We start from the raw sequence: 230,686 nt of genomic DNA on the forward strand, positions 1-230,686 counted from the left end.
CAAAGAGCAAACTGGAAATTCACAAGGCGTTCGCCAGTTCCCTCGGGAACTGGTAATTCAGTCAAAACTGCCTTCAAAAAATACTATACGAGGAGGGTTTAGTATGAAAGAGTATATGCAATATCCGATGTGGGACGCAGCATTACCATTGGAAGAACGATTGAATGACTTGATTGCGCGTCTGACAACGGAGGAGAAAATCGGATTAATTCCTACACGTGAAGCAGCAGTACCCCGATTGGGAATACCCGGTTACAATGTAGGAGGCGAAGCGGCTCACGGGGTTGCCTGGATCGGTGAGGCTACTGTTTTTCCGCAGCCGCTCGGTCTGTCGAGTACCTGGAATACGAAGCTCATGCGCGAAATTGGTTCCGTTATCGGAGATGAAGCCAGAGCATACCACCATCGTGCACCCGAGCGTCACGGCTTGACCTTATGGGCGCCAACCGTCGATCTGGAACGAGATCCGCGTTGGGGCAGAACGGAAGAAGGCTATGGTGAAGATCCCGTACTGACAGGTGAAATGTCGGCTGCTCTTGTGAAGGGCATGCAGGGTAACCACCCGTTCTATTTGAAAATGGTAGCGACGCTGAAGCACTTTTTTGCCAACAATAATGAGAAGGATCGGTTGAATTGTTCATCCAGCATCGATCCGCGTAACTTGCGTGAATATTATTTAAAAGCATTCGAGACGCCTTTCATAGAAGGTGGGGCCTTGTCCATGATGACAGCCTACAATTCGATCAACGGCACACCCGCTATTGAAAGTCCATACGTGAATAATGTGGTCAAGGGTGAGTGGGCTATGCCTGGATTTATCGTGTGTGACGGGGGAGATTTGTCCCAGACGGTCAATGATCACGGTTATCATGCCACGCATGCGGAATCGGCAGCAGGGGCTATAAAGGCAGGTGTGGACTGTCTGACGGACGAGGTTGATTTAGTCGTATCTGCCTTGGAAGAGGCGCTTGAGCGTAACTTGCTGGAGGTCGAGGATCTTGACCGGGCCATTCGTAATATTTTTGGCGTGCGGATGCGGCTTGGACAACTGGATCAGACGGGACTTAACCCGTATGCTTCAATATCGGAATCTGTATTGTGTGCGCCTGAACATGCCAAATTAAGTTATAGAGCAGCAGCCGAGTCTATCGTTTTACTCCAAAATGACGGACTGCTTCCTCTCCAATCGGAAAGATTGCAGAAGGTTAGCGTAATCGGTCCCCTCGCGGATGTGGTCTATACCGATTGGTATAGCGGCACACTGCCTTATCGAGTTACCGTTTTGGAAGGACTGCGCAAGCAGCTTGGCGGAGCAGAAGTATCATTTGCAGATGGCAATGATCGCATCAGTCTGAAGACAGCCGATGGAAAGGTGATCACGCTTGGTGTGGAAGGAAAGCTTGTTGCCGTGCCGGAAGGCAGTGCGGAGGCCGCCGAGTTCATCCATCAGGACTGGGGCTGGGGAAGCCACACACTTCGCAGTGTGAAAAACAATCGCTATGTTTCGTTAACCGAACAGGGCATCTATCAGGCGAATGCGCCGGAGATTGGTGGCTGGTTCGTCAAGGAAGTGGTACAGATTGATTCACAAGCGGATGGAACCAGCACGTTGCGTACGTGGAACGGACTGCCACTGAGGCTGGATGAACATCAGAGGCAACTGGTGCTGTCCCCAACGCCGGAACAAAAAGACGAGGACTTGAGTTCATCTGGTAATCCGGATGCCGTAGAAGGGAAGCAGAAACCTCCTGTGTTCAAGCTGGACATTGTTGCTAACGGAATAGAGCAGGCGAAAAAAGCTGCTCAGAATAGTGACGTTTCTATCGTTGTTGTAGGTAATAGTCCATATATTAACGGCAAAGAGGAGATCGATCGCCCAAGTCTGCAGCTTCCGCCTGAGCAGGCCCGACTGGTAAGAGAAGTCTGCCAAGTGAATCCGAATACGGTCGTTGTCATCGTTGGCAGTTATCCCTTTGCACTGCAGGAGTTAAAAGACGTGGCTCCGGCAATCGTATACCTGACGCATGCAGGTCAAGAACTGGGGAATGCGGTTGCGGATGTTCTGCTCGGAAATTATGCTCCTGCTGGTAGACTGAATATGACATGGTATGAGGATGAATCCCAGCTGCCTGACATCATGGATTACGACATTATTCATAACGGTACAACCTATATGTATCATGAAGGTCCAGTCCTGTATCCCTTTGGTCATGGGTTAACCTATTCGGAATTTGAGTATAGAGCAATCCGAGTAGAGCATGCACAGGGATCTTCTGGAGATGATGTGCTGAAGATTGAAGTGCAGATCGAGAACAAAGGGGAGCGTGCCAGCGATGAAGTGGTACAATTGTATGGACACGCCCAATCCTCAAGGGTGAAACGCCCACAACGTCAGTTGATCGGTTTCCGGCGTATTCATCTTGCTTCAGGCGCCGTGGAAAATCTTTCTTTCGAAATTCCTGTTCAGAAACTGTCCTTCTGGGATGTCACTCGTGACAGATATTGTATTGAAACAGCAACCTGGTCAATCATGGCTGGGCGTTCCTCGGCAGATATTCGTCAGACCGCAGAAATTCACATCGAGGGTGAAACCATTCCTGCACGAGCGCTGAACGTACCTACGTTTGCGGAAAATTACGATGCGTATGCAGACGTTCTGTTGGATGAGTGTCAAGAAGGTCGTTCAGCCGTCCGTGCCATTGCTCCAGGCGAATCGTTGTATCGTGAAGGGCGTTCTTCCTGGATCTCATTCCACGACAATGCTTTCCGGCAAGCTAGTGAGTTTGAGGGTCGGGTGGCAGCCTTCGGAGAAGATGGCGAATTGGAGATTCGGGCGGAAGGTCCGGAAGGTCCACTGCTCGGCACTTGTGTCGTTCCCGGTTCCGCTGGGACCGTCAACGGGAAGAATCTTCAGTGGAACACAGCTCGCTGTTCCCTGAAGGCAGAGCGTGAGATCAACCAGCTCTGTATTGTTTTCAAGGGCGGTGCAGCCCTCCAGCAATTTGTGTTGAAATAAGTTGATTTGTTGATCTTCATGATGCATGGCGAAAAGGCTGTCCTGACACTGAATTTAGTGCGGCAGCCTTTTTGCGCTGTCATTCCAAGTGACCTTTTTTACATAGCCCGTATATTCAACTGCAGATCAACCCACAATAACGTTGTTGTTTCTGATTCTGTAAAGGTGGTTGAGGTATGAAAGATAAAAAGTGGGACCTCGTCGCACTCGCTTCCATCCCGGTTATTATGACACTGGGTAACTCAATGCTGATCCCCATCCTTCCGCAGATCGAGCGTGAATTGAAAGTGTCCTCATTCAAGGTCAGCATGTTAATTACGGTTTATGCGGTCGTCGCAATCCTGCTCATTCCACTTGCAGGATATCTGTCGGATCGTTTCGGCAGGAAAGCCGTTATTATCCCCAGTCTCATCATTGCAGCCGCAGGAGGCGCGGTTGCAGGAGGAGCAGCCTGGATGCTGAATGGAAATGCGGCATACTGGACCATTCTCGGTGGCAGACTTTTGCAAGGGATAGGAGCGGCAGGGGCTTTTCCGATTGTCATTCCATTGGTTGGCGACATGTTCGATGATGAAAACGAAGTGAGTAAAAGCCTTGGCATTATTGAAACCTCAAATACCTTCGGCAAGGTACTAAGTCCGATTTTGGGTGCAGCTTTGGCTGTCTGGATTTGGTATTTGCCTTTTATGGCTATTCCAGTACTCTGTGTGCTTTCATTGGTCCTGGTTATTTTCCTGGTGAAAACACCCAAGAGGAAGGAAGAACCAAAGAGCTTTCCCGAATTTGTTGCTTCCATCCGCAGTGTACTGAAAGAAAAGGGCCGCTGGCTGTATGCAATTTTTGCGATCGGCGGTATTTGCATGTTTGTTCTCTTTGGTGTGCTCTTCTATCTGTCGGAGACGTTGGAATCGGAGTTCAAATTAAAGGGTGTACTTAAAGGTCTTGTGCTTGCTATACCGCTGGCAGCCTTGTGTCTGGCATCTTTCTTTGCTGGAAAATGGATAGGAAAAAACAAGACACGGATGAAATGGCTTGGGTTTATCGGACTTGCTGTTTTAACTGTTTCTCTTGGCGTTATCGGGCTTTTTGACAACATATATGTTGTGGTCGGTTTGTTCACCCTTGGCGGAGCAGGAATAGGTGCTACACTGCCATGTCTGGATGCTATGGTTACTGAAGGGGTGGACAAGGAACAACGCGGCACCATCACGGCGTTATTCAGCAGCATGCGTTTTATCGGTGTATCTCTCGGTCCTCCTGTCGTGTCATTGTTGATCTCTTCTCACCATTTCCTTCTGTTTGGTATTCTCGCTGCGTCCGGGGCAGTGGGAGGGATACTCACATTATTGGCAGTTAAGCCGGATAAGGGAAATCAACCCACATCAGGCAGTGGTCAAAATCATCGTGAACGTGAGTATGATGAATTGAAACAACCCAGTGGTTATCTGCCAGGGCGGAGAAAGAAAAGTCCACTCTAATTTAAATATAAAAAAACGCGTTTACTCAGATGGGTTTATATTTCCCTCACAGAGTAAACGCGTTTTAATGAATGAAAGTATAGCAGCTTATTGGCATTAATTATCTTTTCGGGGAGTAGGTGTGTCATTTTCAGTTGCAGTTTCACTATGCTCATGCCGATCGGAATCCTGCGCAGCGATATGTGTATGAGTCAATAGTGGATGCACAGGCACTGCAAAACCTCCATTTCGTTTCCCTTGAATCAGGTATATGAGGAGAAATAGGACCATGAACACAATGGAATAACGATACATATCGGTATAACTGGTTATGGAAGCAATAGCGCCCAGCAGAAGTGCTCCAAGAGCAATCCCCAGATCCAGCGTATTCAGAAACATGCCGTTAGCCATACCCCGCTGTGAAGGGGAGACAATCTGAATCATCCAGGTCTGCATGGAAGACTGTATCGAACCATAACCGATTCCGTATAAAAATGCAGCGACAAACAAGACGGACATCGACGAAGCGTAGGAGAGCGTGATCAGTCCAGCAGCAATGAATATTGCTCCGGGAATCAGTAACGCTTTTGGACCTTTGCTGTCATAGATTCGTCCTGCAAACGGTCTGACTAATAGTACAGCGAGAGCATTGAACAAAAAGAACAGTGCAGGGTTAGCCAGGTTGGCTTCCTTTCCATATAAAACGATAAATCCGACCAGACCGCCATACGTGATGGACAGCAAACAATTCAGTACACTTGGCAAAATCAGTTTACGGTTGAAAGGTGTCTTGACCTTGGTGCCTGATATCGCAGCTGTTTCAAATGGTGGCGTCGGCACTACTTCATCATTGACCCTGCGAGCTTTTTTACGTGTCAGTGAATAGCTGAGTGGATAGATGACCGCGATAACACCTGCCGTACATAACATGAGTGTCACGAACCCGGCGCCCTGGAGCACGGTGACCCCAATAATAGGACCCATGGACATGGCCAGACTTGTGGACAGGCCGAAATAACCCATACCTTCACCCATCCGTTTGACAGGCACAATATCCGATGCCATAGTCGGGAAAGCCGTGCTACTCATGCCGAATCCGATACCAAACACCATACGCAGCAATAACAGGACCGCAATCCCGGCAGCAAAGTAATATCCAAGTGTAGCGAGTAAGGCAACCGTCAGGCCAATATAGATCATGGCATTACGAAGACCCTTCTCCAATGCTTTGGCTGAAAAGAGCCGGGCAGTAATGGCGCTAAGGGCAAAAAGACAGGTGAAGAGGCTGACTTCAAAGGCATTGGCGTGAAAACGGTCCTGCACATAAGAAGGCAGTGGGGAGACGATCATGTGAAGTTGCAGAAAGAGTAGAAAGTTACATAACATGAGCAGGATAAAATCGGTGGTCCATAGTTTGACTTGCGATGATTGTGATTTCATTAGTTGTTCATTCCCCCTGGTGTAAAATTCGTTACAGGTTGCTGTTCATGAGGGAAAGAGTATGTCTAAATGCTTTCATCTGTTCTTCGGGAATACCTTCAGTCAGATTTTTATTCATTTCTCTTTCGAGCGGAACAAGCTGGTCAAGCAATTTTTTTCCTTCATCGGTCAAGTAGAGCAGGTAGGCTCTGCGATCCTGTTCGCTGGTCCGGCGTTCGACCCAGCCTTTCTTCTCCAACAGATCAATAATCCGGGCAGTTGTGGGCTGGTCCTTATACACGCGAGTGGCGACTTCCTTCTGATTCACGCCTTCACCTCTACCGATATTGAACAGAACGGAAAATTGCTCTGTTGTAATATCATAGGGTTTGAAACGAATGGCCAGTAAAGCCGACGCCTTGCGGTGTGTCAAGCCTAGCATGAATCCAATGGATTGATCGAGTGAATAGTCGTTCCCCATAACATCCTCTTTTCTTTAAGCAAGATAGTCTCCATTCATTTACTTGTTATAACAACTATATGCTAAACAATTAATTTTGTCAAAATGGATTTATGAATATCTTATGTGAACATTGAAATATGCAAACGTTGGAAAATACTGATAAAATAGAAGTGCCGCTATTTAGGAAATTAGGCAACATGATGGCGAGGTTAAGAAGATGAATCTGCTCCAGCTGATTCTGGAGCTGACTGAGGAGAGCTGAGTATGTTAAAGAACATTCCCGCAATAATACCTCCGGAACTGCTGAAGATCATGTCTGAGATGGGTCATGGAGACGAGCTGGTACTGGCTGATGGCAACTTTCCTGCAGCCAGTCATGCCCAGCGGCTGATTCGCTGTGATGCGCTGGGTACCGTGGAGTTACTGGATGCCATTTTAAGTATGTATCCACTGGATACATATGCTGAGCGGCCGGCAGCCGTTATGCAGGTCGTCAAGGGAGATCAAGTGGTCCCGATCATCTGGGAAGATTACCGCAGGCTGATCCTTGACCATGAGGGCATCACGGATGCTTTTGATCATGAAGAGCGTTTCGCGTTTTATGAGAGGGCTTCTCGCGCCTATGTCATTGTTGCAACCGGTGAACGTGCGCAGTATGCCAATTTGATTTTGAAAAAAGGGGTCATTTTCCCAGATACAGATCCTTATCCAAAGGCGAAAAAGGTTGAATTGAACTGAATTCAAAGTTAAGGCGACGAGGCGGCAGAAGCCTCGCTCGCCTTTTTGCTTTTCCCGAAACGGAGCCAGTAAACAACAACATACAATATAGGCATACACTCGATAAGCGATAAGGTCCGACTTGAAGTGGCTGATAGATCATGTCGGCAACGCCTAGCAAGAGTGCTTTAACCTGATCATAGATATTGTCTTTTTCCATTTCAGTTTCACTTCCCTATGCTGTAATGCCGAGCCTGTAATTTGACTATAGTGTGCGACGCTTCCAATGAAATATACTTTTAAGTTTAGATTATCGATATATATTACAAACTTTGATGCAGATGATGAATGGGGGGATTGTCAGATGTGCCTTACAATGAGAGGGTGGAAGGAAGCGGGTAGACATTTTATATAAGGAGATTAGGGAAGATGGCGTATCGGATCAGACGTGCTGAGCTTAGCGATGTTAACGGAGTGGCACAGTTGTTCAATGAGTATAGGATATTTTACGATCAGCTTACAGATCTAAACGGAGCGAGAGCATATATCAGAGAACGTATGGAACGCAGTGAATCTGTTATTTTGATTGCCGAATCGGAATTGGAGACAGAAAAGGAAGAGGAGTGCAGTTTGACGAATAAACCCTTAGCGGGTGAGTTTAGTGGATTTATACAGCTGTATCCTAGCTTTAGTTCAGTGTCCATGAGGCCCATCTGGGTGCTTAATGATCTCTACGTACATGCGGATCATCGCCAGCGAGGAATTGCGCGTAAGCTGCTGCAAGCTGCACGACTATTGGGAAATGAGAGTGGAGCGGTGCGAATAGCGCTCTCTACGGCGATAAGCAACAAGAAGGCTCAGGCATTATATGAGTCGGAAGGCTATACGTTGGACACCAAATTCATGTATTATGAACTTCATACATGATAAAGACTGGGAGAGCTTGAAGTTCAGGATAAGCAGGAGGGATTAGCACAAAATGATGCAATGGATAGCCATGATCACGATGTTGATCGATCATATCGGAGCCGTCTTTTATCCACAGGTGGGTGAGCTGCGAATCATTGGTCGGATTGCTTTTCCAATCTATGCTTTTGCTGTGTATATCGGTTATAAACATACTCGCAACGTACAAAAATACATATGGCGTTTGTTCTGGATTGCCGTAATCTCTCAATTGCCGTTTATGGCGGCTTTTAATCATTTTTCGCTGAATGTGGTTTGGACATTGTGGTCTGCCCTGCTTGTATTGCTCGTGCTTGATAAACTTCCGGTCCGTATGCTGGGAATTCCGATTGTCGTCGTTTCAGGCTTGATTATGGAAATGACCCATATGGATTACGGTATGTATGGCTTACTGCTTGTATTGCTGTTCCGTTACTTCCAGGGACCCGTACTGGTAATGGCTCATTTGCTCTTAAATGTGTTATATATTTTTCTGCACAGCAGTTCTATTCAGATGTACAGCGTGATTGCTACCGCAGGCATTGCTATTGCCCAGTATTATAACGCAGGGTTCCGTCTGAAAGGTCCACGTTGGATTTGGCGTTATTTTTATCCTGCACATTTGGCTGTCATTGCCTTGATCCGCTGGATTTAAGAAGTTTTTATAAAAAAAGCCACCTTTTCCGTCATCACTGACGTTGAGGTGGCTTATATTTTCATCAGTGGATGCGATATAAGCATTCACTTTATTGAATTTATTCCATCGCTGGAAAAGTGCCAAACTGCGTTCGGACGGCCTTAGGGAAATAACCAATCTCGATGGCATGTTCGAGCATTTTTGAGATGAAACGATCATCGGTTTTGGCGCATATAATGCCGGCTGGTTCCACATAAGCGGTTGTTACAGGAGAAGCATAAACGTATGCAGAATCCTTGGCACCGTCTCCTTCAAGCTGGGCAATAGCCAGTTGAAGTGCCTCAGGGTCCTTGCTGACACTGCCATCGAACAACCAGTTGGTGTACTCTGCAAAAGGAAGAGTTTGCACTTCATAACCGGCCCGGTTCACAGAACGGATCAGATCATCGTAGCTGATTGGCTCCGGATTACAGATATGGAATACACGGCCTGCTGTGTCCTGGCGTAATGCCAGATGTACAATTGCCTGGCTTGCATAATCAATAGGTGTAAAATCAACCATCCAGTCGGCTGCCGGAGCTTTGCCCAGCAATAACATCGCTTTAATCATACGATAAAAGGCGTTGCTATCGATATTCGACTGGAAACGTCCCGTCTCAGAATGACAGGTCAGATTACCTGCACGATAGATGCTCACAGGCACACCCTCTTCGGCAGCAATCATAAGCACTTTCTCGGCTTCAAGCTTGCTGTCAGAGTATAGGTTGTCCACGTGCAGATCCGCGGGGAAGCGATCATATTGCAATGAGGATTCCCACTGTCCACTGAGTGCAAGATCTTCCGGTATGCCCATCGTGGATACATGGTGGAAGGAGGCACCCGGTTTGCTGCGAACGAGTTTAAGCAATGCGATGGTTCCATCGACATTGGTTTTGGCGAATTGTGCTGCATCTCCGAAATGTCGTACATCCGCGGCACAATGAATGACACGGTCAATTCGTTCTTGCACATAAGTCGTCTGTTCGTCTGAAAGACCGAGATTCGGTTGCTCCAGATCACCTTCGATAATCTCGACGCGGGATGCGAGGAGAGGTAGCAGTTCTGATCCAAAGTAGCCTTTCATGACACTGCTCAGTCGTTCCATTGCAGAGTTTCCGTCTGCGGGGCGGCGAACCAGAGTATAGATACGTGTATTCGAAGTTAGAATTAACTGCTGCAACACATGTGATCCAAGATATCCGGTAGCTCCGGTCAGGAGCACATGCTCAGGATTCAGAATTTCCGGATATCCAATCTGGGATCTCAGCTCTACAGGATGTTCTGACAATTGGGTGATTACACCGTCATTCACTGAGGAATGCACAGCTTCATCTGTAGATTGTGCAAGCGTTTCCACGCGTTGTGCCAGGGCACGAATCGTCTTCTCCGCAAAAAAGTCGGCAATCTTCAGCTGCGGATAATGCGGCTTCAGAATGACCAGCACATGGATGACCCGAAGAGAATCACCGCCAATGGCGAAGAAGCTGTCTTCCACACCAAAGTCATCATGCTGAAGAATTTCTTTCCATGCTTCTAGAATAATCGCTTCGGTTTCCGTCTCTGGCAGTACCCGATCAGGTCGATCTTCATGACGTTCTACGTGAGGCAGGGATACCATCGCTTTACGATTGATTTTGCCTGTCGGTGCGATCGGCATTTCATCGAGCTGACAAATCCACTTCGGTACAAAATAGGAAGGAAGCTTAGCCGTTAGCTCGGCTTTAATGTCTGCAACGGAAAGTGTACTGCCATCTTTGGATGTAAAGTACCCTACGAGCATGTTTTGACCATCTGATTCCTTCTTGGGAATCACGGCAACATCCTGAACCTGATCCAGGCGGGCAAAATGATCCTCGATCTCCCCAATCTCAATCCGGTGGCCCCGAATCTTTAACTGCGAGTCGCTGCGTCCGACATATTCCAGCAATCCATTATCGAGCAGTTTGGCAATATCGCCAGACTTATAGATTTTCTCATCGATCGCAAATGGATTATCAATGAATGCCTGCGCGGTACGCTCCGGTTGGTTCAGATAACCTTTGGCCAAAGCGGGTGTTGCTATATATACCTCTCCGGGAACACCTACCGGGCATAACTGCTGTTCTTCATTGACAATATACACTTTATAGTTATGAATTGGTCTGCCGATTGGAATGTTAACGACACTATCCGGAACTTGCTCACTAATTCGGTGGGTTGCTGTCGCTACCGTACATTCCGTAGGTCCGTATACATTGACGATATCAATCTGGTTGCCGAATTTGCGCTGGAAGGCACGAACCTGTTCACCATAGAGAGCTTCTCCGGCTACGGTAATAATTTTAACTTTGGCCAGCTTGTGGAAGCCTTCCTCAGACAGGAAGGAGGCAAGCTGATTGAAAAATATAGTAGGCAATATCGTAATAATGGTGGTGCCTGTACGTTCGATTGCAGTGGCAAACTCTTCCACGGAGACACGTTCCTCCGCCGACAACAGGTATAGCTCTGCCCCGTAGAACAAGGCGCCAATCGTATCCCACACTGATGCATCGAAGCTGTATGTAGCAAACTGGGTTAATACGTCACCTGGTTGAATATCGCAATCTTGCTGCACCACACTACCGAGATTGGCAACACCCCGATGGGCAATAAGTGCACCTTTGGGCTTGCCGGTAGATCCAGAGGTATAGATGATATATGCCAGGTCATCTGGCTGAATATGCAGGTTGGGATTGCTTGCTGCAAATCCGGCAAGGCGCCCGTCTACGGCCAGAATTTGGCGAACGGTAGTAATCCCTGAGAATAATCGTGAGGCTTCAGGTAAAGAGGACTCTTTGGTGAGGACAAAGGATGAAGCTGTATCTTCGACAATATAACTGTTGCGTTCTTGCGGATGCTCAGGGTCGACAGGAACGTATACTCCGCCAGCTTTGAGAATACCGAGCAAGGAAATAATTGTTTCCAGACTCCGTTCCATAAAGATGCTGACGAATTCTCCTTTTTGCAATCCGTTGGATAACAACACACGGGCAACCTGATTGGCGCGTTCGTTTAATTCCCTATAGGTGTACCGACCAGTTGATGAAGTAATTGCTGGCGATTCCGGATACTCGGCTGCTGTTGCTTCGAACCAGCCATGAATCGTCTGATGCTCCGGTTCGAGAACGGCGGTATCATTCATTTCTCGATAAAGCAACCGGTCTGATGCGGACAAAATATCCACCGTACCAATGGCTTTGTCTTGGTCACGCAGCATAGCCAGAAGAAGAGTCTGATAATACTCTGCATATCTTGTGATCGTAGCTTCATTCAGAAGTGAACTGTCATAGAACAGATCCAGCGTAAGCATATCCTGATCATCACGAATATTCCAATTTAACAATTGAGGAGCTTTAGGCAGCTGTACACTGTTAAACATAAACAGCGTTTCCGGATTGCCACCAGATTGGAGCGTGTAATGCTGCTGGAATTGATCTGAAATCTGATGAATCAGCTCGTTAAAAGTTAACTTGCCTTGAATCTGCAATAACACATGGGAAGCTGTCCGATCGGGAGCCAGTGTGCCGATGGCAAGTTCCTGCTCAGCTGATAAACGGAACAACAATGCTGCGTAGGCAGACAATAATGCTGGATATACGCTCTCTGAGCCGAATTTTTGTTTCAGTTCTCGACCGAGGGACGATTGCAGTGAAATATGAGCAGACTCATAAGCGAAAGATTGTTGACGGCGCCCAAAATCCAGTGGAATCTGAAGAACCGGTAGGCCAGATTCCGCTGTTTGGGGAGATGATGATTGATTTTCGACCACTTCAGTTGTTCCTCCTTGGTTCAAACCGTTCAGGTTGTGGGTTGAATTATAGTTTGCTTACATTAAAATGCGATATCAATTCTTGCAGCTCTTCAGACATAGTGTTTAAACGGGTAGAGGAATCAACAAGTGTAATCAGAGATGCCTTTTGCTCATCAACGGATGCAGAAATCCGCTCACTGTTATCAGCTGTCTTGCTCACACTGGCAGACAAATCATCCGCAGTTGCGGTCATTTCTTCTGTACCTGCAGAGATTTCTTCTGTAGCGCTGGATACTTCCTGAATCTGATTCGATACTTTCTTGGCTGCTTCCAGAATTTCCTCGAACAATTGACCGGTTTGATCAGCTACACTGAGTCCGGTATCCACTTCAGCTGTTCCTTGTTCCATCGCACGAACGGCTTGTCTGATTTCAGCCTGAATCTCCTGGATCAGCACAGCAACCTGGCTCGTGGATTGTTCGGACTGCTCAGCAAGCTTACGTACTTCACCTGCTACGACTGCGAATCCTCGGCCTTCTTCACCAACACGTGCTGCTTCAATGGATGCGTTAAGCGCAAGCAAGTTTGTCTGGCTGGAAATACCTGAGATGATATTCAGAATATCGCCGATTTCCTGCGAGCGGCTCTCGAGAACCTGAATGGCAGAAGCGGTGTTTTTAACAGATTCCGTAATCAGATTCATCTGCTCAGATACCTGGCGAACCACACTGTTTCCTTGTTGGGATCGACGTTCCATCTCATAGGCTTCGTCAGCTACACTTGCTGAACTGCTGGCAATAGTCTGAATGACGATAGCCATCTCGGACATCGCACGGGCACTGTCCCGGGTTGCCTGTTCCTGTGCACGAATGTTGGATGTAATCTGAGTAACGTTGTTATTGATTGAATCAGCATTCTCGCTGTTTCTCTCGGAGACTTCATACAGTTCCTTGGCAGACTCGTTAACTTCTTGCGAAGTGATTTGCACTTTAACGATAGTATCGTTGATCTTGCGTACCATGATATTAAACTTTTCATTTACAATACCCAGATCGTCTTTGCCTGTCGGAATTTTGACATTCAAATTACCCCGGCTTACGTCATCAATCCCTTTGATCAGGTGACGAATAGGGGAAAGCGTGTTTTTGACAACAAGATATTGGATGATCAAGAACAACAGCAGGAACGCTACCAGGATGATAATTCCGTTCTTGAGCAATTTGTTCAGTCCGGCAGGTACTGCTGAAGCGTCTGCATCGACTGCAAAGTAAGAGTAAATCTTGCCGTTACTATCCTTGATCGGATAAGCAATGGTTGTCCAGGTTCCGAAATCATCGGAATAAAATGTGGTGAACGTTGGGCGATCCGTATTCACCATTTCTTTCAATGCATTTGCCACAACGACAGGCTGTTCATACATGTCGCCGATATTAACATTTTCACTCTGGAAGGCTTCCTTCAGATTGGTTGGCATGGCAACAAGGGAAGTTAATCGTTTGTTATCTCCACCGAGCTCGACACCAAAGATGTAGGCTTGTGCAATGTTGGGATAATATTGCTGCATTTCATCGAAATAGGCACGCAATTTGGTTTGTGCTTTTCCATCATAATTGGCTTCTGTAATCGCAGCCTGCACTTCGGTGGAATCAATACCCTCTGCCCATTTTTTAGTGATTTGTTCTACTTGACCATGTAGTTGGTCTACGAGGATCGTTTTTTGAAAGTAATAGCTGCTGGCAATAAGTGCCACCCCAATGATAATAATGTTTGTAAATGAGAGCAACAGATTTTTGGAGAAAAAAGACATGCTTTTCCAACTTAATGATTTCACTAAAGTCCACTCCTGATCTTCTTTGAATTGATAATATGTTGGTGTCTTCATGAAGCAAATTAAGTCATTCCCTTATCCCCTCCAAAGGCAAAATGTGCGACCATGGTCTTGGGTTCCTGGTCGCTATGTAGAGATATTTTTACCTAGATACCCATAGGTGTCTAATTATTAAAACACATCTATACTTAATATGTCGTATAAAATGTCGTCAAATTGAATAGTTTTGTTAAAACTTTTTTAATATTTTACGTATTTATGGACATATGGAAGTAAGATGTAGGTACTTAGAACTGTTTATTTAAAATAATTCCCATTTTTTAGTTTCATTCTGTATTCTATAACATGGTGGGTTAAAAAACATCCTTAAACATTGAAAAAATAGTGAAAACAACAGAAAACGGACTTTCTTCTGCCACACCAATAAGATATCAGGGAGGAGAATCTAACCAAGAATGTACATAAGCAAGATCAATGATACATGTGAAGTAGAGAAACAGGCCAAGTTTCCCAGTTGAACACGTCATCCACAGATATACATCGGAAGCGGTTTTATCTATAATAACTACAGTATGCATTTCTCAAATCATGAGCAGGCGGGGGTTTATAGATGAATCTTAAACAGATAGCAGCTGAGCGCGCGGCAGAATATGTTCAAGATGGAATGAAGGTTGGATTGGGTACAGGGTCAACGGCGTATTACGCTATTTGTCGAATTGGTGAGCGGGTACGCGAGGGGTTAAACATTCAGGCAGTAGCTACTTCGGAAGCATCGGACAAGCTCGCCAAGGAATGGGGAATTCCGATCGTTCCATTTGATCAGATTGGACGTCTGGATCTGACCATTGACGGTGCAGATGAAGTTGACCCCGAGTTTAACCTGATCAAAGGCGGTGGCGGTGCGCTTTTGCGTGAAAAAATTGTAGCTGCAAACAGTGACAAACTGATTATTGTGGCGGATGGCAGCAAAGCCGTACAAAAGCTGGGGAAATTTCCGTTGCCGGTTGAAGTGGTCCCTTTTGCGTCAGAGTGGACCTTCCAGGCGCTGGAGAAACTCGGATGTCACCCGGAATGGCGCATGAATGGGGATCAACGTTATCTTACGGATAATGGAAACCTCATTGCGGATTGCCGCATGGAAGCCATAGAAAAGGCTGCGGAGCTTAACGTGCAGTTAAATATGCTACCAGGTGTTGTCGATAATGGACTGTTTATTAACATGGCGGACACCGTCATTCTTGCGAAGGATGATGGCAGCATCGATGAGCGTCATCGTTCGTGAGCGGAAAGGTGGTCAATGCATAGATAATGGAAACCCCGTTAGTGCATGGTGAAATTATTCTTCGATGTGTTGAGAAAGAGGATCTGACTGAACTCTATGAATTGATCTACAGTGAAGACGTACCGGAATGGAAACAATGGGATGCACCATATTATGCCCTTGAACATGAGAGCTACGAAGACTTCGAGCGGAGCATGTTAAGAAGACTTGAAGCAACTCAGAGCAATGATGATCCGGACTCCATTCGAATTATTGAGTGGAATGGCCGAATCGTCGGTACAATCAGCTATTATTGGGAACATCGTCCATCCATGTGGCTAGAAATGGGAATCGTGCTATATCAATCAGCCCAATGGGGGCGGGGGATCGGCACGCGAGTACTTCAGATGTGGTCCAGTCACTTATTCGAGCATTTGCCACTGGCCCGGGTTGGTTTGACAACCTGGTCTGGCAATGAACGAATGATGCGTTCAGCTTCGAAGGCGGGGCTGCAGGTGGAAGGACGCATGCGCAAATGCCGCATCGTGGATGGCAAGCATTATGATTCGATTCGTATGGGAATGCTGCGCGAAGAGTGGGAGCAGATACGATCTTCAGGCGCAGGTCGAAATGTAAACAACTGATGGAGGATTATAGAAATGCCGAACAAGGAGGACAATCGGGAACTGTCTTTACAATTATTTGTGGTTCTCGCTCGCGCATACAATTCCGTTACATCCAGATCCAACCGGGATATCCAGAGTCATGGACTGAATACGACAGAATTTGGCGTGCTTGATTTGTTATACCATAAAGGGCCGCAGGCGTTGCAAAAGATCGGTGAGAAAGTGTTAATGTCCAGCGGCAATATTACGTATGTTGTGGACAAACTTCAGAACAAAAATCTGCTGATTCGTCGAGCATCCAAGGAAGATCGGCGTGTCATATACGCTGAATTGACGGAGGAAGGTAGACATTTGTTTACACAAATCTTTCCTCAGCACCACCAGGTGATCATTGATGCGGTCGATGGACTGGAACCTTCGGAAAAGGCAGATGCAATTCGTTTATTAAAAAAGCTTGGACTCGCTGCAGAGGGGAAAACTGACTTGCGTTAATAACGCAGGTCAGTTTTTTTATATGAATGTATGCCATTCGTCGTTCATGTATAATGAATAGATGGGCTGTATTTGAACGCGGATGATCGAGGCTGATGAAGCTGCTGCAAAAAATTGAGTGAAGCCTTCGTATAAGCAATATGGCATAATTCACGATTAGGAGAGTGATCATGTGATGTCTAAAGAACATGGCGAAATGAAGTCATCGCGCAGAATGATTGAATCGTTACCCAATCAGAGGATTCACGGCAAGGAGAACCAGGAGCAGCTTCGTACATCTCTTCCGATATCCATCTTGCTGGCAGACGATAACGTCATCAATCGGCAGGTTGTGCAGATGCAACTCCAAAAGCTGGGCATGACCCAGGTGGATACTGTCTCTAATGGGGAAGAGGCTAGTGAAGCTTTTCTCAGCAATAAATATAGTATGATCCTGATGGATAACATGATGCCTGTAATGGACGGACTGGAGGCGACACGTAATATCAGAGCCATAGAGCTGGATAAGATGTGGCAGCCCATTCCGATCATTGCGATGACAGGAAAAGTTATGGATGAAGAGAAAGAAGAATGTTTTGAAGCCGGGATGAATGATTTTATCGGCAAACCCTTCACACTTGAAGCTCTAAACAACGTGATTCAGAGGTGGCAACAACGATCCTTGTCCGAAGAAGTGGCAAAACGTTAGATAATTTACATACATGTTTCACGTGGAAGATCGACTGAAAGAGAGGGAAATGTTCATGTTATTATACGGCCTTGCTGTTCTGGTGATAATCGTTCTTGCCTTACTATGGTTAGGTGGACTTTACTTCTTCAAAACCGCCATTCGGCGTGCTCCAAAATCATTTCTGGTTGATAATCCGAACCTGATGTCCGAGCCGGATAACGAAAATATCAGCAGTGCTTCTGACTTGGCGTGGCTTAATACGCAGCCAACCGAAGATATATATATCCAATCACATGATGGATTAAAGCTGCATGGAACATGGCTTCCTTCTCCCAGTGGATCGCAGCAGCCAACGGTTATCCTGGCTCATGGCTATTCGGGAAAAGGTAGGGAGATGGCGGGTTTTGCCCGCTTTTATGCTGAAAAACGGGGTTATAATATACTGATGCCGGATGATCGTGGTCATGGACAAAGCGAAGGTAACATCATCGGATTCGGCTGGCTGGACCGTAAAGATTATGTTCAATGGATTCATTGGGTTCAGGGCAAGATCGGCACAGAGACAGAGATCATTTTGCATGGAATCTCGATGGGAGGCGCTACGGTATTGATGACAGGTGGCGAAGCTCTCCCTGATCAGGTGAAGGCCATCGTATCGGATTGTGCTTATACCTCCGTGAAGGAGGAGCTGACCTTCCAGCTTAAGCAACTATACAAGTTGCCCGCATTTCCGTTTATTCCCGTTACCAGTCTCATTTCCAAATGGAAGGCGGGCTACTTCTTTGGGGAGGCATCGGCACTAAATCAACTCTCCAAAGTTCAAGTTCCGGTTCTTTTTATTCATGGTGAGGCAGATACGTTTGTTCCGACAGAAATGGTCTATAGACTATATGAAGCATGTCCGACAGAAAAGGAACTGTTGACTATTCCCCGTGCGGGTCATGGAACAGCATTTCAAGTGGATCGTACCCGATACGAGCAGGTACTTGAATCCTTTTTGACCAAGAACCAGCAGCATTCATCTGATTCCAATTAAGCATCCTGGGTATTAAGTAGAAGATGCATGATTGAAAATGATGAATTGATATTGGATCGATATTCAATTGTGTTGCTTGTTCTGATGACACTGTTTCTTGCTCCGGTAGCCATGACCGTTGGCGGCGTGATGTTATTTAATGACAATACGTATAAGCAGGATACAGGTAAATTGCTCGTCACCGGGGCATTTTGTAGTGATGCTTATTCTCACCATTATTCTGTTTGCAGGTTCGGGGACATTGACGATTAACATCTAAGCTATGGAGGTGCTTGTATGGGGAATGAACAATTTAAGGCTGCACGGAAAGCAGAGGCAGGTTACCATTCCAACTTCTATCAGAATAATGAATTATTCGCGTCCGGTACCTGGATGGCGAGGCCCATGCCTATGGTTATGGATATGCTTGAGCGTTTACTTACACGTAGTAAGGTCCCGGCAGTTCGTATTACTCGGTAGCTTAATAGGAACATCACGAGAAGTATCATGGGGCAGGGGACATCATCACACCAGAACATGGGGGATCAGAATGAGTACATATGTGATTGGAATGGATGGCGGGGGAAGCCATACACGGGTGGCATTGGCCGATGAGAACGGAAAGGTTTTGTCATATGTGCAAAAGGGTGGTTGCAACCGCTATCATGATGCCAATGCAGAGCAGCATGTATTGGAGGGCATCGCTCAAGCCATTCGCGGAGCCGGGTTAGAAGTGGAGCAGATTGCATCCATTCAGGCAGGAATGGCAGGCCTGGATCAGCCAGAAGATACGGTCTGGGCTGAAGCTCTACTTGCCCAAACCGGTATATTGGGCAGAATCAGCGCAGTAAATGACACGCATATTGCCCATACAGCAGCCTTTGGCGGTGAGCCGGGCATTGTAGCTATTGGAGGCACAGGCTCTCTGATTCTGGGTAAAACGGAACAAGGGACCTGGCTCCGCAATGACCAGTTCGGCCACTATGCGCCAACAGCAGCTCGTTTTTTGGCTTATGACGTGGTGCATTCCATCCTGGCGGGACGTTATGGTCCGCAGGACCAATCCTGGATCGAGCAGATCTTAGCTTATTGGAATGTAACTTCGATTCCGGAACTTGCTGCACTGGGCGTATCAGGTTTTGCTGAAAATAGACAGGCCCTCAATCGGATCTTTGGTCAAATGGCTCCTTTGGTTACCGAAGCAGCCGCCGAAAATATTCCTCTTGCGGTCAGAGTATGTGACTCAGCAGCGGATACGGCTGTTGTAGGTATTCTCATGCTTGCATCGTGTTTTAAAGACCAGCAGGTGTCCATGACGCTTACAGGAAGCTGTCTGAGTACACCTTATATGGTGGAGGCCGTTCGAAGGGGACTGGATGCAGCTTATAAACCGGGTGGACAACAGATTCATTACATGACCAGCCATGTGCCAGCAGTCGGAGGTGCGCTGCTGGATGCGTATCAATTGGCAGGAATCCAGGTGCCTGAAAGTATCACGTCTGAACTCCAATCGGAGCTGAAACGGCACACGACTTGAACTTTTAAAGGCTAACGACTACAATACGATAACGGAATCAAGCAAGTTATAGGAGGAATCAGGGTGTTAATTCAATTGAAATCACGCATACAGGAGCCGGAAGTGCAGGAGCTGTTGTCCTACTCGGTCTTCCCCGACCCGGATCACCTGAATCGTGCGTTACAACAGTATGTTAATAAGGACGAGCTGCATTTGGACGGTTATGAAGACGAAGGCCAGCTGATCGGTCTGATTGGATATGAAAGTACAGGAACGAGTGAGATCACTATTCATCACATCGCTGTCCTGCCTGAGAACCGTTTTAAAAATTATGGTCGTGGCATGATTTCACAGGTGCTGGCCAAATATAATCCGGACAGACTGATCGCAGAGACCGATGTGGAAGCTGTAGAGTTTTATCGAAATACGGGATTCGTAGTGTACAGCCTGGGTGAGCTGTATCCGGGTGTGGAGCGATTCCGCTGTGTATTAGAGAAGGACGAGGAGCAAGACGAAGACTAGTATCTGCTACTACTGTGTAACGTAAAGAGAGCATAATCATAACAGGATGTTGGATTCGGCGAAGCAGCTGAATCAGACGTCCTGTTTTTTTGTCGTTTGTTTAATAAAAATAGGAAAAACGTATTGCTTTGCAATATAGTTTCATTATAGAATAGTTTCATTGAAGAATAGTTCTATGAGTGAACTATATTTTGGGGGAAGGAGAATGAAGAATGAACACACCAGATGCTAGAAGTTTGGTTAACCGCTATTTGGATGCTTCTTTCCTGGTAACCAAACGTTTTGATACCCAGATACGTGAACGCCTGGGCCAAACGATTACCACGGATCAGTTCTGTGCACTTCGTATGATCAAGGAGAAGCCGTTATGCACGCCGTCTGATCTGGCAGAACTTCTGTGTGTGGGCAAGAGCAGCATCACTGCTCTGGTCAACAAGCTGGTGGATCGGGATCTGGTCCATCGGGCCGGGGATGAGCGCGACCGCAGAGTTGTTTATTTGACCCTGACGGACAATGGACGTGAAGTATACAGGGAAACGGAACAGGAAATACAGCAGCTGCTGGAACCGTATTTGGTCCATTTCAAACCGGAAGAGGTTCAGAATTTCATTGAATCTTTTGAGAAGCTCGCAGCTTTGCTAACGCATGAAGGAGGACAGGAGAACGAATGAGAACGATTTTGAAAGCGCGATGGTGGTTGATGGGGCTATGGGTCGTTGTGGCCGCCGTATTAATGTTCACCGCCCCTAACATGAGTGAATTGATTCGGGAAAAGGGACAGTTCTCGGTTCCTGAAGGGCACTCCTCCACCAAGGCAGCGGCGATTCTTGACGAAGCCGCAGCACAAAAGGGAGAGCAGCAGGGCAGTCAGTTGGCCCTTGTATTTTATAATCCGGATGGTTTGGGTGCCGACGGTAAAGCAGAGGCAGAACAGGCCGTTAAGAAACTGGAGGCCGAAAAAGAGAAACTGGGCATTCTGTCCATACTGGAACCATTCTCTCAACCAGAATTATCTGACAAAATGATCTCTGCCGATGGCAAGACGATCTTAACGTCGCTTTCCATTGATCAGGCAGACCGTACAGTCAAGGAAATGCGCGAAGACCTTAATGAGGCTTTGTCATCGGTCAATGTGGAGCATTACATAACCGGCAAAGGCTTGATTGATGAGGATACGGTGGAAAGCTCCCAAGAAGGACTCAAAAAATCGGAGTACATTACCGTTGTATTTATTTTGCTCATCCTGTTCCTTGTATTCCGCTCTTTTGTTGCTCCATTTGTTCCACTGCTTACGGTGGGGATCAGCTACATTGTTTCACAGCAGATTGTCGCGTTCCTTGTGGACGGCCTAGACTTCCCTATATCGACATTTACGCAGATCTTTATGGTGGCGGTCATGTTCGGGATTGGTACGGATTATTGCATCCTGTTAATTAGCCGGTTCAAGGAAGAATTGGCTCATCATGAAAATACGTGGGATGCCATCATTGCTACCTACCGCACTGCAGGCAAAACGGTATTCTTCTCCGCACTCGCCGTGCTGGTTGGATTTATTGCCATCGGTTTTGCACAATTTATGCTGTATCGTTCTGCGGTAGCGGTTGCTGTCGGTATTGCCGTGATGATGCTGGCATTAGTCACGATTGTTCCATTTTTCATGGCAGTGCTGGGCAAAAGGCTGTTCTGGCCATCCAAAGGTTCACTGGAACATGCCGAGAGTAAGATTTATGGTGCAGCCGGTCGTTTTTCCTTAAAACGTCCATGGGCAGCCCTGCTCATTGTTGCAGCGGTATGTGTCCCATTATTGGCGACTTACGACGGCAAACTGTCGTTTAACAGTCTCGATGAGATTGGTGAGAAATATGATTCGGTCAAAGCATTCAATATCATTTCGGACAGCTTCGGTCCGGGTGAATCCTTACCGGGTCAGGTTGTTATCCAGAATGATGAAGCCATGGATAACGCCAAGTATATGGCGCTTTCGGAAAAGATCAGCCGGGAAGTGGAGAAGGTGCCAGGGATCTCTGGTGTCCGCAGCATGACACGTCCAACCGGTGATGAGATCAAGGATTTTGAAGTGACACAGCAAGTAGGGACATTGTCTGATGGTTTGGGCGAAGGTAAAACGGGTCTGGATAAAATCCGTGATGGCCTGAGCGAAACCAGCAGTCAGTTAAGCAAAAATGAACCACAACTTAAGGAAGCTGCGGATGGGGCTGGAGAACTGACCAAAGGTACATCCCAACTGCAATCAGGCATTACACAGTTGTCGGAAGGACTTCAGCAGATTGAAAAAGGCATTCGTGACGGCTCCTCGGGCGCCGGTGATCTAAAAGCAGGTCTGCAGAAAGCCAAAACGAGTGCAGATCAACTTGCACAGGCCAACAATCAGCTGCTTCAAGCCTATCGTCAGGCAGGCGCAGGTGTAGCTGCACTGGGTGATGGTGTAGGTGGACTACAGCAACAACTCAAAGGTGTATCTACAGCGTTGACCAGCTTGAATGAATCGTTCACAGCGCTTGAGGAGCGCTATCCTGACTTGCTGCAAGACGCCGATTATCAGCGGGTCAAAGGCACCCTTGGTGAAACAGGTACCGGCACGGCACAGCTCGCTCAAGGCTTGGGTCAAATTCAAACCAAGCTGGGCGAAGCCGCGGCGGGAATCAATCAGGCGAACGAAGGCTTTGCCTCCGCAGCATCCGGACAGAAGGCACTTGCCGATGGTCTGGGTCAGATTGTGACGGGAATCAGTCAATTGCAATCCGGTCTTAAACAGGCCGCTGACGGTCAAGGTAAAGTGATTAGTGAAATTCCTTCAATTCAGAAAGGACTTGGTCAGCTTCAGGGTGGTCAAGAGAAAATTCAGCAAGGCTTCTCGGATCTGAGTGGTCAACTGACTCAATTGACAGATGGTCTTAATCAGAGTGTAGATGGAATCGAACAGGTTTCAGGTGGACTCGATTCAGCACAGGACTACCTGACACAATTGCAAAACTCTCCTGATTCCGATCTGGCAGGCTGGTATGTTCCTGAAGAAGCACTGAATAGTAAAGACTTCACACAGGTATTTGATACGTATCTGTCCAAGGATCGGAAAACGATGACAATTGACGTTATTTTTGCCGAGAATCCATATGGAACTGAAGCGATTGATCGTGTTCCAGATATCGAAGCTGCTGTACATCGTGCCGTACAGGGAAGTGCACTTGAAAAAGCGGATATTGCCATAGGCGGGGTAACCAGTACATTTGCAGATCTGCAGGAAGTCTCCAACAACGACTACACACGCACGGTTATGCTGATGCTTGCAGGCACGTTTATCATTCTGGTCCTGCTGCTCCGTTCGGTTATTATGCCGCTGTATCTGATCGTTTCGTTGTTGCTGGCTTATTTCACTTCCATGGCCCTGACTGAAGCGATCTTTGTAAATATACTTGGATTCTCGGGTATCAGTTGGGTTACGCCGTTCTTCGGCTTTGTCATGCTGATTGCACTGGGAGTGGATTACAGCATCTTCCTGATGGACCGTTTCAATGAAAATAAAGGCATGAGAGTACAGGATGCCATGCTGTATGCCATGAAAAACATGGGTACGGTCATCCTGTCTGCAGCCGTCATTCTGAGTGGAACCTTTGCCGCAATGTATCCTTCGGGAGTTCTTTCGATGATGCAGATTGCGACGGTTGTACTCAGCGGCCTAATCTTGTATTCGCTGCTATTCCTGCCATTCTTCGTTCCTGTAATGGTGAAAATGTTTGGCCGTGCCAACTGGTGGCCATTCCCGAACAAAGAACAGGCAGATTCCGTTGATTCGGATCGTAACATAGGCATGTAATCATATGATTTATGAACAGCCCCGCTGGATTCCCGGCGGGGCTTTCTGTATTATGTTGTGCGAACCATTCGTGAAACGGAAATAAATGTGTATGCCTACGGACACCATCCCGCGCCTTGTCTCCGTTCCTCTCATACGATATATAGGAATTGGATATGGAGTAGTTTATAACACAGCAGAGAGGGGCGGCGGGATGGTATATCGATATGTGGCAATAGGAGATTCATTAACGGTAGGTACAGGAGCGCTGCTGGGCACCGGCTTTGTTCCTTTATATCGGAGAATGGCAGAAACGAATGTGCGTACGTTTGTATCCATGGATAATTTGGGAGTGAATGGACTTACGTCAGGGGAAATGCTGCAGATGATATCCAACAACCCAAGAGTGCGGCAATCGCTGCGTGAGGCGGATATTATTACGTTGTCGATTGGTGGGAACGATCTGATCCGTACATTCAAAGCGAGTGGCGGGATCCCGAATGCAAGTAAGATGACACAGGTGCTTGGGGATACTCGCAGTAACGTGTCCCAGATTATGAGGCACATCCGGCAGTTGAAAGGAAACAGTGTATATATGGTCCGTACGATTGGGTTGTACAACCCGTATCCGCAAGCGGCGGAAGCTTCATATTGGGTGCGGCAGTATAATTCATTTTTGAATGGTGCGGGATCGGGGAACTATGCCTGTGCTCAGGTCTATGACCGATTTGAAGGGCGTGAACGTGAACTGTTATTTTGGGACAGGGTTCATCCAAATGCAAAAGGCTATCGTGTGATTGCAGAACAGTTGAATCGCACAGGATACTATCCATTTGCCTGATCAGCTGGCAGTGTAGCTTAGCATGACTATTACCTCGGAGCTGACTAGACCGAAAGAAATACTTCCGTTAAGATGAGGACATACAGAGGTTGTATTATGTGAAATAAAGGAGTTATTTTTGGTGCACATTATCGATTCATGTTCCCTAAATGATTCAGAACTACAGCTCATATCCACCGTTTTATCCTCATATGGATTCACGTCCAACTGGAAAGCCCACCGTGGACAGGGAGGCATGAACAACTCTACCTTCATGGTAGAGATGGGCCAAGAATGTTACGTGTTGAGGCAGTACGAAACGCATAATGATCAAATGAAAATTGCTTTTGAACACGAGGTGCTGTCTGCCTTGTCACGTTCAGAGTTTGAGCTTGATGTGCCTGCCCCCGTTAGCCTTCCTGATGAGAAGCATGCAACATTTCTTGCTGTGCAGGATCGTTCCTCGGGCCGGAGCAAAATCGTGACGTTGTTCCATTATCGTGAGGGCCATAATCCCGTGTGGAATACACCCGATCAGCTGAGTGGGCTGGGCAGGGCGGCTGGCATGCTGTCTTCCGTTATGGCGCGCCTTCCCATATCCCTGGCTCCCGTTTATCCGCCCTATTATCAGATTCAGGAGGCTTACCCGCTCTGTTCCCCGGAGAAACTGTTACAACTATGCACCTCACCCCCGGATAAGCTAATGGCATGTGCGGATGACCTACAGAAGCTGAAGGTTGTACTACCAGGCTTATTCAACACGCTGCGAGGTATGGAGGATTTGCCGCATCAACTGGTACATGGGGATTTAAATGCATCCAATGTATTGGCAGACTCTCAGGATATCATATGTGCCATATTAGATTTTGAATTCGCCACATGGGATCTGCGGGTAATGGAGCTGGCTGTGCCCATGTCTGACCTTCTGACGATGGACAAGGAGCAGGCATGGATGTGGGAGGCTTTGGAGGGATTAATTCAGGGATTCAGGCAACAGGTCAGTCTGGAGCCAGAGGAGCTGAGTGTGATTCCAGCGCTTATTTTGCTTCGAAGTCTGGATGTGGTGATGCATTTTATCAGTCGATTGTTCGAAGGTACCGATGAGCCTGAAGTGGCTGTGCAGCAAATCAGGAAGCTGAGAGAACGGGTAGACTGGATGAAAGGTAATGAGGAACGGCTGCGTAAGCTGCTGATTTAACTCTGCCCCATGTGGATGTATAACAAAAGTGCACTGATTTCTGCCTTGAGGCAATTATCAGTGCACTTTTTATTTGGTGAAATTTTTTATCACGAATGAATGGAATGGATGCGTACATTTCAAATTCATGACGTCGAATCCAATGCTCAATCTAACGTAATCAAACAGCTTTACAGTCCACGCTTGCGGAACCAGCTGCGAACAGCCCAGCGACGTTCCTGGCGCTTCTTATATTTTGGCAGAGAGCGATACACGTTCAGTGATTGCTCGTAGGCTTGTTTTGCATCTGCAGTACGTCCAAGGGAGCGGTACACCGAGCCGAGCAAATAATACGCTTCACTGGATGAGGAATGAATCTCCTGGAATTGTTGAACGTATGCCAGCGCTTTGTCCCGGTGAGTATCCTTGAATGCACCTGCAAGTGTCAGATAAGGACGTCCATATTTCACTCTTGGATTAATATCCAATGCCTGCAAAATATGACGCTCGCCTTCTTCCGTTTGGCCCAGATGAAGTTCAGTTGTGCCCAGCGCCTCCCAGTATTCGGCTGATTGCTCGTAAGGACGTTCCAGTTCCAGCAGCAAGGCATGAGCTTCGCTATAACGTTTGCGTTCAATTAACAGACGGGCCAGATCCAGCTTGGAAGAGACTTCATTCGGACTCATGGCAAGCTGCTGCCGGAGCCGTGAGATGTTACGCATACGCTTAAGTGGCTTCATGAAGCTTGGCATCACCCCAACATAGCGACGATCCAGGAAATACAGAATGATGAGGAAAATAATAACCGCCAAGAACGGATTGCCTACAATCCGCCACAGGAGGCCAAAGATTAGAAATTTAATCAGCACGACAAAGTCAACTCCAATTATGATGTAATCGCATTTCGAACACTTAAAATATATTTGGATTGGTCCAGCGGGTTAACTCCTCTGCGTTTCCGCGTATGGGTCTGATCCGAAGGACAATCCTGGTACCCGGCAAATGAAGTCGTGAGCACCCCGCGTCCGCTCGTCTCTGAGCGGAGCTTCACCGGATAATCCATGGAGCTTGCCAGAGGCATACGTCCTTCAACGATGCATCGACCGCCTCCGATGATTGGCGCTTCAAAGGTTGCTCGCATATGTACCAGATCGCTGAGCGCTTTGCCACCGTACTCCTCCGGAACCGTTAACCGGAAATTCAGAATGGGTTCCAGCAGGGTTGTACCCGTGCTTGCCAACCCATCCATGATCCCCATCGGCGTGGCTACCACAAAATCCAGTGGATGGGTATGCCAGACATGGTGCTCACCTTCGATTAGCGTAATGCGCAGGTCGGTAACCTCCCACCCCAACAACCCCTGAGATAGCGCTTCAGGAATGCGGCGCTCCACTTCATTCTGATAACGAAGCAGGAGATGATCTGTGCGGACGGTAGATGAGTAGATCAGACCGCTGCCCCGTGGCAAAGGCTCAATGCTGAATCGAAGAATGGCCCAGCAGGGCTTGGGCATCGTATACGCGATGAAGCCTTCCCCGGAAGAACGAGGGGTTTCCTTATAGATGACGGACGGCGGGTCGAATACGACATCCAGTCCGAAACGACTCATCAGCAGGCTGGACAGAATTTCAAGCTGAATGGTTCCCATCACTTTAAGATGCAGTTCCCGTTCTTCAGGCAACCATTGCAAATCGAGCAGAGGATCTTCATCCGTCAGCTCTTGCAATGCGGCTACAAGGTCAGGATAACGAGCCGTGTCTTTACCATGGACCTGCACGGTCAACAAGGGAACAGCCAGCTGGGGTACAGGAGGCACCCCTTCGGGGCTGCCAATAATATCACCAACATGGGTTTCGCTTAGTCCGTACAGTGCAGCGATCTGTCCGGCATGAACAGCACCTGTATCCGCCCATTTCCGACCATCCATTCGGCGAATCTGTGTCACTTTCTCTTCCAGCTCCCGAGTGGAGTTATAGATCGTATCCCGATTATGCACGCTGCCACCATACATGCGAACATAAGCTGTACGGCCCATCGTTTTATCCCGTTCAATTTTGAATACAACCCCGGATACTGAAGGCTCTTGAGGCTGTGCAGGTGGAGGAAGAAATTCGACGATGGCATCCAGAAGCTCCGTTACGCCGATCCCTTTGCCAGAAGCACCATAACAAATGGGGAACACTTCGCCCTGATGCACTTGTGTGTGAAATGCTTCATCTAGCAGGTCAGCAGGCAGCGTTTCACCATTAATGTAGGCTTCCATCAGATCTTCATCGAGTTCGGCCAATAGTTCAAAAAGGCCGGGGATTGATGAAGGGGAACCCTTCAATTGCGTTTGGTCCTCATTCCATAAGGAGTCAATGCCCTCGAACACCTCTTCGTTCATACGAAAGGATTGGATCTCGCATACGAACGGAGAGAGACTGGACCGGATCTGATCGATAACCGTCTCAGCAGAGGCGCCAACCCGATCCATTTTGTTAATATAAAGCAGGGTAGGAATTCCAAGCGAACGGAGAGCATGCCAGATGGTCTCGCTTTGGGATTGAACCCCTTCCACGGCGGACACAATCAGTACGGCTCCGTCCATAACACGCAGGGATCGCTCTACCTCAGAGCTGAAATCGATATGTCCTGGCGTATCCATCAGATCAATAATCGTATCTTTCCAGATCAGAGAGGTCATAGCCGCCTGCACGGAAATGCCTCGTTCCTTTTCAATATCCAGAGAGTCTGTTGCTGTTGTTCCGTCATCCACGCGACCTGGACTACGTACGACACCGCTATGAAATAACATATGCTCTGTCGTTGTTGTTTTCCCTGCATCGACGTGTGCGAAGATGCCGATATTTCTGCGATTCAATTCGTTTAACATGGGATGTAAGGCTCCTCTGGCAGCAGAAACACATCGTTTCCGACATTGTAATTCAGTATTATAACATACCACACGAGTAGTATGGAAGAATATGTTACACACAGACCAATCTCTACATTTCAGGATGTTGTGACCATCACGTTTGGTCCTGATCTTTTATGGTTTTACGGTAGGCAGCAGGTGTGGTGCCCGTCAGTTTCTTGAATTGTCGATAAAAATGGGGCAGGCTCTCAAAGCCGCAGGCATCGGCAACAACGGCCATCGTCTCATTACTTCGCAGCAGATGCTCTTTCGCCATAATAACCCGGCGGGCCAATGCATAGTCAGTTAGCGTCATGCCGGTATACCTTTTGAATGCACGGCTGAAGTGAGCCGGGGATACGGCTGCCTTCCGTGCCAGTTCCGGCAAGGAAAGGCCATTCTGCAGCTCTTCATCCATATGAGTCAGCGTAGAGGAGAGCCAGTCGGGTCCAGGAACACTTCTGGCAGGGCTTGCAGGACCGACTGCCTCCAATCGCTCCAGATCAATGAGTAAGAGCTGCAACCGCAGCAGAGCGGCGTGGGCACTCAGGTGATGTTCTAACTGGAATTCTGCATGAATGTCGTCAATTAATGCAGTCACCTGTGCTTGCTCCTTGGCTTCTAGATGCCTCTTGTACACCCTGCGTTTGCGGCAGCGTTCAAATAGAGAGAGCATAGCTGACGCATTGCCTCCCGCTGTGGAGGCCAGTAATCCTGGACTGAAGAACAAGGCCGATGAAGTCACCGGATTTCCGGCATCCGGCAATGCACGATGTACCGTGCTGCCAGGAATGATAAACAAATCACCCTCCTGCATGTCTTCAAGACCGGTATCAATGAAAATGGTGCCCTGACCCCGATATACATAAATAATTTCATGCCAGTCATGAAGATGATCCGGCAACTCGTTCTGGGGGGACTTGGTATCTGCATACACCAGACGAAAGGGAATCCCCGATTCCGCCTGAATGGTTGTACGAACGGGCGAACGTTCCATTCGATCTCCTTTCCAAACAGTGCTTACAAAAAAAGTGGTTATATCTGATCATGAAAGAGTACATTTACCGCAATATAAGCAATTAAATTTCCTTTTATTGATGATACAATGAATTTAAAGCGTTTTCAATGGAAGTTAAGCGGCTGTGTGCCGTGCAGCGGGACATCTGATGTTGACAAATAAAACGATGAGGTGAGTGTTCATGTCGGCGAGCACGAAAAGACCAAGGCTAAAGCTGAATCTGCTCGGAAGTGATAGCCAGCGCAAGTGCAGAGAAGTGATGGAACGTCCCGTAAAGGTACTACAGATTGGGGAAGGCAATTTTTTGCGTGGGTTTGCAGACTGGATGCTTCATGAGAGTGCCAGACAAGGCAAATTCCATGGCAGTGTTGCGGTGACCCAGCCTCGGCCTGGGGGAAAGGCAAAGCTGGAACAAATTCGTGATCAGGACGGATTGTATACGATGATTACCCGGGGGCTGTCACAGGGAAACGTGGTGGAACGTACAGAAATGATCTCGATTTTTTCACAGTGTATTAATCCGTACGAAGAATGGCAGGATTTTCTGAAACTAGCGGAATTGCCTTCCCTGGAGTTTGTCATCTCCAATACAACCGAATCGGGATTGAAATATACCTATGCAGAATACACACAGGGTGAACCGGTACAATCATTTCCAGGTAAACTGACGGTCTTCTTGCATCAACGTTATCTGCGCTTTGATGGGGACCCATCCAGAGGGTTGATTCACCTGCCGTGTGAGTTGCTTGAGGGCAATGGGGATGTACTGCGCAGTTGTGTGCTGCAGCATAGTGAAGATTTCGGTTATTCTGAAGGCTTCCGTTCATGGATTGAGAACCATAATCTGTTCCTGAACAATCTGGTTGACCGGATTGTCACAGGTGCACCGACTCAGGAAGAAGCCGATTCCCTGACCAATCGCTGGGGATACGAGGATCAACTGGTCAATACGGCTGAGCCATATCATTTCTGGGCCATTCAGGCAGATGAAGCACTGGACAAGAAACTCCCCCTGAAACAGGCGGGACTCAACGTACATTGGGTGAAGGATTTGAAACCTTTTCAGCTGCGCAAGGTTCGTATTTTGAATGGTGCTCATACCCTCATGTCTTCGCTCGGCATTCTGCAAGGCAAGGAACATGTGAGAGAGACGATGGAAGACCCAGAGTTTGGCTCTTGGGTCAGAGAAGCGGTACATCAGGAGATCGTGCCTGCACTGGATATGCCGGATCATCATCTGGATCAGTACGCAGGGGAAGTGTTTGAACGTTTCCTCAATCCGTATATTAATCACAAGCTGCATGATATTGCATTAAATACAGTAGGAAAGTTCAAAGTCCGTGTGCTGCCTACACTTTTGGCCTATGAGCAAAATCAGGGAACCTGGCCGGCTCGGCTCGTGAAAGGATTTGCGGGATTATTGTGTCTGTATCGTCCAGTGAACACGCCAGACGGTTACATGGGACAGCGACTGAACGGTGAGTCCGTCCTGCTTCGGGATGATGTGGATGTATTGTCTTCACTCGCGAAGCATTGGGAGAGTTATGATCCTCTGAATAGGGATAAGCAGCAATTAGAGCTGAGTGTAGCTGCTGTATTGTCTGATGTATCGATCTGGGGAGAAAATCTGGATGATCGACAGGGGCTTCGCGAAGCAATCGTTCACGAAATTGGTTTGCTGGAAGGTGAGAGTTGATGAACACAACACGTACAGTTAATGACTGGATTGCGATTCAACCACAGGATGATGTCATTATAGCTCTTCGGGATTATGTAAAAGGGGAAAGCATTACCCTTCCAGACAGTACTACTTTTACATTAAGGGACGACGTGCCCAAAGGCCATAAAATTGCTGTGCATACCCTCGCACCAGGCGAGGATGTGATGAAATATGGTTTTTCCATTGGGATAGCCAAGGAACAGATTGAGCAGGGGAGCTGGATTCACAGTCACAATCTGAAAACAGGACTTCACGGATTACTTGAATACCAATATCATCCAGGACCATCTGTCCAGACGGACATGCCTCCGGAACATCTACGTTCATTTGATGGGTATCTGCGTCCTAACGGTGAAGCAGGCATCCGTAATGAAATCTGGATTGTAAATACGGTCGGCTGCATTAATAAAGTATGTGAGGCATTAGCTCGGATGGGCCAGTCGCAGTTCGGCAGCAGGGTGGATGGCGTATATCATTTTCCGCACCCGTTCGGATGCTCGCAGCTGGGAGATGACCTTAAATATACGCAGCAGGTATTGGCTTCCCTGGTGGAACACCCGAATGCCGGCGGCGTGCTGGTCATTGGTCTGGGTTGCGAAAATAATCAGGTAGACCAGTTCCGCGAATGTATCGCACCGGAATATCAGGGGAAAGTCCGTTTTCTCAAAGCGCAGGAAACAGATGACGAGCTTGAGGAAGGACTGCGTCTGATGGAAGAGCTCGTGGAGCTCGTCGAACATGAACAGCGTCAGCCGCTGCCCCTGAGCAAGCTCAAAATTGGATTGAAGTGCGGCGGTTCGGACGGTCTGTCCGGGATTACAGCGAACCCGCTCGTTGGCTCCGTTGCCGATATGCTGGTTGCTGCCGGAGGTACGGCTATATTGACCGAAGTTCCCGAGATGTTTGGTGCAGAGACCATTCTGATGAATCGGGCGGCCAATGAGCAGGTGTTTGATGATTTGGTGGACCTGGTGAACGGCTTCAAGCAATACTTTGTGAACCACGGTCAGAATATATATGAAAATCCTTCACCAGGGAACAAAGCGGGTGGAATTACCACGCTGGAAGAAAAATCTTTGGGATGTACGCAAAAGGGAGGGCGTTCTTCCGTAATTGATGTGCTTCGTTACGGCAAACGTGTTACTCAAATCGGCCTGAACATCGTGGAAGCTCCGGGGAATGATCTCGTGTCTGTTACGGCACTGTCTGCTGCGGGTGCGCACATTGTTCTTTTTACGACAGGTCGCGGAACGCCGTTTGGAGGCCCGGTACCTACCGTCAAGATTGCAACCCAATCCGACCTCGCAAATCGGAAAAAGCACTGGATCGATTTTAACGCAGGTCAACTGCTGGAAGGTAAGACGATGGAGGACGTGAAAGTGCAGCTGTTCAGCCAACTGCTCGATATAGCTTCAGGGCGGGCGCATACGCTCAGCGAGCAGCATGGATTTCGGGAAATTGCGATATTCAAGGATGGGGTCATCCTGTAATCTTACTCGTTCACTGTTTTATGCCTATTGCATAAATGATAAACGTATATACAGCAAATCCCGGCAGCCCTCTTCGGCTTCCGGGATTTGTCGTGTACGAATATTTTAATCATTTTATCGCAAAGGCTTTTTTGATTTTGGCCAGTGCGGCAGCAGAAGTGTGTTTCTCCAAATGTTGTAACAGGAGTTCGCTCGCGTCTGCAACGCTGCCCTCAAACGGCTGAATACCTTGACGCTTCATCCAGTACCCTGAGGTCTCATAAGCAGAACTGTTCCAAGCGACCTTGCCTTCAGCGAGGCCTTCTTTTTCTTTGGTACCGCAGATAACAATGGCGCTAATACTTTGAAGGTCCAGCAGCCCTTGGTCAAATGCCTTTTTGTCCTCTTTGGCTCCAAAACCTGCCTGTGAACGCAGCGTCCGTCCATCGATCCCCTCTTGCTTTTCAATTATTTCATACAGCTTGAATGCTTCTGGAGAGAGCAATCCCGCGTCATATTGTTCCTCCATGACTCTGGCGTCCGCTAGCAGACGGTGCACCCATGGAAAATATTCGCGTGAGACGAGAATCGCTTTCTTTTTGACAAATTTGCCATAGGCAGCGATCCCTTCCTCAGCCAGACGTGAACGCCATAACCAGGGATCAAGCGCGTTATCCTCATGCCAGTTTTCTTTAGGGGTTATGGAGGAAAGTGAAGGGTATTCAGGGAATAAAGGTGCGAGTGGGAGAAGTCCCACAGCCTCTATTCGTTGAACAGCTTCTTCGTAAGTTACAATCGATTCATGCTCATTCATCATGATTTTGGCAAGCTCCTTTTTAGCGTGTGCCATAACGGTTATTGTTGGAAGTAAGATACATCTGGCATACTTCCTCGGCATGTTTGCGAATCTCGCAGCGAAGGTCCTCAGGTTCGAGTACTTCTGCCTCACGTCCTAGTCGATAAAAGAATCGCACGGCCCAAGCCCACTCACCAGGAGGGCAGAGAAAGGACAGTTCCCAGACATCCGGAGCGATCTCGGTCATCCGCTCGCCAATATGCTTGTCCTGTTCTGCTTCGATCATTCCGCTGTAACTCAGACGTGCGGTAACGCGCGTTGGAGAACGCTCAGGAGATTGCGGTCTGCTGCGCTGTTGTTCAGCCTGTTCAGACAGCTTTTTTGATTCGAGCAGATCAACCGGCGTAACGTCCAAAATGCGGTCCGCCCTGAACAGGCGCTGCTCACCATGCTCCTCCGAATACGCTTCACAATACCAGAAACCGGCCGAAGCATAGATTCGAATGGGGCAGATCGTGAGCCAGCGTTGACGGGAAGCAGAGCGGTACAGCATACGCAGCCACCCTTGTTCCGGGATACAAGCCAGAAGCGGTTCCAGATGACGAAGGATGTAGTTCCGCTCGGGAACATCATGCTTCAGTTGTTTGAGCATGGGATCCATCCTTGCCTTGAGATCTTCCGGAATAATGCTTTTGATCTTGTCCATTAATGTCCAGCGTTTCTCTTGAAAAGGGGTATCTGCATAATGGCTTAGTCCTTCGAGAGCAAAGATGAGAGTAGCTGCTTCAACCGGGTCCAATTGCAGTGGGGGAAGTACATACCCCTCCATAAGTCTGAAGCCGCCTCCGGGACCGGAGATGGCAATGATCGGGACATTCATCTCTGAAAGTGATTGGATATCCCGCAGGATGGTACGGCGGGAAACTTCAAACTTTTCTGCAAGTGAATGTGCCGTTTCGTGACCGTGCTGCAATGCCATAACGATGGCGGCAAGCCGATTTGTTCTATTCATGTCAGCCACTCCGTTTCGAGGGTTGCGCCGCCGGAAAGGATGCTGGAGTGTTTCTCCCATTGTAGCAGTATATAAGTGACATCATGGCTGTCACCAATATTTGCAGCATTATATTATTTATTTAATATAGCGCTGTCCCTGTATACTACAGAGGGCCGCTTCCTGTTCCCGGCGGGGCGTCGTTAATTGTGTGTCTCGTCCAATTCGCTTCGCTTCTCGGTATTTCCTTCTAACCGATAGCCTCACAAATAATGACAAAAACCCGTATCCGGTCTAAACGGATACGGGAAGTAGCAGATTGAAACAAGTTCAATCATATAATACTTTAAATTTTAACAATTGACACGCTTTTAAGCTGCAAATATAGATCAATGCGATTTCCATGTAACATGTTGTATCATCGATTTTTGAATATTATTTCATTTCAAGCAGCTGCACACCACGGCCTTCAATCTCGATCGTACCTGAAAGAGACCGATCTGTGAGCAAATCATGAGCCTCAGCTTTGCCCAAATCATAGGATTGAGCGGTAGCATTGTGATTCATGACAAACAGGTACTGTTGTCCATCCTTGGTACGAGAAGTCACTTCGACACCTTCCGGAGTATCCAGAAGAGAAGCAATATGTTTGGCTGCAGCCAGTTGTCCCAGCAAGCCGTCCAGGAATCGATCTTCCGGATCGGAAGCTACGTACCAGGCTTCACCTTGACCAAATGTGTTACGGGTTACCACAGGCATGCCTTTGTAGAAGTCGTCTCCATACTCGGCAATGATGTCTGCACCTTCACTGTGCAGCAAGTCACACAACATGCCGCAACCATAGTCTCCTTTAAGATCGCCATAAGCTTCTTTCATGACCATACGGTTTTTTTGCTCAGGCAGCAGGGCATCAATTTCTTCGACCCAGATACCGAGCAGTTTGCGAAGTTCGCCAGGATAACCGCCGGTTGTTACGATGTCACTCTCATTGACGATCCCACTGAAGAAGGTTGTCAGGAATGTACCGCCTGCTTCAACGAACTTCTCCAGTTTGGCCGCAAAGCCTGGTTTAACCATATAGAGTACCGGAGCGAGCACGATGTCGTATTTGCTGATATCCGTATCCACACTAACGATGTCCACCTGAATGTTGCGGCGGAAGAAGGCAGCGTAGTATTTGTGAATTTGATCTACATAGTTCAGAGCAACGGTAGGTCCGCTGGATTTCTCGATCGCCCACCAGTTTTCCCAGTCAAACACAATAGCCACTTTGGCGTCCACGGCAGCATCCAGCGTTTTGTCGCCCAGCAACTGTAATTCCTTGCCCAGCTCCGCGACTTCCCGGAATACACGGGTATGTTCATGACCGACATGTTCAATGACTGCACCGTGATATTTCTCGCAAGCGCCGACAGAACGGCGGAGCTGGAAGAACATGATCGTATCCGCGCCATGGGCAACGGACTGGTAGCTCCACAGGCGCATTACGCCGGGGCGTTTCAATGAGTTATAAGGCTGCCAGTTCTGCTGGCTTGGTGTCTGCTCCATGAGCATGAACGGCTGTCCGTCCTTCAATCCACGCATCAGATCATGAGCCATAGCTGTGAAACTCACCGGAGTCGCAAGACCCGGGTAGCTGTCCCAGGAGACGATATCCATATATTTGGCCCATTTGAAATAGTCCAGCTGTTTGAAAAATCCCATCAGATTGGTCGTAACGACCGAATCCGGGATATGTTTTTTGATCGCATCATATTCCAGACGGTAACAATCGAGCATACTGTCGGAGTTGAAGCGGGAGTAATCAAGCGAGATGCCCTGGAAGGTGGAATTGTTGTTTCCCCAGTGCTCGCTCAGATTACTCGGCAGTACAATCTCATCCCAATCGTAGAATGTATGCCCCCAGAAATTGGTGTTCCATGCTTTGTTGAGCTGCTCCAGGGTCTGATAACGTTCTTTGAGATACACACGGAACGCTTTCTCGCAGTTATCACAATAACAGTCGCCACCATATTCATTGGAGATATGCCATACAAGCACAGCCGGGTGATCCTTGTAACGTTCCGCCAGCTTGTCTGCAATTTTCTCGGAGTATTTGCGGTAAGTAGGGCTGTTCGGACAGGAATTATGCCGTCCACCGAATTTGCGTTTACGTCCATCGGCATCCACACGCAGAACATCCGGGTATTTCTTCGCCATCCACGCTGGATGGGCAGCAGTGCTTGTCGCGAGGCAAATGTAAACGCCGCTTTCATAGAGACTGTTAATTAACTGGTCGAGTCCTTCAAAATGATAAGTGACTTCATCAGGCTGAATCAGTGCCCATGAAAATACGTTGATGGTCGCAATATCAATACCTGCCAATTGGAACATGCGCAGATCTTCAAGATGAGTCTCATGATCCCATTGTTCAGGGTTATAGTCGCCGCCGTAGAACATTTTGGGTAACTTGCTGTTAATCAAATGTGTTCACCTCTTGTATAAGAATAAATCTATACTATATGATGGATATGACTTTTAAAATATAAGAAAAGTATTGAGACATATAAGAATATGGAACTGCAAATTTTTTTCTGTTCAAAGGAGAGAATCCCTATGCTCATCACATCTGATCATCGGCGCTACTTTATGACCCCACGGGATCAACCGCTTCCGCTCTACATTGAGAGTATAGGATATAACGGCAATCAGGAGAATGTGTACAGACCAGCCGGATATCCTTGTTATCACTGGCTTCAGACGGTGAAGGGAGCTGGAGAGTTCAGATTTGCAGGTTCAACTCTACTGCTGGAGGAGACATCCGGCATTTTGCTGCCGCCGAATGAGCCGCACGAGTATGTTCGCTCGCAAGGAGAGTGGGAGACTCTTTACATTACATTTGGAGGCTCCCAGTGCCCGGCCATTACAGAGTCGCTTGGTTTGGGGGAGGCAGCCCTACACCAGTGGGACGCAGAGAGCCCGCTTGAATATTATGGCAGGGAAGTGCTGGATTCCATCAGCAGCGACCAGGATTTATCCGGCTTGGAAGCGTCAGCGGACATGTACCGATTTCTGATTTTGCTCAAAAAACATGGCATGACAGGCAGTCGCTCTTCGATCTCCCATGCCGTGGAACGGCTGGCTCCGTTAATTTCATTCATGAATGAACATTATGCCGATCCCGAAATCGGCCTAGAACAGATGGCTGCCATACCAGGCATTACGCCTAGGCATATGAATACCCTTTTCAAACAATCCTTTGGCATGACCGCCTACAGTTATTTCATCCTCCTCCGTATTCGCAAATCAAAAGAATGGATGACAGGGGACAGCAAACTAACTGTCAAGGAAACGGCAGCGAAGGTGGGTTTTCGGGATGCAAGTCATTTTGTGGCTACTTTTCGGCGGATTGAGGGCGTAACTCCGGAGCAGTATCGAACGTTATATTAATCATTCAGAGTTAAAAATGTGCTATAAAACACTGTTCAAGCACGAGGATTCCGTGTAACTTGTTACAAATTGAACAAAAAGTGATGCCAGGAAGGTATTGATGCGCAAGGGTGCTACCCGTTATGATGATATCGAATTCCTTAGATTGGAAATGGACTATACGGATCAACGTATCCGTTCAACTTAGAGAGGATGATAGAAGTGACAACAACTATACCATTATGGGACCATGCAGCGCCTTATGCGGCCAAGGGTCATGAAGATGAAATGCCCCATCTGATTCCATTTATTCAGCCCGGTTCCGAGAGCGCTGTCATTATCTGTCCGGGTGGGGGCTATGGATTTTTGGCCGATCATGAAGGAGCTCCAATCGCTGAATTGTTGAACCGTGCTGGAATTAGCGCATTTGTGCTGAAATACCGTGTGGCGCCTCACCAGCATCCGGCACCCATGACAGATGGTCAGCGTGCGATTCGTTATGTACGGGCTCATGCTGAGCAATATGGCATTCAGCCTTCCAAAATTGCCGTGCTTGGTTTCTCGGCAGGTGGTCATCTTACAGCCACGTTGGGAACCTTGTATGACGAGGGTCAAACTGATCATGATGACCCTATCGAACGGGAGAGTTCACGCCCGGATCGGGTAATTCTCTGTTATCCGGTGATTACGATGGAGTCCTATGGACATGCCGGTTCTCGTGAAAATCTGCTTGGGCCAGATGTGTCTGCTGAACAGATCAAGGCCTTTAGTGCGGAGCAGCAGGTGAAAGCGGACGCTCCTGAAGCGTTCATCTGGCATACGAGTGATGATCAGGCTGTCCCTGTGGAGAACAGTTTGCGTTACGCGCTCGCCCTGGGTGCACACGGCATTCCCTATGATTTGCATGTATTTGAAAAAGGTTCACATGGTTTGGGATTGGCAGAGGATGACCATGCCGTTCGGGCGTGGTCTGACCTTTGCCTGACCTGGCTTAAGAATCAAGGGTGGTAACACGGCACCTTGCTGATCTATTTCTTTCCTGAATATGAAATATGAATACGAGTGATCTCACATATTTTAACGCTGATGAGAGCGAAGGAGAAAACGACAATGAAATTGCAAAAGAATGATAAGCTGCTTTTTATCGGAGATTCAATCACAGATTGTGGACGTGAACATCCTGTCGGTGAAGGAAGTGCTGGACTGGGACATGGCTATGTGGCGCAAGTGTATGCCTTGCTGCGTTCCATCTACCCAGAATTGATGCTGCGGATTCAGAATGTGGGTAACAGTGGAAATACAATCCGTGATTTGAAGCAGCGCTGGGACCGGGATGTGCTTGATCTCAAACCGGACTGGTTAACGATTATGATCGGGATTAATGATGTATGGCGGCAATTTGACAATCCGTTATCTACGGACTCGCAAGTTTTCCTGGAGGAGTATGAATCCACACTTCGTGATCTGGTTGCTTCTGTTCGTCCGGGGTTGAAGGGACTTGTTCTGATGTCTCCTTATTATTTGGAAGCCAATCCGGAAGATCCGATGCGGGCTACGATGGATATATACGGTGAAGCTGTTCGCAGAGTAGCCGCAGAATATAATGCCATTTTCGTGGATACACAGGCTGCATTTACTCCATTCTGGGATCATTTCTATACGTCTGTGCTGACTTATGACCGTGTTCATCCCGATGCAACAGGCCATATGGTGCTTTCCAAAGCATTCCTGGATGCCATTGGTTTCGAATGGTCAGGCGGCGTCAAATCTTAAAAAGGACGTGATGGCATGAGCGACTTGAACATTGCAGTACATACCCCGGCGCTGCTGGGCGAAGGTCCAAGCTGGGATGCTGAGCACAATCGATTATTATGGGTGGACATTGAAAGCTACAAGATTCATGTATACATTCCGGCTACAGGCGAGGATCGGACTTATGATGTTGGTCAGCATGTAGGTGCGGTTGTGCCATACCACGGTGATGAGGTTGTTGTTGCTTTGCGCAATGGCTTCCATACCTATCACTTGCTCACAGGAGAGTTGCAGCCGATTGAAGATCCGGAGAAAGGCAAGGACAACAACCGTTTTAATGACGGGAAGTGTGACGCGCTCGGCCGGTTCTGGGCAGGGACGATGAGCATCAACAATGAAAGTAAGGCGGGGGCATTTTATTGCCTGGAGGAAGGACAGCCTGTTCGAACGTTGTTCAGGGATGTATCTACATCCAACGGCTTGGGCTGGAGCCCGGATCAACAGAAGATGTATTACATTGATACGCCGACACGATCCATTGACCGTTTTGATTTTGATCTGGCTGCTGGAGAAATATCGAGCCGCACAAGTGTAATTGCTATACCGGAGGAATATGGCTTTCCGGATGGAATGACTGTAGACAGTGAGGGGATGCTGTGGGTTGCCCACTGGGGCGGAGGAAGAGTCACTCGCTGGAATCCGCATACAGCTGAACTGCTGCAACAGATTGAGGTACCCGCAGATCAGGTGACCTCCTGCTGTTTCGGAGGACCTGATTTGGAGGACTTATACATTACGACTGCCCGAATTGGTATTGGGGAAGAGCGGCTGACGGAGACGCCGAATGCTGGATCACTATTTGTGATCAGACCGGGTGTGAAAGGGCAGAAAACCTACGCGTTTGGCGGGGGAGCACAGTTGGATACAAAATAATGAAGGACCGTGTTACTGGAACTGTGTTCTTCATTTATTAAAATATTTATCAATGGAGAAGGGTGCTGGTTTAAACAGCATCCTTTTTTGTGTTTTCAGATGCGAGATGCAGAAAAAAATTACAAAAAATAGAATTTGGGCAGGAGGGGTTTTTGTATTGCCATCGAATGTTATTTATTGAAAGTTTAGTCCAATCCTTGGCAAACGAAATCGATTTATGAAAGCGTTTTATAAATTGGAGAGGAGGTGGGGCTGGTTGCCTGTTCCATTGCATTAAATGTTTGATACTGCACTCATCAACATGATGACACAGCGGAGTTTGCCGGATGCGATGAACATATTGAAGAGGAGGCTAAGTCATTATGAAAACGTTTTTTCGAAACCTGCGGGTGATGAGTTTGACGGTTGCCGTTGCAGCAGTTTCACTGGGGGTGCTCGCTGGCACAACGGATGCGGCACCGAGTGATTCATACCAGTGGAAAAATGTCGTGACCGGGGCGGGTGGCGGTTTTGTGCCGGGGATTATTTTCAATGAGTCAGAGAAGGATTTGATCTATGCCCGGACGGATATTGGGGGAGCCTATCGCTGGAATCCTGCAAATGAGAGTTGGATTCCGCTCACCGATTTTGTCGGCTGGGATGACTGGAACAAAAACGGTGTCGATGCGCTGGCAACAGACCCGGTTGATCCGAATCGAGTGTATATGGCTGTCGGCACGTACACGAATTCATGGGACAAAAACAACGGCTCCATCCTGCGTTCTACGGACCGAGGTGACACTTGGCAGACAACCACTCTTCCGTTCAAAGTCGGCGGTAACATGCCGGGACGATCCATGGGGGAACGCCTGACCGTTGATCCGAATAAAAATAGCATTTTGTATTTTGGTGCACGCAGTGGCAACGGACTCTGGAAAAGTACGGATTACGGCGTAACCTGGAACAAAGTAACGAGCTTCCCGAATCCGGGCACGTATGTGGAGGACCCGTCTTATGAGTATACCAGTGACATCGTAGGTCTTTCCTGGATCACGTTTGACAAATCAACAGGTTCTGCTGGACAGGCAACACAGACCATCTATGTCGGGGTAGCCGACAAAAATCAAAGCATATACCGCAGTACGAATGGAGGCACAACGTGGAGCGCTGTTGCTGGACAGCCTACAGGTTATTTACCTCATCACGGGGAACTGGACGCCAATGGAAATCTCTATATCTCTTACAGCGATGGTGCAGGTCCTTATGATGGGGAAAAGGGAGACCTTTGGAAATTCAATACGACTACAGGGGTATGGACGAACATTAGTCCGGTACCAAGCAGCAGCTCGGACAATTATTTTGGATACGGTGGATTGGCTGTAGATGCCCAGCATCCCGGTACATTGATGGTAGCAACCCTCAACTCCTGGTGGCCTGACGCGAATCTGTTCCGCAGTACGGACAGTGGAGCTACGTGGACCCGCATCTGGGAATTTGAAGGATACCCTAACCGTAAAATGCGCTATACACAGGATATTTCGGTCGCTCCTTGGTTGACGTTTGGGACGAATCCTGCACCGCCTGAAGTTTCTCCAAAGCTGGGCTGGATGATTGGCGATCTGGAGATAGATCCGTTTGACTCTGACCGTATGATGTATGGGACAGGTGCAACCATCTACGGCACGAAAAATCTGACAGACTGGGATGACGGCAACAAAATCAATATTTCAGTGATGGCCAAAGGGGTCGAGGAGATCGCGGTTCTGGATCTGATCAGCCCGCCAAGCGGGGCACATTTGTTAAGTGGAGTAGGGGATGTCACGGGATTCCGTCATAACGATCTGGATCAGGCCCCAGCTACGATGTTTACCAGCCCCAACTACGCTTCTACGGAAAGTCTGGATTTTGCAGAGTTAAGTCCGAATACCATGGTTCGTGTAGGGAAAGCAGACTACAGTGCTGATCCGAATGCAAAATCCATTGGTTTATCCAGCGACGGTGGGACCACATGGTATAAGGCGAACGCAGAGCCTGCCGGTACAACCGGAGGAGGGACTGTAGCTATCTCTGCAAATGGCAACCGACTTGTATGGAGCACGTCAGACAAGGGTGTGCATTATTCCACTGGCGGCAACTCATGGACAGCGAGTGCAGGTATACCTGCACAGGCAAAAGTGATCTCTGATCGTGTGAATCCGAACAAATTCTATGGATTTGCTGCCGGTAAAGTCTATGTAAGCACCAATGGGGGTGCCTCCTTTACTGCATCTGCGGCTACTGGGCTTCCGGTAGAAGGAAATGCGGATCTGGACGCAGTTCCAGGTACGGAAGGCGAACTTTGGTTTGCAGGCGGCAGTGAAGAGGACGGGCCATATGGTCTGTGGCATTCCACCGATTCAGGAGCGACCTTTACCAAACTTGCGAATGTGGAGGAAGCGGACAGCATCGGTTTTGGTAAAGCGGCACCTGGGCAGAATGTGGTCGCGCTGTACACGATTGCAAAGATCGACGGAACACGTGGATTTTTCCGTTCCGATGACGGCGGGGCGAACTGGGTACGGATTAACGATAATCAGCATCAATATGCACGTGTGACCACGATTACAGGTGATCCACGTCTGTATGGAAGAGTGTATCTGGGTACGAATGGACGGGGCATTTTATATGCTGACCGTATTGGTGGGAACAATGGCGGTGGAGAAGGTGGAGGCGAGACTCCGGTGACCAGTTCGTCCATCACACCAGTGAATGCGGAATTTGACAAGAATACAGGCAATCAGGCAGATATTCCTGTAACGTTGACACTGAACGGAAACACGCTTAGTGCAATACGGAATGGCAGTACAACGCTGGTTTCAGGTACGGATTACACAGTATCGGCCAATCAGGTTGTGTTGAGTAAAACCTATCTGGCTTCGTTGTCCAAGGGAAGCGCAGCGTTAACCTTCCATTTCAGTGCAGGCAATGATGCAATCCTGAATCTGACGCTCAAAGACACAACGGCTGTACCCGCTGGAGCTATTCGAATTGAGATGTATAATGGAACGACTTCAGCAACGGGGAACTCCATTAATCCCAAGATCAAATTAACGAATACAGGTACTTCGGCCATCAATCTTTCCGATGTCAAAATTCGTTACTATTATACGATCAATGGCGCTCAAGCCCAAAACTTTTTCTGTGACTGGGCAACAGCTGGAAACGACAATGTTACAGGCACGTTTAGTACGCTGCCCACTCCAGTGACCGGAGCAGATTCCATGCTGGAGATTGGCTTCAAAGCTTCTGCGGGTTCACTGGCAGCGGGGCAAAGTACTGAAATTCAGGCCCGTTTCTCCAAAACCGACTGGACCAACTACACTCAGACGGATGATTATTCGTTTGCTCCAAGTCAAACAGCCTATGCCGACTGGACCAAAGTAACGGGATATATTGCCGGAAGTCTTCAATGGGGTATTGAACCTTAGACTTAAACTTGAAATGAAAGTTTGAGTTAATCTAAACGTACATCGATAAGAAGTCCTGGCTCGCCGAAAATGATTCATGGCGGGCTGAGGCTTCTTATTTTGTCGAAATATAGTGTACACTAAAGAGAGTTTCCATTGCTTAAACGTTCGTTTTGAGATATAAAAAGAAGTACAAAACTTTTAAAATAATGTAACCGTTAACACGGGGAGGCCATTCTATCCGATATATGATGGTGTAACCTGTACAGACATAGATGAAAGATTAGACAAGGGGGTCAAGGGTCATGAACCGGTTGTGTAAGGTGCTGATTGTTGACGATGAGTTTCTTGTAAGGCAAGGCATTAAGCACCATATGAACTGGGAAGCTGAAGGTTTTCAGATTGTAGGTGAAGCTTCCAATGGGGAAGAGGGGCTTGAGCAGGTACAGTTATTACAGCCGGATATTGTCATTACGGACATTGTGATGCCTGTAATGGATGGGGAAACATTTGTCCGGACGTTAAAAGCCAGCCATCCGCAGATTGAGGTTATCGTACTTAGCAGCTTCAGTGAATTTGAATATGTACGTTCAACGCTTCAGAATGGAGCAGCAGACTATATATTGAAACCGAAACTGGATACCAATGAATTATTACAAGTACTTCAGCGTACAGCTGGCAAAATTCCCGAATTGCAGTTTGAGCCTTCACATGATGGGTGGAGGCTCGGACAACTGATGGAAAAGATGCTGTCCGGATTTACGTTGGATGCGGAAAATGAGATGCATATCATAAGGGAGACGTTTCCCCACCAATGCTTCCGCTTACTCGTATATAAGCCGCAGGATACACACACACATGTGCACAAGCTGGATAAAGAGCACCTGGAGTCCAGGTTACGGGATCAGCTCCCCGACATGGAGTGGGCAATCGTTCCGGCCGAAGGCACCTCGCCAGTGGTTCTCCTTAATGTCGAGCCTGCCAAGGATGAATGGATGTTGCAGCGGATCAAGGAGTTGGCCAGCGAGAAGAAGGATGGACAGGACGGAACTTGCTGGGTACTGAGCGATAGTTTCTCTTCATTTGAAGAGATGGGAAACGTATATCGAACACGTCTGATCAAGCTCATGGAGTATCGCTTTTATTATGAGGACCGATCTATTCTGGTGTATGGCGAACTTCCTCCTCTTCATCCTGCGGGGTATCAGTTCAATGTGAACATGTTTTTGCAGCATGTGAAGCGAAATCGAACTGAAGCGGCAAGAGAATATTTGCAGGAGCATGCCCTTACGTTGGGACGGGATTACATTGCTGATGTGTTTGAAATCAAGTCCTTTCTGGGCAATCTGATCTTTAACGTGACCATTACCCTGGCAGATATGGATGTGCAGTCTGTTGCGCTGGAAGAGAGTAAGTATGCTTATTTCAAACATGTGGATGGCGCTTCCAGTCTGACAGAAGCGATGAAGGTACTGGATCAGTTCATGGCTGAGGTACAGGAGTGCACGAGTGGAGAAGGTGGACGACGTAGTGATCCGAATATGAAAATGCTGCTGGACTATATGCATGAGCACTTTGATCAGCCACTCGGACTTGCCGAAGTCGCGAAGCATTTTCATTTTAATCCATCGTACTTGTCCAGTTATTTCTCTTCACACAAAAAAGAAGGCTTTAACGAATATTTAAATAAAATTCGAATTGAAAAGGCAGAGGAACTTCTGCGATCAGATCATGTTACAATCTCTGAAATCAGCAGCATGGTGGGTTATTCAGACCATAGCTATTTCTGCAAGGTGTTCAAAAAATTTACCGGACTGTCTCCAAGCCGATACCGGCGCAAGTTCTGGGCATGAAGTTAGAAGGGCAAAACGATGAAGAAATGGATGAATGCGTTATCCCGTCTTGGATTGTTTCCAAAATTGTTTCTGGTTATGGTGATCAGCATTGTTCTCGTGTCGGTACTTATCCTGTGGACGACCATTCACATGTCGACCCGACTGTTTACCGAGACGTTCAGCATTACCAATTCCAAAGTGCTGAACCAGATCAAAACGAATTTTGAATCATTTAATGATGCGATCGCAGCGGTAGCCAACAATGTGAGCCAGAGCGGCTCGATCCGCGGCTTTTTGTCCGAAGGTGAGGGCGATTCACTTACAATGGCGAAGTCCTACTATCATATGCGCGAGGCGATGGATCGAATTCAGACCATCACCGAATCGTATGAGGTAGGCATCACGATCAGTGGCATCAACGGACGCACGTATTCAACCGATCGTTCTCACTTGAGCATGTCGGTCGACGATCTGAAACAGATGCCTATTACGATGGAGGCGACCAAGCTGCCCAGCCGATTGATTTTCGATGATTATCGTCTCGACGAGGGCTCGGGTTCAGAACAGATGATATCCGCGACCAAAGCGCTGACCAATCGAAGCCAGGGCAGCATGTATGGCATGTTATACGTCACGATGAGAGAGCGTATGTTCCGTCAGTTCTACAGCAGCTTTACGAGCAGGGGCAATGATGTGGTCATCCTGAACGAAAACGGGGAGATTGTTTCCTCCAATCGGGAAGATTGGATCGGGACTCGGCAATTGGAACTGCTATCGTATGCGAGACAAATGGGCAATGATAACAGTAAAGGGGTTAACGCACATGTAATGGAGCAAGATAGCGTTGTTCTGTCGGAATACTTACCCATTTATCGCTTCTATATCGTCAATGTGGTCGATAAGAAGCAGGCGATGGGACAACTGCTGGATATGAAGACCATTGCCCTCATCTGTACGGCTATCGTTGCAGGGGCCCTTGTGCTGGTGTTTCTTATTACGAATCAGATTACCAAATCGCTCCGCAGGCTGGTGAAACAGATGTCCAATATTACGAAAAGTGATCTGGATAATTATATTCCGGTCAGTGGCAGCTATGAGAGCCGACAACTGAGTCATGCGTACAATTACATGCTGGACGAACTGCATGATTATGTGGATCAACTGGTGTTGACTCAACGTGAGCAACGAAATGCGGAGCTTGCTGCTTTACAGAGCCAGATTAATCCGCATTTTCTGTACAATACACTTGCTTCGGTTAAGGTGCTGGTACAGCAAGGCAATAAGGATCGTGCAGCCGAGACCATCAACGCATTGATCTCGCTCCTGCAAAATACGATTAGCGACGTAAGTGAGACGGTCACGGTGGAGCAGGAAGTGGAGAATTTAAAAAATTATGTGTTCATTAATCACGTCAGGTACGGTGGACGGATCAAGGCAGCTTTTTATATATCTCCGGATTGTACCCAATATCATGTGCCCAAGCTGGTGATTCAGCCCTTTATCGAGAATGCGTTCTTCCATGCCTTTATCAAGAAGGATACAGGAACGATTCATGTGCTGGTGTCCAGAGCAGGTGAATCACTGATCTGTGAGATTATGGACAATGGCGATGGGATTGAGGGATTCTCCATGGGAGAGTCGCTGCCCAATCCGAAGAACAATCGACAGCTGTTTAGTGGAATCGGTATACGTAATGTTCACGACCGGATTCAACTGCTCTATGGTACGCCATACGGAGTTACGATCATGAGCACGCCTGGCGAGGGAACCAGAGTGACGGTGACGCTCCCTTTAATCACTCAATAATGTCACAACGAGCTGCAAATCTTGATAGACCGCTCCGAAAGAGTCTTCCGAACGCTGCATTGTAGCAGAATAGGAGGGCTCTTTTTAATGCAAAATAATATCTATCCGATGAAGCAAAAAGGATCATTGGTAAACATTTTAGATGGAGAAAGTACAAATTCAAAAGAAATTACCATAATCCAAAATTAATGCAAGCGGTTTCTGTAAAGGTTTTCATTGTGGCAATAAGATGACAAATCAGCACAAAATTATTACTAACGAATGACGATTTGGGAATGATAAGATGATTACATCGAAAGCAACCGCTTTCAGAAAACGCAAACAAATTACACACAAAGAGGTTGAAGGGGAGTTGAATGATTTGAAAAAAATGTGGGTATTGATGCTCGCTACTGTCCTGTTGTTGTCCGCATGTTCATCCGGCGGTGGAGGCAAAACGGCTAGCGGTGGTGACGAAAAAACAAACGAGATCACAATTTGGGCTTGGGACAAAGCATTTAACGTTGCTGCACTTGAAACAGCAAAAGAAGCATATCAGAAACAAAATCCCGATCTGAAAATCAACATCATTGAGAATGCTCAAGATGCTATTATTCAGAAGCTGAATACAGGCCTGAACTCTGGAACAAGCAGCGGTCTTCCTAACATCGTTCTGATTGAGGACTATCGTTCACAAAGCTTCCTGAGTGCATATCCTGATGCATTCAAAGATTTGTCTTCTACAATCAAAGCTTCCGATTTTGCAGATTACAAAATTGGACCAACTTCGTATGAAGGCAAACAATACGGCGTACCGTTTGACTCTGGCGTAGCAGGTTTGTACTACAGAACGGATTTGCTGGAACAAGCGGGCTACAAGGCTGCTGACTTGCAAGACATCACTTGGGATGATTACATCCAAATCGGTAAAGACGTAAAAGCAAAAACAGGTAAAGAGCTGCTGTCTCTTGACCCGAATGATCTTGGAATCATTCGCATGATGATCCAAACAGCGGGCAAATGGTACACTGCGGAAGATGGCAAGACACCTGACATTAGCAGTAACCCTGCATTGAAAGAAGCTTTCGAAACGTACAAAAAAATGATGGATGCCAACATTGTTAAATTGCACTCTGACTGGAGTCAATTCGTTGCCAACGCCAATAACGGTAGCATAGCAACAATTCCTACAGGTAACTGGTTCTCACCATCTGTACGTCAAGAAGCTTCCCAATCCGGTAAATGGGCTGTAGCTCCAATGCCAAAAATGGCTGGCCAACCAAACTCTGTACACGCATCCAACCTGGGTGGTAGCTCCTGGTATGTTATGAATAACGTTCCTGGTGCAGATCAAGCAGCTGACTTCCTGGCAAAAACATTTGGTTCTGACAAACAACTGTATCAAGACTTGTTGACGAACATTGGTGCCATCGGTACGTACAAACCGGCTGTAGATGGTGATGCATACAACAAGGCAGACGAGTTCTTCGGTGGTCAAAAAATCTTTAGTGATTTTGCAGCATGGACTAAAGAAATCCCGAATGTAAACTACGGCAGTAACACATATGCAATTGAAGACATTCTGGTTGTTGAAATGCAAGCGTACCTGAACGGTAAATCAATTGATGACGTTCTAGCCGATGCACAAAAACAAGCTGAAGCACAATTAAACTAAGATACCCAAGGTAACTTATAGAACCCAAGGTAACATCGGAGCCGTCTCCCTTGTCTGGCGCAAGCTGAACCGGACAAGGCGAGAGGCTCTGTAGGTTCTACCCATGTTCCATGGAGAGAGAGGAGCCATACTGTGAAAGCCATAAATACAGGAGACAGTCTCCAAAAGAAAAATAATTTGACTGGATGGGCTTTTGTTTTGCTGGCTGTTGTCGGAATTGTAGCCTTTTACTTCTATCCGATGATTCAAGCGCTGCTCTTATCATTCAAGTCTGGCAAAGGTGCCAACCTTGAATTTTCGGGCCTTGCGAACTACAAGAGATTGTTGGTTGACACAACGTTCCGTACAGCATTATCAAATACGTTCATTTACTTGATCATTCAAGTACCTGTAATGATTATTCTCGGTTTGTTCATTTCCGTATTGCTAAATGACAGCACACTGCGTTTCCGCAGCTTTTTCCGTACAGCCATTTTCTTGCCTTGTGTTACTTCACTCGTAGCTTACTCGGTTGTATTCAAATATTTGTTTGCACCGGATGGTATGGTGAACCAGGCGTTGTTGAGCTTGCACATCATCGGCACTCCAATTCAATGGATCACGGACCCGTTCTGGGCTAAAATTACGATCATAATCGCCGTTACTTGGCGTTGGACCGGATATAACATGATTTTCTATCTGTCATCTCTGCAAAATATCGATCAATCGATCTATGAAGCAGCCAGAATTGACGGAGCAAATGCATTCACCCAATTTTTCAAAATTACCGTACCTTTGCTCAAACCGATCATCCTCTTCACATCGATTACATCGACCATCGGTACCTTGCAGATCTTTGATGAGATTATGAACATTACCAAAGGTGGTCCGGGTAACGCGACCATGTCCATTTCGCAATATATCTACAACCTTTCGTTCAAATATTCACCGGACTTCGGATATGCGGCAACCGTTTCTTATTCCATCGTAATTTTGATCATAATATTGTCCATCATCCAGTTTAAAGTGGCAGGTGATAATAAAAATGGCTAAAGCTAAAGCAAAACGGATTTTCACTTACGTCTTCCTATCCATCGTCGCCTTTGTATCCATTTTTCCATTTTTCTGGATGCTGGTCAGCTCTACAAATGCATCTGTCGATGTTACCAAAGGCAGATTGCTGCCAGGTTCGGCTTTCCTTGATAACTTCAACAAACTGATTGACTCGACCAATCTGGTGCAGGCTCTGGGGAACTCGGCTATTATCTCCGTTGTCTCAACGGTTCTGGCTCTGCTGATTGGTTCGATGGCAGGTTATGGCTTTGAGGTATATCGTACGAAATCGCGTGATGTTGTGTTCAACATCTTGTTGTTATCCATGATGATTCCGTTCGCAGCGATTATGGTGCCTCTGTACCGTATGTTTGCAACGATCTCAAGTGTTACACCGGTCATCGGGATCAACACCATGGCATCCGTCATTTTGCCAACCATTACGACAGCGTTTCTGATCTTCTTCTTCCGTCAGAACACCAAAATGTTCCCGAAAGATCTGCTTGAAGCTGGACGTATTGATGGACTGAGCGAGCTGGGGATCTTCTTGAAGATTTACATGCCAACGATGAAAACAACTTACGCAGCAGCAGCGATTATCACATTCATGAGCAGCTGGAACAACTATCTGTGGCCGCTGATTGTGTTGCAAACGCCTGACCAACAAACGATTCCGCTGCTGATTTCCAATCTCGGTTCGGGATACGCTCCAGATTATGGCGTAATTATGACAGCGATCGTTATTGCCACGATGCCGACAGCAATCGTATTCTTCATTATGCAGAAACATTTTGTCGCCGGAATGGTTGGTTCTGTGAAATAATGGAATAACGTTCAGTCCCGCATGAGAGTGGAGGCCGCCGCAGGCGTGCCTCTGCCTTTCTGTTTGTCAAGGATTGTTTGTGGTTTTTGGAAAAGGAAAACAAGAGTCTGTACTGAATAAATAATCAATATATTTGTTTCAAGAGGGAGAGAGAGCCGAATGAAAGCAACACATGCAGATATCAACTGGCTGGGCGATGTAAGCGTTTTTGAAGTAAACCGCCTTAACGCATACTCGGATCATCGCTATTACCGTACTATGGAAGAAGCCAAAGCATCCGGTGCAATGGCTATGCGCTACGATCTCAATGGAACGTGGAAATTTAATTATGCGATCCGTCCGGATTGCCGCCCCGAAGCATTCTATAAGCAGGAATTCTCCAGTGCAGGTTGGGATGATATCGAAGTGCCGGGGCATATTCAGCTCCAAGGGTACGGTCAAATTCAATACGTTAATACGCAATACCCTTGGGATGGGTTAAACGATCTGCGTCCGCCTGCATTACCGCAGGACCAAAACCCGGTAGGCAGTTATATTCGCACCTTCCATTTGCCAACAGGCTGGCAGAACAGTCCGGTATATATTTCGTTTCAGGGTGTAGAATCGGCATTCTATGTATGGCTTAACGGACAGTTCGTCGGATACGGGGAAGACAGCTTTACGCCATCCGATTTTGATCTGACTCCATTCCTGCAGGACGGAGAGAATAAACTGGCTGTGGAAGTGTATCAACGCAGCACAGGCAGTTGGTTGGAGGATCAGGATTTCTGGCGGTTCTCCGGCATTTTCAGAGATGTGTATCTGTATACTGTGCCGGCTGCGCATATTCGCGATGTGCGGGTTGTGACGGATCTGGACAAGTCTTATAACCATGGTACGTTAAACGTGGATCTCAAGCTTGAAGGGAAAGCCGCTGATGGAGCCAAAGTGAAGGCTGAACTGCGTGATGCTGAAGGCAACACGGTGAAAACATTTGGCGGGATTGAAGTTACCAATGGTCTGGTGAGTCTTCGTGAAGAGATTGGCCAAGTAAACTTGTGGAGCGCAGAGATTCCTTACCTGTATCGTCTATACATTCAAGTATATGATGCAGCAGGCGAGCTGTTGGAGGTTGTACCTCAGGCCGTTGGCTTCCGTACATTTGAAATGATCGACAAAGTGATACACATCAACGGTAAACGTATTGTTTTCAAAGGGGTAAACCGTCACGAATTCAATCCGCGTCGCGGACGTGCTGTAACCAAGGAAGACATGCTTTGGGATGTGAGGACGATTAAACAAAACAATATGAACGCTGTGCGTACATCGCACTATCCAAACCAAAGCCTATGGTATGAACTGTGTGATGAATATGGATTGTATGTGATTGATGAAATGAACCTGGAGACGCACGGATCATGGCAGAAACTGGGTGCAGTTGAGCCTTCATGGGTTATTCCTGGCGATCGTCCAGAGTGGCATGATATTGTTATGGATCGTGCAGTGTCAATGGTAGAGCGGGACAAAAACCATCCGTCCATCCTGATCTGGTCTTGTGGTAACGAGTCTCATGGTGGTGAAGTGATCTATAAAGTGTCGCAATATTTCAAATCGGCTGATCCTACACGTCTTGTTCATTATGAAGGTGTGTTCCACGATCGTCGCTTCAACGAGACGAGTGATATGGAATCACGCATGTATGCCAAACCGGCGGACATTGAGGAATTCTTGAATGCGAATCCGGAAAAACCATATATCAGCTGTGAGTACATGCATGCCATGGGTAACTCCATTGGCGGTATGCATAAATATACGGAGCTGGAAGACAAGTATCCGATGTACCAGGGCGGCTTCATTTGGGATTACATTGATCAAGCCATCTACAAAAAAGATCGTTACGGCAAAGAGTTCCTTGCTTATGGCGGAGATTTCGGTGATCGTCCTTCGGACTATTCGTTCTGTGGAGACGGCATTGTGCACGCAGACCGCAAAGTGTCTGCCAAGATGCAGGAAGTCAAATTCCTTTACCAAAACATCAAGCTGTTCCCGGATCGGGAAGGTGTGAAAATCGTTAACGATAATCTATTTGCGGACACGTCTGAGTTCGAACTGGTATACAGTCTGGATCGTGAAGGTCACGAAGTGCTGCGTGAAACGCTGGAGGTAAATGTGGGTCCGCAAAGCGAGACCATTGTGAAGCTTCCACTTGATGTGCAATCTCTTGCTGGTGGGGAATACGCAGTGAATACCGCGTTTGTATTAAAAGCAGCAACATTATGGGCAGAAAAAGGCGAGGAAGTTGCCTTTGGACAGTTTATATTCACTCATGACAAGTCGGAAACTGCGGTGTCGGATCTGAACCTGACCAATGAAATTCAGGTCGTTGAAGGGGATGTTAATATCGGGGTAAGGGTAGGCCAAACCCATGTCCTGTTCTCCAAGGCTTTCGGAACTTTGGTATCTCTTAAACTGTCAGGGCAGGAGACGATTGCACAGCCTCCAATGCCGTTGTTCTGGCGTGCGACCACCGATAATGATAAGGGTACTGCCATGGGCTTCGAGCTTGGGGCTTGGTATGCTGCCAGTCTGCTGCCTAGATGTGTGAACTGGAAAGCAGAACAAAATTCGGATCAATATCGAATCGAATTCACGTACAAACTTAATATTTCGGCAGATGTACAAGTGAAAGTGGCTTATACCGTGCGTGCAGATGGTAGTGTGCATGTGCATAATACGTATAAAGGAGCGGCAGGTCTGCCAGATCTTCCGATTCATGCGCTTTCCTTCAAAACTTCGCCGGAGTTTGAAAATGTGGAATGGCTGGCGAAGGGACCGGAAGAAAACTATGCGGACCGTGCATTTGGTGCTCGTCTGGGTATTCATGACAGCAAGGTAGCGGATACCGTTGCTCCATATCTTGTACCGCAAGAGTCTGGCAACCGTACCGGTGTACGTTGGGCTAAATTGACCGACAACGCGGGACGTGGCTTCAAAATTGAATCGGCTGGAGTTCCGGTCGAGCTGAATGTATCTCCATATACGGCATTTGAGCTGGAGAATGCACAACATGCATATGAGCTGCCTCAGGTGCATTATACGGTTGTAACGGTAGCCGGCAAACAAATGGGCGTAGGTGGTGACGATAGCTGGGGCGCACCGGTTCATCCGGAATACCGCATCACCTCGGACAGCGAACTGCAATTTGAATTTGTCATTCGTGCGCTGTAATAGCGCTATATAAGATGTAGCTAAAGGATAGAGGTCTCCGCAAGTGGGGGCCTCTGTTTGTTGTTATCAGATGGTGAGCTATGAAACCGCTACCGTATCTGTCTCGTACTGTACTGGACATGGATAAAGGAGGGGCTTATTTTGAGCAGAAAAGCAAAGACGGGTGTATGGGTAACAGTACTCGTTATACTAGGCATCATTGTGGGATGCTTCATCTGGTATTTTAATACGGCTTCAGGTGAACGTGCGCTGAAAACGATGCGATCCAACAACTCCGGGGGTCTGGAGCGTGTGGTTAACGTATACAGTAATTCGGGAGAATTGATTCATACGTATGAGGGGAAGATTGATTTGCAAGATACGGAGTATGGAAATAAGGTGCTTTTTGATCTGAATGGCAAACGGATTGTGATCTATAACGCGACAGTGATTAGTGAAGAGAAGTAAATGAGGGGCGGTGTGGAGTTCAGGCAGGAGCATTCCGATGACACTCTTTCGCTCATATGGTAAAATTAAGGTAATGAAGTGGAGAGGTGATGAGAGGCATGTTCATGGAGATGTTGTTGGCCCTGATTGCCATACTCGGAATGGTCGCATTCTATTGCTTAATCGCTTATTTCCTAATTCGTCTTATTTCCAGAAAAGCATTCAAGCGCACGTTAACCAAGTATGAAACAATTGAAATATTGGTATGGGCAGCAATGGTGTTCTTTGCTATTGTGATGATTAAGAATCAGTCATGGAATATGTTGCTGCCTGTAGTTCTCCTTATGGTTTCAATGATTAACCTGCACCGTTCAAATCGGAAATACAGAGAGATGAGCAAAGAGATGAACAAAGAGGGACTTTAATATGATACTGGATAAGTCGACAGACACCTCAGGGTTAACACAGGTTGCCGCACTTTCGGATGAATTGCAGCCTGTGTTTGATAAAGCAGAACGTAAATATCAAGCGTGTGGCATTGAGCTGTTCTTTGTTTTCAGATGTCTGCCTGAAGAATATGAAAGAAAATCGACGGTCAGGTATGCGAAGAAGGACAATACGATTTACTTTGATATGACGGCCAGTGAGGATCAGTATAAAACGTTTAGCAAAAGCAGACAGCGTTATGAGTTGAGTCATTATTTCTATGTTTTTCTGAGTGACAAACTGAAGAAGTATAAGATCAAACACTTGGATCATACGGAATTTATGAATGACATGGAAGAATGGCTTAAAGATATTGGATGGTTACAATCCGAATTCGAGGTCAGTATGGATGAATATCGGGAATAAGGTTTTCTGAGGGGAACGGTTTTATAATTGGTCAATGCGGTCATGGTACATAATAATGGATAACAAAAATAGGCCCTCTTTCGAGGGCCTATTTTTCATGGGAGAGGAGAAACCGGACGAAGAGCTTATGGGGAAACGTAAGTCTTCTCCGCGGTTGTCTACGACACTTGTGATGTCGATAATTATATAATGGCCGGAAAGTTTCCTTTTTATACATTTGCGTCAACAATTCGTCAACAATATTTCGGCGAGAAAGAAGACGGACTATTTTTCAAACTGAACCCGATTGTGGTACGATAGCTTTATCAATAAACTTACATAGAGAGAAAAGGTGACTCATCAGTGAGAGTGGTATCTGGGAGTGCGAAAGGCAGACCGCTGAAGGCTGTTCCTGGCACAGGGACGCGGCCAACCACCGACAAGGTGAAGGAAGCGTTGTTTAGTATGATTGGCCCGTATTTTGAGGGCGGCACAGCATTGGATCTGTTTGCAGGCAGTGGAGGTCTCGGTATTGAGGCGCTGAGCCGCGGCATGGACAAGGCTGTTTTTGTTGACTTGGAATCGAAAAGTATTGAAGTGATCCGTGCAAATCTGAAAGCAACCAAGCTGGAAGATCAGGCGGCCATATACCGGAATGATGCCAGTCGTGCATTGAAGGCGCTCGCCAAGCGAAGCACACAATTTGATCTCGTATTTCTTGATCCACCCTACCGTATGAAAAATGGGGACGAGTTAATGCTTACGATGCACGAACTGGATCTGCTTGAACCGGAAGCGACCATTGTGCTTGAATATGAATCCAAATATCATTACCCTGAGCAATTCGGCCCGTTTGAACAAACGCGCAAGGCATTGTATGGGGAGACCGCTGTATCCATCTATTATTATGCACCTGCTGCAACAACAGAAGATGGAGAACCTAGCGCAGCGGAAGAGGAGGCTCCTCATGAGTGAAATGATACATCGTCAGGAACGAATTGCCGTATATCCAGGCAGTTTTGATCCCGTAACTATGGGCCATCTGGACATTATTGCCCGGGCGTCGAAGCAGTTCGATCGCGTCATCGTGGCTGTGTTGAATAATATGAGCAAAAATCCATTATTTACGGTGGAAGAACGCAAGAGTCTTATTACGGAAGTCACGAGTCATCTGCCTAATGTGGAGGTGGATAGCTTCCGTGATCTGACGGCAAATTATGTACGGCAAAAAGATGCTCAGGTCATTGTCCGAGGTATCCGCTCGGTGACGGATTTTGAATATGAGCTTCAGCTGGCTTCGACGAACAGCAAGTTAAATCCGGATGCGGAGACCATTTTTATGATGACCAATCCGAAGTATTCTTATCTGAGCTCCAGCATCGTCAAGGAAATTGCCCACTACCACGGAGATGTCACCGATCTGGTCTCACCTGAAGTGGAAGCTGCGCTGCGTCAGAAAATTAGCGAGAAAACCGGCGGTTAAACCAGAAGGTCAGCCCGGACAGGCAGATCATGACGGTGAGCAGCAATGCCAGACCGATACAGGCAGCAGGGAAACCAATCCAGACGGCATTGATGATGTCGGAGGTGTTCATGCCTACCAGGGATTGCTTCGTTAGGAAAGGTGTCAAACCATTCCCCGGATTGTTCTGAAACGTGGCCCAGACTTCAGAACTGTAACGGCTGAATGGCAGCCACAGCATCAAGCTGATGAAAAATGCAACCAATGCATGAAGCAGGCGGATTCCGGCAAAATACAACATGGACGTTGTGGCAAGTCCCGCAGCTTTCAGCACGGCGGAGACTTGCAGATGAGAGCACAGACCTCCCCAGCCGAGGATGGCCGCAAGCAAAGACATTAGCAGAACGGGTGTCAGTGGGCTCTGACTCAGGTGATAAGTTCCGAGATGCAGTTCCAGCAGTGAGGGCCAAAAAGCAACTGAAGTACCGGGGGTGATATAGAGAGTGAGCAGCCGAACAAACACGGCAAACACAATCATATATCCTCCGGTCATCATTAAAGTTTGTACAGCTTGGGAGACCGTGTCACCAAGCAATTTGCCGAACCCGCGTCCGTCACGTTCCTGGGCTTCGCGGGCTGCAAGCATCATTTGCGACCATAGGCTCCGTCGTTTGGACGAAGAAGGGTTTGCGGTTGATTGTTTTTCTCCTTTTGATTCCTTGGGTAGGAGTCGTACTCCGATCATGGTGGCCATCCAGCCACTAACCCAATGAACGATCAGAAGGAAATATCCGGCCACAGGCTGGTGAAGAAAAGCTGCACCAATGACAAGTATAATCATCAAAGGATTGGCGAAATGAGCTGCTGCTGCGACAATACCCGCCTGTTTGGCGGTAATTTGTTGATCCTGCACTAAGCGGGAGGCGGTATCAGCTCCAGCAGGAAAGCCGCCGCACATGCCGACAGCAATAGCCAGTCCGGCTTTGCCCGGCAGACGGAACCAGCGCTGCATCAATGGCCCAAGTAAGACGCCAAGCGCGTGGGTAAAGCCGAACGCAGTCAGCATTTGGGATAACATCAGGAATGGAAGCATGGCCGGAAAGATGATTTTCCACCAAATGTCCAAACCTTGAATAGAGGCATCGAATGCATCTTTTGGAGATACAACTACTGCAATTACCAGCAATAAAGCGCCGGTACTCATAAGTACCGTTCGTAACGGTCCAGAGCCCGTAACTTCGCTCTGCATTGTCATTGTTTCACCTCATATGGATCGTGCCGCATACACTCGGCCAGGATTAGTTGTGGACGGCCGAATGACGTCCGTGGACGCTTCGGCCTTGACCGGGTAAGCTACTGTAAACAGCGGCCTATCCGGCCTGTACCATTGTATGCAAAAGCATGAGAGTGTTAGACTTATAATTATTGAAAGATACGCAAAGAACGGGGGCTCATGCAATGAATCGGATTCGGAAATCTGGCGGATTCAGAGCTTCGATCTTTGTGATCGTGGTGGCTCTAGTCGTCTATGTTGCGGTATATATGCCAACGCCATATATCATTTATATGCCTGGCAGTGCCGACGAAGTAAAACCCATGGTTACCGTGAAAGAGGGGGATAAGGAAGAACGCGGTGTGTTTATGATGACGACAGTGTCGGCAACATACGCCAATGTGTTTTTACTAGGAACCTCCTTGTTTAATCGAAATGCCCAAGTGGATAAAAAAGAAGATCGGCTGCGTGGCAAAAGCGAAGCGGAATATTCTGCCGAACAGGTCTGGTTCATGAGTGATTCACAATCCTCGGCCATGGAGGCAGCTTATGAGCACGCGGGAGTGAAATACTCCATTGTTCCTGAGCATATTTTTGTATTTGGGCTGTCCGAAGATCCAAAGCCTAAGGGAGATATTGAGCCCGGAGATATTATTTTGGGTGTGGACGGAACGGCAACTCCAGACAATACGGTGCTGTCTGAGCAGTTAAAGAACAAAAAGGTCGGAGATACGGTTGAGATGCAATTGGAGCGAGGCGGAGAGACCATCAGCCGCGACGTTCAATTGATTGAAGTGAAAGACAGTAAAACCGGTGAAGGTCGCCCGGCATTGGGTGTCATGATCGGAGCGGTTCAGAAGGTGAAAGCAGAAGACCCGGATAAACAGATATCCTTCACGGATACTCAGGTAGGTGGTCCATCTGCCGGACTGATGTTCACCCTGGAGATTTACAATCAGTTGACCCCTGGAGATTTGACGAAAGGTCACCGGATTGCTGGCACTGGCACCATTAACAAAGAAGGTGTAGTTGGCGCAATTGGTGGAGTTGTGCACAAAATTGTTGCGGCGGACCGGAAAGAAGCAGAATTTTTCTTTGTACCGAAGGACAATTATAAAGAAGCCGAAGCCAAGGCTGAACAGATCGGCACCAAAATGAAACTCATTCCTGTCAGCACGGTGGATGATGCGCTGGCTTATCTGAAAACCTTGTCTGTTAAATCCTAAAACAATTATTATTAGTCAGCAGTATGCCTTGAATAAAGAATGGTAGGATAATTTCAAATCCCCCTATTGCAACGATGCCGAATCGGTTGCAATAGGGGGATTTTGTTTGAGTAATCGATATTAAATAACGGATTATTAAAGGGAGTCTGATCTAGCTTATACCAATAGTTCAGGATTGCATCAATCCCGGTACAAGCTTGGGCACCCGGCAAAAAAACGTATGAGTTGATCCCATTGAGTAGTGTTGAGGACTTCAAAATCGTTTATGTTGAGCCAGCTATGGAAAGGACTGAACGTAGAGTTAGAGTCTCACAGGTGGTTCAAAGTAGTCACTGTACATCATACGTGTATTGGTGTGTTCGCAGGCGAGGGCATATGCTGCCTGAGCTTGTACATCCAGCTCCAACTGGTTATGGACAAAGGTTGATGGTTTCAGCAGAACGGGCAGGGAAGCCGTCTTTTTCATCTGTTTCAAGAGGCCCTGTCCTTGTGCATTAAACCCAAGCACTCGAAGATATGCTGGCCCTTCAGCCAGCTTCTTGGGCGAACATTCGGCCTTGGTATGATTGAGCAGGATATGGGCCAGCATGCGCTGCAGCTTTGTGCGGGTGTAGCGTTTCGTCTTGAGTGCGTTCAGCAACGCCTCGACTGAAGGCTCCGGGAGCTGAGCGAGCGTACGGCTCAACCGGTGTTCGAGTCCTTCCGTGACCTCGGCAATCTGCTCCAGCTCGTGGGCACGGCGTGTGGCCGCGATGTGCAGCAGCGGCTGTGCAAAGCGCTCCCAGTGCACGGGAGCGCGCCCTTCCTGCCATTCGCGTCGCAGAATGGCAAGGGTTGCCGCCGGCACGTATGGCGCGGCGGCTTCGGGCCCGTCCGCCATCAGCAGGCGGCGGACGGCGGTTGCACTGGCGATCGCCCCCGGTCCGGGCGTCGCCTCATGATACGCGGCACCGGTACGCGCCGCCGTAAAGGGCTTGATCGCGCTGCTCAGCCGTTGCAGCGCGATCAGGTAGTGCAGCCCAAGCGAATTGTTGGGCTGCCCCAGCAGTGCAGCGGCGTCGTCCGCATCGACGCCGCCAGGCGCCAGCGCTGCCGCCGCACCTGCGTACGCGGCGGGATAGCTGGCGCCTTCCCGCAGGCGGCGCGCGATATCCTCGCGCAGCCCTGCGGGCTCCACAGCCAGCACGCGCGCAATGCGCTGCAGGCTGTCCAGGTCGCCGGACTCGCTGCCAAAGCAGAGCGAGTCCACCACGCCTGTGCGGTGCAGCAGGGACACCGCACCAAAGGCGAACCACTCAGCCGGTTGTACAGCATACGCAACCGGCAGTTCAATCACCAGATCGGCGCCAGCATGCAGCGCCATCTCCGTGCGCGCCCTTTTGCCCACGATGGCGGGTTCGCCGCGCTGGAGGAAAGGGCCGCTCATCACAGCCACAACAACGTCTGCTCCACTGAGCCGTCTGGCTTCACTCAGATGGTAGACATGTCCGTTATGTAAAGGGTTATATTCAACAATGACGCCAACGGCTTTCATATGAGAACGCGCTCCTTTCGGTAAATATTCAATTGGGGACAAATCGTTCGCTTCCTAGCCCGATAATATACGAGCTCATCTTGTTCCATAATAGGACATGGATATACCTTTGTTCAAATCCTATCGCAGTGTATACAACGAAAAAGAAAAGAATCCTTCTCGTCGATATAGCCCGAACCCACCCTCAAAATGCATGACTTGTAGTTTAACTCACAGTAAGCCTATAATGGTTCAGAGATCGAATGCGGATTAGGCTCGTCATTTTCAAAAAGGGTGTAAAGTTAAAAGTGTTGACAAACGTCTTGAAAAATCGGTATAATGATTTTTGTTTGTTAAGTCAATTTCATAATACTTTTAACGATGAATCGTCAGAATACATACAGTCAGGAATATGATGTGTTGCAAGAGTCAGGCTTGACCTGTATAACTGTCGTAAGGCGTTTAACTTACATTATGAGATTGGTTTCGTTTGGAGTGATGGGAAATGTTAATGCCATTTCGCAAAGTGGCTACCAGTGACCGACCCCTGCAGTTCAATGAACAGTGGGATATCAAGGAACTGGTTTCTAACCGACAGGATATCACAGCCGTTACCCCGCTGACTGCGGATTTATCTGCAGAATACAGAGAGGGCGACGTTGTGGATGTTCATGGCAAACTGACAGCAGGAGTGGACATGTTATGCTCCCGATGTCTTAAGCCGATTAATGAACATTTTCATATTGATTTTCATGAGCAATTCAAGCAGGGGAAACAGCCAGAGGAATTGCCCGAAGACGACGATACTTTCTACGTGGATGGAGAGAGCGTTGATTTGAAAGGTTATGCCGAGGAAGCTTTTCTGCTGGATCTTCCGTTTATACCGCTATGCAGCGATACATGCAAAGGGTTATGCCCCAAGTGTGGCCATGAGCTGAACGAAGGTGACTGCGGTTGTGATAACCAAGTTATCGATCCGCGGCTTGCAGGGCTCAAGGATTTTTTTAAATGAGCATGAGTGAAAATCGAACATTGTAACAACTACCTGCAAAGGTTGATTTTGATAAGGAGGTGGGAATAATGGCAGTACCTCAACGGAGAACGTCCAAGACGCGTCGCGACAAACGTCGCACTCACTTTAAATTGGCTGTACCGGGCATGGTGAAATGTGAACAATGTGGCGAACTTAAACTTAGTCACCACGTGTGCAAAGTGTGCGGAACGTACAAAGCAAGAGAGATCATCTCTCAATAATAGCTAGACATCAAGTAGCACTTCATTTCGATGAGGTGCTACTTTTTTTAGATCTACAGCATCGCAAGAATGACTACCTCTATCTGTATTCTATCTTCTTGAATATAGTTCAATATATGTTTTTGATATTTTAGTAAGGCTCGTTACGGGTTGTGTTTGGGGCTGTGAAGCCAGGCTCTGCAAGGCAGGATTGTTTTTGCTCAGCCAGCCTTTCTTTTTGACACGGGATGAGATATACTATAGTTTAGTACCAGGTTCTAAGATTTGACGTTACATAAACATGGACCATGATTCGTGTGAGAACGACCCTGCTGAACAGGGATGCAACTATAGAAGCAATGTGAAAGAATATATTGAACTGACCGGATTAGGCGGTTCCTTAAACGATACAGCGGGGGGTGTCAGGCATCGAACGTGTACCGAAGAGACAGAGGCAGCAGCAGTTAACCAAAATGATCGAAGACAACCCGTTTGTGACGGATCAGGAACTTACACGCCAATTGAAGGTGAGTATTCAGACGATTCGTCTCGACAGACTGGAGCTTGGGATTCCCGAGCTTCGGGAGCGAATGAAACTGATGGCGGAGCGTTCCTATGATCAGGTGCGCTCCTTGCCCCTGCATGAGATTATCGGTGATATTGTGGACTTGCAACTGGACAAGAGCGGGATTTCCTTGTTTGAGATTAAGGAAGAACACGTATTTTCGAGAACGGGCATTGCTCGGGGACACTATGTTTTTGCACAGGCCAACTCGTTGGCTGTAGCCGTTATTAATGACGAGATTGCTTTGACGGCGTCCGCAGACATTCGTTTTGTTCGTTCGGTTCATTTGGCCGAGAAATGTATTGCGAAGGCCTATGTGAGATCGATTCCGGGTCAAAAGGGCAAAGCCAAAGTAGAAGTGTTCACCTATGTAGGTGAAGAAATGGTGTTTCAAGGCAACTTTGTAATCTACCATTCAGGTGGAGAAGACAGCGTAGAAGGAGGTCATTTGGGATGAAAATCGTCATTGATGCCATGGGAGGCGATAACGCACCTGCGGCAACAGTAGAAGGTGCGATCGCCGCGGCTACGGAATGGGCGGATACACAGATCGTCCTGGTCGGCGATGAAGCCAAGCTGGAACCTCTTCTGAGTCAGTCAGGTGCCAAACCTGCTAATCTGACGATTCGGCATGCTTCCGAAGTGATCGGTTCGGATGATGAACCAGTAAAGGCAGTCCGTCGTAAGAAGGATGCCTCCATGGTGGTTGCAGGTCGTATGCTTAAGGAAGGCGAAGCAGACGCCATGATCTCTGCGGGCAATACCGGAGCACTGATGACTGCCGGCTTGCTTGTAGTAGGCCGTATGGAAGGGATTGAGCGCCCGGCGCTTGCGCCCATGATTCCAACGATCGATGATGTGGGTGTACTAGCACTTGATCTCGGTGCGAATATGGATGCCAAACCGGAGCACCTCGCACAGTATGGTCTGATGGGAAGCTTGTATCGGCAAAAAGTTCAGGGAATCGCGTCGCCAAGAGTTGGCCTGCTCAATGTGGGAACGGAGCCGGGTAAGGGGAATGAGTTGACCAAACATGCCTATCCGTTGCTGGAGCAACTTCCGATTCGTTTTGTTGGTAACGTAGAGGCTCGTGACGTTCTTACAGGCGCATGTGATGTGCTTGTATGTGATGGATTTGCCGGAAATATATTGCTGAAATCGCTCGAAGGCACAGCAGGTGCCATTTTCGCTCTGCTTAAGGAACAATTCTCATCATCGCTCAAAAGCAAACTGGCTGCTGCTGTGCTTATGCCTGAGCTGCGCGGTTTGAAACGGAAACTGGATTATACCGAGCATGGTGGTGCACCACTCCTCGGTTTGAGCAGACTTGTGGTGAAAAGTCATGGATCGGCTGATGGCAATGCCATCAAAAATGCTGTGCGCCAAGCACGGATTGCAGTACAGAACCAATTGGTGGAGAGCATATCTAAGGAAATTAGCGGGAAGTGAGTGATGACATGAATAATTTGCGCCCGGTAGGGGTTATCGGTACAGGTAAATATGTACCTGAGAAAATTTTGACAAACAGCGATTTGGAGAAAATGGTCGATACGAATGATGAGTGGATCGTCAGTCGTACAGGAATCAAGGAGCGTCACATCGCTGCACCAGATCAGGCGACTTCGGATCTGGCATACGAGGCAGCTATCAAAGCACTTGAGTCTGCTGGCATGACTGGCAGTGATCTGGATCTGATTATTGTGGCAACTATTACACCGGATTCTTCATTCCCTTCTACTGCTTGCATTTTGCAAGATAAGCTGGGTGCCAAGTGCGCTGCGGCATTTGACTTGTCTGCTGCCTGCTCCGGATTTGTATACGGTCTGGCAACAGCAACGAGCTTCATCCAAAGCGGCATGTATAACAATGCACTTGTGATTGGTGCAGATTGCTTGTCTCGCATTACTGACTATACCGACCGTAATACCTGTGTGCTGTTTGGCGATGGCGCAGGTGCGGTTATCGTTGGTGAAGTGCCGGAAGGCCGTGGATTTAAATCATTCGATCTCGGAGCTGAAGGTGCGGGCGGAAGCCTGCTGCAAATGGAGGGCGGAGGTTCCCGTCTGCCTGCATCCGTAGAAACGGTTGAGAACAAAAAACATTACATTTACATGAATGGCCGTGAAGTGTTTAAATTTGCAGTACGGGTGATGGGTACAGCGACAATCGAAGTTCTGCGCAAGGCTGGCCTGGAACGTACGGACGTGGATCTGTTTGTTCCTCACCAAGCCAATATCCGGATTATCCAATCTGCAATGCAGCGGCTTGAGCTTCCTGAAGAGAAAGTTGTAGTCAACGTGGATAAATACGCCAACACATCTGCGGCTTCCATTCCGCTTGCTCTGGTAGAAGCTGCTGAAGAAGGCCGCATGAAAGCCGGAGATACCGTGCTTATGGTTGGTTTCGGCGGCGGATTGACGTGGGGCGCATCGGTACTCGTTTGGTAAACTAGACAGCTGGGAGAGATGAATTGGATGGGTAAAATAGCATTTGTATTTCCCGGACAGGGATCGCAGGCTGTGGGCATGGCCAAGGACGCATATGAGTCTGTGCCTGCGGCAACAGAGATTTTTCGTACAGCTGATGAAACGCTAGGTTTCTCGCTGAGCAATCTTATTTTTGAGGGACCAGAGACCGAGCTGAAACAGACATCGAATACACAACCGGCTCTGTTGACAGCAAGTATTGCCTTGCTTGAGGCTTTTAAAGAAAAAGGAATTCAGCCTGATTATACGGCCGGACACAGTCTGGGTGAATACAGTGCACTGGTCGCTGCGGGCGTTCTTTCGTTCGCAGATGCGGTAAGCATTGTGCGGGCACGCGGTCAATATATGGAACAGGCTGTTCCTGGTGGACAGGGTGCAATGGCTGCGGTATTGGGTGCGGATCGGGAAGCGCTGGGGGTGCTTTGCCGGGACGTATCCGAAAGTGGTCATGCCGTTGAACTTGCCAACATCAACTGCCCGGGACAAATCGTGATTTCCGGTGTGAAGGAAGGGGTAGCTGCTGTCGCTGAACGGGTCAAGGAAGCCGGCGGCAAACGTGCCATCACACTTGAAGTAAGCGGTCCGTTCCATTCTTCCTTAATGAAGGATGCAGCAGAGAAGCTGGCTGAGAAACTGAAAACTGTTTCGTTCTCACCTGGGTCGATCCCTGTAGTCGCGAATGTGACTGCAAGACCTGTTGAAGACGGTAAGGTTCAGGATTTGTTGACAGCTCAGGTCTATTCTCCGGTTTTATGGGAAGACAGTGTGACATGGCTTATTGAGCAAGGTGTGGATACCTTTATAGAGATTGGTTCTGGCAGTGTGTTAACAGGCTTGATTAAAAAAACAGATAAAACCGTTAAAATGTACAATGTGAACAGTCTTGAGACGCTCGAAGCAACGGCAGCTGCACTAATTTGATTAACCATGATTAGATTTGGGGAAAGGAGGAATGATTATGTCTAAACCATTACAAGGCAAAAATGCGCTCGTTACTGGTGCATCCCGTGGTATTGGGCGCAGTATTGCACTCGCTTTGGCTGAGGCTGGCGCCAACGTCGCCGTGAATTATGCGGGCAGTCAGGCTGCAGCTGAGGAAGTAGCGGAAGCGATTCGAGCCAAAGGTGCCCAGGCCATTACGATTCAAGCGAATGTGGGCCAGATGGACGAAGCCGAACAGATGGTCAAAGCTACGATTGAGGCGTGGGGCAACGTTGATATTCTAGTCAACAATGCTGGAATTACCCGTGATAATCTGATCATGCGTATGAAAGAAGAGGAATTTGATCAGGTGATCGAAACCAACCTCAAAGGGGTGTTTAACTGTCTTAAGGCGGTTACACGTCCAATGATGAAGCAACGGTCTGGTAGAATTATCAATATCTCCTCTGTTGTGGGTGTGCTTGGAAATGCTGGACAAGCAAACTATGTTGCTGCCAAGGCAGGGGTCATCGGTTTGACGAAGGCATCTGCTCGTGAGCTTGCCTCCCGTGGCATCACAGTTAACTGCGTTGCACCAGGATTTATTGAGACCGATATGACGAAGGAATTGTCCCAGGAGATCGTGGACAACATGTTGAACGGTATTCCGTTGTCCCGTCTGGGCCAACCGGATGAAATCGCCGGTGTTGTCACGTTCCTGGCTTCAGAAGCTTCATCTTATATGACAGGGCAGACACTGCATGTTGATGGTGGCATGTACATGTAATTCTTCCCGGACTTGAACAATAGTCGGGGAACAGGCGCTGGACGATCCGAAATGCCGGAAAAAGGCCGGGTTCCCCGGCCGGGAGCCGCATATGTCTTCTATGGCATTTTGCCTGCGATTCTCGTATAATACCAAGGAGGAGGTGAACCGGATGTCCGATGTATTGGAGCGTGTAAAACGCATCGTCGTCGACCGCTTGGGCGCAGACGAAGCTGAAGTTACACTTGAAGCATCTTTCAAAGAAGATTTGGGTGCTGATTCTTTGGATGTAGTGGAATTGGTCATGGAATTGGAAGATGAATTCGATTTGGAAATCTCTGATGAAGATGCAGAAAAAATCACGACCGTAGGTGAAGTTGTAAACTACATACAATCTCATACCTAAAGTCAATTCAGTCCCGCACCTGTTTTCGAACAGGCGGGACTTCTCATCATTCATTGGTTTTTCTCATTCCGCAAGCGGCTCTGGTCCAACGGATCTTTGGATCATGCTTGGCTAGACGTCTGCTTGCGGATTTTCCCACAAAATAATTGCGTAATGCAGTCGATATAGAGGTGAGTCGGTTTGAAACAAAGAGTTGTAATTACCGGAATGGGCGTAATGACATCGCTCGGAAAAGATTTGGAAACGTTCTGGGGCAGTTTAATGGCAGGCAAGTCCGGAATCTCTCAGATTGAGGCGTTTGATGTAAGTGAATACACCACTCAAATTGCAGCCGAGATCAAGGATTTCAACCCGGAAGAATACATGGATCGCAAAGATGCACGCAAAATGGACCGTTTTGTTCAGTTCGCTGTAGCAGCTGGCTTCAAAGCCGTTGAAGACAGTGGTCTGAAAATTGACGAGAACATTGATGCAGAGCGTTTTGGTGTATCCATCGGATCGGGTATTGGTGGATTGGGCACTTGGGAGGACCAACATAATGCATTGCTGCAAAAGGGTCCTAAACGCGTAAGCCCATTTTTCATTCCGATGATGATCTCCAACATGGCTTCTGGCCAAATGTCGATCTCTCTCGGGGCGAAAGGTCCTAACATCAACGTGGTAACGGCATGTGCTACAGGAACGCACTCCATTGGAGATTCCTTCAAGCTGATTGCAAACGGTGATGCGGATGCCATGATTTGTGGCGGTGCGGAAGCAACCATTAGACCAACCGGTCTGGCCGGGTTCTGCGCGATGCGTGCCATGTCTACACGTAATGATGATCCGGCGAAGTCGAGCCGTCCTTTTGATACAGAACGTGACGGGTTTGTTATGGGTGAGGGCGCGGGAGTTCTGATCCTTGAATCCCTTGAACATGCTCAAAAACGTGGTGCTCGTATTTATGGCGAAATAATTGGTTACGGTCTCACTGGCGATGCACATCACATGACGGAGCCTGATCCGGACGGAGCAGCTCGTTGCATGAAGATGGCTCTGCGTAATGCGGGTATCGAACCAGAAGAAGTGGACTATATCAATGCACATGGTACATCAACACCTGTAGGTGACAGATCCGAAACGCTTGCGATCAAAAAAGCGTTTGGCGATCATGCGTACAAGCTTGCAGTGAGTTCAACCAAATCGATGACAGGTCATATGCTTGGTGCTGCTGGTGGCGTGGAAGCCGTAATCTGCGGATTGTCGCTGACACATCAGACGCTTGCTCCAACAATCAACCTGGAAAATCAGGACCCGGAATGTGATCTGGACTATGTTCCAAACGTTCCACGTCAAACTAAAGTCAACATTGCCATGTCCAATTCATTTGGGTTCGGCGGTCACAATGCCACCATTATTCTCAAAAAATTTGAAGCATAAGGGGCTAGTTCGTTTGAGTGAAGATCTGAAGCAGTTACAACACAAACTTCAAATCAAATTTGACAACAGGCAGCTTTTAAAACAAGCGTTTACCCATGCTTCTTATGTAAACGAACACCGGTTCAGTCAGCATCAGGATAACGAGCGTCTGGAGTTTCTAGGCGATGCGGTACTGGAACTGACTGTGTCGGAATACTTGTATCACTTGTTTCCTAACCGGCCGGAAGGTGAATTAACTAAGCTGCGGGCATCCATTGTCTGCGAGCCTTCCCTCGTCAAATTTGCTGAAGCGTTGGGTTTTGGGCAGTATGTACTTCTTGGTAAAGGTGAGGAACTGACGGGAGGACGAACTAGACCGGCTTTGTTAGCGGATGTGTTTGAATCTTTCATCGGTGCATTATATCTGGATCAGGGATTGGCGCCTGTCCGGACATTTCTGGATCAGCATGTATTTCCGTTAATTGTTCTGGGCAGCAAGCTGCAAATGAGCGATTACAAAACGGAATTGCAGGAACTCACTCAGCATCACAATATGGGAGCGCTGGAATACCGTATTGTTGAGGAACGGGGCCCTGCCCATGAACGGGAGTTTGTCTCCGAGGTCCATATGGGTCAAGAACGGCTTGGCAGAGGTACAGGACGTTCCAAAAAGGAAGCCGAACAGCAGGCTGCATCTGCAGCACTGGATCGACTGAAGCTTCCGGAAGCCTGAGCTTTACCGTAAGCGCATAGACAAACGAAGAGCAAAGAGCAGCCCGCGGGTCCGCCTGGCGGAATTTATCGGCCGGACTGCTTTTTGCTCTTTTTTTTGTAAGGAGGATCAGGATTTTCTTTTCCTGTTCGATAACTAGGCGCTGAATGCAACATTTGAAATTTGCAAGAGGAGGTGACGGGAAACCCTATGTTTTTGAAACGGATTGAACTGGGTGGATTCAAGTCATTCGCCGACAAAACGGAAATGGAATTCGTTCGTGGCATAACCGCTGTTGTGGGCCCGAACGGAAGTGGAAAAAGTAACATTTCAGACGGCATACGCTGGGTTCTTGGGGAACAAAGCGCCAAATCACTGCGTGGTGGCAAGATGGAAGATATCATTTTTGCCGGCAGTGATGCACGGAAGGCTGTTAATTATGGTGAAGTTTCGTTGACGCTGGATAACGAAGATCATGCGCTTGCTTTGGATTTTGGTGAAGTGACGGTAACGCGTCGTGTACATCGCAGCGGAGACAGTGAATATTTTATCAACAAACAGTCGTGTCGGTTGAAGGATATTACCGAATTGTTTATGGATACCGGGATCGGCAAGGAAGCTTACTCGATTATTGGACAGGGACGAATTGAAGAGATTCTGAGTACCCGTTCAGAGGATCGCAGGGGGATCTTTGAAGAGGCATCAGGTATTGTTAAATATAAATCTCGCAAACGGGATGCTACTCGCAAACTGGATGAGACGGAACAGAATTTATTGCGTATTCATGACCTTGTCACCGAGTTGGAAGACCAGATTGGTCCGTTAAAGGAACAATCGGAGAAAGCAATCCACTACAAGGAATTACGGGGGCAGCTGAAATCACAGGAAATCTCCATGTATGTGTATCAGATCGAACAAATTCACGCTTCCTGGAGCAAAGCAAACCAACGACTTGAATCATTGAAGCAGGAAGAAGTCGGATTGGCGGCTATTGTATCTACTCATGATGCCAAGCTGGAAAGTGACCGAAATGCACTGCGTACGCTGGAAACGGAGACGGAACAGCTGCAATCGGCCTTATTGCAATTCAGTGAAGCAACGGAGAAAAGTGAAGGTCTCGGGGAACTGCTCAAGGAGCGTTCGCGTCATCTGCAGACGAACCAGGAACAGCTTAAAGTAACGCTTGCAGCGAGTGAAGAGAGACATCGAGAGCGTGAAGCCGAGTTACTTGCATTACGCGAGAAGTTTACCAAGCTTGAACTGGAACTGAGTGACGTGAGAAACCGCCTGTCCGAAGAAGAGGCCAAACTCATCGGTGTCACTGGCGGCATTAGCCAACAGCAGGAGGAAAGCCTTAAGGGCAACTTGCTGGAACTGATGAATCAGATGGCTCAGACACGAAACGAAATTCGTTACGCGGACCAACAGAAAGAAACGCTGGAACGGCGAATGAATCGCGCGACTGAGGAATCCGGCAAGTGGGAAGGCCAGAAGGAAACGCTGGAAGCCCGCAAAACGGAGATTGAGAAAAAAGTTGTTCGTTTGGGCAAGGAAATCAGTGATCTGCGCAGTGGTTATATTACGGAAAGTGAACGTCTCCAATCGTTGCAGAAGCTGCTCGAAGAAAGCAGGGGAACGGTCCGTAAGTGGGAGCAGAAGCGTGAAGCCCAGGTCTCCCGTCGCGATACAATGAAAGAAATGCAGGATGATTTTGACGGTTTCATGCTGGGTGTTAAAGAAGTGCTTAAGGCATCACGCAAAGGTACACTGAACGGGGTTCATGGAGCCGTTGCAGAGCTCGTTAAAGTGCCTGAGAAGATCGAGCTTGCGGTAGAGACAGCGATGGGCGCTTCCCTGCAGCATGTTGTCATGGAGAATGAGTCGGTTTCCAGACAGGCAATTGCTTTTCTGAAACAACGTCAATTGGGCAGAGCTACCTTCCTCCCGCTGGATGTTATTCGTGCACGTACCATTGGTGCGGGTGAACGCTCGATGATCGAAGGCATGGATGGTTTTGTGGGAATTGGTGCGGATCTCGTACAATATGAAGAACGTTATGCTGCGATCATTGGAAGCCTGCTCGGGAATGTCATTATTGCGGAGAAGCTGGAGGATGCCAATAAGATCGCGGCTCGCTGCCAATATCGTTTCCGGGTCGTAACCCTGGAAGGCGATGTGGTTAACGCAGGTGGTTCGATGACTGGTGGTAGCCAGCACAAGAAAAATGGTAGTCTGCTCAGCCGCAAACGGCAGCTGGACCAGCTGGACCAGGATATTTTGGATACCGAAAATCAGATCGTAAAACTTCATCGCAGTGTGGATGATGTAAAAACTCAACTGGAGCAGTGCCAAGACAAGCTGGACGAGCTGCGTCAGTCTGGAGATGACACCCGGAATGCTGAACAGCAGGCTTCAATGGAAATGAAGCAGGTTGAGCATGAGCTGCGTCACGTACTGGAACAGGTTGCTGTAGCCGGTCAGGAAAAGAGCGGGTTTACTGAAGAAATCAAAGAGATGGATACAGCCCGCGATGTCGCTGTGAAGAAGCTGGAGCAGCTTGAGGAAGAAGAGAAGGCAACTCATAGGGCCATTCATGCCGCAGAGTTTGCGCGTAAAGCGAATGAATCGGCGAAGGAGGAATTGCAGACCCAACTCACTGATCTGAAAGTCCGAGAGGGGAAACTGGATCAGGAACGATTCTCCAACGAGGAGCAATTACGGCGTCTGGAGCGCGAAGTGGATTCACTGGTGAAGGATCTTCGTCAAAACCGCACGTTGCTGGCCTCTATGGAAGCCGATCTGAAGAAAACAGAGACTGAGAGTGTTAAACAGATTGAAGATCTTAACCAATACAAGCTGAAAAAAGCGGAATCCGCACAGGAGCTGGACTTCAAGCGTGCTGCCCGAAGCGAGCTGTCGAAGAAGCTTGAGCTTGCCGAGAGTGAAACGAAGGAACAACGCACACAGCTGAAAGCTGTGGAGGAACAGATGCGACAAACGGAAATTTCCGTGAACAGACTTGATGTTGAGTTGGAAAATATTTTGCGCAAACTGATGGATGAATATGAGCTCGGCTATGAACTTGCCAAAGAGCGTTATCCCGTACCTGAAGATGTGGAGAGCACACAAGCTGAGGTGCAGAAACTGAAGCGCAGCATTGCAGCTCTTGGCGACGTCAATCTGGGAGCCATCGAGGAATTCCAGCGGGTTAACGAACGGTATGAGTTCCTCAGCACGCAGAAGAATGACCTGGTTGAAGCCAAAACAACGTTGTATCAGGTTATTCGAGAGATGGAAGACGAGATGGCCAAACGATTCAAGGCAACATTTGATGCGATTCGCCGGGAGTTTGGCGCTGTCTTCACCAAGCTGTTTGGCGGCGGGCGCGCGGATCTTGTATTGATGGACCCCGAGCGTTTGCTTGATACGGGTATTGATATCGTCGCCCAGCCACCAGGCAAAAAGCTGCAAAACCTGCAGCTATTATCCGGTGGGGAACGAGCGTTGACCGCGATGGCACTCTTATTCGCTATTCTGCATGTTAAGCCGGTACCGTTCTGCGTACTGGATGAAGTGGAAGCGGCACTGGATGAAGCCAACGTGGTGCGTTTTGCCCAGTATTTGCGTGAGTTCTCGGAACAAACACAATTCATCGTTGTTACACATCGCAAAGGCACAATGGAAGAAGCGGATGTGCTGTATGGTGTCACGATGGAAGAGGGCGGAGTATCCAAGCTCGTTTCGGTTAAACTGGAAGATGAGGAAGCTGTCATTGCCTAATCTTTGAGTTGGTTGTCACGCATGAACTCATCTAATATCATTTAAACTAAGAAATGTACACGATGGAGGGGCTTTATGAGTTTTTTTAAAAAGCTGAGAGACAGCATTGCAAGCAAAACGGAGTCGGTGACCAAACAGTTCAAGGACGGGTTGGAAAAGACGCGTAAAGGCCTTGTAGAAAAAGTGTCGGATCTCGTTATCCGTCGCAAAAAAATCGACGAGGAATTCTATGAAGAATTGGAAGAGATTCTGATTGGAGCCGACGTAGGTGTCAATACGGTCATGAAACTGATTGAAGATCTGCGTGATGAGGTCAAAAAACGCAAAATTGAGGATGCGGCTGAACTACAGCCTGTATTGTCCGAAAAACTGACGGATTTGCTTCGTGGCGAGCAGAATAATGAACTGAAAATGAATCCGGATGGAATCACGGTCATTTTATTTGTCGGTGTTAATGGTGTTGGTAAAACAACAACGATTGGTAAGCTGGCCCATCGCTTCAAACAGCAGGGTAAAAAGGTCATCATGGCAGCAGGTGATACGTTCCGTGCCGGAGCGATCGAACAACTTGAAGTATGGGGACAACGTGCTGGTGTGGAAGTCATCAAGCAACAATCAGGTTCTGACCCTGCAGCTGTAATGTATGATGCTGTACAGGCTGCGAAGCAGCGGGGTGCTGATGTATTGCTCTGTGATACAGCAGGCCGTCTGCAAAATAAATCCAATCTGATGGACGAACTCAACAAAATCTATCGTGTCATTCAACGTGAAATTCCGGAAGCACCTCATGAAGTATTAATGGTGCTGGATGCAACTACAGGTCAGAATGCACTGAATCAGGCCAAACTCTTTGGAGAGAAGAGCGGGGTAACTGGACTTGTACTGACGAAGCTGGATGGTACCGCCAAAGGTGGTATTGTTGTTGCAATTCGTCAGGAGTTGGATCTGCCTGTGAAGCTGGTCGGACTGGGTGAGAAAATTGATGATCTGCAGCCATTCGACTCGGAGCAATTCGTACATGCGTTGTTTGCCGGATTGATTCAAGAACAGCCAGCTGAAAGTGCTGAAGAAGAGGAAGCTAATTCCTAGAATCATTAATAAATAGGATAGCGTTAACCGTATTGCCAGTGATATACGTGATAAGTGTCACGTGTAATGTCACTGGCAATACGTGTATAATGGGAATAAAGCAGGCAATGCTAAAGGGTTAGAAAGGACGGTTGAAAATGGCCAATACTCATACCTATTCTCGCCGTGAAGAAGTCGCCAATGCGGTGACACATGGAATCGGCGCTGCACTCAGTGTAGCTGCACTGGTGATATTGATTGTATTTGCAAGTATGAAAGGCACGGCTTGGCATGTGGTCAGTTTCACGATCTACGGGATCACCATGCTGCTGCTCTATACGAGCTCTACACTCGTGCATGCATGGAAAGATGGAAAAGTGAAAGACTTATTTGAGATTTTCGACCATTCTTCCATATATTTGTTTATTGCGGGATCGTACACTCCGCTTTTGTTTATTGCTGTTCGCGGCACACTAGGATGGACCCTGTTCGGTATAATCTGGGGAGTCGCATTATTCGGCGTAATCTTTAAGGCGTTTTTTACGAAAAGGTTTCTGTTCATGTCCACGATTTTCTATATTGCGATGGGCTGGCTCATCGTTATTGCCTGGCAACCGCTTATGACTGCCATCCCTACAGGCGGAATTGTGCTGCTGGTTGCTGGAGGTCTGATGTATACACTGGGGACGCTGTTTTATGTGTGGCGTGGATTTCCGTACCACCATGCGATTTGGCATCTGTTTGTGCTCGCAGGCAGTATTCTTCATTTCTTTATGGTACTGCTGTACCTGACACCACTTCGCTAGAACACGGTAGATAGCGTAAAACGAATCGGCTCCATCTGTGGAGACCCATTCGTTTTTTTTGTTCTATATAAAGGACACAGCAGGCTGAATTCTACTGTAGATGAATGGCTAAGATCAACCTTGTAGGCACGAAAAATGAGTGTAAAATGAACGTTTTTATTGTGACAAGTATTTTTGCTTGACAACCTGATTTGTTTTAGGTATTATTAGGAACGTTGCAAGAGTGTAAAGTGTTTTTCCTTGACGAAGGGAGTGCCCCGTTATGAGTCAAGAAAACCGGCTTGAGAAGACAAACCGGATCAACTTGCTGTTTGCTTTCTATGAACGGTTGCTTACCGAGAAACAGCAGACTTTTCTAAAGTATTACTTTCATGATGATTTCTCGCTGGGCGAGATTGCAGCCGAGTTCGAGATCAGCCGCCAGGCGGTATACGAGCATATCAAGCGTGCCGAACAAGTGCTGGAAAATTACGAAAGCAAGCTTGGCTTGCTGGAGAAGCACGAACGGCGCAACCGTAATCTTGAAGATTTGCAAAATGCATTGGAGCGCGCAGGTGTTTCCATTGATAACAACCAACAAATAAACCATATTATTCATCAGCTCAGAGAGTAGTTCGTAAGAGTTGAACGAAACGTATCGGTCCTGAAAACAGTATTACAGCTTAAGGAGGTGGGATCATGGCATTTGAAGGATTAACGACCCGATTGCAGAATGTGTTCAGCAAGCTGCGCGGCAAAGGCAAGGTGTCTGATGAAGATGTTGCCGAAGCGATGCGCGAGGTACGTCTGGCATTGCTCGAAGCGGATGTAAACTTCAAAGTGGTCAAGGAATTCATCGCCAAGGTGAAAGAGAAGGCTGTTGGCAAAGAAGTGATGGAGAGCTTCACGCCAGGAATGGTCATTATCGACATTGTAAACAAGGAACTGACGGATTTGATGGGTGGAAGCCAGTCGAAGCTGGCTAAAGCGAACAAACCACCTACGGTACTGATGATGGTTGGTTTGCAGGGTGCAGGTAAAACGACCACATCCGGTAAACTGGCTAAGATGCTGCAAAAGCAGAATAGCAGACCATTGCTTGTTGCAGGAGATATTTATCGTCCGGCAGCGATCAAGCAATTACAAGTGCTCGGCGAGCAGATCAAAGCGCCGGTATTCACACTGGGAGATCAGACAAGCCCTGTAGAAATTGCACGTCAGGGTCTGCAGCATGCCAAGGACAACGGCAATGACTATGTCATTATCGATACAGCTGGACGCCTGCATGTCGATGAAGAACTGATGGAAGAGCTTCGTCAGATTCACAGCGTAGTAAATCCCGATGAAGTATTGCTTGTCGTAGACAGCATGACAGGTCAGGATGCAGTTAATGTGGCAGAACACTTTAACCAGCAGCTTAATCTGACGGGTGTCGTTCTGACCAAGCTTGACGGAGATACTCGTGGTGGTGCCGCGCTTTCTGTTAAAGCAGTCACCGGTTGCCCAATCAAGTTTGCTTCCCTTGGTGAGAAACTTGATGCACTGGAACCTTTCCATCCGGAGCGTATGGCTTCACGTATTCTTGGTATGGGTGATATGCTCTCTCTGATTGAGAAAGCACAGTCCAACATTGATACCGATAAAGCCAAGGAAATGGAACGGAAGATGCGTAATGCAGAATTCACGTTTGAAGATTTCCTTGAGCAAATGGATCAAGTGAAAAAGCTGGGGCCAATCGATCAGATCATGGATATGATTCCTGGTATGGGCAAGATGAAACAAGCCAAGGACCTGAAAGTTGATGATAAACAGATGGGACGAATCGAAGCGATCGTGTACTCCATGACGACCGAAGAGAAACGTAACCCGGATATGATCAACCATAGCCGACGGAAGCGGATTGCTACAGGTAGTGGAACGTCCCTGGCCGAAGTAAACCGTTTGATCAAGCAGTTTGATGAGATGCGCCGCATGATGAAACAGTTCTCGGATATGATGGGGCCTAAAGGCGGCAAGAATAAAGCGATGAAGCAGCTTAAGGGTCTGGGCAAAGGAATGAAGTTTCCTTTCCGTTGATTCTGGGAGCAGCTGAACGATATACAGATTTCATTGAAGGAGGTGAATTTTCAAATGGCAGTTCGTATTCGTCTGAAACGTATGGGTGCTCACAAAGCTCCTTTCTACCGCGTAGTGGTATCGGATTCCCGTTCCCCACGTGACGGTCGTTTTATCGAGGAGATCGGTTACTACAACCCGGTTGAACAACCGGCTGTTGTTAAGATCGATGAAGATAAAGCATTGGCATGGCTTCAAAACGGTGCACAAGCATCTGACACTGTCCGCAACTTGCTGAGCAAAGCGGGCGTGATGAAGAAGTTCCACGAGTCTAAATTGACTAAATAAGGTGCTGATTCGGAGGGTCCTCTATGGAAGAATTAGTAAGCATAATTGCTAAGGCTTTGGTCGATCATCCGGAAGATGTGGCGGTTCGGACGGTTGAGAAAGACCGGCTTGTCGTTTATGAGTTAACCGTTCATCCTGACGATGTTGGGAAAGTAATTGGTAAACAGGGGCGAATCGCAAAGTCTCTTCGTACAGTCGTCACATCAGCAGCAGTTAAGATGGATAAACGGGTAACCGTCGATATCATATCTTAAAGATATACGAAAGGGGGTTAGGATGCATGTCCTAGCCCCTTTTCGTGCATGCTGAAACTTAAATCACAGTGATCCGAAGAACGATCCGTAACCAGAACGGCTGCGGGAGATCATCACATATAAGTACCAATATGAATGGATTGTAGGAGGAAAGTATGGCAGAGTTTATGAATGTAGGTAAAATCGTCAATACGCATGGCATTCGCGGAGAGGTGAGAATCATGCCTTTAACTGATTTCCCGGAAGTACGTTTTGCGAAAAATGCAGAGTTGTTTTTCTTTACACCAGATAATCATCCAGTCATGGTTAACGTGGAATCTGCACGTTTGCATAAGAATATGTATATTCTTCGTCTGAAAGAGTATGGCAACATTAATGAAGTAGAGAAATTTAAAGGCGGCATGGCCAAAGTGCTAAAAGAGAATCTGGCAGAGCTGGAGGAAGGTGAATACTACTTCCATCAAATCGTTGGGTGTTCTGTCATCACCGAAGAGGGTGAAACACTTGGAACCATCTCTGAAATTTTGACTCCTGGAGCGAATGATGTATGGGTTGTCAAAACGCCTGCAGGCAAAGAAATTCTGCTTCCGGTTATTGATGATGTTGTTCTTGATGTGGACGTTACAGAGAAGCAAGTCAAGGTTCACCTGATGGAAGGGCTGCTGTAACATGAAAGTGGATGTATTAACCCTATTCCCGGAAATGTTTGACGGTGTGTTCGGAACCAGCATTCTGGGCAAAGCCCAAACCAAAGGGCTTGTATCTCTGGGAGCAACAAACTTCCGAAATTTTGCGACCAACAAACATAATACAGTTGACGATGCACCTTACGGCGGTGGTGGAGGTATGGTATTAAAGCCAGATCCCATCTTTGCTGCTGTCGAGGATGTATTAGAGCAGCGAGGCGAAGCTGCGGCAACGATGAAACCGCCACGTATCATTCTCATGTGCCCGCAAGGTGAGACGTTCACACAGAAAAAAGCAGAGGAGCTTGTACAAGAAGACCATCTGATTTTTATTTGCGGACATTATGAAGGCTATGATGAGCGTATCCGTGAGTTTCTCGTGACGGACGAATTGTCGATTGGTGATTACGTGCTGACGGGCGGCGAGCTGCCTGCGATGGTGGCAATTGACAGTATTGTACGCCTTATTCCGGGTGTACTGGGTAATGAGACAAGTGCTGTAACGGATTCATTCAGTACCGGATTGCTTGAATACCCGCATTACACACGTCCTCCAGAATTCAGAGGTATGAAGGTGCCTGATATGTTGTTATCCGGACATCATCTGAATATTGAGGCATGGCGCAGGGAGCAGTCCTTGCTTCGCACGCTGGAACGTAGACCGGATATGTTGGAGACGGCGGATTTGACGGACAAAGAACGGATTTGGCTAAAGAAGATTCGTTCCGATCGTGAAAAGAATGCAGAGTAATTTGATATTATCTCGTTTGAGCTCGTAAAATAATCTCATTCGAAATCTTGAAAGACCAGCCTTGTGAGATATAGGTTGGTCTTTTTCTGTATTGAATAATTTGAAAAAACTGGATTTCCATTGGCAGATACTATAAAATATAAGTGTATTATGAAACTTAGTTTCATCAAATGAAACGAAAGGCGGCGTATATATGTCTTATCACTTTTATGGTCTTGACCATGTACAACTTGCTGCACCAGAAGAGTGTGAAACGGATGCACGTGATTTTTTTTATAAAGTGTTAGGTTGGAACGAGATTCGCAAACCTGAAATGTTGAGAAAACGTGGTGGTGTTTGGTTTCAATGTGGCATGCATCAAGTACATATTGGAGTGCAAAAAGATTTTGTTCCCGCTATAAAAGCACATCCGGCATTTCACGTACAGAATTTAGATGCGTTGCGTGACGATCTGAATCGTAACCATATTCAAGTCATTGATGATGAAGCACGGACTGACGAAGGTGTAAAAAGGTTCTATATCAATGATCCCTTTGGAAATCGACTTGAATTTCTGGAATGGATTAAGCCATAGGCCAACAAGCTTACTCCTACTATTGAACACTTTTGCCGTTTTGAACATTTTTCCATGTTCCGAAATGGGGTTGTATAAACTGAAAGATTTCTTTATGGTGATTTCAGCTTTATAAATTGAACTAAACTAAACATTTACACGAGAAACGGAGAGGACAGAAATAACCTGAAGAAGCGGAGCGTTCGCCTTTATCACCGGATTTTCCCATTTGAAAAAGAGAATTTAAAAAATCTGGGGATAACAGCGATCGGAAGGTTGTTCTGTCATCGGAGTGGTAAGTGTAAATATTCTTTAGTTTAATTTATATAGAAGCGTATGAAGACGACATGCTGAGGAGGAAGAGTATGAATCATCAGCCTTATGAAGTGGGCAGAGTGGATATTTGTGAAGCTGGAGAGCGCTGCAAGATGCTTCTGGGGGATCTGAATGGAGATGGCAGGCTGGAGATGCTGTTGGTGCAGGCAGATGGGGGCATAGACGATCGTTACGTTCCGCATCAGGTATGCTGTTTGTCGGCATATGATCTGGATGGAACATTAATGTGGCAGGTCGGAACACCGGATCCGGATGCAGGCGGTCCAGGATCAGACTATCCCGCTCAGATTGCAGATTGGGATGGGGACGGAAATAATGAAGTGCTGTGTGTGATGAACAAACAATTTCTTATTCTGGACGGAAGTACCGGTGAGATAAAGAAACGTCATGATTTGCCTGGAGAGCAAGCGCATGACTGTCTTATTCTTGCAAACCTGACTGGTGACCAACACACAATGGATATCCTGCTGAAGGATCGGTATAAGACGTTATGGGCATTAGATCACGATTTCAATTTGTTGTGGAAGCATGAAGGCAATATAGGTCATTTTCCGTGGGTCTACGATATTGATGGGGATGGCAAGGATGAAGTGATGGCCGGGTATGACATGCTGGATCATGATGGGACATTATTATGGTCCTGTCAGAATCTTGAGGATCACGCAGACTGTATATGGTTTGGCGATGTGGATGAGGACGGGGAAGTTGAAATTGTTATCGGTGGCAGTGTCACGGTGATGATGGATCGGCACGGTAATGAAAAATGGCGTTATGAGGATTCGATTGAATCACAGCATATTGCTTTGGGGAAATTTTATAGTGAAAGACAAGGATTACAGATTGCAGGCTTGGATCGGATTATTCGTGGAGATGAGAATGGTAAGGATGGAATGTTTATGCTGGATAGCGACGGAAAGGAACTTTGGAAAGAAGATCGTAAAACTCGTGGCTGGTTAACCATTATTGAGCCTGTACGCAACTGGGATGACAGCGGGCTTGACTATATCCTGGCTTATCGCCGAGGTGGGGGCGTCCTGCCAGGTTTGATTAATGGTAATATGAAAACGGTTGCAGTGTTTGGGAAAGAGGGCTACGCTGTACATGCCGACTTGTGTCAGAGCGGAAGGGAACAGATCATCATCTATGATGCACATGAAGCCGTGATCTATTCCAGCTCAGTGATGGATGTAACCACGCCAACCTCTTTGGACATAAAAAGAGCCCAGCTTCAGCCAAAAAGGCTGTATAGCTCGACTCTTTATCCAGGCGGGGAAGTTTCAATCTAGCTTAATGACTGATCTCTACGACAGGAAGGATGTCCTGTTGGTCTGATTGAGGATGGAGCAATGCAGCCAAATCGGTTCCTGTCGTAACCGTTAATCGTGGGAGCTTCATGGGATTATCCCCAGGTCGAACAAAGCCTGAACGTACGGAAAAGGCCATGCGATACCCATTTTGCTGCAGCTGATAGATCATCTGTGTGCTGGTATAACCGAAAGGGTAGGCAAGATACGGCGTATCAATACCCGTTTCTTTCATCAGCTTGACGTCATCATTCAGCAGGCTTGTGTCGAGTCCGACGGGCACGTTGTCGCCGCAACGCATATATCCCTTGTGATGCAGATTATAGGTATGGCTGTTGAACTCAAAGACGTCTTTAGCGGCCAACATCTCCTGTTTGGAGATGAACGTTTTTTTGGCTGGATCAAAAGCCGAAGGCTGATCCTGAATTTTGCTGCCGATCACAAACAGGGAAGCATGGAAATTATATTTTTTAAGCACAGGGTAGGCTAAAGTATAATTGTTCTGATACCCATCATCAAAGGTGATGACAATGGACTTTTTGGGCAGGGAGATCTGTCCATTCACGTATTGCTCTAGCTGCTCCAGTGTGATTGTGTTGTACCCTTCTTCATGCAAATATTTCATGTTTTCTTCGAAGTCTTCCAGATTAATGATCGATTTGTTGTTTGTTTCATGATTGTTGATTTTGGGCTGTATGTAATGATACATCAGTACAGGTACTTCAGTAGCCGAACCTTGTGCGATGTGAAAGGTAGCCAGATCAAGTGCAGGTTTGCTGGAATAATCGGAGTGAGACATTAGAAATGCCTTACGTTTGACCATATCCCAGGACGTGCAAGCTTTGTGAGACATTGCATTGGTAGGATGAGTTACCGCGTAAGCATACATTGTAATGGTACAAGTGAGTAATGCGAGTGCAGCAAGAGCAATTTTTTTGAAGTATTTCATAGTTCGTTTGGTTCTCCTTTTGCCATTTCATTTCTTCGTGGAATTACATTTAGATGCATCAGCACGTAATCCAACAAGCTATATCATAGACGATCTTTCTTGACAGAAAGTTACAGTATTTTTTCCGTCTAATCCTTGACTTATTCAAGAATACTAATTATGACAATCCATAGGGTGAAGCTTCGATGTGCACAAAGGAATTGTGCAGAAAAACGGATGGACAGGTGTAGTTTAATGGAATTGTAATGTGACTATAATAGAATTCAGGACGTATTTTAGATGATTGTTATAGCGGATAACGACTAATTGGAGTAAAGGGAACTAAAGAGGATTAAAGGCGATTGAAGAACCAAAGAGTTCCGTCAGCAATTTGTTTAATTTTCCTTGTGTTTTGTTATGGTGCGTGATACAATAAGTCTGTTATGTGGAATACGGCGGTCCTCTATGGATAATGAAGGAGACAAGGTGTTCTCTGGAAGAAGTATGAACGCCTGTACGGAAGGAGGGAGTCATAGATGAATATCGTTCAAGCGATTACACAAGAACAACTTCGTAAAGATATTCCGAGTTTTCGTCCTGGTGACACTTTGAAAGTGCACGTTAAGGTAATCGAGGGAACTCGTGAGCGTATCCAATTGTTCGAAGGTGTTGTGATTAAACGCCGTGGTGGTGGAATCAGTGAGACTTTTACAGTTCGTAAAATTTCTTACGGTGTAGGTGTGGAAAGAGCTTTCCCGCTTCATTCCCCTAAAATCGATAGAATCGAAGTGGCTCGCCGTGGTAAAGTGCGTCGTGCGAAGCTTTATTATCTTCGTGAACTACGCGGTAAAGCAGCGAGAATTAAAGAAATTCGTTAATATAACGGATACCGGGGAGGGCTTGGAGACAAGCCCTTTTCGTTTTTGTCCGGGAAAAGTTGAACCGGAGGTGCACTTCCGAGTAAAATGGTATGGCGGCACACGCGCGAATAGTCCGGGAGGCTTGTGGAATCAGTTATTGAAGGACATTTGAATTGTGGATTAAATGTACTGGTAATGCTTGCGTGTAAGATTACATAACTGATGATGTGTAAAAACTGCTATAACATGTACTGTGAAGAGAGGAAGATCATTAATGGAACAGGAAGTTCAACAGGACCAGGGCAATACTGTCGAAGAGAAAGGCAGTCGATCCAAAAAAGCCAAAAATGAAATTTTCGAATGGCTCAAAGCCATCGTGATCGCACTAGTACTTGTCATTTTGATTCGGTGGTTGCTGTTCAAACCGTTTGTTGTGGACGGGCCTTCCATGCAACCGAATTTTCATACAGGTGAACGTGTGATTGTCAATGAAATTTTATATGATATCAGAGAGCCACAGCGCGGAGAAGTTATCGTATTCCACGTTCCATCTGAGGGCCGTGATTTCATTAAACGTGTCATTGCTGTCGCTGGTGATACCGTTGAGGTCCAGGACGATACGGTGCTGGTCAATGGTAAAAAAGTCGATGAGACTTACATTCAGGGAGCAATCGATGCTGCTGAAGCGAACGGTGGAACCTATAACGTGAAGGACTTCCCTAATGAGCAATTCCCGGATGGGAAAGTACCTGAAGGTCATGTTTTTGTAATGGGGGATAACCGTCCAAACAGTACGGATAGCCGGATGATCGGTTATGTGTCACTGACGGATATTGTAGGTCGTGCAGATGTAATTTTCTGGCCGATCGGCGATATCAAATGGATTAACCATTAATATGAATGCAGGATATATAAGCAAAATATAAAGTGTACACCAAAACGTAGAGGGCAGAACTAATCTGGGGATAATAGAAATCTAAGATTGTTTTGCCAGCGAAATGATGCGGTGTGCATGTCGTAGAAAAAGCTTGTATATCAACAAATAATGAGGTGAAGACAAGGTGACGATTCAATGGTTTCCAGGTCATATGACCCGAGCCAGACGCCAGATTCAGGATAAGTTAAAGCTGATTGACGTGGTCATCGAACTGCTGGATGCCCGTCTGCCTGTCTCCAGCCGCAACCCGATGATTGACGAGATTTTACAGGGCAAACCCCGGATGATTTTGTTGAATAAGTCCGACTTGGCGGATGCGAAAGTGACGCAAGAATGGATTGAATATTTCAAAAAAGAGGGAATCACTGCTTTCCCTGTAGATGCTTCAACAGGTACCAACGTGAAAGACATCCCAACGCAAGCGAAGCTTCTCCTTAAAGAAAAAATTGATCGTCAAATAGCTAAAGGGATTAACCCGAGAGCGGTTCGTGGACTGATTGTTGGTATTCCAAACGTGGGTAAATCCACGCTAATTAACCGACTAGCTGGACGGAACATTGCGGCAACGGGAGATCGTCCTGGTGTGACGAAGGGACAACAGTGGATCAAAGTTGGTAAAGAAATGGAACTGCTGGATACCCCGGGTATTCTTTGGCCGAAATTTGAAGATCAAAACGTGGGTTATCGTCTTGCGGTAACAGGTGCAATTAAGGAAGAGATTCTGAATGCAGAAGACATCGCCTTTTTTGGCATCAGTTATCTAATGCGTTATTACTGGGATTCTCTTGAGGAACGATATGGGCTTCAGGAGTTCTCCAAGGATGCGGATGATTCGGACAGCGTTGTTGCGATTATGGAACAGGTTGGTCGTATACGTGGTTGTGTTGTAAGTGGTGGGCGTATCGATTTGGAAAAGGCATCGCGAGCATTTCTGCGTGAACTGCGTGCGGGCAAAATGGGACGTTTCTCTATGGAAGCTCCTTATTAAATAAGAGACAACTGCCGAAAGAAGCGGCCGTTACCGGATCACCGGGAGCGGTCGCTTTTTGTCATACTGGAATTTAAAATAGAGGAACCTTGATTGATCTGGAAGGTGATTCTAGAAAATTGCACTTTATGGGATTGTATTGTACGTATATCTGGGTCTCTTAAATCATGCTATGATGAGTGGTGAAGATTTAGCCTGCTCAATCCTGAATATCTTCAATTTAAGCCATCAGATACCGATAAAAGAATAACTCACCATCGTATGATTATATATGCTCCACAGAAGTTTATTTCTTATTCAATAGGATCTGATAGAACAAAAATTGGGAATCTACGTCTATATACCAAAATGATATAAAAGTGATGTGTTGAAGCAAGAGTGGGCAGAGGAGATGACACCGTAATGAAGGAAATGAATGAGTTAACTGAATTGACGCAACTGGATGCCCTGGTTGAACCGAAAAAGAAGAAAAAAGAATTGGTGGAGCCCAAAGATTTGCTGATCTATGAGCGTGAATATTGGGAAAGCGGATTTGAACGTATTGCCGGCATTGATGAAGTGGGACGTGGTTGTTTATTTGGAGATGTAGTAGCGGCAGCCGTTATTTTACCTCGTGATCTGATTCTGGAAGGGGTTAATGATTCCAAGAAATTAACGGAGAAAAAGCGTGACGCATTATATGACATTATTATGGAAAAGGCGTTGTCAGTGGGGATCGGTTATGCAGATGCGGAAACGATTGATCAACTGAATATTAAGCAGGCTGCAAGGCTTGCCATGAAACGTGCGGTAGGAGCGCTTGAGGGTGTGCCGGACTACCTTTTGGTGGATGCAGAAAAGGTGGATGTGAATATACCGCAGTTGTCCATTATTAAAGGCGATGCCAACAGTCAGTCCATTGCGGCAGCATCCATTATTGCGAAGGTTACCCGGGATCGGCTTTGCAAGGAGGATTGGGATACGTTATATCCGGAATACGGGTTATCGATACATAAGGGATATGCAACGAAATTTCATCGTGAACAAATTATGGCTCTTGGTGCTACACCCATGCATCGTCGCAGTTTTCTCGGCAATCTGCTCGGAGAACAGCATACTTTATTTTAATTAAACCATACACGGAGGGAGGGTGAAGTTATGAATATAAGTTCCGTGATTCGTGGGCTGCTGGGAGATAGTAAACCGGGAAATGCCAAGCCACTGGAGTTAAAGGAAGGTCAGATTGTACGGGGTTCTGTGGTTAGTGTATCCGAAGATGGAGCAGATGCGGTTCTTCAGATTCAGGGTATACAGGTGCGTGCAAAACTGGAAACTCCGCTTCGGCCAGGTGAAACAACTTTGCTTCAGGTCCAGCCTCCAGGTGAAAATGGTGTAACGGTAATGAAACCACTGACGGGTACATTGGCGGAACTGCCACAGGCGTCTTTGAACAATTTGCTTCAGGAGGTAGGTTTGCCGGATACCAAGGGGAATCGGGAACTGCTGTTAGCTATGCAGCGAAGTGGATTACCTTTATCAAAGGATAATGTAGCCATGGTTCAAAATATGATGACAGCCAAACCTGCACAGGTGCCTGTTGAAGAATGGGTTCAGGCGACAGGGATTGCTTTTCAGCGTGGTCTTCCGGTTACAGTGGAAACGGTAAAGGGTCTGCATCAAGCTGTATTTGGTCCGCCACTACATCAGTTGTTGAAGGGTTTGGCTGAACAGCTGGAGTCCATGCTGACCCAAACTGCGGGTAAACCGGCATCTACCGGAGAACAGGCGACTTCTGTGAAACCAGCCATCATGGCTGGATTGCCTGTTCCGTTGGTTGGAGAGCAGACTGGAGAGGCTTTAACTGCATCAGGCGGTAACCGTCAGGTAGGAGGCTCAACTGGTTTATCCGGGCAACTTGTGCCAGGGGCAGCTGCTAATGATGCTCCAATGGTTGATGGATCGAGGGATACTGCTGGCGGTGCGGTTAAAGGCAATGGGCAGACTGGTGTAGCCAATGCAGAGAATGCTGGGCTTAAGAGTGGGGCCAGCCATGTTGAAACTGCTGGCAAGGTGGGTACAGGTATTCCGGCAGGAACCGGAATACCTGGTGAAAGCCCGCGTGCAGCTGACGCAGGCGTTGCTGGGAGCCGCCCGGGCATGCCGGGGGCGGCAGTGGATGTTGCGGCTGGCCGGGTGATCGCAGGCCAGCCTGAGGGGGGCGCGGCCGGGCGAACCGACGGCCGCGGTGAAACGCCTGCTGCTGCGGGGCCCGTCGCTTCTGCAGCAGGGCAGGCGGCGCCAGCAGATCCATCGGCAGCGCAGCTGGCGCCCAAGCTGCTGGCGCTGCTGGACGCGCTGCGCAGCGCGTCCACAGCCGCACCGGCACAGCCTGGTGCGGCGACACAGGCCGCCCCTGCATCGCAGGGCGGCCAAGCGGCTGCGGCTGCCGGAGGCGTGCCGCAGCCTTTGCCAGCCGGCGCGGATGCGCTGCCGGCTGGCGGTAGTGCCGCAGCACCTGCGGGAGCTGCGGCGGCGCCCGTCACCCACGAGGGGGACCCGTGGGTGGGACGTGTGTTGAAGCTGCTCGGTGCGGAGCACGAGCAGCAGGCAGTGCACGGCGCGGCTGCGCAGGCGCGTGTGGGGGATGTGGCGAGTCCGGGAACCGCGGACACGCTGAAGGGCTTGCTGCTGCAGCTTGCCAGCAGCGATGGGGCACCGGCGGCGCTCAAGGATGCCGCCGGACAGGCTGTGCAATTTCTGACAGGTCAGCAGTTATTGCTGACAACAGATCGCAGTGCTACCTTTGCCCAGATGCACTGGTTTATTCCCATTACCGGACCTGACGGAGAAGAGACGGCTTCCGTTCAGATTCAATCACGCCGTGGGCAACGCGGTGAATTGGATGCATCCAACTGCCGCCTTTGGTTTGATCTGGATATGAAAAGTCTTGGTCCAACACTGGTGGATGTGCATGTTGTTAATAATATCGTCAGTCTGCGTGTACTTAATGACGGCGAAGGAATGGGATCGCTCCTGGAAAGTGGGCGCGATGAGATCCATAAGGCACTGGACAAGCTGGGTTATCAGTTGCTGACTTTCAAGGCGGAACCCTGGCCTGTTGGCCAGGAACCGGGTGCCGAACGGAAAATGACTGCCTCGGACTACAGTCCTGAACGATACAAAGGAGTGGACATGCGGGTATGAAAGAGGATTCGCAACCGGACCTGATGTCCAAAAAGGCCGTTGCTTTAAAATATGTACCTGGTGAGAGCGAAGCACCAGTGGTCGTAGCCAAAGGTCGTGGCAAAGTGGCAGAAGCCATTCTGGATAAAGCCAAGGAAAATGGTGTGCCTGTTCAGGAGGATGCTGCGCTTGTCGAAGTGCTTTCCAAACTGGATTTGGATGAACAGATCCCGTCGGAACTGTATCAACTGGTGGCCGAAGTGTTGACCTACATTTATCGTGCTGACCGTCTGGCTTCAGGACAAGAGGAAGAAGAATCATGGTAGAGCGCAGATCAGAACAGGAGCCAGCTTCCAAATTGACACGTCAGCAAAAAGGACGTTTGGGTGAAGAAGCTGCTTGCGACTGGCTCCGGGAGCATAGTTATCGGATTCTCCGTAAAAATTGGCGCTGTCGAAGCGGAGAGATCGATATCGTTGCTTCCCATGAAGGTATGATTGTTTTTATTGAAGTCCGCAGTAGAAGCGGAACTGTGCAGTATGGTACACCCCAGGAGTCGGTAGATATCCGTAAAATGAAGCAGGTACGTGCAACTGCATCTGTATATTTGCAAATGACGGGAGAGACAGATCATCAAATTCGTTTTGATGTGATCGCAGTCATGCTGGATAAAGCAGGCGAAACCGTCTCGATTGATCATCTTATTAATGCATTTTGAGTCCCTACTATATAAGGGATTCTTCTGATGTGTTAACCCACAGGAAAGACACTTGAAAAAGTGACTCTCCTGTGGGTTATTTTTTTGGGGCTGGTTATAGGAAAAAAGAAATTAAGAACATAACTGCTTCACATGCAGTAATGGTGATACAATTTGTATCTAAAAGTGAGTAATTGAAATTATCCTCGTTGTTAATATTTCCTTTTCCGATCGTTAATGGACTACATCTCATTAATAATTCTCTATATAAGAGCTCAAACGATGTGTTTCAATCCAGTCTACGCTACTGAGTTGCTTGTTATAAAGTGCACTCATTCTCCTTGCCATATATGTCCATTCCGGAGTTCATTCTAATTCCATAAACAATAAAGCTTCGCTATGTGTTCTAACTTGTTGCTAGACGACAAAAGAGAATGGAGCACTTAAAATAAATAGATACAAAATGTATCATTTATAATAAAATAAGAAAAGAAAATATAAAAAAGAGGTGTGAACTATGAAAGAAATTCAATCTGCTGCAGAAAAGAAAGAAAAACAGGCGTGGGAGACTCCTCGAATGGAAGTGCTCGATATTAGTGAAACCATGAACGGTGGCGAGGGGATTTGGCAATATGTATGGGGCGGGGAATTTTGGAAGCTCGAAATGCTAGTCAGTTAGATAGATATAAGAATTTCATATTGTCAATCATATTTTCTACTATATTTGGATGAGGTGAACGATTATCATGAGTAGTCAATGGAAATGGATGGTTCGTTTAAGTGTATTTTTATTATTTTCTGGGGTGCTTGGTCTGCTGCATTCTGAAACGACATATGCAGCTTCCAAAGACGCTTCTGTTAGGGAAATGGGGAATCGTCCCGCTCAAACTGCGTATATTATTGGGAAAATTACTGATAACGATGGTTTTCCAGTAAAAGATGTGAACGTACATATTACGCGGGAAACGGGTGGGGAACAAAAACAAATAGTGAAAACCGATTCTAAAGGAGATTTTAGGTTTGAAACAGTGATAAGTGAAAGCACGGATTTTTCCATTAAAGCGCTAGCCAAGGGATACTTGGATTCAGGAAAGAATTTTAGTTATATTAACTTGAATCCGGGGGGAACAGAAGTAGTAAATTTAGTAATCTTCGAGCCAGCCACCATTGTAGGCAAAGTTACTGATCAATCAGGAAAACCTGTTGTAGGTGCTGTCATTAAAGCAACAACAGTCAGCCAATCTGTAAAGACAGACAGGGAGGGCAACTATGCGATTTCAGGAATAGACAATTATGCCTACAATGAAATTACGATACAGGTTGATGCAAAAGGCTATGTGTTTTACACAAGATATTTATCAGTAGGTACTGGGAGTACAACGAAATTGAACATAGTACTGCAAGATGCGGCGGACGTTAGTGGATTGGTCAAAGATGAACAAGGGAGGCCGGTTGCAGGGGCCACCGTATCTCTTGATAATTTCAAGACGAAAACAGACAAACAAGGCAAGTATTCCATAAATCGACTGCGACCGGAATCAAGCACAATCTCTGTTGAAGCGGATGGTTATATCAAGCAAACAATTAGGGTAACTTTGGTCAAAGGACCTAACAATACATTTGATTTTATTCTCAAGAGTAATGTAGACAAAACCCCGCCTGTAACCAAATATGCTTTAGTTCCTTTAACAGTGGTATCCAACGGAAAACAATATATTAATGGATTTAATTTCAAGTTAAAGGCAACGGACGAAGTTGACGGATCTGGCTTGAAAATGACCCAGTACAGAATCAATGGGGGTGAATGGATCACGTTTACCGGACCAATAAAAATTTATGCCCCTGATGTCAAAACAGTGGAGTATTTCAGCACGGATGTCGCCGGCAACCAGGAAAAAATAAACAAAATGGATTTTGTGAATGGGAAGTATGAAGGAGCAGGATCGTACCCTTATTGATTAAATAGCTATTTATAATGAAGAAAGGCGACGTTGACTCTAAGAATCTCTCCGCGGGGGAAGAGTCGAAGTCGCCTTTTTGCATCCGAAATAACAAGAATGAAATAATGTTATCCGCATTCCTTTGAATCCAATGAACCGATCAGTGTATAATCAAGAGGGTAATCCAGTTTTGCTGCACCGTTTGATTTTTCATAAATGAGTCGATTCACATCGCAGGCTCGAACTGCGGTCACGGATAATTTTTTATAATCTGGGAGGCATGGTCATGAGTAAATCTACCCTAACGGGTAACGTTGTAAGAGAAGCCATTCAAAATCGTCGTACCGTCAAAAAGTTTAAGAAAGAAGCGGTTCCCACACAGCAGATTATTGATTTATTGGACACAGCCGTATGGGCACCCAATCATAAATTGCGTGAGCCGTGGCGGTTTTTATTGTTTAGCGGAAATGGACTGAACAAGCTGGCAGACGCTATTGATGCCGAGATGGGGGAGGATAACAAGTTCTCTGCCAATATCAAGCAGGTTCCTGCCGTTATGCTTGTCGTTATGGAAGAAGATCCGCGCCAGAATATCTGGGATGAAGATTTTGCAGCAGTGAGTGCGTTGGTACAGAACTTCCTGCTCGCGGCATGGAGTGAAGACATTGGTACGTTCTGGGTAACCAAGCCTTTCTTGTACGGACCCAAATTCCGTAAGTCCCTTGGCATTCAGGCTGGGGAAAAAATTATCGGCATGGTTTATATGGGGTATCCAGATGTTATTCCTTCTGCCAAAGAACGTACACCAGCCAAAGACAAGCTGACCATATTTGAATAATTGATATCTTGTTCGCTATACATTCGAACGGGATGCTCTATGCAAAGCCTCTGCAAGTACCCCTCTATTAGAGAGGAGATATACTTGCAGGGGTATTTGACTTGTTAATTTATATAACCTTAAGTTTGAAATCTACAGATATCTCGCTTGAACCTTTTATGATGCTGAATGGCAAAGGCACGTATTTCACCTTATAGCCTTTATTTCCTTGATGATCCTCGCTTAAAACAAATTCAAATCCAGTTGACGATACTGAATCGCCTCAGCCACATGAGCTGTCAAAATGACGCCTTCATGGTCCAAGTCTGCGATCGTCTGGGCCATCTTAATAATCCGATCATGTGCACGCATGCTCAGGTTCAGTGCTTGCAGTGTCTGCTGGAGCAGTTGGTCTGCTTCTTCAGGCAAACGGATTGTTCGACGCAGAAGGGTTCCTGAGAGCTGGCTATTCCAACGAACTGAACTATTAGCATATCGTGCGGCCTGAATATGATGAGCATGAATGACTTTGCCCTGCATTTCCGCAGATGATGGAGAAGCGCCAGCCTTGCGCCACTCGCTCGGGGGAGGAACTTCGACCTGAAGGTCGATGCGATCTAGCAGCGGCCCCGAGATTTTGGCACGGTAGGCGGCAACACGAGCAGGACTGCATATACAGCGTTGATCCTCCGATTGGGCAGAGAGATATCCGCAAGGACAGGGATTCATAGAACAGGCGAGCATAAATTGTGCTGGAAATGTGAACGCGGCTCTCGCCCGGCTAATGGTGACTTTACGATCCTCCAATGGTTGTCTCAACACTTCTAGGACTTGCCGCTGAAACTCGGGCAGCTCATCCAGAAACAATATCCCCCGGTGAGCAAGACTTACTTCACCCGGTTTGGGGATGCCGCCGCCTCCAATTAGACCTGAAGTGGAGATCGTATGGTGTGGAGAGCGAAAGGGTCTGTCTGCAATGAGACCATTCGAGGTATCTTTAAGCTTACCAGCAGCACTTAACACTTTGGTTACTTCCAGCGCTTCGTCTTCAGACAACGGCGGGAGAATCGTAGGCAGCCGTTTGATTAACATGGTTTTCCCTGTTCCTGGTGGTCCGACGAGTAAAATATTGTGCATGCCTGCTGCGGCAATCATGAGTGCACGCTTCACATGATGCTGTCCCAAAACATCACTATAATCATCGTCCAACGACGGAGATCCCATTGGACCCTCACGGTGCTTCATATCACCGTAATTGGGATGTAGAGCAGAGAGATGGGTGTAATCTTTTAAAACAACAGGCCTGGGATTCTGTAGCAGTCCTTTCTTGTTCTTCGAATTCGTTTCCTGTTCTGGAACGATATCTTGCAAATGACGAATGCCATATACCCGAATACCCCGAATCAGCGAAGCCTCTTCCAGATTATCGGAGGGCAGAATAACAGAGGTAAAGCCTTGACGTTTCGCCAAATCTACCATGGACAAAATGCCAGGTACTGATCTCACTGAACCGTCCAATGCCAGCTCACCCACCACCAATGTCCGTTCCTGCACAGGAAGTACTAGCTGACCACTTGTCGTAAGTAAACCAATAGCAATGGCAAGATCAAAAGAAGATCCTTCCTTGCGCAGATCAGCGGGGGCTAGATTAATTGTAATCCGCTGCAACGGATACTGGTAACCACAGTTTTTTATAGCGGCACGAACACGTTCAACCGCTTCACGAATAGCCGAATCCGGCAATCCGATAATAGACGTCTGGGGTAGACCATTCGACAAATCTGTTTCCACCTCTATTAAAACGCTGTCAATTCCATATAAACAGGCACTATGCAGTTTACCGTACATAATAAAAGAAACACCTCACTTCGTCTTTGGCGCGCATAATACGGGCCAGTCTACGAATTAAGGTGCTTCCTCAGCTTCTAACAAGCATTTTATATAAAAGCAATCAGGGCGTCAACCCGTCATCGTCATAGCTGATGTGTATCTATCCCTGACTCCTGGATTGTTTACAGTTTCCGCATGAAGTTTCTCGCAGAAGTATAGAATGTTCAGTTCTGATTCAATATCGCGCTGTTGTGAAAAAGGATGTAGATGCTGGTTGAGCTGTTTCAACATATCAAGAGTTTTTTGTTACGTTGTCATATGATTTCGATCGTATATGCCTCAAATTATATTTTGTACAATTAAATTTAAAGCTATTAAATTGAAAAGTAAAATCATTTGTGCTCAATTATTCTGTTTTTTTTCTAATTTATGATAAGATAGATCAAGGGCTCCATATAATTCGCCGAATTATAGCGGATATAACAGTTGTAAGCCTCTATTATTAAGTTATATAGAATGCACAATAGGTAGGTGAGACAGATCTATGCAGAATGAAAGTTTGAAGCTGGATAACCAATTATGCTTTGCCATATACGCTTGTTCACGTGAAATTACGAAGATGTACCAGCCCTACCTTGAGGTGCTTGGTGTAACCTATTCTCAATACTTGGTCTTGATGGTATTGTGGGAACGTGAAGAATGTACGGTTAAGGAAATCGGAGAGGCGCTTTACCTCGATTCAGGAACATTGACACCTCTTCTGAAACGTTTGCAGTCAGCAGGACTTATTCATCGCGAACGTTCAGCTCAGGATGAACGAAAAGTATTGATTACACTTACAGACGCCGGGCGGGAACTTCGCCATAAAGCCTTGTCTATACCTGAAGCGATCCAGGAAGATGCATGTCTGAACAGTTCAGAATTTGAATCTTTACTGGGACAGTTCAAGGGGCTTCTGGAGAAAGTCCATCAGACCAACACTAAAGAAGCCAGAAAATAAACTGCATCGTTGTATTACTATGAAAAACCTTGGCTTATTAGCTAAGGTTTTTTCCATTAATATCCAAGCATTCACAATATGGGATCATACCCATATCAAAATACTGTCTATTAACCATTACTTTTTTAAGGAAAGCGTTTTAAAAACATGTTACAATGAATTGGGTTTAAGTGAAAATAGTCAACATTTGTCTTTTGTTAGTCTACCAACCCGCCTTGTTGCAGTCATGTTGATAGGAGGATTTGAGAATGAATATCCATGAATATCAAGGAAAAGAAGTACTGAAACAGTATGGAGTCACCGTTCCAAACGGAAAGGTTGCTTATACAGTCGATGAAGCGGTTGCGGCCGCAGAGGCACTGGGCAGTCCGGTGACTGTAGTCAAAGCGCAAATTCATGCAGGTGGCCGGGGGAAAGCCGGCGGCGTGAAAGTAGCGAAAAGTATCGACGAAGTTCGTGCTTACGCATCCGAAATTTTGGGAAAAGTATTGGTAACACACCAGACTGGACCTGAAGGTAAAGAAGTGAAGCGTCTTCTGATTGAAGAAGGATGCGATATCCGCAAAGAGTATTATGTGGGTGTTGTTGTGGACCGTGCCACAGGCCGCGTCGTAATGATGGCTTCCGAAGAAGGCGGTACAGAGATCGAAGAAGTAGCTGAAGCTACACCTGAGAAAATTTTCAAAGAAATTATTGACCCTGCAATTGGATTGCAAGTGTTCCAGGCACGTAAACTGGCCTACAGCATTCGTATTCCTAATGAATTGGTGAACAAAGCAGTTAAGTTTATGCTTGCGTTGTACAAAGCATTTGTCGAAAAAGATTGCTCCATCGCTGAGATTAATCCACTCGTTGTTACCGGAGATGGAAACGTTATCGCGCTGGATGCAAAATTGAATTTTGATTCCAACGCCTTGTTCCGTCACAAAGACATTCTGGAACTGCGTGATCTGGATGAAGAAGACGAAAAAGAAATCGAAGCTTCCAAATACGACCTGAGCTACATAGCACTTGATGGCAACATCGGCTGTATGGTCAATGGTGCGGGACTTGCGATGGCGACGATGGATATCATCAAATACTATGGCGGCGACCCGGCCAACTTCCTCGATGTTGGGGGCGGTGCTACAACAGAGAAAGTGACCGAAGCTTTCAAGATCATTTTGTCTGACGCCAAAGTGGCGGGTATCTTCGTTAACATTTTTGGCGGCATTATGCGTTGTGATGTTATTGCCAATGGTGTTGTTGAAGCAGCGAAGCAGCTGGGTCTGACTAAACCGCTGGTTGTTCGTCTTGAAGGAACTAACGTGGAGCTTGGCAAACGTATTTTGGGTGAATCCGGCCTGAATATCGTTCCTGCTGATTCCATGGCTGATGGTGCACAGAAAATTGTTGCCCTCGTAAAATAAGTTCATTCCTGGGCAAATTGCTGCCTTAGTTCCGGAGCTGTCCGGGACTTGAAAAATAACCGTAAGGATGTGAAGCAACGTGAGTATTTTGATCGATAAAAATACAAAAGTCATTACTCAAGGCATTACGGGTTCAACGGGAATGTTCCACACGAAGGGCGCATTGGACTACGGAACCCAGATGGTAGGTGGCGTTACACCGGGTAAAGGCGGAACCAATGTTGATATTACGCTGGAAGATGGCAAAGTAGTCAGTCTGCCGGTGTTTAATACAGTACAGGAAGCGAAGGAAGCTACTGGCGCAACAGCGAGCGTCATCTACGTTCCTCCGGCATTTGCAGCGGATTCCATCATGGAAGCTGTTGACGCAGAGCTGGATCTCGTGATCTGCATTACCGAAGGTATCCCGGTACTAGATATGGTCAAGGTTGACCGTTTCATGGAAGGCAAAGATACCGTTCTGATCGGACCAAACTGTCCGGGCGTTATTACCCCAGGTGAATGCAAAATCGGCATCATGCCGGGTTATATTCATATGCCTGGTCACGTTGGCGTGGTTTCCCGTAGTGGAACACTCACGTATGAAGCTGTTCATCAATTGTCTGCACGTGGAATTGGACAATCTTCTGCGGTGGGAATCGGTGGTGACCCGGTTAAAGGCTCCGAGTTCATTGATATCCTGAAACGGTTCAATGAAGATCCACAGACACATGCTGTTATCATGATTGGTGAAATCGGTGGTACGGCTGAAGAAGATGCTGCAGAGTGGGTACGCGATAACATGACCAAACCGGTAGTTGGCTTTATCGGTGGGGTTACGGCGCCTCCAGGCAAACGTATGGGTCATGCGGGTGCTATTATCTCTGGTGGTAAAGGTACAGCCAAAGAAAAAATTGCGAAACTGGAATCTTGCGGAATCAAAGTTGCTCCGACGCCAGCTGAAATGGGCTCGACTCTTGTGAGCGTACTTGAAGAACGCGGAATTCTGAATTTGTGCACGACACATTAATTCTTTTCCGTTATAATAGAAGAAACGGTGCAGGAAATTTATTTTTCTGGTGAGCCGACTATTGATAATGCGGAAAAGGTAAGCAACCTTTTGTCCTGAACAGGGCGAAGGGTTGCTTTTTTGCGTTTTTTTACGGGGTGTAAAAGGGCGCTGTTGTCTGCCTGTAAGAGTAAACGCTTGCAATCCGTTGTCACTTATCACACAATATGAGGGAAGATTTTCTTCCCGTTATGGGAGGTTTCTGATTATGGAAGAGAGATGGATTTTGATTGGACTGCATGAAACGGATGGTATTGGTAAGAAAACAATCTCGAAACTGCTATCAGGACAACATCAACTGACGGATCTTCTGAAATATAAAGAAGGAGATTGGATCGCCGCAGGTTTACGCAAGGATCAGTCTACGCGTTTAACTAAGCAATTCAATGCCGACTGGATTGAGCAGAGACAAGAGAGTGTTTATAAACAGGGAATTGAGGTCGTTACCTATCTGGATCAGGATTACCCCATATTAATGAAGGAAACCGTTCAGCCACCCTGGGTAATGTACGGTCGCGGAGACCTGAATCTGCTGCATTCTCAATCCATTGCAATGGTAGGAACCCGTATGCCCACTGTATATGGACGTAAAATTGGTGAGAAGCTGGCGGAGCAATTATGCAAGGCTGGACTGACCATTGTAAGCGGGCTTGCCAGAGGAATAGATAGTGTATGTCACGATGCGGCTTTGCGTGCAAATGGCAAAACTATTGCGGTATTTGGAACAGGAATTGACAACATCTATCCTCCCGAAAATACAAGTCTTGCCGAACGAATTGCCGAAACGGGGCTGCTTTTGTCAGAATATCCCCCAGGTACACGTGCCCGTCAGGGATTATTCCCGGAACGTAATCGGATCATTGCAGGGTTAACCCTCGGTACGCTAGTCGTTGAGGCTGATATCCGAAGTGGATCACTCATTACAGCAGATGCTGCACTCGAAGCGGGAAGAGACGTGTTTGCAGTCCCAGGTCCCATTACATCTCCCAAAAGCCGAGGCTCGCACAATCTGATTCGTCAGGGGGCAAAATTGGTGACCTGTGCCACAGATTTATTGGAAGAGTTTCAATTGGACTTGCCAAATGCGGAGCAACTTCCTTACAATAGAGGACGTTCGGCGGAAAGCAGTGAAACTTCCAATCAAGGAATATTCCCTGTCGTAAAACTTTCTTCAGATGAACAACGTGTTATTTATCTGCTAGAGCAGGAAGAGCAATCACTGGATCAACTTGTGGAACAGCTCAACTGGGATTTTGGACATTTGCATTCAGTTCTGTTATCTTTAATCATAAAAAAGCAGATTAGCCAATTACCTGGAACCAAATACGCGAGGGTATGACGATGCTGCGATAAGGCAGCATGTGAAAATAGATTATTAGCGGAAGTTAGTCCTGCTGCTAATGAAGTATGAATCATCAAAACAAGCAGCAGTTTTATGACTGAGAGGAGGATGAACCTATGGCGGATGCACTCGTAATCGTAGAGTCGCCCTCAAAGGCGAAGACGATCGGCAAATATTTAGGCAGCAAGTTCATCGTAAAAGCTTCGATGGGACATGTACGCGATTTGCCAAAGAGTCAGATCGGCGTTGAGGTAGAGAACGATTTTAATCCGAAATATATTACGATCCGCGGCAAAGGTTCAATTTTGAAAGAACTGAAGGATGCACGAAAGAAAGTGAAAAAAGTGTATCTCGCAGCTGACCCGGATCGCGAAGGTGAGGCTATTGCTTGGCATTTGGCCCATGCACTTGAACTGGACGAAACTGCGGATTGCCGAGTCGTATTTAATGAAATTACAAAACAGGCTGTCAAAGATGCGTTCAAAACGCCGCGCAAGATTAATATGGATCTGGTTAACGCACAGCAGGCCAGACGTATTCTGGATCGGCTTGTAGGATATAAAATTAGTCCGTTATTATGGAAGAAAGTCAAAAAAGGATTGTCCGCTGGCCGCGTACAGTCCGTGGCCGTCAAAATCATTTTGGATCGTGAAAATGAAATTAATGATTTTGAACCGGAAGAGTACTGGAGCATTACTGCCAAACTGACAGCGGACGGAAATCCGTTTGAAGCCAAGTTCCATCAGTTGAACGGTACCAAAACCGAACTTGGTAGTGAGGCAGAAGTACAGGCCATTTTAAAACAGATCGAGGGCGCTTCTTTTACAGTCAAAGAAGTTAAAGAGAAGGAACGCAGCCGTAACCCTTCTGCTCCGTTTACAACGAGTTCCTTGCAGCAGGAAGCGGCACGTAAATTGAATTTCAGAGCCTCCAAAACGATGTCTGTCGCCCAACAGCTGTATGAAGGCGTAGACCTCGGAAAAGAAGGCACAGTCGGTCTCATTACGTATATGCGTACCGACTCTACCCGAATTGCAGCATCGGCTCAGGAAGAAGCCAAGGAATACATTATTGGCAAGTACGGTGAGCCGTTTGCACCAGAGACGCCTAGAAACTATTCCAAAAAAGCAGCTAATGCTCAAGACGCGCATGAAGCGATTCGTCCAACGTCAATTTTGCGTGATCCGGATTCCATTAAATCGTTTATGAGTCGTGATCAATTCCGGTTGTACAAACTGGTTTGGGAACGTTTTATAGCAAGCCAGATGTCATCTGCCGTTCTGGATACACTCTCCGTGGACATTGCTGCAGGAGATACAATTTTCCGGGCAGCGGGTTCAAAGGTTCGTTTCCAAGGATTCATGAAGGTATATGTAGAAGGTAATGATGACGGTACAACAGAAGAAGATCGTCTGCTGCCTCCGCTGAAAAATGGAGATGTGCTGGAGAATCGGGAAATCGAGCCGAAACAGCACTTTACACAGCCGCCGCCACGTTATACGGAAGCAAGGTTAGTTAAAACGCTTGAGGAACTGGGCATAGGGCGTCCGAGTACATATGCGCCAACACTGGAGACCATTCAGAAGCGCGGATATGTTGCCATTGAAGAGAAGAAATTCATGCCAACGGAATTGGGCGAACTGGTCATCGAACAGATGGAGGAGTTTTTCCCAGAAATCCTGAATGTGGAGTTCACGGCCAACATGGAAGGTGATCTTGACCATGTGGAGGAAGGGTCCGAGGATTGGGTCAAAGTACTCGCAGAATTCTACGAATCTTTTGAAAAACGGCTGGAGTTTGCAGAAGAAGAAATGAAAGAAATCGAGATTGAAGATGAAGTATCGGATGAAATATGTGAGAAGTGCGGCAAACCGCTCGTTTATAAGCTGGGCCGTTTCGGCAAGTTTCTCGCATGTTCCGGATTTCCTGATTGCCGGAATACCAAACCGATCATCAAGGATATTGGTGTAACCTGTCCGAAGTGTAAGGAAGGGCATGTTGTTGAGCGCCGCAGTAAAAAGGGACGGATTTTCTATGGTTGCGACAAGTATCCTGAATGTGATTTTGTATCATGGGATAGACCGTCAGCGAAACCATGTCCAAGTTGTGGATCACTAATGATTGAGAAACGGAACAAACAGGGAACACGATTACAGTGTACTTCATGTGATCATCAAGAACCGGTAGAGGAACCGGAAGAAGATTGAGCGGAATAGCATAATGGGGGTAAATGATTTTGACGAATGAACAACAAGTAACCGTTATTGGTGCCGGGCTGGCAGGAACAGAAGCAGCCTGGCAGATCGCAAGTCGCGGTGTGCGCGTAAAACTATACGAGATGAGACCGGTTGTGAAAACGCCGGCTCACCATACAGATAAATTTGCAGAACTGGTGTGCAGCAACTCGCTTCGTGCCAATGGATTGACTAACGCAGTCGGTGTATTGAAGGAAGAAATGAGAATGCTTAATTCTCTGGTCTTGGGTGCAGCAGACCGCCATGCTGTTCCAGCAGGTGGAGCACTTGCTGTGGACCGGGACGGATTCTCAGGCGAGATCACATCTACGCTTCATCAGCATCCACTCATCGAAGTAGTTAATGAAGAGCTGACTTCTTTGCCGGAAGACGGAATCGTTGTTGTTGCAACGGGGCCTTTGACTTCACCAGCATTGTCAGAGCAAATCAAGGCTCTTATGGGTGAAGAATACTTCTACTTCTATGATGCGGCTGCGCCAATTATCGAAAAAGATTCCATTGATATGAATAAAGTTTATCTGGCTTCACGTTATGATAAAGGCGAAGCAGCGTACTTGAACTGTCCGATGACAGAAGAGGAATTCGATGTATTCTATGAAGCGTTAATCACAGCGGAAGTTGCTCAACTTAAAGAGTTTGAGAAAGAAATTTACTTCGAAGGCTGTATGCCAATTGAAGTCATGATGAAACGTGGTAAACAAACAGCTTTGTTTGGTCCGATGAAACCTGTAGGACTCGTCAATCCACATACTGGAGAACTGCCTCATGCTGTTGTTCAGCTTAGACAGGACAATGCAGCAGGAACGCTGTACAATCTGGTCGGATTCCAGACGCATCTGAAGTGGGGAGAACAAAAGCGTGTCTTTTCTTTGATCCCTGGACTTGAAAATGCGGAATTCGTCCGTTATGGCGTTATGCACCGTAATACATTTATCAATTCTCCCAAACTGCTTCGTCCAACGTATCAGTTCAAAGAGCGTCCAAACCTGTTCTTTGCAGGTCAAATGACGGGAGTAGAAGGTTATGTAGAATCTGCAGCATCCGGTTTGATCGCGGGTATGAATGCAGCTAAAGCAGCGCTTGGACAGGAACTGGTGGTATTGCCGGTGGAGACAACGCTGGGCAGTATGGCACAGTATATTACAACTGCTGATTTCAAACATTTCCAGCCAATGAACGCAAACTTCGGATTGTTGCCGAAGCTGGAAACTAAAATACGCAACAAAAAGGAAAAGAATGAAGCACTTGCACAGCGAGCACTGGATGGCATTGCCCGTTTTGCAGCAGCAGAAGGTCTAATCGTTCCGGAACGCGTGTAAATTAATCGTGGGAGGAGGCTGATATCATGGATATGTCATTTCATGCTACAACGATCTGTGCAGTACGTCATAATGGCAAAGCAGCCATTGCTGGTGATGGTCAGGTGACCATGGGGCAAAGTGTTGTGATGAAAAATACAGCCAAGAAGGTAAGACGTTTATATCGTGGGCAGGTTGTGGCCGGTTTTGCGGGTTCCGTAGCGGATGCCATTACCTTGTTTGAGAAATTCGAAGGCAAGCTGGAGGAGCACCATGGTAATCTGCAGCGGGCAGCGGTAGAGCTTGCCAAGGATTGGCGCCAGGATCGGATTTTGCGCAAACTGGAGGCACTCCTTATTGTTATGGATAAAACGGGTATGCTGCTGATTTCTGGTGGGGGCGAAATAATCGAGCCGGATGATGACGTTATCGCTATTGGCTCCGGAGGAAACTTCGCCTTATCTGCTGCGCGTGCATTAAAACGTCATGCGGTGGATCTGGAAGCGAAAGACATTGCTCGTGAATCACTCCAGATTGCTTCAGAGTTATGCGTATATACCAACAATAATATTATTGTTGAAGAGTTGTAAGGTAGGAAAGCAATCTCCCGTGATGGGGCATGATGATTAAATCGGCTCCAGTTACTTCGTGGAGATTCTTTGTCCTTGTAGGTAAATGTATAACGTTCTATCTCATAAACAAGGTTCGCATACTGGTAGGAGGGAAGCTATATGGATACTCAAGCGTTAACGCCAAGACAAATCGTTGCAGAGCTTGATAAGTACATTGTAGGTCAAAAACAGGCTAAAAAATCGGTAGCGGTCGCCCTTCGCAATCGTTATCGCCGTAGCCTTTTGCCCGAAAATACCCAAGATGATATTGTCCCTAAAAATATTCTGATGATTGGACCTACTGGTGTTGGTAAAACAGAAATTGCACGCCGACTCGCTAAGTTGGTAGGAGCTCCATTCGTAAAGGTAGAGGCTACGAAGTTCACAGAAGTGGGTTACGTCGGCCGTGACGTGGAATCTATGATTCGTGATCTGATTGAAACATCGCTGCGGATGGTCAAGCTGGAACGTACAGAAAAGGTCAAGGACAAAGCGGAAGAGGCTGCCAATGAGCGGATTGTACATATTTTGGCCCCTTCACAATCCAAATCCAAAAATCAGCGGAATCCATTCGAAATGATTTTTGGCAATAATGGAAACAACACACCAGAAGCCGATGAGCAAGAACCGGATACGGGAGTAGCTGAACGGCGACGCAAAATTAAATTCGATTTGTTATCTGGCAAGCTGGAAGATGACGTGATCGAGATTGATGTGGAAGATACCACGCCTAATATGATGGACATGTTCGCGGGTCAAGGAAATGATCAGATGGGGATGAACATGCAGGAGATGTTTGGCAGTTTATTGCCTCGTCGTACCAAAAAACGTAAACTGGCGATTAAGGAAGCTCGCAAAGTATTGATTCAGGAAGAAGCGGGCAAGTTGATTGATATGGATGATGTTACTCAGGAGTCCATTCGCCGGGCGGAACAGACAGGTATCATATTCATTGACGAAATTGATAAAGTGGCCAGCCAAGGACGCGGTAGCGGCCCCGATGTATCCCGTGAAGGTGTTCAGCGTGATATTTTGCCTATCGTGGAAGGATCTACGGTAATGACGAAGTATGGCCCTGTCAAAACGGATTACATCCTGTTTATGGCAGCTGGTGCATTTCACGTAGCCAAACCCTCAGATCTCATTCCAGAGCTCCAGGGGCGTTTCCCGATCCGTGTAGAACTGAACAGCCTGACGCTTGATGAATTTGTATCGATCCTTACAGAACCTAAAAATGCGTTAACCAAGCAGTATGTGGATTTGCTGCGTACGGAGAATATTGAGATTGAATTCTCGGATGATGCCATTCGTGAGATTGCCAAGCTGGCTGAGACCGTGAATCAGAATACCGAAAATATCGGTGCACGGCGTCTGCATACTATTCTGGAGAAACTTCTTGAGGATCTGTCTTTTGAAGCGCCAGAACTTACGCTGGAGCGTATGGTAATTACTCCGGAATATGTACGTGAGAAATTGAATGACATTGCACTTGATCGTGATTTAAGTCAATATATCTTGTAACACAGGGTAGAGCTCTGTTCATGGTGTGATTGTAGGTTGAAAGACGGTATACAATGGATGAATAAAGATCAAACAACTACACGGAAATAGGATATTTGGTCCTGGTTCTGACTGTAGAAGACTTTATTCAATCCAGATGTATGCCGTTTATTTTTGTTTTAGCCTAATAAAATGCAGTATTATAACCGATAAAAGAGTTTGAGTTGTATACGATGAAAGATAATCTAGGACTTGTGCCGCAGAGATCATATATATAAGATTGTCGGCATGTTGGAAGTTAATATTTTATAACTCTAAAAATTCCAATAAAAGGTTTTATTTTTTCCAAGTCTGGATATCGGTTTAATCAACAGCAAGAGGAAAGCTTGCACAAATACGCAAAATATGAATTTAATCGCATTGCAGATGTGACAAAAATTTATCGGTTCATCAAAATCTGCATACGAGGGATAAATGTTAAAAAAGTGTTGGGGAAATTCAGTGAAATCAAATAATCCAGTCTGGATATTTTGTCAATTATCTATTTCATTGAAGAGCGAAGATTGTATTGGAATTAATAACAAAGCTTATTATATCGGTAAATATTTCTATCAGGAAATTTCTTGAAGCATCTCAATGTATTGCAGGTTTGTATTATTATGATGTACTCAAATGTATAGAAGCATAGTGTAAATTTTAAGAATGTTTAAGAGCTCATATCGAGCACTTAAGCTTATTTTTGTTTTGGGACCCGACATTTACGAAAAAATTCATAATTTGCAGAAAATACACAAAAAGCTCTCTCTTTCAGAAAAGATAGGGCTTTTTTCTTATTGTAATATATCCCAATCTCGAAGAAACTTATGTTATACGACAACATCAGAGTTAATTCTACTTAAGTCCTAGAAAACCGTGTAAAAGCGAATGTTTTTTGTCGAAAAAACATAAGCATCCTGACGGAAAAAGATTGAATCTATTTCCATAATTTCTAAAGAGAGGAGGGCGATTATGAATCTTTTGAATGATATTAGTTTTCAAAGGTTACAAGGTGCACTAGATGCCTCCAACACTAGACAACGAACAATTGCTGACAACATTGCGAATGCGGATACCCCATATTTCAAGCGTTCGGACGTTGCTTTTGAAGAATTGCTGCAGGAACAAATGAATGGAGATATGCCTGTTCTTAAAGGGAAAGTAACGGATTCAAGGCATTTTGTCATAGGTCCTTCCTCTTCCATACCTACACCAGTAGTTAATATGGACCAGTCAACTTCTATGAATAACAACGAGAACAACGTCGATGTAGACAAAGAAATGAGTCTTCTGGCGGAGAATCAGCTCCGTTACAACGCTTATATTCAGCAAGTGAATGAACAGATCAAAATGATGCGTGTTGGAGTCGAAGGGAGATAACTTAAGTGAACATCAGTAACAGTTTCAGTATCAGTGCATCGGCTCTAACGGCTCAGCGTTTGCGGATGGACGTTATATCTTCCAACATTGCCAACGCGGAGACGACGCGCGCGAGTGTAACCAACGGCGAGGCGGTTCCTTACAAGCGCAAGATGGTTGTGCTTGAACCCAACAAAACTTCATTCAACAGTTTGCTTCAAGATCAGATGAAAAGCAGTGGGTCTGGAGAGGGAGTTCGAGTATCAGAGATTCGTGAAGATCAATCGCCTCTGAAACCGGTCTATGACCCTTCACATCCGGATGCTAACGCTGAAGGATATGTGTACATGCCTAACGTGGATATCGCGAAAGAAATGGTGGACATGATCTCAGCTTCACGTTCATATGAAGCAAACGTCACAGCTTTGAACTCAACCAAAGCAATGATATCCAAGGCATTGGAGATTGGAAGAGCCTAGTTAACGGCTTAAAGGTGGAAATATCCATAAAACCAATTAACAGAAATGAAAGGGAGGGACATTAATGATTCAGAACAACATGTTTAGCACACAGGGGATTCAACCGCTTCAGATGCAAAGTACGGCACAAAGTAAACCATCTACACCAGCCGAAACGATTCAGAGCTTCGGTACATACCTACAGGATGCGCTAGGGTCTGTAGCTGCACAGGAGACCCAAGCACATGAAATGTCAAACCAATTCCTGGTTGGAAAAGTGAACGTTGATCAGGTGATGATCGCTTCTGAACAGGCCCTTTTGAGTCTTCAACTTACGACTCAAGTCCGAAACAAAGTAGTCGAAGCATATCAGGAGATTATGCGCACGCAATTGTAAATTGACTTACATGCGCTTCGACAACAGCGCTGATTACTACAACAAGCAGCTGCGATGCTGCTCCTGACCGTTAAACTTTAGAACCTATAGAGATTGCGGAGGGACAGACCAAGCAAAGTTTCGGATGGGGTGACAGAGTGAATGAGAGAATTGCCCAGTACAGGGATAAGGCATCCCAGTATTGGAATAGTTTTAGCAAAAAGCAAAAGGTATTATTTATTTCCACCTTCCTGTTTTTAATTTTGGCTGCAGTTGTACTAACCATGCAATTGTCAAAGACGGAATATGAAGTTGCTTTCACGGATTTGAATGCAAGTGACTCGGCAGGTGTCATTAATTATCTTGATTCATCGAGTATTCCATACAAATTAAGTGCAGACGGCAAGACCATATCTGTACCGAGCACGGACGTTGCTATTGCAAAAGTTAATATCGGATCACAAGGGATTATTCAGAATGGTTCATTAGGATATAAGTCTTTCGAGGAGTCATCATCTCCAATCGGGATGACGGATAAAGAGTTCGATGTGAAGTATAACAACGCATTGAACGGAGAAGTGGAACAGTTGCTTCAACGGATGCAAGGCATACAGGATGCTAAAGTACTGGTCAATATGCCGAAAGATAATATCTTTGCTGGCCTGGAAGAACAGGATAAAGCATCAGCATCAGTGGCTCTCCAGTTTAAACCGGGTTATCACCCCAATCAGGCTGCGGTAGATGGATATTTTAATTTGGTTAAAACAGCCATTCCCAATCTACCTATTGAAAACATAACGATTACGAACACGGATGAAGCGGAACTGATTCCGACGGCCCGAGGTGGTAGCGGGGGATTATCTTCTGAAGTCCAAGAAAACATGGCGTTACAGAAGAAATTCGAAAATGATGTTCGCAATAATGTGAAACAATTTCTTTCCCAGATTGTGGGCGACGAGAACGTCAATGTTCTGGTTGCTTCCAAGCTTAATTTTGACAAGGAAACGCGGAAAGAAAATCTGGTCACACCGGTCGATGTAGATAATATGAAAGGCATCGAGATCAGTGTACAAGAGATTCAAAAGAGCTACACTGGGGCAAGCAATCCGACAGGTGGTGTTGCTGGCACAGGTCAAGAGGAAGTTCCGGGTTATCCATCATCGGATACATCAGGCAACTCAACCTCGGAAGAAACATCGAGCACCAAAAACTACGATGTCAACCGAATTGTTAAAGATATCGTTTCCAGTCCATATACTGTAAAGGATTTAACCATTAATGTCGCGGTTGAACCACCGGCAGGACAAACAGAATTACAAGCACCGGTTCAGGATGCAATTGAAAATATTTTGGTTAACATTGTTCGTGCATCATTGGCGGACTCAGGCACTGTAATAAGTGACGCAGATTTGGCCAAAAAAGTTTCGGTAATGTCTCAAGGTTTCCAGACTGCTGCGGCAACCAATACAGGCTTCCAGCTTTCCACCGGAATGATGTGGGGCATAGGAGCTCTGGTGGCAGCATTGATTGCAACGGTTGTTATTTTGTTAGTGCGCCGTCGTCGCAAACAAAACGAAATAGAAGAAGAGGACATTCCTCTTCCGGTAGCAACAGAGTTTCCGTCCATTACGTTGGACAGTGTAACGAACGAAAGTCAAGTGCGCAAACAATTGGAGAGTTTGGCCAAGAAAAAGCCAGACGAATTCGTCAATCTGCTGCGTACGTGGCTGGCTGACGAATAGAGGTGAACGCATTGGCGAAGGCAAGCAGTCAAGGTCTGACTGGAAGACAAAAAGCAGCAATTTTGTTGATTACATTAGGTCCGGAAGTATCCGCGCAAATCTTTAAACATTTGCGGGATGAGGAGATTGAACAACTAACGTTGGAAATTGCCAATGTTCGTAAAGTGGACGCTTCCGAAAAAGATATGATTATGTCTGAGTTTCACCAGATCTGTCTGGCACAGGAATATATTTCTCAAGGCGGTATTACGTACGCGAGAGAAATTCTGGAGAAAGCACTTGGATCGCAAAAAGCACTTGAAGTTATTAACCGTTTAACGGCTACGCTGCAAGTTAGACCCTTTGACTTTGCGCGTAAGGCGGATCCGAATCAAATATTGAACTTTATTCAAAATGAAAGCCCGCAAACAATTGCTCTGGTATTATCGTATCTGCAATTTGAGCAGGCAGCAGCAATCCTGTCCTCGTTACCACAAGAGAAGCAAGCCGATGTAGCACGCAGAGTTGCTGTTATGGACAGTACGTCTCCGGAAGTCATTTCTCAAGTGGAGCGGGTGCTCGAACAGAAATTATCATCTACTGTTACACAGGATTATACAAATGCCGGTGGTATCGAATCCATCGTTCAGATCTTGAACGGCGTCGACCGTGGTACGGAACGTACTATTCTCGACTCACTGGAAATTCAAGATCCGGAACTTGCAGAAGAAATCAAAAAACGCATGTTTGTATTCGAAGATATCGTCAATGTGGATGATCGTTCGATCCAGCGTATTATCCGTGACATCGACAACGCAGATTTGCAGTTGGCACTGAAAGTGTCAAGCGAAGAGGTACGGGATGCTATATTCCGGAATATGTCGAAACGGATGTCCGAGACATTCAAGGAAGAAATGGAATTTATGGGACCCGTTCGGTTGCGTGATGTTGAGGAAGCTCAGACCCGTATCGTAGGAACGATCCGTAGATTGGAAGAAGCTGGTGAGATCATTATCGCTCGCGGTGGAGGAGATGATATCATTGTCTAATTTGATTAAATCTTTCCAGTATGTACCGGTCGATGACCGCAAAAGACTCGAAAATCATCATCATTATGGTGGACCGGAGTCTGATGCGGAGTTAGATGGTGAACGTGCTGAAGGTTCTGAAGCTGAGATGCTTCAGGCACGCGTGGACGAAGAAACACAACGTCTTACCGCGGAGATGCTGGAGGATGCCAAGGAGTTTGCAGAAAAGCAGGTACGTGATGCTTCAGAGGAAGCGGAGCGATTGCTTCAAGAAGCCCGTGAACAGATTGATAGCTGGTGGCAGGAGCAGCGTCAGCAGGATGAACATCTGACTGAAGCGCTTCGTTCACAAGGTTTTCAGCAGGGTTTTGAAGAAGGCAAAGTACAGGCTGAACTGGATCTCCAGGTGAAGATCGAAGAGATGATGAAGGAAGCCCGTGGGGTGCTTGCAGAAGCTTACGTTGCCAAAGATCAGATTATTCAGGAAGCAGAGCCTTTTCTTGTGGATCTCGCTTGTGGTATCGCTGAGAAAGTGATTGACAAGCAACTCTCGGTTGAACCCGAACACACGCTTGAACTGATTCGTCAGAGTTTGTCCCGCAAACGTGAACAGGGGATGATCACCTTATGTGTTGCACCTGATCAATTTAATTTTGTGCAGGCCGCACGTGAAGAGTTGGCTATGGCGATTGACTCTCAGGCAGAATTGCAGATTTTGCCTGATGCTACGGTAAAGGACAAGGGATGTGTTATACGATCATCGTTTGGGAGCGTAGATGCCAGAATTGATACCCAGCTCGCTGAAATTAAAAAAGAACTGATCCGCATAGCACTTGAGGATGAGGGGCGAAAAAATCAACATGAAGATTCTTAGCTCACAGCGGTACATCGAACATCTTAAAAAATTTGATCCTGTTCGCATTAATGGTAAGGTCACTCAGGTTATTGGTCTTATGGTTGAGTCTGAAGGTCCGGATGCTAGCATTGGTGATGTATGTTACATCTACCCCGGAAAATCAGCCAAGCCTCTTCAGGCAGAGGTTGTCGGGTTTCGGGATAACAAAGTATTGCTCATGCCACTTGGTGAACTTCAATCCATTGGACCTGGATGTGATGTGGTCGGAACGGGGAAACCGCTTGGGGTTCAGGTTGGATCAGAATTGCTCGGTAAGGTGTTAGATGGATTGGGACAACCTTTGGATGGTTCCTTGTTGCCCTCCAGAATGCCGATGTACTCCACATCCAATACGCCAGTGAATCCGATGGATCGTCCACGGGTACTCGAAACGATGAGTGTAGGTGTGAGAGCCATTGACGGTCTGTTGACGGTTGGCAAAGGACAGAGGGTCGGTATTTTTGCCGGATCGGGTGTTGGTAAAAGTACGTTGATGGGTATGATCGCCCGCAATACAGCAGCAGATGTCAATGTCATTGCTTTGGTGGGGGAGCGGGGCCGTGAGGTGCGTGACTTTATTGAACGAGATTTGGGTCCGGAAGGACTGGAACGATCTGTCGTTATTGTCGCTACCTCTGATCAACCTGCTCTGATTCGAATCAAAGGCGCGGTCATCGCAACTACGATTGCGGAGTATTTCAGAGATAGAGGCATGAATGTCATGTTGATGATGGACTCCGTTACTCGTTATGCCATGGCACAGAGGGAAGTGGGACTTGCCGTGGGAGAGCCTCCTGCAATGAGGGGATATACTCCTTCTGTTTTTGCCAGTTTACCCAAGCTGCTTGAGCGAGCAGGGACTGGACCCACAGGTTCGATTACTGCTTTTTACACCGTCCTTGTCGACGGGGATGATATGAACGAACCGATTGCAGATGCAGTGAGAGGTATATTGGATGGTCATATTGTACTGAATCGGTCCATCGCGAACAAAGGTCATTTCCCTGCCATTGATGTGCTTGCAAGCATTAGCCGGGTTATGAAGGATATTGCTCCTGAAGAGCAGCTGGAAGCCGTTAATAATATGAAGAGACTCATGGCTGTGTACAAGGAATCTGAGGATTTAATCAACATTGGGGCCTATCAAAGAGGTTCAAATGCTGCTATTGATGAATCGATAGACCAGATTGATAGCATCTGGAATTTTACAAGGCAGAAAGTTGATGAAAAAGTAACGCTGAGTGAAGTACAGGAACGTTTGATTCTTGAATTTGCAAGGAGATGAATGGGTAAACGATGAAATTTCGATATCATTTCCAGAAGGTTGTTGACCTGAAAAGCAATGAAAAAACGCAAGCGGAGTGGATGTTATCCACAGCGATCGGGAAACTTCAGACGGAGGAAGAGCATCTTTTACAACTATTGAATGATAAAAAGGAACTGATTGATGTCATTCAATCCGCTACGGAGAGTACGGCTTCCGTATCCAGCTTGCAGGAGATGCAGCGGTATGTCCATCACCTTGACGAGTGTATTTCACGCAAAAGTAGTGATGTCAGACATGCTGAGGTCAATGTGCAACGGAATCAGACGTTTCTGAACGGCAAAATGATGGACGAAAAAGTATGGCTTGGGGCGAGAGACAAGGCCAAAATCAAATTTCAGCAGGAGATGCTCCTCCGGGAACAGAACGATCTGGACGAGATGGCTACTGTACGCTTCGCTGCCAAAGCCGGACGCGCGAATTGATGTGGCCGGACGCGAAGTTGTCTCGTGAAGGAGGAAAGAACAATGGCTGTTAAAGACACAGATATGGAAAAAGAGTCGAGCGGCGGTTGGGAAAAGTTTCTGATGATTTCAATCCCAATTGTGTTCACTGTGGTTTTGTTGGGTGTTTTGCTCACTCTATTTAATGTAGATATTCGTAACAACCTGCTTGAAGTAGCTAACAAAATCCCTATCGTGAAGGACTGGGTACCTGATCCTGTGCTAGATCCGGAGAAAAAGAAACTGGAGAAGAGCGAGCAGCAGGTCGAGAGTGCAGAGGCTACAATAGATAAGCTGAAGGCACAAGTAAGTGAGAAAGAAACAGAGCTCAAAGCCGCGAAGGATGCCACGGCAACAGAAGCGAAGAAAGCAAGCGATCTGCAAAAGAAATTGGATGATGCGGAAAAAGCTGCTGAAACCGCTGTGCAGAATCCAGAGACCGAGTCTGATTATCAGAAACAAATTAAAGATTTGGCGAAGATGTATGCGGACATGAGTCCCAGTAAGGCTGCGCCGATTTTGCAAAATATGACGAATGAAGAGATGGTGTTACTTCTGAGTGCGATGCAATCGGCTGCAAGAACTAAGGTACTGGAAAAGATGGACCCAAAAACAGCGGCTGATGTCACGATGATGATGAAGGATGCGAAACCATCTGGTGATCTGGCCTTGGATGCGCTGCAATCCCGCTTAAAGAAAGAAACAGCAACGACATCTACGGCGTCTACAACTAACTCCAAAAATTTGGATAAAAATCAGCTTAGTCAAACGTTTGCCTCCATGTCGGCCTCTAGTGGAGCCAAGCTGTTGCTCGAAACTTACAAGCTGAGTCCAGACAAAACCTTGACCATTTTAAATTCTGTAGATGATGCTACACGGTCTCAATTGCTTGAAAATATGTCGACTGAAAATTCGGTTGAAACTGCAAAAATATTAAATAAATTAATGGGTAACAAGTAAGATCAGTAGCTCTGTTTAGTACGGAGAGGAGGTGAAAATAAATGTCGATTGTATATCAAATGACATCCACATCATCCGCGAAGACAACAGGAGCAGCTCAGACAGCTGGAACTGGATCCAAAGGTGCAACTGCTGGAAGCGGTGATTTTCTGCAAACTCTTGCCCAATCATTGAATGGTGGTGCAACGGCGGAGAACAGCTCGGCTGAAGCAGGAAGCTTAACTGCGAATCCGCTTATGTTTACCTTTGCAGCTAGTGAAGACGGAGAACAAACATCGATTACCGATATTTTGAGTTCGTTATTCGCAGATTTGGATTCGCTAGATGAAGCTTTGGAAAATGATCCGTCACTGCTCGGGGATGTACAAAGTCTGATTCAGCAGATGTACGCTCAATTAGATGCTAATCCTGCAATGCAAGCCGAAGGTTCTGACGAGCCTACAATTGAAACGGGAAATGCAGCATCGGCAATTGATCTGGCAGAACATCCAGCAGTAGTGCGCTTTGTATTACAGGATGTGCTTACACAGTTAATTGCGGGTATGAATGAGCCGGACAGTACTGTTGTCAAGAACGCTCCAGAATTCAAGCACCTGCTTCAATCGCTTCAAAGTCAGCTGCAAGATGCTGGCGTTGACACCAGTCTTAACAAAGGGTGGACTGAACTTAAATCCATTCTGGATACATTAGTGGTGACTAAGGACCAGGCTGTGCAAGTGGCTCCAACGAATCCCGTTCAAACATCCAAGCAAGACTCAGTGGTACCACAAGTTCTTGTTGCAGCTGCTTCAAATACTGGAACTAAAGTTTCAGTTGAAACGAATTCAACACCTACTGTAAATGAAGTCGGAGAAGTGGACCATTCAAGTATCATTACGGCAGGAGAGTTGTCTTTACGTTCAACAGGAACATCAGCAGGTAAACCGGCTGAACCTGTCATGCAAGCATCCCAGTTTGCAAAAGAGATGACACAGTTTGTTGTGAATAAGCTGGATATTGTGCAACAAAAGGGATTTTCGGAAGCGACTATTTCACTACGTCCGGAGCATCTGGGTAAGTTGGATGTGCAGATTACTTTGCAAAACGGACAATTGGTTGCACGGTTTATGACCGAGCATACGATGGCGAAAGACATGCTGGAACAGCAAATGGTTCAACTGCGTAGCTCGCTACAAGCACAAGGTATTCAAGTGGAACGACTTGAGGTGACTCAGAACAGCTCACTTGGTTCACAAATGTACCAGGATGGTGGACGCCAGCCAGGAAGCAATTCTCAGCAGCAACGTCGCTCACGGGAACGTGAAGAACAGTCAGATGATGCTGTAACTACAGCAACGCTCCAGGAAGAATTGCGCAACTGGCGCAGTGAGCATGAGGAAGGCAACGACCTGCGAAGAGACACGTTTACAGCAGAGGCTTAAACAGAAATGAGGTGAAAATATGGCTAATGAAGCGATTTCTACCAATAATACATGGCCTAACTATTCGGCAGCGAATAAAGCCACAACAAGCGCTGCAACAAAAGAGCTGGGCAAGGATCAGTTTCTTAAAATATTGATCACTCAGCTACAAAATCAGGATCCGATGCAGCCAATGGAAGATAAGGAATTTATCGCTCAGATGGCTCAGTTCAGTTCGGTAGAACAACTGGTGAATATCTCGTCTCAGCTCAAGACTTTGAATCAGTCTCTTGGGACAGTGTCTGGCATGATTGGCCGCGAGATCAGCTGGCTTTCTTCTAATAAAGAGGATAACGGAACACTCCGTCAAGGTATTGTGGATTCTATTATCGTACGAGATGGTGTTCAGTACGCAAAAGTGGGCAAAGACGAAATTAAGCTGGATGAAATTATTCAGGTAACCAATCCAACACAGGCTGAGGAAAATGAAAATCCGGTTCAGAACGCTGCAGATTCAGCTGCAACGAACGAAAGTAAGGAACCAGAAGCATCAGCGCAGCCTGAAGACAATGGAAACACGTTATGAGTGACCGCATAACCGTAGGCCAACTGTACACAGGTCCAATTACACCCAATTTGCATAATCGCTCCAAAGTGGGAGAAGCGTCCAATGGACCTGAACGCCCTTTTGCACAGGTATTGGAAGACAATCTCCTGAAATTGAGTAATCATGCTGCCAAAAGGTTGGAACAGCGCGGTATTGAACTCAAGACTGAGCAGATGCAGCAGATTGGAACTGCTCTGGATAAGGCTGCTGCCAAAGGAGCCAAGGAATCCTTGATTTTGATGAATGATATGGCTTTTATCGTTAATGTCAAAAATCGCACTGTCGTTACAGCCATGGATAGTGAAAGCATGAAGGATAATGTATTCACCCAGATTGACAGTGCTGTAATCATTTCTTGACCGGCTGGCCCTTCTCGGGAGCCGGAACGCCGCTGACCGACTGACGCGGTAACCAAATTTAGGCTGGGAGGATTTTTAAAAAATGTTGAAATCAATGTACTCAGGCGTTTCCGGGATGCGGGGTTTTCAAACGAAACTTGATGTTATCGGTAATAATATTGCGAACGTCAATACGGTTGGTTTTAAAGGTAGCCGTGTCATGTTCAAAGATATTATGAGCCAAACAACGGCGGGGGTAACAGCGCCTGGAGATGATAACGGTGGTGTAAATGCAAAGCAGATTGGTTTGGGTGTATCGGTAGGATCAATTGATACGCTGCATCTTGCAGGCAGCCCAATGACAACTAATAATCCAACCGACCTGCGTCTCAATGGTGATGGTTTCTTCCTGGTGACCCTTGGCGGGGAACAAGAAGTTCCTTTTTTAACCCGTGCAGGAGATTTCCATGTGGATGCTAACCGTAACCTCGTGACATCCGATGGTCTGTTCGTTGTGGATAGTGGTGGAGAACCTATCACTTTGGATGAAGCAGTAGTTTCTTTCACTATTGGTCAAGACGGAATTATCAACCAGACGATGGATGATGGAACAACTGAAGCTGGAGCACAACTGGGCATAGGGAAAGTAACCAATCCAGAAGGTCTGGAAAAAATCGGTGGTAACTTGTATCGTATTACTGCAAATGCCAATGCTGACGGGGAATTTGAAATTGTCACTGCCAATAGTACTGAATTTGGTACAGGCTCCGTTATTGCAGGGCAACTTGAAATGTCCAACGTAGATCTAACAGGTGAATTTACAGAGATGATCGTGGCTCAGCGTGGATTCCAGGCGAACTCACGGATTATTACAACGTCCGATGAAGTGCTTCAGGAAGTTGTTAACCTGAAACGTTAATAACTGATTAGTAATTTTTAATGCGTGGGGGAGCTTGCTCCTCCACGCTGATTGAGGGGGCTTAGCATGATTTCGGTTACGCGGTTAAATGGTTCTCCCATGTGGTTAAATGCGCTGATGGTTGAAATTGTGGAAGAGACACCAGACACGTATATTACTCTGGTAACCGGAAAGAGACTTATTGTGCTTGAGAAGGCCGATGAGGTTATTTCCAAAATTAAAGATTACAACCGTGAAATCGGGGTTCAGGCAGCCACGATTAAAGTGCAGCAAACGGAGGAGTCCTGATGAAAAAGATGTTGCCATGGCTTGCAACAAGCTTGCTAGCTATAACACTCATTGTGGTGGTTGTGTTTGTATTTATGACAGGACAGAACGGGAATAAGGTTGATACACATACGGCAGCCGCTGCAGAGAAGAAGATGACTGCGGATGAGATTGTTGAAGTTTCCTCAGAGCTTGGAGAAATTAAAACCAATTTGGCTGATATAGACCATGTTGTAGTTGTAAGTTTTTCTTTCAAATTGTCCGACAAAAAGGCTAAAGAAGATTTTGAGAAAATCAAGGAAATTACGGTGAAGCCTATTATCATCCAGACTTTTGCGGATACCAAGTCGGATGAACTGGCTACAGCGAAAGGTCGCATTCAATTTAATAAAAAATTGACTGAGCTTATTAATGAAGCTTTACCGGAAGGTAAGCTGACTAGCACTAGTTTTTCTTCTTTTTTGACAGCACCAATATAATGAACAGGACACGCTGTAAATCTGTAAGGGGGTGAGAACATGGTGGATGTATTATCACAAAATGAGATTGACGCCCTATTAGCTGCCCTTTCCTCTGGTGAGATGGATGCCGAGGAATTGAAAAAGGAAGAAACTCAAAAGAAAATTAGATCGTACGATTTTAAGCGGGCGGTTCGTTTTTCCAAAGATCATATTCGAAGCTTGACCCGTATTCACGAAAACTTTGCACGCTTTCTCACCACTTATTTTTCAGCCCAACTGCGGACGTTCGTTCAGATCAATGTCGTTCAGGTTGAACAGTTGCCTTATGACGAGTTTATCCGTTCTATTCCGAAGATGACGATATTGAACATATTTGAGGCGGAGCCATTACAGGGACGGATGGTGATGGAGGTTCATCCCAACGTGGGTTATGCAATGCTGGATCGTCTGCTTGGCGGAACAGGAAATGCACCGACAAAGATTGCATCGATGACGGAAATTGAGACGACGATAATGGAGCGGATTTTCAGCCGTGCGTTTGAGAGTTTGCAGGAAGCCTGGAAGACGGTGTTGGATATTTCTCCAAGGATGGAAGCGCTGGAAACCAATCCGCAATTTATGCAGATTGTATCCCCCAATGAGACCATTGCTTTGATTTCACTGAGTACCAAAATCGGTGACACCACAGGCATGATCAATTTGTGTATCCCGCATGTCGTTCTTGAACCTATTATGTCCCGGTTGTCGACTCATCAGTGGTTTGTTTCGGAGAAAAAGACGAGAGCTCCGGAAGAATATGATGCTCTCAAAGAGCGTGTGAATAAAGCCAAATTGCCCGTCGTTGCGGAGTTGGGAGAATCCAGGATTTCGATTGCTGAATTTTTGGGTCTGTCGGTTGGCGATGTCATTACGTTGAACAAACCCGTTGATGAGGGACTGTCCATTAAAGTTGGAGATAGGCTGAAGTATATGGGTAGCCCGGGAACCATCAAGGATCGTGTGGCTGTGCAAATAGACAAGATTGTCACCGAAGGAGTTGAAGAATTTGACGAGTAAGGATTATTTATCCCAAGAAGAAATCGATGCTTTGCTCAGACAATCGGAATCGATGAACAGTTCGGAACCGGCTGAGAAAACAGTTGATGATTTTTTGACCGAGCTGGAACAGGATGCCTTGGGGGAGATTGGTAACATTACATTTGGTAGTGCGGCGACAGCTTTGTCCACGCTATTGGGCCTAAAAGTAGATATTACAACACCTAAGGTGTCCATCATCAGCCGAACACAGTTTGATGAAGCCTTTCCTAAGCCTCACGTTGCAGTCCATGTGAATTATGTCGATGGATTTGAAGGAATCAACTCACTAGTCATCAAAAAACGGGATGCTCAAGTCATAGCCGATCTGATGCTTGGCGGTGAAGGAAATCCGGTGGATGAAGAACTGAATGAAATCCATATCAGTGCAGTACAGGAAGCGATGAATCAGATGATGGGTTCTTCTGCTACATCCATGTCCACAATCTTTAACCGTTTCGTGAATATTTCTCCTCCGGGAATTGATATTCTCAATATGGAAAGTGGCGAGGGAGTCAGCAATCTTCCAGATGATGAGACGTTGATTCAAGTATCATTCCGTCTGTTGATTGGGGATCTGATTGATTCCAATCTCATGCAGCTGCTTCCCGTGCATTTTGCGAAAGAAATGGTAGAGATGTTGATAGGCGGAGCCCAAGAGTCTACTGCTAGTGCGCCAGTTGCGTCTACACCAGAGCCAGCACCGGCAGCAGTACCGGTTGCCCCTGAGCAACCTCCGGTTCAGCAACAGATACCGCCACAGGCGCAGCAGCAGCCTGTTCAAGATTATAATGGCTATGGACAGGCTCCGATGGGAATGCCGCAAGGCATGCCGCCACAGCAGCCTTACGCCATGCCTCCGCAGCAACCATATGGTGTACCGCAGCATTACGGCGGTGTGCCGAATAGGAATGTAAACGTACAACCGGTTCAATTCGCCAATTTGCAAAATGGGGCGTTCGGCCAGGTAGACGAAAACAATTTGAATTTATTGATGGACATTCCCCTTAAAGTCACCGTAGAATTAGGAAGGACCCAGAAGCAAATTAAGGATATTTTAGAACTGTCACAAGGTTCAATTGTCGAGCTGGACAAACTGGCCGGTGAACCTGTCGATATTTTGGTGAATAACAAGTTGATTGCCAAAGGTGAGGTTGTCGTAATCGACGAAAACTTTGGTGTGCGTGTTATAGATATCGTAAGCCAATGGGACCGAATTCAGAAATTACAATAAGCACAATTTAGGGAGGACTTGAATCAAGATGGCAAACCGAATTTTAGTCGTGGACGACGCTGCATTTATGAGAATGATGATCCGGGACATTTTGTCCAAAAACGGATACGAGGTCGTTGGCGAAGCACAGGATGGATCACAAGCAATTGAGAAGTTTAAGGAGCTTCGTCCTGATCTGATCACAATGGATATCACTATGCCTGAGATGGATGGTATAGCAGCTTTGAAAGAAATCAAAAAAATTGATGCCAATGCAAAAGTAATTATGTGCTCTGCGATGGGTCAACAAGCGATGGTTATTGATGCAATCCAGGCCGGAGCTAAAGATTTCATCGTGAAGCCGTTCCAATCTGATCGGGTTATCGAAGCAATCAGCAAAACGCTGGGCGTTTAAGAGACATGATGATGGCTCAGGATAAGATTCCAGATGATGTGGGCACGGGAGTCAATTATTATTTTCAGCTTGTATGGGTGATTGTTGTCCTGGCCGTCATTCTGGTTCTTATAGTCTATCTGATTCGTTTTCTAAACAAACGGAATCAGCGATGGTTCCGGAACGGCACAATTCGTATTTTGGGTGGGGTCGGACTGGGACCAAACAAGTCGCTGCAAATTATAGAAATTGGCGGTAGCGTTTATCTACTCGGTGTGGGTGATGACATTCAGCTGGTGGATAAGGTTTCGGATCTTGAAGAGGCACAACGAATCATTGATTCATTTGAACGGGATGCTTCAGCACAACAGGGAAGCCTTTCGCCTCTTATTGCAAAGCTTGCAGCCCGCCTGCGCAAAGATGAACCGCCGCGAGAAATGGAACTCGAGGATACAACCTCTTTTCACGAACTGTTTGAATCTAAACTTCGGCAGATGCCTAACCGTAAAGAGAAGATGGAGAAGGTCCTGGAAGAAGACAATACTACAGATCGGTCGAGGGATTCATGAAGAAAAAGATTTGGTTAGCGTGTTTTTTCATAGGACTCATCAGTCTGGCCTCCGTCACTGCTGCCTTTGCCGAACCGATTCCGAATATTGATATTCAAATTGGAAACGGGGATGGGAGCACACCAAGCACGAGTTCACTATCCATTATCCTGTTGATCACGGTACTTAGTATCGCACCAGCTTTGCTGGTACTGATGACCAGTTTTACACGGATTGTTATCGTTCTTGGTTTTGTGCGGACATCCTTGGGTACGCAGCAAATGCCACCCAATCAGGTGCTGGTCGGTTTAGCACTTTTTCTGACACTTTTCATCATGTCACCGACGTTGTCGTCCATCAATCAGGTAGCGCTTCAGCCCTATCTCAAGGGAGACATCACACAAACCGAAGCGTTGGAAAAGGCTGCGGATCCCATCAAGAAGTTTATGTTCTCCCACACTAGGGAGAAAGACCTATTGCTGTTTATGAAGTACAATCAAACCGAAAAGCCCAGCACATACCAGGATATTCCGATTACTGTGATGGTACCGGCATACGCAATCAGTGAGTTGAAGACAGCATTCCAGATGGGATTCATGATCTTTATTCCCTTCTTGGTTATAGACATTGTAGTTGCGAGTACGCTCATGGCTATGGGGATGATGATGCTTCCACCTGTTATGATCTCATTACCTTTTAAAATACTGTTATTTGTACTTGTCGATGGCTGGTATCTGATCGTGAAGTCACTTTTGCTGAGTTTTAACACTTGAGCGGGCATATCAAAGGAGGACGGTCATGACTTCGGAGTTTATTATCGGTCTGGCCGGGAAAGCGGTCTATACATCATTGCTGGCCAGCGCACCTATGCTTATTCTAGCTCTGGTTGTAGGACTCATTATCAGTGTGTTTCAGGCAACCACTCAAATTCAGGAGCAAACCCTGGCCTTTGTGCCTAAAATCATTGCTGTACTTCTGGCAGTACTTTTGTTTGGTCCTTGGATATTGAATATACTGGTCGATTTCACGTATAACATTCTCGATAATTTATACAGATACATAGGGTAGGCTGTTGCAGATGGAGACATTGTTGCAAAGTTTTCCTGTCGCTCTGCTTATGTTTTGTCGAATAGCATCATTTTTTGTAACTGCACCGGTCTTCTCGGCTCGAAATGTGCCGAATTCTCTTAAAATTGGTTTATCGGCATTTGTAACCTTTACAGTGTATATGGTATACGGCATAGACCAGGTTGTACCTACAGATCTGAGTTATATCCTGCTGGTTATCCGAGAGATACTGATTGGCTTGCTCTTAGGCTTTGTTGCTTATCTGTTAATGACGGCTGTACAGACAGCAGGAACCTTTATCGATCTTCAGATCGGTTTTGGTATGGCCAACGTATATGATCCAATGACAGGAGCATCTGCTCCGCTTACAGGTAACTTCAAATACGCTTTTGCGGTATTGCTCTTTCTGACAATGAACGGACATCATTATCTGCTCGATGCCATTGTTTACAGTTATCGTTGGATTCCGTTGTCGAATGTATTCTTTCTACGATTGGCAGATGGAAGTATTGCTGAATTTTTGGTGCGTACATTAGGTCAATCATTTATGCTGGCTTTTCAGATGTCTGCGCCGATTGTAGTTGCTCTGTTTTTGACAGATGTAGGACTGGGATTCTTGGCCAAGACGGCTCCTCAATTTAATGTTTTTGCCGTCGGAATGCCGCTTAAGGTACTCGTTGGGCTTGCTATTTTGCTTTTGCTGGTTCCTAGTTTTGCCTTTGTGTTTAGTCAATTGTTCGAAGTAATGTTCACAGCCATGGAAAACTTGCTTGGGACTATTGGACAAAGGCCAGGCTGAGTGAAACGGAGGACAAGATTCGAATGAAATATCAACTCGACCTCCAGATGTTCGCAGGGGAAAAAACAGAGAAGGCTACCCCGAAAAAGAGGCAGGATACGCGAAAAAAAGGACAGGTTGTCAAAAGTATGGAGCTGTCCGGCGCATCCATTCTCCTATTCACCTTTTTGATCATGATGATGTTCAGTAACTTTTACAAAGAACGTATGGTTCGACTGTTTACAGACATCTTCATTAATCGGCTGAGTATGGAGGTCACCGGGGAGAACGTCGTAGCCTTAATGATGCGTTATGGCATCGAGGTGATGCTATTGCTTGCTCCTGTGTTGCTCGGTGCGGTACTTGTTGCATTAATCGTCAATTACATGCAGGTAGGTTTCCTGCTTGTAGGAGAGGGTTTAAAGCCGAAACTGGAAAAGTTGGATCCGATTAAAGGATTCAAAAACATTTTTTCTCTTCGTTCTTTGGTGGAGTTTGCTAAATCCATTATGAAAATGTCGATTATCGGCTTTCTGGTTTACAGTACCATCACAGGGTATCAGTCAGATATTGCTTCACTGTCTCATTTTTCATTGGATGCGATTCTGCATTTTGCTGCTTCAATCACCTTAAACTTGGGAATCAAGATTGCAGTAGCCCTGTTAGTACTTGCTGTACTCGACTATATGTACCAGAAGTATGATTACGAGAAAAACATTCGGATGTCCAAGCAAGACATCAAGGACGAATACAAAAAAATGGAGGGTGACCCACTGATCAAGGGGAAAATCAGGGAGCGTCAGCGTCGTATGGCTGTTCAGCGTATGATGCAGGAAGTTCCCAAAGCGGACGTAATTATCACCAACCCGACTCACTTTGCCGTTGCGCTTAAGTATGAGGGATCGGAGATGGAAGCGCCCCAGATTATAGCCAAAGGTCAGGATTACGTCGCCTTGCGCATTAAGGAAATTGCCAAAGAGCACGGTGTCATTACAATGGAAAACAAGCCGCTGGCACGGGCATTGTTCCAGAGAGCCGAGATTGGTGACGCCATACCGGCTGATTTGTTTCAAGCGGTAGCCGAAGTGCTGGCTTATGTATATAAATTAAAGGGCAGATCGAAATAAAAGGGATCGGAGGCCGTACATCCATTGAAAATTAAAGATATAGCTGTCCTTGCGGGTATCATCGGCATCGTGTTGATGATGATTCTCCCGATCCCAACCTGGTTGTTGGACATGCTGCTTGTCATCAATATCTCATTGGCATTGATGATACTGCTTGTGGCGATGAACAGCAAAGAAGCATTACAGTTTTCCATCTTTCCTGCATTGCTGCTGATTACGACGTTGTTTCGATTAGCGCTCAACATATCAACAACAAAACTGATTTTGGGTCAAGGAAACGCAGGCTCGGTAGTCGCTACCTTTGGTAGCTGGATCGCTGGCGGACAGATAGCCATCGGATTTATCGTGTTTCTGATTCTCGTCGTTGTTCAGTTTATCGTTATCACGAAGGGATCGGAGCGTGTAGCTGAAGTGGCAGCACGATTCACCCTCGATGCGATGCCTGGTAAACAGATGAGTATCGACGCAGATTTGAATGCAGGCCTGATCAACGAGCAGCAAGCACGTGAACGCCGTTCCAAAATAGAACGCGAAGCTGATTTCTACGGAGCTATGGATGGAGCCAGTAAATTTGTAAAAGGGGACGCTATTGCAAGTATTATTATTCTCCTGATCAATCTTATTGGTGGTTTTATCATCGGGATGACAGTACATGGTCTCGCTTTTGCCGATGCGTTATCCACCTATTCCGTGTTGACGATCGGAGATGGACTGGTCAGCCAGATTCCAGCACTCCTGATATCCACAGCAGCAGGTCTTATTGTAACAAGAGCATCATCGGAAGGAAATTTGGCCGATGACATCACGGGGCAATTGTTTACATACCCGACGCTCCTTTATATTGTATCTTTTGTAATAGCAATGCTCGGTTTTTTCACGCCAATTCATATTATTACAACATTGCCCCTTGCAGGTTTGCTGGCTTTTGCCGGATGGAGGATGCAGAACAATCTGAATCAGAAGCAAGAGGCAGAGGAGCAATTGGAAGAGGAGCAGCAGATTGAAGAAGTTAGAAGTCCGGAGAGTGTAATTAACCTTCTTCAGGTGGACCCGATCGAGTTTGAATTTGGTTACGGTTTGATCCCTCTTGCTGACAATCAGCAAGGCGGGGACTTATTAGATCGGATCATTATGATTCGTAGGCAGTGTGCTCTTGAACTGGGGTTAGTCGTTCCGGTTATCCGGATTCGGGATAATATCCAATTAAGACCGAATGAATATGTCATCAAGATTAAGGGTAATGTTGTTGGCGGCGGAGAACTGTTGTTGAATCATTATCTGGCTATGAGTCCGGGGTATGAAGAAGAATCGGTTACAGGGATCGAAACGACAGAGCCAGCTTTTGGACTTCCAGCCTTATGGATTGATGAAGTAACCAAAGACAGAGCTGAACTTGCAGGATATACGGTTGTAGATCCCCCTTCAGTAGTGGCCACACATCTGACTGAATTGATTAAGAAGCATGCGCATGAGTTACTTGGCAGACAAGAAACGAAAGCACTTGTGGATAATCTCAGAGAGAATTATGCTGCGCTGGTGGATGAACTCATCCCATCCGTCCTGTCGATTGGAGATGTACAGAAAGTGCTCGCCAAGTTGTTGCGTGAGAAAGTTTCCATTCGTGATATGGTTACAATCTTCGAGACACTGGCGGACTACGGAACGTATACCAAAGATCCTGATGTACTGACAGAATACGTGAGACAATCCCTCTCTCGTCAGATTACCCAGCAATTCTCCCAAAAAGGGGAGACGCTTAGAGTAATTACGGTTGGACCTGGTCTGGAGAAGAAAATTGCCGAGAGTGTACAGCAATCCGATCAAGGCAGTTACCTTGCATTGGATCCGGCTTCAACACAAAGTGTATATCAAAAGTTGACTGAACAAGTCAATCGATTGATCCAGTCGGGCCAGCAGCCAGTTGTATTAACTTCTCCAACCATTCGTATGTATCTGCGGCAGGTGATTGAACGCACCATGCAGGATATACCAGTGCTTTCCTATAGTGAGTTGGAGCCGAATGTTGAAATCCAAAGTGTCGGGGTGGTGAACTTATGAGAGTAAAACAATACGTCGTTGAGACCATGCCCGAAGCTATGCTTCAAATTCGCAAAGACCTGGGAAGTGATGCCGTCATTCTGTCCACCAAGGAAATCAAGGTGGGCGGTGTGCTGGGGATGTTCCGCAAAAAAAGGATCGAAGTTGTAGCAGCAGTGGATAAGGAAGAAAAAAAACAGGCAACAAAGCAAGTGCAAAACCAATTTACACCCGTACCTCGCGCATTTGTACCTGAAGCATATCGACAAACGGCTCGTTCGTTTGTCATTGCTTCTGAGGAATCGGCTGCAAGTATCACTGAAAAAAATGTGCAAGAGAAAACTACGGATGCCACAGCTGTGTCTGAATCGAGTAAACTCGGTTCAGACATGAGCAGCGGCAGATCTTCTTCGAGTATTGAGTATAAACCGCGACCGCAAGGGGCGGATTTTTCGGGTTTAACATCTGCCAGTGGGCAGCAGGAGCAGGCGAGTGATTCACAGCAAGGCCAACTGATGTCTGAATTGCAGGAGCTCAAACTGATGATGACCAAGTTGTCTAAGCAAGGAGCTTCAGCAGACCCGCTACCAGAGGAGCTTCATGCTCTTCGAGAAAGGTTGATGGAGCAAGACATTTGGCCGGAAGTATGGGAATCTTGGTTTGACGTTGTTCAGACAAAGCTCTCTGAAAAAGGATTCAATGAAGTAAATGTAGTTCAAGCAGTTCAAATGGAAATATCACATTTTTTGGAGAAACGTATCGACGTGGGCATTTTGCCAACCACTCGCATTGTATATGTAGCTGGGCCAACTGGCGTTGGTAAAACAACGACCATTGCCAAGCTGGCGGCTGAACAGATGTTCAACAAACAGCGAAAGGTAGGGTTCATAACCTCGGATACCTATCGGATCTCAGCGGTAGAACAACTTAGAACGTACGCATCCATTTTAAATGTCCCGCTTGAGGTCGTACAGTCCCCAGGTGATACACAACGTGCGATCTCCCGTCTAGAGGAATGTGATCTGATCTTCATGGATACAGCCGGAAGAAACTACAGAAATGAGTTGCTTGTTTCAGAACTGCAAAGCTTACTAGCGCCTGTGGAAAATAGTGAAACCTTTTTGGTTTTGAGCATGACTTCCAAAAGTGCCGATATGGTTCAAATTACGGAGCATTTCAGCAAATATGGGCTGGATAAAGTCATTTTCACGAAGATGGATGAGACCGGAAGCTGTGGGCCGATGTTTAACCTGCTGCATCGTTTTCCACTTAAACTTGCTTATGTGGCTAACGGACAAAATGTGCCGGATGATCTGCTCAAGCCTGATGCGGATTCGCTGACCAAACAATTGTTAGGAGAGCTTGTACGATGAAGGACCAGGCAGCCTCACTCAGAAGTATGGTCTCCATGCCTAACGGAGAGGAGGGAAGGGGACGTGATTCACGCTCCTCCAAAATCATAACCGTTGCCAGTGGAAAGGGAGGGGTTGGTAAATCCAACTTTACACTTAACTTTGCACTGAGCTTACAGGCAATGGGGCAAAAGGTATTGGTGTTTGATGCAGATATAGGGATGGCTAATATTGATGTCTTAATGGGAACCTCATCTCCCTATAATCTGTACCATCTGTTATACCGACAGAAATCCATACAGGAAATCATACAGCTTGGTGCAAGCGGGTTGCCTTATATCGCCGGAGGTTCGGGGATGAAAGAATTGTTCTCATTGTCAGATCGAGATCTGGAGTTTTTTGCTGGACAAGTTGAAGAGATTGCACAGGAGATGGACTATGTCATTTTTGATACCGGGGCAGGACTTTCCAGAGAAAATATGAAATTTATCGGTGCAGCCGATGAATGCCTGATCATCACTACACCTGAACCGACTTCAATAACCGATGCTTATGCTTTAGTTAAAGTGATGCATGGTCAGGAAAATTCCACACCCTTTCGGATGATCGTTAACCGGGTTGAAGACCAGCAAGAGGCTGAACGGGTGGCGGATAAAATAGCTGGAGTGGCAAAAAGATTTTTACAGATCGATATCCCGCTGCTTGGATCTATTTCTGAAGATGCCCAGGTTGTAAAGGCAGTTAAAAGGCAAGTGCCATACAGTCTGGCATATCCAAATGCAAAAGCTTCCAGGGATATAGTGAAACTCGCACATCACTATTTGGCTGCACCTGCTGCTCCGGGATCCGAAACCTTGACAGGAATCAGAGGATTTATGAAAAAGTGGCTAAAGCGGACAACATGATTTCTGAATAAAGGAAACAGGGGTGGAAACAACATGGCGGTGTATCAAGTTTTGGTTGTCGATGATTCCGCTTTTATGCGTAAAATTGTTTCAGATTTAATTGAAGCAGATTCGGAGTTTAAGGTTACGGCAACAGCATCAAATGGTAAGGAAGCTATTCAAAAAGCAATAGATTTGAAGCCCGATGTCATCACAATGGACGTTGAGATGCCTGAAATGAATGGGTTGGACGCATTAAAATCGATCATGAAGCAATCTTATGTCCCAGTGATTATGCTCTCGGGTATCAATGAACAAGGCATGAAGGAGACCATCATGGCGCTCGAGGCCGGAGCGTTTGACTTCATTCGTAAGCCATCGATTGTGCATGATCAGGATATTGCCCAAGTAGGTAAAGCACTGGTTGAGCGGATGCGAGCAGCTATGGATGAAATCAAGCGAAAAGCCGATCGTGAAGCAGCGATGAAGAAACGGGATGAAGCACAGAGCAAACTGCTGCAACAGTCCCAGCGAGTTCAGGTTGATCCACCTTTACCAGACCGCAAAGGTGCTTTGAGGAAAACAATAGAACCTGCCCAGCCAGGAACGCGACTTGGCAGTGGACATGCTGAACCCTTACGAGCAAAACCGAAGCAACCTACTGTTCCACTGACCAAGCAGAATACGGGACATCTGGACAAAAAGCCAGAGCCTTTGCGAGATGCAAATCGAGCCTTGGATGCTAGCACTGAAAAATTAGCAAAGCCGCATAACCCAATGCAGCCTCCCAAGGAAAACCGTTTGCCCAATATATCTCGATTGGCAGAACAGGAGACAGCTGCAGCATCAGCTGAACCGTCCAAAGATATTGCCAAGGTAATCCCGTCTCATAAGGGAGCAGGAGGATCGAACGGATCATTTAACAAACTTGTGGCTATTGGTTGTTCAACAGGGGGACCAAGAGCCCTCAAGACTTTGCTGGAGCAACTGCCAGGTGATTTACCTGCTCCAGTCATTATTGTACAGCATATGCCGCCCAACTTTACCCGATCCCTTGCCCAGCGATTGAATACGTTCAGTGAACTGCATGTGGTTGAAGCTGAGGAAGGCATGGTGCTACGAAAAGGAACAGCCTACATCGCTCCTGGCGGCTTTCATGTCAAAGTCAACAAAACTGCAGATGGAAGGTTCACCATAAAGCTGACTGAGGAAGAACCTGTCAATGGACACAGGCCTTCAGTCGATACAATGTTTGAGTCGCTGCTGCCGTACACGTCATTGCAACGACATCTGGTTTTGCTTACAGGGATGGGCAGTGATGGCGCTCGTATGATGAAAAAATTGTATGAAGCGGGTGTCACATCAACCTTTGCAGAGAATGAAGAAACTTGTGTTGTGTATGGTATGCCGCGTTCTGCTGTGGAGCTGCAATGCGTGCGTCATCTTCTGCCTTTGCAGGAGATAGCGCCTAAACTTGTTCAAGCTGTGAAATAAACAGAGTGTAACTCATGGAGGAGGTGCCTCACAATGGACATGAATCAATATTTATCTATGTTTATTGATGAGTCTAATGATCATCTGCAGTCCCTTAACGAAAATATGCTTCAACTCGAAGGCAGTCCGGAGGATCTGGGAATTGTTCAGGTCATATTCCGCTCTGCTCATACATTGAAGGGTATGGCTGCTACAATGGGTTTTGAGGATTTGGCATCATTGACGCACAAAATGGAAAATGTGCTGGATCTGGTACGCAACGAAAAGCTGAAAATGCAGGATTTCATTTTTGATACCCTGTTCAAGAGTTTGGATGCTTTGGAAACAATGGTTCAGGATATTACCGAAGGTGGGGAGGGTAAAGCGGATGTCTCCTCCATCGTAGCTTCTCTCCAAGCAATTGAGAGTGGTGAATGGACGGGAGGTACTGCTCCGGTAGCTGCAGTAAACCAATCACCAAGTACAGCAACACCAAGCGGGGTTGAACTGGACGAATTCCAGTACTCCGTATTGGATCAGTCCATAGCTGAAGGCCACCGTGTGCTCTATATTGAAGTTCTTGTCAGCGAGCAGAGTCAGCTGAAGGGCGTACGTGCATATATGGTCTTTGATCTGTTAGAACGCTCGGGTGAAGTTGTTAAATCGTACCCTACAGTTCAGGACATCGAGCAAGAGAAGTTTGAGCGCAGTTTTTCGTTGTATTACATAACAACCAAAGAGGCGCAGGAACTTGAAAAAGGCATTATGAGCATCTCTGAAATTGAGAGTGCTAAGGTCATTCAGCTCGATCAGGAGACTCTTCAGCAGATGACCAATCAGGCAGCGGCAACAGCTGAAGTGGAAGCCGCACCAGTTCCTGCTCCAGTAGATGCATCCCCGGAACCGAATTCTTCATCGAAAGAAGAACCGAAGAAACCGGCAGCGACCAAAACAGCTGCACCAAAACAAGCTGCTGCACCTTCACGTACCATCCGCGTGGATATCGAACGTCTGGATGTACTGATGAACTTGTTCAGCGAGTTACTAATCGATCGTTCGCGTCTGGAGCAGTTGGCCAGCGAGACGGGCAATAATGATTTATCGGATACGGTAGCTCATCTGAGCAGAGTCAGTACAGATTTGCAAAATATTGTACTGAAATTGCGGATGGTTCCTGTAGATACGGTATTCAACCGTTTCCCGCGTATGATTCGTGACCTGGCTAAAACACTCGACAAAAAGATCGATCTGGTCATTACGGGTGCTGAAACAGAACTTGATCGGACGGTAATCGATGAGATCGGCGATCCGCTGGTGCATTTGCTGCGTAATGCAGTTGACCATGGCGTTGAATCGATCGCAGAGCGTGTGGCAGCTGGTAAACCGGAATTGGGAACAGTTAATCTTAGGGCCTTCCACAGCGGAAATCATGTATTTATCGAAATCGAAGATGACGGTAAAGGCATTTACCGCGATAACCTTTTGAGAACAGCGGTCAAGCGTGGGGTGGTTACCGAAGAACAAGGTGCCAAGATGAGCGATGATGAAGTGAACCAGCTGTTGTTTGCACCAGGCTTCAGTACCGCTGATAAAATCTCGGATATCTCCGGCCGTGGAGTAGGCTTGGATGTTGTAAAATCCAAAATCACATCCCTAGGTGGTAATGTAACTATTCATTCAACACCAGGTAAAGGCACCAACTTCTCTGTTCAGTTACCATTGACCCTGTCCATTATCGCTGCGATGCTTGTTCGACTTGGATCCGAGAAATACGCCGTTCCTTTGTCTTCTATTGTAGAGACAGCCATTGTACAGCGCGAACAGGTTCGCAACATTCATGGCAATAAAATGATCACATTCCGTGAGTCTCTAATTCCGTACCTGTCATTGAGCGAAGTTTTCGGAGTGCCTGATTTCAATGATGCGGACGAACAAGAAACTGAGATCGTGGTCATTCGCAAAGGTGAACGTCTTGCAGCTGTAGCTGTTGAAGAATTTATTGGGCAGAGTGAGATTGTTCTTAAATCGATGGGTACTTATCTTCCTTCCATTGAAGGGATTTCTGGTGCAACGATTCTGGGAGATGGACAAGTAGCTCTGATTCTTGACCCTAATGCATTTATTAAATAAGCACACAAGATAAGTCTTACATTTAATAGGGAGGTTTTTTCCATGGAAGAAGAGTTGAAAGTCATTGTCTTTAAATTAGGTTCCGAAGAGTATGGTATTGAGGTAGACAAGGTTCAGACGATTGAGCGCATGATGCCTATTACCCGTGTTCCGAAGACCTTCTCCTTTGTAAAAGGAGTTATTAACTTACGCGGTGTTGTTATTCCCGTCATCGATCTACGTGGTCGATTCTCTTTGCCAGAAACAGAATACACCGATCAAACTCGTATTGTCATTGTAGGTGTGGACGATATGCAAGTTGGCTTTATCGTTGACTCTGCCAATGATGTTATTGACATCAAGCGTGACGCTATTGATAGTCCGCCTGAAGTAGTTGGTGGAGTTAAAGCAAGATACCTGCGCGGTGTAGCCAAGCTTGAGGATGCGCGCTTGTTGATTATGCTTAACCTGAACGAAGTATTAAATAAAAGCGAGGTTGTACAGCTGGAAAGTATCGAGGGCTAACACCGTGGAACTGTTCAACCGATTTGAGGGATTCCAAATGGATGTGCTCAAAGAGGTCGGTAACATTGGAGCAGGCAACGCCGCAACGGCGTTGTCTCAGCTTCTCAATAGACCGATTGACATGGGTGTACCCACAGTACAGATGCTTCCTTTTGAAGAGGTTGCTGAAAAAGTGGGCGGAGATGAACGTATTGTTGTTACCGTATTTCTTCGTGTTGAAGGCGAAGCACCAGGCAACCTGTTCTTTATGATGGCGCCTGAGGCTGCCAAGATGCTGCTGAACCGGCTTGCCGGTTTTGATTTGAAGGAAGGTCTTGCATTCACGGAAATGGAACAATCGGCTCTGTCCGAAATCGGGAATATTTTGGCGGGTTCGTACCTTTCTTCTTTGGCAGATTTCACGAAACTTTCTATGTATCCGACCGTTCCTGGACTTGCTATTGATATGGCAGGAGCCATTTTGAGTTATGGTCTGTTGCAGTTTGGTGAAATGGGCGACGATGCATTATTGATTGACACTTCTTTCTTTGAAGGCGAAGATCAGGTAGAGGGTCAATTTTTCCTGATTCCCGATCCACCATCATTTGCTAAGATATTTGAATCTCTAGGGGTGCCACTGGATCATGATTGAGGACAAAAGCGTCGTTAAAGTCGGTATGGCGGATTTGAACATTGCTCATCTTCCCGGCGTAATCCGTACGACTGGCTTGGGCTCTTGTGTGGGATTAACGATGTATGATCCGCATTTGAAGCTTGCCGGAATGGCGCATGTCATGCTCCCTACTTCAGAGATTGCTCGTGAAGGAACGTTGAACAAAGCCAAATATGCGGATACGGCATTGCCGGAATTGTTACAAAGAATGATACAACTCGGTGCATCTCGTTCACGTATTGTGTCCAAAATGGCTGGAGGGTCTCAGATGTTTGCCTTCGCGGGGGCAGGAGATACAATGCGTATCGGACCGAGGAATGCGGATTCTTGTCGGGAATGGTTAGAAAAGCTTGGGATTCCACTTCTTGCCGAAGATACCGGTGGGAATTATGGACGAACGATTGAAATGGACTGTGAAACTGGACTTTTGACTATTCGAAGTGTCCAAATGGGTGTAAAGGAACTATAAGACATGATAGGAAACTACCGCATTAATCTTGGAGCAGGCATAGTCGGATTTATTCTGACTTTTTTTGTAGCATATAGCAGCAATGTGTTGATGACCAGTTTAATACGCGGGTTGATCGGCTTTGTAGCCTGGTTTGTCCTTGCTTATGGTTTACGCTGGGGACTGGGATTGCTGCTGAACCCTTCATCAGAGGGGAATGGGTATGGTTATGATTCACCGGGCGCTCAAGAACTAAGAGGTTCACAGGTGGACATTAAACTCGAAGACGATGGACAAGAGCTGAATGACTTGCTCAAACATGGACAGAACGCCTCCTCTGGGGAGAACCTTCCACCATCTGAGACGAAAGCTCCAACGGGATTTGCCCCTTTGGATCCGCCTAAACTAGTCCGGACGAAGGATCCGGAGGAGTTGGCGCAGGCCGTTCGTCACCTGACAGACAAATAAGGAGGGTGAAAGCAATTGAACGAGCGTAAAGCTTCACATTTGAACCACGCTGATTTGTGGGAAAAGTGGAAAGAACAAGGCGATCTTGAAGCCAAGAAAAGTTTGATCGAAAAATATCTTCATATTGTAAACTATGTATCCGGGCGTTTGGCTGTCGGTCTGCCCAAAAATGTCCCGAAAGATGATCTGGAGAGCAATGGAGTTATGGGATTGATTGATGCGTTGGAGAAATTTGACTATGAACGTGGTCTTCAATTTGAGACGTACGCATCCTGGCGGGTGCGCGGTGCAATCCTTGATGGTTTGCGTCAGGGAGATTGGGTTCCTCGTTCCGTTCGGGAGAAAGCAAAGCGGATTGAAGATGCTTACCAGCAGCTAGAGCAGACATATTTGCGTTCTGTTAGTGACGAAGAAATGAGCCAGTATCTCGACGTGTCTACGAAAGACTTTCAACATATGCTTCAAGAAGTGGCAGTTATGTCGCTTTGCTCTCTGGAAGACCCCATTCGGGAAGAAGAGTCCGAGACTCGACTTTCATTAATGGTCGATGAAAAAGCCAAAAACCCGGATTACAAAGTAAATGAATTCTACTTAAAAGAAGCTTTAGTGCAAGGGCTTGAAAAATTGACGGTCAAAGAGAGAACGGTTGTTTCACTTTTATATTATGAAGATCTCTCTCTTAGTGAAATTGCTGAAGTAATGTCTCTTTCTCCGTCGCGTATCTCGCAGCTGCACTCAAAGGCCATCTTACGGTTACGTGGAACATTGGATAAACAGAAAGACTTGCTTATGCGTAAAGATTAATATAGTAATATATGAATAGAGAGCTTTAACATTGGATATTGGGGAGTGGAAAGTCTAAAGGGGGAAGAAATGCATTGACACAGCAGACTGTTTTGGAACAGTGTTTGAGCATTGTTTTATCAGATGATAAAAGTACGGCCTACCTTGAATTTTCCAAACAGGAAGAAAGTTTTGCCTGTACACCGGATGAGCTCGAAAAATATTTAGCGAGTCAGGGTATTAAGTATGGTGTGCTGCGCGAAGCGTTGCTTGTTTTTGTGAGTCATCCTGAGATGTATGTGAAGGATCGATACAAGATTGCCGAAGGCATCAAACCAGTACCGGGAACAGATGGATTTATTAAAGTGCTGGTGGGCATGGACGATTCCAATGAACGGCGCCCTTTGGAGGCAGAGGATGGAAAAGTTGATTACAAAGAAGTGACGCGCTTAAACAATGTTCGAACAGGTCAAATCATTGCCGAACGAATTCCTCCTGTGGATGGCATGGTGGGAAGGGCTGTAACAGGTGAAGAAATACCATTTCGTCCAGGGAGAGAAGCACGCTTTAAAGTGGGGAAAAATGTTGTTGTTAATCCGGATGGATCTGCGATGTATGCCGCTCTGGATGGATTGGTTACCAAAACAGACGGCAACAAATTGAATGTGTTTCCGGTATACGAGATCAATGGCGACGTGGATTATAACACCGGTAACATCGATTTTGTGGGTACGGTTGTCATTCGCGGCAATGTGCTTACCGGATTTAAAGTAAAAGCGGCGGGGGATATACGTGTCGTCGGAGGTGTCGAGGGAGCGGAACTGGAAGCAGGTGGCTCTGTCGAAATTACCGGCGGTATTATTGGTTATAACAAAGGGCTTATACAAGCTGGACATAACGTGAAATGTACGTTTATTCAAGAGGGCAACGTCGATGCGGCTGAAAATGTCCTGGTATCCCAAAGTATTATGCATTCCACGATTCGAGCAGGTCAGGCGGTAATCTGTGAAGGCACCAAAGGACTTATCGTTGGCGGGTCGATCCAGGCCGGTGAAAACGTCTCAGCACGCGTTGTCGGCAACACCATGTCTACTGTGACTTCCATTGAAGTAGGCGTATTGCCTAAGCTCCGTAATGAGTTGAGTGACTTGCGTAAGGAAGTCAGAGAGCAGATGGATGCTTTGGATAAGACGAAAAAAGCTTTGACCTTATTGGATCAGTTAGCTGCTGCAGGCCAACTGAGCCCGGATAAAATGTCTATGCGGATCAAACTAAGTGCTACACAAAAATCGGCCCTTCGTCTTAGCGAGGAAACGAAAACACGTATCTTTGAAATTGAGAAGGTACTTGAAGATACAAGCAGGGCTCGCGTAGATATTCATAAGATGATTTATGGTGGCTCTAGAATAGTTATCGGCAGATACACCAAATTTATTAAAGATCCGATAAGTCGAATTTCTTTTTATTATCATGATGGGGATATTACAATGGTTCCATTCGTTTAAGTACAGCATCCAAGCACATGAAGAAATCCATTCGATACCGTGAGGTGAGCGTATGAGTTTCAAAGCGGTTGAGCTGCAGATTGCCGTACCTAGAACAAGTGAGGCGGGGCGTTATCAGAGTGAAGCTCAGCAGAGACCGGTCATTGACCAGAACTTGCTAGCGGAACAAACGGCCAAAGAAGCAAATGAAGCAAGACAACGAAGCGAGGCGCTGGATGAAACAGCGCACACAGATATTCGCGATGGCCAATCTAGAAACAAAGAACAGCAGAGTGGCTCCAACGAGCCTGAAGCTACTTCAGCGCTGGAAACTGTCAAACCAGCTGAGCATCCTTACAAAGGAAAACATATTGACCTGTCGTTGTAATGGATGACATGTGACTCACATGTAGTCTTGAACCTCGATGGCTGCATTAAAAGGAGAGAACCCAATTTGTCACCATGGATCATTATTGTCATATTAGGAGCCTGCGCAATTGCATATGCGTTTATCATGCCCAAGAAAAACAAGGTGCAGGAGCCTGGGCATCACCTGGTGCAAGAGATGGAATCTACGCTTGAACACTATATGGCTGAGATAGAAAACGACAATGATGCTCTCATTCAGCGTGTTGCTGAAATGAAGGGTGAGGCGACGGCGGCAGATCAGCGTATGCAATCACAGCTTCAGGAATTACAGCGGAGGCTGGATCAACTGGAAGAAAGTAAAACGACACAAACAGACGCACCCTCCAATATAATTCCGGTACATAGCTCAAGCGGATTGCAAGCTCAGGCGCTTGTAGACAGTGTAAGAGCAGATTCGGATTCGGCCCAACAAGTGTCCGGAGCAGAAGAGCAGGCCGCTGAACAGGAATCTAAGCCTGCACGTGAATCCATTAAGGACCGATATGCAGAGCTCTTTAATTTATATGCTGAAGGAAAGTCAGTCGATGCCATTGCCAAGCAGACGGGCATACAACGTGGAGAAGTACAGCTGATTTTACAGCTGGCAGAACGGGAGGAGAGCTAACAGATGGACAAGCGCTCCTTATGGATTGGACTTGGAAGTGGCATGATTGTTGGTGCGGTATTGCTGCAGCTTGCAACGGTTGGACAAAACGCACTTTCTGAGAGTAATCTCGACCCTGAGTTGGCTACAGCCAACCTGACAATGAAACAGCTTGAAGCGGCCGCTAAGAGCATGGATATGAAGCTTGTAGCTTCTGAGGATGAGCTGTATACAGAAGCTGAGTGGGTAGCGAAGAAGAAACAGGAAAGCAGTGAACTGCAGGGGAAAACGGCAACGGCACCTGAAGCGGCAGAATCGGCTGTGAAACCGGAGCAACCTGACGATCCAAAGCAACCTGTCACCAATGAAAGCGACAAACAGGACGAAGTCGATAAGCCAAAGACAACCGAACCGTCAACGCCTAACAGTCCCGAAGCTGCGGCTACTGTATCATTCAAAGTACGTTCAGGCAACAGTCTGGCCATCGTGGCCGGCAATCTGGAGAAAGCCGGGATTGTTGATAGTGCACAAGCTTTCATAAAGGCTGGCAGAGCAGAGCGGATTAATACCAAAATACAGGTCGGCACCTATGACTTGGAAAAAGGCGAAAGCTTCAAATCTATTATCGCCAAGATTACAAAAGAACCGTCAAACTGAGTACGCTCAGGCAGGGCGGTTTTTTCGTATAAATAATGACAAGTTTTGTGTTGCTAGGATGGATCAATAAATTGCTTTGAAAGACTGTTGCATCAGGCAATCAGTTATGCTATATTAAATAACGGTGTTAAAACACACGCATGTGCTAATTTTGTTGAGGGTGCTTTCCTGATGGAGAGTCTTGGCGAAAAATGATGCCGGCGGAGGACACAATAAAAACCATATTAGGAGGTGTGTGAAGATGGCAGTAATCTCCATGAAGCAGCTTCTCGAAGCTGGGGTACACTTCGGTCACCAAACTCGTCGTTGGAACCCAAAAATGGATCGTTATATCTTCACTGAAAGAAACGGAATTTATATCATTGACTTGCAAAAGACAGTGAAAAAAGTCGAAGAGGCTTACAACTTCGTTAAAGGAATCGCAGGAGAGAATGGTACAATTCTTTTCGTGGGTACTAAGAAACAAGCTCAAGATTCCGTTAAAGAAGAAGCTGAACGCGCTGGTCAATTCTACATTAACCAACGTTGGCTCGGCGGTACCCTGACTAACTTCTCAACTATTCAAAAACGTATTGATCGTTTGAAACAGTTGGAAGCTTGGGAAGAAGACGGTACTTTCGCTGTATTGCCTAAAAAAGAAGTAATCTTGCTTCGTAAAGAGAAAGATCGTCTGGAGAAATTCCTCGGCGGTATTAAAAATATGAAAGGCCTGCCAAGCGCCCTGTTCATCATCGATCCACGCAAAGAGCGTATCGCTGTTGCGGAAGCTCGCAAATTGGGTATCCCAATTGTTGGTATCGTTGATACAAACTGCGATCCGGATGAGATCGATTATGTAATTCCGGGTAACGACGACGCAATCCGCGCCGTTAAGCTGTTGACAGGTAAAATGGCTGATGCCGTTATCGAAGCTAATCAAGGCGAAGAAACTTCCGCTTAATAGATTCGAACATATGTTATAAACTAAATGAAAAGGGTGGTTGGCAGGTGGATAACCTCTCACTGCCCTTTTTTTAGAGTGTACGTACAATACTTAATGTTGGAGGGAATTTATAATGGCAGTTAATGCGAGTGCAGTAAAAGAACTTCGCGAAAGAACGGGCGCTGGTATGCTCGATTGTAAAAAAGCACTGGAAGAAGCAAACGGTGATGTAACAAAAGCAGCTGAATTGTTGCGTGAGAAAGGTCTTTCTGCAGCAGCAAGCAAAGCAGGCCGTGCAGCAACTGAAGGCGTTGTAGAATCTTACATCCACGCTGGTGGACGCATTGGTGTCTTGGTTGAAGTTAACTGTGAAACTGACTTCGTTGGTAAAACGGATCAATTTAAGGATTTCGTTAAAGATGTAGCTATGCAAATCGCTGCAGCTAATCCTAAATTCGTTAAACGCGAAGAAGTTCCTACAGATGAGCTGGAAAAAGAAAAAGAAATCCTGAAAGCTCAAGCTCTTAATGAAGGCAAACCAGAGAAAATCATTGAAAAAATGGTTGAAGGCCGTATCGGTAAATACTACGAAGAGTACTGCCTGATGGAACAAACTTTCGTTAAAGATCCAGACAAAACGATCTCCCAATTGCTGAACGAAAAAATCAGCCAAATTGGTGAAAATATCTCCATCCGTCGTTTCGTTCGTTACGAACTGGGTGAAGGTCTTGAGAAAAAAGTAGACAACTTCGTAGAAGAAGTTATGTCCCAAGTAAACAAATAAGACGGTTTTCAAACCGGCAAGCAGGAATGATTTTCGAAGATATAAGAATGATGAAACTTCGAAGCGCTACTCCCTTATATCCCAGGAAAACAATGCCTTACCGGTTGAACGTTTTTCCTAAAAGAGCGGAACACAACTGTGTTCCTTTCTTTTTAAGCAGGAGGCCATGCGCGAGAAGTTTTGTTGATTGAACGCCGAAGGTGTTCAATTCAAAGTGGAGGGTGAATAATTGGAACAGCCAGTATTTAAACGTGTTGTCTTAAAGGTCAGCGGAGAGTCTCTTTCCGGTCAAAATGGCTACGGTATTGATGCAGAGACGATCTCGTCGATTGCCCAGCAAGTAAAAGAAGTAGTTGAACTAGGTGTCCAGGTTGCCATCGTATGCGGCGGCGGAAACATCTGGCGTGGAATTGCCGGTAGCGAAAACGGCATCGACAGAGCGACTGCGGATTATATGGGGATGCTGGCGACGGTTATGAACTCGCTCGCCCTGCAAGATGCATTGGAACAGATTGAAGTACCTACTCGCGTACAGACATCGATTGCTATGCAGCAAATTGCAGAGCCTTATATTCGTCGTAGAGCTATTCGTCATCTGGAGAAAGGTCGGGTCGTTATTTTTGCAGCAGGTACAGGTAACCCGTTCTTCTCCACCGATACAACAGCAGCATTGCGCGCAGCAGAGATCGAAGCAGAAGTCATCTTGATGGCCAAAAATAAAGTGGATGGTGTATACTCAGCAGATCCGTTTAAAGACAGCACCGCTGTCAAGTTTGATCAGTTGACTTACATGGATATACTTAACAAGGATCTTGGTGTAATGGACTCAACGGCGTCCTCGCTTTGTAAGGACAACAACATTCCGTTGATCGTATTTGCCATTACGGAACAAGGTAACATCAAACGTGTTGTTCTTGGTGAACGCATCGGGACAATCGTTAAAGGGAGTGTAGATTAATGCCACAAGCGGTTAAAAAACATGCCGAAGAACGTATGGATAAAGCAATTCAAGCGTTACGACGTGATCTTGCCACTTTGCGTGCAGGTCGTGCAACTCCGGCTCTTCTCGACCGGATTCAAGTGGAATATTACGGTGCAATGACTCCGCTCAACCAATTGGCTAATATCAGTACACCGGATTCCCGGACACTGATGATCCAGCCTTGGGATAAATCCTCCATGGGGGACATTGAGCGTGCAATTATGAAATCCGATCTTGGCCTTACGCCAGCGAACGACGGAACTATGATTCGTCTGTCCATTCCGGCACTTACGGAAGAACGCAGACAAGAACTGGTGAAGTTGACGAAAAAGTTCGGTGAAGAAGGTAAAGTAGCCATTCGTAATATTCGCCGTGATGCGAATGATGATATTAAAAAAATGGAGAAGTCAGACATTTCCGAGGACGAGTCCCGGAGACATCAAGACGACATCCAAAAATCGACCGACAAGTTTATTGCTGAAGTCGATAAGGTACTCGCTGCCAAAGAAAAAGAAATCATGGACGTGTAAGACAAGCGCAGCCCCTCCAATACGGTGGGGTTTTGTCTCTTTTTCCAAGCTTCAGGTGAAGAAACTTCAGGGATTTTGGAGGAACAGGAATGATCAAACGGGTTCGGTCGTGGTGGAATGGGGCTGACAAGCAGGAAACGCTGACTATATCCGAGGATAATATCCCGCAGCACGTCGCTATCATTATGGACGGCAATGGACGATGGGCGAAACGTTTGGGTCTCCCACGAATAGCTGGACATCAGAATGGGATGAAGGCGGTCAAACGTGCGACCATCGCGGCGGATGAACTGGGCATCAAATATCTGACGATGTACGCTTTTTCGACAGAAAACTGGACGCGTCCAAAAGAAGAAGTGGATTTTCTGATGCGGCTTCCGCAAGAATTTTTGGCGATAGAGCTGGATGAGCTTATAGAAAAAAATGTACGCATCCGTATGATGGGCCAGGAGGAGCACTTGCCTTCCCATACCATTAATGCTTTGCGTGAAGCTATTCGTCTTACGGAACATAACACAGGGCTTGTTTTGAATTTTGCAATGAACTACGGAAGTCGTCGTGAAATGACGGACTGTGTCAAACAGATCGCTCTGCAGGTAAAGTCGGGGGAACTATCGGCAGACGACATTACGCCTGAGCTCATTGACAGACATATGCTCACTGGGGATATGCCTGATCCGGATTTGCTGATCCGGACGAGCGGAGAGTTGAGATTAAGCAATTTCATGCTTTGGCAGCTTGCATATAGCGAATTATGGTTTACGGATATATACTGGCCCGAATTTGGCAAAAAGCATTTGCTTGAAGCAGTAGCCGAATATCAGCGCAGAACAAGGCGTTACGGCGGTTTGAAATAGATGGAGGATGAAGCCGTTGAAACAGCGATTAACGACAGGAATCATAGCAGGTGTGTTATTTTTGGGTTTTTGCATGCTGGGCGGACCCTGGTACCATGGCTTGGTATTGCTTATGGCTCTCATCGGTTATTATGAATTTGTGAAAATGACCGGGGTACAGCCTTTTTCAGGTGTAGCCCTAATTGGTTATGCAGGTATCTTTGCGATTGTGTTTCCTTGGGAAATGGTTTGGGATGCCAGACCGCTAACGTTATTCCAGATCGGCTGGCTTGTGATGCTCGTATTAATGACGGCCTCTGTTGTAACTAAAAACAAGATTCCTGTGAATACAGTAGCCATGCTCTTTCTGGGAGTAATGTATATTGGGATCGGCTTTTATTACATCGCGGAATCCAGACATTTGCATCATGGGTTGTTCTGGACGTTTTTGCTACTGGGCTCCATATGGGCAAGTGATGCAGGTGCCTATTTTGTAGGGAAACTTATCGGAAAGAACAAACTTTGGCCTTCGATCAGTCCTAACAAAACGGTGGAAGGCGCACTGGGTGGGATTGTGATCGCGGTGGTTACTTCTGTTGTTTTTGCATTGGTGTCAGACGGTTTGTTGTCTTGGCAAAGAGCGGTATGGATTGGGATTGCATGCGCGGTTGTAGGACAGATGGGAGATCTGATTCAATCTGCTTACAAACGTGTGTATAACATCAAAGATTCCGGCAATCTGCTCCCGGGGCATGGTGGTATTCTGGATCGTTGCGACAGCTGGATTGTCGTTTTTCCATTCGTACATATACTAATGCTTCTGCCCTATTAAAAATGAGCACAAGCCACATGATGAATTATTTGTCATAGGCATTGGATAAATAAAGATGAGGTGCAGCATGAAAAAAATTGCGATTCTTGGGTCAACCGGTTCCATTGGAACCCAGACACTGGATGTAGTCGATATGCATCCCGAACGCTTTCAAGTAGAGGGACTGGCTGCTGGGGGCAATATAGAACTGCTGATTGAGCAAGCGAAGCGTTATCGCCCCAAAAAGGTATCAGTTGGCTCAAAAGAGCTAGCAGAGACCGTGGCTCCACACTTGCCTGTCGAAACGCAGCTTTTTTATGGCAAAGAAGGACTGGTGGAAGTTGCTGCCGGCACGGATGCAGATACGGTTGTTACTGCTGTAATGGGGAGTGTTGGACTTGAGTCTACCCTCGCTGCTATTGATGCAGGCAAACAGATCGGACTGGCTAACAAAGAGACGCTAATTACAGCAGGACATATTGTTACTGCCAGAGCGGCTGCGAAAGGGGTACCGATTCTGCCTGTGGATAGTGAGCACTCGGCTATCTTCCAATGCTTGAATGGTGAACCTCGTGAACGTGTGATGGGAATTACACTTACGGCCTCTGGAGGATCATTCCGTGATTTGACTCGTGAACAGCTAAAGGAAGTTACTGTAGAAGATGCACTCAAACATCCGAATTGGTCCATGGGATCGAAGATCACGATAGACTCTGCAACGATGGTGAATAAAGGTCTGGAAGTTATTGAAGCGCATTGGCTGTTTGGACTAAGTTATGATCAGATTGATGTATTGCTTCACCCGGAGAGCATCATTCATTCCTACGTGGAGTTTAATGATACGAGCATTATTGCGCAGCTTGGCAATCCGGACATGCGCGTTCCCATTCAGTATGCACTGACCTATCCAGACCGCTTACCATCGCCTTCACAACGTCTCTCCCTAACGCAAGTGGGCAAGCTGCATTTCCGTGAGATGGATATGGAACGGTTCCCTTGTTTAAGAATGGCATACGAGTGTGGTAAAATGGGGGGAACCGCAACAACGGCGTTTAATGCAGCCAACGAGGTTGCCGTAGCGCGTTTCTTGCGTAAAGAGATTTCGTTCCTTAAAATAGAGGATATTATTGCTTCTGTGCTGGAAGCACACCGCAATGTGGACGAGCCTGATCTGGAGGAAATCGCAAGATGTGATCAGGAGAGCCGTCAACTTGCGTTCCGTCTGTAATCTCTTTTTTCAAGATAAAATGGAAGAAGTGATTCTCTTGTGCGGCATCAGAGAATAATGATAATCTAAAGGGACAGACTGCGGTTCGTGCCGTGAAGGAGGATGGATAGGGATTGGAAACCATACAAGTGGTATTTCTAACGGTGCTCATGTTCTTTGTCATCGTGACGGTTCATGAATGGGGACATTATTATTTTGCCAAACGCGCCGGTATTCTTGTACGGGAATTTGCGATCGGTTTTGGTCCCAAATTGTTCTCATATAAAAGAAACGAGACCCAGTTCACACTGCGTTTGCTGCCTTTTGGCGGATATGCACGTATGGCAGGGGAAGACCCGGAACTGGTAGAGATTCAAGAAGGTCAGACCATTGCAGTGAGATCGGCTGATGACCAAGTGAAAATGATCTACCTCGATCAATTGGATAATCGCAAAAATGTAATTCGTGGTGAAGTCATCTCCATTGATATGGAGAATGCACTGAAATTGCAACTCGATGTGGATGGCGAAATTCAGCAGTACCGGATACATCCGCAAGCGATGTTGGTGAGTCGCGGAAAACAAACCCAAATTGCACCGAAAGATCGCCAATTTGGCAGTAAAACGGTGGGTCAGCGTGCAATGGCGATTTTTGCCGGACCACTCATGAATTTCATCCTGGCATTTGTGTTGTTTGCAGTATATGCGCAAATGGCAGGTGTTGCCGTTGAAAATCCAACCAATCTGGAAATTGGTGAAGTGCTTGAAGGTGGAGCTGCTGACCAAGCGAACCTGCAAAAGGGAGATATCATTGAGACAATCAATGGTACGGCCATCGGTACGGATTCGCAAAAAATGGTGACGATGATTGCCGATTCCAAGGACAAACCGATGGAATGGACACTGCGTCGGGGGAATGAAACGTTTAATATAACGATTACCCCTCGTGCGGTAGAAGGACAAGAGGGCGGTAAGGTCGGAATTGTACCAACACTGCCAACCCGATCGGTTGGATTTGTAGAAACCTTTAAAGTGTCAGGGATAGCGATGGTCGATACAACCAAAGTGATCTTTGAAGGTTTCAAACATTTGATCAATCAATTTAACATGGACGATATCGGTGGGCCGGTGCGTACGTTTGAGGTTACGGGCCAGATTGCAAAACAGGGTATTGAGCAATTGACCAGATGGGCAGCTATTTTGAGCCTCTACCTCGGTATTTTCAACCTGTTGCCGATTCCTGCGCTAGACGGAAGCCGTCTTGTATTCCTCGGAATTGAAGGTCTGCGAGGCAGACCCGTTGATCCCAACCGGGAAGGTATGGTTCATTTTGTTGGCTTCGCCATGTTGTTTGTACTGATGCTGGCAGTAACATATAATGATATATTACGATTAATTAACGGATAATTATGGTTTGACTACGCTCTGACTATTCAGAGATAGTCGTAATGGGAGGACGCTGGAGTCTTATGTCAAAGGAAAATGATAAACAGTTCGTGACTGAAATTACACCTCAGGGCGAGGATTTCTCACGCTGGTACATTGATGTTATTAAAAAAGCTGATCTCATGGACTATGCACCCGTACGCGGTTGTATTGTTTTCAAACCAGACGGATTTGAGATCTGGGAACATATTAAGGATGAGTTGGATCGTCGTTTCCGTGAAACGGGCCATCGCAATGCCTACTTCCCGATGTTCATTCCTGAGAGCTTTTTCCAAAAAGAAAAAGAACATGTTGAAGGCTTCAATCCCGAATTGCCTTGGGTTACGGAAGCCGGAGGAGAGAAGCTGGAAGAACGTCTGGCAATCCGTCCTACATCCGAAACGATTATTGGTCACATGTATTCCAAGTGGATTCAGTCTTATCGCGATCTTCCGGTATTGATCAACCAGTGGGCTAACGTAGTCCGTTGGGAAAAAAGAACGTTGCCTTTCCTTCGCACAAGTGAGTTCCTGTGGCAGGAAGGTCACACTGCGCATGAGACCGAAGAAGAAGCACGTGAAGAAACGATGAAAATGCTTCAGATTTATCGTGAAGTGGTTGAAGAGTATTTGGCAATTCCGGTAATTGTGGGTCAGAAAACCAAATCCGAGAAGTTTGCGGGCGCTGTGGATACGTACTCGATCGAAGCCATGATGAAGGATGGACGTGCTGTACAAGCAGGTACATCACACTACATGGGAACGAACTTTGCAAAAGCATTTGAAATTCAGTATCTTAGCCGTAATAATGTGCTGGAGCTGGCTTACACCACTTCATGGGGGGTAAGCACACGTTTGATCGGTGCGTTAATTATGGTTCATGGAGATGACCGTGGTCTGGTTCTCCCTCCTAAAGTAGCACCAACACAAGTAGTTATGATTCCAATTGGACCGCCAAAAACACGTGATGCCGTTGTAGGTCGCGCGGACGAGTTGTTCGCTGAACTGAAACAAGCGGGAATTCGTGTGAAAATGGATGATCGCAGTGATGTTCGTCCAGGCTGGAAATTCAATGAATACGAGATGCGTGGTGTTCCAATTCGTCTCGAAATTGGTCCGCGTGATATGGAGAACGGTGTATGTGTTCTCGTTTCCCGGATTACTGGAGAGAAGAAAGTTGTTGAACAAGCAAATCTGGTGGAAGAAATCCAGACAATGCTGACTCAAGTGCAAGCCGATATGCTGCAACGTGCTCGCACGTTTATGTCGGACAACTTCTACTCTGTAGATACGCTTGATGAGATGAAGGAACTGATGGAGAACAAACGCGGGTTCACACTGGCTGGATGGTGCGGTTCTGAAGCTTGCGAAGATAAAGTAAGAGAAGTAACAGGTGCAACAAGCCGGAACATTCCGTTCCAGCCTGCGGAAGAAAAGCATACGTGCCTGGCTTGTGGTGAACAAGCGAAACACACGGTAGTGTTTGCAAGAGCGTATTAAGTCAGGATAATCTGACTAACGGCACTTTTTCACCGTAAGAGTAAGGAATGGAGAGCTTCTGTCGGATAAAATGAGTCGGTGCGGGTTCGGATCGGGGACATTTTTGAATGCAGAGGCTTTTCCTGTTTTAAGGGGGTACAAGGAGGAACACGATGAGTGGATTCGAGGAGAAGAGAAAACGGTTTGAGTTGTTGATGAAACAGACGGAGCTTCCAGCTGGCTTGATAGAGCCCTACTTTTTGGATGGATGGATTGAACGGGTGGAGACAAGCCGTAGCAACCGCGACTGGACTATTGTGATTGCGAAGGATACCTTGGTTCCTGCTCCAATCTATCGAACATTTTGCCTGCATATCCAGGAGAAAATGAATCATATTTCCAAGATTACGTTTGGTTTCAAATATAGTGAGCAGGTCGCGATTGGTGATATTGTCAGTGAGTATTGGAACTTGTTCCTTGAGTGGGTTACACGGGAGATCCCATCCGTTAATGGTTGGATGAACCGCACCAAGTTTGAATGTGAAGCGGATCTGCTGCAACTGACCATGAGTGATGCCATGTCGATGGAGCTTGCGAAGAAGAAGCAGATCGATCAGGCTATAACTACTTTTTATGATAAATATTTTCAACTGCCCTTGCGGGTCAAATTGCTGGTTGGTGAGGTTGAAAGCAATAAAGAGGCGATGGAACAATTCCAGCTCAAGAAGCGGGAAGAGGAGCTTCAAGTCATTGAGCAGATGATGAGTGAAGTGGACTCGGAAATGCCTGAAGAGGAAGAACAAGGCGATGTTCGCTTACAGATGGGATATGAGATCAAGGAACCACCTGTACCTATGCAGGAAATTCAAGATGAAGAGAAAAAGGTTACGTTGCAGGGAACGGTCTTCGGTCTGGATCGCAAAGAATTGCGGAACGGAAATACCTTGTTTACTTTTTATCTGACGGATTTCACGGACTCCATGCAAATGAAGATGTTTGCCAAAACAAAAGAGGATGTCAAAATCCTCAGCTTGCTGGCTAATGGAAAATGGGTAAAAGTTCGTGGCCGTGTTGAATACGACCGGTTTATGCAAATTCCGGAACTTGCGATGATTCCTTCAGATTTGATGGAAGTAAAGGCACCGCCATCCCGTAAGGATAATGCAGCTGAGAAACGGGTTGAGTTCCATTTGCACTCTACGATGAGTACAATGGATGCCGTAACTTCGATCGACAAATACGTAAAGACTGCAGCGGAATGGGGCCACAAGGCAATCGCCGTAAGTGATCATGGCGGTGTGCAGGTGTATCCGGAGGCGTCCAAAGCGGCCAAGAAAAACGGAATTAAAATGATCTACGGCCTTGAGGCCAATGTGGTGAACGATTCGGTTGCTGTTGTTCTGGCGCCGCAGCCGTTGGAACTCAAATCAGCGACATATATCGTCTTTGATATCGAGACCACAGGTCTGTCTGTAACCCAGAACAAGATCATCGAGATTGCGGCAGTGAAGGTAGAGGACGGTAAAGAAATTGACCGCTTTGCTACGTTTGTAAATCCGCATGAGCGCATTCCATATAACATTCAGCAGTTGACCAACATTAACGATGAAATGGTGAAGGATGCACCTGAGCTAGAACCGGTTATCCGTGATTTTGTGAAGTTTGCCGGAGATGGCGTATTGGTTGCGCATAATGCGCGATTCGATATGGGCTTTATTCAGGCTTCGCTGAAACAGCTTGGTATGCCTGAGCTTCCGAACCCCGTTCTCGATACGTTGGAATTGGCACGGTTGTTATATCCAAAAATGAAGAACCACCGTCTGAATACGCTGGCGGATAAATATAAAGTAGCTCTGGAAAGTCATCACCGGGCGATTGATGATACGATTGCGCTCGCAGGAATACTGAATGGATTGCTTAATGATGCTGCCCAAATGAAAGGCTTGACCATGCTTGACCGGCTTAACGATTATGTCGGAGTGGATCTCTCGAATACGCGTCCATTCCATTGCGGAATCTATGCTTTGAATGATGTCGGCAAAAAGAATCTATATAAACTGGTATCCCTTTCCCATACGGAGCATTTCAAACGGGTGCCTTGTATTCCGAAATCAAAGCTGATCAATTTGCGTGAAGGTCTCATTATTTTATCCGGTTGTGAAAAAGGTGAGTTTTTCGAGGCTGTGCTGAACAAATCGCTTGAAGAGGCGGAAGAGATCGCGCATTTCTATGACATTCTGGAGATCCAGCCTCTGACGATGTATATGCATTTGGTGGACAAAGGACTGGTGGCTACACCAGAGGAATTGAAGCTCGCGGTTCGTAAAGTGGTTGACATTGGTCAAAAATTGGGGAAACCGGTAATCGCCACAGGTAACGTGCATTATTTGGAGCCACGTGACAAGCTATATCGGGATATCACAATTCACGGAATTACCGGCTTCAGTCCGCTCAAAGACCAACGTAAACCGGATGCTCACCTAAGAACGACGGATGAAATGCTGGAAGAGTTCCAGTACCTGGGCCAAGATAAAGCCTACGAAGTCGTCGTTACGAATACGGTTGAATTGGCGGATCGGTTCGAGGAAATCAAGCTGTTCCCGGACAAGCTGTTCACTCCGATTCTAGAAGGTGCGGACGATGAAATCCGTAATACCTGCTATAATACCGCCAAATCGATTTATGGTGAGGAGCTACCGGAAGTCATTGTGGCACGACTGGAGAAAGAATTGAATCCAATCATCAAATACGGTTTCTCTGCCAACTATCTGATCTCGGAACGTTTGGTTAAAAAATCTAATCAGGATGGCTACCTTGTCGGCTCCCGGGGATCGGTTGGTTCGTCTGTAGTTGCTACTTTCCTGGGGATTTCCGAGGTTAATCCATTGCCAGCACACTATATTTGTGTGAATCCGGAGTGTAAGCACAGTGAGTGGTTCCTCGACGGCAGTGTGCCGAGTGGATTTGACCTTCCTGAGAAAGAATGCCCTGATTGTGGAGGCCGGTTAAAAGGCGAAGGGCAGGATATTCCGTTTGAGACTTTCCTTGGTTTTAAAGGTGACAAGGTTCCCGATATTGACTTGAACTTCTCGGGTGATTATCAACCGCATGCCCATAACTATACCAAGGTGCTTTTCAGCGAAAAGAGTGTGTTCCGTGCGGGCACAATTGGTACAGTGGCTGAGAAAACAGCGTTTGGTTTTGCCAAGAAATACGAGGAAGAGCATCATAAGAAATGGCGCGGCGCTGAGCTGAACCGTTTGGCTTCCGGTTGTACCGGGGTTAAACGTAGCACAGGACAGCATCCCGGTGGTATTGTCGTTGTACCGGATTACATTGAAGTGGAAGATGTAACGCCTGTTCAATTCCCGGCAGATGACGTTAATGCGGAGTGGAAAACAACACATTTTGACTATCACGCCTTCGAAGAGAACTTGCTTAAACTCGATATCCTGGGGCACGATGATCCAACCATGATGCGGATGCTGCAGGATTTGACGGGTATTGATCCAACGACCATTCCGATGAATGATCCTAAGGTCATGAGCATGTTCAACTCAACGGAGGCGCTGGGTGTTACTCCAGAGCAGATTCGTTCACCAGTTGCCACTTTTGGTGTACCGGAGATGGGGACGAAGTTTGTACGTCAGATGCTTGTCGAATCCCAGCCTTCCTCTTTTGCCGATCTACTCCAGATCTCCGGATTGTCTCATGGTACGGGGGTATGGCTCGGTAACGCACAAGATCTAATCAAAAATGGAACATGTAACATCAAAACGGTAATTGGTTGCCGGGATGATATCATGTTGTTCCTGATTTATAAGGCGGGCATGGACGCCAGTCTTGCCTTTAAAATTACAGAGAGTGTGCGTAAGGGACGTGGTTTGCCGCAAGAATGGATTGATGAGATGAAAAAATGCAAGGTGCCGCAATGGTACATTGACTCCTGTCTTAAAATCCAGTACATGTTTCCAAAGGCCCACGCGGCCGCTTACGTTATTTCGGCAGTGCGTACAGCTTTCTTTAAGCTGTATCACCCCATTGAATACTACGCGACATATTTCACAGTTCGTGCGGATGAGTTTGACATTGAGCTGGTATGTCAGGGCTATGAGCCCATCTATCGGAAGATCGTAGAGATTGAACAATTAGGTTTCCAGGCGCCGCCAAAAGAAAAAAATATGCTGCCTGTCCTTGAGATGGCATTGGAAATGGCAGCACGTGGATTCTCGCTTAAGCCGATTGATCTGTATCGTTCGGAAGCGACGAAGTTTATCGTTGACGGGAATTCACTTATTCCTCCGTTCTCGGCACTGGGAGGAATCGGGGATAATGCTGCACGCAATATCGCTGCGGCAAGAGAGCATGGAGAATTTTTGTCGATTGAAGATTTCCAGCAGAAATCCAAAGCAAGTAAAACAATTGTTGAGCTGCTGACGAGTATGGGTTGCTTCCGTGGTTTGCCGGAAAGCAATCAATTATCCTTGTTCTAAAATGGCATTTTGCGTATCTAATTATGGTCTGTCATGTGATGACGTAAATTTTTCTTCATTAGTAGTTAAAATGGCTGAGTGATCGCTTACTTGTCACTATTACCAGACTATGTTATAATTTTTGAAGTGAACGAGATAGTACGAATTTCTAAAGAGTGGGGAAACCCACTCTTTAGTCTTTGGTATACAAGAATCTTGGGTAATGAAGAAATTGCCAGTCCATATTTGCTGGTGTAACCTAAGTTGGAGGTTATCGGTTTTGAGCACAACGAACATTAAATCTACCGTGGAAGAAATGATCCAACCCTACTTGAACGAACAAGGCTTCGAGCTGGTTGACATCGAATACGTCAAAGAAGGCAGCAACTGGTTTTTACGGGTGTATGTCGACAAAGAGGGTGGCATCGACATCGACGATTGTGTCTTGATCAGCGAAAAGCTAAGCGCCAAGCTGGATGAGAACGATCCGATTCCGACCATCTATTTCCTTGAAGTGTCTTCTCCCGGTGCGGAGCGTCCACTGAAGAAACCGGAGGACGTTGCCAAATCCGTAGGCAAGAATGTATTTGTTACAACCTACGAGCCGGTAAATGGTATAAAGGAATTTGAAGGCAAGCTGCTTTCCTTTGATAACGGGGAACTTGTGATCGAAGCAGGCAAGAAACAGCATGCCATTCTTTATGACAAGGTTGCGAGTGCGCGCCTGGCCATTCTGTTTTAAGTGCCTTGTTCACTTATTTATGAAAAAAGACACATCTCACGATAACGGCAAGGTGCTCATGAGTTTAGAGCCTTTCGCCGTTTTACGTATGAGATGCCATGTTTGAAAGGGGGATCAACATTCATGAGTATGGATTTTATTGAAGCAATGAATGAATTGGAGCGGGAAAAAGGGATCAGCAAGGATGTGCTGTTTGAAGCGATTGAGGCAGCACTCATCTCCAGCTACAAGCGTAATTTCAACACCGCCCAGAATGTGCGTGTTGACATGAACCGCAATACGGGTGTTATCCGGGTCTACGCCCGCAAATTGATCGTTGAAGAAGTCCTGGATTCACGTACCGAAATTTCATTGCCTGCTGCACGAGAGATCAACCCACACTTCCAGCTGGAAGATATTGCGGAGATTGAAGTTACGCCGCGTGATTTCGGACGTATCGCCGCACAGACTGCCAAACAGGTAGTGACCCAGCGGATTCGTGAAGCCGAACGCGGCCTGATCTACAACGCTTTCGTTGATAAGGAAGAAGATATCGTTACGGGAGTGGTGCAGCGTCAGGATTTGCGCAATATCTACATCGATCTGGGCAAAATCGAAGCGGCATTGCCGCTGACCGAATTGATGCCGAACGAGAAGTTTGTTCATGGTGACCGTATCAAAGCGTACATCACCAAGGTCGAGAATACGACCAAAGGGCCGCAAATCATTTTGTCCCGTACACATCCGGGCTTGCTGAAACGTCTCTTTGAACTGGAAGTACCTGAAATTTTTGACGGTGTAGTCGAGATTCGCTCCGTCGCACGTGAAGCGGGCTTCCGCTCCAAGATTGCTGTTCATTCCCGCAATGAGGAAGTTGATCCGGTTGGATCATGTGTAGGTCCTAAGGGAATCCGCGTGCAGACCATTGTGGGTGAGCTGCGCGGTGAAAAAATTGACATCGTTCGTTTCTCCGATCAGGTAGACGAATATGTGGCTAATGCGCTTAGTCCTTCCAAAGTATTGGAAGTTCAAGTATTCGAGGAAGAAAAGATGGCTCGGGTTATTGTTCCTGACTATCAACTGTCCCTCGCCATTGGGATCAAAGGCCAAAATGCCCGATTGGCAGCCAAACTGACCGGTTGGAAAATCGACATTAAGAGCGAGAGCCAGGCGGAACAGGAATTCGGCAGAGAGAAAGATTCTTCTTCGGAAATGCACCAAGATTCCGTCTCCGTCGATTAAAGTAAAGCACGGGGGGCGCTAACGTATGAAAACTAAAAAAGTGCCGCTGCGCAAATGTGTGGCGTGTCAGGAAATGATGCCCAAAAAGCAGCTGATCCGTATCGTTAAAACGCCAGAGGATGAAGTGCTGATCGATTTGACTGGCAAAAAGTCCGGACGTGGTGCTTATTTATGCGGCAAAGAGTCCTGTTTTAAGCTTGCACTCAAAAACCGGTCTTTGGATCGGGCGCTAAAGGGCAAAGTCTCACCGGAAATTTATGAGCAATTGGCAGCTGATTTCGTTGCGGTAGAAGACGAATTCATAGCAGCACAGGAGCGTGAACATGATGAATAATAAAACATTGTCTTATCTGGGACTCTCCATGCGTGCAGGCAAACTTGTGACAGGTGAAGAAATTGTACTTAAAGCGATCCGTTCTTCCGAAGCTAAAATGGTTATTGTTGCGGGTGACGCCTCGGCCAATACACAAAAGAAATTTCGCGACAAATGCGGGACATATAAAGTTCCACTGGTGATCGGATTTGACCGGGATAGTCTGGGTTCAAGTATCGGTAAAGAAACGCGGGTTGTTCTTGCAGTAACGGATCGAGGGTTTGCAAAAATGATCTCCAAGCAAGTCGGTATAATGTCGGAGGTGGAGTATATTGAGTAAACAGGAAAACAAGGATAAATTGCGAGTTTATGAATATGCGAAGTCCCTTAATATGAGTAGTAAAGAAATTATAACCATTCTTAAAAAGCTGGATATTCCCGTAAACAATCATATGAGTGTCATGGAGAATGGTTCAGTCGGTAAGGTGGAACAATTTTTTAAAGACATAAAATCCACTGCCGCTTCCAAACAAAGCAGCGAAGCAAAATCCGTTGCTACTTCGTCAGTGCGCAGTGACAAAACAGTGGACAGCAACAAGCCGGCCGGCGGAGTGAACACGCCGAACAGCAGCAACCCATCCGGTAGTCCCGTACAAACAAAAATACAACAGGAAAAGCAGGTAGGTATGAACAATAGACCAAACTCCAACAATAACAATGGCTCCCAAAGACCTAGCGGCCAAGACAGCCGCAACAGAACGAACTCTTCCCAAGGCTCAAGCCAAGGAGGACAATCAACTAACCGTCCAAGACCAGCTCAAGGTGGACAAAGCAGCACAGCATCCCGTCCGCAAAGTACGGGTCAACGTCCATCGAATACCGGTGGCGGTCAAACAAGAACTGCTGGACCGAACAGCGGTGGCAACACTGGCACTGGCGGCAACCGTACCGGTGGCCAAGGACAGAGCTCAGCACAAGGCCAACGCAGAGGCGGCCAAGGTAATTCCAGCAACAACAACAATAGCGGCAACCGTTCGAACAGCGGTGGCGGTGGACGTCGTTATGATGACAACCGTGGCGGCAACTTCCGCGGTAATCGTGGCGGCAAGAACAATCGCAACAGAAATCAACAACAGTACCAACAACGTGAGAAAATTGATAACACACCTAAGAAAATCATCGTACGTGGTGACATGACTGTTGGTGAAACAGCGAAGTTGCTCCATAAAGATGCTTCCGAAGTTATCAAAAAACTCATTGCAATGGGTGTAATGGCAACGATTAACCAAGAGCTTGATATCGAAACAATTCTGCTGCTTGCTGGAGAGTTCGGTGTTGAGGTTGAAGTGAAAATTGTCCTTGAAGATGACCGTTTCGAAACACTGGAAGAGAATGATGATCCTGCTGACTTGCAGTCTCGTCCACCGGTAGTTACGATTATGGGTCACGTTGACCATGGTAAAACAACATTGCTTGATGCGATTCGTTCAACGAATGTAACGGGCGGAGAAGCAGGCGGCATCACGCAGCATATCGGTGCTTATCAAGTTGAAATTAACAACAAAAAAATTACGTTCCTGGATACACCAGGTCACGAAGCGTTTACTGCTATGCGTGCACGTGGAGCACAGGTTACGGATATTACCATTATTGTTGTAGCTGCAGATGACGGTGTTATGCCACAAACCGTTGAGGCGATCAACCATGCCAAAGCTGCTGGGCTTCCAATTATCGTAGCTGTCAACAAAATTGACAAGCCGGGTGCAGATGCGGATAAAGTAAAACAAGAATTGACCAACTATGAACTCGTTCCGGAAGAGTGGGGCGGCGACACCATCTTTGTTAACGTTTCGGCGAAACAAAGAATTGGTCTAGAAGGTCTGCTTGAAATGATTCTGCTCGTTGCAGAAGTGAACGAGTACAAAGCGAACCCGGACAAACGTGCCCGTGGTACAGTGATCGAAGCCGAGCTGGATAAAGGACGTGGCCCAGTTGCCCGTATTCTCGTACAGCACGGTACATTGAAAGTCGGAGATGCTTTTGTTGCAGGTAACTGCTTCGGTCGTGTACGTGCGATGGTGAATGACAAAGGTCGCCGTTTAAAAGAAGCTGGACCTTCAACACCTGTAGAAATTACTGGTCTGACTGAAGTTCCAGGTGCGGGAGATCCGTTCATGGTGTTTGAAGACGAGCGTAAAGCGCGTTCTATCGCCGACAAACGTGCCATTACACAACGTGAATCCGATCTGGGTACAAACACACGTGTGACATTGGATGATCTGTTCCAACACATCAAAGATGGTGAAATCAAAGATCTGAACGTAATCATCAAAGGTGACGTACAAGGTTCGGTTGAAGCATTGAAAGGTTCCCTTGCGAAGATCGAAGTTGAAGGTGTACGCGTGAAAATCATTCATAGCGGCGCTGGTGCAATTACAGAGTCCGACATCATTTTGGCTGCAGCATCCAATGCCATCGTGATTGGTTTCAACGTTCGTCCTGATAATCAGGCGAAAGCGACTGCGGATCAAGAGCAAGTAGACGTTCGTCTGCATCGCGTGATCTACAGCGTTATCGAAGAAATTGAACAAGCAATGAAAGGTATGCTTGATCCGATTTACAAAGAAAAAGTAATCGGTCATGCTGAAGTTCGTAGCACGTTCTCCATCAGTAAAGTCGGCACTATTGCTGGATGTATGGTTACCTCTGGTAAAATTACGCGTTCCGCGGAAGCGCGCCTGATTCGTGATGGCATCGTCCTTTACGAAGGCAAGCTGGATTCCCTGAAACGTTACAAAGATGATGCCAAAGAAGTAGCCCAAGGTTACGAATGTGGTATCACGCTGGATAAATACAATGATCTCAAAGAAGGCGACATTATCGAAGCCTTCATTATGGAGACAGTACAACGATAAGCAAGGAAGCATGAGGTGAACAACAATGGCTAAGATTCGTACAGGTAGAGTGGGCGAGCAGATCAAGAAAGAATTAAGTCTGCTCATCCAGTCTGAACTGAAAGATCCTCGTATCGGCTTTATTACCGTAACGGGAGTCGAAGTAACAGGCGACTTGTCGCAAGCCAAGGTTTATCTGAGTGTCTTCGGTGAACAGGAACAAAAGGATAACTCGCTTAAAGCGCTGGCAAAAGCAAATGGATTTTTGCGTTCAGAACTGGGCAAGCGTATCCGTTTTCGACATGTTCCCGAGTTGATATTCAAGATTGACGAATCTATTGCATATGGCAGCCGAATTGAGAAGCTGCTTGGTGATATCGGTACCGACAAGAACGAATCCGAGTAACAGAATAAAGGAGACGGCAATGCACACTTATGAACAGGCGCTTCAGGACGGAAAGCAATTTCTGCTGGAGCATGATGATTACCTGGTCGTGTCGCATGTACAGCCGGACGGTGACGCAGTCAGCTCGACGGTAACGGTGGGCTGGCTGCTGTCATGTCTGGGCAAGACATTCACGATGATTAATGAAGGTGAAATTCCACAACGCATGAATTTTCTGTGGGAAGCTGGCAAGATCGTGAACATGACCGAACAACCACCGGCGCGGAAATATAAAGCGATAATCTGTGTGGATTGTGCAGACTTTTCCAGAGTAGGCCTGACTCGTCATTATTTCGAAGAAGATGCTCTCATTTTAAATATTGATCATCATCCGACCAATGACGCTTATGGCACAGTAAACATCATTAAGCCAGACGCTGCAGCAACGGCTGAAATTCTGTTTGATTTCCTCAACCTTTTCCCAGTGAATTGGAATAAAGATGTGGCTACAGCAGTCTATACAGGATTGCTAACAGACACAGGTGGATTCCGCTATGCCAATACGAGTCCTAATGTGATGACGACCGCCTCCAAATTGCTTGAACATGGTGTAGATGGACCTTATCTCGCACAGATTTTGCTTGAGCAGGTTACGCTACCCCAAGTCCGTATATTGAATCAGGCTCTCTCAAGTCTGCAAATGACTGACGATGGTAAGATTGCTTGGGTGGTAATTACACCAGAAGACATGATCGCTTGTGGTGCAGCCAACGAAGATCTTGAAGGGGTAGTCAATTACCCGCGTAACATTCAAGGTGTGGAAGTAGGCATCTTTTTTAAAGTGATCAATGACAATGCGGTGAAAGTATCTCTCCGGTCAGCTGGCAAGGTTGATGTTGCCTCGCTAGCACAGAACTTTGGTGGAGGCGGACATGTACTCGCAGCGGGATGTCGCGTGGAAGGCAAGTTGGAAGATATCGTCGAATTAGTGCTGAAGCAGGTGAATGCTCAATGGTAAAGCCATTTGAAGGTGTACTTCCGGTGTATAAACCAGCGGGATTTACTTCTCATGATGTTGTGGCCAAAATGCGTCGCATACTCAAAATGAAACGTATTGGTCATACAGGCACATTGGACCCGCAAGTTACTGGCGTACTACCGCTTTGCCTGGGACGGGCAACACGTGTGGTGGAGTACATGCAGGAGCTTCCCAAGGAATACCTGGCAACGCTACGACTGGGTCTGTCTACTGATACGGAGGATATGACAGGTGAAGTCATTGAGCGGTCGGAGACGGCTGTTGAGGTGACACAGGAGCAGGTTCAGCAGGTGCTGGAGCAATTCCTGGGCACCATCTCACAGGTCCCGCCTATGTATTCTGCGGTTAAAGTGGATGGAAAACGTCTTTACGAGTTAGCTCGTGAAGGAAAAACGGTAGAGCGCAAGAGTCGTGAAGTTACGATTTATGAGCTGGAATTGACAGGGATTGAGAATCAAGGCGACACTACGGATATATCGTTCCGTGCTTTATGTTCCAAAGGGACATATATTCGAACGTTATGCGTGGATATCGGCAGAAAATTGGGATATCCGTCCACCATGCTACACCTGGAACGCACGATATCGGCTGGGATCTCCGCTGATCATTGCCTCCATTTTGAAGAAGTGGAACAGCGCATGATCGATGGAACGTTAGGCGAGGTGTTGATTCCAGTTGATGAGGCCATCTCTTCCATTCCGGCACATACGGTGGGTGCGGATCAGGCCAAGGGAGCACTTCAGGGCCAGAAATTGTCGGCGCGTTTGCTCGAACCGCCTGCAGATCAACCTGGTTTACTGCGGTTATATGATCAGGATGGGACGTTTCTGGGGATATTTGAGCGGGATGAATTGAAAGCAACGGTGAGAGCTGTTAAAGTCTTTTTACCGGAATAAAGAGTTTCCTGGTTTGAGTGGTGGTACTCAAGCTTGGCCTATCAAGTGAAATGCAGGTGAATGATTGTGAAAACCGTAATGCTAACCTATCCGCAGACGTTACATTCGGCTGTTCAGGGCACACATCCCCAAGTGCTCGCGATTGGCCAATTTGACGGGCTGCATCTCGGACATGCAAGTGTCATATTATCAGCTGTCCGCATTGCACGCGAAACGGGCATGCAGGCAGCGGTCATGACCTTTCATCCTCATCCGAAGGAAGTTATGCGCAAAGGGGATTACGAGGGTTATCTAACTCCCTTGAGAGATAAAGAAGACATCCTGGCAGGGATGGGTGTAGACGTGCTCTACGTGGTCGAATTCAATGAAGAATTCTCAAGATTGACGCCGCAGCAATTCGCACATGATCTGCTGCTTCCGCTTCAGACTCGAACAGCGGTAGTTGGTTTTGACTTCCGCTTCGGTCACAAGGGAGCAGGCGATGAGCAGCTTCTTCGCACATTGGGAGAAGGCGAAATGACGGTGGAAACTGTACCTCCATTCCTGTTAAATGGTGAGAAGGTAAGCAGCTCTCTCATTCGTGGCCTGTTGAAGCGTGGAGAAATGGACGAAGCAAGTCAATGGCTGGGACGACCCTACAGCATCAGGGGAACCGTAATTCATGGAGAGAAACGTGGACGTACCATTGGTTTTCCTACCGCTAACCTTGAACTTACGGATCATTATGTTACGCCAGCGAAAGGCGTTTACGCGGTTCGTGTGCAGTATGGGGAGCAGGAACTGCGTGGCGTCATGAATCTTGGTGTGAAACCTACCTTTCACGAAAACGGGATGAAACCTACGTTTGAGGTGCACTTGCTTGATTTTGATGGGCAGATATATGACCAGGAATTAAAGGTTGATCTCGTTCACTATATTCGTGCAGAGCGAAAATTTGACTCGATTGATGCCTTGATCAGTCAGATTCGTGAAGATGCATTAACCGCCGCCCGCCTGTTATCTTAAGGCTCAAGACAAAATACAGGTTTACATTTACTTTGTCTGGGCAACTATGATATAATGTACTACGTTGTCGTTTGAGACAACACATAACCTTGGCTTGGTTACTTGCTCTCACCGGCGGTGACGAGGCTAATGGCGATTATAATGAAGGAGGTGAATAGGATGGCATTGACTCAAGAACGTAAACAACAACTGATCGACGAGCACAAAACTCACGAGTCCGATACTGGATCACCTGAGGTGCAAGTTGCTATCCTTACGGAAAACATCAAAAGTTTGACAGACCACTTGCGTACGCACAAGAAAGACCACCACTCACGTCGTGGACTTTTGAAAATGGTAGGTCAACGTCGTAAGCTTTTGGCTTACGTGAAAAACAAAGATGTTAAACGTTACAGCGCACTGATCGAAAAACTCGGATTGCGTCGTTAATTATCGTACATGTTTTCTAAATCAACCTGGCTGTTATCCGTCATTCCTTTGTCTAAAAGGACAAGCGGAGCTTACAGCCGGGTTGTTTTGTAGATGAACATGTTGCCATATATTTGTAGCTGATGGCTCCGCAAGGAGCTTTTGTTTTGCAAGTGAGCAAGTTGCTGTGGAGTTAATCAATGCAGAACAAGCAGGAAATACTGTGAAAATGCAGAATCCATTGTGTTAGGAACGAATAAAAGGAGGGATTTCATGGAACAGCGTGTTGAAATGCAGCTTGGTGGAAGAAAGCTTACGCTTGAAACAGGGCGTTTGGCCAAGCAGGCTAATGCTGCCGTTAAGGTAACGTACGGGGATACTGTTGTATTGTGTACCGTGACAGCATCAAGTGAGCCTAAAGATCTGGACTTTTTCCCATTAACGGTAAACTATGAAGAAAGATTGTATGCCGTGGGTAAAATCCCAGGTGGATTTATTAAACGTGAAGGCAGACCAAGTGAGAAAGCAATTCTTTCGAGCCGTTTGACAGACCGTCCGATTCGTCCTTTGTTCCCGGAAGGTTTCCGGAATGATGTACAAGTTCTGAATATCGTTATGAGTGTGGATCAGGACTGCGAGCCGCAAATTGCTGCTATGATCGGTACATCGGCGGCACTGAGCATTTCGGATGTTCCATTTAGCGGACCGATTGGTGGTGTAAAAGTTGGACGTATCAATGGTGAGTTCATCATCAACCCAACGATTGCACAGCTTGAGGTAAGTGAGATTGAACTCGTTGTTGCAGGAACCAAAGATGCCATCATGATGGTTGAAGCGGAAGCGAACGAAGTTCCGGAAGAAGTCATGCTGGAAGCGATCATGTTCGGACATGACGAGATCAAGAACATTGTTGCAGTCATCGAACAACTCGTACAAGTGGCTGGTAAAGAAAAAATGGCTGTGAAATTGCATGCCGTTAATGCTGAAGTTAACAGCAGTGTACGTGAGTTCGCCAGTGCTCGTCTGGTTGAAGCTGTTAAAATTGCTGAAAAACATGCGCGTCAGGATGCAATCGATCTCGTGAATGACGAAACCGTTGCTCACTTCGAAGAGAAGTATATTGAGACTCCTGAACTGCTCAAAGATGTGAAAGAAGTGCTGCACGATATCGTCAAAGAAGAAGTGCGCCGTCTTATCACACATGATAAAGTTCGTCCGGATGGACGTGGACTCGCTGAGATCCGTCCAATTGAATGTGATACTTCCCTGCTGCCACGTACTCACGGTTCAGGTCTGTTCACTCGTGGTCAAACACAGGCGCTCAGCATTTGTACACTTGGTGCACTGGGTGATGTTCAGATTTTGGACGGAATCAGTCTTGAGGAAACAAAACGTTTCATGCATCACTACAACTTCCCTCCGTTCAGCGTAGGTGAAGCTCGTCCATTGCGTGCTCCAGGCCGTCGCGAAATCGGACATGGTGCTCTGGGTGAGCGTGCTCTTTCCAAAGTAATTCCTTCCGAAACAGACTTCCCATACACGATTCGTCTGGTATCTGAAGTACTGGAATCCAACGGTTCAACTTCCCAGGCAAGTATTTGTGCCAGCACATTGGCTATGATGGATGCAGGTGTACCAATCAAAGCTCCAGTAGCGGGTGTAGCTATGGGTCTGATTAAAGACGGAGATCATGTATCCATCCTGAGCGATATTCAAGGTATGGAAGATCACCTCGGTGACATGGACTTCAAAGTAGCAGGAACACCTGATGGTGTAACAGCTATTCAAATGGATATCAAAATTGATGGTATTGATCGTCAAATTTTGTCCGAAGCATTGGCTCAAGCCAAAGAAGGTCGTATGCACATCTTGAGCAAAATGACCGAAGTGATGAAAACTCCACGTGAGCAGTTGTCACAATATGCCCCTAAAATTACAACCATGCACATCAATCCGGATAAAATCCGTGATGTTATCGGTGCAGGTGGTAAAATTATCAATAAAATCATCGAGGAAACCGGTGTTAAAATTGATATTGAACAGGATGGACGTGTCTTTATCGCTTCTTCCAATCAAGAAATGAACGATAAAGCCAAATCGATTATTGAAGGCATCGTGCGTGAAGTTCTGGTCGGCGAGATCTATGTAGGTAAAGTGAAACGTGTTGAGAAGTTTGGTGCATTCGTTGAAGTGCTGCCGAACAAAGAAGGTTTGGTACACATTTCACAATTGTCCACAGAGCGTGTCGCTAAAGTGGAAGATGTTGTTGCCATTGGTGATTCCATTACGGTAAAAGTAACGGAAATTGACCCTCAAGGCCGTATCAACTTGTCCCGCAAAGCCGTATTGACTGCCGAAGCTCCGGCTCAATCATAGGCTACGTGCCACCGTTTTTTTGAAAAGATCGATTGAATGAAGAGACAGAATGTGAATTTCTGGCTCTTTTTTTAACGTCTAAATATCGTTATGAAGTCGCTAGCTTGTCTATCCATAAAGCCTTTGTATCCAGCTTTGAAGATACTTTACATGAACAGCTTGTTTTATTCATATTCTTGCCCTTGTCCTCATATGATGGGGACAAAGACGGCGGGAGGATGGAGCTGTGGGAAACCAATCCAAAAAGCTGGCGGCTGTTCTGGTAGGTATGGCAGCTGTCATACTGGTCGGACAAGTGGGCAGTGTACGTACATACATTACGGAAATCCGTGATGGACCAGGCACGCAAAATGCATTTGATATGTTCAAAGAGGCAACCGGAGAAGAGCAGCTGTTGTCGGCGATCCGGGATAAAGCGGCCGAAACGAAAATCGCTCCGGTAAATGCTAGAGTGGATCGGGTCTGGAAAGCAATACCCGGGTATAACGGACTAGAGATTGATGTGGAAGCCACGTATCGCAAAGCACTTGGTGGCACGCTGAATACCAAGATAGCGTATGTCTATCGGCAGACTGTACCTGAGATTCAGCTTAAAGATTTGGGTGCACACCCGATTTACCGGGGAAATGCAGAAAAACCAATGGTGTCTTTCATGATTAATGTTGCATGGGGCAATGAATTCATTATCCCGATGCTAGATACGCTTGATGCCGAAAAAGTCAAAGCTACTTTTTTTCTGGATGGAAGCTGGTTGAGCAAAAATGAGGAACTGGCCAAAGAAATCCAAAAGCGTGGACATGAGTTATCGAATCATGCATATTCACATCCGAATATGAGTCGGTTGAGTACGGAACGGGCGAAGCTGGAAATCAGTAAAACCCAGGATCTGCTCAAAGAAAAGTTAGGTGTGGAAAACCATTGGTTTGCTCCACCTTCCGGTGATTTTAATCAACAAACGGTCGATATTGCTTCCGGCATGGGACTTCAAACGGTACTTTGGACACTGGATACGGTGGATTGGCGCAAACCAAGTTCAGATTCTGTTGTAGCCAAGATCGCTAAAAAGGTGGAAGCCGGCACATTAATTCTGATGCACCCCACTGCTGCTTCTTCAGGGGCTTTAAAAGGAATGATTGATTCCATACGGGCCAAGGGTTTGACGCTTGGAACCGTTAGCGAAACATTATCATCTGAGCGGGTGAAGAGCTCAGCGGTTGAGTGAATGATGTTTTTTTGTTACTATCAAACAGTTGGAACCAAATGTCGATTTCAATTTCACGTTGAAATCTAGGCAATTATAGAGATGTAGGAGGGCCAACCGTGAAAAAAATTCAGCTGGGCAATGGCCTCAGAGTTGTCATGGAACAGATTCCGACCTGTCGTTCCGTGTCATTTGGAATATGGGTCAAGACAGGTTCTCGCAATGAGCAGCCTGCAAACAACGGAGTATCCCATTTTATTGAGCACATGCTGTTCAAGGGGACGGATCGTTATGATGCCAAGGCAATTGCGGAGCAGTTCGATGCCATTGGTGGTAACGTGAATGCGTTCACTTCGAAAGAATACACTTGTTATTACGCCAAAGTATTGGATGAACATCTGCCAATAGCTGTCGATGTGTTGTCCGATATGTTTTTCCGCTCTAAAATGGATGATGGTGAACTGCTCAAGGAGAAAAACGTCATTTTGGAAGAAATATCGATGTATGAGGATACACCGGATGACATGGTCCATGATCTTATGGCCTTGGCCGCCTATGGTGAGCATCCGCTCGCTTATCCGATTTTGGGTACCGAGGAGCGTCTCAAGGCGATGGACTCCAGCCATCTGCGTGTATATATGAAGGAGCACTACACGATTGAGAATACCGTTATTAGTATTGCAGGTAACATTGATGACAGTGTGATCGATTTGATGGAAAAGCATTTTGGTGCTTTTGATGTCAACGGTGTAGCTGAACAGGTCACGCTGCCTGCATTCCAGAGCGGACAGCTCTTTCACAAAAAGAAAACGGAACAAAATCATATCTGTATCTCGTTCCCGGGATGTAAGATTGGCGATCCGCTTCAATTCGCCATGGTCGTGCTGAATAATGCGATCGGCGGAGGTATGAGCTCCAGACTGTTCCAGGAAATTCGGGAGAAACGTGGTTTGGCTTATTCCGTTTATTCGTATCATAGTTCCCATGCGGATAGTGGACTCTTCACCATCTATGCAGGTACAGCGCCAAAACAGACGAAGGAAGTTCTGGATCTGACCAAAGAGGTCTTGCACGATCTGGCTGTAAATGGATTGTCTGAAGATGAGCTGCGCAAAGGAAAAGAACAGCTGAAAGGCAGTCTGATCCTCAGTTTGGAAAGCACGGGCAGTCGTATGAACCGTCTGGGCAAAAACGAGCTGATGCTGGGCAGACATCACACGCTGGACGAAATGATTGCCAAAATTGAAGAAGTAACGATGGAAGATGTCGATGCAGTACTGGACCTGATGTTTGCTGAGCCATTTGCGCTCGCTATGGTCGGTGCTTCGGATCGTACGATCGCTGGATTAAGAAGGGATGATTTTGTTGCATTACGTTCAAATTCAAAAGTTACCGGGCAATGAAGATATCAAGTTGCCTCAAAAAATGTCAGAGCTGGCTTCCGGCTTTGATGTAGTTGCGGCATTGCAGGAAGAGGTTGTATTGCAGCCGGGACAGCGCACGTTGATTCCTACGGGACTCGCGATGGCGATGCCAGCTGGATTGGAGGCACAGGTTCGCCCTCGCAGCGGGCTGGCTTTCAAACACGGAATTACTTGTCTGAACACACCGGGCACCATTGATGCCGATTATCGCGGTGAAGTTAAGGTCCTTTTGATTAATCTGGGTCAGGAGCCATTCACCATTGTACGTGGGGAACGTATCGCCCAAATCGTCTTTCAAACCGTTCCTGCTGTTGAATTAACAGAGGTAGCTGAACTGTCGGAAACTGTACGTGGAGAAGGCGGATTCGGTCATACCGGAAAATAAAGGCTCCGAAACTAAGCTGTAAATAGGAGCATCTTCTATATTAAGAGCATCACCGTTTAATTTACTGAGCATGTCTCGAAGAGTCGTCCCCGAGGGGCGGCTCTTTTTTCTTTTTTTAAACGTTAGAGCCGATGTTTCTTTGAACACTTCAATTTTATTGTTTCACCCCCCTGTGGGCCACTGCATACGATAAGGCATACATGTGGTGAAAGGAGTGACGTCCCGATGCTGACCGGTGTCCGGATTATAGTCCTGGGCGGAGATGCGCGGCAGCTTGAAGTCATTCAAAAATGCGCAGAGCTGGATGCTACGATAAGTGTGGTGGGCTTCGACAAGCTGGAGCGTTCCATTCCGGGTATCGAACAACAGGAAATGGAGGACGATGTATTTGCTTCGGCAGATGTGCTGGTGCTTCCTGTAGTTGGATGTGACGATGAAGGGAAAGTGAGCACTTCGTTCAGTGATACACCGCTTTTTTTGAAAAAAGAACATGTTGCGGCATTGCCGGAGCATTGTATTGTGTTCACGGGTATGGCGAAGCCTTTTTTACGTGAGTTGTGCCGTGAAAATGGCCTGCGGCTTGTTGAAGTACTCGATCGTGATGATATCGCGCTTTACAACTCTATTCCGACAGCCGAAGGCGCCATCGCTATGGCGATTCGGGAGACGGACTTCACAATCCACGGCTCGGAATGCATTGTGCTTGGCTTGGGTCGAACAGGGTTCACAATGGCCAAAACGCTTCAGGGACTTGGGGCAAATGTACGGGTGGGAATTAGGCGTGAAGAGGATGCTGCACGAGCAGCCATAATGGGCTGGAAGCCTTTCATGACAACGGATTTGGCCGCTCAAACCGGGGAAGTTGACTTGCTTTTTAATACGATACCGACTATGATAATCACAGCACAAATCCTGTCCAAAATGCCGCAAAAAGCAGTGATTATCGACCTCGCATCCGCTCCTGGCGGCTGTGATTTCAGGTATGCCGAAAAACGCGGTATCAAAGCGCTGCTTGCGCCTGGCCTCCCCGGCATTGTTGCTCCCAAAACGGCTGGCGGCATTATTGCCGACGTGTTAATCCGTTTGCTTTTGGAAGAACAAAACGCACGGGAGGTTGAACAATGAACTGGCAGGGAAAAACGGTAGGTTACGCAATTACAGGTTCTCATTGTACGTTTGAAGAGGTTATGCCGGTGATTAGCCGCTTTGTGGCCGAAGGTGCCAATGTTGTCCCGATTATTTCCAATTCGGTTCTGACTACGGATACACGCTTCGGGACCGCGCAAAATTGGCAAAAACAGTTGAAAGATATAACGGGGAATGATATCATTTCTACAATTGTTGAGGCAGAGCCGTTAGGTCCTTCCAAGCTGCTCGATGTGCTCGTCATTGCTCCATGCACAGGCAACACGACGAGTAAGCTCGCTAACGCGATGACGGACAGTCCGGTTTTAATGGCAGCCAAAGCCCAGATGAGAAATCAGCGTCCGTTGGTACTCGCTATTTCAACCAATGACGGGCTTGGGTTGAATGCTGCGAACATCGCCAAACTGCTGGTGGCCAAATATTTGTATTTCGTGCCATTTGGGCAGGATGATCCGGTGAAAAAACCGAACTCGTTAGTGGCCAAAATGGAGCTGATTCCGGAGGCATGCTGGAGCGCGCTTGAAGGCAAACAGTTACAGCCAATGATTGTGCAGCGTACTGCACAGGCTTGATAGTTTTTGGGTCCGCCGTAACATCAGTTTGTTTCAGACAGGGTTCTGCACAGACTTAGTTACGGGGGATAACGGTTATACGCTTGAAGAAATGAAGATGGTTCGAGAGACAAAGAAAATCATGGGGGACGTTATGCTGGCATAAACACAGCTACCTGTGTCCACGTTCCTTTTATTAAAAAGGAATTCCTGCTTGCAATGATTAGGTCAGGCAAGCGGGATCAGTGCACGGGAAACGTGTGCGTCATGATCTCGATAACAACCGCGGCCTTTATTCGGGATGGTTTCACACAATCTTTGATGAGGAGCGGCATGAAATGCCGTATAAAATGCTGAAATTATCGCATCGGAACGCTCCCTAGGGTGATCCATTTGTTGATTTGACCCGTGTCAGTCTTCTCGCGTACACAAATGGAGGAATAAAGATGCGCATCATGGTACAGAAATTCGGAGGTACGTCTCTCTCTACCGTTCAGGCGAGAGAGCATGTGCTCCGTCATGTTAAACGTGAACTTGAAGCAGGATTGAGTCTGGTCATTGTTGTGTCAGCGATGGGTCGCCGCGGCGAACCTTATGCGACGGATACGCTACTGGACTGGGCTGCACAGAACGGAAATGCACTCTCCGCACGCGAAAAGGATTTACTGCTGTGCTGTGGTGAAATTATTTCTGCGACGACTTTGAGCAGTCTACTCGAACATGAAGGCATTCCAACTACAGTGCTGACCGGTGCACAAGCAGGTTTTGTGACGGACGACAATTTCGGGAATGCCCGAATTTTGGATGTCCGTCCTGTTCGTGTGCTGGAGCAGCTACAGAGTGGGCGTGTTGTCATTGTTACAGGGTTCCAGGGGCAGACCGAGAATGGTGACTTTACGACCCTTGGTCGTGGAGGAAGTGATACGTCAGCCACAGCTCTTGGTGCAGCTTTACACGCTGAGATGGTGGACATATACACAGATGTAAATGGGATACTGACAGCAGATCCACGTATCGTGGAGGACGCTCGTCCGTTGACTGTTGTGAGTTATGCCGAGATATGTAATATGGCCCATCAAGGAGCCAAGGTAATTCATCCGCGTGCAGTCGAGATTGCAATGCAATCCCAGATTCCAGTGCGTGTACGGTCTACCTTTGCAGATAGTGAAGGGACGCTGGTAACGCATCCAGAAGGATTCCAGGATGTGCAGACAGGCATTGTCGACCGATATGTAACAGGGATTGCCTATGTAAGTAATGTTACGCAAATAACGGTGGAAGTGCCGGGCGGTGCAGATCGTTTGCAGCTAAAAGTGTTCAAAACGATGGCTGAAAATTCGATTAGCGTAGATTTTATTAATGTTACCCCCCTGGGAGTTGTCTATACCGTTTTCGATAGTGATTCCGAGAAAGCCATTCAGGTACTGCAGGAGATTGGTCTTAAACCGCAAAGTCTTTCCGGATGTGCCAAAGTTTCCGTCATCGGCGGAGGGATCAACGGAGTGCCAGGCATTATGGCACGGATCGTGGAATCCTTGACACTCGCGGACATCCAGATCCTACAATCTGCAGATTCCAATACAACGATTTGGGTACTTGTGAAAAAAGAAGATATGGTTCAAGCTCTGAGGGCGCTTCACGCCTCATTCGAACTTCACTTGTAGTACTTTGAAGTCAGCGGAGCCGGACCTGTTTTGAAGGAGGAATCGACTTGGACTTTGGAAGATTGATTACAGCAATGGTCACTCCGTTCAACGAACAGGGGGAGATCCATTGGGAGGAAACTGCACGTCTGATTGACTATTTGATTGCAGATCAAAAGTCAGAGACGCTCGTTATTTCAGGAACAACTGGAGAATCTCCCACGCTTAGCGACAAAGAAAAAGTAGAACTATTCGAATTCGCGGTAAAACATGCGGCTGGACGGTGCAAAATCATTGCTGGAACGGGTAGCAATAACACCGCTCATTCAATCCATCTGACTCAGGACGCTGAACGTGCTGGTGTAGATGGTGTTTTGCTGGTTGTTCCTTATTACAACAAACCAAGTCAAGAGGGAATGTTTAGACACTTTGAAGCGATCGCGAACGCGACGAAACTGCCGATTATGTTGTATAACGTTCCTGGACGTACAGCAGCCAGCCTTTCGGCTGCAACAACGCTTCGTTTGGCACAGATTCCTAACATTGTAGCTACGAAGGAATGTGTATCGTTGGAGCAAGTCACGCAGATTGCTGCGGGTGCACCGGGACATTTCAGAGTGTATTCCGGTGATGATGCTTCTGGCTTGCCTGCGATTGCTGTAGGTGCTCACGGGATCGTTAGCGTTGCTAGTCATGTGGTAGGCGCTGAGATGAAACAAATGATTGATGCCTACTTCGGTGGTGCGCCTGTACAGGCGGCTCAGATCCATCAGAAGCTGTTTCCGGTGTTCAAAGGTCTGTTCGAGTGTCCGCAGCCTTTACCAAACCCTGTAGCGGTGAAATACGCACTGACATTGCGCGGTCTGAACGTCGGATCTGTACGCCTACCGCTTATAGCTGCAACAGAGGATGAGCAAGGCTTTATTCGTACCTTGTTCAACTAGTAATCATACGATATTGAACTGATTTGTTAACTTATATAAACCCATAGAAATTGCAGAAGAACCGCTCCTCGTATAAGAGGAGGCGGTTCTTTTTTTTGATGATGATTGTTAGGTTTCTTTTCACAACTGGAGGCAAACGTAGAGGTTAACGAGAGAGTGACTTGTTTTTTTTGTTTTTAATCATGTATAATGATGTCAAGTGACTGGGTGCGGTATTTTTTTGAAATTGAAAGCGACATCGTTTATTGGTGTAGCTTTGTGGTGAAAAAGGAAGGAACGGCTAAGAAGGATCATTTCAAAATCCATCTTGTTGGTGAAGGGGAATAACTTCGAAGAACTTCTTCCAAATATCGTGAATAAAGGTGCTCTTTTGCATTCATCCCTATTTACGGGCATGGGTGTGATGGACTGCTTTTCTTAACTTACAATAAAATAATAAGGTACGACGTCCAACTACCATAGGAGGTTTAGATTCATTTGTCTAAGAAAAATAACAACGATAAACTGATGATTTTTGCTTTGGGCGGCGTAGGCGAGATTGGCAAAAATATGTACGTCATCCAATACGCGAACGACATTGTAGTCGTAGATGCTGGTCTTAAATTCCCGGAAGAAGATATGCTTGGAATCGACATTGTCATTCCTGACATCTCTTATCTAACTGAAAACCGTGACAAAGTAAGAGGTATTATTTTGACTCACGGACATGAGGATCATATCGGTGGTCTGCCATATGTTCTGAAACACTTGAATGTTCCGGTATACGGAACAAGGCTTACTCTCGGACTTGTGGAGAACAAGCTGAAAGAAGCCAATTTGCTGGGTGAAACAAAACGCATCCTGATTGATGCGGATTCCGAAATCCAACTCGGCTCTGTATTGAAAGCAACGTTCTTTGCTACTAACCATAGTATTCCGGATTCTGTCGGCGTATGTGTCGAAACACCGGAAGGCGCTGTTGTTCATACAGGTGACTTCAAATTTGACCACACTCCAGTCAATGGTCAATATGCAGATCTACAGCGTATGGCACAGATCGGAACCAATGGCGTACTTGCCCTCTTGTCCGATAGTACCAACGCAGAGAAACCTGGATTTACACCTTCGGAGAAAAATGTGGGTATCGTTCTGGAAGATATCTTCCGCAAAGCAAGCCAACGTGTCGTTGTAGCAACATTTGCTTCCAACGTACACCGGATTCAACAGGTTATCAATGCAGCTGAAGTAACTGGACGTAAAGTTGCAGTTATTGGACGCAGTATGGTAAATGTGGTGGGTATTGCTTCTGAACTGGGTTACCTTGAGATTCCAGACGGCATGATCATTGAGCCGGAGGAAGTGGGCAAAATGGCTGCTGACCGTGTAGTAATTCTCTGCACAGGTAGCCAAGGCGAGCCGATGTCAGCATTGACACGTATGGCTCGTTCCACGCATCGTAAGGTAGATATTTTGCCTGGGGATACAGTAATTATCGCGGCAACACCAGTTCCAGGTAATGAGAAATATGTAGGCCGTACGATTGACGAACTGTTCCGTCTGGGTGCCAACGTGCATTACAGCGGTGCAAACAGTGGCGTTCACGTATCTGGTCACGGTAGCCAGGAAGAGCTCAAGCTGATGCTTAACCTGATGAAACCGAAATATTTCCTGCCGATTCACGGAGAATTCCGTATGCAGCGCCGCCACGCGGTACTGGCTGAATCTGTAGGTATTGATCCGGACAACATCTTCATTACGGATATCGGTGAAGTGGTAGAAATTCAAGGCGGAGCAGCACGCAAGGCAGGTAAAGTTACTGCAGGTAACGTGTTGATCGACGGTTTGGGTGTAGGCGATGTAGGTAACATCGTATTGCGTGACCGTAAATTGCTGTCACAGGATGGCATTCTGGTTGTCGTGGTAACACTGAGTAAACAGGATGGCAAAATTGTTTCCGGTCCGGACATTATCTCTCGTGGATTTGTCTATGTACGCGAATCGGAAGGACTGCTTGATGAAGCCAATCGCATCGTCAGCAGCACATTGCAGAAGTTGATGAGTGAGAACGTTAACGAATGGGCTTCACTCAAAACGAATGTTAAAGATGCTCTCGGACGCTTCTTGTATGAGCAAACTCGTCGTAGACCGATGATTTTGCCAATCATTATGGAAGTTTAAAATAAATCAAACAAAAACATAATTTCAGGCACACAGTCGCCCCTTCTCTACGAGTAATATTGGACGGTTCCTCGTAGAGAAGGGGCTTTTTTTGTTGTTTTCTGGCCGAACACCAGATTATGGAGAAATTGATGAGTGATCGGGTATAAGTCAGCTGGAACATTCCCCATACTAAGGAAATACATTACATGTTTCTGGAGAAGGGGAGTAATCGAATGAGCGAATATATGAAAAACAAACAAACACCGAAATCGGAACAACCGAGTACCGAGGCACCGGAATTACCTGCACAAGAGGAAAAGGCCATGTCACCTGTAACAGAGGCTATTCAGCAATTTGGGCAGACACAGTCACCGGCAGCTGAATCGAACATTTTCTGTATGACCATTATCGGCCAGGTGGAAGGGCATTTAATTTTACCACCGCAAAACAAAACAACAAAGTATGAGCACATCATTCCGCAGCTGGTTGCAGCAGAACAGAACCAGCGAATCGAAGGCATTTTGATCATTTTAAACACGGTAGGAGGCGATGTGGAGGCGGGCTTGGCTATTGCCGAAATGATTGCTTCACTCAGCAAACCTACGGTTACCGTCGTCATTGGAGGCGGGCACAGCATCGGGGTTCCGATCGCGGTTGCCTCAACCTATTCATTGATCGCGGGTAGTGCAACAATGACCATTCATCCGATCCGTATGAACGGACTCGTAATAGGCGTGCCTCAGACGTTTGAGTACATGGAGAAGATGCAGGAACGTGTCGTACGATTTGTTACGTCGCACTCGAATATCACTGAAGAAATGTTCAAGGAACTGATGTTTAAGACCGGTGAACTCAACCGCGATATCGGAACAGCTGTCGGTAGCGCAGATGCGGTCAAATACGGATTGATGGATGCCGTAGGCGGGATCGGCCAGGCCATCGCCCAGTTGAATCAGCTCATAGGAGACAAAAGACAGACGCTTCAGGCAGGGGGTTATACCCAATGACACTCTACACAGTGATGCCGCCTGAACTGCTGTGGTCAGGGATGTGGAATGAGGGAGAAGACACCCGGGAGATCAAGATGAACGGATTATTGATGCAGGTCAGACCTGTTAATGAACATGAGGCAGTCATTGTACGTTTACTTGAATGCCCCTTGGAAGCTTATCTGAATCCCGCCAATATGCCCGGAGCTATCGTTCCACTTTCGGGTAACCCGGGACCAACATAACGCGACGAAATAAGACAAATTGAGCAGAAAAAGAACATATGTACGGATTATATTTGTATGGTATAATATTCTTCTGGGGGTGACCTGATTTTGGCCAGAAGAAAAAAGAGGAAAAAAAAGGCCGCAGCATTTAGCGGCGTTTTAAAATATGAAATTTACGGCATTGTGCTTATTACCCTTGCCGTCATTGCTTTGTCGGGTGAAGCAACCGTAGGACGCTCGCTATCCAAGATGTTTGGATTGATGCTTGGCAAGTTCTATTTTGCGATTCCGCTTATAGGGATTTATTATGGCTTAATGGTGATGATTCATAGGAAATGGCCAAGCGGCTGGACAACGCGCAAGACAGGGCTCGTATTGCTGGTGTTTGCTTTAACCCTGATGAGTACCGTCTCTGCCATGCACCAGAAGCTTATACCGGTTGGGGCCCTTGAGCCAGGTGCTGTACTTACACAGATACATAATGATATGCAAACCGAGCTGCTCACGCCTGCTGCGCCAGGCGAACGGGATTCGATGCTCAATAAGGACATTAGCGGCGGTTATATTGGAGCGGCGCAGTTTGCTTTGTTCTTGTGGTTGTTTGGCAGCTTGGGAGCACGATTGATTATGATCGTGATGTTCGTTATCAGTTTCATGCTCATTACCAGTCTTTCTTATGTCGATCTGATTCGCATTTTCAGAACCAAGATATGGGATGCAGGAAGTGCAATGTACAAAAAGCTGGAGGCTAGACCGGCAGCGCGGGCCGTTTCAAGCTCGGCGGGCAAGAAAAAGGGGAATGTCCGTAAAGTAGTGCCTGTTCCAGTGGATGACGAGGAAGATGATGACGACGATGATATGCAGGATCAGCAACTCCCGAAAAGGAAATCCCCGATATTTTTCCAACTTTTTGGAAAATGGGGCTCTGATCGGGAACGAACGAAGGCTGAACGTGGATTGGGTGAGGATGATTCTTTAGACACGGAACATGTCGTCTACCGAGCTGAGCAGGAAACTCCAGCGGATGCATGGCATGACGAGCCAATCATCGCATCCGATGTAATGGCTCCCGCCGCAGTTCCTATGCAATCAAGACCTAATTCGGCTCCTATCATCCGTGACTTCTTTGAACATGTCAGATCAGAGGATGCAAGTAAAGATGATGATCTGGATGATGCGTATCCTTTCCCAGATGATTTAACGGATAACATGCAGGGAGAAGAGCCTCCAATCAAGATCTCAGATGAACTTGTGGATAACATGGAGTTGCCTGGAGCGACGGATGCTGGAACAGTTGTTATGGATGCTGTTGAGGGTAGTTCAGACGTTGATTCTACGTTGAGCAATGGGGCTCAAGGTACGGATGCGTCGGATACGCAGGGGCAGGAAGCACAGCCTGTTAAGCCGCCTCCACCACCTCCGAAACCTTATAAACTTCCGTCATTCAGGCTTCTTTCCAAGCCGAACAATGGAGGTAAGGGTGGCGACCAAAAGGATTATATGCAGACTGCACGCAAGCTGGAAGCAACGCTGGAAAGCTTCGGTGTTCGTGCCAAAGTACTTGAAGTAGTCAGAGGACCTGCTGTTACACGATATGAGATCCAACCGGATATTGGTGTAAAGGTCAGCCGAATTGTAAGTCTGACAGACGATATTGCATTAGCCTTGGCGGCAAAGGATATCCGAATGGAAGCACCAATTCCCGGCAAATCCGCTATCGGTATTGAGGTGCCTAATGGAGAGGTATCCGTAGTAACAATGCGGGAGGTTATGGAAACAGCCACATTCCAGGAAGCTGAATCCAAAGTGACCATTGCATTTGGACGAGATATCTCTGGACAGACGATCATCGGTAATCTGGCTCGTATGCCCCATTTGCTGGTGGCTGGTGCGACGGGTTCAGGTAAATCCGTATGTATCAATGGTATTATTACGAGCATCCTGTACAAAGCGAAGCCGGATGAAGTGAAATTTTTGATGGTCGATCCCAAAATGGTCGAGCTAAACGTATATAACGGAATTCCGCATCTGATGGCGCCAGTCGTAACGGATCCTAAAAGGGCTTCACTTGCTCTCAAAAAGATCGTTGTTGAGATGGAGAAAAGGTATGAGTTGTTCTCCAAATCGGGTACACGTAACGTTGAAGGCTACAACAATCTGATGAAAGACAATCCAGCGGCGGTTCTGCCTTATATCGTTGTTATCGTGGACGAGCTGGCTGACCTTATGATGGTTGCCGCAGGTGACGTGGAAGACGCGATTGCTCGATTGGCTCAGATGGCGCGTGCAGCCGGTATCCATCTGATCATTGCTACACAGCGCCCTTCTGTGGATGTTATCACTGGTGTAATCAAAGCCAACATTCCTTCCCGGATTGCCTTCGGTGTATCCTCTCAAGTGGATTCCCGAACGATTCTGGATATGGGTGGGGCCGAGAAGTTGTTGGGTCGGGGAGATATGCTGTTCATGCCGATGGGAGCTTCGAAGCCGGTTCGTGTACAAGGTGCTTTCATGAGTGATGAGGAAGTTGAAAATATCGTGAATTACGTGCGTGGTCAAGGTGAAGCGCAGTATGACGAATCCCTTGTGCCTGAGGTGGATGATTCCGTTCAGGCAGCAGATGAAGTGCAGGATGAGTTATATGAACAGGCGGTGCAGATAATTTTGGAGGCGAAGCAAGCCTCGGTTTCTCTGCTTCAACGCCGAATGCGAGTTGGATATACCCGTGCAGCACGTTTGATTGATTCCATGGAAGCCCGAGGCGTAATTGGTCCTTACGAGGGTAGTAAACCACGGGAAGTACTGATTTCACTGGAGCAGTATCAACAGAATAAAATAAGCTCGTAATACACAGCACGAGCAAACGATTTAAGCCCTTAACCTTATTGGTTGAGGGCTTTTGGCATGCCATTTGACTGAAGATTTGCCATGATGTCCAATGATCGGAGGATTTGGTGCATAGGAACGAAGTATGCTTGTCATAATAACCTTAGCGATTCTGTTAATCCCACAAGAGAAAGGTAGAGCACAGTCGATGCGAAAAATGAACATATGGCTTTTCACTGCTATTTTGCTGATGTCCGCATTGGGAATTCGTTATTTGCTTCCTGGGAATACAGCAACCGATAGTCCAAATCCGAGTACCCCGCAGGTCGAAGAGAAGTCCTTACCCACCTTTAGCACCAATGCTGTGAAATATGGAAGTTACGGTCAGGATGTATACGAGCTTCAAGGCCGGCTGAAGTATTTGGGATTTTACAATGGTAAAATTGACAGTAATTTCGGCAGCACCACATTGAAATCGGTAAAATGGTTTCAATCGGAATTCGGCATGAAGGCAGATGGTGTAGTTGGAGCCAAAACCAAGCTGAAACTTTATAATGCTTCAAAACAATGGTCGCCAACAGAAACGCCGCTGCATAAGGATCAAACCTCAGGAGATAGTGGCAACAATACTGCGGATAAAGAGCAGGACAATATGGGCTCAGCCAATTCCATGGGGTTGTCGGAGAACGAAATCAAAATTATGGCTAACGCCGTATATGGTGAATCTCGAGGAGAGCCATTTGAAGGTCAAGTGGCAGTAGCGGCAGTTATTCTGAATCGCGTTAAATCGCCGAGTTTCCCGAACACACCGTCAGGCGTAATTTTCCAGCCGGGTGCGTTTACCGCCGTTGCAGACGGCCAGATTTATCTGGAACCGAACGCACAAGCTAAAAAAGCAGTTGAACAGGCGATGAATGGTTGGGACCCATCCGGTGGATGCCTCTATTATTTTAATCCGAAGACTGCTACATCCAAATGGATCTGGACACGTCCTCAGGTGAAAACAATCGGGCAGCATATATTCTGTATGTGATGATCTTGGAAGCAACCAGAAGGCGTGACTTCGGTTGCTTCTTGCCTTTTAAATGGGTTAAAATGGTTGTTACGTTTAAGCTTCACTTATTGCACGATAAATGACGCCGTAAAGGGGTTTTGACATTTGAATACATCAGGATTTGAACGAGGAAGCCGGAAAGAATTCCGCATACATGTTCTTCCTACGAAACGTTTTAAGACATTTGCGATCTCTCTTTACGCTGGGGTTCCCCTGCAAGAAGATACGGTTACCAAAGTAGCCTTAACACCTTTCGTGCTTCGGCGCGGGACCGAATCCTATCCGGAAACAACGCAATTTCGTGAACAGTTGGAACATTTGTATGGAGCGGGTTTTGGCTTTGATGTCTATAAACGTGGCGATTACCAGATCGTACAGTTCCGTATGGACACCATTAATGATTCCTTTGTTGGCGGGGACGAGCAGCTGTTGGATCGTTCTTTTGCTTTTCTGGGTGAGGTGCTTACACGCCCTGCACAGGAGGATGGACATTTCCGAACCTCTTATGTACAAGCCGAGCGGGAGACTGTTCGCAAAATGCTGGAGTCCATCGTCAATGACAAAATGCGATATGCTGCGGAACGCAGTATTGAGGAGATGTGTAAAAACGAACCTTACCGCTTGCACCCGCTTGGTGAGCGAAAGGATTTGCCGGGCATTGATCCAGATACATTGACAGCTTCGTATCAGGAATGGTTACAGCAGGCAAGTATGGACTTGTATGTGGTGGGCGACACCACGCTGGAAGAGGTAGAGAACCTGGTGCAGCGTTATTTCAATGTAGAACGTGCGACCTCTTCCGACTATCACACACAGGAAGCTATTCGTGGAGATAAAGAAGTGGAAACCGTTGTAGAACGGCTTAATGTTAATCAGGGTAAGCTCAATATGGGTCTTCGCACGTCAATTACTTATGGTGACCCGCAGTATGCAGCAGCTTTGATGTATAACGGCATTCTCGGAGGATATCCTCATTCCAAACTGTTCGTTAATGTTCGTGAAAAAGAAAGTCTGGCGTACTATGCCTCTTCCCGTTATGACGGACATAAGGGTATTGCAACGATCCAATCCGGGATTGAAATTCCCAATTATGAAAAAGCCGTCATGATTATCAAGCAGCAGCTGGATGAAATGAAGAACGGGAATATCACTGACCTGGAGATGTCCCAGACCAAGGCGATGATTCGTAATTTGCTCAAGGAAATGCAGGATTCTGCATTTGAGCTGATTGCTTATGATTTCAATCGACAGTTATCCGGCAAAGAGCGGACGGCCGAGGAACTTCTGGCCCAGGTAGAACAGATCAGCAAAGAAAATGTTCGTGAAGCGGCAGAGAAATTCCGTCTGGATACGATTTATTTCTTGCGTGATGAGAAGGGGGAATAGTCGGTGGAGAGCATAACATACGATCGTTTGCAGGAAACGCTGTATCACGAAGTGATGGATAACGGGCTGCATGTTTATATTTTGCCTAAACCGGGTTTCCAAAAAATTTATGCCACGTTTGCAACCAAATACGGTTCGGTCGACAATCATTTTAAGGTTGAAGGACAGGAAGAAGTAAAGGTTCCGGACGGTATTGCTCATTTTCTGGAACACAAAATGTTTGAAGAACCGACAGGTGATATTTTTGCCACATTTGCTTCTCATGGAGCTTCTGCCAATGCTTTTACCAGTTTCGATCAGACCGTTTATTTGTTTTCGGCGACGGAACATTTCAATGAAAATATACAAACATTAGTTGATTTTGTGCAAAATCCTTACTTCACCGATCAGAATGTAGAAAAGGAAAAAGGGATCATCGCACAGGAAATTAATATGTATGCGGATAATCCGGATTGGCGCGTTTATTTTGGCTTAATTGAGGCGATGTATCAGAAACATCCCGTGCATATTGATATCGCTGGAACCGTTGAATCCATTGGCACCATAACCAAAGAAACGTTGTACACATGCTACAACTCTTTTTATCATCCAAGCAACATGCTTCTGTTTGTCGTGGGTGGTGTAGACCCACAGGAAGTGATCGATATGGTTCGTTCGAACCAGGCGAAGAAAAATTATAAGCCTCAAGGGCAAATCGAGCGGATATTTGAACCGGAACCTGAGCAAGTGGGGGAAGCCAGACGTGAATCCAAATTGGCCGTTTCCCTGCCCAAATGTTTGTTCGGTTTTAAGGAAACCGATGTGGGACTTACTGGGGAAGACCTGCTGCGCCGGGATATGACAACCAAACTAATGATGGATCTGTTATTTGGTTCCAGTACCCCGCTATTTCAAAAATTGTATGATGAAGACCTGATCTCGGACAGCTTTGGACATGAATATAACAGTTCGCCGCAATATGCCTTTTCTGCTATTGGCGGGGACACCAAAGACCCGGATCAACTGCTTGCCCGCATCCGTGAAGAAGTCGATGCTATTGTGGAAAAAGGATTCGATGCAATCGACTTTGAGCGTGCACGCAAAAAGAAAATAGGTGGATATTTGCGTATGCTCAATTCACCAGAAAACATTGCAAATGAATTCACGCGGCAGCAATTCCGTGGTGGTGATTTTTTCAACATGCTCCCGTTGTATGAATCGCTTACACTGGAAGAGGTAAACCGCAGATTGAAAGAGCATATTCGTTGGGATCAACTGGCGATATCGCTTGTCGTGAGTCCTTAATATGGAGAGGGGAACAGGACAATTGAAGTCAATTGGAGAAATGACGGTACTAGTAACAGGCGCGAGTGGAGGCATTGGAGCAGCCATCGCGGAGCGTTTTGCCAAGGTGGGCATGAATGTAGTGATTCACTATATGAAATCGCATGAAGCAGCTAATGAAGCGGCGAGAAGATGCATGGAACAAGGCAGTGGTAAGGTCATGACGGTTTCTGCTGATCTTCGCAGTCGGGAACAAATTGAACGTATGCGTGAAAAGCTGGAATCACATGGACTGATGCCGGATATTCTGGTGAATAATGCAGGGATATCTCATTATGGAATGCTGTCTGATGTTACGGAAGAAATCTGGGATGAAGTGATGGCGATCAACCTGAAAGGCATGTTCTTGTGTACCCAGGAAATGATGCCTCACATGATCTCGCAAAGATACGGTCGAATTATTAACGTGTCGTCTATCTGGGGAATTTCCGGTGCCTCGTGTGAGGTGTTGTATTCTACAACCAAAGGCGGTGTAAATGCATTCACCAAAGCTCTTGCCAAAGAGCTGGCTCCATCTGGCGTAACGGTGAACGCTGTAGCTCCGGGTGCAGTTCAAACATCCATGTTGAATCATCTGGATCAGGATGAACTAAAAATGCTGGAAGAGGAAATTCCGGCAGGAAGACTTGCCCAGCCAGATGAAATTTCATCACTGGTTTACTTCCTTGCCCTTCCAGAGTCCGGCTACATTAATGGGCAGATTATAAGTCCAAATGGTGGCTGGCTCACGTAATATATGGGGTGTGAATTCAATTTTGATTTCACTTCGAGGTAGTATCTTCATGGAATTAAATGATTCGAAAATGATCTTCGATTAATTCAAAAATGCTCGTATATAAAATGCTTGGGAAGCACATATTACAACTGTTGATTTTAAATCTCATGCGTCAAGCAAAGGAGGATTTATCATGTCAACAGAAAAAACGGTGCTCACGAGTTTTGACACTTGGAAGAAGTTTTTGGGTGACCGCGTACAGCAAGCAGAGAAGATGGGGATGAACGAAGAAACCATCAACAAACTTGCGTATGAAATCGGTGACTTCCTGGATGAGAAAGTAGATCCGGCGAACCCTTCCAACCGGGCATTGAAAGAACTATGGGAAGTCGGCGACGAGGATGAACGTCGTACGATTGCGTGCCTGATGGTCAAATTGGCCAAACAAAACGCATAAGAATACCGATGGAAAGCTCCCGAAAGGGGGCTTTTCTCTAATGATTACACATTGATTACAGACCTGTTCTTGTAATTCATTTTCTTTTTATATATCATTAACGTGACCCATTTTTAGAAGATATCTCAGATTGTCGTCCAATGGACGCGTTCTGTTACTGTCGAATAATGTGGAATAATGCTTTACGGGGTGTTTAAATGGAATCTAAACAATGGTATATGGAGTATAAAATACATAAGAACAGACCTGGCCTGTTAGGGGATATTGCCTCTATGCTGGGGATGCTTGAAGTAAATATATTGACCATCAACGGTGTTGAAGGCAAAACCAGGGGGATGCTGCTGGAATCGGACGATGACGAGAAGATCCGTCTGCTGGGTGAAATGCTTGGCAAAGTGAACAGTATAACTGTGTCTGCTCTGCGTCAACCGAAACTGGTTGATATTCTGGCTGTGCGTCATGGTCGCTATATTGATCGTGATTCGGATGATCGCAAGACATTTCGTTTTACGCGGGATGAACTTGGGTTACTTGTGGACTTTTTGGGTGAAGTATTCAAGAGGGAAGGCAATCAAGTCATTGGCTTGCGCGGAATGCCGCGTGTAGGTAAGACGGAATCCATTATTGCAGGCAGCGTATGTGCGATGAAGCGATGGACGTTTGTTTCCTCCACACTTCTGCGTCAGACCATAAGAAGCCAGATGTCCGAGGACGAATTGAATCCAAACAATGTGTTTATCATTGACGGAATTGTCAGTACGATTCGTTCAAGCGAACGGCATTATAATCTGTTACAGGACATTATGACGATGCCAAGCACCAAGGTTATTGAACATCCGGATATTTTTGTGCAGGAGTCGGAATATGATTTTAACGATTTTGACATTATTATTGAACTGCGCAACAATCCGAATGAAGAAATTATTTATGATACGTTTACGGCCAGCTACACCGACGAACTGTAACGCTCCGTACGGGATCATGAAATAGATAAGCAACAACCATAGAGATAAACATAAGGAGGAGATGGCATGTCTGAACTGGGTCAGCAGTTAAGAGAGGCCCGGCTGCAAAAAGGGATGAGTCTTGACGATGTACAGGAAATGACTAAAATTCGCAAGAGGTATTTGGAGGCAATAGAGGCAGGAGACTACAAAGTGCTGCCTGGTAGCTTCTATGTGCGTGCATTTATCAAAACCTATGCAGAAACGGTGGGACTAAATCCTGATGAGCTGCTGGAGGGACATAAGAAAGATGTACCTGCAGAAGAAACGGAAGCAACCATGGAGCCGGTTATTCAAAAACGTTCAAGTCGTCCAGTAGAGCGCAGTAACCGCTGGATGTCTGTTGCGCTGATGTGGACTTTTCCGATATTAATTCTTGTGCTGTTGTACGTGTATGTGGTGATGAACAAGAATGATTCGGATACACAAGGGCTGGATCAGACGAAGATCACAGACAGCCAGCAGCAGCCTCAAGATAAACCGGATGAGCCTACAGATAATGGTCAAGCCTCTAATCCTCCAGTTAACGAATCCGGTAGCGGAGAAACGAATGAAGGCGAGGCAGGCGGTAACGGTGGCGGAACGGCCGAGGGACAAACTGACGGACAGACGGATGGGCAAACGACGGGTGAAAATGAAGAGAACCCAACGGATAATACGCCAGCTTCTGTAACTGTTGCTGAAGACGGAAAATCAGGCAATATTACGAACTTCAAAGTAAACGGCAGTGCAGGGCAGCCTGTGACCGTTACAATTAAAGCAACGGGGCATAGTTGGCTGGAAGTATACAAGGGCGAGAACTCTAGTGGAGAAAAGTTGGAGTACGGCAACACCGCTGAGGGAGACAGTTATACTTTTGAATTGGACAGTGCAGGAATGTACATTAAGTCCGGTTACGCTGCAGCGACCACAATTGAGGTTGCAGGGCAGGTTGTGACAGACGGGAAAGCAACAAACCGCATTCGGTTAAGACTTGGTGAGGATACGTCTTCCACAGGTACTGAAGGCACTACGACGAATGAAACAGGAAGCACCGGCACTAGCGGCGAATAACCAAAGTTTCTGCGGGAGACACTAACCATGTCTTAACTTGCAGTCAACTTTTGGTGAAGTGAGGTGGATGGCTGTGACAGTCAGCTGGATCGTAACAGGTTTGGGGATCATTGTCAGCCTCCTGGGTTATTACTTGACTCCAACTGCCTGGGGTTACGGAATTTTGGGCTTTGGACTTGCACATGTGCTTCTGGGTGTGCTCGACATGTTCAGACAGCCTAATCGCAGTCGTTATTAGAAGGGCAGCCGCACGAAAAGCATTTTTGGCAACCATCTCAAGTGGCAGCCAAGAATGCTTTTTTATTTTGAAAAATCTCATAAAATTAGACTTTTGCTTGGCGTATCCTCTATAATGTTACAGAACATATGATTAACTGAAAGGGTGACTGGTTTGAGTTCAGAAAATTCATTTGATATCGTGTCCAAAATGGACTTGCAGGAATTGACAAATGCCGTTACACAAACGGAAAAGGAAATTGGCACGCGTTATGACTTCAAGGGCAGCAAGAGCAGTCTGAAACTGGATAAGGATGCGTTAACGATCGTATCTGATGATGAGACCAAACTCAAGGCTGTTATCGATGTGCTTCAATCCAAGATGGCAAAGCGGGGTTTACCTTTAAAAAACATTGATTATGCAAAAGTGGAGCCAGCTTCTTCAGGTACAGTCCGCCAGCGTTTGAATTTCAAGCAGGGGATTGATCAGGATATCGCTAAAAAAATTAATATTTTGATTCGTGACTCCAAGATGAAAGTGAAGAGTCAGATTCAGGGAGATCAGCTCCGGGTAACAGGTAAAAGTAAAAATGATTTGCAGGCAGTTATGCAGTTATTGAACGGTGCCAATTTGCCTTTGGACCTGCAATATACAAATTTCAAATAATATCTCCTTTTTGTAGCTAGACGTGTTTTTTGACACTGCAATTGGCGTATATTATACTAAGTGTGCATTGCTGGCAGATAAGCATCAAAGCCCAGTCATCATCGTTTGCTGACTTTGTGAAAAGCAGTACATCTTCTGAAAGTCACCGGAACGTTTAAAACGGTTTTGCGTTTGAACGGTTGACTTTATTTTTTGCGTTTTTACATAGCGAGAGCACGTTTAGTGCTGATTGACAGTGAAACTGTAAATTTCATGTTCCGGATGATGAATACGGGATTAAGATGAATGTTTGGAGTAATGGAGGATAAGAGGGAGGGCGTCTTGTGAATTTACCCAACCGGATTACGCTTGCACGAATTTGCTTAATCCCTTTTTTGATGGTGTTCCTGCTCGTAGATTTTCCGTTCTATCCAGAACCGTTGCAATTGGGAAGCTTATCGCTTCCGTATAATCAATTAATTGCTGCTGTCATTTTTATCATTGCAGCAAGTACCGATGGAATTGACGGCTATCTGGCGCGGAAAAATAATATGGTCACCAATCTGGGGAAATTGCTTGATCCGCTGGCTGACAAGTTGTTGGTTACTGCGGTGCTGATTTCACTTGTGGAAATGGGTAAGTTGGATTCCTGGATTGCTGTGGTCATTATTAGTCGTGAGTTTGCGGTTACCGGCTTGCGTCAGATTGCATTATTGGATGGTTCGGTTGTTGCGGCAAGTGCCTGGGGCAAACTGAAGACCGTCGTGCAAATTGTGGCGATTGTGCTGCTGCTGCTGAATAATTTCCCGTTCTCATTCACGGGTATTCACATGGACGTGATCGCCGTTTGGGCTGCAGCGATTATTACGATTTGGTCAGGCATTGATTACTTTATCAAAAACAAAAATTTGCTTCATTTATCAAAAGTGTAACGTTTGAGGTTAAATGGGGAACCAAGAAGAAATCATTTGTACGAAGGGCAATAGGAAATCATCCTATTGCCCTTTGATCACTCACCACGTGTACAGGAGGATGCTGAATGAAGGCAGAAATCATTGCAGTTGGCACAGAATTGTTGCTTGGACAAATTGTGAATACCAATGCCCGATATTTATCTCGTGAATTGGCTGCGATCGGGATTGACGTATATTTCCAAACGGTGGTTGGTGATAATCTAAATCGACTTAGTGACGCCATTCGCATCGCTCAGAGTCGTGCAGACGTCATTTTATTTTCCGGTGGCATCGGTCCTACACAGGATGACTTGACCAAGGATGCGATCGCGGCAGTCTTGAACCGCAAGCTGCATACAGATCGAATGGCCATGGACAAAATCGAGAGTTTCTTCCGAGATCGTAATGTAGACATGACCGAAAACAATCGTCGTCAGGCGATCGTTATAGAGGGCGGGACACCGCTGGCGAACGAAACAGGCCTTGCCGCAGGAAATGCGATTTCCGACAATGGCAAGCATTATGTAGTGATGCCTGGACCACCGAAAGAGCTGATTCCTATGTTTGAACAGGAAGTTAAGCCTTGGTTGTTCCAGCATGTACTGACAGAAGAAATGCCGATCTACTCGAAAATGCTGAAGTTTGCAGGAATTGGAGAATCGGCATTGGAAGACAGACTCCTGGATCTGATTGATACACAGACAGATCCTACCATTGCTCCTTATGCAAGTGAGGGAGAAGTTACGGTACGTGTATCTACAAAGGCTCCAAGTGAGAGTGAGGCGAAGCTGAAGCTGGATGCAATGGAAGTTCAGATTCGGGAACGATTGCCAGAGCATCTCTACGCGAACGAGGATGTGCCTATAGAGTACACAATTGTAACGATGATGTCTGATATGGGTCTGACACTTAGCGCGGCTGAGAGCTGCACAGGAGGGCTCGTCATGCAGAGTCTGACATCAGTCCCTGGCAGTGCGTCGATGCTTAAGGGCGGAATTGTATGTTACTCCAATGAAATCAAGGAAAAGCTGCTCCATGTCCCGCATGCCTATCTGGAAGGTGAAGATGCACCGGGCGCAGTGAGTCCAGAAGTCGCCAAAGTGCTGGCAGAGCAGATTCGCATGATTGGGGATGCCGACTTTGGTCTGTCGGTTACAGGTGTAGCGGGACCTGGATATTCTGAACGCAAACCGCCAGGACTTGTTTTCATCGCTCTGGCAGAGCGTGGTAAAGAGACAGAAATTCATGAACTGCGCATTAATGGCAATCGGGAAACGGTTCGGATCCGTTCAGCGAAAGCGATTCTTTACCGTTTGTGGCGCAAGCTTGTGGAGTTGGACTAGTTCACAGCTCGGATTGCATTTGCCATGGCAAGCAAGTATAATAAAGGAAGACGGAAGAACCGTAAAATCAGGCTTTACAGCCTTGTTTACGGTTCTTTTTTCTGTTTAATGGAAAGTTTCCTTGAGGAAGAGGCGCCTCAGCCTTCACAAAAAAACGAATGTATGTTCGAAAAAAAGCTTGGCAAACGTGTTAAAACAAGGTATCATTATCTTATAAACAGTAAAGGGTGTGAGCTTATTGTCAGACCGTCGTGCCGCGCTTGATATGGCGCTCCGTCAAATAGAGAAGCAATTTGGTAAAGGATCCATCATGAAACTGGGTGAGTCGACTCACATGAATGTGGAAATTATACCCAGCGGTTCCTTGGCTTTGGATATTGCATTAGGAACAGGCGGCTTGCCTAAAGGCCGGATTGTTGAAATATATGGACCTGAATCTTCTGGTAAAACAACCGTAGCATTGCATGCTATCGCTGAAGTACAAAGAGTGGGTGGACAAGCTGCATTTATCGATGCCGAGCATGCTCTTGACCCACAATACGCAAGCAAACTGGGTGTTAACATTGACGAATTGCTTCTGTCTCAGCCAGATACGGGTGAGCAAGGGCTTGAAATTGCAGAAGCGCTTGTACGTAGTGGTGCTGTGGATATTGTCGTTATTGACTCTGTTGCTGCATTGGTACCGAAAGCAGAAATCGAAGGCGAAATGGGTGATTCCCATGTCGGTTTGCAAGCGCGTCTGATGTCTCAGGCACTGCGTAAACTGTCTGGTGCAATCAGTAAATCCAAAACGATCGCGATCTTTATCAACCAACTTCGTGAAAAAGTCGGGGTTATGTTTGGTAACCCAGAAACAACACCTGGTGGTCGTGCCCTGAAATTTTATTCCACGGTGCGTCTGGATGTACGCCGTATTGAGAGTATCAAATCAGGAAATGACATGATTGGTAACCGTACGCGTATTAAAGTGGTGAAAAACAAAGTAGCACCTCCGTTTAAACAAGCGGAAGTGGATATCATGTACGGTGAGGGTATATCGAGAGAAGGCAGTATCATTGACATTGGTACTGAGCTGGACATCGTCAATAAAAGTGGTGCATGGTACTCATACGAAGGCGAGCGTTTAGGACAAGGCCGTGAGAACGCGAAGCAGTTCATGAAAGAGCATAAAGATATTGCTGAAATCATTGAACAAAAAATTCGTGTAGCCAGTAACTTGACTACTGCAGTTCCTGCGCCAACTAGCGAAGAGCAACAAAAAGAAGCAGCAGAAGAACAAGAACTATTTGAAATTAACGAGTAACCCTCCCTTGTAGGAAGGGCCCTAGAGGGCGTTGCCCCTCTGAACTCCCAAAGCTTGTCTGATTGAGCTTGGCTCGATCTGGCTTGGGGTATGGTGTGTGCGCTCGCGCTGTCCAACAGCCTCTGTCCGAATGGGCAGGGGCTGTTGGCATGATTACTATTTGTGAGAGGCCGGACATTGTTTCCGGCCTTTTGTATTAGTATCTGATATTTCTTTTGAAATACGTTAAACGTATGAGGTTTAGATGGAAGGGGAGACCGACATGGATCACCATGAAGATGATTTATATGAAGAAGCCGAGCTGGAGGGAATCTCCCAATTCCCGGATAACGAAGAACTTACCATTACACGAGTAGAACGAACGAAGAGCAGGGAAGCTCGTTACCGAATTACCTTTGGTTTGTATTCAATTACGGTGCTTGAAGATGTAATGATTAAATATCGGATGACCCGGGGAAATACGTTTCTGAAAAAGGACTTGGAAGACATCATAGTAGCTGACGAACGACAGCGGACGTATGTGCAGTCTTTGCGATATCTGGAGCATAAACCCCGCACACGCCATGAATTAAGTCAGAAGCTTCGGCAAAAAGAGTTTGCTGCATCGTTGATTGAAGAGGCCCTGGATCGGCTTGAACGAGAGAATTTGGTCGATGACGAACTGTTTGCGAAGGAATGGACTCGTCAGCGTATGGAGGGCCAGCGGAAGGGAAAACTGTGGATAAGGCAAGAGCTGCGTCAGAAGGGCATTGCCAATGAGCTGATTGCTGAAGCACTTGAAGGTGTAAGTACAGATGCGGAATTTGAGGCGGCTCTAACCGCCGGACGCAAAAAATGGAATCAGGTCAAAGGAGACATCCAGGAGAAGAAACGTAAAACGCTTCCCTTCTTGATGCGACGAGGTTTTTCCATGGATATGGTGCGTCGGGTCGTGAATTGTTTAATTGAAGAAGACGAGGCTAAAGACCCCGAAGATGACGAAGCGTTGTTATGGGATTAGCAGACTGGACTCACTATACTGCATTCTCTTGACAATTTCTTTCGTCAAATACTAAAATGGACATGAGTCTGTAAGAAATGGACAACCCTTTTTCCTTCCAAAAAAGCGGTTTCTGTTTTTTAAGATTTATACCATTCATGATTATGGGTTCGCCAGAGACGGTGAATAGTACATGGCAACATGTACACTTGAAATGAAAATCGGCGGGGGATCGCCGTGAGTATTCGTTATTCCCAAAAATATGTTAGGTTTGAAAACTGCAAATTGACCCAAGGAATGCCTTGGAGGAACCAACGAGGAGGTGAACAGTATGAATCCTGCAATCACGATCGCTCTCGTTGCAGCCGCGCTATTCATTGGGTTCGGAGTAGGATATTTTATTCGCAAATCTCTTGCAGAAGCTAAGATCTCCAGTGCGGAAGAAGCTGCCGTACAAATCGTGGAGAACGCGAAGAAAGAGGCAGAAGCACTGAAGAAAGAAACGGTGTTGGAAGCGAAGGATGAAATTCATCGCATTCGCGCCGAAGCTGAAAAAGACACTCGTGAACGTCGGAATGAAATTCAACGACAAGAAAGACGATTGTTGCAAAAAGAAGAGTCGCTGGATAAAAAATTGGAATCACTCGAACGTAAAGAAGAGCAAGTGGCTAACAAAGAGAAACGAATTGATGAGACACAGCAGCAGATCGAGATGATCTACAAAAACCAGGTGACGGAGCTGGAGCGCATATCCAACCTCACTATGGAAGACGCACGCAGTATCATACTGTCCAACGTAGAACAGGAAGTTCGTCATGAGACGGCTCAAATGATCAAGGACATTGAACAGCAAGCGAAGGAAGAAGCGGACAAAAAGTCCCGCGAGATTATTACACTCGCTATCCAACGCTGTGCGGCTGATCACGTGGCGGAGACAACGGTATCCGTTGTTACTTTGCCAAATGAAGAAATGAAAGGCCGGATTATCGGTCGTGAAGGACGTAACATTCGTGCGCTTGAAACCCTTACCGGGATTGACCTCATTATCGATGATACGCCAGAAGCTGTTATTCTGTCGGGCTTTGACCCGATTCGTCGTGAAATCGCCCGTACTGCCCTCGAAAAACTGGTGGCTGATGGACGTATTCACCCGGCACGGATTGAAGAGATGGTGGAAAAATCCCGCAAAGAAGTGGATGAGCGTATCCGTGAATACGGTGAGCAAGCTACCTTTGAAGTGGGCGTGCATGGTCTGCATCCGGACTTGATTAAAATTCTGGGCCGGTTGAAGTTCCGTACAAGCTATGGTCAAAACGTCTTGAAACATTCGATGGAAGTCGCTTATCTGGCTGGATTGATGGCTGGCGAACTCGGAGAAGACGTAACCCTAGCAAGACGTGCAGGTCTATTGCATGACATCGGTAAAGCGCTGGATCACGAAGTGGAAGGATCACACGTCGAAATCGGCGTGGAACTAGCGAAGAAATACAAAGAACATCCGGTTGTAATCAACAGTATCGCGTCCCATCACGGGGATTGCGAAGCGACTTCGGTTATTGCCATGTTGGTTGGCGCAGCAGATGCGCTCTCCGCAGCAAGACCAGGCGCACGCCGCGAAACGCTGGAAACGTATATCAAACGACTGGAGAAGCTGGAAGAAATTTCGGAATCGTTCGAAGGTGTCGAGAAATCGTATGCCATCCAGGCCGGACGCGAAGTTCGCGTTATGGTACAGCCTGAGAAAATCGACGATGCTGAAGCCTTCCGCCTCGCGCGTGACATCACGAAGATGATCGAGAACGAACTTGATTATCCGGGTCACATCAAGGTCACCGTCATCCGGGAAACCCGTGCGGTTGAATACGCAAAATAGAGCATTACGGAAAAGTGGCCGCAGTAGTGGGCCACTTTTCCTGTTGATAGCCTGTTAAAAGGCATTTTTATAATAAAATTGATGAGCAACAGATAGAGGTCCTGCGAAGTTTCGGATGCTTTGAAGAAGGCTGCGCTTGGTAGGGATTAAGGAGGCAGTAAAATGAAAGTTTTGTTTATTGGTGATATTGTGGGGAATGTGGGGCGTAAGGCGCTGAAGGAAAACCTCCCCTACCTCAAAACGAAGTATAAGCCGCATGTGGTCATTGTAAATGGGGAAAATGCAGCGGCAGGCCGGGGAATCACCGGGGCAATTGCGAATGAATTTTTCAACTGGGGTGTGCATGGCATCACCCTTGGTAACCATACTTGGGACAATAAGGATATATTTGATTTTATAGATGATGAGCCACGTATGATTCGTCCTGCGAACTTTCCTCCAGGAACACCAGGGCGTGGATACACCGTAGTCAAAGGAGAAGGTAAGGAGCTGGCGATTGTCAATCTGCAAGGCCGGACGTTCCTGCCAGCTCTGGATTGCCCATTCCGCGTTGCTGATGAAATTGTAGATGAACTGCGTCAAGATCATAAGTGTATTCTGGTCGATATGCATGCTGAAGCAACGTCAGAGAAAATTGCCATGGGCTGGCATCTGGATGGACGTGCATCGCTGGTCGTAGGTACACATACACATGTGCAGAGCAATGATGATCGTATTTTGCCTGGAGGAACAGCTTATTTAACGGATGCGGGCATGGTAGGGCCGCGTGACGGCATATTGGGCATGGAGCGTGAAGCGGTGCTTCGCAAGTTCTACACCCAGCTTCCGGTACGATTTGTGGTGGATGATGGCAAATGGCATTTCCACGGTGTATTTGTGGAGATTGATGAAGCCACAGGCGCTGCAACACGTATTGAGAAAATTCGTCTGATGGAGGACGAGTGGCGTATGGAATAGGGGTATTGTCCCATTTTGCAGGGAAACCCGACTAAAAAGAAGGAATTTTTTTGCCTCCCGCGAATAACATCTAGTAAGTGGAAACAAACATTCAACATTCCCAGGGAGGTACTTACCATGGAAGTATTAAAAGTTTCAGCAAAGTCCAATCCCAATTCCGTAGCCGGCGCTCTTGCAGGTGTTCTTCGTGAACGTGGAAATGCTGAACTGCAGGCAATTGGAGCGGGAGCACTGAACCAAGCCATTAAAGCGGTAGCGATAGCCCGGGGATTTGTAGCACCAAGCGGAGTTGACTTGATTTGTATTCCAGCTTTTACAGACATTGTGATCGACGGCGAGGACCGAACGGCCATTAAGCTGATTGTGGAGCCCAGATAATACATGCGTTTATGCATTGAACCTGTTTACGAAGTAGACAGGTTTTTTTGCGTTTTATTCCATAACATAGCCGTTTAGAAGGAGAGATTGTGATGCACAACTGGCGAGTAGCCGATTTTCATTGTGATGCTTTGAGTAAAATGCTGATGAACCCTAGCCATTCATTTGAAAATGCTTCACAGCTGGATGTGAATCTGGAACGTATGAGAGAAGGTAACATTGGTTTGCAGGCCTTTGCAATCTATTTGCCCGAAGTGCTTGGCAGAGGAAAGTTTGAACATGTGATGGGCCAGTTGGACACGTACCGCAAGCGAGTGGAGATAACCAAAGAACGAGCTGAAGGCACACATACATTATTGTGGCGGGAACAGCTTGCGCAGATCGGGCAGACCGACAGACCATGGGGACTGCTTACACTTGAAGGTGTCGATGGACTGGAGGGCAATCTCTTTTATCTGGAGTTGTGTTATCAAATGGGTGTCCGGATTGTTGGGCTTACCTGGAACTACGCCAATTGGGCAGCTGATGGTGTATTGGAGAAACGTGGGGCGGGACTTACGGAGAAAGGCAGGGAGTTGGTTCACTTGTGTAATCAAATCGGCATGCTGCTGGATGTATCACATCTGACCGAGAAAGGCTTCTGGGAGCTTGCTGACCTTAGTAAACGTCCTTTTATCGCGTCGCATTCCAACAGTTATGCCATATGCCCGCATGTGCGTAATCTGAAGGACGATCAGATTCGGGCCATTATTGCCCGCGAAGGGCGTATTGGTCTGACGTTTGTGCCTTGGTTTGTGAAGCAGGAAGGTGAAGTGCGTATTGAAGATCTGCTGCCTCATATTGAGCGGATATGTTCCCTGGGTGGGGAGCATCATCTAATGATGGGGTCTGATTTTGACGGAATTGCTACGTATATCCAAGACCTTGAGCATACCGGGCAGTATCCGAAGTTGATAAATACGCTGCTCAAGCACTACGACGAATCACTAGTTCACGGTTGGATGTGGGGCAATGCGATGAGTTATTTAAGAGAAAATTTGCCAAGGGAAAATTTGAAGGTGGAACATGGCAAATCATGATACCGTTGGTCCCCTGAAGAAAATGAGCTGGAAGGAGTAGCCGTCCATGTTCAGATGGATTTACCAAATACAGGGGATTAATGATTGCAAAATAAGTGTATTTCATGAATTTTCAGCAGTTCGTTTTCATTTCACTTCAAAAAGGGGTATAATACCATAGGAATGTTAAGAGCCTGGCTACAGGCCATAGATAAACAAGGAGTGAAATTCACAATGAGCAAAACAGTACCTGTGGGCGTATCTGCCCGTCACATTCATGTATCTCAAGAGCACGTTGAAATTTTGTTTGGTAAAGGCTATGAATTGACTGAGTTTAAACCTCTGTCCCAACCAGGACAATATGCTGCTAACGAAACAGTAGCGGTTATTGGTTCGAAAGGACAGTTTGATAAAGTGCGTATCCTTGGACCTGTTCGTCCGGAAACACAACTGGAAATCTCGATGACAGACTCTTTCGCTATTGGTGTTAAGGCACCTGTTCGTGAATCCGGAAGCATCGAAGGTACTCCAGGTATTACGATTAAAGGACCTGCTGGCGAAGTTACAATCGATAAAGGTGTTATCGTTGCTGCTCGTCACATCCACTTCCATACGTCTGATGCTGCTAAATGGGGCATTGAGGACAAACAATTGCTGAAAGTTCGTCTGGGTGGAGATCGTGGTCTGGTACTGGAAAATGTACTGGCTCGTGTATCGGATTCCTTTGCACTGGACATGCATATTGATACAGATGAAGCTAATGCAGCTGGCGCTCGTAACGGTGATACTGCTGAAATCATCGACTAATGACATGGAACAATCTTCAGCCGTGATCCTGGCGGTTTGAATGAACGTATAAACCTGAGTATATCCACAGCGTCGCTGCATTCGACCTGGGATAGCTCAGGTTTTTGTGTATTTTCGGGCTGTTTAGCAGACCTGCGCAGATTTCGGGATAGGCAAAGGGGCAGCGGCTTTGGATGTGGAACTACAGCCCAATTCATGTTATAATTTGCTGTAATGCTCTTTTGATGTATAAAGCGTGCAAATCACGTGAAACAAGATGAAATAACGATTTTTTATTAATAGAGGCTGTAAGGAGTGACCGAAGGAAATGGCTAAAGACTCAAAAAAGGATTACTCCCAATATTTTGATTTCTCCGATGCCAAAGTAATTTCGCAAGATGAATTCAGCAAAAAGATAAGAATCCGGGGCCGGGAGATTAACATCAAGTCGGAACCCAATCATCGTCAGGAGAAACAACGGGGCAAGGAAGACGTTCAGGTGCTTTACGAAACAGCCGTACCCGATGAACTGAAAAACGTGGGGAAAGGCAAACACTATATCGTATATACGTATGGATGCCAGATGAACGAGCATGATTCGGAGACCATTAAAGGGTTACTTGAATCGATGGGGTATCAGGCTACCGAGGATCGCAAAGAGGCAGATATTATTTTGTTAAACACCTGTGCGATTCGGGAAAATGCAGAAGATAAAGTGTTTGGTGAGCTGGGCCATCTGAAAACCCTGAAAACCGAACGTCCAGGTTTGTTACTGGGTGTCTGTGGTTGTATGTCGCAGGAAGAAGGCGTCGTGAACCGGATCATGCAGAAGCATGGCTTTGTGGATATGATTTTTGGTACACACAATGTGCATCGGCTGCCACATCTGATTCAGGAAGCACTGTTCAGTAAAGAAATGGTTGTTGAGGTATGGTCCAAGGAAGGCGACATCATTGAGAACCTACCGAAAAAACGTGAGGGCATGCGCGGCTGGGTGAACATTATGTATGGTTGCGACAAGTTCTGTACATATTGCATCGTCCCGTTCACACGGGGGAAAGAGCGCAGTCGACGTCCAGAAGATGTTATTGCCGAAGTTCGCGAACTGGCAAGACAAGGCTTCAAGGAAATCACGCTGCTCGGCCAGAACGTTAATGCTTATGGCAAAGACTTCACGGATCTGAAGTATAGCTTCGGTGACCTGATGGATGATATCCGCAAAATCGATATTCCACGGGTGCGGTTTACAACCAGTCATCCACGTGACTTCGATGATCATCTGATTGAGGTGCTTGCGAAGGGCGGGAACCTGGTGGAACATATCCATCTGCCTGTGCAGTCTGGCAGCACGGAAGTGCTGAAACGTATGAGCCGCAAGTACAGTCGGGAACACTACCTGAAGCTTGCTGACAAAATTAAAACTGCCATTCCAGATGTTGTGTTAACCACTGATATTATCGTTGGTTTTCCGGGGGAGACGGAAGAACAGTTCGAAGATACGCTGTCACTAGTCAGGGAAGTTGGCTACGATTTTGCCTATACATTCATCTACTCTCCGCGTGAAGGTACACCTGCTGCAGTGATGGAGGATAACGTGCCGATGGACGTGAAGAAGGAACGTTTGAAACGCTTGAACGAGACAATCAACGCATACAGCCATAGCAGCAATGAAAAGCAGCGTGGCAAGGTTGTTGAAGTGCTGGTCGAAGGTGAGAGCAAACGGAATTCGAATGTTCTGGCAGGACGTACACGCAGCAACAAGCTGGTGCACTTTGAAGGATCTAAAGAATTGATCGGTACTTTTGTACATGTGGAAATCACCGATCCAATGACTTTCTATATTCGGGGCAACCTGCTCACAGAGCCAGTAGCCGCCAATCAGTAATACACAAACCTAATAAGATGAATGTCTTTTTGCACTTGGCGGGTTACAGCCTAGCGTAGCGAAGGTGACGGAATCGATTCTGTAGAAGCGCAGCGTTCGCCTTTGTCTCCAAATTTTAACCACGGACAATTACAATTCGAAAAATCTGGAGACAACAGCGATCGAAAGAACGATCCGTAACCGCAGCGGTCATTCAAGCAGTCAACTGAGCTTAGTGCAATATCGAGTATTTCATCTTATATCATCTCATAGAATGGAGCGATTTCGAGTGGCGCAGGAAGAAGTGCAGTACAACCCTTATGGAATGCCTACCTACGATACGCGCAATCTGGTTATACGCGACGACATTATGGGAAAAGCCAAAGAATTGGCTGATATGCTTGGAACGAGCGAAGAAGTTAAACAGTTCCAACAGGCTGAGTCCAAAATTCGTGATCATGAACGCATCCAGCAATTGATTGCAACGATCAAGAAAAAACAAAAGGAAATCGTTGCTTTTGAAAGCTTCAAAAATGCAGACATGGTCAGCAAAATTGAACAGGAAATTGAGGACCTGCAGGAAGAGTTGGACGGCATTCCACTCGTTACGGAATTCCAGCAAAGCCAAAGCGATATCAATTATTTGCTTCAGCTTGTTATTTCTGTAATTCGAGATACCGTCTCCGAGAAAGTGAACGTGGAGGCAGGTACCGATTCACCACCGACCAGCTGCGGGTAAATAGAAGGGTGCGGACGCAGTCCGCGCCTTTTTTATCATCTCAGACTCCACGTGGTGGGGTTATTTTGTGTGGTGACTCGATCTAAACAACTTCACTGGATAAGACCTGTTCCGTAAGAGCAGGCTTAATATAACGACGAAGCACTTTAGATCAACTACGAAAAGAACCAATGCTGGGAAATCATCAACAACAACATACATCATGGGCTTTATACTTAAAGTGCACTAAAGGGGAAATCAATAATGGGTATTTTGGACAAAATGGTTGAAGAAGGAAACGGAAGATTTTGGGGCTTTCTCGGTTGCCGTTTTATTAAAGGGGACGGAGAAGAAGTGCAGATCGCGTTGACAGCGGGCGAACACCACACCAACTCCATGGGGATTATTCATGGTGGTGTGCTGACATCTCTGATGGATCAGGCGATGGGTATGGTAGCTACAGCGGCAATGGCAGTAGACAGTTGTGTGACGACCAACCTGAATGTGCATTTTCTGGCACCCATGAAACAAGGGGAATTAATCGTGACATCAACGATCCTGCATCAAGCGGGACGTAGTGTGACGGCACAATCTGAGGTCCGGGATGCATCTGGTACGCTGGGGTGTATGGCAACAGCCACATTCCGTATAGCGCGAGTAAAGGCGCAAAACACGGAATCCCAAGGTTGACAAAAGATATTATTATGTCATAATGAAAATATCAAAATGAGAATAGTCGGTGGTGCCCATGAGCGAAAACTACGAACAATTCAATGCTGAAAGCGATGAACAGGCAGCACGTGCCTATAGTTCCAAGAAATATCGTACCCCCGATGGCGTGCCTGCGGATATCGTCATGTTCACCTTGACCAAGCGCGAGCGCAAGACGGTAACCAAGACACTACCCATCCGGGAGTTGAAGGTCATGCTAATCAAACGCAAAGGTTGGCCTTTTGCGGGAAGATGGGCGTTGCCCGGTGGATTTTGTCAGGAAAATGAATCCATCTATGGTGCTGCAAAGCGCGAGTTGATGGAAGAGACAGGTGTGGACGGCGGACATCTGGAGTATTTGAATGTATATAGTCAGCCTGGGCGTGACCCCAGAGGATGGATTATCTCCCATGCGTTTTTTGCGCTGGTAGAGGAATGGATGCTGGAACACCGTCAGGCGGCAGATGATGCTGAGGATGTTGGATTATTTACGATTCAGGAAGCATTGCAGGAGCTTGAGCTCGCCTTTGATCACCGCACGATTATAGAAGATGCGTACCGGCGTATTCAACAGCAAATGCTGGAAACGACGATTGCACGACAATTCCTGCCTCGTGATTTTACACTAAGCGAGTTATACCAAGTGATTCAGAGTGTTGTGCCTGACTTTGAAGAACCGAATTTCATTCGGAAGATCACTTCTACACGTAGCCGCAAAGGCATTGTGGAAGAGGTTCGGGATGAGGAGGGCAACCTGCTAAGCTCCAATCAATACTCACAGCGTCCAGCGCAGTTATACCGTTTTACCGAGCTTGTACCTCGTCTTTCCATCTATACTTAATTCGCAAGCGAATCATGATGGATTGAATCAGAATCAGGATCAACCTATTCTCAAAAAGGGAGTGTGGACGATGAAAGCACTGATTGTAATCGATTTTACACGTGATTTTGTGACAGGTTCGTTGCCTGTAGGCCAGCCTGCTGTGGAGATTGAGGAGACGATTGCAGCGATAACGGAGGCTTATTGCCATAACAAGCATGAGGTTGTTATGGCTGTGGACTTGCATGAAGAGAATGATCCTTACCATCCGGAAACGGCCCTTTTTCCGCCCCATAACATCAGGGGTACGGAGGGCAGACAGCTTTATGGTCGTCTGGCCCAGGTTATGGAAGAACGGGAATCTCAGATTCATTGGATGGATAAAACAAGATACAGCGCATTCTGTGGTACAGATCTGGAGCTGCGGCTGCGTGAACGTGGAATAACAGACATTGCGCTGATCGGTGTATGTACGGATATTTGCGTACTGCATACGGCTGTGGATGCTTATAATATAGGTTTTCACATAACGGTATATGAAGACGCCGTAGCGAGCTTTAATCCAGCGGGACATGATTGGGCGCTTGGACATTTTCGTTCCAGTCTTGGGGCTCAAGTGGTCAAAGCGAGCGATACCGTTCTCGCAGGCTTGAACCTGTAAACGAACCTGTAATTATATCCATCATATTCTGTTGGTTGAACAAGTGTTATGTTGCTGGGGAATATGGTGAATAGGAATAAACCGGAGACTTATGCAATGGTACGTAACCAGAATCATGAATCATGAGCAATGAGTCTCCACATGTTGACCCGTGTCTGTAGGCTAGTCCTGCCGGCACAAGCGGAAGTCAGAGAGGATGAGACAAATGCAGACGACTAGCCTGGCTTTACATACGGATAAATATCAAATCAATATGATGTACGCCCACTGGGTGAATGGAACTCACAAACGGAAAGCGGTGTTTGAAGCCTATTTCCGCAAGCTTCCTTTTGGCAACGGATATGCCGTATTTGCCGGATTGGAACGCATTGTGAATTATATCAGCCAGCTTCGGTTTACGATGGACGACATCAAATATTTATCCAAACAAGAGGAAAATTACGATCCGGTCTTTCTGGAAGAGTTGCTCCAGTTTTCATTTCAGGGGACGATTCATTCCATGAAGGAAGGGGCGCTCGTTTTCCCTGATGAACCGCTCATTCGGGTAGAAGGCTCCATTATGGAGACACAACTGGTGGAGACGGCGATACTTAACTTCATGAATTATCAGACGTTAATTGCAACGAAGGCTTCCCGGATCAAACAGGTGGCAAGTCAGGACACGTTGCTCGAATTCGGAACACGACGTGCACAGGAAGCGGATGCGGCCATTTGGGGGGCGCGTGCCTCGTATGTGGCAGGATTCCATGCAACGTCTAATATGCTGGCTGGAGAGCGCTTTGGAATTCCGACAGCAGGGACACATGCCCATTCATGGGTGCAGAGTTTTATGAGTGAGCAGGAGGCGTTTGACGTCTATGCCAAAGTGCTGCCAGATCAAGTGACACTGCTGGTGGATACTTTTGATACATTGAACAGTGGTGTTCCTCATGCAATCAAGACTGCCAAGAAGCTGGAGAGCCAGGGGAAAAAGATGAACGCCATTCGTCTGGATAGCGGGGACCTTGCGTATCTATCCATTCAAGCTCGGCAGATGCTGGACGACGCCGGACTGGATTACGTGAAGATTGTAGCTTCCAACGATCTGGATGAAAATACAATTTTCAACCTTAAGGCGCAAGGAGCTCGCATCGATACATGGGGAGTGGGCACACAACTAATTACCGCTTCCGACCAACCTTCTTTGGGTGGCGTGTACAAATTGGTGGAGCGTGAAGTGGATGGTGCCATGCTGCCAACGATCAAAATTTCGGCCAATCCCGAAAAAGTCTCCACACCAGGTAAAAAAGAAGTCTTCCGGATCATTGATCCGAAACATGGCAAGGCGATTGCAGATTATATCTGCTATCCAGGAGAAGAGCAGCCGCTACAGGGCGGGCCGCTCAAGCTGTTCAACCCGCTACACCCTTATCTGAAAAAGACGGTAACCCGCTACGAAGCAGTGAACATGCTGGAACCGATCTTTGTGAATGGGCGCAAAGTGTATGAGCTGCCTACCCTGGATGAAATTCGAAGTTATCACCGCGAGCAGATGGATCTCTTCTGGCCGGAATATCTGCGTAAACTCAATCCTGAGATTTACCGCGTAAATATCAGCCCTGCGGCCTGGAATATGAAGCAGAAGCTCATTGCAGAGCACGTGCAATTCACCGAAGAATAAATCAAATAAAGGGGCATAACCGGAAGGAAGTAGACCGGGTTATGCCTTTTTGCTCTTTCAGCATTGTGTTCAAAAAACGACGGATGGTGTGTGCAACATCATGGACAGACCGTCCATAAACTGCGGTATACTATGTTTTCAACGTACGCAGGTCACAAGCCAAATGAAGCAATTATTTCTCGGGAAAGCGCAGGAGACGTCAAATGCTGCATCTTTACGAGCTTACCTTTCGACAGGATCCGTTTCTGTGGCTGTTTCAATTGCTTATCTGCCGGGGATGAATGAAAGAGGAGGTGTAACCATGAAATGGATTTTGGCACTGATCTGGCTGGCCTTCATTGCGTATGCCTGGTTTTGGATACCTGGGCAGTCTCTTGGGAGTGACCCTTATTTTAAAGAGCTGGTTACACTGCAAAGCAAAGAACCCTGGCTACTAACGGTATTTTCGTGGCTTGGGATTTATCCGGCTATTTTCGCTTGCCTGCTGTTAAGGAGGTCAGGGAAAGCGAGAGGATCTCGTGTACCGGCGTGGCCCTTTGTGTTGCTGTCTTTTGGTTTGGGTGCCTTTGCGCTGCTGCCTTATTTTGCGTGGTCCTCACAAACACACAGAGGTTCGGTTTACGAACAACTGTCTTTTGGCAGTCAGCGTGAATCGGGTATTGGACGTGTGGCAGCTCATAAGCTGACCCATGTGGTTCTGCTGCTGCTTACATTGGGCACGGGCTTCTATGCAGTGACTCAAGGCCATCCTGATGTATACATGGAAGCGTTCAGGGAGTCTTCCTTTGTACATATTATGACAATTGATTTCGTCATCCTAACTTTGCTTTCAATGATCGCATTGTTCAGGGATGCTTCTGACAGTCGTAAATCTCGCGGATGGGCCGTTGCAGGGGTGATCCCATTGATAGGCCCCCTCATTTATTTAATGACTAGCCGGAGAGATTGAGCCGGACGGATGCCGACCTTATACTTGTTTAACCTGAAGGCGAACAATTCATGATGCGAATAGAAAAATATGTAAATTTATAATCAAGGAGAGAATAACGAATGAAAAATACTTTTCCTGCCTATGTCGTGCGTAAAGAAGAACAGGGTGGCGTGAAGGCTGCAATGGAGCAGCTGACGAAAGAGGACTTGCCTAATGGTGACGTAACCCTTCAGGTTCAATACTCAAGCGTCAATTTTAAAGATGGTCTCGCCACAACTGAAAAGGGCGGTGTGGTTCGCGAATATCCGATCGTACCGGGGATCGATCTTGCAGGGATTGTAGAGGAATCCGTAAGCGGCCGGTTTGCACCGGGGGATCGAGTGATCAGCACAGGCTTCGAACCGGGCGTTTCTCATTTTGGAGGGTATAGTCAATATGCGCGTCTGCGCAGCGAATGGCTTGTTCCTCTGCCACATGGACTCAGTGAGAAGGAAGCGATGGCAATTGGAACGGCAGGGTTCACTGCGGCACTTTCGGTAGATGCTTTGTTGCGGGCTGGAGTGACTCCGGAGATGGGAAATATTCTGGTGACCGGAGGAACCGGAGGCGTAGGCAGTATGGCAGTAGCTATTCTGGCGAAGCTGGGATTTGAAGTGACAGCAAGTACAGGCAAAAAAGATCAACAGGAGCAGCTGCTTCGGAATCTGGGTGCCTCACATGTCATTTCACGCGAAGAAGCGGATGCGCCAGCCAAGGGAGCAATGGGCAAACAGCTCTGGGCAGGTGTTATTGATCCGGCAGCAGGTCCGGCACTGGCCGAACGTCTTAAACAGATTCAATACGGAGGCGCTGTCGCCGTATCAGGCTTAACCGGAGGGGCTGCGTTTGAGTCCACCGTATTTCCGTTTATTTTGCGGGGGATTCAATTGATTGGGATTGATTCCGTCTATTGCCCGATGGAACGGCGGGAACGGATATGGAAGCTGCTTGGCGGAGAATGGAAGCCGGATCGGGCACTGGAGCTGGGGATTCAGGAAATCTCATGGGCACAACTGCCTCAGACACTGGAAACGATCCTCAAGGGCGGTGCTGTAGGTCGTACGGTAGTGAATACGATGTCCGATACGCCTGCCGAATAAGATTCTTTTCTCCTAGACATGCTAACTCTACCTGAGAGCGTCACCGTGCATGTGGCGGGAAAGGAAGGATGAGTATGCGTGTTAACAGAAAAGGATTGCACTATAGATCTGGACGTGTGAAGTCTGTCTTGGTCAGTATGGTCGTGGTGCTATGTGCAATATCTACAGTGGCGTGTTCAGCATCAAATGTGGAGCAGGAACGGAAAATATATACCCGACAAGCGACGGATGAAGGAAATGTTCGGGCAAAGAGTCAAGGTCACGGGTTGAACGGTCCATTAATTCAGGAGCTGGATGAAGCTTTTGCTGCAAAAGGCATAAAGTTGATGAATAATATGTCCGCGGATGATGGTGAGGACGGAATCTCTTATATGTACCTGCTCAATGGAAGTGGCAGACATATTGTAAAGGTCCACATTTTCAGTGATGTCCCTACAAGAATAGCCCGGGTGAACGAAATGTACGGTATTGATGGCGATGAGGCTGTGATGGAAAATGTACTTGGCAAAACAACGATTCGCAGCAAAGACTACGTGTCACTGGTCTATACGGCTTCAGGTGGAGAAAAGGACGATTATGAAGAAGACGTCATGCAGGTATTCCAGCATGTGCTTGAGCAACTGAAGTAATGGACTCCACTAAAATAAATCCGAAAAACCCGTCTGATTATTCAGACGGGTTTATATATTTCACGCATGACATGCCTCAGTTCAGGCAAAATGAGTTTTTCCATTGCCAACTTGACAGCTCCCCTGGAGCCTGGCATGGAGAATACGGCTGTGCGCCCGATCGTTCCGGCTACCGCCCGGCTAAGAATGGCAGCAGAACCGATATCCTCGGTATAACTGAGGAAGCGGAAGATCTCACCAAAGCCAGGCAGCTCCTTGTCGAGTAGTGAAGACACTGCCTCGTATGTTGTATCTCGGGGTGCAATTCCGGTCCCACCGCTGAGCAGCACGGCTTCGATATCGTCACGAACGGCTGCATCCTGCAGGATGCTTCGAATGGTTTCAGTTTCATCCGGTGTAATGATATATTCGACGATCTGGTAGCCTGAATCGGTCAGCAGCTTATGCATAAGTTGTCCGCTTGTATCAGTGTCCTTGGTACGGGTATCTGAAACGGTTACAATCATACAGGATACCGTGTCAGGGGCTTCCTGACGATGTTGTTCCACTGAATTGGTCATCATGCATCCTCCTCCAATCAACATGTTCTCATAGCATAGACCATTCAGTAGAATGAGGCAATGCACTTGCAAATAGAAGGCCAGGATTGCGCAAAGATTGCCGGATAGTGTACACTCGCTAGGATAGAGATAGACCAGTTCCATTGGATAAATAGAGAGGTGAACAACGATGAGTGAATTAAAAACAAATGAATCATCCATACCTGTATATATATTGTCAGGCTTCTTGGGCAGTGGCAAAACGACACTGCTTGTTCAACTGATTGAACATTGGCAGCAACAAGGTCTCCGGCCCGCTGTGGTCATGAATGAATTGGGTGAAGTCAATCTGGATGGTCAGATTGTGGATGCTTCCGTGCCCATGACGGAAATGTTGGGAGGATGCATCTGCTGTACAGTGCGCGGTGACTTGGGGCTGCAACTTGCTGATCTTGTGCAGGAGGAATCGCCTGATGTCATTATCATCGAAGCAACGGGAGCAGCCAATCCGATGGAGATTCTGGATGCAGTTACGGAAACATCACTTTATTTGCGACTGGAGCTGAAAAGCCTTATTACTGTGGTGGATGCCGCGCATCTGTCAGGGCTGTACCAGGAGCAGAAGGGACAAACCTTCAAGCTGATGCAGGAACAGATTCGCTGTGCGTCTGTACTTCTCCTCAACAAAACGGACCGGGTGAATGAGCAGCAGTTAGCAGATCTGCGGGACCTGTTGGCACGCTGGAATGGTTTCGCTCCGGTATTGCCTACGGTGAAGTGTGAAATCGACATGGATGTGCTGCTTCGTAGCGGAGACCATGTGCATGCCTATCAATCTGTTGAGGAGACGAGTAAACACGCGGATAAGGAACAGCACGTGCATTCTGAGGCTTGTGCAGAGCATGGATGCAGCCATGATCATGGACATGAACATCATGAGCAAGTCGATCATGATCACGAAGGACATCAACATTCTCAGGAAAATGACCATGAACCTCCTCATGACCACAACCATAGTCATAATCATGTCCATCCCCATGCTTCGCATGAACATGTCATGGTATATACGCACTATTTCACCCAGCCGGTGAACAGCGAGGCTTTTGAGCGTTTGATAGCTGAGTTACCACGCGACGTGTACAGGGCAAAAGGGATTTTATCCTTTAGCGATACGTCCAGTCGGTTCTGGTTCCAATATGCTTACCGGGAATCGGATTATATGAAGATCACACCTCAAGGGGATGTGCCTAACGTCGCTGTGTTTATAGGTGAGCACTTCGATCAGTCGATCATTCGCAACCAGTTGCTGGAATTAGAAGCTGCAAATCAGGCTGAATGATTCAAGGTTCCTCCAGACGGGGTATTAAGAAGCATAGCAAACTTAGTCTGGGAGGTAACTTTAAATGACACAACAACAATATCAGCAATGTATCGATGCTTGCCTGGAGTGTATGAATGCTTGCAACGTATGTTACATATCCAGTCTGAAAGAATATGATCTGGCAATGCTGCGTGATTGCATTCGTTTGAATCGGGAATGTGCGGAAATTTGTAGTTTTGCTGCTCAAGCCATGACACGTGGAAGTGATTTCATCGCCGAAATTTGCGAACTATGTGTGAAAGCATGTGAAGCTTGTGCTGCTGAGTGTGGCAAACATCAACATGATCACTGCCAGGCTTGCGCAGAAGCTTGCCGCAAATGTGCGGAGGCTTGCCGCATGATGGCCGCGGTTGCGTAAATATAACTCCATTGAATTAAATTGAATTGAAAATAAAAAGCCTGGATAATTTGCAAAGATGCCGGGCTAATCCCCTCACAGAAGACAACGTAATAAGACATCCGATAAGATGTTTTGCAACGCTGTCTGCTGGAGGGGATTTTTTATGGATTCAGCATATTAACATTCTTCACCATCGCAGGCGAGAACTTCTATCGCCAGCAGGCTCTCCATTGGGAAATGCATGTAACAGGTTGCCAAAGCAGAGCGTGATCTGTATAATGATGGCAATGAATTGAAACGATGAATATCCGTGATCGGGAGAGTAGCCAGAATCCATGCATGACAGCGAGCCGGAGCAGGTGGAAGCCGGTATGACATGACCTGAGTGAAGCGCACCCGTGAGATGGTTGTCCGAAGGCATGTTTACATCCTTGAGAGGATGAAGAGCAGGTCATGAGGGCAATCCGGCAGGCGGCCGTTAATCGCACCGAGCGGAGCAGACTGTGAATGTACTTTGATGTGCATTCGCCATCTGCTCACCTAGAGTGGTACCGCGGGAACTGTGAAGATCAGCTCTCGTCTCTGATATAGAGACGAGGGCTTTTTTTGTTTTCCATAGCATGGCTAAATATGATAATGACTAGGAGTGTTCAACATGTTGATGAATCAGGCAGCAGCACAACTTGCTCCCTTAACGGGATTGAAGCAAGACGAGGTGTTGAGATTACTGGAGGTTCCACCACAGGCGGAGATGGGAGATGCGGCGTTTCCCTGCTTTATTCTGGCCAAGTCGTTGAAAAAAGCACCCGCGGTTATCGCCGCTGATATCGCAGCTCAATTACAGACCGTTGGACTGGATGCTTCACCAGCAGGACCCTATGTGAACATACGCTTCAATCGGGAAGAGCTGGCACCGAAGCTGCTGCAAGAACTGGGACTTAAAACATTTGGCAAGCTGCAGCTGGGGGCAGGTGCACGCGTTGTGATCGACATGTCGTCGCCTAACATCGCCAAGCCATTCGGAATCGGTCATCTGCGCTCCACCGTGATTGGGGCAGCATTATATCGGTTATATAACGAGGCAGGCTATACTTCGGTCAGTGTAAATCACCTGGGGGATTGGGGAACGCAATTTGGCAAACAGATTGCAGCATATAAACGTTGGGGTAATGATGAAGCGCTACAGGCTGAGCCGATTCGTACATCATTGGAGTTGTATGTTCGTTTTCACGATGAGGCGGAGAATGATCCATCTTTGGAGATTGAGGCAAGAGATTGGTTCCGCAAGCTGGAGCAAGGGGATGAAGAGGCGCAGCGGTTATGGACCTTTTTTGTAGAGGTGAGCATGAAAGAATTCAACCGGATGTATGAGCGTCTAAATGTACGCTTTGACCATACGCTGGGTGAGAGCTTTTATAACGACAAGATGGGTGCAATAGTTGAAGAATTGAAAGCAAAAGGATTACTCGAAGAGAGCGAAGGCGCATTGGTGGTACGTTTGGAGGAGGAGAATATGCCACCTTGCCTGATTATCAAAACCGATGGAACAACCATCTATCCAACACGGGATTTGGCAACAGCCGTTTATCGTCATGATGTGATGAAGGCGGATAAAATGCTGTACGTGGTCGGGGGGGAGCAGAAGCTTCATTTCCGTCAGGTATTTGCGGTATTATCCCGGATGGGGTATCAGTGGTCTGAAATTTGTGAACATATTCCGTTTGGCTTGATGCGTTTCGAAGGACGGAAGATGTCTACCCGCCGGGGGAAAGTCGTCTTTTTGCAGGAGGTACTGGACGAGGCGGTTGCTCGGGCATTACAGATTATTCAGGAGAAAAATCCGAATCTGCGGAATTCGCAGGAGGTTGCGGAAGCGGTTGGTGTAGGTGCGATTGTATTCGGTGATCTGCGCAATAACCGGTTGAACGACGTCGATTTTTCGCTCGAAGATGCGGTGAGCTTTGAAGGCGAGACAGGACCTTATGTGCAATATACACATGCCCGGATTAACAGTGTGCTTGCAAAGGCAGCAGAGGCTGAGCGCGTGGGAAATGAAAATCAATTAGAGAATGTTCGTAGCAGTAGTAGTAACAATGCTGCGGCAAACTCAGAGAACAAGCCGGTCATGGTCGGTGACACTTCATGGGCATTGCTGAAACTGCTGGCGGATTATCCTCAGTATCTGGAAAAAGCAATTCATCGCAACGAGCCTTCCGTTGTTGCCAAATATGCGATAGATGTTGCCCAAGCGTTCAACCGTTTCTATCATGCGGAACGGATTGCGGATGCGCCGGCTGACGTAAAACCCTTCCGGGTCGCGTTAACAGAGCGTACGGCGGAGCGTCTTGCCTACAGCCTTTATTTACTTGGCGTTCAGGCTCCTGAAAGGATGTGATTCCATGGGATGGAGGGCAAGTGCCAGGGCAAGTAGATTCTTTGATAAAGCAGGAAAAGCAGCAGCAGACTTAAACGGACGAATCATATCGCTACAACAGGTGAGCAAACGACTTGGGGATGTGCAGGTATTGAATGATATCAATCTGGAAGTAGGTCAGGGGGAGTGCATCGTCCTGGTGGGCAGGAATGGCTCAGGCAAAAGCACATTGCTGCGTGTGCTGGCGGGTATGTTACTGCCCGACTCAGGCTTGCTGCGCCAGCCTATGCATGGACGGATTATGTATGCACTGGATGGACTGCCACGCCTGCCCTTCACCCCAAGAGAGTATCTGTGGGAAATGGGACGTATTCGAGGCATGCGCCCTGAAATATTGCGACAACGGATAGGCGAATTGAGTGAGCTGTTATTCGTGGGCACGGCGCTGGATCAGAACCTGCCTCAGTTATCCAAAGGTACGTTGCAGAAGGTGAATTTGATTCAGGCTTTGCTGCCTGGACCTGATGGGTTATTGCTGCTTGATGAACCCTTGTCTGGTCTGGACGTTCCGGCACAGGAAGCAATTGTAGCTTTGCTCAGACAATGGAAACAGGAAGGAAGCCAGATCGTTACAGCTTGCCATGAGCCATTGCTGATTGAACGTCTCGCGGATCAGGTCATCGTGTTACAGAAGGGAACGTTGCTGCGTCGCTGGAGTCAGGAAGATTTGCAGCAAGCTGGTGAGCCCGCTGTGAGTATCCAAAGTGTGATGGAAGGGCTGGAACAATCCGTTATCGATGTGTTGCTTGTTGATCAACCGGGAATCATTGCATGCCATCGCGGTAAGGTTCGTCAGGATGATGGGCGAGAAGTATGGGATTGGAAGGTGTCACGCAGTTCGGCAGATCGGATTATTGGAATGATTCTGGCTGCTGGCGGTTCCATTGTGTCTGTACAGCCGGAAGAGAGCCAATTAAATATGGAAGGGTTGATGGAGGGGCGGCACCCAGGTGAGGCTATAAGTAGGGAAGTTGCTGAGAGCCTTTCCTCTATATCTGCGGCAGGAGGCGACCTCCAATGATCCATTTGACCCGTTATTTATTAAAACATTACATACGTTCACAGAAATATGTTGCGCCGGTGATCTTTTATATCATTACGATGGTGCTGATCTATTCCTACAAACCTAATCCTGTTGCAGACAGTTACAGCGTTACGGCCATGCTTCTCTTTTTTGGTGCGGCCTGGCTGGGCTTGACGGTAATGAATACGGAACCTGCGGGGCAGTATCAATTGCTTGTTCTGCATGCAGGTAGCAAACGCAAGGTAGTCTTCGCACAATTAATTTGTGCGTTGATCATGCAGTTCGGCCTGACTGCAATTACCGTGTTATATCCGGTTGTTACGGGCATGTTTGCGAGGCTACCAAGCGCTGGGGAGTGGATCATGGCTTGGGCCGGACATTTGGCGTTGTCGCTCCTGGGTCTGGGGCTCAGTGTGTTCTTCCAAAAATCATACATTCCCATGCTGAGCCGCAGTATGCCGCCTTTCATTGTTTTATTGTTATTATCGTTTGTCCAAGGTTCATTAAGCGGACGTTTGCCTGAATCCATACAGTGGGTTGTCAAGATTCTGCTCCGGCCTTTTATCTCGTTCGTGAGATGATGTTATTTGAAGAATCGAAGTTGGGGGCTGTTGTTCTGACGACAGTGTGGACTATACTCTATGCCATAGTTCTACTCATCATTCATATATGGTTATCGGGAAGAAGGGATGTACGGAGTTAGAGCTATTATGCCGCTGAACTTGAATGTTGGTCCGTGTTTCGTTACCATAGAGGGACGTTGGATGGAAAGTATGGTACGGAGATAAAGGGGGCTCGCTTATGCAAAAGACAGACATGCAGCATGGTGACATGCTGGACAGCGAACACTCCAGAGAATTGTTTGCATACTACGGATTGGCTGTATATTATGGACAGGCGCTTGAACAGCAACTGGTCAATCTGATTTTATTAATGAAAATGTCCCAGGGCAAGGTTGTATCCGAAGAAGATCTGGAAGATCTGTACGAACGGAAGATGAGCAGTTCACTTGGGCAACTCATTCATGAGGTGCGTCATCATTTTACTTTTTCGGAGGAAGAGACTCGTCAGTTGAATGAACTATGGAAGCAGCGTAATAGCATTGTACATCACTATTTTAAGGAACGCATTCATGAGACATTCAGTCCTGAAGGACGATCACGCATGATCAAGGAGCTGGAGGATTTCAAAGACCGTGCACAGGAACTGGAGATTAGTCTGCAGCAGTACACAGGTGCCTGGATTGCAGAGCTGGGGCTGGATGCTGAATCCGCTGCGGCGTTGCAGACACTCGAACGTATGCATGCAGAGAGCATGCACGCCCGGGCACTGGAAGAGGATGAATCATTGTGATGAAAGGCAAGTCCCGTATGCGTAAAATAAAAAGCAGACACTGGCTTGTAATAACCATTGCATCGCTTGTGTTGCTTGGGGTCATATGGACGATAACTACAGCTTCGCTCATCTGGGCCTACACCGATGATGAATCATCCAGACAGAGTGATGCAGCCATCATCCTCGGTGCAGCCGTAGAAGGGGACAACCCTTCACCCGTATTTCGCGAACGTATTGAGCATGCCATCGTATTATATCGCCAGGGGACGATCAGCCATCTGCTCTTTACTGGTGGTTCTGGCAGTCCAGGTGAGCGTGCCGAAGCTGAAGTAGGACGAGATTATGCTGTTGCACATGGTGTAGATCCGGCAGATATTCAAATGGAGACAGAGTCGAGAATTACAGAGGAGAATCTGGTGAACTCGCTTAGCGTTGGAGAACAGGCGGGTTTTCGCACCTACACCCTTGTAAGTGACCCGCTGCATATGAAACGGGCGATGAAGCTTGCTAAGGGACTCGGCATGGATGCTGTCCCGTCCCCAACACGAACGACGGCTTACCAGACCTGGCGCAGCCAATTTCCTTTTCTGGCAAGAGAAACGATATTATATATGGGATATATGGTCAAAGGATGGATAGATGGATAGACAATCCGCAGCAGCACGGAAAGTGACTGGACTGCGCGATTGTCTTTTTTTTGCGTATGTTGACCCGACGTTTCTATGTTCCGGGATAATTAATCGCTGCACTAACCAGTGCAGCCACCCCAAAACCGATGAACCACCAAGGCCAGCGCCGATGATTGTTTTTACGTATACCGATGAACAAACTGATGATCCCCGCAAGTAATACCACGGTAGCCAAGCTGCTGCCAACAATCCAGCCGATGCTCATATGTTTACCTCCTCTATATGGAATGTTAAGAAGAGCTCCCTATGGTGAGCTTCCCACCTCTGACCTCTGCTTGAAATGGATAAGTACCGTTACGATACGTATGTTGATTATGATTGGATTGAAGCGGGAGATCACTGCTGAATCGGCCCCCAGCCTGCTTGAAGTCTAACTTGAATCCATCGTTATCTGCTGGGATTCGCACTTCAACGTTACAACCTGTGGAGCGACTATCCAGAGATTGAAGCATCGTTGAGGAGTGAATGGTGAGTTGGCTGCCTGTCACTTTAGATTGAATATGGGTGAACTGACCTGATAATTGAACAGGTGAAGAAGTGGATTGCAGTTGCATATGTTCGGCATGGAGGTCTGTTGCTGTAACCCGACTGCCCACGGATCGTAGACGGATATGCTGGGCATGGCCAGTTAAGATGAGCTTGCCGGATGTACAGTCACAATCCCATTGTTCCGAAGAAACGTTATCTACAAGAAAGTGGGAACCAACTCCGTTGATCGATAGCCTTTTCAAGACCGCAGGCGGCAGTACAATGTGGAGCGATGTGCGGTGAAAGTTAATGCCCAGCGGAAAAGCTTGTTTTCGTCCATCGATCAGATGTAATAAACCGTGGCTGACGTTAGCTTCAAAACATCGAGTTCTTGGAAAACGAGCGGAGCCCCATTGAGTAACACGAATAACCGCTTCTGTACCTTGGCTGATATGCACTTCGCCTTGCATCCATTCCAGAGTAAGAGCGAGAAGGGGGTCTTCAGACAACCATTCTTTGCAAATCATCTGTCCATTAGGTTTCAAAATGGTTATCCCTCATTTCTGTCATCGTCTTCATCCAGAATAGGATAAGCACCCATGGCAGCATGTTGGTCTAGAATACGTTCAATTAGCGATTCACTCACAATATCGGCACCAAGCATGTTCATCAACCGCTGTAAAAAATAAAGACGTTGCTTCGTTTCGGTCGAATTGCGGTCGAACAGTGTTGGATTAATCCATATATTGACCAGCATCATGAATACTTCTGCACAAGCTTCAGGATCTTCGGTATGGATAGATCCATCTGTAATGCCTTCACGCAAAATCGCTGCAATCACCGGGGCATCGATTCGCACGGCTTGTTGAATCCCTCGTACAATGAACACTGGATTTTTGATCTGGGCTCGAAGTACGCGATCCAAGGAATGAGCCTGTTGATCAGAGACGACATGCTCCAAAATCTGAACTAACTTGTTTCGTGCTGGGGTGGTCGTTGTATTTGTAACTAATTGATCCAGCATTTGAGCCGTATAGTTGAACTGTTGCTCCAAGACCGCCTCCAGTATTTCCTCTTTGGATCTAAAGTGATGATACACAGCTCCCTTGGACATGCCTAGGGCAACAATGATGTCCTGGATACTCGTCTTTTCAAATCCTTTATCTGTGAACAACTGCGCAGCGACGTTCAGAATCTGCTGTACTGTCTGCTCAGGGTGCTTATTTCTGGCCATAATAACCTCCTTATATTTTAGATACCGACCGTTGGTATGTATAATACAGAGAGATGTTTCCATTGTCAATAAGAGGAAATCAGAAGGAGTGAATACACGAAGGAAGTTTATATCGATCAAATCTTGAGTTTATTGAGAAAAGGTAAGATCAAGAAAAGATAAATAAGAGCGGAGAAAAGTAAAGTGGGACCAGAGTAAAGTAGATTGAGCAACCAACCTTCTTTCGGATTTTGCGTCATGGACAAAATAAAACCGATCCGCCGCAGACCAAGAGGTCCACGGGCATATCGGTTGGTTGTTGAATTGAACTTGAATTCCCGTTTTACTTACACGCCGCCTCCAGCAAAGGAAGAAGTGGTTCGAATGGCCTCACCCAGTGGGTTGTTTCCATTCGTATCCGGTGCTGCTTGGGCACCTTGCTGTAGCTGATACATCTGATAATAGCGTCCCTTGAGTTTCATCAGTTCATCATGGGCACCTTGTTCCACAATCCGTCCGCGATGTAGGACGAGAATCTGGTCTGCTGAACGAATGGTGGACAGACGGTGGGCGATGATGAAGGTAGTCCGGCCTTTTTTGAGGACTTCGAGTGCATTTTGAATCAATGCTTCCGTTTCCGTATCAATATTCGCCGTAGCTTCATCGAGAATCAGGATGGCTGGATCGAACGCCAGTGCACGAGCGAAGGAGATCAATTGCCGTTGTCCGGCAGATAAGGTACTTCCTTTTTCGATAACCGGCTCGTCGAATCCTTGCGGTAGATGGGCGAGAATTCGCTCTGCACCTACATCGCGCAGCGCCTGTTCAATCTGTGCTCGAGTAATCTGTTCATCTCCGAGACTGACATTGGAAGCAACGGTACCCGTGAATAGGTACGGATCTTGCAGTACAATGCCCATATGTTCGCGAATCCACTGTTTAGGCAGATCCTTCACGTTCTGACCGTCAATCGTGATCTTGCCCTTCTGTGGATCATAGAACCGGAACAGCAGGTTGATAATCGAGCTTTTACCGGAACCGGTATGGCCCACCAGGGCGACCGTTTGACCTTGTGAGGCTTTGAACGAAATGTTGTTCAGCACATAATCTTTTTTATAGGCAAAAGATACATCGTCAAACACGACATTTCCTTTGTACCTCGGCATCGAGCCATCGGTTACCGGTTCACCTTTCTCATCCATCAGTTCAAATACACGTCCGGCGGATACCATAGAGGAGTCCAGGTTAGCGAGTTGGTTCACCATACCTGTAATCGGCTGGAACAAACGTCCGAGAACGTCAACGAATGCATATAGCACACCCAGTGAGATGATACTCGTGCCGTCCAGCACACTAGAACCGAAGTACCACAGAACAACTGCAAAAGCGATATTCCGCAGGACGTTAACCAGGTTGTGTGAGGTGAAAGCGTTCAGGTTGAGCATTTTATTCTGGTGTTTCATATAATCATCATTCAGATCCTCGAATTCCTGCTTGGTCTGTTTCTGATGACGGAATACCCGGATAATGGACATCCCCTGAATGGATTCGTTAATAATTGCATTAATCTCGCTCAGACGTGAACGAATAATTGTATTGTAGCGAGTAGCGATTTTACGATAAAGCACAATCCACAGAACCAGCATCGGCACAACGAACAGCGAGATCAATCCGAGGCGGAAATCCAGCAGGAAGAGCGCAACGTACACTCCCGTAATTGTAATGATGCCTGAGAAAAAGTTCGAAAGAACCGCAACGAACAGATCCTTGACGGCTTCAGTATCGTTGGTGACTCGAGAAACCACTTTCCCTGCGGGCAGGTTATCGAAAAAGTGTACTGGCAATCGCTGGATGTGTGCATACACATCGTTACGAAGTCTTTGAATGACTTTGTTGGCAGAGGATTGCAGCCAGTATGTTTTACCAAACTCCATTATGACCGAGATGACAAGGAAGATCATGTAGTACACAATCAGTTGATAGATGCTTGGCATTTCCGGTTTGTAAAAGGCAAAGAGTTCACCAGCGGATAGAGGCACCGCCGCATATTGACCCGTCACCTCGCCTGCGCGTGTAACCGTCAGTGTTCCGTCCGCATAGGTTCGGTCCCCATCGGGGGCACTAACAGGTTCGTTCACAAAATAAAAACTTCTACCGGCTTGCAGTACGCGTACCTCGGTACCTTTCGTTTCATCCGGTTCAAACCGGCCTTCACGTTTGTAGTTCTTTCCATTGTAGACCGCCGCTTCGCTTGAAGCTGTAGTCTCGTAGAATGGCTGCTCAATGGCGAGCAAATGATTGTCGATCATGGACTTGGCGATGAAAGGGCCGGCAAGTTCAGCCGCAACTCCAATCGTAAGCATAATTAAAGCGGCAATAAACGTACCTTTGGCTTTTAGGGCGTATTGAAGCAGCCGTTTGCCTGTATTAGACTTCAAAGCGTTGACCTCCTACGTGGACAAATTAGACTCCACCTGTTGCCGTTCATACTGTTCACGGTACCAGCCGTTCATAGCAAGCAGTTCCTGATGGGTTCCTTCTTCCGTTATTTTCCCGTGCTCCAGTACGATGATTCGGTCAGCGTGTTCAATAGCGGACAGGCGGTGAGTCGAGATCAGCGTTGTTTTGCCCGAGCGTTTGTTGCGTATATTTTCAATAATTTTGGCTTCAGTTCGTGCATCGACGGCAGATAAAGCATCATCTAGAATCAAAATGTCCGGATCGGCGATAAAGGCACGCGCCAGCGATACACGCTGTTTCTGTCCACCGGACAGCGCAATTCCTTTTTCACCAACGAGTGTGTCCAGTCCATCGGATAATGTGCCCAGATCTCCATCAAAGGCTGCGGTGCGAATCGCTTCCATAATTACACTGTCATCTGCACCCGGCTTGCCGAATTGAATGTTCTGACGGACTGATTTGGAGAACAGCACCTGTTCCTGTGGAACATATCCAATCCAGCTGTGCAGGTCATCTTTGGCGATATCCTGAATCGGATGACCAGAGATGCTTAATTTACCCGATCCTGCCGGGTATTCATGAAGCAATTGTTTGAGCAGGGTGGACTTGCCGCTACCTGTACGTCCCACGATCCCCAGTGTCTGCCCGCGTCGAAGTGAAAAGCTGACATGACTGAGATTGTCTACAGTAGAACTAGGATAACGGAAGGTAACATCCTGCATGGCGATCTCTTCCGGATTAGTAATATGAGCAGGCTGCTCAACATCTTTCACGGCAGGTTCTACAGATAGCGTCTCATTAACACGATCGAGTGAGGCGCTACCACGCTGCATCAAGTTAATCAATTCGCCAATGGCGAACATTGGCCAGATCATCATCCCCAGGTACATATTGAACGATACGAGATCCCCTAGGGTGATTTCATTATGAAAAACAAGATAAATGCCATAGGCGAGTGCAATCACATAACTGAGTCCGACACATAACCGGATGGTAGGTTCGAACAGTGCATCCATCTTGGCAACGGCCAGATTTTTGCGGTACACATCTTCGGTGACATCGGCGAACCTTTTCTCGTCCAGTCGTTCCTGAACATAGGCACGCACAACTCGAATGCCGGCAATAGATTCAAGCACCTGATCGTTCATATCCCCGAATGCATCCTGTGCCAGTGTGTATCGTTGATGGACGGCTTTACCATAGATCATCATGGCGATAGCGATAAAAGGCAGAGGCAGAATTGCGGCCAGGGTCAATTTCCAGCTAACTAGAAAACCCATGGCGAATAATACGGTTGCCAGAAAAGCAGTGGAGTCGGTTAACGTCAGCATGCCGAAGCCTGCTGTGGTAGCAATGGAACGAAGATCATTCGTGGCACGTGCCATCAGATCGCCAGTTCTGTTTTTCTCAAAAAAGGGCGGGGTCATTCGCAGCAAATGGTCCATAAAGCGTGACCGCAGCAAACGTTCAACCAGATTGGCACCGCCAAACAGTTTGTGCATCCATATGTACGTTGTCAGATAAATAATGATGACCGATCCTAGAATAAGTAAAATGTAACGTGTAAGTGAGGCGCCGGTGATGGAACCGCGTACAATCTCGTCAATGGCATTGCCCAGAAGACGAGGTGGCAGCAGTTCGATGATGCCCACCATAATAAGCAAGGTGACACCAATGAGGTATCGTTTGCGTTCCAGCCGGAAAAACCAGGCTAGATTTTTAAGTACAGAGAACAAGTGGTATCCCTTCCTTTCAAGTTCGTGAAATGCATGTTCCGTTCATGTTTAGCCATTTGAGCCCACAAAAAAAGACATACCGCACGCAGGCGGTATGTCTTGGGTATCATTCATACGGCAGCATGGCTCCGAGAGCAGAGCCACCACCGTAAATAAAGTTCGATTGTGAGAGTACAAAACAGCAAACCTGATTAGAGGCTTCTGTGATGCGGTCTTATGAACGGAATAACGATTTCATGGGTGCTCCGGTATTTAGTTGTATGCTGAATTGATGTAGATCGTCATTGTTAAACACCGTAATCACCCTTTCTTTTTTGGTAATAAATTGCATGTGGATCTCGTATGTTTGCATCTTAACACCGACTTTTACAATCTGTCAAACGTTTTTCCAAAATAGAAGATGCTGCGCATTGTGATGGAATTATGACAAGTGAATGAACTTTTTTTGTTTATTTGGGGTAGTTGAGGTTTGTAATCAGGCCATTGTAGCGATATGATGGAACATATATATAGAGAAGGAGCTGACACCAAATGAGTACCATACATGTATCTGACCGCGCTGCTCGCTGGTATAAGGAAGAACTGAATTTGAACGAAGGAGACAGCATTCGCTTCTTCGCCCGTTATAGCTCCGGCGGAGGTCTGCATCCTGGCTTCTCCCTTGGAATTGCCGTGGAGGAACCGAGACATCCTGCTGATCAAACGAAGGTATCGGGTATCCAATTTTTTATGGAAGATCATGATTACTGGTATCTGAAGGGTCATCAACTTCATGTAGATGTTGTTGAAGAAGGACAGGATATCGAATATCGCTACACTGAGATTTAACGTGATGTCTCCGCGTATATAGAATGGCTCATCACCGGTCGCACCGATTTTCGAACAGGAGGAGATACGACATGAATCCGCCAGCCCGAGATTTGGCCCAGTATATCGCGAATCGCTCTCATATTGTTGTTAAGGCAGCGGTTCGGGCTGAGAATGAACAAGGTGAATTATTGCTGATCCAGCATGCTGAACACGGACATTGGCGTATTCCTGCGGGACAGATGCGCCCGGGAGAAGCCATTGAGGACACCGCGCACAGGGAACTGTGGGAAGAAACGGGGTGGACCACCAATCATATGACACTTGAGGGTTTGCATTCCGGTCCGAATCTGAGACATTTGCATGCCAGTGGGGATGAAGAATATTTTGTCATTGCCATGTTCAGGACACAAATTGTTCAGGATTCGCTCGTAGAATCCCGAGTGAATAGCGAAGCAGGGCTGAAGTTTTTTGATCTCAAATCATTGCCCAGGCTGAACGATCTTAGTCGCTTGCTGCTGAGGTCTTCCGAAATCGAATAAACGCAACAAAGAAGACGCCTTTCCTGCCGGGAAGGCGTCTTCTTTGTTGTGGCAATCAGCAATCTATGGACCGAAATCCATGAGTAAATGATCTTTCTTGTGAGCTATCTGTTTCTCGTCATAACTAGACTTGATCAAGCGGTTCTTCATCATCCATCGCAAAATCAAAATCGTCAATATCGAACACCTGCACAGGAGATGCTGATTCAATAATGCGTGCGATCAATTCGACCTGATCGGTAAGGATGGGGGTATCCAAACGCTGCGAAGTGAGAAGCAGTTCAGTCTCAATGGGATCAAAATATTCCCCATATTGTGCGGTATCAACCGCATTAATAATGGCGATGGAGACCTGATCACCAAACAAAATGGATGGACTTTTGGCCCAGGGAACAGCCAGGGCGCGCTCTATTTTTTTCTTATTCAATGGTTCTTCAAAATAAGAAAGCATTTCGTTAATCTTGGATTTCACATGCTGGTCATCCGCCGGATTATCCATCAAAGGGTCAGGGCTGGTCTGAAATTCATATAACTCCAGGATGGTGGTGTAAGGAACAATATATTCAACAGGCGCCGGCGGCGCGAGCAATTGACCGTAAATTGCCACCATCACGGCTTCTGTAACAAACTGACGTGACATGGGTTCCTGAATCCTCCTGCGGCCATTATATAGTTGCGAGGTGAATCAATTTTATTTTGTATAGAGGATCATCAAATTGATTTCTCTGCTATGGACTTGGGTGCTTGAATTGCATGAATAGAAGTATATCATACAATGGTGGGAAAAACAGCCAGTCAGCACAAGGATGTCAAGTCCCAACTTTGATCATGATTTTCCGAGCAGTAACGATAAAATTCCTGCTGCAATCAGGGGACCGACCGGTACACCCTTGAACAAGGCAACCCCAAGCACCGTACCAATAAGCAGCCCGGCAACGACGGTAGGCTGTGTACTCATTAGCGTGGCTCCTCGTCCGCCCAGATGAGCGACAAGTAATCCCACACCGATGGCGAGCAGCGACTTCCAGTGCAGAAAAGACTCTCCAATCGTCTGCAAACTGATCTTGCCGCTGGCGAGAGGTGCCATAACACCAATGGTCAGGATGATGATACCGATCGTAAGTCCGTACTTTTCCAGCCAGGGAAAAGCCTGATTAAAGTTCAGCACCCGCAGCAACAATAGAAATACCATGGCTACGGTTACGGGTGTATTACTGCTGATAATACCTAGCGCGGCAAACACGAGCAACAGCAGTGAGGTCATATCCATCGATTTCATTCCCCTTCGGTCTGCCCGCGATGACGACCTACGATGTGTTCTGCAATATATCTTCCATGCCAGCGCCCGGATTCAATAAATACTTCATTGGCATTGCGGCCTGATGCGATTACTCCGCCAACGTATATGCCTGGCACGCTGCTTTCCATTGTCTGCGGGTCATACACCGGTTTATCCATATCCTCGGACATCTCGACACCTACGGAAGAAAGCAGCTTGCGGTCAGGACGGAATCCGGTCAAGGCCAGCACAAAGTCATTGTCGAGTTCACTTGTGGATCCATCAGAATGCAGCAAACGAATGGAATCGTCCAAAATTTCATTTACACGCGAGCCAAGGTGCAGTGAAATTTTTCCTTTTTGCACCATGCTTTCAAACAATGGACGAACCCACGGTTTAATATGTTCCGAAACACCGCTCCCACGATAAACCATGTCAATATGTGCGCCGACACGAACCAGTTCCATGGCAGCATCGACAGCTGAATTACTGCCTCCAATAATGGCGACACGTGTACGCGTGTAAGGATGAGCTTCACGGAAATAGTGAGTGACTTTATCCTTGTCTTCGCCAGGGATGCCAAGATAGTTAGGGTGGTCAAAATAACCTGTAGCAACAACGACATTTCGTCCTTCATGAACGATTGCTTGCCCACGCCGATTGATTGTATGTACCTCGAACGTGCCATCGTCCTTGCGTTTGATTTCTTGGGCTTCCTCATAGTTATGAACACGCAGGCCGAAATGTTCGGCTACCTTGCGATAATAGGCAAGTGCCTCGTAACGAAAAGGTTTGTCGTTCGGTGTGCTGAACGGAATATTCCCGATCTCAAGTAATTCCGCTGTACTGAAAAACTGCATATGGGTTGGATACAGATAAATAGATTGGACGATATTGTACTTCTCAACAATTACAGCGGAGAGTCCCAGCCGTTCGCATTCAATGGCAGCAGATAGACCGCATGGGCCTCCGCCGATAATAATGACATCTTCCATGTTCTTAATCCTCCTTATTTCAAGCACTATAATCCTACCGTAAATAAGGGTTTAATGCCAGTTCAAGAAGGATAAGAACGTAAAGAATTGATCTTGATCCTGGGGAATTGACTTAGAAGAAGAAAAAGACTAGTATCAAATTAGATGATTATCTAAACGAAAGCGAGTTGAACGAAATGCAACTGGAGAAGATTGTGGCTTACCATAAAGCCCTGGCTGATCCGACCCGACTTCGGATGCTGCTGCTGTTATCCCAGGGGGAACTGCATGGTCAAGCGCTTGCCGAGAAGCTTAACTTGTCTCAGCCAACCGTTACGCATCATGCATCCAAGCTAAGAGAAGCGGCGCTAATCAAGGAACGCAGAGAGAAAAATACGGTGTTTTTCTCACTCAATCCTTATTTTATCCGGGAGCACGCGCAGGCTTCAGTTGATTTTATTTTTAGACAAGAGGAGGTTGCCGATATGAGTGATGTGAATGAGACGCTGAAGGCATCGGTGATGCGGAATTTCTTCTCGAAGGATGGACGATTGCGTCAGATCCCGGCTCAATACAAGAAAAAGCTGATTGTACTGGGTCATTTGGTAGAGCAGCTTGAATTCGGACGGAAATATACAGAGAAAGAGATCAATGCATTCATTCAAAACTATCATGAGGATTTTGCCACTATTCGTCGGGAGTTTATCATGCACCAGTTCATGTACCGGGAAGATGGGATCTATGAACTGAATCCGAAGGAAATGTGGACACGGTGGGATCAAGTAAATTAAGTGAAAAATAATTAGACTTGACAAAAGTGGTTGAAGCTGTGTAACATGATGGATAATTCTACAAGGGAGGCGATGTTAAATGACAAATCTAATGGCAGTATACGTTAATTTGAATATGAACAGCGTCTCCGGAACGGATCAATGCATGTAATTTTACGACAGTTGGACAGTATTGTTCGCAATATTGTCCATATGTACGTAATATAGATTAACATGCACAGATGAAGCCACGGGTGACGTACCCGTGGCTTTTTGTATGCCGAAAATGGGTTGTTTCTGGATAACGAGTATCGGATTGTCGCAATGATGCGTCCGATATGAATGCCATACAAACAATCATCCATTCGGCTAACTTCTTATTGCCGCGGGTGCAGTGCTGCTCGTGGTCTATTTGGTTTTGATGCCGGACCGGAGCGTTCGTTGTTGATTGTTGTCAATGTCAATGAAGAATAACACACCATTTATCGGGAGGAATTTTTATTTTGAATAACACGATGGAGAAATACGGCTGGTCTGCAAAGTGGCAGGAGTTGTGGCAGCAGATGGGTATGGAAGAACAATTAAGAAAACCGGCAAGAATTATTGCGGATCACGGGCAATTGCTTCGCCTGATTACGGCTGAAGGAGAATGCTGGGGACGGGTATCCGGGCGGATGCGACATGATCATGAGGAGACTGGCATTGTACCAGCCGTTGGGGATTGGGTCGCTGTTACAGGGCAAGCTGGAGAAGAAGCCATCATTCACAGCATTGTGCCACGTCAGAGCAGGGTATCCAGACAAGCCGCTGGTCCAGTGACCAAAGAGCAATTAATTGCGGCGAATGTGGATACATTGCTGATTGTTGCCGCTCTTAATCATGATTTTAATCTGAGACGGCTCGAAAGATACATTATGATGGCCTGGAATGGTGGAGTCAGACCTGTCATCATTCTAAGCAAAAGTGATCTGAGCGAGAATGTGGAAGAACAAATTTCGCTGGTGGAAGGCATTGCTCCGGGGATTGAAGTGTTGGCCATATCGGCTGTTCAGGATCAGGGCAAATCTTTACTTGAAAAATTTCTGTCTCCAGGCACAACGGTTGCCTTGACGGGTTCTTCCGGTAGTGGCAAGTCTACTCTGGTCAACTGGATGATGGGCGAGAGTGTACAGCTCACGCAGGCCGTTCGTGAGGACGACAGCCGTGGACGACATACGACCACTCATCGGGAAATATTTGTACTGCCGCAGGGAGCGGTATTGATTGACACGCCGGGAATGCGTGAACTCAATCTGTGGGATGAAGGTCAGGATGGTTTGTCACATGCCTTTGGTGAAATTGAGCAGCTTGCAACGGAATGCAGGTTTCAGGATTGCACGCATACCCGGGAAGCCGGTTGCGCCGTGAAGGAGGCTATTCAGGAAGGTTCATTGGATGAAAAAAGGCTGGGCAACTACTTGAAAATGCAGAAGGAAATGAAGTTTCAGCAGCGCAAGGAAGAGGCAGCATCCAAACGACGGACCGCTTCAAGCAAACCCGTCAGTTCCCGCAAACCGAAACATGTTCGCAGTGCAAAAGACTGGGAAGAGGCCTGAGACCAGGTGGGCATACCTCTGTATCCTGCATAAGATAGGGCAGGAGGGATGTCATCATGCCAGATTACAGCATTATCGTGGACCTGTCGGATCACATGTTATATCTTATGGATGGCCCACAGGTGGTTAAGGGCTATCCTGTCGCTATAGGCAAGATTCTCACGCAGACGCCTAATGGCGTGTTTACGATTATTAACAAACAAGAGAACCCAGGAGGGCCATTTGGCGTTCTTTGGATGGGGTTGTCGGCGCCGCATTATGGGATTCATGGAACCAACGATCCTTCATCCATTGGCAAGTCCGTTTCTCATGGATGCATACGCATGTATAACTCGGATGTGCTGGACCTGTCATCCAAAGTGTCGGTGGGCACACAAGTAACGATCCGGCCCTAGGGCCGGATGTATCTGAACTGGGGATTGTAAAATCACGGCGTAGCCGATAGAAAGGGAGTAATAACATGCGAATCAGACCAGCGCGTGAAGGGGATGCGGAAGCCGTAGCCCATGTACATACAGAGAGTTGGAAAACGACATATCGAGGGATCGTGCCGGATGACTTTTTGGACAATCTGACTACGGAATCAAGGTTGTCCCAATGGGAACGAAATATCCGTTCTGGCGAAAAGGATCAGATTCTGGTGGTGGCTGAACAGGAGGATGGGAAAATTGTCGGATTCGCTTGCGGTGGAAAGGAACGTGAAGGCATATTGCCTTACGATGCTGAGCTGTATGCTATTTATTTACTGAAAGAAGTGCAACAAACGGGTATCGGCAAGCAAATGGCGAGACACGTCGTTCGTTATCTCCATTCCCTGGACATGAGGAACCTGTTGATCTGGGCACTGGAGCAAAACTCAGCCTGTCGTTTCTATGAAAGAATGGGCGGAATCCCTGTCCAAACCCAGCATATCCGGATTGGCGGTCAAGATCTGTTGGAGGTTGCTTATGGATGGGAGGACTTGACTCTTTTTGGAGAAAAGACGGTGCCCGATAGTTGAATAAATGCAAATATGGCTGAATGTGTTGAGCATTGAGGAGCTTTTCCCATCAGATGATGAAAGGATTCATCTGTGCTTCGCGTTTGCGCAATCCTTGACAAGGTTAATAAACTACTACACCGCTTTGAGGTGAGACATTCAATCTTGTTTGGGAGGCGTTATTCAGATGACTTTAATGGAGACAGAACATACAACATGGACGAAACAATTTATTAATGGCGAATGGGTAGAGGGCTCCGGCGAGAAGATAGTTGAAAATAAAAATCCGTACACGGGAGAGGTCTTCGCAACCTGGCGATCCTCGAACAAGCAAGATATAGATCGAGCATATGAGGCGGCTCAAAAGAGCTCGGTGGAATGGAAGAAATCCCTGCCGGTGGTAAAAGAAGGTGTACTCCGCAAAGTTTCGGCTTTAAAGGTAGAGTGCAAACAGGAAATTATAAATTGCTGATTACGGAATCCGGGAGCACACGCATCAAGGTCGAGGCGGAGCTTGCTTCTGCGAAACGGATTGTGGATGAAGCTGCCTCGTTCCCTTATCGGATGAAGGGGGAGATTCTGCCCTCAAATACACCAGGGAAAGAGAATCGTGTTGTACGGGAGCCCAAGGGAGTTATCGGCGTGATCGGCCCTTGGAATTTTCCTTTGCACCTGTGTTTGTGTTCCGTAGCTCAGGCTATTGCTTTGGGTATATAATCAGATAGGGTTCGAGAAAGAGTGACAAAGATTGCGCAGAGTCCGCCTTAAGCTTGATGGGGCGGCCTTTTGCATGTTTTTACACATTTGAAAAATAGGTGAGGAAATGGTGTGAAAAAGCTGTTTGGTATACCAGTAATCTGGTTATTTATGGATACACGGGCAGAACAGATCCGTAAATCCAATAGGTAAAGGGGCCTGAACTTCATGTCCATTGACCGTTTCATTCTGAGAAAGCTGAATACTTGTCAGGAAGAGAATACACGTGATAATCTGGTTCGGTTGTTTGTCATTCGAATCCAAAAAGCCGAGATGGAAGAAGAACACGAGAACGCTTATGTTGTGAGCAGATTGCATTAGAAATAGATAGAAGAGATTGCTATACAAAAAAAGGAAGCTTGTCCTTAAAGGTAAGCTTCCTTTTCCTTATGTTTGCGAATGAATAAATTCGCAGTTTCCATGTTGAAGTAAACAACTGACTCATCTTAATAAAGGGATAAGGCGAGGGTGTCATTTTCGCTACGGCTGTGAAGAATGGCTTCACCACCAACAATCTCAATACTAATCAATGATTGCAGACATTTCTGTAAAGCACGTTTACCATTGCTAATCTTATGCTCAAGGGCACTGCTAAGCAATCGTAGTGTCTTTTGCACAGGTTGTTTGTTTTCTTGATTGAAATATACAGGGATTGATTTGTTTTGAAAAGTTATTAGTGTTCTCACTAGAAATCACCTCACGGGAGTTATTTCTTACTGGTTATATTAAATTCCAATGCTTAAAATTACCTTAAAATCAGCTTATGAAAACATAAAGGTGTGCAATGTTTGAAAAGTGTTCACAATTCAATTGTGGGCGAACCAATAAAAAGTCCCGAAAAATCAATTTACAGCTTCCATTTATATGGAAGAAAGACATGTGGTTTCGCATCCTTGCAATAATTAACGTGACTACTGCCTCGAAAGTTCTGAGTCGAATGGACGATATTTTAATATATACGTGGGTCATATGTAACAAAATTACAGGTTGCACATTGCAAACAGGGTGTTTATGTAAGAAAATAGGGATGGAATAACGTTTCATCTGCATTTTTTTGATTTAATTTGACACTAGGACAATTTACATATGAGACCATGGGAGGGATTATTTTGATTCTAACCGTGTATTCCGGCCGGGAGGAAGGCGAGTGGTTCGACATCGAGGTCCCTGATGAATGTACTATTGAACATCTGAAGACATTGCTGGGAGTCCGCATTTTCGGGCAGGCGCCGGGAGAGGGCATTCAGTACATCCTTGAAGCCAAATTTCCGGAAGGATTATGGTTTTCGCCACAGAACGCACAACAGTTAATGGAAACAGGGCTGCGTCAAGGAAGCTGTGTGCGAATCCAGCGGGCGTTCTCCACTACTTCTGAAGAAGCGCCAGTGTATGGAAGACGTTCATTGTTTCAGCAGGACAGCAACGAATGAATGATCTGGACGTATATATTGGTTACGGCAATGAACTATAAGGAGGTCTTCTCTTCGTGAATGTGTTATATCAGCGTTCTCCAAGAATGACACCGGTTCTCAAGGAAGAAAGGCTGGAAATTCTGAGGCCTCCGGCAGAACCAAACAAACCTACATTTTCAATGATTTCTATTATTGTACCGATTATGATGACGATGGTCAGCATCGGTTTCTACGTATATATCAATATGAGCGGCAAAATGAGCAATCCCAATTATATGATGTTTCAGATGATGACGGTCATGATGATGCTTACGTCATACACGATTCCGTTTTTTGTGTATCTTAGCAACAAGAAGACCTATCGCAAAAAGCTGGAAGAGCGTACTACTATGTATCGAGCACAACTGGAGAAGCATCGTGAAGAGCTGAAGGAAGCTCAAGCGGAGCAAGTGAAGAGTCTGTATGAAATTCATGGTGATCCCAATGTATGTCTTCAGTTGGTGAAGAATCGCAACAGTTCGTTATGGGAACGTTCTCCTGAAGATGATGACTTCCTGCAGGTACGAATTGGCACAGGCGAGATTCCGTTTCGGATCAAACTTCAGGTTCCTCGTGTGGACGGTTACGAAAAAGATGAGTTAATTGAAGCGGCTCATGAATTGGCAGCTGAATTCGAGACGGTGCCCGAAGCATCGATTACCCTGCCTTTATTTCAATCGAAAGTGATGGGTCTGGTCGGCAATCGTGAGGAAGTTCTTTCTTCACTTCGAGTGATTATCTCACAACTGACCGTTCGTCATTCACCGGATGAATTGAAGATTGCTGCTTTTTATGAAGAAAAGGAATCGAAGGAATGGGATTGGCTGCGCTGGCTGCCCCACATTTGGGATGAAGATCAGGGACAACGCTATATGGCCGACAGGCACAGCGGTGCGCATCAATTGGCGGACAGCTTGTTTTCCGTGTTGAACCGTAGGCGCAATAATAAGGAAGATCGCTACAAGAAAACCGTGCAAACTCCATGTTATGTGGTGGTTCTCTCGGATACTCAATTAATAGAAGAAGAGCCGCTGCTTCCTCTGCTGCTGGAATCAGCTCAGGAGATCGATGTATGTACCATCATACTGGCAAACCGTAAGGAATCACTACCCATGCATTGTCAGTTAATTATGGAGGCTTCGAAAGGCAAAGGGCTCTATATCAAAAAAACCGAGGATGCTGACGTGATCAGGCAAGCGTACACGCCAGATGTGATCTCCAGAGAGTCCGCAGAGGCGCTCTCGCGTTATATGTCACCGATCCGTCTGAAACGATCATCCGCTTCGGATATACCACAGGTGCTTCCGTTGTTCGATATGTTAAGTACATCACGAGTAGAGGATCTGGACGTGGTCACACGCTGGAGCCAGACACGTTACCCGGACACACTTCCCGTACCTATGGGGGTACGAGCTGGAGGTAAGAAAATTGCGATTAACTTACATGATAAAATCGAACGTCAGGGTCATGGCCCACATGGTCTGATTGCAGGGACAACGGGTTCAGGCAAAAGTGAAGTTATCCAGTCGATTGTGGCCTCTTTGGCTGCCGAGTTCCATCCACATGATCTGGCTTTTATGTTAATTGACTATAAGGGCGGCGGGATGTCGAACACATTTGTGGGCTTGCCTCACGTCGTCGGCACGATCACCAATCTGGATGGGAATTTGATTGAACGAGCCAATATCTCACTGCGGGCCGAACTGGTGAGAAGGCAAAAAATATTAAATGATGCAGGAAATCTCCAGCACATTGATGAGTACTACAAAATTCTGCGTTCCAGACATGAACAACCGTTGCCGCATTTAGTTATCATCATTGACGAGTTTGCGCAATTAAAGCGGGATCAGCCGGAGTTCATGGATGAATTAATCAGCATAGCGGCCATCGGCCGGACACTGGGTGTGCATCTTATATTGGCAACCCAGAAGCCTGCCGGTGTGGTCGATGATAAAATCTGGAGCAATTCCCGTTTCCGTATCTGCCTTCGCGTTCAAAGCGAGGGCGATAGTCGGGATATGATCAAAATTCCGAATGCGGCCTGGATCACCAAGCCGGGTCGTGGATATTTCCAGGTAGGCAGTGATGAAGTGTTTGAGGAAATGCAATTCGCCTGGAGCGGTGCGCCTTATAATCAGCAGGAAGATACAACGACGGTACTGCCTGTTATGGAAGTTCGTTTGAATGGGAAACGGGAGCCACTATTGACTGGAGAGCGCAGAGCTGTGCTCAAAGGGGAGGATGTGCCCAAGCAGCTTCAGGTATTTATTGATTATGTGGCGGAAGCGGCAGCAGAGGCGGGGATCACCCGATTACCGGGACCCTGGCTGCCACCCTTGCCTGAGACACTGGAATGGGAAAGTCTTAACGACTGGCAGGAAGAAGAGAATCGTGAGGTACTGCTTGACGGGGGGGCCAGCGGCCTGAAACCTGTAGTTGGCCTGCTGGATGATCTGCCTAATCAACGACAGCAGCCGCTCGCGCTTCCGGTGGATCAGGGACATCTGGTTGTATACGGTATGCCTGGTCTGGGGAAAACGACGTTTGTGCAAACCTTGCTGATGTCACTGGCCCGTTCTAAGCGAACTGAACCTTGGCATGGCTATATTATTGATATGGGGCGGATGATGAAGGATTTTGCAGGCTTGCCTCAGATCGGTGCGGTAATGATGTCTGAAGAGGAAGATCGGATCAAGCGGTTATTCCGATACATCCTGAAACTGTCGGCACAACGCAAGGACATGATCTCGGAAGCCGGGGTTAAGACAATATCAGCCTACCGTCGCACAGCCCATGCAGCCGTGCCGCAGATTGTAGTTGTTATCGACGGTTATCTTTCTTTCCGAAATGCCTATCCCGAGGAGAATGAACTTCTGGAAACGATCCTTCGTGAAGGCGGCAGTCTGGGGATCACATTTATCCTCACGGCTAACCGTGTCACGGATGTATTTGAGAAATTCAGAAGCAATATTCCCAATGCGGTTTCGTTTGAATTATCTGATCCAAGCGACTATTATTACGCAGTGGGTCGGCCGTCCAAGGCACCTAGCCAGCTTCCACCTGGAAGAGGACTGGTTAAAGGACAGGTTCCTCCACTGATGTTCCAGGCGGCGTTGCCGTCATCCGGAACAGATGAAGGCAAGCGTTCTTCCGCTCTGCGCCGCACGATTGCAGAGATCAGAGAAAGCTGGAACGCAGAAGAAGCGCCACAGATAGCGCCGCTCCCGGAAGAGGTTAAGCTCAAAGATGTGCTTATCCGTACAGGCACCTTCGGGCAAGTCGGAGACGTATCTTCCTTAACCGTACCCGTAGGTTTGCTGACCGATGATCTGGAACCGTTCCAGCTAAATTTGCGTGAAGGGCCGCACTTTATGGTTACGAGTCCAATGGAAGGTGGAAAAACGACATTTTTGCTGACCTGGATGTTATCCCTTGCCTATCATGCGTCTCCTGAAGACGTGCAAATATACACGGTAGATATGCGGTATGGTTCCGGAGGACTGGGAGAAATCAGCAGTTTGCCCCATGTCCGTGGACATGTATCCCGTGAAGAACAGCTTGCACCTGTGATTCAACAGTTGTACGATGAAGTTCTAAAAAGAGGCGAGTTAACCGGTGGACCGGAGATCGTTCTCGTTATCGACGATGCGGATACGTTATCCAAGCAATTAAATGATTTTAATGTGAAGGATCAATTGGGAGCGATTGTTCGTCAAGGCAGGGATCGAGGCATACATGTGATTCTGTCGGGGGTTCCGGCAGACTTCCCAACCTTTGGTTCTGACTGGGTGAACGATGTGAAGGCGTCCCAGAGCGGATTGTTGTTCGGGACTTTAGACCCTAATGATCTCTCGTTCTTCCGTATACCTTATTCGGAGTCCGGGGGGAGTTCAACTGGGCTGAAGGTACTGCCTCCGGGTCAAGGTTATTATGTAAAACGTAAATATTCCAGGGTTAAAGGTGCAATTCCATGTGATGGCACCTGGAAAATGACCGATTGGATTTCTGAAATTCGTGACCGATGGCATGTTGTAGTTTGAGGGGAGGTGGCTCATAATGTTGACGGTTCATGATTCCAAGCAAAAGGTAGTCACTTTGCAAATAAAAGAGCTTTTTTTCCTGGCCGGTATTCTCGGTTCAGACCGATTGCTTGGCGTGGAAGATCCGTTCCGCGGATATATGGCGGAAGATATTGCTTTGGAGTGGGAGTGTGTAAAAACGTCCCTGCTCGACAAAGGATATCTGATTCAGGATCAGGACAGCAATGAGCTGATCATGACACCGACCGTTTTCTCCAGGGTAGCCATTGCGGGACTGTCCGACAGGGCTTGCTGGATTCGCTACACGCACAGCGGCAAGTCGTATGAAAGTTATGTACACTGCACGGATGAACGTGTCGTTGAAGTATCCCGTGTTGCAGACGAACCGGATTCGTTCCGGCTTAGTGACTTGGGGAATGTTCGTGAAGCGATTGATTTTCTGATTCAAAGAATGAATTGGAGTGGTCATTCTCCGGCGGAAAAGCCGGCCCTAATGTGCTCCAAGAAAAAATTCTATGATGTGATGAATGATCTGAAGAACAAAGAATTACAGGCGGTGGCTGATGAGTTGGTACAAGAGACGAGCGATCCCGAGGGGTCACTTGCACTTGCGCGCTGTCTGGTGAACAAGGAATCAGAGGGGGAACTGCGGTTGCTCGTATGGAACGGAGAAGGATGGAAATCACAGTCTGCGGCTTTCGCTGCAAGTACGGTATCCAACTGGCTGTTTCGCATGAGTACTGCGGCTTCGGATGATTGGCTTGTTGCAGCACTGACGACGAGAGAACAGTTTCACGAGATGCTGCTGGACTGGCTTAAACAGCCTTCAGGGGAAGAGGAAAGGTGATGGTAAATGCGCATTCGTGTGGAACCGGATGTGCTTCGGGCACTGAGCAGGCAGATTCAGTATGCGGCGGAGCAAATACAGCAAAAGATGACAGTATTGGATCAGGCCATTCATTCGCTGGAGTGGGATTTTGAAGCCCGCGCCGCGATCATGAATGAATGGAATCACAGCAAGCGACTCTGCGAAGCAGCAGTACGTCGTTTTATGGACTTGAGCGTACAGCTGGGACGCAAGGCCTTGTTATTTCAGCAGGTGGACATGGAGTATCGTACAGTGTTGAGTCATGTGAACACAGCCTATGGCAATGCGGTCAATATGTTGAATGTTCTTCAGACGGAGCGTGCGGGAGAGATTATGCCTGCGCATTCGGCAACTGCTGCTGTTGTATCCGATCCATTTTCCGCAGTAGCGGCAGTGTACCGTGTACAGGATGCCGCACCGCCTGATGGCTCGCCGGCGACGCTGATTCAGGCCATGCAGCCTGAACCTGTGGCGTGGAGATTCACAGATCCCTCCTTTCGTGGGAGAAGAGGAACCGAACCTGTGGTTTCCTGAGCTCACGGGGTACAGGGCTGAATAAGCAAGACAGCAGAAAGTGATTTTTTTTATAAATAGGCTGTTAGGCGAAGTTTAGAATGCCAAAAATGGGGTAAATAGGATTAGGTCCTTCGGCTTTTGTCCGATCGATCCTTGTATAGTACAATTTGAACAAGTGAATCTAATTGCACAAACCAAGGAGGAATTTACAAATGGCAGGACGTATTTTAGTTACCCCAGAACAGCTTGATCAGGTTTCCAACCAAT

216 protein-coding genes and 1 pseudogene (1 of these 217 cut by a window edge) are annotated in these 230,686 nt (G+C 46.8%); 193 read left to right on the forward strand and 24 right to left on the reverse strand.

Going from position 1 to position 230,686, the window contains the following annotated elements:
- Window positions 1–103 precede the first annotated feature (103 nt).
- Entirely contained in the window at window positions 104–3,016 is a 2,913-nt protein-coding gene (locus BMW94_RS00005; protein WP_090993360.1) for a glycoside hydrolase family 3 C-terminal domain-containing protein, read from the forward strand.
- Between the two features lie 176 nt (window positions 3,017–3,192).
- Window positions 3,193–4,494: a bacillibactin exporter BcbE gene (locus tag BMW94_RS00010; RefSeq protein WP_254790059.1), complete on the forward strand. Its 1,302-nt coding sequence runs from the start codon at window positions 3,193–3,195 to the stop codon at window positions 4,492–4,494.
- 96 nt (window positions 4,495–4,590) lie between these two features.
- Here the strand turns inward: BMW94_RS00010 and BMW94_RS00015 are convergent, their stop codons facing one another.
- Window positions 4,591–5,913: an MFS transporter gene (locus BMW94_RS00015; protein WP_090993362.1), complete on the reverse strand. Its 1,323-nt coding sequence runs from the start codon at window positions 5,911–5,913 to the stop codon at window positions 4,591–4,593.
- Between the two features lie 31 nt (window positions 5,914–5,944).
- The gene (locus tag BMW94_RS00020) at window positions 5,945–6,373 is read right to left on the reverse strand and encodes a MarR family winged helix-turn-helix transcriptional regulator (protein WP_090993364.1); all 429 of its coding nucleotides are present in this window, start codon (window positions 6,371–6,373) and stop codon (window positions 5,945–5,947) included.
- A 246-nt stretch (window positions 6,374–6,619) separates the two neighbouring features.
- Between BMW94_RS00020 and BMW94_RS00025 the strand changes: the two genes are divergently transcribed.
- The 3 genes from BMW94_RS00025 (at window position 6,620) to BMW94_RS00035 (ending at window position 8,672) form a co-directional block, all read left to right on the forward strand.
- Window positions 6,620–7,093 (forward strand): RbsD/FucU family protein, encoded by a 474-nt coding sequence (locus BMW94_RS00025; RefSeq protein WP_090993366.1) that lies wholly within the window; start codon window positions 6,620–6,622, stop codon window positions 7,091–7,093.
- A 408-nt stretch (window positions 7,094–7,501) separates the two neighbouring features.
- On the forward strand, window positions 7,502–7,999 hold the full coding sequence (locus tag BMW94_RS00030; RefSeq protein WP_090993368.1) for a GNAT family N-acetyltransferase: 498 nt from the start codon (window positions 7,502–7,504) through the stop codon (window positions 7,997–7,999).
- Between the two features lie 52 nt (window positions 8,000–8,051).
- Window positions 8,052–8,672: a TraX family protein gene (locus tag BMW94_RS00035; protein ID WP_254790060.1), complete on the forward strand. Its 621-nt coding sequence runs from the start codon at window positions 8,052–8,054 to the stop codon at window positions 8,670–8,672.
- A gap of 100 nt (window positions 8,673–8,772) precedes the next feature.
- Here the strand turns inward: BMW94_RS00035 and BMW94_RS00040 are convergent, their stop codons facing one another.
- Window positions 8,773–12,480, reverse strand: a complete 3,708-nt coding sequence (locus BMW94_RS00040; protein ID WP_090993370.1) for a non-ribosomal peptide synthetase family protein — start codon at window positions 12,478–12,480, stop codon at window positions 8,773–8,775.
- Window positions 12,481–12,526: 46 nt separating this feature from the next.
- A complete protein-coding gene (locus BMW94_RS00045) occupies window positions 12,527–14,269 on the reverse strand; it encodes a methyl-accepting chemotaxis protein (protein ID WP_090994198.1) in 1,743 nt (580 codons plus the stop codon).
- 631 nt (window positions 14,270–14,900) lie between these two features.
- On the opposite strand from BMW94_RS00045, the gene rpiA reads away from it, so the two are divergent.
- The 13 genes from rpiA (at window position 14,901) to BMW94_RS00105 (ending at window position 26,224) form a co-directional block, all read left to right on the forward strand.
- Complete coding sequence (gene rpiA / locus BMW94_RS00050; protein ID WP_090993371.1) at window positions 14,901–15,572, forward strand: ribose-5-phosphate isomerase RpiA; 672 nt, start codon at window positions 14,901–14,903, stop codon at window positions 15,570–15,572.
- A gap of 26 nt (window positions 15,573–15,598) precedes the next feature.
- Window positions 15,599–16,195 (forward strand): GNAT family N-acetyltransferase, encoded by a 597-nt coding sequence (locus BMW94_RS00055; protein WP_090993373.1) that lies wholly within the window; start codon window positions 15,599–15,601, stop codon window positions 16,193–16,195.
- Window positions 16,196–16,210: 15 nt separating this feature from the next.
- Window positions 16,211–16,669: a MarR family winged helix-turn-helix transcriptional regulator gene (locus BMW94_RS00060; protein ID WP_090993375.1), complete on the forward strand. Its 459-nt coding sequence runs from the start codon at window positions 16,211–16,213 to the stop codon at window positions 16,667–16,669.
- A gap of 175 nt (window positions 16,670–16,844) precedes the next feature.
- Entirely contained in the window at window positions 16,845–17,357 is a 513-nt protein-coding gene (locus tag BMW94_RS00065; RefSeq protein WP_090993377.1) for a response regulator, read from the forward strand.
- A gap of 55 nt (window positions 17,358–17,412) precedes the next feature.
- Window positions 17,413–18,375 (forward strand): alpha/beta hydrolase, encoded by a 963-nt coding sequence (locus BMW94_RS00070; RefSeq protein WP_090993379.1) that lies wholly within the window; start codon window positions 17,413–17,415, stop codon window positions 18,373–18,375.
- 27 nt (window positions 18,376–18,402) lie between these two features.
- Complete coding sequence (locus tag BMW94_RS00075; RefSeq protein ID WP_090993382.1) at window positions 18,403–18,627, forward strand: hypothetical protein; 225 nt, start codon at window positions 18,403–18,405, stop codon at window positions 18,625–18,627.
- A gap of 24 nt (window positions 18,628–18,651) precedes the next feature.
- A complete protein-coding gene (locus BMW94_RS30325; RefSeq protein ID WP_175480536.1) occupies window positions 18,652–18,834 on the forward strand; it encodes a hypothetical protein in 183 nt (60 codons plus the stop codon).
- A 70-nt stretch (window positions 18,835–18,904) separates the two neighbouring features.
- Window positions 18,905–19,891 carry an N-acetylglucosamine kinase gene (locus BMW94_RS00080; RefSeq protein WP_175480537.1) on the forward strand — a complete coding sequence of 329 codons (987 nt, stop codon included), beginning with the start codon at window positions 18,905–18,907 and terminating at the stop codon, window positions 19,889–19,891.
- Between the two features lie 63 nt (window positions 19,892–19,954).
- A complete protein-coding gene (locus BMW94_RS00085) occupies window positions 19,955–20,392 on the forward strand; it encodes a GNAT family N-acetyltransferase (RefSeq protein WP_063564697.1) in 438 nt (145 codons plus the stop codon).
- A gap of 212 nt (window positions 20,393–20,604) precedes the next feature.
- Window positions 20,605–21,063: a MarR family winged helix-turn-helix transcriptional regulator gene (locus tag BMW94_RS00090; RefSeq protein WP_090993386.1), complete on the forward strand. Its 459-nt coding sequence runs from the start codon at window positions 20,605–20,607 to the stop codon at window positions 21,061–21,063.
- Window positions 21,060–24,227 carry an MMPL family transporter gene (locus BMW94_RS00095; RefSeq protein ID WP_090993388.1) on the forward strand — a complete coding sequence of 1,056 codons (3,168 nt, stop codon included), beginning with the start codon at window positions 21,060–21,062 and terminating at the stop codon, window positions 24,225–24,227. The genes BMW94_RS00090 and BMW94_RS00095 overlap by 4 nt, the downstream gene beginning before the upstream one ends.
- 193 nt (window positions 24,228–24,420) lie before the next feature.
- Complete coding sequence (locus BMW94_RS00100) at window positions 24,421–25,047, forward strand: GDSL-type esterase/lipase family protein (RefSeq protein WP_090993391.1); 627 nt, start codon at window positions 24,421–24,423, stop codon at window positions 25,045–25,047.
- 235 nt (window positions 25,048–25,282) lie between these two features.
- Window positions 25,283–26,224 carry a phosphotransferase gene (locus tag BMW94_RS00105; RefSeq protein WP_139209278.1) on the forward strand — a complete coding sequence of 314 codons (942 nt, stop codon included), beginning with the start codon at window positions 25,283–25,285 and terminating at the stop codon, window positions 26,222–26,224.
- A gap of 170 nt (window positions 26,225–26,394) precedes the next feature.
- Here the strand turns inward: BMW94_RS00105 and BMW94_RS00110 are convergent, their stop codons facing one another.
- The 3 genes from BMW94_RS00110 to BMW94_RS00120 form a co-directional block, all read right to left on the reverse strand.
- On the reverse strand, window positions 26,395–27,072 hold the full coding sequence (locus BMW94_RS00110) for a tetratricopeptide repeat protein (RefSeq protein WP_063564693.1): 678 nt from the start codon (window positions 27,070–27,072) through the stop codon (window positions 26,395–26,397).
- A gap of 17 nt (window positions 27,073–27,089) precedes the next feature.
- Window positions 27,090–29,078, reverse strand: a complete 1,989-nt coding sequence (locus BMW94_RS00115; RefSeq protein WP_090993395.1) for a GTP-binding protein — start codon at window positions 29,076–29,078, stop codon at window positions 27,090–27,092.
- A gap of 136 nt (window positions 29,079–29,214) precedes the next feature.
- Window positions 29,215–30,096 carry an AraC family transcriptional regulator gene (locus BMW94_RS00120; protein ID WP_090993397.1) on the reverse strand — a complete coding sequence of 294 codons (882 nt, stop codon included), beginning with the start codon at window positions 30,094–30,096 and terminating at the stop codon, window positions 29,215–29,217.
- 202 nt (window positions 30,097–30,298) lie between these two features.
- Between BMW94_RS00120 and BMW94_RS00125 the strand changes: the two genes are divergently transcribed.
- Together BMW94_RS00125 and BMW94_RS00130 are read left to right on the forward strand one after the other, a co-directional pair.
- Window positions 30,299–31,813 (forward strand): tagaturonate reductase, encoded by a 1,515-nt coding sequence (locus tag BMW94_RS00125; RefSeq protein WP_090993398.1) that lies wholly within the window; start codon window positions 30,299–30,301, stop codon window positions 31,811–31,813.
- Window positions 31,813–33,327, forward strand: a complete 1,515-nt coding sequence (locus BMW94_RS00130) for a UxaA family hydrolase (protein ID WP_090993400.1) — start codon at window positions 31,813–31,815, stop codon at window positions 33,325–33,327. The genes BMW94_RS00125 and BMW94_RS00130 overlap by 1 nt, the downstream gene beginning before the upstream one ends.
- Before the next feature lie 109 nt (window positions 33,328–33,436).
- Here BMW94_RS00130 and BMW94_RS00135 read toward each other — a convergent pair whose 3' ends face one another.
- The 3 genes from BMW94_RS00135 to BMW94_RS00145 form a co-directional block, all read right to left on the reverse strand.
- Window positions 33,437–34,123 carry an AlkZ-related protein gene (locus BMW94_RS00135; protein ID WP_254790061.1) on the reverse strand — a complete coding sequence of 229 codons (687 nt, stop codon included), beginning with the start codon at window positions 34,121–34,123 and terminating at the stop codon, window positions 33,437–33,439.
- A gap of 19 nt (window positions 34,124–34,142) precedes the next feature.
- On the reverse strand, window positions 34,143–35,114 hold the full coding sequence (locus tag BMW94_RS00140; protein ID WP_090993402.1) for a helix-turn-helix transcriptional regulator: 972 nt from the start codon (window positions 35,112–35,114) through the stop codon (window positions 34,143–34,145).
- A 414-nt stretch (window positions 35,115–35,528) separates the two neighbouring features.
- Window positions 35,529–37,556 carry a beta-galactosidase gene (locus BMW94_RS00145; RefSeq protein ID WP_090993404.1) on the reverse strand — a complete coding sequence of 676 codons (2,028 nt, stop codon included), beginning with the start codon at window positions 37,554–37,556 and terminating at the stop codon, window positions 35,529–35,531.
- Window positions 37,557–37,688: 132 nt separating this feature from the next.
- Between BMW94_RS00145 and BMW94_RS00150 the strand changes: the two genes are divergently transcribed.
- The 16 genes from BMW94_RS00150 to coaD all read left to right on the forward strand — a co-directional run bounded on the left by BMW94_RS00150 (window position 37,689) and on the right by coaD (window position 57,708).
- On the forward strand, window positions 37,689–38,522 hold the full coding sequence (locus BMW94_RS00150) for an AraC family transcriptional regulator (RefSeq protein WP_090993406.1): 834 nt from the start codon (window positions 37,689–37,691) through the stop codon (window positions 38,520–38,522).
- Between the two features lie 201 nt (window positions 38,523–38,723).
- On the forward strand, window positions 38,724–39,512 hold the full coding sequence (locus BMW94_RS00155) for an alpha/beta hydrolase (RefSeq protein ID WP_090993408.1): 789 nt from the start codon (window positions 38,724–38,726) through the stop codon (window positions 39,510–39,512).
- A 99-nt stretch (window positions 39,513–39,611) separates the two neighbouring features.
- Window positions 39,612–40,274: an SGNH/GDSL hydrolase family protein gene (locus BMW94_RS00160; RefSeq protein WP_090993410.1), complete on the forward strand. Its 663-nt coding sequence runs from the start codon at window positions 39,612–39,614 to the stop codon at window positions 40,272–40,274.
- Window positions 40,275–40,289: 15 nt separating this feature from the next.
- Window positions 40,290–41,186 (forward strand): SMP-30/gluconolactonase/LRE family protein, encoded by an 897-nt coding sequence (locus BMW94_RS00165; protein ID WP_090993412.1) that lies wholly within the window; start codon window positions 40,290–40,292, stop codon window positions 41,184–41,186.
- A 392-nt stretch (window positions 41,187–41,578) separates the two neighbouring features.
- Window positions 41,579–44,632 (forward strand): X2-like carbohydrate binding domain-containing protein, encoded by a 3,054-nt coding sequence (locus BMW94_RS00170; RefSeq protein ID WP_254790083.1) that lies wholly within the window; start codon window positions 41,579–41,581, stop codon window positions 44,630–44,632.
- Window positions 44,633–44,916: 284 nt separating this feature from the next.
- Window positions 44,917–46,464 (forward strand): response regulator transcription factor, encoded by a 1,548-nt coding sequence (locus BMW94_RS00175; protein ID WP_090993416.1) that lies wholly within the window; start codon window positions 44,917–44,919, stop codon window positions 46,462–46,464.
- 18 nt (window positions 46,465–46,482) lie between these two features.
- Complete coding sequence (locus BMW94_RS00180; protein WP_090993418.1) at window positions 46,483–48,252, forward strand: cache domain-containing sensor histidine kinase; 1,770 nt, start codon at window positions 46,483–46,485, stop codon at window positions 48,250–48,252.
- A gap of 361 nt (window positions 48,253–48,613) precedes the next feature.
- On the forward strand, window positions 48,614–49,906 hold the full coding sequence (locus BMW94_RS00185; RefSeq protein WP_090994202.1) for an extracellular solute-binding protein: 1,293 nt from the start codon (window positions 48,614–48,616) through the stop codon (window positions 49,904–49,906).
- Window positions 49,907–50,038: 132 nt separating this feature from the next.
- Window positions 50,039–50,938, forward strand: coding sequence for a carbohydrate ABC transporter permease (locus tag BMW94_RS00190; RefSeq protein WP_090993420.1), 900 nt, complete (start codon window positions 50,039–50,041; stop codon window positions 50,936–50,938).
- Window positions 50,931–51,761, forward strand: coding sequence for a carbohydrate ABC transporter permease (locus BMW94_RS00195; protein WP_090993422.1), 831 nt, complete (start codon window positions 50,931–50,933; stop codon window positions 51,759–51,761). The genes BMW94_RS00190 and BMW94_RS00195 overlap by 8 nt, the downstream gene beginning before the upstream one ends.
- Before the next feature lie 159 nt (window positions 51,762–51,920).
- Complete coding sequence (locus BMW94_RS00200; RefSeq protein ID WP_090993424.1) at window positions 51,921–54,968, forward strand: beta-galactosidase, LacZ type; 3,048 nt, start codon at window positions 51,921–51,923, stop codon at window positions 54,966–54,968.
- 141 nt (window positions 54,969–55,109) lie between these two features.
- On the forward strand, window positions 55,110–55,415 hold the full coding sequence (locus BMW94_RS00205) for a hypothetical protein (protein ID WP_090993426.1): 306 nt from the start codon (window positions 55,110–55,112) through the stop codon (window positions 55,413–55,415).
- A gap of 104 nt (window positions 55,416–55,519) precedes the next feature.
- On the forward strand, window positions 55,520–55,819 hold the full coding sequence (locus BMW94_RS00210; RefSeq protein ID WP_139209279.1) for a hypothetical protein: 300 nt from the start codon (window positions 55,520–55,522) through the stop codon (window positions 55,817–55,819).
- Window position 55,820: 1 nt separating this feature from the next.
- On the forward strand, window positions 55,821–56,246 hold the full coding sequence (locus tag BMW94_RS00215; RefSeq protein WP_090993428.1) for a hypothetical protein: 426 nt from the start codon (window positions 55,821–55,823) through the stop codon (window positions 56,244–56,246).
- Window positions 56,247–56,588: 342 nt separating this feature from the next.
- Window positions 56,589–57,200 carry a 16S rRNA (guanine(966)-N(2))-methyltransferase RsmD gene (gene rsmD, locus BMW94_RS00220; protein ID WP_090993430.1) on the forward strand — a complete coding sequence of 204 codons (612 nt, stop codon included), beginning with the start codon at window positions 56,589–56,591 and terminating at the stop codon, window positions 57,198–57,200.
- Between the two features lies 1 nt (window position 57,201).
- Window positions 57,202–57,708 carry a pantetheine-phosphate adenylyltransferase gene (gene coaD, locus BMW94_RS00225; RefSeq protein WP_090807427.1) on the forward strand — a complete coding sequence of 169 codons (507 nt, stop codon included), beginning with the start codon at window positions 57,202–57,204 and terminating at the stop codon, window positions 57,706–57,708.
- Here coaD and BMW94_RS00230 read toward each other — a convergent pair.
- Entirely contained in the window at window positions 57,686–58,942 is a 1,257-nt protein-coding gene (locus BMW94_RS00230; protein WP_090993432.1) for a nucleoside recognition domain-containing protein, read from the reverse strand. The two genes, coaD and BMW94_RS00230, sit on opposite strands and share 23 nt — an antisense overlap.
- Before the next feature lie 203 nt (window positions 58,943–59,145).
- Here BMW94_RS00230 and BMW94_RS00235 point away from each other — a divergent pair, with 203 nt between their 5' ends.
- Window positions 59,146–60,186: a SepM family pheromone-processing serine protease gene (locus BMW94_RS00235; protein WP_090993434.1), complete on the forward strand. Its 1,041-nt coding sequence runs from the start codon at window positions 59,146–59,148 to the stop codon at window positions 60,184–60,186.
- Between the two features lie 301 nt (window positions 60,187–60,487).
- On the opposite strand, the gene BMW94_RS00240 is transcribed toward BMW94_RS00235, so the two are convergent.
- Window positions 60,488–61,720: a nucleotidyltransferase gene (locus tag BMW94_RS00240; RefSeq protein ID WP_090993436.1), complete on the reverse strand. Its 1,233-nt coding sequence runs from the start codon at window positions 61,718–61,720 to the stop codon at window positions 60,488–60,490.
- A gap of 484 nt (window positions 61,721–62,204) precedes the next feature.
- On the opposite strand from BMW94_RS00240, the gene BMW94_RS00245 reads away from it, so the two are divergent.
- The 21 genes from BMW94_RS00245 (at window position 62,205) to BMW94_RS00345 (ending at window position 82,088) form a co-directional block, all read left to right on the forward strand.
- Window positions 62,205–62,711, forward strand: coding sequence for a YceD family protein (locus tag BMW94_RS00245; RefSeq protein WP_024630170.1), 507 nt, complete (start codon window positions 62,205–62,207; stop codon window positions 62,709–62,711).
- 68 nt (window positions 62,712–62,779) lie between these two features.
- A complete protein-coding gene (gene rpmF / locus BMW94_RS00250) occupies window positions 62,780–62,953 on the forward strand; it encodes a 50S ribosomal protein L32 (protein ID WP_017689233.1) in 174 nt (57 codons plus the stop codon).
- A gap of 452 nt (window positions 62,954–63,405) precedes the next feature.
- Window positions 63,406–63,954: a transcription factor FapR gene (fapR, locus tag BMW94_RS00255; RefSeq protein WP_063564670.1), complete on the forward strand. Its 549-nt coding sequence runs from the start codon at window positions 63,406–63,408 to the stop codon at window positions 63,952–63,954.
- Window positions 63,951–64,946, forward strand: coding sequence for a phosphate acyltransferase PlsX (gene plsX, locus BMW94_RS00260; protein WP_064639094.1), 996 nt, complete (start codon window positions 63,951–63,953; stop codon window positions 64,944–64,946). The genes fapR and plsX overlap by 4 nt, the downstream gene beginning before the upstream one ends.
- A gap of 8 nt (window positions 64,947–64,954) precedes the next feature.
- On the forward strand, window positions 64,955–65,944 hold the full coding sequence (locus tag BMW94_RS00265; protein ID WP_090994204.1) for a beta-ketoacyl-ACP synthase III: 990 nt from the start codon (window positions 64,955–64,957) through the stop codon (window positions 65,942–65,944).
- 27 nt (window positions 65,945–65,971) lie between these two features.
- Window positions 65,972–66,904 carry an ACP S-malonyltransferase gene (gene fabD, locus BMW94_RS00270; protein ID WP_090993438.1) on the forward strand — a complete coding sequence of 311 codons (933 nt, stop codon included), beginning with the start codon at window positions 65,972–65,974 and terminating at the stop codon, window positions 66,902–66,904.
- A gap of 37 nt (window positions 66,905–66,941) precedes the next feature.
- On the forward strand, window positions 66,942–67,691 hold the full coding sequence (gene fabG / locus BMW94_RS00275) for a 3-oxoacyl-[acyl-carrier-protein] reductase (RefSeq protein WP_053783767.1): 750 nt from the start codon (window positions 66,942–66,944) through the stop codon (window positions 67,689–67,691).
- 151 nt (window positions 67,692–67,842) lie between these two features.
- The gene (acpP, locus tag BMW94_RS00280) at window positions 67,843–68,076 is read left to right on the forward strand and encodes an acyl carrier protein (RefSeq protein WP_024630176.1); all 234 of its coding nucleotides are present in this window, start codon (window positions 67,843–67,845) and stop codon (window positions 68,074–68,076) included.
- Window positions 68,077–68,256: 180 nt separating this feature from the next.
- Entirely contained in the window at window positions 68,257–69,495 is a 1,239-nt protein-coding gene (gene fabF / locus BMW94_RS00285; RefSeq protein WP_090993440.1) for a beta-ketoacyl-ACP synthase II, read from the forward strand.
- A 13-nt stretch (window positions 69,496–69,508) separates the two neighbouring features.
- Complete coding sequence (rnc, locus tag BMW94_RS00290) at window positions 69,509–70,207, forward strand: ribonuclease III (RefSeq protein ID WP_024630178.1); 699 nt, start codon at window positions 69,509–69,511, stop codon at window positions 70,205–70,207.
- A 189-nt stretch (window positions 70,208–70,396) separates the two neighbouring features.
- Entirely contained in the window at window positions 70,397–73,966 is a 3,570-nt protein-coding gene (gene smc / locus BMW94_RS00295) for a chromosome segregation protein SMC (RefSeq protein WP_090993442.1), read from the forward strand.
- 75 nt (window positions 73,967–74,041) lie between these two features.
- On the forward strand, window positions 74,042–75,055 hold the full coding sequence (gene ftsY / locus BMW94_RS00300; protein ID WP_090993444.1) for a signal recognition particle-docking protein FtsY: 1,014 nt from the start codon (window positions 74,042–74,044) through the stop codon (window positions 75,053–75,055).
- Between the two features lie 137 nt (window positions 75,056–75,192).
- Window positions 75,193–75,840 carry a PAQR family membrane homeostasis protein TrhA gene (locus BMW94_RS00305; protein WP_063564664.1) on the forward strand — a complete coding sequence of 216 codons (648 nt, stop codon included), beginning with the start codon at window positions 75,193–75,195 and terminating at the stop codon, window positions 75,838–75,840.
- Between the two features lie 262 nt (window positions 75,841–76,102).
- On the forward strand, window positions 76,103–76,453 hold the full coding sequence (locus tag BMW94_RS00310; protein WP_090993446.1) for a putative DNA-binding protein: 351 nt from the start codon (window positions 76,103–76,105) through the stop codon (window positions 76,451–76,453).
- 65 nt (window positions 76,454–76,518) lie between these two features.
- Window positions 76,519–77,895 (forward strand): signal recognition particle protein, encoded by a 1,377-nt coding sequence (gene ffh / locus BMW94_RS00315; protein WP_063564662.1) that lies wholly within the window; start codon window positions 76,519–76,521, stop codon window positions 77,893–77,895.
- Between the two features lie 54 nt (window positions 77,896–77,949).
- Window positions 77,950–78,222, forward strand: a complete 273-nt coding sequence (rpsP, locus tag BMW94_RS00320) for a 30S ribosomal protein S16 (RefSeq protein WP_090993448.1) — start codon at window positions 77,950–77,952, stop codon at window positions 78,220–78,222.
- Between the two features lie 23 nt (window positions 78,223–78,245).
- Window positions 78,246–78,476 (forward strand): KH domain-containing protein, encoded by a 231-nt coding sequence (locus tag BMW94_RS00325; RefSeq protein ID WP_024630185.1) that lies wholly within the window; start codon window positions 78,246–78,248, stop codon window positions 78,474–78,476.
- Window positions 78,477–78,631: 155 nt separating this feature from the next.
- Window positions 78,632–79,144, forward strand: a complete 513-nt coding sequence (rimM, locus tag BMW94_RS00330; RefSeq protein WP_063564660.1) for a ribosome maturation factor RimM — start codon at window positions 78,632–78,634, stop codon at window positions 79,142–79,144.
- A gap of 1 nt (window position 79,145) precedes the next feature.
- Window positions 79,146–79,913, forward strand: coding sequence for a tRNA (guanosine(37)-N1)-methyltransferase TrmD (gene trmD / locus BMW94_RS00335; RefSeq protein ID WP_063564659.1), 768 nt, complete (start codon window positions 79,146–79,148; stop codon window positions 79,911–79,913).
- A 193-nt stretch (window positions 79,914–80,106) separates the two neighbouring features.
- Window positions 80,107–80,487 (forward strand): VOC family protein, encoded by a 381-nt coding sequence (locus tag BMW94_RS00340; RefSeq protein WP_090993450.1) that lies wholly within the window; start codon window positions 80,107–80,109, stop codon window positions 80,485–80,487.
- A 344-nt stretch (window positions 80,488–80,831) separates the two neighbouring features.
- A complete protein-coding gene (locus BMW94_RS00345) occupies window positions 80,832–82,088 on the forward strand; it encodes a hypothetical protein (RefSeq protein WP_090993452.1) in 1,257 nt (418 codons plus the stop codon).
- A gap of 1 nt (window position 82,089) precedes the next feature.
- On the opposite strand, the gene BMW94_RS00350 is transcribed toward BMW94_RS00345, so the two are convergent.
- Window positions 82,090–83,055, reverse strand: coding sequence for a polysaccharide deacetylase family protein (locus tag BMW94_RS00350; RefSeq protein ID WP_090993453.1), 966 nt, complete (start codon window positions 83,053–83,055; stop codon window positions 82,090–82,092).
- 515 nt (window positions 83,056–83,570) lie between these two features.
- Here BMW94_RS00350 and rplS point away from each other — a divergent pair.
- The 10 genes from rplS (at window position 83,571) to BMW94_RS00395 (ending at window position 92,456) form a co-directional block, all read left to right on the forward strand.
- Window positions 83,571–83,912 carry a 50S ribosomal protein L19 gene (rplS, locus tag BMW94_RS00355; protein ID WP_024630190.1) on the forward strand — a complete coding sequence of 114 codons (342 nt, stop codon included), beginning with the start codon at window positions 83,571–83,573 and terminating at the stop codon, window positions 83,910–83,912.
- 256 nt (window positions 83,913–84,168) lie between these two features.
- Window positions 84,169–84,789, forward strand: a complete 621-nt coding sequence (gene lepB, locus BMW94_RS00360) for a signal peptidase I (RefSeq protein ID WP_090993456.1) — start codon at window positions 84,169–84,171, stop codon at window positions 84,787–84,789.
- Window positions 84,790–84,955: 166 nt separating this feature from the next.
- Window positions 84,956–85,819 (forward strand): ribosome biogenesis GTPase YlqF, encoded by an 864-nt coding sequence (gene ylqF / locus BMW94_RS00365; protein ID WP_063564655.1) that lies wholly within the window; start codon window positions 84,956–84,958, stop codon window positions 85,817–85,819.
- A gap of 411 nt (window positions 85,820–86,230) precedes the next feature.
- Window positions 86,231–86,926: a ribonuclease HII gene (locus BMW94_RS00370; RefSeq protein WP_090994206.1), complete on the forward strand. Its 696-nt coding sequence runs from the start codon at window positions 86,231–86,233 to the stop codon at window positions 86,924–86,926.
- Between the two features lie 30 nt (window positions 86,927–86,956).
- A complete protein-coding gene (locus BMW94_RS00375) occupies window positions 86,957–89,002 on the forward strand; it encodes a hypothetical protein (RefSeq protein ID WP_090993458.1) in 2,046 nt (681 codons plus the stop codon).
- Window positions 88,999–89,307, forward strand: coding sequence for an EscU/YscU/HrcU family type III secretion system export apparatus switch protein (locus tag BMW94_RS00380; protein WP_090993460.1), 309 nt, complete (start codon window positions 88,999–89,001; stop codon window positions 89,305–89,307). Before BMW94_RS00375 ends, BMW94_RS00380 begins: the two co-directional genes overlap by 4 nt.
- On the forward strand, window positions 89,301–89,699 hold the full coding sequence (locus tag BMW94_RS00385; protein WP_090993462.1) for a YraN family protein: 399 nt from the start codon (window positions 89,301–89,303) through the stop codon (window positions 89,697–89,699). Before BMW94_RS00380 ends, BMW94_RS00385 begins: the two co-directional genes overlap by 7 nt.
- A 496-nt stretch (window positions 89,700–90,195) precedes the next feature.
- Window positions 90,196–90,357, forward strand: a complete 162-nt coding sequence (locus BMW94_RS30065; RefSeq protein WP_139209280.1) for a paeninodin family lasso peptide — start codon at window positions 90,196–90,198, stop codon at window positions 90,355–90,357.
- Between the two features lie 67 nt (window positions 90,358–90,424).
- A complete protein-coding gene (locus BMW94_RS00390; protein WP_090993464.1) occupies window positions 90,425–91,636 on the forward strand; it encodes a carboxypeptidase-like regulatory domain-containing protein in 1,212 nt (403 codons plus the stop codon).
- 268 nt (window positions 91,637–91,904) lie between these two features.
- Window positions 91,905–92,456, forward strand: coding sequence for a nitroreductase family protein (locus BMW94_RS00395; protein WP_090993466.1), 552 nt, complete (start codon window positions 91,905–91,907; stop codon window positions 92,454–92,456).
- A 222-nt stretch (window positions 92,457–92,678) separates the two neighbouring features.
- Here the strand turns inward: BMW94_RS00395 and BMW94_RS00400 are convergent, their stop codons facing one another.
- The gene (locus BMW94_RS00400; RefSeq protein WP_090993470.1) at window positions 92,679–94,283 is read right to left on the reverse strand and encodes a YifB family Mg chelatase-like AAA ATPase; all 1,605 of its coding nucleotides are present in this window, start codon (window positions 94,281–94,283) and stop codon (window positions 92,679–92,681) included.
- A gap of 526 nt (window positions 94,284–94,809) precedes the next feature.
- On the opposite strand from BMW94_RS00400, the gene BMW94_RS00405 reads away from it, so the two are divergent.
- The 104 genes from BMW94_RS00405 (at window position 94,810) to BMW94_RS00915 (ending at window position 202,223) form a co-directional block, all read left to right on the forward strand.
- Window positions 94,810–95,265, forward strand: coding sequence for a MarR family winged helix-turn-helix transcriptional regulator (locus BMW94_RS00405; RefSeq protein ID WP_090993472.1), 456 nt, complete (start codon window positions 94,810–94,812; stop codon window positions 95,263–95,265).
- 248 nt (window positions 95,266–95,513) lie between these two features.
- Window positions 95,514–96,674, forward strand: coding sequence for an ADP-forming succinate--CoA ligase subunit beta (sucC, locus tag BMW94_RS00410; RefSeq protein ID WP_053783785.1), 1,161 nt, complete (start codon window positions 95,514–95,516; stop codon window positions 96,672–96,674).
- Window positions 96,675–96,753: 79 nt separating this feature from the next.
- Entirely contained in the window at window positions 96,754–97,683 is a 930-nt protein-coding gene (gene sucD, locus BMW94_RS00415) for a succinate--CoA ligase subunit alpha (RefSeq protein WP_024630202.1), read from the forward strand.
- Between the two features lie 247 nt (window positions 97,684–97,930).
- Complete coding sequence (dprA, locus tag BMW94_RS00420; RefSeq protein WP_090993474.1) at window positions 97,931–99,061, forward strand: DNA-processing protein DprA; 1,131 nt, start codon at window positions 97,931–97,933, stop codon at window positions 99,059–99,061.
- A 119-nt stretch (window positions 99,062–99,180) separates the two neighbouring features.
- Window positions 99,181–101,271, forward strand: coding sequence for a type I DNA topoisomerase (gene topA / locus BMW94_RS00425; RefSeq protein ID WP_064639074.1), 2,091 nt, complete (start codon window positions 99,181–99,183; stop codon window positions 101,269–101,271).
- A gap of 29 nt (window positions 101,272–101,300) precedes the next feature.
- Window positions 101,301–102,638 (forward strand): FADH(2)-oxidizing methylenetetrahydrofolate--tRNA-(uracil(54)-C(5))-methyltransferase TrmFO, encoded by a 1,338-nt coding sequence (gene trmFO / locus BMW94_RS00430; RefSeq protein ID WP_090993476.1) that lies wholly within the window; start codon window positions 101,301–101,303, stop codon window positions 102,636–102,638.
- A gap of 26 nt (window positions 102,639–102,664) precedes the next feature.
- The gene (gene hslV / locus BMW94_RS00435) at window positions 102,665–103,207 is read left to right on the forward strand and encodes an ATP-dependent protease subunit HslV (protein ID WP_024630205.1); all 543 of its coding nucleotides are present in this window, start codon (window positions 102,665–102,667) and stop codon (window positions 103,205–103,207) included.
- Between the two features lie 141 nt (window positions 103,208–103,348).
- The gene (gene hslU, locus BMW94_RS00440) at window positions 103,349–104,749 is read left to right on the forward strand and encodes an ATP-dependent protease ATPase subunit HslU (protein WP_090993478.1); all 1,401 of its coding nucleotides are present in this window, start codon (window positions 103,349–103,351) and stop codon (window positions 104,747–104,749) included.
- Window positions 104,750–105,736: 987 nt separating this feature from the next.
- On the forward strand, window positions 105,737–106,144 hold the full coding sequence (gene flgB / locus BMW94_RS00445) for a flagellar basal body rod protein FlgB (RefSeq protein WP_090993480.1): 408 nt from the start codon (window positions 105,737–105,739) through the stop codon (window positions 106,142–106,144).
- A 5-nt stretch (window positions 106,145–106,149) separates the two neighbouring features.
- Window positions 106,150–106,602, forward strand: a complete 453-nt coding sequence (gene flgC / locus BMW94_RS00450; RefSeq protein ID WP_090993482.1) for a flagellar basal body rod protein FlgC — start codon at window positions 106,150–106,152, stop codon at window positions 106,600–106,602.
- A gap of 64 nt (window positions 106,603–106,666) precedes the next feature.
- Entirely contained in the window at window positions 106,667–106,978 is a 312-nt protein-coding gene (gene fliE, locus BMW94_RS00455; RefSeq protein ID WP_024630209.1) for a flagellar hook-basal body complex protein FliE, read from the forward strand.
- A gap of 137 nt (window positions 106,979–107,115) precedes the next feature.
- On the forward strand, window positions 107,116–108,699 hold the full coding sequence (gene fliF, locus BMW94_RS00460; RefSeq protein ID WP_090993484.1) for a flagellar basal-body MS-ring/collar protein FliF: 1,584 nt from the start codon (window positions 107,116–107,118) through the stop codon (window positions 108,697–108,699).
- 11 nt (window positions 108,700–108,710) lie between these two features.
- Window positions 108,711–109,727, forward strand: a complete 1,017-nt coding sequence (gene fliG / locus BMW94_RS00465; protein WP_090993486.1) for a flagellar motor switch protein FliG — start codon at window positions 108,711–108,713, stop codon at window positions 109,725–109,727.
- Window positions 109,720–110,580, forward strand: coding sequence for a FliH/SctL family protein (locus tag BMW94_RS00470; RefSeq protein ID WP_090993488.1), 861 nt, complete (start codon window positions 109,720–109,722; stop codon window positions 110,578–110,580). Before fliG ends, BMW94_RS00470 begins: the two co-directional genes overlap by 8 nt.
- Window positions 110,567–111,886, forward strand: a complete 1,320-nt coding sequence (fliI, locus tag BMW94_RS00475) for a flagellar protein export ATPase FliI (RefSeq protein WP_090993489.1) — start codon at window positions 110,567–110,569, stop codon at window positions 111,884–111,886. The genes BMW94_RS00470 and fliI overlap by 14 nt, the downstream gene beginning before the upstream one ends.
- A gap of 11 nt (window positions 111,887–111,897) precedes the next feature.
- Window positions 111,898–112,350 (forward strand): flagellar export protein FliJ, encoded by a 453-nt coding sequence (fliJ, locus tag BMW94_RS00480; RefSeq protein ID WP_072732398.1) that lies wholly within the window; start codon window positions 111,898–111,900, stop codon window positions 112,348–112,350.
- Between the two features lie 42 nt (window positions 112,351–112,392).
- Window positions 112,393–113,328 (forward strand): MotE family protein, encoded by a 936-nt coding sequence (locus BMW94_RS00485; RefSeq protein WP_090993491.1) that lies wholly within the window; start codon window positions 112,393–112,395, stop codon window positions 113,326–113,328.
- Between the two features lie 41 nt (window positions 113,329–113,369).
- Complete coding sequence (locus BMW94_RS00490) at window positions 113,370–114,749, forward strand: flagellar hook-length control protein FliK (protein WP_090993493.1); 1,380 nt, start codon at window positions 113,370–113,372, stop codon at window positions 114,747–114,749.
- Window positions 114,750–114,768: 19 nt separating this feature from the next.
- Window positions 114,769–115,314, forward strand: a complete 546-nt coding sequence (locus BMW94_RS00495; protein ID WP_090993495.1) for a flagellar hook capping FlgD N-terminal domain-containing protein — start codon at window positions 114,769–114,771, stop codon at window positions 115,312–115,314.
- The gene (locus BMW94_RS00500) at window positions 115,311–115,694 is read left to right on the forward strand and encodes a TIGR02530 family flagellar biosynthesis protein (RefSeq protein WP_090993497.1); all 384 of its coding nucleotides are present in this window, start codon (window positions 115,311–115,313) and stop codon (window positions 115,692–115,694) included. Before BMW94_RS00495 ends, BMW94_RS00500 begins: the two co-directional genes overlap by 4 nt.
- Window positions 115,695–115,776: 82 nt before the next feature.
- Window positions 115,777–116,592 carry a flagellar basal body rod protein FlgG gene (gene flgG, locus BMW94_RS00505; RefSeq protein WP_072732401.1) on the forward strand — a complete coding sequence of 272 codons (816 nt, stop codon included), beginning with the start codon at window positions 115,777–115,779 and terminating at the stop codon, window positions 116,590–116,592.
- A gap of 66 nt (window positions 116,593–116,658) precedes the next feature.
- The gene (locus BMW94_RS00510) at window positions 116,659–116,880 is read left to right on the forward strand and encodes a flagellar FlbD family protein (RefSeq protein WP_024630220.1); all 222 of its coding nucleotides are present in this window, start codon (window positions 116,659–116,661) and stop codon (window positions 116,878–116,880) included.
- Complete coding sequence (locus tag BMW94_RS00515; RefSeq protein ID WP_090993499.1) at window positions 116,880–117,338, forward strand: flagellar basal body-associated FliL family protein; 459 nt, start codon at window positions 116,880–116,882, stop codon at window positions 117,336–117,338. The genes BMW94_RS00510 and BMW94_RS00515 overlap by 1 nt, the downstream gene beginning before the upstream one ends.
- 39 nt (window positions 117,339–117,377) lie before the next feature.
- Complete coding sequence (gene fliM / locus BMW94_RS00520) at window positions 117,378–118,376, forward strand: flagellar motor switch protein FliM (RefSeq protein WP_024630222.1); 999 nt, start codon at window positions 117,378–117,380, stop codon at window positions 118,374–118,376.
- A complete protein-coding gene (gene fliY / locus BMW94_RS00525; RefSeq protein ID WP_090993501.1) occupies window positions 118,366–119,628 on the forward strand; it encodes a flagellar motor switch phosphatase FliY in 1,263 nt (420 codons plus the stop codon). The genes fliM and fliY overlap by 11 nt, the downstream gene beginning before the upstream one ends.
- A gap of 28 nt (window positions 119,629–119,656) precedes the next feature.
- Entirely contained in the window at window positions 119,657–120,022 is a 366-nt protein-coding gene (locus tag BMW94_RS00530; RefSeq protein ID WP_017689175.1) for a response regulator, read from the forward strand.
- Window positions 120,023–120,033: 11 nt separating this feature from the next.
- On the forward strand, window positions 120,034–120,570 hold the full coding sequence (locus BMW94_RS00535) for a flagellar biosynthetic protein FliO (RefSeq protein ID WP_063566401.1): 537 nt from the start codon (window positions 120,034–120,036) through the stop codon (window positions 120,568–120,570).
- On the forward strand, window positions 120,567–121,322 hold the full coding sequence (fliP, locus tag BMW94_RS00540; RefSeq protein ID WP_090993503.1) for a flagellar type III secretion system pore protein FliP: 756 nt from the start codon (window positions 120,567–120,569) through the stop codon (window positions 121,320–121,322). Before BMW94_RS00535 ends, fliP begins: the two co-directional genes overlap by 4 nt.
- A gap of 25 nt (window positions 121,323–121,347) precedes the next feature.
- Window positions 121,348–121,617: a flagellar biosynthesis protein FliQ gene (gene fliQ / locus BMW94_RS00545; RefSeq protein WP_024630226.1), complete on the forward strand. Its 270-nt coding sequence runs from the start codon at window positions 121,348–121,350 to the stop codon at window positions 121,615–121,617.
- Between the two features lie 10 nt (window positions 121,618–121,627).
- Window positions 121,628–122,416, forward strand: coding sequence for a flagellar biosynthetic protein FliR (gene fliR / locus BMW94_RS00550; protein WP_079694683.1), 789 nt, complete (start codon window positions 121,628–121,630; stop codon window positions 122,414–122,416).
- A gap of 23 nt (window positions 122,417–122,439) precedes the next feature.
- A complete protein-coding gene (gene flhB, locus BMW94_RS00555; protein ID WP_175480538.1) occupies window positions 122,440–123,522 on the forward strand; it encodes a flagellar biosynthesis protein FlhB in 1,083 nt (360 codons plus the stop codon).
- 24 nt (window positions 123,523–123,546) lie between these two features.
- On the forward strand, window positions 123,547–125,580 hold the full coding sequence (flhA, locus tag BMW94_RS00560; RefSeq protein ID WP_090993507.1) for a flagellar biosynthesis protein FlhA: 2,034 nt from the start codon (window positions 123,547–123,549) through the stop codon (window positions 125,578–125,580).
- A complete protein-coding gene (gene flhF / locus BMW94_RS00565) occupies window positions 125,577–126,932 on the forward strand; it encodes a flagellar biosynthesis GTPase FlhF (protein ID WP_090993510.1) in 1,356 nt (451 codons plus the stop codon). The genes flhA and flhF overlap by 4 nt, the downstream gene beginning before the upstream one ends.
- Window positions 126,929–127,816 carry a MinD/ParA family protein gene (locus BMW94_RS00570; RefSeq protein WP_090993512.1) on the forward strand — a complete coding sequence of 296 codons (888 nt, stop codon included), beginning with the start codon at window positions 126,929–126,931 and terminating at the stop codon, window positions 127,814–127,816. The genes flhF and BMW94_RS00570 overlap by 4 nt, the downstream gene beginning before the upstream one ends.
- 33 nt (window positions 127,817–127,849) lie before the next feature.
- Complete coding sequence (locus BMW94_RS00575; protein ID WP_090993514.1) at window positions 127,850–129,289, forward strand: protein-glutamate methylesterase/protein-glutamine glutaminase; 1,440 nt, start codon at window positions 127,850–127,852, stop codon at window positions 129,287–129,289.
- A gap of 33 nt (window positions 129,290–129,322) precedes the next feature.
- Window positions 129,323–131,398, forward strand: coding sequence for a chemotaxis protein CheA (locus BMW94_RS00580; protein ID WP_090993516.1), 2,076 nt, complete (start codon window positions 129,323–129,325; stop codon window positions 131,396–131,398).
- A gap of 42 nt (window positions 131,399–131,440) precedes the next feature.
- A complete protein-coding gene (locus BMW94_RS00585; RefSeq protein ID WP_063566392.1) occupies window positions 131,441–131,902 on the forward strand; it encodes a chemotaxis protein CheW in 462 nt (153 codons plus the stop codon).
- 37 nt (window positions 131,903–131,939) lie between these two features.
- Entirely contained in the window at window positions 131,940–132,533 is a 594-nt protein-coding gene (locus BMW94_RS00590; RefSeq protein WP_090807429.1) for a chemotaxis protein CheC, read from the forward strand.
- Complete coding sequence (locus BMW94_RS00595) at window positions 132,526–133,023, forward strand: chemotaxis protein CheD (RefSeq protein ID WP_063566391.1); 498 nt, start codon at window positions 132,526–132,528, stop codon at window positions 133,021–133,023. The genes BMW94_RS00590 and BMW94_RS00595 overlap by 8 nt, the downstream gene beginning before the upstream one ends.
- A gap of 3 nt (window positions 133,024–133,026) precedes the next feature.
- Window positions 133,027–133,470 (forward strand): hypothetical protein, encoded by a 444-nt coding sequence (locus BMW94_RS00600; RefSeq protein WP_064639054.1) that lies wholly within the window; start codon window positions 133,027–133,029, stop codon window positions 133,468–133,470.
- Between the two features lie 15 nt (window positions 133,471–133,485).
- On the forward strand, window positions 133,486–134,274 hold the full coding sequence (locus BMW94_RS00605) for a FliA/WhiG family RNA polymerase sigma factor (protein ID WP_072732409.1): 789 nt from the start codon (window positions 133,486–133,488) through the stop codon (window positions 134,272–134,274).
- 74 nt (window positions 134,275–134,348) lie between these two features.
- Complete coding sequence (locus BMW94_RS00610; protein ID WP_090993518.1) at window positions 134,349–135,758, forward strand: DUF342 domain-containing protein; 1,410 nt, start codon at window positions 134,349–134,351, stop codon at window positions 135,756–135,758.
- Window positions 135,759–135,810: 52 nt separating this feature from the next.
- On the forward strand, window positions 135,811–136,125 hold the full coding sequence (locus BMW94_RS00615; RefSeq protein ID WP_090993520.1) for a hypothetical protein: 315 nt from the start codon (window positions 135,811–135,813) through the stop codon (window positions 136,123–136,125).
- Window positions 136,126–136,191: 66 nt separating this feature from the next.
- Complete coding sequence (locus BMW94_RS00620; RefSeq protein WP_090993522.1) at window positions 136,192–136,770, forward strand: DUF6115 domain-containing protein; 579 nt, start codon at window positions 136,192–136,194, stop codon at window positions 136,768–136,770.
- Between the two features lie 3 nt (window positions 136,771–136,773).
- The gene (locus BMW94_RS00625; RefSeq protein WP_090993524.1) at window positions 136,774–137,406 is read left to right on the forward strand and encodes an endolytic transglycosylase MltG; all 633 of its coding nucleotides are present in this window, start codon (window positions 136,774–136,776) and stop codon (window positions 137,404–137,406) included.
- Between the two features lie 241 nt (window positions 137,407–137,647).
- Window positions 137,648–138,346, forward strand: coding sequence for a 30S ribosomal protein S2 (gene rpsB / locus BMW94_RS00630; RefSeq protein ID WP_024630243.1), 699 nt, complete (start codon window positions 137,648–137,650; stop codon window positions 138,344–138,346).
- Between the two features lie 115 nt (window positions 138,347–138,461).
- Window positions 138,462–139,112, forward strand: coding sequence for a translation elongation factor Ts (gene tsf, locus BMW94_RS00635; protein ID WP_017689154.1), 651 nt, complete (start codon window positions 138,462–138,464; stop codon window positions 139,110–139,112).
- A 229-nt stretch (window positions 139,113–139,341) separates the two neighbouring features.
- The gene (gene pyrH / locus BMW94_RS00640; RefSeq protein WP_024630245.1) at window positions 139,342–140,070 is read left to right on the forward strand and encodes a UMP kinase; all 729 of its coding nucleotides are present in this window, start codon (window positions 139,342–139,344) and stop codon (window positions 140,068–140,070) included.
- Complete coding sequence (gene frr / locus BMW94_RS00645) at window positions 140,070–140,624, forward strand: ribosome recycling factor (RefSeq protein WP_090993526.1); 555 nt, start codon at window positions 140,070–140,072, stop codon at window positions 140,622–140,624. The genes pyrH and frr overlap by 1 nt, the downstream gene beginning before the upstream one ends.
- An 89-nt stretch (window positions 140,625–140,713) precedes the next feature.
- Window positions 140,714–141,481 carry an isoprenyl transferase gene (locus BMW94_RS00650; protein WP_063566384.1) on the forward strand — a complete coding sequence of 256 codons (768 nt, stop codon included), beginning with the start codon at window positions 140,714–140,716 and terminating at the stop codon, window positions 141,479–141,481.
- Window positions 141,482–141,497: 16 nt separating this feature from the next.
- Window positions 141,498–142,292, forward strand: coding sequence for a phosphatidate cytidylyltransferase (locus BMW94_RS00655; RefSeq protein WP_090993527.1), 795 nt, complete (start codon window positions 141,498–141,500; stop codon window positions 142,290–142,292).
- A 67-nt stretch (window positions 142,293–142,359) separates the two neighbouring features.
- Complete coding sequence (locus BMW94_RS00660; protein ID WP_090993529.1) at window positions 142,360–143,499, forward strand: 1-deoxy-D-xylulose-5-phosphate reductoisomerase; 1,140 nt, start codon at window positions 142,360–142,362, stop codon at window positions 143,497–143,499.
- A 113-nt stretch (window positions 143,500–143,612) separates the two neighbouring features.
- The gene (gene rseP, locus BMW94_RS00665) at window positions 143,613–144,884 is read left to right on the forward strand and encodes an RIP metalloprotease RseP (RefSeq protein ID WP_090993531.1); all 1,272 of its coding nucleotides are present in this window, start codon (window positions 143,613–143,615) and stop codon (window positions 144,882–144,884) included.
- Window positions 144,885–144,946: 62 nt separating this feature from the next.
- Window positions 144,947–146,401 carry a proline--tRNA ligase gene (gene proS, locus BMW94_RS00670; RefSeq protein ID WP_090896017.1) on the forward strand — a complete coding sequence of 485 codons (1,455 nt, stop codon included), beginning with the start codon at window positions 144,947–144,949 and terminating at the stop codon, window positions 146,399–146,401.
- Between the two features lie 152 nt (window positions 146,402–146,553).
- A complete protein-coding gene (locus tag BMW94_RS00675; RefSeq protein WP_090993534.1) occupies window positions 146,554–150,873 on the forward strand; it encodes a PolC-type DNA polymerase III in 4,320 nt (1,439 codons plus the stop codon).
- Between the two features lie 259 nt (window positions 150,874–151,132).
- A complete protein-coding gene (gene rimP / locus BMW94_RS00680) occupies window positions 151,133–151,594 on the forward strand; it encodes a ribosome maturation factor RimP (protein ID WP_024630253.1) in 462 nt (153 codons plus the stop codon).
- Window positions 151,595–151,717: 123 nt separating this feature from the next.
- Window positions 151,718–152,815: a transcription termination factor NusA gene (gene nusA, locus BMW94_RS00685; protein ID WP_063566378.1), complete on the forward strand. Its 1,098-nt coding sequence runs from the start codon at window positions 151,718–151,720 to the stop codon at window positions 152,813–152,815.
- Window positions 152,816–152,840: 25 nt separating this feature from the next.
- The gene (locus BMW94_RS00690; protein WP_053783828.1) at window positions 152,841–153,149 is read left to right on the forward strand and encodes an RNase P modulator RnpM; all 309 of its coding nucleotides are present in this window, start codon (window positions 152,841–152,843) and stop codon (window positions 153,147–153,149) included.
- Window positions 153,139–153,468, forward strand: a complete 330-nt coding sequence (locus BMW94_RS00695) for a YlxQ family RNA-binding protein (protein ID WP_029880929.1) — start codon at window positions 153,139–153,141, stop codon at window positions 153,466–153,468. Before BMW94_RS00690 ends, BMW94_RS00695 begins: the two co-directional genes overlap by 11 nt.
- Complete coding sequence (gene infB, locus BMW94_RS00700; protein ID WP_079694672.1) at window positions 153,461–156,043, forward strand: translation initiation factor IF-2; 2,583 nt, start codon at window positions 153,461–153,463, stop codon at window positions 156,041–156,043. The genes BMW94_RS00695 and infB overlap by 8 nt, the downstream gene beginning before the upstream one ends.
- Window positions 156,044–156,068: 25 nt before the next feature.
- Entirely contained in the window at window positions 156,069–156,428 is a 360-nt protein-coding gene (gene rbfA, locus BMW94_RS00705; RefSeq protein ID WP_062326091.1) for a 30S ribosome-binding factor RbfA, read from the forward strand.
- Window positions 156,429–156,447: 19 nt separating this feature from the next.
- A complete protein-coding gene (locus BMW94_RS00710; protein WP_090993535.1) occupies window positions 156,448–157,425 on the forward strand; it encodes a DHH family phosphoesterase in 978 nt (325 codons plus the stop codon).
- Complete coding sequence (truB, locus tag BMW94_RS00715; RefSeq protein ID WP_090993537.1) at window positions 157,419–158,342, forward strand: tRNA pseudouridine(55) synthase TruB; 924 nt, start codon at window positions 157,419–157,421, stop codon at window positions 158,340–158,342. Before BMW94_RS00710 ends, truB begins: the two co-directional genes overlap by 7 nt.
- A gap of 78 nt (window positions 158,343–158,420) precedes the next feature.
- Window positions 158,421–159,347, forward strand: coding sequence for a bifunctional riboflavin kinase/FAD synthetase (locus tag BMW94_RS00720; protein ID WP_254790084.1), 927 nt, complete (start codon window positions 158,421–158,423; stop codon window positions 159,345–159,347).
- 159 nt (window positions 159,348–159,506) lie between these two features.
- Window positions 159,507–159,776 carry a 30S ribosomal protein S15 gene (rpsO, locus tag BMW94_RS00725; RefSeq protein WP_024630262.1) on the forward strand — a complete coding sequence of 90 codons (270 nt, stop codon included), beginning with the start codon at window positions 159,507–159,509 and terminating at the stop codon, window positions 159,774–159,776.
- Window positions 159,777–160,028: 252 nt separating this feature from the next.
- Window positions 160,029–162,131: a polyribonucleotide nucleotidyltransferase gene (gene pnp, locus BMW94_RS00730; protein ID WP_090993538.1), complete on the forward strand. Its 2,103-nt coding sequence runs from the start codon at window positions 160,029–160,031 to the stop codon at window positions 162,129–162,131.
- Window positions 162,132–162,357: 226 nt separating this feature from the next.
- Complete coding sequence (locus tag BMW94_RS00735) at window positions 162,358–163,353, forward strand: polysaccharide deacetylase family protein (protein WP_254790062.1); 996 nt, start codon at window positions 162,358–162,360, stop codon at window positions 163,351–163,353.
- Between the two features lie 98 nt (window positions 163,354–163,451).
- Window positions 163,452–164,735 (forward strand): M16 family metallopeptidase, encoded by a 1,284-nt coding sequence (locus tag BMW94_RS00740; protein WP_090993539.1) that lies wholly within the window; start codon window positions 163,452–163,454, stop codon window positions 164,733–164,735.
- On the forward strand, window positions 164,695–165,141 hold the full coding sequence (gene dut, locus BMW94_RS00745; RefSeq protein ID WP_170867769.1) for a dUTP diphosphatase: 447 nt from the start codon (window positions 164,695–164,697) through the stop codon (window positions 165,139–165,141). Before BMW94_RS00740 ends, dut begins: the two co-directional genes overlap by 41 nt.
- Before the next feature lie 225 nt (window positions 165,142–165,366).
- Window positions 165,367–166,266, forward strand: coding sequence for a dipicolinate synthase subunit DpsA (gene dpsA, locus BMW94_RS00750; RefSeq protein WP_090993541.1), 900 nt, complete (start codon window positions 165,367–165,369; stop codon window positions 166,264–166,266).
- Complete coding sequence (locus BMW94_RS00755; protein ID WP_090993543.1) at window positions 166,263–166,859, forward strand: dipicolinate synthase subunit B; 597 nt, start codon at window positions 166,263–166,265, stop codon at window positions 166,857–166,859. Before dpsA ends, BMW94_RS00755 begins: the two co-directional genes overlap by 4 nt.
- 425 nt (window positions 166,860–167,284) lie before the next feature.
- On the forward strand, window positions 167,285–168,502 hold the full coding sequence (dapG, locus tag BMW94_RS00760; RefSeq protein ID WP_063566369.1) for an aspartate kinase: 1,218 nt from the start codon (window positions 167,285–167,287) through the stop codon (window positions 168,500–168,502).
- Window positions 168,503–168,549: 47 nt separating this feature from the next.
- Window positions 168,550–169,425: a 4-hydroxy-tetrahydrodipicolinate synthase gene (gene dapA, locus BMW94_RS00765; protein ID WP_090993545.1), complete on the forward strand. Its 876-nt coding sequence runs from the start codon at window positions 168,550–168,552 to the stop codon at window positions 169,423–169,425.
- Window positions 169,426–169,902: 477 nt separating this feature from the next.
- Complete coding sequence (locus BMW94_RS00770; RefSeq protein ID WP_024630273.1) at window positions 169,903–171,582, forward strand: ribonuclease J; 1,680 nt, start codon at window positions 169,903–169,905, stop codon at window positions 171,580–171,582.
- Between the two features lie 215 nt (window positions 171,583–171,797).
- Complete coding sequence (locus tag BMW94_RS00775; protein WP_302847969.1) at window positions 171,798–172,571, forward strand: ClpP family protease; 774 nt, start codon at window positions 171,798–171,800, stop codon at window positions 172,569–172,571.
- Window positions 172,568–172,798 carry a YlzJ-like family protein gene (locus tag BMW94_RS00780; RefSeq protein ID WP_090993547.1) on the forward strand — a complete coding sequence of 77 codons (231 nt, stop codon included), beginning with the start codon at window positions 172,568–172,570 and terminating at the stop codon, window positions 172,796–172,798. The genes BMW94_RS00775 and BMW94_RS00780 overlap by 4 nt, the downstream gene beginning before the upstream one ends.
- Window positions 172,799–172,888: 90 nt before the next feature.
- Entirely contained in the window at window positions 172,889–175,627 is a 2,739-nt protein-coding gene (locus BMW94_RS00785; protein ID WP_090993549.1) for an FtsK/SpoIIIE family DNA translocase, read from the forward strand.
- Window positions 175,628–175,814: 187 nt separating this feature from the next.
- The gene (sleB, locus tag BMW94_RS00790) at window positions 175,815–176,639 is read left to right on the forward strand and encodes a spore cortex-lytic enzyme (RefSeq protein ID WP_090993551.1); all 825 of its coding nucleotides are present in this window, start codon (window positions 175,815–175,817) and stop codon (window positions 176,637–176,639) included.
- A gap of 126 nt (window positions 176,640–176,765) precedes the next feature.
- Entirely contained in the window at window positions 176,766–178,046 is a 1,281-nt protein-coding gene (locus BMW94_RS00795) for an EF-P 5-aminopentanol modification-associated protein YfmF (RefSeq protein WP_090993553.1), read from the forward strand.
- 3 nt (window positions 178,047–178,049) lie between these two features.
- The gene (locus BMW94_RS00800) at window positions 178,050–179,330 is read left to right on the forward strand and encodes an EF-P 5-aminopentanol modification-associated protein YfmH (RefSeq protein ID WP_090993555.1); all 1,281 of its coding nucleotides are present in this window, start codon (window positions 178,050–178,052) and stop codon (window positions 179,328–179,330) included.
- A gap of 1 nt (window position 179,331) precedes the next feature.
- Entirely contained in the window at window positions 179,332–180,102 is a 771-nt protein-coding gene (fabG, locus tag BMW94_RS00805) for an elongation factor P 5-aminopentanone reductase (RefSeq protein ID WP_090993557.1), read from the forward strand.
- A 175-nt stretch (window positions 180,103–180,277) separates the two neighbouring features.
- Window positions 180,278–180,541 (forward strand): DUF3243 domain-containing protein, encoded by a 264-nt coding sequence (locus BMW94_RS00810; protein WP_063566361.1) that lies wholly within the window; start codon window positions 180,278–180,280, stop codon window positions 180,539–180,541.
- Window positions 180,542–180,738: 197 nt separating this feature from the next.
- On the forward strand, window positions 180,739–181,506 hold the full coding sequence (locus tag BMW94_RS00815) for a DUF3388 domain-containing protein (protein WP_024630282.1): 768 nt from the start codon (window positions 180,739–180,741) through the stop codon (window positions 181,504–181,506).
- 66 nt (window positions 181,507–181,572) lie between these two features.
- On the forward strand, window positions 181,573–182,598 hold the full coding sequence (locus BMW94_RS00820; protein ID WP_090993559.1) for a helix-turn-helix domain-containing protein: 1,026 nt from the start codon (window positions 181,573–181,575) through the stop codon (window positions 182,596–182,598).
- Between the two features lie 73 nt (window positions 182,599–182,671).
- A complete protein-coding gene (locus BMW94_RS30330) occupies window positions 182,672–182,836 on the forward strand; it encodes a hypothetical protein (RefSeq protein WP_167434746.1) in 165 nt (54 codons plus the stop codon).
- Window positions 182,837–182,989: 153 nt separating this feature from the next.
- Window positions 182,990–183,481, forward strand: coding sequence for a YajQ family cyclic di-GMP-binding protein (locus BMW94_RS00825; RefSeq protein ID WP_017689115.1), 492 nt, complete (start codon window positions 182,990–182,992; stop codon window positions 183,479–183,481).
- A 323-nt stretch (window positions 183,482–183,804) separates the two neighbouring features.
- Window positions 183,805–184,392: a CDP-diacylglycerol--glycerol-3-phosphate 3-phosphatidyltransferase gene (gene pgsA, locus BMW94_RS00830; protein WP_024630284.1), complete on the forward strand. Its 588-nt coding sequence runs from the start codon at window positions 183,805–183,807 to the stop codon at window positions 184,390–184,392.
- A 107-nt stretch (window positions 184,393–184,499) separates the two neighbouring features.
- Complete coding sequence (locus BMW94_RS00835) at window positions 184,500–185,756, forward strand: competence/damage-inducible protein A (protein WP_090993560.1); 1,257 nt, start codon at window positions 184,500–184,502, stop codon at window positions 185,754–185,756.
- 238 nt (window positions 185,757–185,994) lie between these two features.
- Window positions 185,995–187,059, forward strand: a complete 1,065-nt coding sequence (recA, locus tag BMW94_RS00840) for a recombinase RecA (RefSeq protein ID WP_053783851.1) — start codon at window positions 185,995–185,997, stop codon at window positions 187,057–187,059.
- 262 nt (window positions 187,060–187,321) lie between these two features.
- Window positions 187,322–188,059, forward strand: a complete 738-nt coding sequence (locus BMW94_RS00845; RefSeq protein ID WP_090994216.1) for a regulatory protein RecX — start codon at window positions 187,322–187,324, stop codon at window positions 188,057–188,059.
- A gap of 310 nt (window positions 188,060–188,369) precedes the next feature.
- Entirely contained in the window at window positions 188,370–189,911 is a 1,542-nt protein-coding gene (gene rny / locus BMW94_RS00850) for a ribonuclease Y (RefSeq protein ID WP_053783853.1), read from the forward strand.
- A 162-nt stretch (window positions 189,912–190,073) separates the two neighbouring features.
- Window positions 190,074–190,868, forward strand: a complete 795-nt coding sequence (locus tag BMW94_RS00855; protein WP_024630289.1) for a TIGR00282 family metallophosphoesterase — start codon at window positions 190,074–190,076, stop codon at window positions 190,866–190,868.
- Window positions 190,869–190,985: 117 nt separating this feature from the next.
- Window positions 190,986–191,246 carry a stage V sporulation protein S gene (locus tag BMW94_RS00860; protein WP_019005392.1) on the forward strand — a complete coding sequence of 87 codons (261 nt, stop codon included), beginning with the start codon at window positions 190,986–190,988 and terminating at the stop codon, window positions 191,244–191,246.
- A 92-nt stretch (window positions 191,247–191,338) separates the two neighbouring features.
- Window positions 191,339–192,325, forward strand: a complete 987-nt coding sequence (locus tag BMW94_RS00865; RefSeq protein ID WP_090993562.1) for a dipeptidase — start codon at window positions 191,339–191,341, stop codon at window positions 192,323–192,325.
- Window positions 192,326–192,538: 213 nt separating this feature from the next.
- On the forward strand, window positions 192,539–193,111 hold the full coding sequence (pduL, locus tag BMW94_RS00870) for a phosphate propanoyltransferase (RefSeq protein WP_053783855.1): 573 nt from the start codon (window positions 192,539–192,541) through the stop codon (window positions 193,109–193,111).
- Between the two features lie 307 nt (window positions 193,112–193,418).
- The gene (miaB, locus tag BMW94_RS00875) at window positions 193,419–194,975 is read left to right on the forward strand and encodes a tRNA (N6-isopentenyl adenosine(37)-C2)-methylthiotransferase MiaB (RefSeq protein WP_090993564.1); all 1,557 of its coding nucleotides are present in this window, start codon (window positions 193,419–193,421) and stop codon (window positions 194,973–194,975) included.
- A gap of 268 nt (window positions 194,976–195,243) precedes the next feature.
- Window positions 195,244–195,693 carry a YlbF/YmcA family competence regulator gene (locus tag BMW94_RS00880; RefSeq protein ID WP_090993566.1) on the forward strand — a complete coding sequence of 150 codons (450 nt, stop codon included), beginning with the start codon at window positions 195,244–195,246 and terminating at the stop codon, window positions 195,691–195,693.
- 243 nt (window positions 195,694–195,936) lie between these two features.
- Window positions 195,937–196,362, forward strand: coding sequence for a PaaI family thioesterase (locus tag BMW94_RS00885; RefSeq protein WP_090993568.1), 426 nt, complete (start codon window positions 195,937–195,939; stop codon window positions 196,360–196,362).
- 58 nt (window positions 196,363–196,420) lie between these two features.
- Complete coding sequence (locus BMW94_RS00890; RefSeq protein WP_062326181.1) at window positions 196,421–197,224, forward strand: NUDIX hydrolase; 804 nt, start codon at window positions 196,421–196,423, stop codon at window positions 197,222–197,224.
- 70 nt (window positions 197,225–197,294) lie between these two features.
- Complete coding sequence (locus tag BMW94_RS00895; protein ID WP_090993570.1) at window positions 197,295–197,864, forward strand: cysteine hydrolase family protein; 570 nt, start codon at window positions 197,295–197,297, stop codon at window positions 197,862–197,864.
- 205 nt (window positions 197,865–198,069) lie between these two features.
- Window positions 198,070–199,524 carry a nicotinate phosphoribosyltransferase gene (locus BMW94_RS00900; RefSeq protein WP_090993572.1) on the forward strand — a complete coding sequence of 485 codons (1,455 nt, stop codon included), beginning with the start codon at window positions 198,070–198,072 and terminating at the stop codon, window positions 199,522–199,524.
- Between the two features lie 301 nt (window positions 199,525–199,825).
- Complete coding sequence (locus tag BMW94_RS00905) at window positions 199,826–200,473, forward strand: hypothetical protein (protein ID WP_090993575.1); 648 nt, start codon at window positions 199,826–199,828, stop codon at window positions 200,471–200,473.
- Window positions 200,474–200,574: 101 nt separating this feature from the next.
- Window positions 200,575–201,594, forward strand: coding sequence for an acrylyl-CoA reductase family protein (locus tag BMW94_RS00910; RefSeq protein WP_090993577.1), 1,020 nt, complete (start codon window positions 200,575–200,577; stop codon window positions 201,592–201,594).
- A 74-nt stretch (window positions 201,595–201,668) separates the two neighbouring features.
- On the forward strand, window positions 201,669–202,223 hold the full coding sequence (locus BMW94_RS00915; protein ID WP_090993579.1) for a hypothetical protein: 555 nt from the start codon (window positions 201,669–201,671) through the stop codon (window positions 202,221–202,223).
- 41 nt (window positions 202,224–202,264) lie between these two features.
- Here the strand turns inward: BMW94_RS00915 and BMW94_RS00920 are convergent, their stop codons facing one another.
- Complete coding sequence (locus tag BMW94_RS00920) at window positions 202,265–202,786, reverse strand: MogA/MoaB family molybdenum cofactor biosynthesis protein (protein WP_090896123.1); 522 nt, start codon at window positions 202,784–202,786, stop codon at window positions 202,265–202,267.
- Window positions 202,787–202,952: 166 nt separating this feature from the next.
- Here BMW94_RS00920 and BMW94_RS00925 point away from each other — a divergent pair, with 166 nt between their 5' ends.
- From BMW94_RS00925 to BMW94_RS00955, 7 genes are all read left to right on the forward strand, one after another.
- Entirely contained in the window at window positions 202,953–204,101 is a 1,149-nt protein-coding gene (locus BMW94_RS00925) for a GTP-binding protein (protein ID WP_090993581.1), read from the forward strand.
- 64 nt (window positions 204,102–204,165) lie between these two features.
- Entirely contained in the window at window positions 204,166–204,501 is a 336-nt protein-coding gene (locus tag BMW94_RS00930) for a four-helix bundle copper-binding protein (RefSeq protein ID WP_090993583.1), read from the forward strand.
- A gap of 637 nt (window positions 204,502–205,138) precedes the next feature.
- Window positions 205,139–206,878, forward strand: coding sequence for an arginine--tRNA ligase (gene argS / locus BMW94_RS00935; protein ID WP_090993585.1), 1,740 nt, complete (start codon window positions 205,139–205,141; stop codon window positions 206,876–206,878).
- Between the two features lie 4 nt (window positions 206,879–206,882).
- Window positions 206,883–207,938, forward strand: coding sequence for an ATP-binding cassette domain-containing protein (locus BMW94_RS00940; RefSeq protein WP_090993587.1), 1,056 nt, complete (start codon window positions 206,883–206,885; stop codon window positions 207,936–207,938).
- Window positions 207,935–208,522, forward strand: a complete 588-nt coding sequence (locus BMW94_RS00945) for a hypothetical protein (protein WP_090993589.1) — start codon at window positions 207,935–207,937, stop codon at window positions 208,520–208,522. Before BMW94_RS00940 ends, BMW94_RS00945 begins: the two co-directional genes overlap by 4 nt.
- 220 nt (window positions 208,523–208,742) lie before the next feature.
- Window positions 208,743–209,294 (forward strand): hypothetical protein, encoded by a 552-nt coding sequence (locus BMW94_RS00950; RefSeq protein ID WP_063566340.1) that lies wholly within the window; start codon window positions 208,743–208,745, stop codon window positions 209,292–209,294.
- Window positions 209,294–209,923: a YdcF family protein gene (locus BMW94_RS00955; protein ID WP_090993591.1), complete on the forward strand. Its 630-nt coding sequence runs from the start codon at window positions 209,294–209,296 to the stop codon at window positions 209,921–209,923. Before BMW94_RS00950 ends, BMW94_RS00955 begins: the two co-directional genes overlap by 1 nt.
- A gap of 73 nt (window positions 209,924–209,996) precedes the next feature.
- Here the strand turns inward: BMW94_RS00955 and BMW94_RS30335 are convergent, their stop codons facing one another.
- The 5 genes from BMW94_RS30335 to BMW94_RS00975 all read right to left on the reverse strand — a co-directional run bounded on the left by BMW94_RS30335 (window position 209,997) and on the right by BMW94_RS00975 (window position 215,842).
- Window positions 209,997–210,170, reverse strand: a complete 174-nt coding sequence (locus BMW94_RS30335) for a hypothetical protein (protein WP_162842452.1) — start codon at window positions 210,168–210,170, stop codon at window positions 209,997–209,999.
- A 25-nt stretch (window positions 210,171–210,195) separates the two neighbouring features.
- Window positions 210,196–210,978: a DUF4097 family beta strand repeat-containing protein gene (locus BMW94_RS00960; protein WP_090993593.1), complete on the reverse strand. Its 783-nt coding sequence runs from the start codon at window positions 210,976–210,978 to the stop codon at window positions 210,196–210,198.
- Between the two features lie 5 nt (window positions 210,979–210,983).
- Window positions 210,984–211,667, reverse strand: coding sequence for a TetR/AcrR family transcriptional regulator (locus BMW94_RS00965; protein ID WP_090993595.1), 684 nt, complete (start codon window positions 211,665–211,667; stop codon window positions 210,984–210,986).
- A gap of 326 nt (window positions 211,668–211,993) precedes the next feature.
- Window positions 211,994–214,084 (reverse strand): ABC transporter ATP-binding protein, encoded by a 2,091-nt coding sequence (locus BMW94_RS00970; protein ID WP_090993597.1) that lies wholly within the window; start codon window positions 214,082–214,084, stop codon window positions 211,994–211,996.
- A 12-nt stretch (window positions 214,085–214,096) separates the two neighbouring features.
- Window positions 214,097–215,842, reverse strand: a complete 1,746-nt coding sequence (locus BMW94_RS00975; protein ID WP_090993599.1) for an ABC transporter ATP-binding protein — start codon at window positions 215,840–215,842, stop codon at window positions 214,097–214,099.
- 531 nt (window positions 215,843–216,373) lie between these two features.
- On the opposite strand from BMW94_RS00975, the gene BMW94_RS00980 reads away from it, so the two are divergent.
- The gene (locus tag BMW94_RS00980; RefSeq protein ID WP_024630313.1) at window positions 216,374–216,670 is read left to right on the forward strand and encodes a HesB/YadR/YfhF family protein; all 297 of its coding nucleotides are present in this window, start codon (window positions 216,374–216,376) and stop codon (window positions 216,668–216,670) included.
- A 71-nt stretch (window positions 216,671–216,741) separates the two neighbouring features.
- The gene (locus BMW94_RS00985) at window positions 216,742–217,191 is read left to right on the forward strand and encodes an NUDIX domain-containing protein (protein WP_175480540.1); all 450 of its coding nucleotides are present in this window, start codon (window positions 216,742–216,744) and stop codon (window positions 217,189–217,191) included.
- A 124-nt stretch (window positions 217,192–217,315) separates the two neighbouring features.
- Here BMW94_RS00985 and BMW94_RS00990 read toward each other — a convergent pair whose 3' ends face one another.
- The 3 genes from BMW94_RS00990 to BMW94_RS01000 all read right to left on the reverse strand — a co-directional run bounded on the left by BMW94_RS00990 (window position 217,316) and on the right by BMW94_RS01000 (window position 219,465).
- Window positions 217,316–217,831, reverse strand: coding sequence for an ADP-heptose synthase (locus BMW94_RS00990; RefSeq protein ID WP_090993603.1), 516 nt, complete (start codon window positions 217,829–217,831; stop codon window positions 217,316–217,318).
- Between the two features lie 186 nt (window positions 217,832–218,017).
- The gene (locus BMW94_RS00995; RefSeq protein WP_090993605.1) at window positions 218,018–218,461 is read right to left on the reverse strand and encodes a DUF441 domain-containing protein; all 444 of its coding nucleotides are present in this window, start codon (window positions 218,459–218,461) and stop codon (window positions 218,018–218,020) included.
- A gap of 5 nt (window positions 218,462–218,466) precedes the next feature.
- Window positions 218,467–219,465 carry a YpdA family putative bacillithiol disulfide reductase gene (locus BMW94_RS01000; RefSeq protein ID WP_090993607.1) on the reverse strand — a complete coding sequence of 333 codons (999 nt, stop codon included), beginning with the start codon at window positions 219,463–219,465 and terminating at the stop codon, window positions 218,467–218,469.
- A gap of 176 nt (window positions 219,466–219,641) precedes the next feature.
- Here BMW94_RS01000 and BMW94_RS01005 point away from each other — a divergent pair, with 176 nt between their 5' ends.
- The 7 genes and pseudogenes from BMW94_RS01005 (at window position 219,642) to BMW94_RS30340 (ending at window position 223,865) form a co-directional block, all read left to right on the forward strand.
- Window positions 219,642–220,235 (forward strand): DUF2087 domain-containing protein, encoded by a 594-nt coding sequence (locus BMW94_RS01005; protein ID WP_063566331.1) that lies wholly within the window; start codon window positions 219,642–219,644, stop codon window positions 220,233–220,235.
- Between the two features lie 321 nt (window positions 220,236–220,556).
- The gene (locus BMW94_RS31085) at window positions 220,557–220,688 is read left to right on the forward strand and encodes a hypothetical protein (RefSeq protein ID WP_302847970.1); all 132 of its coding nucleotides are present in this window, start codon (window positions 220,557–220,559) and stop codon (window positions 220,686–220,688) included.
- Between the two features lie 29 nt (window positions 220,689–220,717).
- Entirely contained in the window at window positions 220,718–221,809 is a 1,092-nt protein-coding gene (rsgA, locus tag BMW94_RS01010) for a ribosome small subunit-dependent GTPase A (protein ID WP_254790063.1), read from the forward strand.
- A 56-nt stretch (window positions 221,810–221,865) separates the two neighbouring features.
- Window positions 221,866–222,204, forward strand: coding sequence for a L,D-transpeptidase (locus BMW94_RS01015; RefSeq protein WP_090993609.1), 339 nt, complete (start codon window positions 221,866–221,868; stop codon window positions 222,202–222,204).
- Between the two features lie 65 nt (window positions 222,205–222,269).
- On the forward strand, window positions 222,270–222,809 hold the full coding sequence (locus BMW94_RS01020) for a GNAT family N-acetyltransferase (RefSeq protein ID WP_090993611.1): 540 nt from the start codon (window positions 222,270–222,272) through the stop codon (window positions 222,807–222,809).
- A 175-nt stretch (window positions 222,810–222,984) separates the two neighbouring features.
- A pseudogene (locus BMW94_RS30070) lies at window positions 222,985–223,505 on the forward strand (aldehyde dehydrogenase family protein).
- A 207-nt stretch (window positions 223,506–223,712) separates the two neighbouring features.
- On the forward strand, window positions 223,713–223,865 hold the full coding sequence (locus tag BMW94_RS30340) for a hypothetical protein (RefSeq protein WP_170867771.1): 153 nt from the start codon (window positions 223,713–223,715) through the stop codon (window positions 223,863–223,865).
- 125 nt (window positions 223,866–223,990) lie between these two features.
- Here the strand turns inward: BMW94_RS30340 and BMW94_RS01030 are convergent, their stop codons facing one another.
- Window positions 223,991–224,230, reverse strand: coding sequence for a hypothetical protein (locus tag BMW94_RS01030; RefSeq protein WP_090993615.1), 240 nt, complete (start codon window positions 224,228–224,230; stop codon window positions 223,991–223,993).
- 423 nt (window positions 224,231–224,653) lie between these two features.
- Here BMW94_RS01030 and BMW94_RS01035 point away from each other — a divergent pair, with 423 nt between their 5' ends.
- From BMW94_RS01035 to BMW94_RS01055, 5 genes are all read left to right on the forward strand, one after another.
- A complete protein-coding gene (locus BMW94_RS01035) occupies window positions 224,654–224,974 on the forward strand; it encodes a hypothetical protein (protein ID WP_063566325.1) in 321 nt (106 codons plus the stop codon).
- A 56-nt stretch (window positions 224,975–225,030) separates the two neighbouring features.
- Window positions 225,031–229,035, forward strand: coding sequence for a type VII secretion protein EssC (gene essC, locus BMW94_RS01040; RefSeq protein ID WP_090993617.1), 4,005 nt, complete (start codon window positions 225,031–225,033; stop codon window positions 229,033–229,035).
- Between the two features lie 16 nt (window positions 229,036–229,051).
- Window positions 229,052–229,882, forward strand: coding sequence for a hypothetical protein (locus BMW94_RS01045; protein WP_090993619.1), 831 nt, complete (start codon window positions 229,052–229,054; stop codon window positions 229,880–229,882).
- Between the two features lie 6 nt (window positions 229,883–229,888).
- Window positions 229,889–230,437 carry a WXG100 family type VII secretion target gene (locus BMW94_RS01050; RefSeq protein ID WP_090993621.1) on the forward strand — a complete coding sequence of 183 codons (549 nt, stop codon included), beginning with the start codon at window positions 229,889–229,891 and terminating at the stop codon, window positions 230,435–230,437.
- A gap of 194 nt (window positions 230,438–230,631) precedes the next feature.
- On the forward strand, window positions 230,632–230,686 hold the 5' end (the start) of the coding sequence (locus BMW94_RS01055) for a WXG100 family type VII secretion target (RefSeq protein WP_017689071.1). The gene runs 221 nt beyond the window's last position; only the first 55 of its 276 coding nucleotides appear in the window; it begins with the start codon at window positions 230,632–230,634; its stop codon lies beyond the right edge, outside the window.

Origin of the sequence: Paenibacillus sp. OK003 (assembly GCF_900109515.1) — a bacterium.
Taxonomy (GTDB): Bacteria; Bacillota; Bacilli; order Paenibacillales; family Paenibacillaceae; genus Paenibacillus; species Paenibacillus marchantiae.

Coding starts and splice junctions, on each gene's coding strand:
- BMW94_RS00005 (WP_090993360.1), top strand. CDS start 104: ATGAAAGAGTATATGCAATATCCGATGTGGGACGCAGCATTACCATTG.
- BMW94_RS00010 (WP_254790059.1), top strand. CDS start 3,193: ATGAAAGATAAAAAGTGGGACCTCGTCGCACTCGCTTCCATCCCGGTT.
- BMW94_RS00015 (WP_090993362.1), bottom strand. CDS start 5,913: ATGAAATCACAATCATCGCAAGTCAAACTATGGACCACCGATTTTATC.
- BMW94_RS00020 (WP_090993364.1), bottom strand. CDS start 6,373: ATGGGGAACGACTATTCACTCGATCAATCCATTGGATTCATGCTAGGC.
- BMW94_RS00025 (WP_090993366.1), top strand. CDS start 6,620: ATGTTAAAGAACATTCCCGCAATAATACCTCCGGAACTGCTGAAGATC.
- BMW94_RS00030 (WP_090993368.1), top strand. CDS start 7,502: ATGGCGTATCGGATCAGACGTGCTGAGCTTAGCGATGTTAACGGAGTG.
- BMW94_RS00035 (WP_254790060.1), top strand. CDS start 8,052: ATGATGCAATGGATAGCCATGATCACGATGTTGATCGATCATATCGGA.
- BMW94_RS00045 (WP_090994198.1), bottom strand. CDS start 14,269: ATGTCTTTTTTCTCCAAAAATCTGTTGCTCTCATTTACAAACATTATT.
- rpiA (WP_090993371.1), top strand. CDS start 14,901: ATGAATCTTAAACAGATAGCAGCTGAGCGCGCGGCAGAATATGTTCAA.
- BMW94_RS00055 (WP_090993373.1), top strand. CDS start 15,599: ATGGAAACCCCGTTAGTGCATGGTGAAATTATTCTTCGATGTGTTGAG.
- BMW94_RS00060 (WP_090993375.1), top strand. CDS start 16,211: ATGCCGAACAAGGAGGACAATCGGGAACTGTCTTTACAATTATTTGTG.
- BMW94_RS00065 (WP_090993377.1), top strand. CDS start 16,845: ATGTCTAAAGAACATGGCGAAATGAAGTCATCGCGCAGAATGATTGAA.
- BMW94_RS00070 (WP_090993379.1), top strand. CDS start 17,413: ATGTTATTATACGGCCTTGCTGTTCTGGTGATAATCGTTCTTGCCTTA.
- BMW94_RS00075 (WP_090993382.1), top strand. CDS start 18,403: ATGATTGAAAATGATGAATTGATATTGGATCGATATTCAATTGTGTTG.
- BMW94_RS30325 (WP_175480536.1), top strand. CDS start 18,652: ATGGGGAATGAACAATTTAAGGCTGCACGGAAAGCAGAGGCAGGTTAC.
- BMW94_RS00080 (WP_175480537.1), top strand. CDS start 18,905: ATGAGTACATATGTGATTGGAATGGATGGCGGGGGAAGCCATACACGG.
- BMW94_RS00090 (WP_090993386.1), top strand. CDS start 20,605: ATGAACACACCAGATGCTAGAAGTTTGGTTAACCGCTATTTGGATGCT.
- BMW94_RS00095 (WP_090993388.1), top strand. CDS start 21,060: ATGAGAACGATTTTGAAAGCGCGATGGTGGTTGATGGGGCTATGGGTC.
- BMW94_RS00100 (WP_090993391.1), top strand. CDS start 24,421: ATGGTATATCGATATGTGGCAATAGGAGATTCATTAACGGTAGGTACA.
- BMW94_RS00105 (WP_139209278.1), top strand. CDS start 25,283: ATGAACAACTCTACCTTCATGGTAGAGATGGGCCAAGAATGTTACGTG.
- BMW94_RS00115 (WP_090993395.1), bottom strand. CDS start 29,078: ATGTTAAACGAATTGAATCGCAGAAATATCGGCATCTTCGCACACGTC.
- BMW94_RS00120 (WP_090993397.1), bottom strand. CDS start 30,096: ATGGAACGTTCGCCCGTTCGTACAACCATTCAGGCGGAATCGGGGATT.
- BMW94_RS00125 (WP_090993398.1), top strand. CDS start 30,299: ATGTCGGCGAGCACGAAAAGACCAAGGCTAAAGCTGAATCTGCTCGGA.
- BMW94_RS00130 (WP_090993400.1), top strand. CDS start 31,813: ATGAACACAACACGTACAGTTAATGACTGGATTGCGATTCAACCACAG.
- BMW94_RS00135 (WP_254790061.1), bottom strand. CDS start 34,123: ATGATGAATGAGCATGAATCGATTGTAACTTACGAAGAAGCTGTTCAA.
- BMW94_RS00140 (WP_090993402.1), bottom strand. CDS start 35,114: ATGAATAGAACAAATCGGCTTGCCGCCATCGTTATGGCATTGCAGCAC.
- BMW94_RS00150 (WP_090993406.1), top strand. CDS start 37,689: ATGCTCATCACATCTGATCATCGGCGCTACTTTATGACCCCACGGGAT.
- BMW94_RS00160 (WP_090993410.1), top strand. CDS start 39,612: ATGAAATTGCAAAAGAATGATAAGCTGCTTTTTATCGGAGATTCAATC.
- BMW94_RS00165 (WP_090993412.1), top strand. CDS start 40,290: ATGAGCGACTTGAACATTGCAGTACATACCCCGGCGCTGCTGGGCGAA.
- BMW94_RS00170 (WP_254790083.1), top strand. CDS start 41,579: ATGAGTTTGACGGTTGCCGTTGCAGCAGTTTCACTGGGGGTGCTCGCT.
- BMW94_RS00175 (WP_090993416.1), top strand. CDS start 44,917: ATGAACCGGTTGTGTAAGGTGCTGATTGTTGACGATGAGTTTCTTGTA.
- BMW94_RS00180 (WP_090993418.1), top strand. CDS start 46,483: ATGAAGAAATGGATGAATGCGTTATCCCGTCTTGGATTGTTTCCAAAA.
- BMW94_RS00195 (WP_090993422.1), top strand. CDS start 50,931: ATGGCTAAAGCTAAAGCAAAACGGATTTTCACTTACGTCTTCCTATCC.
- BMW94_RS00200 (WP_090993424.1), top strand. CDS start 51,921: ATGAAAGCAACACATGCAGATATCAACTGGCTGGGCGATGTAAGCGTT.
- BMW94_RS00210 (WP_139209279.1), top strand. CDS start 55,520: ATGGAGATGTTGTTGGCCCTGATTGCCATACTCGGAATGGTCGCATTC.
- BMW94_RS00215 (WP_090993428.1), top strand. CDS start 55,821: ATGATACTGGATAAGTCGACAGACACCTCAGGGTTAACACAGGTTGCC.
- coaD (WP_090807427.1), top strand. CDS start 57,202: ATGATACATCGTCAGGAACGAATTGCCGTATATCCAGGCAGTTTTGAT.
- BMW94_RS00230 (WP_090993432.1), bottom strand. CDS start 58,942: ATGACAATGCAGAGCGAAGTTACGGGCTCTGGACCGTTACGAACGGTA.
- BMW94_RS00235 (WP_090993434.1), top strand. CDS start 59,146: ATGAATCGGATTCGGAAATCTGGCGGATTCAGAGCTTCGATCTTTGTG.
- BMW94_RS00240 (WP_090993436.1), bottom strand. CDS start 61,720: ATGAAAGCCGTTGGCGTCATTGTTGAATATAACCCTTTACATAACGGA.
- BMW94_RS00245 (WP_024630170.1), top strand. CDS start 62,205: ATGTTAATGCCATTTCGCAAAGTGGCTACCAGTGACCGACCCCTGCAG.
- rpmF (WP_017689233.1), top strand. CDS start 62,780: ATGGCAGTACCTCAACGGAGAACGTCCAAGACGCGTCGCGACAAACGT.
- fapR (WP_063564670.1), top strand. CDS start 63,406: ATGATCGAAGACAACCCGTTTGTGACGGATCAGGAACTTACACGCCAA.
- plsX (WP_064639094.1), top strand. CDS start 63,951: ATGAAAATCGTCATTGATGCCATGGGAGGCGATAACGCACCTGCGGCA.
- BMW94_RS00265 (WP_090994204.1), top strand. CDS start 64,955: ATGAATAATTTGCGCCCGGTAGGGGTTATCGGTACAGGTAAATATGTA.
- fabD (WP_090993438.1), top strand. CDS start 65,972: ATGGGTAAAATAGCATTTGTATTTCCCGGACAGGGATCGCAGGCTGTG.
- fabG (WP_053783767.1), top strand. CDS start 66,942: ATGTCTAAACCATTACAAGGCAAAAATGCGCTCGTTACTGGTGCATCC.
- acpP (WP_024630176.1), top strand. CDS start 67,843: ATGTCCGATGTATTGGAGCGTGTAAAACGCATCGTCGTCGACCGCTTG.
- smc (WP_090993442.1), top strand. CDS start 70,397: ATGTTTTTGAAACGGATTGAACTGGGTGGATTCAAGTCATTCGCCGAC.
- ftsY (WP_090993444.1), top strand. CDS start 74,042: ATGAGTTTTTTTAAAAAGCTGAGAGACAGCATTGCAAGCAAAACGGAG.
- BMW94_RS00305 (WP_063564664.1), top strand. CDS start 75,193: ATGGCCAATACTCATACCTATTCTCGCCGTGAAGAAGTCGCCAATGCG.
- BMW94_RS00310 (WP_090993446.1), top strand. CDS start 76,103: ATGAGTCAAGAAAACCGGCTTGAGAAGACAAACCGGATCAACTTGCTG.
- ffh (WP_063564662.1), top strand. CDS start 76,519: ATGGCATTTGAAGGATTAACGACCCGATTGCAGAATGTGTTCAGCAAG.
- rpsP (WP_090993448.1), top strand. CDS start 77,950: ATGGCAGTTCGTATTCGTCTGAAACGTATGGGTGCTCACAAAGCTCCT.
- BMW94_RS00325 (WP_024630185.1), top strand. CDS start 78,246: ATGGAAGAATTAGTAAGCATAATTGCTAAGGCTTTGGTCGATCATCCG.
- rimM (WP_063564660.1), top strand. CDS start 78,632: ATGGCAGAGTTTATGAATGTAGGTAAAATCGTCAATACGCATGGCATT.
- trmD (WP_063564659.1), top strand. CDS start 79,146: ATGAAAGTGGATGTATTAACCCTATTCCCGGAAATGTTTGACGGTGTG.
- BMW94_RS00340 (WP_090993450.1), top strand. CDS start 80,107: ATGTCTTATCACTTTTATGGTCTTGACCATGTACAACTTGCTGCACCA.
- BMW94_RS00345 (WP_090993452.1), top strand. CDS start 80,832: ATGAATCATCAGCCTTATGAAGTGGGCAGAGTGGATATTTGTGAAGCT.
- BMW94_RS00350 (WP_090993453.1), bottom strand. CDS start 83,055: ATGAAATACTTCAAAAAAATTGCTCTTGCTGCACTCGCATTACTCACT.
- rplS (WP_024630190.1), top strand. CDS start 83,571: ATGAATATCGTTCAAGCGATTACACAAGAACAACTTCGTAAAGATATT.
- lepB (WP_090993456.1), top strand. CDS start 84,169: ATGGAACAGGAAGTTCAACAGGACCAGGGCAATACTGTCGAAGAGAAA.
- BMW94_RS00370 (WP_090994206.1), top strand. CDS start 86,231: ATGAATGAGTTAACTGAATTGACGCAACTGGATGCCCTGGTTGAACCG.
- BMW94_RS00375 (WP_090993458.1), top strand. CDS start 86,957: ATGAATATAAGTTCCGTGATTCGTGGGCTGCTGGGAGATAGTAAACCG.
- BMW94_RS00380 (WP_090993460.1), top strand. CDS start 88,999: ATGAAAGAGGATTCGCAACCGGACCTGATGTCCAAAAAGGCCGTTGCT.
- BMW94_RS00385 (WP_090993462.1), top strand. CDS start 89,301: ATGGTAGAGCGCAGATCAGAACAGGAGCCAGCTTCCAAATTGACACGT.
- BMW94_RS30065 (WP_139209280.1), top strand. CDS start 90,196: ATGAAAGAAATTCAATCTGCTGCAGAAAAGAAAGAAAAACAGGCGTGG.
- BMW94_RS00390 (WP_090993464.1), top strand. CDS start 90,425: ATGAGTAGTCAATGGAAATGGATGGTTCGTTTAAGTGTATTTTTATTA.
- BMW94_RS00395 (WP_090993466.1), top strand. CDS start 91,905: ATGAGTAAATCTACCCTAACGGGTAACGTTGTAAGAGAAGCCATTCAA.
- BMW94_RS00400 (WP_090993470.1), bottom strand. CDS start 94,283: ATGTACGGTAAACTGCATAGTGCCTGTTTATATGGAATTGACAGCGTT.
- BMW94_RS00405 (WP_090993472.1), top strand. CDS start 94,810: ATGCAGAATGAAAGTTTGAAGCTGGATAACCAATTATGCTTTGCCATA.
- sucC (WP_053783785.1), top strand. CDS start 95,514: ATGAATATCCATGAATATCAAGGAAAAGAAGTACTGAAACAGTATGGA.
- dprA (WP_090993474.1), top strand. CDS start 97,931: ATGGAAGAGAGATGGATTTTGATTGGACTGCATGAAACGGATGGTATT.
- topA (WP_064639074.1), top strand. CDS start 99,181: ATGGCGGATGCACTCGTAATCGTAGAGTCGCCCTCAAAGGCGAAGACG.
- hslV (WP_024630205.1), top strand. CDS start 102,665: ATGGATATGTCATTTCATGCTACAACGATCTGTGCAGTACGTCATAAT.
- hslU (WP_090993478.1), top strand. CDS start 103,349: ATGGATACTCAAGCGTTAACGCCAAGACAAATCGTTGCAGAGCTTGAT.
- flgB (WP_090993480.1), top strand. CDS start 105,737: ATGAATCTTTTGAATGATATTAGTTTTCAAAGGTTACAAGGTGCACTA.
- fliE (WP_024630209.1), top strand. CDS start 106,667: ATGATTCAGAACAACATGTTTAGCACACAGGGGATTCAACCGCTTCAG.
- fliI (WP_090993489.1), top strand. CDS start 110,567: ATGAAGATTCTTAGCTCACAGCGGTACATCGAACATCTTAAAAAATTT.
- fliJ (WP_072732398.1), top strand. CDS start 111,898: ATGAAATTTCGATATCATTTCCAGAAGGTTGTTGACCTGAAAAGCAAT.
- BMW94_RS00485 (WP_090993491.1), top strand. CDS start 112,393: ATGGCTGTTAAAGACACAGATATGGAAAAAGAGTCGAGCGGCGGTTGG.
- BMW94_RS00490 (WP_090993493.1), top strand. CDS start 113,370: ATGTCGATTGTATATCAAATGACATCCACATCATCCGCGAAGACAACA.
- BMW94_RS00495 (WP_090993495.1), top strand. CDS start 114,769: ATGGCTAATGAAGCGATTTCTACCAATAATACATGGCCTAACTATTCG.
- BMW94_RS00500 (WP_090993497.1), top strand. CDS start 115,311: ATGAGTGACCGCATAACCGTAGGCCAACTGTACACAGGTCCAATTACA.
- flgG (WP_072732401.1), top strand. CDS start 115,777: ATGTTGAAATCAATGTACTCAGGCGTTTCCGGGATGCGGGGTTTTCAA.
- BMW94_RS00510 (WP_024630220.1), top strand. CDS start 116,659: ATGATTTCGGTTACGCGGTTAAATGGTTCTCCCATGTGGTTAAATGCG.
- BMW94_RS00515 (WP_090993499.1), top strand. CDS start 116,880: ATGAAAAAGATGTTGCCATGGCTTGCAACAAGCTTGCTAGCTATAACA.
- fliM (WP_024630222.1), top strand. CDS start 117,378: ATGGTGGATGTATTATCACAAAATGAGATTGACGCCCTATTAGCTGCC.
- BMW94_RS00530 (WP_017689175.1), top strand. CDS start 119,657: ATGGCAAACCGAATTTTAGTCGTGGACGACGCTGCATTTATGAGAATG.
- BMW94_RS00535 (WP_063566401.1), top strand. CDS start 120,034: ATGGCTCAGGATAAGATTCCAGATGATGTGGGCACGGGAGTCAATTAT.
- fliP (WP_090993503.1), top strand. CDS start 120,567: ATGAAGAAAAAGATTTGGTTAGCGTGTTTTTTCATAGGACTCATCAGT.
- fliQ (WP_024630226.1), top strand. CDS start 121,348: ATGACTTCGGAGTTTATTATCGGTCTGGCCGGGAAAGCGGTCTATACA.
- fliR (WP_079694683.1), top strand. CDS start 121,628: ATGGAGACATTGTTGCAAAGTTTTCCTGTCGCTCTGCTTATGTTTTGT.
- flhB (WP_175480538.1), top strand. CDS start 122,440: ATGAAATATCAACTCGACCTCCAGATGTTCGCAGGGGAAAAAACAGAG.
- flhF (WP_090993510.1), top strand. CDS start 125,577: ATGAGAGTAAAACAATACGTCGTTGAGACCATGCCCGAAGCTATGCTT.
- BMW94_RS00570 (WP_090993512.1), top strand. CDS start 126,929: ATGAAGGACCAGGCAGCCTCACTCAGAAGTATGGTCTCCATGCCTAAC.
- BMW94_RS00575 (WP_090993514.1), top strand. CDS start 127,850: ATGGCGGTGTATCAAGTTTTGGTTGTCGATGATTCCGCTTTTATGCGT.
- BMW94_RS00580 (WP_090993516.1), top strand. CDS start 129,323: ATGGACATGAATCAATATTTATCTATGTTTATTGATGAGTCTAATGAT.
- BMW94_RS00585 (WP_063566392.1), top strand. CDS start 131,441: ATGGAAGAAGAGTTGAAAGTCATTGTCTTTAAATTAGGTTCCGAAGAG.
- BMW94_RS00590 (WP_090807429.1), top strand. CDS start 131,940: ATGGATGTGCTCAAAGAGGTCGGTAACATTGGAGCAGGCAACGCCGCA.
- BMW94_RS00595 (WP_063566391.1), top strand. CDS start 132,526: ATGATTGAGGACAAAAGCGTCGTTAAAGTCGGTATGGCGGATTTGAAC.
- BMW94_RS00600 (WP_064639054.1), top strand. CDS start 133,027: ATGATAGGAAACTACCGCATTAATCTTGGAGCAGGCATAGTCGGATTT.
- BMW94_RS00615 (WP_090993520.1), top strand. CDS start 135,811: ATGAGTTTCAAAGCGGTTGAGCTGCAGATTGCCGTACCTAGAACAAGT.
- BMW94_RS00625 (WP_090993524.1), top strand. CDS start 136,774: ATGGACAAGCGCTCCTTATGGATTGGACTTGGAAGTGGCATGATTGTT.
- rpsB (WP_024630243.1), top strand. CDS start 137,648: ATGGCAGTAATCTCCATGAAGCAGCTTCTCGAAGCTGGGGTACACTTC.
- tsf (WP_017689154.1), top strand. CDS start 138,462: ATGGCAGTTAATGCGAGTGCAGTAAAAGAACTTCGCGAAAGAACGGGC.
- frr (WP_090993526.1), top strand. CDS start 140,070: ATGCCACAAGCGGTTAAAAAACATGCCGAAGAACGTATGGATAAAGCA.
- BMW94_RS00650 (WP_063566384.1), top strand. CDS start 140,714: ATGATCAAACGGGTTCGGTCGTGGTGGAATGGGGCTGACAAGCAGGAA.
- BMW94_RS00660 (WP_090993529.1), top strand. CDS start 142,360: ATGAAAAAAATTGCGATTCTTGGGTCAACCGGTTCCATTGGAACCCAG.
- proS (WP_090896017.1), top strand. CDS start 144,947: ATGTCAAAGGAAAATGATAAACAGTTCGTGACTGAAATTACACCTCAG.
- BMW94_RS00675 (WP_090993534.1), top strand. CDS start 146,554: ATGAGTGGATTCGAGGAGAAGAGAAAACGGTTTGAGTTGTTGATGAAA.
- nusA (WP_063566378.1), top strand. CDS start 151,718: ATGAGTATGGATTTTATTGAAGCAATGAATGAATTGGAGCGGGAAAAA.
- BMW94_RS00690 (WP_053783828.1), top strand. CDS start 152,841: ATGAAAACTAAAAAAGTGCCGCTGCGCAAATGTGTGGCGTGTCAGGAA.
- BMW94_RS00695 (WP_029880929.1), top strand. CDS start 153,139: ATGATGAATAATAAAACATTGTCTTATCTGGGACTCTCCATGCGTGCA.
- rbfA (WP_062326091.1), top strand. CDS start 156,069: ATGGCTAAGATTCGTACAGGTAGAGTGGGCGAGCAGATCAAGAAAGAA.
- BMW94_RS00710 (WP_090993535.1), top strand. CDS start 156,448: ATGCACACTTATGAACAGGCGCTTCAGGACGGAAAGCAATTTCTGCTG.
- truB (WP_090993537.1), top strand. CDS start 157,419: ATGGTAAAGCCATTTGAAGGTGTACTTCCGGTGTATAAACCAGCGGGA.
- BMW94_RS00720 (WP_254790084.1), top strand. CDS start 158,421: ATGCTAACCTATCCGCAGACGTTACATTCGGCTGTTCAGGGCACACAT.
- rpsO (WP_024630262.1), top strand. CDS start 159,507: ATGGCATTGACTCAAGAACGTAAACAACAACTGATCGACGAGCACAAA.
- pnp (WP_090993538.1), top strand. CDS start 160,029: ATGGAACAGCGTGTTGAAATGCAGCTTGGTGGAAGAAAGCTTACGCTT.
- dpsA (WP_090993541.1), top strand. CDS start 165,367: ATGCTGACCGGTGTCCGGATTATAGTCCTGGGCGGAGATGCGCGGCAG.
- BMW94_RS00755 (WP_090993543.1), top strand. CDS start 166,263: ATGAACTGGCAGGGAAAAACGGTAGGTTACGCAATTACAGGTTCTCAT.
- dapG (WP_063566369.1), top strand. CDS start 167,285: ATGCGCATCATGGTACAGAAATTCGGAGGTACGTCTCTCTCTACCGTT.
- BMW94_RS00775 (WP_302847969.1), top strand. CDS start 171,798: ATGAGCGAATATATGAAAAACAAACAAACACCGAAATCGGAACAACCG.
- BMW94_RS00780 (WP_090993547.1), top strand. CDS start 172,568: ATGACACTCTACACAGTGATGCCGCCTGAACTGCTGTGGTCAGGGATG.
- sleB (WP_090993551.1), top strand. CDS start 175,815: ATGCGAAAAATGAACATATGGCTTTTCACTGCTATTTTGCTGATGTCC.
- fabG (WP_090993557.1), top strand. CDS start 179,332: ATGGAGAGGGGAACAGGACAATTGAAGTCAATTGGAGAAATGACGGTA.
- BMW94_RS00810 (WP_063566361.1), top strand. CDS start 180,278: ATGTCAACAGAAAAAACGGTGCTCACGAGTTTTGACACTTGGAAGAAG.
- BMW94_RS00815 (WP_024630282.1), top strand. CDS start 180,739: ATGGAATCTAAACAATGGTATATGGAGTATAAAATACATAAGAACAGA.
- BMW94_RS00820 (WP_090993559.1), top strand. CDS start 181,573: ATGTCTGAACTGGGTCAGCAGTTAAGAGAGGCCCGGCTGCAAAAAGGG.
- BMW94_RS00835 (WP_090993560.1), top strand. CDS start 184,500: ATGAAGGCAGAAATCATTGCAGTTGGCACAGAATTGTTGCTTGGACAA.
- BMW94_RS00845 (WP_090994216.1), top strand. CDS start 187,322: ATGGATCACCATGAAGATGATTTATATGAAGAAGCCGAGCTGGAGGGA.
- rny (WP_053783853.1), top strand. CDS start 188,370: ATGAATCCTGCAATCACGATCGCTCTCGTTGCAGCCGCGCTATTCATT.
- BMW94_RS00855 (WP_024630289.1), top strand. CDS start 190,074: ATGAAAGTTTTGTTTATTGGTGATATTGTGGGGAATGTGGGGCGTAAG.
- BMW94_RS00860 (WP_019005392.1), top strand. CDS start 190,986: ATGGAAGTATTAAAAGTTTCAGCAAAGTCCAATCCCAATTCCGTAGCC.
- BMW94_RS00865 (WP_090993562.1), top strand. CDS start 191,339: ATGCACAACTGGCGAGTAGCCGATTTTCATTGTGATGCTTTGAGTAAA.
- pduL (WP_053783855.1), top strand. CDS start 192,539: ATGAGCAAAACAGTACCTGTGGGCGTATCTGCCCGTCACATTCATGTA.
- miaB (WP_090993564.1), top strand. CDS start 193,419: ATGGCTAAAGACTCAAAAAAGGATTACTCCCAATATTTTGATTTCTCC.
- BMW94_RS00885 (WP_090993568.1), top strand. CDS start 195,937: ATGGGTATTTTGGACAAAATGGTTGAAGAAGGAAACGGAAGATTTTGG.
- BMW94_RS00890 (WP_062326181.1), top strand. CDS start 196,421: ATGAGCGAAAACTACGAACAATTCAATGCTGAAAGCGATGAACAGGCA.
- BMW94_RS00895 (WP_090993570.1), top strand. CDS start 197,295: ATGAAAGCACTGATTGTAATCGATTTTACACGTGATTTTGTGACAGGT.
- BMW94_RS00900 (WP_090993572.1), top strand. CDS start 198,070: ATGCAGACGACTAGCCTGGCTTTACATACGGATAAATATCAAATCAAT.
- BMW94_RS00905 (WP_090993575.1), top strand. CDS start 199,826: ATGAAATGGATTTTGGCACTGATCTGGCTGGCCTTCATTGCGTATGCC.
- BMW94_RS00910 (WP_090993577.1), top strand. CDS start 200,575: ATGAAAAATACTTTTCCTGCCTATGTCGTGCGTAAAGAAGAACAGGGT.
- BMW94_RS00915 (WP_090993579.1), top strand. CDS start 201,669: ATGCGTGTTAACAGAAAAGGATTGCACTATAGATCTGGACGTGTGAAG.
- BMW94_RS00920 (WP_090896123.1), bottom strand. CDS start 202,786: ATGATGACCAATTCAGTGGAACAACATCGTCAGGAAGCCCCTGACACG.
- BMW94_RS00925 (WP_090993581.1), top strand. CDS start 202,953: ATGAGTGAATTAAAAACAAATGAATCATCCATACCTGTATATATATTG.
- BMW94_RS00930 (WP_090993583.1), top strand. CDS start 204,166: ATGACACAACAACAATATCAGCAATGTATCGATGCTTGCCTGGAGTGT.
- argS (WP_090993585.1), top strand. CDS start 205,139: ATGTTGATGAATCAGGCAGCAGCACAACTTGCTCCCTTAACGGGATTG.
- BMW94_RS00940 (WP_090993587.1), top strand. CDS start 206,883: ATGGGATGGAGGGCAAGTGCCAGGGCAAGTAGATTCTTTGATAAAGCA.
- BMW94_RS00945 (WP_090993589.1), top strand. CDS start 207,935: ATGATCCATTTGACCCGTTATTTATTAAAACATTACATACGTTCACAG.
- BMW94_RS00950 (WP_063566340.1), top strand. CDS start 208,743: ATGCAAAAGACAGACATGCAGCATGGTGACATGCTGGACAGCGAACAC.
- BMW94_RS00955 (WP_090993591.1), top strand. CDS start 209,294: ATGAAAGGCAAGTCCCGTATGCGTAAAATAAAAAGCAGACACTGGCTT.
- BMW94_RS30335 (WP_162842452.1), bottom strand. CDS start 210,170: ATGAGCATCGGCTGGATTGTTGGCAGCAGCTTGGCTACCGTGGTATTA.
- BMW94_RS00965 (WP_090993595.1), bottom strand. CDS start 211,667: ATGGCCAGAAATAAGCACCCTGAGCAGACAGTACAGCAGATTCTGAAC.
- BMW94_RS00980 (WP_024630313.1), top strand. CDS start 216,374: ATGAGTACCATACATGTATCTGACCGCGCTGCTCGCTGGTATAAGGAA.
- BMW94_RS00985 (WP_175480540.1), top strand. CDS start 216,742: ATGAATCCGCCAGCCCGAGATTTGGCCCAGTATATCGCGAATCGCTCT.
- BMW94_RS00990 (WP_090993603.1), bottom strand. CDS start 217,831: ATGTCACGTCAGTTTGTTACAGAAGCCGTGATGGTGGCAATTTACGGT.
- BMW94_RS00995 (WP_090993605.1), bottom strand. CDS start 218,461: ATGGATATGACCTCACTGCTGTTGCTCGTGTTTGCCGCGCTAGGTATT.
- BMW94_RS01000 (WP_090993607.1), bottom strand. CDS start 219,465: ATGGAAGATGTCATTATTATCGGCGGAGGCCCATGCGGTCTATCTGCT.
- BMW94_RS01005 (WP_063566331.1), top strand. CDS start 219,642: ATGCAACTGGAGAAGATTGTGGCTTACCATAAAGCCCTGGCTGATCCG.
- BMW94_RS31085 (WP_302847970.1), top strand. CDS start 220,557: ATGCCATACAAACAATCATCCATTCGGCTAACTTCTTATTGCCGCGGG.
- BMW94_RS01015 (WP_090993609.1), top strand. CDS start 221,866: ATGCCAGATTACAGCATTATCGTGGACCTGTCGGATCACATGTTATAT.
- BMW94_RS01020 (WP_090993611.1), top strand. CDS start 222,270: ATGCGAATCAGACCAGCGCGTGAAGGGGATGCGGAAGCCGTAGCCCAT.
- BMW94_RS30340 (WP_170867771.1), top strand. CDS start 223,713: ATGTCCATTGACCGTTTCATTCTGAGAAAGCTGAATACTTGTCAGGAA.
- BMW94_RS01045 (WP_090993619.1), top strand. CDS start 229,052: ATGTTGACGGTTCATGATTCCAAGCAAAAGGTAGTCACTTTGCAAATA.
- BMW94_RS01050 (WP_090993621.1), top strand. CDS start 229,889: ATGCGCATTCGTGTGGAACCGGATGTGCTTCGGGCACTGAGCAGGCAG.